This window comes from Mesorhizobium sp. M0500 (genome assembly GCF_040321165.1).
Classification (GTDB): domain Bacteria; phylum Pseudomonadota; class Alphaproteobacteria; order Rhizobiales; family Rhizobiaceae; genus Mesorhizobium.
The window spans coordinates 447,391-678,076 of record NZ_JAMYRB010000001.1; the positions used below are offsets into that span (position 1 = coordinate 447,391).

Below are 230,686 nucleotides of genomic sequence, written 5' to 3' on the forward strand. Positions count from 1 at the left end.
GAAGATCAAGTAGGCGGTTGCCTCCTTTAATACGGAACCGCCGGCCGGCCGGCGGTTTTGGCCAACGGAATGATGGACTTTAAGTACGCATGGCCCTTGCCGAAGACAGACTGATTGACGAGCCAGGCTTCCGCATGTCGGAAGCGACGGCGGGCGATTTCTTCGCCCTGCTGAAGCCGCGCGTCATGTCGCTGGTGGTGTTCACTGCGTTTGTCGGCATGGTCGCCGCCCCGGTGACCATCAATCCGCTGCTGGCGGTGATCGCGATCCTGGCTATTGCCATCGGCGCCGGCGCCTCCGGTGCGCTCAACATGTGGTATGACGCAGACATCGATGCGGTGATGACGCGCACCGCCGGCCGTCCCGTGCCGGCCGGCCGCATCCGGCCAGGCGAGGCATTGAGTTTCGGGCTGGTGCTGTCGGTTCTGTCGGTGATGACGCTCGGCGTGCTGGTCAACTGGTTGGCAGCATCGCTTCTGGCCTTCACGATCTTTTTCTATGCCGTCATCTATACGATGTGGCTGAAGCGCTGGACGCCGCAGAACATCGTCATCGGCGGGGCTGCCGGTGCCATTCCGCCGGTCATAGGCTGGGCGGCGGTAACCGGATCGGTGAGCCTCGAAAGCTTGGTGCTGTTCCTGATCATTTTCCTGTGGACGCCACCGCATTTCTGGGCGCTCGCGCTCTTCAAGTCGGAGGACTACGCCAAGGCAGGCATTCCGATGATGCCGAATGTCGCCGGCCAGGCCTCGACCAGACGCCAGATCTTTGCCTATGCGCTGGTCCTCGCGCCGGTTGGCGTGCTGCCCTGGGTTCTCGGCTTCACCACGCCAGCCTATGGCGTCGTTGCATTGCTGCTCGGCGCCGGCTTCGTCTGGTATGCGTGGAAGGTGCTGCAAATGGCCGATGACGATCGGGCGATGAAGCCGGCCAAGGCCTTGTTCGGCTATTCGCTGCTCTATCTCTTCGCCATCTTCGCCGCCTACCTTGGCGATTGCGTCGTCGCGCGCGCGCTGACCATTGGTGGAGCATGAGCATGGCCGAAAAGAAGCTTGAACTGGTCACGCTGACCGAACGTCAGCAGAAGGCCCGCCGCAATCGCTCGGCCGCAATCGGTTTCGCGCTGGCGGCGCTGGTCGTCATATTCTACGTCGCGACCATCGTGAAATTTGGTCACAGCCTCACCGGCTCGATGTGAGCTGAACATGACCAGGCAAACAGTCACCGATCCTAAGAAGAAGAATACGAACCGCGTCGTCGCCGGCGTCTGCATCGCGTTCTTCGGCGGCATGATCGGCATGGCCTACGCCGCGGTGCCGCTCTACGCGATGTTCTGCCAGGCGACAGGCTACGGCGGCACCGTCAAACGGGCGACCCAGCAATATGCCGATCGGGTGCTCGATCGCGACATCACCATCCGCTTCGACGCCAACACCGCCGGCGTTCCCTGGCAATTCCAGCCGGTCGCCCGCTCGATCACCATCAAGATCGGCGAGACCGCCGAGGCGCATTTCAGCGCGACGAACAAATTCAGCCGGCCTATCACCGGACGCGCCACCTTCAACGTGCAGCCTGAACTGGCCGGACCTTACTTCAACAAGGTCGAGTGTTTCTGCTTCACCGACACGACACTGAAGCCGGGGGAGACACTGGACATGCCGGTCGTCTTCTATGTCGATCCCGACATCGTCAACGCGCCGGAATTGAAGGATCTGACGACGATTACCCTGTCCTACACGATGTTCCCGGTCGACAAGACCAAGCCGGTCGCATCATCGGTGCCGGCCGACGGCCGCCGCAACAAGATTTCAGATACCGAAGCAAGCCTCGGGGGTTGATATGGCAGACGCACACGCAAAACCACAACATGACTACCACCTTGTCGACCCGAGCCCGTGGCCTTTCCTGGGCTCCGTCGGGGCGCTGGTGACCGCGTTCGGCGGCGTCTGTTACATGCAATACCTCAAGGGCGGCGATTTCCCGATCTTCGGTTTCAATGTCGCCAATCCATGGCTGTTCTTCATCGGCCTGCTGATCGTCATCTACACGATGTTCGCCTGGTGGTCGGATACGATCAAGGAGGCGCATGAGGGACACCACACCCGTGTCGTGTCGCTGCATCTGCGCTACGGCATGATCATGTTCATCGCCTCCGAGGTGATGTTCTTCGTCGCCTGGTTCTGGGCCTTCTTCGACGCCAGCCTGTTTCCGGGCGAGGTCCATCAATACGCCCGTACCGCCTTCACCGGCGGCGTCTGGCCGCCCAAGGGCCTCGAGGTTCTCGACCCCTTCCATCTGCCGCTCTACAACACTGTCATCCTGCTTCTGTCGGGGACCACGGTGACCTGGGCGCACCACTCGCTCATCCACGGCGACCGCAAGGGCCTGATCAATGGCTTGGTGCTGACCGTCGGCCTCGGCATGCTGTTCACCATGGTGCAGGCCTACGAGTACATGCACGCGCCGTTCGGCTTCAGGGATTCGATCTACGGCGCCACCTTCTTCATGGCGACCGGCTTCCATGGTTTCCACGTCATCATCGGCACGATCTTCCTGTTGGTCTGCCTGATCCGCGCCATGAAGGGCGACTTCACGCCCAAGCAGCATTTCGGCTTCGAGGCCGCCGCCTGGTATTGGCACTTCGTCGACGTGGTGTGGCTGTTCCTGTTTGCCTCGATCTACGTCTGGGCATCGAACGGCGCGATGATCGAACCGCACTGAGATCGAGCTGAGGAAATCGACAAGGCGGCTGCGGCGACGTGGCCGCCTTATCTTTTGCGGCAAATGCTCCTAGGATGACCTCATGAGCGACGACAAGGCGATCTGGCCACCAATCGATCCGATCTCGGCCGGCTTGCATGGCCGCTGCCCCCGCTGTGGCGAGGGCAAGCTGTTCTCCGGGTTCCTCACGGTCGCTGATCGCTGCTCCAATTGCGGCCTCGATTATTCCTTCGCCGATGCCGGCGACGGGCCGGCGGTGTTCGTTATCCTGATCATCGGCTTTATCGTCGTCGGCCTGGCGTTGTGGATGGAGGTGACGCTCAATCCGCCGCTCTGGCTGCATCTGCTGCTGTGGATTCCGCTGACGCTGGTGCTTTGCCTGGCGGCGCTCCGGCTGATCAAGGGCGTGCTGCTGACGCTGCAATACCGCAACAAGGCGGCCGAGGGCCGGCTGGACCGCGGCGAATGAGCGAGGCATCCGGTTCGGTGGCCGGCCGGTCGCGGCCGAAGCGCGCATTGGCACTCGGCCTGGGTATCGTCGTGTTTTTGATCCTGCTGGCGCTCGGCACCTGGCAGGTTCAGCGCCTGCACTGGAAAGAGGGCCTTCTCCAGACGATAGACCAGCGCACGCATTCGGCGCCTGTGCCATTGGCCGAGCTCGAAAAGCGGTTTGCTGCCGCCGGCGACGTGGACTACACGCCGGTGACAGTGACCGGCACTTTCCTGCATCAAGACGAGCGGCATTTCCTCGCCACCTGGGAAGGCCAGTCCGGTTTCAACGTCTTCACGCCGCTACAGCTCGACGATGGCCGTTTCGTGCTGATCAACCGCGGCTTCGTGCCTTACGATTTCAAGGATCCAGCCAAGCGGCCGCAGGGGCAGGTAACGGGCAAAGTGACGGTGACGGGGCTCGCCCGCAACCCGCTGCCGGCCAAGCCCTCGATGATGCTTCCCGACAATGATCCGCAGAAGAATATCTTCTACTGGAAAGATCGTGACGCGATGGCCTCGAGCGCCGGCCTGCCGACAGGTGCGGCGCTGGTGCCGATCTTCATCGATGCGAACGCCACGCCCAACCCCGGCGGGCTGCCAGTTGGAGGTGTCACCGTCATCGACCTGCCGAACAGCCATCTGCAATATGCGATAACCTGGTACGGCCTTGCCGCCGCCCTTGCCGGCGTCCTGATCTCCTGGCTCCGCCGCCCGGCGAAAGACCAATGATCGCCGCCACTACCCTTGACAGGGCAGGGCCGCGCACCTCATTTCGCGCCTTGAGCTCAGAAGTCATAGTCCGATCAACCGGCCTACAATCAGCGTAAGATGCAATCATGCTTTATACAAAGCCGCCGCTGACCATCCGGCTCTGCCAGCCCCGCGGTTTCTGTGCGGGCGTTGACCGTGCCATCCAGATCGTCGTGCTGGCGCTGAAGAAATACGGCGCGCCGGTCTATGTCCGCCACGAGATCGTGCACAACCGCTACGTCGTCGAAGGGCTGCAAAGCCTTGGCGCGGTGTTCATCGAGGAGCTCTCCGAGATCCCGCCCGAGCATCGCCAGAGCCCGGTCGTCTTTTCGGCGCATGGCGTGCCGAAATCTGTGCCGGCCGACGCCCAGTCCCGCAACCTGTTCTATCTCGACGCGACTTGCCCGCTGGTCTCGAAAGTCCATAAGCAGGCGATGCGCCATCAGCGGCTTGGCCGCCACGTGCTCTTGATCGGCCATGCCGGGCATCCGGAGGTGATCGGCACAATGGGCCAGTTGCCGGACGGCGCGGTCACTCTGATCGAGACCGAGGCCGACGCCGCAAGCTTCGTGCCCGCAGACCCGCAAGCGCTCGGCTTCGTCACCCAGACGACGCTGTCGGTCGAGGACACCGCCGGTATTATCCGCGCCCTGCGGCAGCGTTTTCCCGAGCTGCACGCGCCGGCGGCGGAATCGATCTGTTATGCCACCACCAATCGCCAGGAAGCGGTCAAGGAAACAGCGGCCGGCGCCGATCTCTTCCTGGTTGTCGGCGCACCTAACTCCTCCAACTCGCGGCGCCTGGTCGAAGTGGCCGAGCGCGCCGGCGCCTCGATGTCGCTTCTTGTGCAGCGCGCCTCCGAAATTCCGTGGAATGAGATTGCCGGCATTTCGACGCTCGGCCTGTCGGCGGGCGCCTCGGCGCCGGAGATCATCGTCGACGAGATCGTCGATGCGTTCAGGCAGCGCTTCGACGTGACCATCGAGCTGGCCGTGACGGCGACGGAGACGGAGGACTTTCCGGTGATGCGGGTGTTGCGCGATGTCGAACTGACGGCTGCCGACATGGCCTTCGTCAACGGGGCCGCGTAGCAACGATGGCGGTTTACACCGACGTCAACGAGGGCGAGCTCGGCGCATTCCTCAGGAACTATCCGGTCGGCGACCTCTTGTCCTACAAGGGCATCGCCGAAGGTACCGAAAACTCGAATTTTCTGCTGCACACCAGCAGCGGCTCCTACATCCTGACGCTTTACGAGAAGCGCGTCGACAAGGCTGACCTGCCGTTCTTTCTCGGCCTCATGGCCCACCTCGCCAGAAAGGGCATTTCGTGCCCGCTCCCGGTCACCGCACATGATGGCGGTGTGATCGGAACACTTGCCGGCCGGCCGGCGGTCATCATCACCTTTCTCGAAGGCCTGTCGCTGCGGCGGCCGACGGCTGCGCATTGCGGCGAGGTCGGCAAGGCGCTGGCGGCACTGCATCTCGCCGGCGCGGATTTTCCGATGACCCGCCCCAACGCCCTTGCCATCGATGGCTGGCGCAAGCTGTGGAATGCCGCCCGCGCCCGCGCCGACGAGGTCGAGCCGGGACTGGCTGCCGAGGTCGATGCCGATTTCGCCGATTTCGAGCGGAACTGGCCGAACGGTCTGCCGCGAGGCATCATCCATGCCGATCTTTTCCCGGACAATGTGTTCTTCCTCGGCGAGAAACTGTCCGGGCTGATCGACTTCTATTTCGCCTGCAACGACCTCTACGCCTATGACGTTGCCACGTGCCTGAACGCCTGGTGCTTCGAGAAGGATTTTTCCTTCAATCTGACCAAGGGCACGGCGCTGCTTGCCGGCTACCAAAGCGTGCGGCCGTTGAGCAGTGACGAGAAAGCTGCGCTGCCGATGCTGGCGCGCGGCTCGGCGCTGCGCTTCATGCTGACCCGGCTCTACGACTGGCTGACGGTCCCGGACGGCGGGCTGGTGATGAAACGCGACCCGACCGAGTATATCCGCCGGATGCGCTTCCACCGGGCGATCAACTCTCCTTCCGAATATGGACTGACATGACCAAGCGCGTTGAAATCTTCACCGATGGTGCCTGTTCGGGCAATCCCGGGCCTGGCGGCTGGGGCGCAATCCTGCGCTTCAACGGCGCAATTAAGGAGCTCCATGGCGGCGAGGCTGCCACCACCAACAACCGTATGGAACTGTTGGCGGCCATCTCGGCGCTTAATGCGCTCAAGGAGCCCTGCGCCGTCGATCTTTATACCGACAGCAACTATGTCAAGGACGGTATTTTCAGCTGGATCGACGGCTGGAAGCGCAACGGCTGGAAGACGGCCGCCAGGCAGCCGGTGAAGAATGCCGAGCTGTGGCAGCAGCTCGACGCGGCGCGTAACCGCCATCAGGTCACCTGGCATTGGGTCAAGGGCCATGCCGGCCATCCCGAGAACGAGCGCGCCGACGAATTGGCGCGGCTCGGCATGGCGCCATTCAAGAAAGGCCTCGTCAAGACTGCGGCGCCAGAACCAGGTTCGCAGTCAAAGCAGCCGGCCGCCACAAAGGCGCGGCGCTCGACGCAAAGCTATTGAATTCCGGCTGCGGGTCCGCTCTCTGGCAGGAAAGCTCTTATCATGCCGATTGCATACTACATCACGCATCCCCAGGTTCAGGTCGATGCCAACGTTCCAGTGCCGGAGTGGGGACTGTCCGACATCGGGCGAGCGAGAACATCTGCAATGCTCGATCAGCCGTGGGTTGGGTCGATCCGGCGGATCGTGTCGTCGGGTGAACGCAAGGCGATAGAAACCGCCGAGATACTCGGAAGGCATCTCCGCCTTGCAGTCGAGGTGAGGGAACGGATGCATGAGAATGACCGATCGGCAACCGGTTTCCTGCCGCCATCGGAGTTCGAAGCGGTCGCCGACCAATTCTTCGCCAATCCAAACAGCAGCATTCGTGGATGGGAGCCAGCTATCGAAGCCCAGCGTCGTATTCTAAGCGAGGTAGACACTGTGCTACGCACCGACGCCGCCGTCGACGTTGCTTTCATAGGTCACGGAGGTGTCGGAACGCTCCTGCTGCTCTCTTTGAGCGGTCGGGAAATCAGCCGCGAGGCGGATCAGCCAGCGGGCGGTGGGAACTACTTCGCATACGATATCAGCGCGCGTCGCGTTATCCATGGATGGCAGCCGATCGACAGGCCGACGCAGCGCCGCGACAGTTAATTACCTATCGGATCAGCAGGGCGGTGCCGAACAGTCCGATTGCGAACACCGTGTGCGACACAAGATTGAGGGCGCGGACCTGCATCGGATTGGGCCGCTTCGAAGCGGCCCAGCCGGCGCCCATGCCGGGCGCCAGCAGAAACCAGCCGGCGCCGACGGTGACCATGCTGATGATAAAGGCCGGCAGGAAGGTCGGCGCGGTGAGCCAGGCCGTTCCGGCCAGCACGACCAGTATGAAGCCGTAGACGATGCCGACAGCATAATGAAAGGCCCAGCCAAGTACTGATTCATGCGGGTAGGGCGAGGCCTTGCCAATGTCGTCATGGAAGACCTTGCCTTCCCTGAGATGCCAGACCCAGCGGCCGACCAGCCCCCAGTTCGGCCGCGGTTGAGCAAACACCTTGCTCAGGAAAATCGCCCAGACATCCATAAGCGCGGTTGCGCCGATGCCGATCGCGACGCTGCGCCAGACGATGTCAGACATAATCGAGGTCCCCAAAAGCAAACAGTCCCGAAGGGCCGACGCATGGTCCCGAAAACCGGGTCGGCTTTCGGAAGGATCATACGCCGATGCAAAAGTCAGCGTCCTTTGGACGTTGAGCGCTCGAAGGCGCCCCTTTGCCGTGCCTGGCCTAGGCTGTCGCCAGGACGGAAAGCTGCCCGAGAATGTGAGCAGCGCCGGATTCGTCGACGCCGGGCTTTGTCTCGACATTGAGTGCAGTGACCTTGCCGTCATCGACGATCATCGAAAAACGCCTCGAGCGCAGCCCCATGCCGCCGCCGGAGAGGTCGGCGTCGAGGCCGACCGATTTGGCGAAATCGCCATTGCCATCGGCAAGATAAAGGATTTTGCCTTCACCGCCGCTGAAGCGGGCCCAAGCCCCCATGACGTGAACATCGTTGACCGAGACAACGGCGATAGTGTCGACGCCGCGCGCCAGGATGGCGTCGTAATTGTCCAGGTAGCCGGGCAGATGATTGTTGCTGCAGGTCGGCGTGAAGGCGCCTGGAACGCCAAACAGCACGACCTTCTTTCCTGAGAATATCTCGCCCGTCGTGATCGGCCTTGCACCGTCGGCGGTCATTGTCTTGAAGGTCGCATCGGGCAGTTTGTCGCCAACGGAGATCGTCATGATGGTCCTCGCTTGGAAATGGAAGGGAGCTCCTTGCGATAGCGAATTAAGGCGCGCCCGGCAACCGTCCAGACGTTGGCATCACGGGAATGGCAACAGGCCTTCGACCGCGCCTGCGGCACTTGTCAGTGTGTAGTGCAGGCCGCCATCGGTTGGCGTTGTCGACGGCCTGTCGAGGATCGGTACAGTAAAGATCAGCTTGCCATCCTTTTCGCTGCGTGCCGGGGCACCGAACATGTAGTCGCGTTCGCCGGCAACGAAGAAGTCGGCGCCCTCGGGGCTGCCCGGAAAGCTCGCTTCGACAATCAGCGTTTCGTGGTCGCCCGGCAGTACGTTTATGCCGAAATCGGGCGTTGCCGTGGCGGGCAGGGTTGCAAGGCCCGCCTTGACCAGTGCCGCATCCTCGGCGTTGTCGGGATCGGCGCCGGGATCGACGGTCAGCCTTGTCTGCACCGGGATGCAGATGGTTTCGCAAATGCCGAGGAAGATGTCCGCATCGATGACGGCCGGTTGGCCGGGCGCGGCAAGCGTGAACGTCACCGGCAACGAAACCGGGTGGTCGTAGCCGGCCCATTTGCCATAGCCGTCATCGTGGCGCTGCGGCGGCGGAAACGAAAGCGTCGCGTCGGCAATGTTGGTGCTGGCCGAGACGTCGATCTGTGGCGGCACGCCCGCATCGCCCGGATCGCGCCAATAGGTTTTCCAGCCGGGCTTCAGCGCAATGTCGAGGACGCCCTGGAGACGTCCGGCCTCGTCGGCTTTGCCGCTTGTTACCAGCCGCACCCTGCCGCCTTCGCTGTTGTACCAGGCCGACGAGGAGGCTGAGGCGGGGAAGCCGGTCGCCGATCCAATGGCCACACCAAGCAGCAGGATTTTCAAGCTTTGCATGGCGATGATTTGATCGTCCGTTGATGGCCGCGCAATGATTTCATGACGCCGCCGGCATCATATTTGCGTGACCTTCGGCTTTTGAGCCTGATCAAATCGGGCGCCGCCCATCTTTTCGACGCCCCGGAAACGCGTTACGCTGTGGCCATGGATTTGTTGCGCCATAAAAGGACGGCCGCAGGACCCGGCTTTCTCGACGATCAGTTCCTGATTGCCATGCCCGGCATGAAGGACGACCGCTTCACGCGCTCCGTCATCTACATTTGCGCGCACAGCGACGAAGGCGCGATGGGGCTGATCATCAACCAGACGCAGCAGATGCTGTTTCCGGACCTGCTCGTGCAACTTGGCATCATGAACGAGCTGGAGGCAATTCGCCTGCCGCCGCCGGCGCGCGACTTCGTCGTGCGCAATGGCGGACCGGTGGATCGCAGCCGCGGCTTCGTTCTGCATTCGGGCGACTACCGGGTGGAATCCTCGCTCGCCGTGTCCGATGATGTCTGTCTCACCGCGACCGTCGACATATTGCGCGCCATCTCCTCCGGCCGCGGACCCCGGCGGGCTCTGATGGCGCTCGGCTATGCCGGCTGGGGTGCAGGCCAGCTTGAAAACGAGATCGTCGAGAATGGCTGGCTGACTTGCCCGGCAAGTGCCGAGCTTCTGTTCGACGCCGACATCGATCGCAAATATGACCGGATCCTCGCCTCGATCGGCATCGATCTCGCGCATCTCAGCCTGGCTGCCGGTCACGCCTGAGCCTCATCACGTCCCCGAAACTTGTCACGCTTGAGTGAGCGGATACTGTTCCTTCAGCGTCTTCAGCACCTGGTCGCCCGGCATCGGCGCGCCGAACATGAAGCTCTGCACGTATTCGCAGCCCATCTGCCGCAACTCCAGCGCATCGCTCTCGTCCGAAATGCCTTCGGCGACAACCGACAGGCCGAGTTCATGCGCCATGTTGACCATGGATTTGAGCAGCACCGCACGTTTCGGCGTCGCGTCGTCGACGAAGCTCTTGTCGATCTTGATAGTGTCGAACGGAAAGCGCGTCAGATAGGCCAGCGATGAATAGCCGGTGCCGAAATCATCCAGCGACAGGCCGATGCCAAGCTGCTTCAACTTGGTCAGCACATGGGCGGTCTGCTCGGGATTGTCCATCACCAGCGATTCGGTGAGTTCGAGCCGGAAGCAGCGCGGTTTCAGGTTGGCTCGCGCGATCACCGAGCGGACGTCGCTGACCAGGTCGCGGCGGATGAGCTGGCGGCTGGACAGATTGACCGAGACCGACAGCGGCGCATCGCCGATCTGCTTTTGCCATCCCGCCAGGTCTTCGGCAGCCTGCTGCATGGCAAACAGCCCAAGCTGCACGATCAGGCCGCAGTTTTCGGCAACCGGAATGAAATCCGCCGGCGGGATCATGCCGCGCCGCGGATGGTCCCAGCGCAGCAGCGCTTCGAAGCCTGCGACGCTGCCGTCCTCCAGCCGCACGATCGGCTGGTAGGCAAGCGTGAATTCGCGTCGTTCGATGGCGCGGCGCAGATCGGACTCGAACTGCAGCCGGTCGGTGCCGACGGTGCGGAAGGCGGGACGGAACGGCTCGATCCGGTCGCCGCCGAAGCGCTTGGCCTGATGCATGGCAAGCTCGGCATCCTTGACCATGTCCTCGGCCGAGGTCTGCGTGGCGGTCCAGGTGATCAGCCCGATCGAGGCCGTCAGCACGATCTCGCGCTTGGCGAAGGTGATCGGGTTGTTGATGGCGTGCTTGATGGCATCGGCAATGGCCGCGATGCGGGCCGGATCCTGCTCCGACAAAAGCATCAGCGCGAACTGGTCGCCGGCAAAGCGCGACAGCGAATCCTTCGGCTTGAGCAGTCGGTGCAGCCGCCGCGCGATAGTCAAAAGGATGGTATCGCCGGCCGAGATGCCGAGCCCGTCATTGACCTGCTTGAACCGGTCTATGTCGATGACGAAGACGGTCGGGCGCACCTTCTCTTCGGTGCGGGCAATCGAAATGATCGCCTCCAGCCGGTTCATGAACAGCTCGCGGTTGGGCAGGCCGGTCAGATTGTCGTGCACGGCGTCATGCAGCAGCCGTTCCTCGGATTTCTTCTGCTCCGTCACGTCGACCATGGTGCCGACGCAGCGGATGACCTCGCCGTCCGAGCCGATCACCGGCCGGGCGCGCAACGAAAACCAGTGATAGTGCCCGTCGGCGCCGCGCAGGCGAAAGTTTTGCGACACCCGGCCGCGCCGGTGCTCGAGCACCACGTCGAGTGTCGTGCGAAACGTGTCGCGGTCGTCGGCATGCAGCACCGGCAGCCAGTTGCGGGCAGGGCCGCCGAGGCTGTTGGGGGCAAGACCGAGCTGAATGCTGACGTCGGGACGAGTGACGACGCGGTCGCGCAGCACGTCCCAGTCCCACACAGTATCGCCCGATCCGGCAACCGCCAGCGCCTGCCGCTCAAGGTCGGAGAACAGGCCCTGATGCAGCGCGCCGCCGGCAAAAGCGTGCTGCATCACGGTGAAGCCGATCAGCAGGATGATGAGGATCAGCCCACCGCCCAGCGCCGGCTGAGCGATATCGTTGTCCAGCATGCCGGTGATTGCCATCCACGATCCGCATAGCCACAGCAGAACCATCACCCAACTGGGCACCAGCATGATGGCGCGGTCGTAACCGCGGATACCGAGGAAGATGATCAGGCCGAGCCCGGTCAGCGCGGTGGCGGCGAAGGACAGCCTGGCAATGCCGGCGGCAACCGCCGGATCGATGATGGCGACACCGGCGATCAGCACCAGCCCGAGAATCCAGACCAGTGCGCCGTAGCTGAAATGGCCGTGCCACCGGTTGAGGTTGAGATAGGCAAACAGGAACACCACGAAGGTCGCCGCGAGCGCCACCTCCGTTCCGGCGCGCCACATCTGCTCATTGCCCGGTGAGATCTCTATGATCTTGTTGAGAAAGCCGAAATCGACGCAGATATAGGCAAGCACCGCCCAGGCTAGGGCCGCCGTTGCCGGGAACATCGAGGTCCCCTTGACGACGAAAAGAATGGTCAGGAACAGCGCCAGCAGGCCGGCGATGCCGATGACGATGCCACGAAACAGCGTGTAGGAATTGACCGAGTCCTTGTAGGATTCAGGATCCCACAGATAGACCTGCGGCAGCTTGGGCGAGGCGAGCTCGGCGATGAAGGTAATCACCGTTCCGGGGTTCAACGTCACCCGGAACACGTCGGCGTCGGGGCTGGTCTGACGGTCGAGCGCAAAGCCTTCGCTTGGCGTGATCGCAGCGATACGGGTCGAGCCGAGATCCGGCCAGAACAGGCCGGAATTCACCAGCCGGAAATGCGGTGCGACAATCAGCCTGTCGAGCTGCTGGTCGGTGGTATTAGCGAGCGCGAACACCGCCCAGTCACCGGTCGAGCGCGCATCATTTGCCTCGACCTCGATGCGCCGCACGATGCCGTCCGGGCCTGGCGCGGTCGACACCTGAAAATTCTCGCCCTGGTTCCGGTAGATCGAGACGGCCCCCGAAAGATCGAGCGCAACGTCGTCGCGGGCGATCTTGATCGGTTCTACGGCAAACGCCGAGGATGCCGCGCAGAGCGTGACGATTGCCGCCAGCATAAAGGCAAGCAGCGACCCCTTGCGCAGAAAATTCGTCAAAATCAGTCCTTTGTTCCAACGCCCGGCGGATCGTCCGCGATTCGGGCGTATAGGTAATGGTCCTGCCAGATGCCGTTGATCCTGAGATAGGATCGTAGCAGTCCTTCGCGCCGGAATCCGGCTTTTTCAAGCACGCGGATCGACCGGGCGTTGTCGGGAATACAGGCAGCTTCGATCCGGTGCAATCGCAGCGTTTCGAAGGCGAAACGCGTCACCACCTTGACGGCATCGGTCATCAGGCCGCGTCCGCTGAAGCGCTCGCCGATCCAGTAGCCGATATGGCCGCTTTGGGCGACCCCGTGGCGGATATTGCCGAGGGTGATACCGCCGGCCAGCCTGCCGCTGCTTTTCTCGAAGATGAAGAAGGCGATCGCCGTCCCCTGCGCGTAGTCCTCGCGGTAGCGCCCGATACGATGCCGCCACGCCGTGCGGTCGAGTTCGTCAGGGGTCCATCGCGGCTCCCACGGCTCAAGAAAAGCGCGGCTTTCACTGCGCAGCACCGACCACTCGCGATAGTCGTTGGTCAGCGGTACGCGCAGCGTGACAAGCTCGCCCTTCAGTGCCGGCAGGTCGCGGCGAAAGAAAGGGAGCGCGAACACGACGCTCGAATAGGCTTAGACGGCAAGCTTACGGGCAGTGGTCTGCGTGCCCGAAAGCGAATCGAGGATTGCCTCATAGGGCGCGAGCGTACCCACCGGCCCGACGGCTGTAAGCGTCGGCTTGGTCGAAAAAAGCCGGGACGACAGATCCGTCAGCCGCTCGACAGTCAACGCCGCCAGCCGCTCCATCAGCTCTTCCTTGGCGATCGGCCTGCCGAACAGAAGCAACTGCCTGGCGATCTGGGAGGCGCGGCTGGCCGGGCTCTCGGCCGACATGATCAGCCCGGCGCGGTATTGGGCACGCGCCCGGTCAAGCTCCTCCTGCAGGATGTTTTCACCGGCCTTTTGCAGCTCGTCGATGATCACAGGCACCAGCTCGGCAATATCGCTTTGTCCGGTCGCCGCATGGACCCCGAAGACGCCGGTGTCGGAAAAACCCCAATGGAAGGCATAGACCGAATAGCACAGGCCGCGTTTTTCGCGGACTTCCTGGAAAAGTCGCGACGACATGCCGCCGCCCAGGATCATCGACAGGACCTGGGAGGCATAGAAATCGCGGACGTGATAGGCGCGGCCCTCGAAACCCAGCACGATCTGGGCGTCCATCAGGTCGCGGTCCTCGCGAAAATCGCCGCCGACATACTGCGCATATTGCGGGATGGTGCCGTCGGCCTTGCCGCGGAAGCTGCCGAGACGCTTTTCGACTTCCCGCACGAAATCGTCGTGCTTGATATCGCCGGCCGCCACCATCACCATGTTCTCGGCACCGTACTGTCGTTCGATGAAGTCGTGCAGCTGCTTCGAAGTGAAGGATTTGACGGTTTCCGGCGTGCCAAGAATCGAGCGGCCGATAGTCTGGTGGCGGAAGGCGGTCTCGGTAAAGTGATCGAAAACGACGTCGTCGGGCGTATCGTGCGCGGCGCCGATCTCCTGCAGAATCACATGCTGCTCTCGTTCCAACTCCTGCGGATCGAATTCGGATTCCTGCAGGATGTCGGAAAGGATATCGACGGCCAGCGGCACGTCGTCGCTCAGAACCCTTGCATAATAGGAGGTCGTCTCGACGCTGGTGGCGGCATTGATCTCGCCGCCGACGTCCTCGATCTCCGAGGCAATCTCGAAGGCGCTTCGCCGCCTGGTGCCCTTGAAAGCCATGTGCTCGAGCAAGTGCGCCATTCCGTGCTCTTCGTCACGCTCGTTGCGTGCGCCCGACTTGACCCAGGCGCCAAGGGCAACAGATTCGAGGCTTGGAAGGGTTTCGGTGGCGACTGTCAGGCCGTTCGACAGACGGCTTACCTCAACACCCATATGGCAATTACTCCCTAACGCGCCGCCCGCGTGTGGCGGCCGAGATAATCTTCCACCATTTTCAGGTCGGATGGAAGTACCGTGTATTTTTCCTCGGCGCTCATCAACCCGCCTAGCCATGCAGGCAGGGCAGGCGACACGCCGCTGGCGGCTTCGACGGCGGCGGGAAACTTTGCCGGGTGCGCAGTGCCCAGCACCACCATCGGCACCTCACCCGCAGCCTTGCCGGCGGCCACATGCACGGCCGCGGCCGTATGCGGGTCGAGCAGATAGCCGCTCGCCGCAAGTGTGGTGCGGATGGTGGCGGCGACCTCGTCCATGGTGGCGCGGCCGGCGTCGAATTCGGAGCGGATCCTGGCGATTTCCCCGGCCTCGATGGTGAAGGCGCCGGACTGCTTGAGCCCGTCCATGTAGCGCCGCACGGTCGAGGCATCGCGGCCGGACGCCTCGAACAGCAAGCGTTCGAAGTTCGAAGACACCTGGATGTCCATCGAGGGCGACGTGGTCGAAAAGACCCCCTTCATGCGGTATTCGCCGGTCGCCAGCGTGCGCGCCAGAATATCGTTGTCGTTGGTGGCGATGATCAGCCGTTCGATCGGCAGCCCCATCTTCTTGGCGGCATAGCCGGCGAAGATGTCGCCGAAATTGCCGGTCGGCACGGTGAAGGAAACCGGCCTGTCGGGCGCGCCGAGCGACAGGCCGGACGAGAAATAATAGACGATCTGGGCCATGATGCGGGCCCAGTTGATCGAGTTGACGCCGGACAGCGATACCCGGTCGCGAAAACCGTGGTCGTTGAACATGGCCTTTACCAGGCCCTGGCAGTCGTCGAAATTGCCTTCGATCGCCAACGCATGGACGTTTGCGGCGGTCGAGGTCGTCATCTGCCGCTGCTGTACCGGCGAGACGCGGCCGTGCGGGAAAAGCACGAAGATGTCGGTGCGGTTGCGCCCGGCAAAGGCATCGATGGCGGCCCCTCCGGTGTCGCCGGAGGTGGCACCGACAATGGTGGCGCGCTGGTCGCGCTCGGCCAGCACATGGTCCATCAGCCGCGCAAGAAGCTGCATCGCCACGTCCTTGAACGCGAGCGTCGGGCCGTGGAACAGCTCGAGCACGAAGCTGTTCGGCCCGGTCTGCACGAGCGGGCAGACGGCCTCATGGCGGAAGGTCGCATAGGCTTCGCGCACCAGCCGTTCGAACACCGGCGCCGCGATCTCGCCGCCGAGGAACGGCGACAGCACACGGATGGCAAGATCGGGATAGCCAAGGCCGCGCATGGCGCGGATCTCGGCTGCGGAAAAATGCGGCCAGGCGCTCGGCAGGTAGAGCCCGCCGTCGCGCGCCAGTCCGGCCAGCACCGCGTCGGAAAATCCAAGCGCGGGCGCTTCCCCGCGGGTACTCACATATTGCATCGTCACGTTTCCATTGCTGCCGGGAATTTTCGCCCGCCGCGAGGTGGTGGATTTCTGCGCAGGCTCAGTCGCATTTTTGCCGCGCGGTTGATATACGTCACCGGCTTTGCGAGAGGGAAGTGCAGTTCATGGCGTTTCATTCATTCAACGGTCGTTTTGTCGCGGGTCTGGCGCTCGCCGGCTTTATGCTTGCCGCCGCAGGTTGCCAATCGAGCGACAATGGAATTCTCGGCTTCGGCAAAAAGGATACGACACCGCCACCGCCACCCGATCCCAAGGTGCTTTCCAGCCAGCTGCAGGCCTATTGCCCGAAAGTGACGTTGCGTGACGGCACTGCCTTCTTCAATACCTACGCCAAGAGCGGTCCGAAGCCGAAGAAAAAAACCGATGTTGCCGCCGAGGAAGCCGCCCAGCCGGCAGCGGACGCGGCTGGCGCCGATCAGCCGGACGATTCCGCCAAGATCATCTATCAGGCTTCGATCACCGATGTGACCCGCGACTGCAGCCGCGCCAACGGCTCCTTGTCGATGAAGATAGCCGTCGCCGGCAAGGTCGTGCCTGGCCCGATGTTCACCCCCGGCACCATCACCATGCCGATCCGCATCGCGGTGATGCACGGCACCGAAGTTCTCTATTCGCAGCTTCACTCCTATCAGGTCCAGGTTACCGATCCTTCGAGTGCCACGCAGTTCGTCTTCACCGATTCCAACGTCGTCGTTCCGGAGCCGACGGCGAAGGACTACCAGGCATATGCCGGGTATGACGAGGGCGCTCCGAAAGTAGCGACAGACAAGCCGAGGAAGAAGAAAGCCGCCGCGACCAACTGAGCCGCTGCATTCGCGCCACGGCGGTTGGAGGCGGCCTCTCAGGCGTCCGCCGACCATTCCGACAGCGCGGCGATCACGCTTTTCAGTTCCGCCCAGCGGCGGATGACCGTTTCCGCGCCGGCCTCGGTCAGCGCATCGGCGTGGCCGGGATAGCTGTGCGCCGCGCCGGTGAAGCCGATGACGCGCATTCCCGCCGTCTTGGCGCCGGTGACGCCATGCACCGAATCCTCGATGACAAAGGTGTTCGCAGGATCGGCCTTGAGCTTTTCCGCGGCGAACCGAAACACGTCCGGCGCCGGCTTGGATTTCCCGGTCGGGGTTTCCAGCGAGGAAAAGATACGGCCGGCAAAGAACGGCAAAAGCTGCACCTTCTCCAGCATGAATTCGATTCGCTCCGAACGCGAATTCGAACAGACGCAGCGCGGCACTGCTACCGCGGCGACAGCCTCGTGCGCCCCGTCGATGGCACGCACGTCGCTGCGCAGCCGACGATCGACCAGCTGTTCCTCCTTGTCGATCAGCGAGGCCTGGAACGGGATCCGGGACTTTTCCTCGACCCGCATCATGATGTCCTTGAAAGTCAACCCGGCATAGACCTCGGAAATCTCCTCGGCCGATATCTCGTAGCCGGCCGAGGTCAACAGCTCGGCATCGATCCGCGCGGCGATGATTTCGGAATCGACGAGCACGCCGTCGCAATCGAAGATGACAAGGTCTGGCTGGGGCATGGTGATCCGGAAAGCGGGATGAGGGGAATGCCGAGGGCCCTTTGGTCCAAACGGCTCAGGCGGCGCGGCATACACCAACAGGCCGGGCTTCGCAAATTCGGCGGGCTGCTTCACTGAATATTTACGCTGATCGGTAACCATAACGGACAGTAAACAGTAACGCGTGCCTTGGGTGTCACAATGTCTGCCGTGCGTCTTCTCGACGAGCTTTCCGATGCTCCCCAGCAATCCGAGTGGCTGGATACGATCCTGAAGGGCGACTGCGTCGCCGCGCTCGAACGGCTGCCGGAAAAGTCGATCGACGTGATCTTCGCCGATCCGCCCTATAATTTGCAGCTCGATGGCGATCTGCACCGGCCCGACCAATCCAAGGTCGATGCCGTCGACGACCATTGGGACCAGTTCGACAGTTTTGAGGCCTACGACGCCTTCACCCGCGCCTGGCTGCTGGCGGCGCGCCGTGTGTTGAAGCCCAACGGCACGATCTGGGTTATCGGCTCCTACCACAATATTTTCAGGGTCGGGGCAAAGATGCAGGACCTGGGCTTCTGGATCCTCAACGACGTCGTCTGGCGCAAGACCAATCCAATGCCCAATTTCCGTGGCCGCCGTTTCCAGAACGCGCATGAGACGATGATCTGGGCATCGCGCGACCAGAAGGGCAAGGGCTACACTTTCAACTACGAGGCGCTGAAGGCATCGAACGACGACGTCCAGATGCGCTCGGACTGGCTGTTTCCGATCTGCACCGGCGGCGAGCGCCTGAAGAACGACAATGGTGACAAATTGCATCCGACGCAGAAGCCGGAAGCGTTGCTTGCCCGCGTCATGACGGCATCGACCAGGCCGGGCGACATCGTGCTCGACCCGTTCTTCGGTTCAGGAACCACCGGGGCTGTGGCCAAGCGGCTTGGCCGCCACTTCGTCGGCATCGAGCGCGAACAAACCTATATCGATGCCGCCATGGAACGTATCGATGCGGTCCGGCCGCTGGAAGGCGCCAATTTGACGGTACTGACCGGCAAGCGCGCTGAGCCGCGCGTCGCCTTCGTCACGCTTCTCGACAATGGCCTGGTGGCGCCAGGCGCCACGCTTTACGACGCCAAGAAGCGCTGGGCGGCAAAAGTGCGCGCCGACGGCACGCTGGCGATCGGCGACAGTGCCGGGTCGATCCACAAGATCGGCGCCGAGGTGCAGGGGCTGGACGCCTGCAACGGATGGACCTTCTGGCATTATGAGCGCAGCGGCGGCCTGACCCCGATCGACGAGCTTCGCCGCATTGCTCGGCTAGGCATGGAGCGGGCGGGCGCCTGACGGCTTCCGAGTTGCGACAGATCGGTTAATGCGAAGGCTCAACCAACTCCTGGAACCGATTCAAATCACACTTTGATCCCAAGGCGCTCAAGGTCCGCCCTGAGCGTCTTTGCATCGGTGAACAGCACCGACTGCCAGCCCGCCGCCTTGGCGCCGTCGACGTTCTTCTGGCTGTCGTCGATGAACAGCGTCGCTGACGGTTCGAGGCTGAACGCGGCGACGTGGTGGTCATAGATGGCGCGATCCGGCTTGATCTGGCGGATGTCGCCGGAAACGGTGACGCCGCGCGGCCGATTGAGGAAATCGAAGCGCTCGCGGGCCTCGGCGAGCGTATCCGCAGCGAAATTGGTGAGCATCGTCACGTCATGGCCGCTGTCGATCAGGCCGATCATGATGGCGACGCTGTCCTCATAGGCGTGAGGCACCATCTCGTGCCAGTGCCGGCGGAAATTGCGGATATTTTCGGCGTGCTCGGGATATTGCGCGATCGCCAGCGCTTCGGCCTCTTCCCAACTGCGGCCGCGATCCTGCTCGATGTTCCAATCATGCGTGCAGACATTGTCGAAGAACCATTTCCGTTCGTCGGGATCGGGGATCAAGCGACTGAAGGGCAGGTCCGGATCATAGTGGATCAGCACTTTGCCGATGTCGAAAACGATGTGGCGGATTTCAGTCATTCTTCTCTCTTTCAACGCGGCCGCTGCTTTTTCGTCGCGCCCGGCATCGCCGCTTCGATTACCTTTTTCATGACGCTCGGCAGCGCTTCCCCGGAAATTTCATGGGCCAGCGACCAGAAATGCCCGACCGGGGCGGCAACGTCGGTCTCCGCCTTGAACACGTCGAGTTCAAGCGCAAAATGGGTAAAGATATGGCCGATGCGTCCGGCCTGCTGCCAGTTGCCGGGGAGCGGGGCCGCCGCTTCCGTGGTGGCGCCGTCTATGCGCGCCGTCCAGCCGGTCGTCGGCACCTCAGTCATGCCGCCGAGCAGGCCTTTGTCCGCGCGCTTGCGCAGAAGGATGGCGCCGTCGCACCTGACGGCAACGAAGGCGGCACCGCGGCGTAAGGGTCTTTCGGCCTTGGGCAGGCGGACCGGAAAGCGTTCGGGGTCGCCCGAGATCGTGGCGCTGCAGTCCACGCGAACGGGGCACAGAATGCAGCGGGGCCGGCGCGGCGTGCAGATCGTCGCGCCCAGGTCCATCATCGCCTGCGCGAAGTCGCCGGGCCTTGTCAGGGGAACCATGCGTTCGACCTGGCCGCGTATCTCGCCCTTGGCTTCGCCCAGCGGCGTGGCGATCGAAAACAGCCGTGAGACGACCCGTTCGACATTGCCGTCGACGACCGCGGCTGGTCGGTCGAAGGCGATCGCTGCGATCGCCGCCGCCGTATAGGCGCCGATGCCGGGCAGTTCCTTCAAGCCGGACTCGCTGTCCGGAAAGCGGCCGCCTTGCCGCGCGACGAGATCGGCACAGGCTTTGAGGTTACGGGCGCGGGAATAATAGCCGAGCCCGGCCCAGGCCTTCATGACGTCTTGGGTCGGTGCCGCCGCCAGCGCCTGGACCGTTGGCCATTTCTGCATGAACGCCTGAAAATAGGATTTTACCGCCTCGACCGTGGTTTGCTGCAGCATCACCTCGGAAAGCCAGACCAGATAGGGATCGGGCCGCGCCCCGCCCGCCAGCGCGCGCGGCGAAACGCGCCAGGGCAGGTCGCGGTGATGCGCGTCGTACCAGGCAAGCAGCCGGGAGGCGATCTCGACATTGTCTCCGGATACGGCCTTGCGGGTCTGGTCGTGCAGTGCCATTGATCGAGGGTCGGCCCTAATCCATTGGTGCTGAAGCTGGAGAACGCACATGGCAGGGAAAAGGCCCTTCGGCAATCCCGTTCCGGTGAGCGATCTCGCAACCGAGATCCTCGACCCGGTGCTGCGCAAGCGGGCCGGTATGTCGATCGGACTGGTCCAGTCATGGGAAGAAATTGCCGGGCCGCGGCTTGCCGGCCGCTCGCGCCCGGAAAAGATCCAGTGGCCGCGCCGCATGCATGAGGACGATCCTTTCGAACCGGCGGTGCTGGTGATTGCCTGCGAGGGTGTAGCGGCACTGCATCTGCAGCACGAGACCGGCGAGATCATCAACCGGGTCAATGCCTTCCTCGGTTTCAATGCGATCGGCCGGATCAGGATCGTGCAGAAGCCGGTAATGGCGGGCAAGGACAAGCCGAAACCCAGTTTGCGGCCGCTGACTGCGGCCGAGAAAGCGAAGCTGTCGGGCACCGTTGGTTTGATCGAGGACGGCGGGCTGCGCGCCTCGCTGGAGCGGCTTGGCGCCACCATTCTCGGTCAAAAGAAACCGTGATCTCGCGCTATCGTGATGGTATGCCCGGATTTGGCGATTGGAATAGGGGCGGTAATGCCTTAATTCGCGCCAACTCTCGCTTTTTGTAGACTTTGCATTGCAAAATCCAACTATTGCCAGGTGATTCGTATGATCCGTTCCTTGTCCCGCAGAAACCTTTTGACTTCGCTGGCCGCAATACCAGCGGTGGCGCTGCTTGCCGCCTGCAGCGACTCGGGCGAGAAAGCCGAGGCGCAGGATGTGAAGCCTGCGGCTCCGGAACCTGCGAAGCCGGCCGCTCCGGCCGCCGCGGCGGCGCCGGAGGCTCAGGGCACGGTCGATATGGCGGCACTGCTGAAGCCCGGCGCATTGCCCGACATGCAGCTCGGCAAGCACGATGCAAAGGTCACTATCGTCGAATATGCATCGATGACCTGCCCGCATTGCGCGCATTTCGCCGAGACCACTTTTCCGGAGCTGAAGACGAAATATATCGACACCGGCAAGGCCCGTTACATACTGCGCGAGTTTCCGTTCGATCCCAGCGCCGAGGCCGGTTTCATGCTGGCGCGCTGCTCCAAGGACAACTATTTCCCGATGGTCGACGTACTGTTCAGGCAGCAGGCGAACTGGGTTGGTGTGAACAATACCAAGGACGCACTGCTGCAAATCGCCAAGCTTGCCGGTTTTACACAGGAGTCCTTCGAGGCCTGCTTGACGGACCAGAAACTTCTGGACGATGTGAGATCTGTCCAGAAGCGCGGCGCCGACGAATTCAAGGTCGATTCCACACCGACCTTTTTCATCAACGGAAAGACCTACAAAGGGGCGATGTCGATTGCGGAAATGTCGGCCATCATCGACCCTCTGCTCTGACGTTTCGGCAGCGCCGAAGCGGCGTAGCTTCGGCGTGCGCACTTCTTTGTCTTGCCGCGGGTTCTCCTTGCAAAACCGCGGCACAGTTTTGCGAAACTTGGCTATGGGCCGGCGCGAATGAAGTTCTCGCGCCTTCGCCTCCTCGGCTTCAAATCCTTCGTCGAACCCGGCGAGTTCGTCATCGAACGCGGTCTGACCGGCATCGTCGGGCCGAACGGCTGCGGCAAGTCGAACCTGGTCGAGGCGCTGCGCTGGGTCATGGGCGAAAGCTCCTACAAGAACATGCGTGCGTCCGGCATGGACGACGTCATCTTTTCCGGCTCGGGAACGCGTCCGGCCCGCAACACCGCCGAAGTCACGCTGTTCCTCGACAATAGCGACCGCACCGCGCCGTCCGCCTTCAACGACGCCGACGAATTGCAGGTCTCGCGCCGCATCGAGCGCGAGGCCGGCTCGCTCTACCGCATCAACGGCAAGGAGGCTCGCGCCAAGGACGTTCAGCTGCTGTTCGCTGACCAGTCGACCGGCGCCCGCTCGCCCTCGATGGTCGGCCAGGGCCGCATCGGCGAGCTGATCCAGGCAAAGCCGCAGGCGCGCCGCGCGCTGCTGGAGGAGGCGGCCGGCATTTCCGGCTTGCACACACGGCGCCACGAAGCCGAGCTGCGGCTGAAGGCGGCGGAACAGAACCTCGAAAGGCTGGACGACGTCGTCGGCGAGCTGGAGGGTCAGATCGAAAGCCTGAAACGCCAGGCCCGCCAGGCCTCGCGCTTCAAGAACCTGTCGGCCGACATCCGCAAGGCCGAAGCGACGCTGCTGCATCTGCGCTGGACGCTGGCCAAGACGCAGGAAGGCGAAGCGCGTTCGGCGCTGGCGATTGCCACCGCGCTGGTCGGCGACCGTGCCGCCGCCCAGATGGCTGCCGCCAGGGAACAAGGCATCAACGCCCACCGGCTGCCGGACCTGCGCGATGCGGAAGCCGCTGCCGCCGCCGCCTTCCAGCGTCTATCGATCGCCAAGGCGCAGATCGAGGAAGAGGCAGGCCGCATCCGCGCCCGCCAGGCTGAGCTCGACCGCCGACTGCAACAGCTCGATGGCGACCTTGCCCGCGAGGAGCGCATGGTCCGCGACAATGCGGATATCCTCGAACGCCTCGCCGCCGAAGAAGCCGCGCTCAACGCCGAAAACGCCGGCGCCGCCGAGCGCGAGGCCAGCACCCGCGCGGCTTTCGAGCAGGCGGCATCGACGCTTGCCTCGAGCGAGGCCAGGCTCGCCGCGCTGACCGCCGAACGGGCGGAGGCTGCCGCCTCGCGCAACCAGATCGAACGGACGCTGCGCGACACCGCTGAGCGCCGCGACCGCTTTGCCCGCCAGCTTGCCGATGTCGACCGCGAACTGTCGGAGATCGTCTCCAGAGTCGCCGGCCTGCCCGATCCCGCCGAGAAGCGGCTGCTGGTCGATCAGGCGCTGGCGCTGCTCGAAGAGGCTGAGGCAGCCGCCATTGCCGCCGAACAGGCGGTCGCCGAGGCGCGTGCAGGCGAAAGTGCTGGCCGCCCACCGGTTCAGGACGCAAAGGCCGAGCTGGCGCGGATCGAAACCGAGGCCCGCACGCTGGCCAAGATCCTCAACGCCGCCAGCGGCGATCTATTTCCCTCGGTGCTGGAGCAGATCAGCGTCGAGCGCGGCTACGAGACGGCGCTGGGTGCCGCGCTTGGCGAAGATCTCGACGTGCCGCTCGACCGCAGTGCGCCGGTACATTGGGGCCAGAGCGAAATCCAGCCTGCCGACGCCGCATTGCCCGAAGGCAGAAGGAGCCTCGCCAGCGTTGTGCGTGCGCCGGCACAGCTGGCCCGCAGGCTGGCCCAGATCGGCATTGTCGAAGCCGCCGACGGAAGACGGCTGCAGACGCTGCTTGCTCCCGGTCAACGGCTAGTCAGCCGCGAAGGCGCGCTCTGGCGTTGGGACGGCTTCACCGCCAGCGCCGATGCCCCGACCGCCGCCGCGCAGCGGCTGGCGCAGAAAAACCGGCTGGCCGAGCTCGATGCCGAAGCAGTCCATGCCACGCGCACCCTGCGCGAAGCTGAACAAGCCCTTGCCCAGGCCGAACAGGCGCTTGCCCAGGCGAGCGAGGCCGAACGCAACGCCCGACAGGCCGGGCGCGACGCCCAGCACGGGCTCGACGCTGCCCGCAATACGCTGGCCGAGGCCGAAAAAGCCGGCGGCGAGCTGTCGAGCCGGCGTGCAGCACTTGACGAGGCGCGCGCACGCATTGTCGACAGCCATGAGGAAACGGCGGCGGCATTCGTCGAGGCGGAAATGCTGCTGCAGGACGCGCCCGATCTCGGCGACCTGCAGTTGCAGCTCGAGCAGTCGGCGGCCAACGTCGCCCGCGACCGCGCCGCCCTTGCCGATGCGCGTGCCGTTCACGAGGGCCTGAGGCGGGAAGCCGAGGCACGTGCGCGTCGGCTCGATGCCATCTGCGCGGAACGGCGCAACTGGGTGGAGCGCGCCGAAAACGCCTCGACACAGATCGCGGCGCTCGGCGAACGCAAGGCAGAGGCCGAGGCCGAGCGCGAGCAACTGGCCGACGCCCCCGACGAGATCGACGCCAAGCGGCGCGCCCTGCTGTCGCAACTCGCCGAGGCCGAAAGCCTGCGCAAGGCAGCGGGCGACCGCTTGCAGGAAGCGGAGAACCGGCAGTCCGAGCTGGACAAGGCTGCGACTGCTGCCATCCAGTCGCTGGCCGAGGCGCGCGAATCCCGCGTTCGCGCCGAAGAGCGGCTGACCGCCGCCGACGAGCGTCGGCTGGAAGTCGAGGCGCGCATCCAGGAAACGCTGAACACGCCGCCGCATCTGGTGATCCGCCACACCGGCCTCGAACCCGACAGCCCGATGCCCGAAATGGCCGAGATCGAGCGTCAGCTCGACCGGCTGAAGGTCGAACGCGAACGGCTCGGTGCCGTCAATCTGCGCGCCGAGGAAGAGCAGAAGGAATTGTCGGACCGGCTGGAGGCCATCGTTTCAGAGCGCGACGACATCATCGAGGCGATCCGCAAGCTGCGGCAGGCGATCCACAGCCTGAACCGTGAAGGCCGCGAGCGGCTGCTCGCTGCCTTCGAGGTGGTCAACGGCCATTTTCAACGGCTGTTTTCGCACCTGTTCGGCGGCGGCACCGCCGAGCTGCAACTGATCGAGTCCGACGATCCGCTCGAAGCGGGGCTCGAGATCCTGGCGCGACCGCCCGGCAAGAAGCCGCAGACGATGACGCTGCTGTCCGGCGGCGAGCAGGCGTTGACGGCGATGTCGCTGATCTTCGCCGTGTTCCTGACCAACCCGGCGCCGATCTGCGTGCTCGACGAAGTCGACGCGCCGCTCGATGACCACAATGTCGAGCGTTTCTGCAATCTGATGGACGAAATGGCCGCAACCACCGAAACGCGCTTCGTCATCATCACACACAACCCGATCACCATGGCGCGCATGGACCGGCTGTTTGGGGTGACCATGGCCGAGCAAGGCGTCAGCCAACTGGTGTCGGTAGACCTGCAGGCGGCCGAAGCCATGCGCGAGGCAAGCTGACGCATCAGCTTAATGGTGGTCTCCACCTCGGCTTTCGACTATAGCACGAGGAAATGGGCCGGATCTGCCGCTCCAGATACCGGCCCGGCTATGCGCGTGGAGAAGCTTGTTGCCTATACTTGTCACCGGAGCCGCGGGGTTCATTGGCAGCCACGTTTGCCACCATCTGCTCGACCGGGGAGAAGCGGTCGTCGGCGTCGACAACATGAACGACTATTACGACCTGGCGCTCAAAAAGGGGCGGCTTGCCCGCCTTCTGCCCCACAAGGATTTTTCATTCCACCAGATCGATATTGCCGAACAGGGCACGCTTGCAGCCGCTTTGGCCGGGCAAGGCATCGTTAGGATCGTGCACCTTGCAGCGCAGGCAGGCGTGCGCCACTCACTCGACAATCCGCGGCTCTATATCCGCTCCAATGTCATGGGCCACCTCGAAGTGCTCGAATTCTGTCGCGCCGAACCGGCATTCGAGCATCTGGTCTATGCCTCGTCGAGCTCGGTGTATGGCGGCAACCGCAGCGTGCCGTTCAGCGAAGCCGATCAGGTCGACAAGCCCGTTTCGCTTTACGCTGCCACCAAGAAAACCGATGAGTTGATGAGCCACACCTACGCCCATCTGTTCGGCATACCGCAGACCGGCCTGCGGTTTTTCACGGTCTACGGTCCCTGGGGCCGTCCCGACATGGCCTATTGGATGTTCACCCAGGCGATGCTCGAGGGCAAGCCGATCCGGGTCTTCAACAATGGCGAAATGTGGCGCGATTTCACCTACATAGACGATGTTGTGAAGGCGGTTGTCGCCGTGCTCGACAAGTCGCCGGCGGCTGACGTTCCGCCGAACAGGCTCTACAATGTCGGCAACAACCGGCCGGTGCGCCTGGGCGACTTCATCGACATTCTGGAAAGGCTGCTCGAGGTCAAGGCAATCCGCCACAACGAGCCGATGCAGTCGAGCGACGTCGAGAAGACTTACGCCGACATGACCGCGCTGGAGCGGGATTTCGGCTTCAGGCCTAGCGTTTCGATAAAGGACGGGCTGAAGAAGTTTGTTGACTGGTACCGGCCGTACTCGAAGCAGTGATTTGCATCGCTCGCCGTGACGCCTTCAAGCGTGACACCTGGAGTGGGGCGCAAGTCGGTCCGCAAAAGCATCATTTTGTCCTAACATCCTGTTAACCACATGCTCGCTGAAAAGTATCCGATTAACCTTTGAGGCGCTTATGACCGCTATGTTTCGTGGCTTGCTGTTCAGTATGAGCTGTGTGGATGTGCGGATTCGGGGGCTATTTCGGTTCAGTCCGGGATGCGGAAGCTTTGCTTGCGCGCATGACGTCTGCGATCGCCCATCGCGGGCCGGATGAACAAGGGAAATTCGTAGCGCCCGAGGCTGGACTTGGGCATGCGCGGCTGTCGGTGATTGGAATTGGTGATGGCCAGCAGCCGATGTCCGACGAAACCGGCAATTTGACGATTGCGTTCAACGGCGAGATCTTCAACTACGTGGAATTGCGCGAAGGGCTGCTGGCCAAGGGCCGACGCTTCCGCACATCGAGCGATACCGAAGTTCTCCTGCAGCTGTATGACGAGATGGGCGAAGACTGCCTGTCGCTCCTGAACGGTGATTTCGCCTTCGCGATTTGGGATAACCGCCGGCGGCGGATGGTGCTTGCAAGAGACCGCATGGGTGTTCGGCCGCTGTTCTACACCAGCAAGGGGGGGGTGCTCTACTTTGCGTCGGAGATAAAGGCCCTGCTGAAGGTACCCGGCGTCTCGGCCGAAATCGATCCGATTGCACTCGACCAGATCTTTACGCTGTGGGCGCCGATCGCTCCACGCACGGCTTTCCGCAACATCCACGAGCTGGAGCCGGCAAGCGTGATGATCGCGACACAGGGGCAAGTCACGGTCAAACCATATTGGCACCTAGACTACCCGTATCCGGATACGCCATCGAAGATCACCAATGAGGACGACGCGGCCGAGGAACTGCAGGCCCTGTTGACCGACGCGGTGAGGCTTCGCATGCGCGCCGACGTGCCGGTCGGTTCTTACCTTTCGGGCGGGCTCGATTCATCCCTCGTTTCGGCACTCGCGGCCGGCATGACCCCTCTTAAGCTGCAGACATTTTCCGTGACGTTCGACAGCGCCGAGCATGACGAAAGCGCCTTCCAGACCGAAATGGCGTCGGCACTTGGCACGCAGCATCGAACCATTGCGTGTCGTGCCGGCGATATCGCCGGTGTGTTTCCCGAAGTCATCCGCTTTACCGAGCGGCCGATCATCCGCACGGCCCCGGCTCCCCTCTATCAATTGTCCGGCCTCGTTCGCCAGGCCGGTTTGAAAGTGGTGCTGACAGGCGAAGGCGCCGACGAGGTCTTTGCCGGTTATGATGTCTTCAAAGAAGCGCGGGTTCGCCGTTTCTGCGCGCGACAGCCGGCATCGCGCATCAGGCCACAACTGTTCCGCAAGCTTTATCCCTATCTGCCGGGCCTGCAACAGCAGTCCGTGGAGTACCTGGCTGCGTTCTTCGGAACCGGCAGCGCTGCCCTGGACGATCCGCTGTTCTCGCATCGGCCGCGTTTCAAGACCACATCAGCGGCGAAGATGTTCTTTTCCGGTGACCTGCGCGCGACATTGAAGGGGTATGACGCAGCCGAGGACCTGGCCAGCCGGTTGCCTGAGGCATTTTCCCGGTGGCATCCGCTGCATCAGGCGCAATATCTCGAAACCCGCTTTCTCCTGCCGGGCTACATCCTCTCTAGCCAGGGCGATCGCATGGCCATGGCGCACGGTATCGAAGGGCGTTTCCCCTTCCTTGACCATCGCTTGGTGGAGTTTGCGGCCAGACTTCCGCCGGAGATGAAGCTGAAGGGACTGGTGGAAAAACACATATTGCGCAAAGCTGCCAAGCACCTGCTTCCGACGGCCATCCGCGAGCGCACCAAACAGCCTTACCGGGCACCGGAAGCCCGCTCCTTCGTTGGAGCGGGAGAACTGGACTACGTACGCGACTCACTGAGCGAAGCGAGCATCGCCGCCGGCGGACTATTCAACGCCAAGGCGGTGGCGAACCTGCACGAGAAATGCCGCTTGCAGCCAGCGTCCGGATTCCGCGACAATGCGGCTTTCGTCGGCATTTTGTCGACGCAACTGTGGCAGAAGATTTTCACCGGCGAAAAGGTCGGTGCAGCACGAGCGGCCTGAGAAATCGAGGGAATGAAAAATCATGATAGCAGTCAAGGACAAGGTCAAAACCTTTATCGTCGACAACTTCCTGTTCGGGGACACGTCCTACGAGCTTGCAGACTCCGTATCACTGATCGAGAACGGCATCATCGACTCGACGGCCGTGTTGGAGCTCGTGGCATTCATAGAGGATGATTTCGGCATAGCGATGGTCGATGCCGACATCGTACCGGCCAATCTGGATTCGATTGACCGCATCTCAGCCTTCATCAAGGCAAAGGCAGAAGCGCTGGCAGCGTAGGCGCCATCGGCGAGGAGCGTCCGTGCGGATCGAACATTTTCTGACGGCGAAGGCCGCTGCCCATCCAGCCAAAACGGCATTGATCACCGAGCACAAAAGGCTGTGCTATGAAGAGCTGGACGATCTTTCGAGCCGTCTGGCCGCCGCCCTTTTCATGAATGGCGTCAGTCGCGACGACCGGGTCCTGATCTTCATGGACAATTGCTGGGAGGCTGCGGTTTCGATTTTCGCAGTTCTTAAAGCAGGCGCGACTTTCAGTCCGATCAATGCATCCACCAAGGCCGAAAAGCTGGCCTACATCATCGCCGATTGCGACGCAGCTGCGATCCTCACGCAAGCAAAACTGATGCCCGTGGTCGCCGAGGCGTGCGGATCGTCCGGCAGGACCGGCATCTTCGTGGCCTCCACCGTTGGTGCCGATAACCAATGCCCGGCAGGGGCCACATCCCTGGCGGATTGCTTGACGCTCCAAGCCAGGGAGATTGACCACCGCGGCATTGACGTGGATCTTGCTATGTTGATCTACACCTCGGGCTCGACCGGCCGGCCCAAGGGCGTGATGATGACGCACCGCAATTGCGACGCGGCGGCCGACTCCATCACCAACTACCTGCGCAACTCGCCCGACGACATCATCTTGAATGTTCTGCCCCTCGCTTTCGATTACGGCCTCTATCAATTGCTGATGACCGTCAGGCTCGGCGCCACGCTCGTGCTCGAGAAGTCCTTCGCTTTTCCCCAGGCGGTCTTTGAACGCATCCGCCAGGAAGGCGTCACCGGGCTTCCGCTCGTGCCCACGATGGCAGCGATGATCCTGCAGATGCGTGATCTGGCGCCGGGCTTCCTGCCCAGCCTTCGCTATATTTCCAACACGGCGGCTGCCTTGCCGCCGGCTCACATAGAACGCTTGCGGTTCCTTTTTCCCGGTGTCAGGCTCTATTCGATGTATGGCCTGACGGAATGCAAGCGCTGCACCTATCTGCCGCCCGAGGAGCTTGACCGCCGGCCGGGGTCGGTCGGAATAGCCATTCCGAACACCGAAGCCTTTATCGTCGACGACCACGGGCAACGAGTGCCGCCGGGCATAGCAGGTGAATTGGTCATTCGCGGGCCGCACGTCATGCAGGGTTATTGGCGAAACGAAGCTGCGACGGCACGAGCCTTGCGCCCGGGTCCGAACCCTTGGGAGAAGGTTCTCTACACCGGCGATCTGTTCAGGGCCGATGAGGAAGGCTTTCTTTATTTCGTCGGCCGCAAGGACGACATCATAAAGTCGCGGGGAGAGAAGGTGGCGCCCAAGGAAGTGGAAGCCGTGCTTCATGCTCATCCGGGCATCGCGGAAGCGGTGGTTGTCGGTGTGCCGGATCCCGTGCTCGGGCATGCGATCGGCGCAGTTATCGTACGGTCCGACCCAGCGCTTAGCGAAAAGGATATCATACGCCACTGTGCACGCCACCTTGAGGACTTCATGGTCCCCAAGGTCATCGAGTTCCGCCGCGAGCTGCCGAAGACCGATACCGGCAAGGTCAGCCGTCGGCTTGCGGCAGAAACCATGGAGGCCGCGCAATGAATGTTCGCCCGACCGAGGATGCGCGGACCTTTCTGGCGCAGGCTCTGGCAATCGACCTGATCACCGAAACGGACCGTATCGTAACGGCCTTGCGCCAGCAGTTGCGCGGGCTTCGCAAGCGGGGCCTTGTGCTCGGTCTTTCGGGCGGGATCGATTCGAGCGTGTCGGTCGCGTTGGCGGCACGAGCCGTCGGCCCCAAGAATGTGCTTTGCCTGTTCATGCCGGAAAGCGATTCCGATCCTGAAAGTCTGCGGCTCGGCCGCCTCGTCGCCGAAACTTTCGGTGTCGAGGCTGTGACGGAGGATATCGGGCCGGCCTTGCGCGCGATGGGCTGCTACCAGCGCCGCGACGCCTTCATCCGCGAATTGGTCCCGGAATACGGCGAAGGCTGGGCCTCGAAGATCGTGATCGCGAACGCGCTCGAGGGCCAAGGCTATAATATCTCGTCGCTGGTGGTGCAGGATCCCGAAGGCAAGCAGACGAAACTGAGAATGCCGTTGCCTGTCTATCTCGGCGTCGTCGCCGCTACCAATATGAAGCAGCGCACCCGCAAGCAGATCGAATACTATCATGCTGATCGTCTGAACTTCGCCGTTCTTGGAACACCGAACCGGCTGGAATATGATCAGGGATTCTTCGTGAAGAACGGTGACGGCGCCGCGGACGTCAAGCCGATCGCCCACCTCTATAAAACGCAGGTCTATGCGCTGGCGGCCCATCTCGGTGTTCCGGAGGAAATCCTGAACCGGCCTCCGACCACCGATACCTACTCGCTGGCGCAGACCCAGGAGGAGTTCTACTTCTCGCTTCCTTATGACCGTATGGATCTTTGCCTTTACGCTCTCAACAACGGCGTGGCGGCTGAGGTAGTGGGGCAGGCGGCGGGGTTGGCCGCCACACAAGTGGAACGCGTCTGGGCCGATATCATCGCCAAACGCAAGGCGACGCGTTATCTGCACCAGCGTCCGCAACTCGTCGAGGAAGTCGAAGAACTCGGTACCTGACCTGCTTCGAGACCGGCCACGTCCCAAAAAGCGCCTTAGGGTCAAAACTCAATCAGCAGGCTGCCGCCAATGGCCGAGATGGGCGGGAGGTTGCCGTTCGTCTCATCTGCCAGACGAGCACGTTGCGCCAGGAGCGGAAGCTTAGCAGGGGTCACGCCAGCGCCCAGTTAGCGCTACGAAGCAGACCTTCAGCCTGTGCCGGAAGCGGGGCCTGGCTTACCAAGTGGCATATCCAGGAAGCGCGTCCCCCTCCTCAGCTAGGCACCGTTTTCGGCTCTACGCTATACCTGCGCGACGAGCCCCTTCCTTAATCGCAGCGAGGGCCAGAGGATTGGTGACGGGATAGGTTCGGATGAAGTTCTCGACGGTGAACCTTGGAAACTCGACGGCAATCCGCCTGGCGATCGACTGCGCCTGCGCCGGCTCTTCGAGCAGCGCGTGACACAGGGCACGGAACATCAGAGTGACGGGAATATCCGGCGGACTTTGGCGCAGCGACGACAGACTGTCGGCATAGCGACCGGCGACGAACCGCGCCCGGGCGAGCTGCGCGTAGTACCAACTCGGAGCCTGCGGATTGAGGCGAAGCGCCCGTTCGGCAAGAGCACAGCCTTCTTCCGGATTTCCACACACGAGAGCTCGGCTTGAGGCAAGCATCGACAGCACATCGGCGTCATTGGGTGCCAGGGCCAGCGCCCGGTCGTATTCCTCTGCGGCCCCGCTGATATCGCCGTCAATGGCGCGGAGAGCGCCCATGTAAAGGCGCGTCATCGGATCGGCAGGGTCGAGCGCCAGAGCCTTTTCCACGCATTCTCGCCAGCGCTCGACCGAAGCGGCTGAATCTGGCGTGAAGGCATTGAAGGCATCGACCGCATGTGCCAATCCCAACGTCATCCAGGCCCGCGCGAAGCCGGGGTCGAGTTCCACGGCGCGGGACAGCATGCGCATGGCTTCTGCCCTCGCATCGGTCGTGAATCTGTCGTGCAGTTCCACCCCGAGTAGATAACAGTCGTAAGCACCCAGGCTCGAGGGAGGCTTCCGCCGAGCCACCTCGCGCCCGAGATTGGCGAGCTTGCCGAAAGTGCCTGCCAGGGCATTGATGACGTTCTGTGTGATGCTGTCCTGCATGAGAAAAAAATCATCGGTCGACTCGTCGAACCGCGCCGACCAGAGGTTGGCTCCGGTCCGGGTGTCGACCAGCTGCACCGCGACGCGGACACGCCGCCCGATCGCCTGGAGGGTACCTTCCAGCAGGTAATCGGCGTTCAGTTCCCGTCCAACCGAGCGTGTGTCGCTCGCCCGTCCCCGATAGGACTGCATGGTCTGGCGCGAAATGACCGCAAGGTCGGGATAGCGCGCTAGGTCGCCGATCATGTCGGCCGACAGGCCGTCTGCCAGCCGCGTCCAGCCGTCGTCGGCGCTCAGGTTTTCGAACGGCAAAACCGCAATTACCGGCGGCTTACTGTCCTCGCCGGAAGAAAGGCCTGGTTTGGCACCGACGATCTTGCCCGCAGTAGCGGGGTCGATCAAGACACGGTACACGCGAACCGGTTCGGCGATACTTTTCATTTTCTGCACGCCGAGTGAGGCAAAGCCGATCGGCACCTTTCCCCTCACATGGTCGCAGGCGGTGGCGGAAATCGCGATTCCTCCAGGTTCCGCCAGCCCTTGCAGCCGATCGGCGATGTTCACCGCATCGCCGTGGATGTCGTCACCCTCAACGATAACATCGCCCAGATTGATGCCGATGCGGAAATCAAGCCGCCGTTCTGGCTGCGTGAGAACGTTCACCTCCGCCTTCTGTTGCTGGATTTCGACGGCGCAGCGTAGGGCGTCGACCACACTGTGGAACTCGACCAGCATCCCATCTCCCATGGTTTTCACCAGTCGACCATGGTGCGCAGCGATCCTTGGCTCGAATACTTCGTTCAGGTCGGTTCGGAAAAGCGCACGCGTACGCTCGTCGTCGATCTGGCTCAAGCGGCCATAGCCGACGACATCGGCAATCAGGACGGCTGCGAGATGACGTTCCATCCCCCCAATCCTTCGCGGATTGTTACCCGCTTTCCAAGCTTACAGCAGGTCGCAGGTTGATGCCATTGCCGCCGCCCCTGAAAGACAGCTTTTCGGGTCTGTGTACCATGCTGCATGAGAGCCCGAATGTCGGACAAGGGTCAGATCGCGCCATGCGACGCTCCCAACTGGATGACGGCAAAGGGTCGAACTCGGTCGTTCAGAGTGATTGGGTTTTGACCCAACCATTTTGCAGCCAAGTGGAAACGCGCCTAAAATAAATAGATAGAGCGGGATGCTCGGTTCAACTTGAAAGCATCCCGCCTCAGCTGAAACGGCTGCCGATCAGCCGGCTCCACTGCTCGCCCGCAAGCCCGTTCAGGAAAACTTGCGAGTTCTTCATGGCGTCCAGAAGCTCTGGATCGCGCGAATGCACCACCGTTGAGGCAACGGTCAGGAAAGCAATGCGTCGTCCAAGCATCGCCTCCAGAAGTGCAGGTTGAATGCGTCCGCGCACGCCGCTGACGCCGCGCGCGGCGGCGTGATCGATCAGACAGTCAATCACCGGGCCCGCCTGGCCGGGGAGGGCGAAGATCTGCAGCACGCGACCAATTTCATACTTTCGTGCGTAATAGGCGAAAGCGCCGACATTGGTGCCGACTGGCGACGTCACACAAACGTAGACAAGCTCGCCCAGATCCGGCTTTTGTGCCGCATCGGTCAGGATGTGGTCGAGTTGGCCTTTCGTCCAATCTGGGCGCAGGGCGAATTGAGCGGTCAACGGTTCGATGAGCCTGGCAAATGCGTGGCTGTCGATTTCGGATGTACGAAATGCTCCGTGGCCTGCCCCGTCCACCGCCACACCCGACCAACGTCGTTCGCTGGACGTCATCCTTCTGCAGTAAAATCGGTCGACTGTCCGCGCCAGCGGACTGAGCATTCGCGCAAGCGCCATGCGATTGGCGGAAAGGCTGAGCATGAAGGCCGCGGGGCGCATCACGCGGACCCAGTCAAGGCTGTATTGCGGCAGGACCACGCCGCGCAGCCGGGTCCACAATTTCACGGAAATATCGTTGGCCGTCTCGCTGAAGGAGATGTCCTGCGGACCATCCAGGTAAGCTTTCAGCAAGCGGGCGCCGGCCAGCGGGTCGTGCTCATGGTCCTCGACCATGAGCGAGCTACAGATGGCCGCGCGTAGTTGTCGGCCGTTGAACGTCATCGGCAGGACGTGGACGCCGACAAATCCGGAGACGCGACCGGCGTCGTTGACATGGACAAGCGACCGGAGGTTGTCTGCGCAACCGGGCGCATCCAGATAAAACCGTTTCATGTATTCCACGAGAGAGGCCGGCGCTTCGGTCCTCTCCTTCAACAGCACGCGCTGAAACATGTTCGCAACTGCCGGGAGGTCGGCGCCTTGCAAGGCGCGAATGACGCTCAAGCCCGGCTCCCGCCACCAAAGTCCCATCCACCGAGCTTCCGGGCCAAGGCGACGCGAGGCACGAGAACATCGGGCGCGCGTTCCAACTCGACGCCCATGAAGCCGTGCAACCTCGGCCAGTTGCGATCGCCCCGGTGACCGAACGGAGTGCTGAATTGCTGCGGCAAGGTGGAACCCTTTGCTTGACCGACGAAAAACCGGCGTCATTGCTGCTAGCAGATTCAGGTAAACCGATATTAAAGTCGTTGCTTTGAATGGTAGCGAACCGGGTTTGTCCGGCCCCATACCTGGACATCAGCAATTTTGGTTCCTGGCGGACTCTACACGACCAGCGGCATGAGTTGCGTGCTCCGCGCCGAACCGTTTCGGCTGGCCAAAGTTTCGCGTGGCGGCTCTTGACTGGGAGCGCGGGCGTAATACGGTGAGGACAAATACCGGCTCTGACCGCCGGGCGGCAAGAATGCCTCGTATGCTCTCGCCTGGCGGCGGTGGCTGCGGGGCATTGTCATTTTGAGGCATTGCTTGAAACGGCATATCGAGATCGGCATTCTCTATTCGCGGTCCGGCAACTACCGGCTGGTGTCCGAATCCTGCCGTGCGGGTGCGATGAACGCCATCGCCGACGTCAACGCCGATCCCGCTATCCCATTCGAATTCATCCCGATCGAGCGCGACCCGCAGGGCAACATCGATCGCTATGCAAGCGGCTGCGCGGACATCCTCGCCAACAGCGGCGCGCGTCACATCGTTGGCTGCGTCACCTCGTGGAGCCGCAAGGAGGTCATTCCAATCCTGGAGAGGGCAGGCAGCACGCTGTGGTACGCCTGCCCGTACGAGGGCTTCGAAGCCAACGAGCATGTCGTCTACACACACGCCTGCCCCAATCAGCATCTCGTACCGCTGCTTGCCTATGTCGTGCCTCGTTTCGGCGCCGACGGCTTCCTGCTCGGTTCCAACTACATCTGGGGTTGGGAGACCAACCGCGTGGCGCGCGACCTGATTGCGGACGCTGGCGGCAAGGTGCTGGGCGAACGTTATCTGCCGCTCGGCGAGGTCGATGTTGCGCGGCTGATCGCGGAGATACAGGCGACGAGACCTGATTTCATTCTGAACAATCTCATCGGCCCTTCTTCTTATGCCTTCATCGCTGCCTATGCGGAGCTTGGCCGGCGCGACCCGCATTTCAGGCCGGAGCGTTGCCCGATCCTGTCCTGCAATCTCACGGAATGCGAATTGCCGGCACTCAACGGGGCAGGCGATGGCCACCTTTCCGTTGGGCCCTATTTTCACGACATCTCGGGGGCGGATCGCGGTGCGGCTCCAGTGCCGTCCGTCATGCCGGCCTCATCCTTCGAGGCGGCGGCTTATGCCTCGGTGCGCATGCTCGCCGAGATCCTCACCCGCAACCCCGGTGCACAATGGACGGACCTTCCCAAGTTCTTTACCGAAACATCATTTCGAACGCCACTGGGCGACATCGCCATCGACCCGCAAACCCAGCATGCTACCTTGCCGGTGCTAATCGGACGTATCGATGGAACATCGTTCAAAACGGTCACGCTGACGAAGGGCGTGGCACCCGATCCCTACCTTTCCCGCTATGACCGGACGGAGACGTTCGGGCGGCCACGCCTGCGGGTGGTGTCGTGAGCAAGATGGCGCGTATCCCGAACCTTGGAGGCGCCAGGGCTTTTGTCCTGCATCGTCCACATCCGACCGTGCAGGCGATCACAAGGCAATTGTCGGCCATCGGCCTTGAGGCGATTGGCTTCTGGCCGGAACTGCCGGCCGAAGCCTTGGCGGCGGACTTCGTCTTCTTCGACGTCGATCTCGGCTTTGACGAGCAATTTCCGTGGAAGCCGGGCGAGGCACCGATGCCGCTGATAGCACTGATCGGCTCCGAGGCGCCGGGGCGCGTCGAATGGGCATTGTCGCACAAGGCCGATGCGCAGTTGCTGAAACCGGTCGGCAATGCCGGCGTCTATAGCGCGCTTTTGATCGCAAGGCAGAGTTTCGAGGCGCGCAAGCTTCTGGCCAGCGAGATTGCCTCGCTTCGTCAGCGGGTCGCGGAGCGCCAGACCATCGTACGCGCGGTGGAGGTCTTGTCGAAGGGCGCCGAGGACGGCCGTGCCTATGCGCAGCTCCGCTCGCTGGCGATGAGCTGGCAAATCAGTGTCGAGGAAGCCGCGCGCAGGATCGTGGCGATGACACAAGAAGAAGGCGACGATGACCAATCCGATCGCGCCTGAGCTTTCGGCCGCCGGGCGTATGCCAGCCAAGCCTCGCGCCGGCGTCTGGCGACGTCTGCTAAAACGGCCTCTCGCTTTGCTCGGCCTCGGGATTATTGCCGTTGTCTTGGCCGGCGCCATTCTTGCACCGTGGCTGACAGGCTACGATCCAAACGAGCAGATGTTCGACGGGCTCACGCTTGAAGGCGCGCCACTGCCGCCGGGGGCCCAATTCTGGCTGGGCACCGACCTGCTTGGCCGCGACCTGCTGACCCGTCTCCTTTTCGGCGCGCGCACGTCGCTGATCATCGGCATCGTCGCCAATGGCGTGGCGCTTCTGATCGGCACGTTGGTCGGCATCACGGCCGGCTATTTCCGCGGCTGGATCGGCAGCGCGCTTATGCGTTTCACCGATTTGATGATGGCCTTCCCGGCGCTGCTGCTCGCCATCTGCCTGGCGGCGGTGCTCCAGCCGAGCCTATGGATCGTCGCCATGGTGATCGCATTGGTGAACTGGGTGCAGACCGCCCGCGTCATCTACACCGAGACAAGTTCGCTCTCCGAGCGCGAGTTCATCGATGCCGAGCGCACCATCGGCGCAAGCGCCCCGCGCATCCTGTTTCGTCATATCCTGCCGCACCTTTTGCCGATGATCATCGTCTGGGGCACGCTCGGCATCTCGACGACGGTGCTTCTTGAAGCGACGCTCAGCTATCTCGGCATCGGCGTGCAACCGCCGACTGCTTCCTGGGGCAACATCATCTTCGAAAACCAAACCTATTTTCAGGCAGCGCCCTGGCTGGTTTTCTTTCCGGGTGCGGCGATCCTGGCGCTGGCGCTAGCCTTTAACCTGGTCGGCGATGCGCTGCGCGACATCCTCGATCCGACGCAAAGGGGGCGGGCATGATCGCCTATCTCGGCCGCCGCGTTGTCCAGTCCGTGCTCATCTTGCTCGGCGTCTCCCTGATCACCTTTGCGTTGCTCTATCTGCTGCCCGCCGATCCCGTCCGCCAGATCGCCGGCCGCAGCGCCACGCCCGAGACGGTCGAAAACATCCGCCGGCAGCTCGGCCTCGATCAGCCCTTCGTCGTCCAGTATTGGCACTATCTGATCAGTCTGCTCAGCGGCGATCTGGGGCGCTCCTACATCCAGCGCTCGGAGGTCACGGAGCTTATCGTCTCGCGGCTGCCGGCAAGCCTGCTGCTGATGCTCGGCGCAATTGCCTGCGAAGTCGTGATCGGGCTGACGATGGGCCTCATCGCCGCCGTCAAGCGTGGCACCGCCACCGACCAGTCGCTGATGGTCGCCTCCTTCGTCGGCGTCTCGGCGCCGCAATTCGTCGTCGGCCTGCTGCTGCTTTATGTGTTCGCGGTGCGGCTCGGCTGGTTCCCGATCGGCGGTTACGGCACCTGGCGTCATCTGGTGCTGCCATCGCTGACCATGGGAATTCTCGGTGCCGGCTGGTACGCCCGCATGATGCGCTCGTCGATGATCGACGTGCTGCGCCAGGATTACGTGCGTACCGCGCGTGCCAAGGGTCTTACACGCAGCGCCATTATCTTCCGGCACGCGCTGCCCAACGCCATCCTGCCGGTCATCGCCATGATCGGCATCGACATCGGCATCTTCATGGGCGGCATCGTGGTTGTCGAAAGCGTGTTCGGCTGGCCAGGCATCGGCCAGCTAGCCTGGCAGGCCATTCAGCGCATCGATATTCCGATCATCATGGGGGTCACCCTGGTTTCGGCCTTTGCCATCGTGCTCGGCAATCTCCTGGCCGACACTGTCGCACCGTTCATCGATCCACGCATCAAGCTCAGATGAAAACCAAGAAAACCAGAGAAAGGGAACATGACATGAGAAAATATCTGATATCGACCGTGGCGGCATCGGCGCTTGCGCTGGTGCTTGGCATGACAAGCGTACGTGCCGAAGACGCCGTCGATCCGAATGCCAAGCAGGGCGGCGCGATCACCATCACCTACAAGGACGACGTCGCCACGCTCGATCCGGCCATCGGCTATGACTGGCAGAACTGGTCGATGATCAAGAGCCTGTTCGACGGGCTGATGGACTACGAGCCGGGCACCACCAACCTGCGGCCCGACCTTGCCGAGAGCTACGAGATTGCGCCCGACGGCAAGACCTTCACCTTCAAGCTGCGCCACGGCGTGAAGTTCCACAATGGCCGCGAGATGACCGCCGACGACGTGAAATATTCGCTCGACCGGGTCACCAATCCAAAGACACAGAGCCCGGGTGCCGGCTTCTTCGGCTCGATCAAAGGCTATGACAACGTCGCTGCCGGCAAGGCGGAAAGCCTGGCGGGCATAACCGTCGTCGATCCCTACACGATCAAGTTCGAGCTGACCCGGCCCGACGCCACCTTCCTGCATGTCATGGCGATCAACTTCTCGCATGTCGTGCCGAAGGAAGAAGTCGAAAAATACGGCGCGGACTTCGGCAAACATCCGGTCGGAACCGGCGCCTTCAAGCTCGCCGAATGGACGCTCGGCCAGCGCGTGGTCTTCGAGCGCAACCCGGATTACTGGCACAAGGGTCTGCCGCATCTCGACAAGATCACCTTTGAGATCGGCCAGGAGCCGATCGTGGCGCTGCTGCGGCTCCAGAAAGGCGAGATCGACGTTCCCGGCGACGGCATTCCGCCGGCGAAATTCCAGGAGGTGATGGCCGATCCCGAGCAGAAGGCCCGTGTCGTCGAGGGCGGCCAGTTGCACACCGGCTATATCACCATGAATACCACCATGGCGCCCTTCGACAACGTGAAGGTGCGGCAGGCGGTCAACATGGCGATCAACAAGGACCGCATCGTCCAGCTGATCAACAACCGTGCGGTGCCGGCCAATCAGCCGTTGCCGCCGTCGATGCCCGGCTATGACAAGGCATTCAAGGGCTATCCCTATGACCTGGCCAAGGCCAAGGCCTTGCTTGCCGAGGCCGGGCATCCCGACGGATTTGACACGCAGCTGTTTGCCATGAACACCGATCCCAACCCGCGCATCGCGCAGGCCATTCAGCAGGATCTGGCGGCGGTCGGCATCAAGGCCAGCATCCAGTCGCTCGCGCAGGCCAACGTCATCGCCGCCGGCGGCGACAAGGCCGGTGCGCCGATGATCTGGTCCGGCGGCATGGCCTGGATCGCCGACTTCCCCGATCCGTCGAACTTCTACGGCCCGATCCTCGGCTGCGCTGGTGCCGTCCCGGGCGGCTGGAACTGGTCGTGGTATTGCAACAAGGAGCTCGACGCCAAGGCGGCCGAAGCCGACTCAATCGTCGACCCGGCCAAGGCTGGCGAACGCGCCAAGATGTGGAGCGAGATCTACGGCAAGATCATGGAAGACGCGCCTTGGGCACCGGTCTTCAACGAGCAGCGTTTCACCATGAAATCAACCCGCATGGGTGGTGCCGACAACCTCTACGTCGACCCGGTCCACATCCCGATCAACTACGACAATGTGTATGTGACCGATGTGCAATAACTGCGACTACACCATCCACGGGCGCCACCATCATTTCGGCTGGGACAATTCCTTTGTCCCGACCGAACGGGTGGCGCCAGGGTCGACGATCGAGTTCCAGTGCCTGGACTCGTCCGGCGGGCAGCTGACGATGGAGAGCACCGTCGACGACGTTGCTTTGCTCGACTTTGCCAAGGTGAACCCGGTCACTGGGCCAATCTATGTCGAAGGGGCAGAGCCGGGCGATGCCCTGAAAATCACCATCGAGGCGTTCAAGCCGTCCGGCTTCGGCTGGACGGCGAATATCCCGGGATTCGGTCTGCTGGCGGATGACTTCACTCAACCGGCACTGAATATCTGGAAGTACGACGCCGCCTCGCTCGAACCGGCGCTGTTCGGCAAGAGCGGCCGGGTGCCGCTCAAGCCCTTCGCCGGCACCATCGGCAGTGCCCCGGCTGAGCCGGGTCTGCATTCGGTGGTCCCGCCGCGGCGCGTGGGCGGCAATCTGGACATCCGCGATCTCGCCGCCGGCACGGTTCTCTACCTGCCCGTGGAGGTCGCGGGAGCGTTGTTCTCGGTCGGCGACACGCACGCCGCGCAGGGTGACGGCGAGGTCTGCGGCACGGCGATCGAGAGCCCCATGAACGCCGTGCTGACGCTCGATCTGGTCAAGGATGCCCGGCTGCGGACGCCGCGTTTCACAACGCCCGGTCCGGTGTCGCGGCATCTCGACGCCAAGGGCTATGAGGTGACAACCGGTATCGGGCCGGATCTGATGCACGGCGCCAGGAGCGCCGTTTCCCAGATGATCGACCTGCTCTCCGGCCGCTACGGGATGGATCCGGTAGATGCCTATATGCTCGTCTCGGTTTGCGGTGACCTGCGCATCAGCGAGATCGTCGACATGCCCAACTGGGTGGTTTCGTTCTACTTCCCCCGCTGCGTCTTTGAATGAAGGTGGAGGACATCAAACGATCCGGGCAGGCCGCCGCGGAGAGTGGCTCTGTCAGACCGGTACTCAGCGTCTCAGGTCTGAGCGTCGCCGTGCGCGGCGAGGAGGGCGAGCGCGACGTCGTTTCCGACCTGACATTCGGCCTGATGCGCGGCGAAACGCTTTGCATCGCCGGCGAGTCCGGTTCCGGCAAGTCGATGATGGCGCTGGCCATCATGGGCTTGCTGCCGCAGCCGGCGGCACGCATCAGATCAGGCTCCATCCGACTCGGCGATCAGGATCTCGCGGCTCTCAGCGAGAGCCGCATGCGCCGCATCCGCGGCAACCGTATTGCCATGATCTTTCAGGAACCGATGACGTCGCTCAATCCGGTTCTGTCCGTCGGCCGTCAGCTCACGGAGGCGATCGAGGCACACACCTCGATGTCGCGCTCCAACTCGCGGCTGAGGGCGCTCGAGGCGCTGAAGGCAGTCCGAATTCCGGATGCCGAACGGCGGCTCGAGCACTATCCGCACGAACTCTCAGGCGGCATGCGCCAGCGCGTGATGATTGCCATGGCTCTGGCCCTGAACCCGGACGTGCTGATCGCCGATGAGCCGACGACCGCCCTCGATGTTACGGTTCAGGGCGAGGTGCTGGAGCTGCTGCGCGACCTGCAGCGCGAGCACGGCACCAGTGTTATCCTGATCACGCACGACATGGGCGTCGTCGCCGAGATGGCGGACCGCGTCATCATCATGCGCGACGGCCGGATGGTCGAGCAGGGCAGGGCGGCTGACATCTTCAATCGCCCGCAGGCCGACTATACACGCGAGCTTCTGGCCGCCGTGCCGCGTATCGGCGGTGGACGGACGGCCGAAGACCGACAAGATGCCGCCAACATGCCGGCCGAGCTTGTATCTGTCAGCGATCTTCACGTCCGCTTCGACCTGCACGGCGGCTTCTTCGGCCGCGTTGACCGCAGGGTGCACGCGGTCGAAGGCGTGAGTTTCTCGATCGCGCTGCACGAAACCCTGTCGCTGGTCGGCGAATCGGGCTGCGGCAAGTCGACGACGGCCAAGGCGATCGCCGGACTGGTGCCCTTCACCGGCAGCATTTCAATCGGCGGCCACGACCTGTCGGCGCTCAGCCGCAAGGAGCGCAAGGCTGTCCGCCGCAATGTGCAGATGATCTTTCAGGATCCCTTCGCGTCCCTCGACCCGCGCATGCGGGTAGGCGATCTCGTCGCCGAGCCTCTGCTGATCCACGGCCTCGGCGACAGAGAGCAACGGCATGCCCAGATCGCCGCTCTGTTCGAACGCGTCGGCCTCTCCGCTGACCAGATGGAGCGCTATCCCCACGAATTCTCCGGCGGGCAGCGCCAGCGAATCTGCATTGCACGGGCGCTGGCGCTGCGACCAAAGCTGATCATTGCCGACGAGAGCGTCTCTGCTCTCGACGTGTCGGTGCAGGCGCGCGTGTTAAGATTGCTGAAGGAGCTGCAGCGCGAATTCGGCGTCGCATATCTCTTCATCTCGCACGACATGGCGGTGGTCGAGAACATCTCCGATCGCGTGGCGGTAATGTATCTGGGGCAGATCGTCGAGATGGGCACCCGCGACCAGATCTTCTCCAACCCGCGCCATCCTTACACAAAGCGGCTGATCGAAGCCGTTCCGGTTCCCGATCCAAGCCGGCGCCGCGCCAGGTTCGTCCGTTTGGACAGCGAAATTCCAAGCGCTGTGCGGCGCATCGGTGACGAGCCTCGGAAACTCAAGCTCGAAGATGTTGGCGACGGTCACCTCGTCGCCACTTGATCGAGCTTAGGCTGCCTCGTCCAGCCAATCCCGCAGAGACTCGGGGACAGCTGCATATGTGATGTTTCGAGCGGCGAAAATGATCGGCGATGGCGCTGCCGCGGCAGCGCCGTTCGGCGATGTCGAGTTGGCAAGATCACCCGTTTACATCTGACATGTTAGCATGCTAACGCTACGTCCACATTGATTTCAACGGAGATCGCATTGGCTTCCCGCTTTGGTCTTTCGGTTGCCCTGACCACACCCTTCGACCCGTCGGGGCAGATAACGCTCGCACCGATGATCGCGCATGCCCGAGCCTGCCTTGGCGCCGGCTGCAGCAGCGCGACGCTGTTCGGCACCACCGGCGAAGGAGCCTCGGTCGGCACCGACGAGCGACGGATCGTCACCGAGGCCATGCTGGCGGCCGGTATTCCGCCACATCAGCTCGTCGCCGGAGTGCTGGTCGATGCAGCCGAAGATGCCGCCGATCAGGCCCGGCACGCTTTGCAGCGAGGCGTTCGCAACATTCTGCTCGCTCCGCCGAGCTACTTCAAGAATGTCGGCGAGGACGGGCTGTTCGGATGGTTTTCCGCCGTCTTCGCCGCACTCGGTCCGCTGGCGCGCGACGTGCTGCTCTATAACATCCCCTCAGTCACCATGGTGCCGCTCCCGCTTGGGCTGATCGGCCGGCTGCGCGCCGCTTTTCCCGCTGTGGTGGCCGGGGTGAAGGATTCCGGCGGGGACTGGAGCTACAGTGAGGCGCTGCTTGAGGCGCACGGCGATCTGGTGATCCTCATCGGCGACGAACGGCATCTGGCGAGAAGCGTGCGCCGCGGCGGACAGGGCGCGATTTCCGGCATGGCTAATTTTGTTACCGGCGAAATCCGGGCAATGGTCGAAAACGGGGGCGACGACCCACGCGTCGGAGACTTCGTGCTCGAATTGCTCAAATACCCGGTCACGCCGGCGGTGAAGGTCATGGTCGCGCGCAAGACCGGCGACGAGCACTGGCTGGCGGTCCGCCCGCCCCTGGAGGCGATCGATCCGCAGGGACAGCGGCAGCTTGCCGCTGCCTACGACAGGCTGTTTGCGACAGAGGCGGCCTGACCGACAAGGCCGGGCTGACCGACAAGGAAGCGAGCTAAAGTGGAAGACGGCAGCGAACCGATCACTCTCCGGGAGAGAGCCTATGCCAGCTTCACGCGGCATTTGCTGGCCCGCGATCTGCGGCCGGGGCAGTTCGTGTCACAGCGCGAACTGGTCGCTTTCACCGGGCTGCCGCTGGGTGCCATTCGCGAGATCGTCCCGCGTCTCGAGGCCGAGGGACTGCTGACCACCATCCCGCAGCGCGGCATGCAGATCGCGCATATCGATATCAATCTGATCCGCGAGGCGTTTCAGTTTCGGTTGTTCATGGAACGCGAGGCAGTGGCGCTATTCACGACCAGTGCTTCTGATGCCGAACTTGCCCGCATGCGGCGCGAACATGAAGAGATGCTGGCTCAAGCTCTCGGGCAGGCGCCGACGCCGGAAATGGAAGCCAAGGCCCAGAACATCGACTGGGCGATGCACGACACCTTCATCAATGCGCTCGGCAACGAGATTATCGCCAAGGCCTATCTGGTCAACTCGGTGAAAATCCGGCTGATCCACCAGGAGCGTTTCCGCATCGACGGTCGTGTGGTGCCGGTGATGCGCGAACATTTGGCGGTCATCGAAGCCATGGAGAGCCGCAATCCGCAAAAAGCGGTTGAAGCGATCAGTCTGCATATCGACAATGCGCGCCGGCTGGCGCTCCAGATCTGAGGAAATATAGCCGCGCCGCGGTTCGCGGCGCATCCACAACGACAGCAACCGGGAGGAAGAAATGTCGTCCAATCTGTTCAACCCAACCAGGAGGCAACTCCTTGCCGGAACCGCGGCGCTAACCGCTGCCGGCCTTGTGGGGCTTCGCCCCGGCTTTGCCGCAGGCGTTGACTGGAAACGCTTTGCCGGGACGACGCTTGACGTCAATCTGGTGAAAAGCCCGCGCAGCGACACCATCCTGAAATATCTCGCCGAGTTCGAGGAACTGACCGGCATCAAGGTCAATGCCGAGGCAACGCCCGAGCAGCAGCAGCGCCAGAAGACGGTGATCGAGTTGAGCTCGGGCAAGCCGAGCTTCGACGTCGTGCATCTGAGCTACCACGTGCAGAAGCGCCAGTTCGAGAAGGGTGGCTGGCTGGCCGACATCGCCGGCTATCTCGCCGATCCGTCGCTCACCGACCCGGCGCTGGTCGAAAGCGACTTCGCCGAAGCCGGCATGCTGTTTGCCAAGGACGGCCAGGGCGTGCTGCGCTCGCTACCGTTCTCGGTGGACTACTGGATCCTGTATTGGAACAAGGAGCTGTTCGAGGCCAAGGGCCTCAAATACCCAGAGACCTTCGAGCAACTGGTGGCAGCCGCCGAAGCGCTGACCGACCCCTCGACCAATACATACGGCTTCGTCGCCCGCGGGCTCAAGAACGCAAACACGCCGGTGTGGACGTCGCTGATGCTCGGCTACGACATGACGCCGCTAGATGACAAGGGCAAGCTGCGCACCGAGGCTCCCGAGGCGATCGAGGCTGCCGCGCTCTATCAAAGATTGATGACCAAGTCCGCCCCTCCGGGCGTTACCGGGTTCAACTGGGCCGAAGCACAGTCGGCCTTCCTGCAGGGCAAGATCGGCATGTGGCTCGACGGCGTGGGTTTTGCCCCGCCGATGGAAAATCCGGAAAAATCGAGGGTAGTCGGCAAGGTCGGTTACGGCGTGATGCCCAAGGGTCCCAAGGCGCATGCCTCGGGCACCTTCGGCGACGGGATTGGCGTTACCGCCGCCAGCGAGAAGAAGGAGGCTGCCTATCTGTTCTGCCAGTGGGCGGTATCGCCAACCATGGGTGCACGGCTGTTGCAGGCCGGCGCCGGCGTTCCGTTCCGCAAATCCGTGCTGGAGGATCCCAAGGTGCGCGAAGGCGTCACCATGCCGGCAAGCTGGCTTGATGCCGTGGTCGGCTCGGGCAATATCAGTCGGCTGGCACTGCCGGTCATCATCCCGGTCACGGAATTCCGCGACATCTATGGCGTGGCGCTGACCAACATGATTGCCGGCGCCGATCCCGCCGCGGAGCTGAAGAAGGCCACCGAACAGTTCCAGCCGGTTCTCGACAGGAGCGAGCAGGGCTGATGTCGGCCACCACCCCAGAACAGACCGGGGTGACGATGCCGGTTATCGACGGGAGCCAGACGATCCGGCTGGCTCCCAACTACTGGCCTTTCGTTGTCCCCGCACTCGTCGTCGTCGGCGCCGTCATCGTTTTCCCCTGGGCTTTCACCCTGTGGATGAGCGTCAATCGCTGGACGCTCGGCCAGTCGCGGAGCTTTGCCGGGATGGAAAACTATCTCCGCCTGGCCAGCGACCCACGTTTCTGGGAATCCCTTGTTCATACGTTGACCTACACCTTCCTCTCGGTTGCAGCGCCGATGCTGCTGGGCACTCTGGCCGCCCTGATCTTCGATGCCAGGTTTCCGCTGCGCGGCTTGCTGCGCGGCGTCTTCGTCATGCCGATGATGGCGACGCCCGTTGCCGTGGCACTCGTCTGGACTATGATGTTCCATCCTCAGCTTGGCGTGCTCAACTACCTGCTGTCGCTGGTCGGCATCCCGGCTCAGGAATGGATATTCAACGCCAACACGGTCATCCCGTCGCTGGTTGCGGTCGAGACCTGGCAGTGGACGCCGCTGGTCATGCTGATCGTGCTTGGCGGGCTGGCCTCGGTGCCGCGCGAGCCCTTCGAAAGCGCCGAGATCGACGGCGCCAATGCCTGGCAGCAATTCCGCTATCTCACTCTGCCGATGATCGCGCCATTCCTGATGATTGCCGTCATCATCCGCACCATCGATGCTTTGAAGAGCTTCGACATTATCTACGCGATGACCCAGGGCGGGCCGGGAACGGCGTCGGAGACCATCAACATCTATCTCTACAACACCGCCTTCTCCTACTACGATATCGGCTACGGCTCGGCCATGGCCGTGGTGTTCTTCATTGTCATCGTGGCCCTGTCCTTCGTCCTGCTGATGCTGCGCCAACGCTCGCAGTGGATCGATACGGAGGGCAAATAGATGAGTTCACGGCTGCTCAACCAGATCGGGCTGTTTTTCGCTGCCCTGGTTTTCGTCTCGCCGGCGATCCTGTTCTTCCTCTGGATGATCTCGTTGTCGCTGAAATTCGAAATCGATAACGGTGCTTATCCGCCGATCCTGATCCCCGAACGTTTCGCCTGGTCGAACTATGTGAAAGTGTTCGAGGAGAACAATTTCCTGCTCTATCTCTGGAATTCGGTTCTGGTGACCGGCACGGCGACCTTGCTGGCGCTGCTGATCGGCGTACCGGCCGGCTATGGCATCGCACGGCTCAAGGCTGAACGATCGGCGGTCGTCATTATGATCGCCCGCATGACGCCTGGGCTATCCTATCTCATCCCGCTGTTTCTGCTGTTCCAATGGATCGGGATACTCGGCACGCTGTGGCCGCAGATCATCATCCATCTGGTGGTGACGGTGCCGATCGTGGTGTGGGTGATGATCGGCTATTTCGAGACCACGCCGATGGAACTGGAAGAGGCGGCCAACATCGACGGCGCCAGCTCCTGGCAGGTTTTCCGGCTGGTTGCCCTGCCCATCGCCAAGCCGGGCATCGTCGTCGCGTTCATCCTGTCCGTGATCTTCTCGTGGAACAATTTCGTCTTCGGCGTGGTGCTCGCCAGCCGTGAGACGCGCACACTGCCGGTCGCCGTCTACAACATGCTGTCCTACGAGCAGGTCAGCTGGGGGCCGCTCGCCGCGGCGGCGCTGGTGGTGACGTTGCCGGTGCTGATCCTGACCATGTTCGCGCAGAGGCAGATCGTCGCGGGGCTGACCGCCGGCGCCGTCAAGGGCGGCTGAGGGCGCGCCCTGACATCACTCTTTTTCCAGGAAAGATCCAATGGCATCGGTAACGATCAACAACGTGCAGAAGGCCTTCGGGGCCACCAAGATCATTCACGACGTCAGCGTCGATATCGCCGATGGCGAGTTCGTCATCCTGGTCGGCCCGTCGGGATGCGGAAAATCGACGCTGCTGCGCATGATCGCAGGCCTTGAGACGATCTCCGGCGGGAAGATCGCCATCGGCGAGCGTATGGTCAACAATCTGCGGGCACGGGACAGGAACATCGCCATGGTGTTCCAGAATTATGCGCTCTATCCGCATATGACTGTGGCCGACAATATGGGCTTTGCCCTCAAGATCAAGAAAGCCGACCCGACCGATACCGCTGGCCGGGTCAGGAAGGCAGCCGGCATCCTCGGCCTGGAAAAGCTGCTTGACCGCTATCCGCGCCAGCTTTCGGGCGGCCAGCGCCAGCGCGTTGCCATGGGTCGCGCGATCGTACGCGACCCGCAGGTCTTCCTATTCGACGAGCCGCTCTCCAACCTCGATGCCAAATTGCGCGTCCAGATGCGCGGCGAGATCAAGGCCCTGCACCAGCGGCTGGGTACCACGACGATCTATGTCACGCACGACCAGATCGAGGCCATGACGATGGCCGACAAGATCGTCGTGCTGCATGACGGCCTGGTCGAGCAGATCGGCGCGCCGCTGGACCTCTACGACCATCCGGCCAACCTCTTCGTTGCCGGTTTCATCGGCTCGCCCGCCATGAACTTCATCGCTGGCCGCATCGAGGAGGGCGTGTTCCGCAGCGCCGGCGGGTTGATCCTGCCGTTGCCGGAAGGCGCCCAGCCGGCGGATGCCGCGGGACGCGAACTCGTCTACGGCATTCGACCGGAACATATCCGGGCAACCGGGCAGGGCGTGCCGGGCACGATCACGCTTCTCGAGGCGACCGGCTCGGAAATCTTCACCAGGGTCGACTGCTCCGGTGAAGAAATCTCCTGCCTGTTCCGAGAAAGGCTTGCGCTCAAGCAAGGCGAAGGAGTGCGGATCGAAATCGACCGCGCCTGTGCGCATCTGTTCGACGCAGCAACCGGTCGGCGCATCTGACTCGGTGGTCCGCTGAATGCGTGGTCGGCCTTAGGTCGGCAAGGCGAATTCACCGGCGAGTTCGATGGCGCGGCCTTCGCGGGCCGATCTCTGGGCGGCGAGACCCATGACGACGGCCCACCAGCCGTCTTGCAAGGTCACTTCAACCTTGCTCTGTCCGCGCACCGCAGCGGTGAAGCGGGCGTGCTCGAAATAGGTCGAACCGTTATGGTCGCCTGCCTCGAGCAGCCGGGGGTCGACGGGAATCTCCAGCAGTCGTGGTCCAGGCGGATTGCGCGGACTAACGATCAACTGGGGCACTGGCGCAGGGTCAAGGTGGGTCGGCCAGAAACGGCCTGGTCCGGGCACCAGACACTCGATCTTTCCGTCGCCGCCGACAGCGCAGAGTTCCTCCTGGTAGCGGCTGCCCTCAGCAAACATACAGAGTTCCAGCATGGCGCGCGCGCCGCTCGCGAAATCAACCAGCACATAGCCATGGTCAAGGATATCCGGCCTCTCACCGCCATAGCGTTCGTCGAGATGGTTTACGGCCTGTCCAGCGCTCGCCATCACGCGGACGGGGTCGGATCCGAGGATCAGCCGCATCAGGTCGAAGAAGTGGCAGCACTTCTCGACGAACGTGCCGCCGGTGTTGCGGTTGAAGCGGTTCCAGTCGCCGACCTTGGCCAGAAATGGGAAGCGGTGCTCGCGGATCGTCAGCATGCGGATGCCGCCGGTGGCGTGGCCCGCCTGCTCGACGAATACGGCGACGGGGGGCATATAGCGATATTCCATGGCCACCCAGACGAGCGGAAGCCGAGCTTTCAACGCCGCGATCCGCCCCTCGTCGGCGCCCTCGGTGAAGAGCGGCTTTTCCACCAGTACCGGCAGTGGTCGAAGTGCGGCGATCTGTTCCATCTGACCGAGGTGCTGGTGGTTGGGGCTGGCAATCAAGACGCAGTCCACCTCGTCCATGGCCAGCAGTTCGGCGATCGATGCCGCCGATCGCGCGCCCGACGCCGTCGCCAGCGACGCCGCCAACATGCCGGGGTCCGGCTCGACGATCGCGGCCACATGCGCGTCGGGCAACAGAGCGATATTGCGGATATGCTCGCGGCCCATCATGCCGCAGCCGATGATGCCGTAGCCGATCGATGATCTGGTCACGCTGCGTCTTCCTCCGGCCTATCTGAAACGCGTGACGTACCGCGCCGCGCCCGGATCGAACCAACTGCGGGAATATTCCGCGCTGGCGCCGTCGCCAGCCCAGGCGATACGTTCTATGAACCCCACGACCGTCCCCGGCGGTGGCCTGAATTCGAGCGGGGCCCAGTCCGGCGCGGGTGCGACGGCAACATGGTCTTCGGCGCGAACGATCGAAAAGCCGAGCGCGAGCCGGTAGTGGAGATAGAGGGATTCCGACAAATCCTCGCGCTTGAGCCGCTCGGCGCGGCTGACGTCCAGCCAGATCTCCTCGACCGCGGCCGGCTCGCCGTCGAGCCGCCGCAGCCGGCGTATACGGTGGGCTTCGCCGGCACTGCCGAATTGCGGCATGTCGGCGGGCTTGCGCAGTCGCTCGACGGACAGCACGTCGGCGCTCGGCAGGCCGCCGCCGCCGATACGCTCCAGGCGAAAGAAAGCATAGACCCCGAGCAAGTCGCCGCGCGCCCGCACATAGTTACCCGAGCCCTGGATGCGGTCGAGAAGGCCCTTTTCGGTCAAATCTGCCAGCGCCCTCCTGAGCGTCCCGACGGCAATCCCAAGGCTCGCGGCCATCTCGCGCTCGGGCGGCAGCCGCGCCCCGTCGGCCAGCCGTCCGGCCGCGATTTCGCGGATCAGCATTTCGCTGGTCTGCAAGTGCACAGGCAAGGGCCCACGCATCTGGCTGGATCGGTGGCCGGGGTCAGCCCTTGTCAAATGCATCCCGCGTTCCAATCGCATCCCGGTTTCGGGGTTTGGCTCAAATTGATACAGTATTGATCTACACCAAAACGAATGCTACGCAAGCCCTATTCGCAGCTCCGGACCTCTTTGAAGAATGGCCCGGGCTTCTTTTTTGAAGAGTGGCAATGAGCATCGTCCCAATCACTTCGCCGGATCTCGATGCAGCCGAAGTCTCGTGGTTCGCCGCACTCTGCTCGGACGACTATCGCTATCTCGGTGTGCCGGACGGCGCGTTGCGCTCGAGCTGGGCGCATTGCTCCGAGATCGTGAAGACGTCCGAGGAACTAGGTTTCCGCAACATCCTGTGTCCGTCGTCCTATCAGGTCGGCCAGGACACGCTGAGCTTCGTAGCCGGCTGCGCGCCGATCACCTCGAAGATCAATCTGCTCGCCGCGGTGCGCTGCGGCGAGATGCAGCCGATCATGCTGGCGCGCACGATTGCGACGCTGGATCACATGCTGGAAGGCCGGCTGACGGTGAACATCATTTCGTCTGACTTTCCGGGCGAGACGGCCGACAGCGCCTACCGTTATCAGCGTTCGCGCGAGGTTGTGCAGATCCTGCGCCAGGCCTGGACCAGGGACAGCATCGATTTCGAGGGCGAGGTCTATCGCTACAAAGGACTCTCGACGGCGCCAGCGAAGCCCTATCAGCAAAATGGCGGCCCGCTGCTCTATTTCGGCGGTTATTCGCCCGACGCGCTCGAGCTTTGCGCCGAACAGTGCGATGTCTACCTGATGTGGCCGGAAACCAGGGAGGAACTTGCCGGCCGCATGAAGGCCGTCCACGAACGCGCCGAGCGCCATGGGCGGACGCTCGACTACGGCCTGCGCGTCCACATGATCGTGCGCGATACCGAGGCCGAGGCAAAGGAATATGCCCGGGAGCTGGTTTCGAAGCTGGACGACGAGCAGGGCAGGGCGATCCGCGAGCGCGCGCTCGACGCCCGATCGCTCGGCGTATCGCACCAAGCCAGGAACCGCCAGATCGCCGATGCCGAAGGCTATGTCGAGCCGCATCTGTGGACGGGCGTCGGGCGGGCGCGCTCTGGTTGCGGCGCGGCGCTCGTGGGCTCGGCCGATCAGGTTCTGTCGGAAATCGAGACGTATATGAAGATGGGGATCCGCGCCTTCATCTTTTCCGGCTACCCGCATCTCGACGAGGCGCGTCATTTCGGCACCAAGGTGTTGCCTCAGCTCAAGACATGCTCGCTCCCGCACGCCTATGGCCGGGTGCCGGAACGGATCCCGGCGACACCACTGGGAACGGGGGAGCGCCGCTGATGGAGCATGTCGTGTGCGATCCACGCCTTTTGCGCAATGCCTTCGGGCGCTTCGCCACCGGCGTCACGGTCGTCACCACCGGCACGGCCGACGGCCCGGTCGCAATCACTGCCAACAGCTTCTCATCCGTGTCGCTCGATCCGCCGCTGGTGCTCTGGTCTATCGGCCGCCACTCGCGCCGGTTCGAAGCCTTCGCCAATTCCGCGCACTACGCCATTCACGTGCTGGCGGAAGATCAAATCGATCTGTGCTGGCGTTTTTCGAAGTCGGGGACGGACTTTGCCGATCTTGACCTGTCGTGGAGCGAGCACGGCGTGCCATTGCTGCCGCGCGCACTGGCGCGGTTCGAATGCAGCGTCGCCGACCGCTTCCCGGCTGGCGACCATATGATCCTGCTTGGACGTGTCCTTGAACTGCAGACGCAAGAGGGTTTGCCGCTGCTCTTTGCTGGCGGCAAGTCGCGCGCTCAAGAGGCCAGTTGATGACCGCCGGCGCCGCTTCGGGCTGGTGCCGTCGACTGGCGCACCACGAGATTGCAGGCAAGTTCGACGCGACGCGGCGGCGACCCCGAATGGGCCATATCGTCGAGCAGCAGGCTAAGCGCCGCCGATCCGATCTCGCGCATGGGAATGTGCATCGCCGTCAGCGGCGGGTTGCAGAAGGCAGCGAGCGGCAAGTCGTCCATACCGACCACGGACACATCGCCAGGCACCGAATATCCGGCCTCCTGGACGCCGGCGATGGCACCAAACGCCAAGCTGTCGCCGGCCGTCAGCACGGCGGTGAAATCGAGGCCACGGGCCGCGATGCGCTCGGTCACGGCCCTGCTCGCAAGTTCCGGCAGCCAGTCCTGCACCTCAACCACGAAGTCGTCGAAGCCGGCAATTCCGGCTGTGATCAGCGCGTCGCGCCAACCTTCGTAGCGCCGCTCGATCGTGCGCCGGCCACGCCGCATCAGGAACAGGATGCGGCGGTGGCCGAGGCCGATCAGATGCTGCGCCGCAAGCATGGCGGCAGAGCGATTGCAGGGCGTCACGCTCGAATGGCGCATCGAGGGATCGTCGCCGTTGACGAGCACGATCGGCTTGGCGAATCCGGCTGTCAGCGTCAGCACATCGTCATCGTCCAGCGTCAGAAACAGGCAGCCGGCGACGCTGTCGTCGCGCTCGGATTCACGCAGCAGCGCGATTTCGTCCTCGGGCGCCGAAACCGGCCGGGTCACGAGTTCGACGCCCAGCAACCGGGCGCGCTCGTTGAGTCCATCAAGGACATGGTAGGTGAACTGATTGCGGGCACTGTCCACCATTGCCACGCTGCTTGCGGCCAGGATGACCTTGCGGCCGGCAACCGAGGCGGGAATGGCATAGTTCATCGACTTCGCCGTTTCGATGATCCTGGTGCGAAGCTCGTCCCTCACGCCGCCGACGCCGCTCAGCGCACGGGAGGCGGTGCTGACCGACACGCCGCAACGCGCCGCTATCTCTTCAAGTCGAATGCGGCGGCTGGGGCGGCCGCGCTTGCCCTGGATATTCATCCGCTCCGTCACCTCCGGCAAAGTCATCCGATTAATGCAAAAAATTTTCAGATTGCGCAAGAAAAATGGCTGTGAAACAGTTCCGATGAAGCGGGAGAAACGGGAGGAGTGATGCCGCTATCGGCCGAACGCCTGAATTCCGTGCTTGCCAGCCTTGTGGCCGGCATGACCGGCTTGCGTCATGACGGGCGGTTCCATGAGCCGAATCTCGACGGCACGCCGGGCGACTATGTCAGCTTCGACAGCTGGGAATGGCCGCAAGGCGTCGGGCTCTACGGGCTGATTCGGCTGTGGGCGCAGACCGGCGACGATCGGCTGCTGCAGACGATCGAGGCCTGGTACGACCGACGCATCGCTGCCGGTCTCCCTGCGATGAACGTCAACACCACCGCGCCCCTTTTGGCGCTAAGCGAATTGTGGCGGCGCCGGCGCCAGCCGCGCTTCGAGCCGGTGCTGCGCGAATGGGCCGAGCGGGTGGCCACCGCCTTGCCACGGACGCCCGAAGGCGGTTTCCAGCATGATGTTTCGGACCGGGTCAACGACGACGAATTGTGGGACGACACGCTGTTCATGGTGGCGCTGTTCCTCGCATCCTACGGCCAGGCTGCCGGCCAGCGTCGCTTCGTCGAGGAAGCAGAAAGGCAATTCCTGGTCCACGCCCGTTATCTCGCTGACCCGGCATCAGGGCTGTGGTTTCACGGCTGGACGTTCGCGGGACGGCACAATTTCGCCCGCGCGCGTTGGGCGAGAGGCAATGCCTGGATTACCGTCGGCATCCTGGAACTGGTGGAGTTCGCCGAAATTGCACCTTCGGTCCGGGCCTATCTGCTCGGCGTGCTGGACACGCAGATCAACGCCCTGCTCGAGGTGCAGGCAGGTTCGGGCGCATGGCACACTCTGCTCGACGACCCGACATCTTACGAGGAGATTTCCGCCACGGCCGGCTTCGGCTACGGGTTGATGAAGGCCGCGCGGCTCGGAATCGGCTCGACAGAGTGCCGTGCCGCCGGCCTCCGCGCCTTGGAAGCCGTGGTAGCCAACATCGATGACAAAGGTGTGGTGGCGAACGTGTCCTATGGCACACGCATGGGCGCCGACCTGCAGTTCTATCGCGATATACCCATCCATCCGACGGGCTACGGGCAGGCGCTGGCCATTCTGTGCCTGACCGAAGGGGCGCGTCATCTGCAGTCGAAGGTGGAGGCGGCATGATGCGGACGCTCTATGGCGCGTCGCCGGGCGATATTGCCGGCATGGACACGGACCGGCTGAGGGCCGAGTTCCTCGTCGACGGCTTGTTCCGGCCTGGCGCGATCGAATTCGTCTACACCCATGTCGACCGCATGATCGTCGGTGGCGCGGTGCCGCTGGCCAACCCGCTGGCATTCGGCGACGGGGCCGAAGTCGGCACCCCGCTCTTCTTTGACGCGCGCGAGATGGGCATCGCCAATCTCGGCGGCAATGGCACGGTCGCGGTGGACGGCCGGCGCTTTCACGTGGCTAACCGCGACATCGTCTATGTCGGACGCGGAGCGCGTGAGGTGACGCTGGAGAGCGACGATCCGGAGAGGCCGGCACGCTTCTACATGAACTCGGTGCCGGCTGGCGCCGATATTGCGCACCGTCTCATCGTCAGCAGCGAAGCCAGGCCGCTTGTGCTCGGCGAGGAGGCCCGTGCGAACAGGCGCACGCTGCGTATGTACATCCATCCCGAAGTGGCCCCGTCCTGCCTCTTGCTGATGGGGATCACCGACCTCGCGCCGGGCAGTGTGTGGAACACCATGCCGCCGCATCTGCATGAGCGGCGCATGGAAGCTTATTGCTATTTCGACCTCGCCGAGGCCGACCGTGTAATCCATCTGATGGGCCGGCCAGACAAGACGCGCCACCTGATGGTCGCTGACGGCGACGTCGTCCTGTCGCCTGCCTGGTCTATCCATATGGGTGCCGGCACCGGCCCTTATGCCTTCGTCTGGGGCATGACCGGCGAGAACCAGGCCTACACCGATGTCGATCCAGTTGCCGTGAAGGATTTGCGATGAGCGAGGCCGCGCAAAGCGTTCGGACGGATTTTACGCTGCGCCGGCCGCTCATGGCGGGGCAGCCAATCGTCTATTGGCGGCTCGGGTCTATCGCCGAGCAACGCTACGACGTGGCCGACCAGCCCATGCAAGGCGAGATGGATCCCTTCTTCTTCCTGACCAAGCACAAGAATTTCATTCCCCACGAATATCCGTGCCGCACGCAGTTCGCAGCGGAACGACGCGGCAAGCGACCACAGGTCAGCGCCGAATTCGGCGCCGAGCGCATCTGGCTGCCCTTCGCCTCGCCGCGCATCGACCTATCGGGCTTCTGGTTCCGGCCGACGGTGCTTGGAACCTGGGCCGAGACCACCATCGAGGCTGCCTCGACTAGCGAGGCGCTGGTGCGGCTGCGCACATGCGGCGGCGCCACACTCTTTGCCAATGGCGAGGAAGCCGGCTGGATGGCGCCCTACGGCCGCAATCTGGAAAGTGCCGAGCACTTCAAGATCGCGCTGCGGGCCGGCCGTAACGACATTCGCGTGTGGTTCGACGATCTCGCCGAGCGCGACGCCCGCTACTATTTCCAGCTCGACTATCTGTCCGGTCCGGCTGCTTCGGTGGCATTGCCGATCGAAGTCGAGAGCGGCGTTGCCGATGCGATGGAAGCAGCCCTTGACGACATGCATTTCGACCGTCCCGCCTATGACGGCGGCGAGGTGGCGCTCGTCACCGGCGTGGCCCTGCCGCGCGACGCGCAAGTCGAGATCGAGATCGAAGGCGATTTCATGTCGATCGAGACGCCGGTGCGCTTCGCCTTCGATCTGCCGGCGGGCCAGACGCGGCTGCCGATCGCCGATACCGAGCAGCTGCCGGCCGACTTTCGCCATTTCAAGGTGGCGCTGACGGTCGCAGACCATGCCGTATCGCGTGTCTTCGGCGTCGAGATATGCCACGCGCGCCGTCAGGGCGATGCGCCGGAAACGCTTACCGCGCGGATCGATGAAGCCCTGCGTGAGGTCGCCGGTCACGCCGAGGCCGATACGGTGCGCGCGCTGGCGCGCCTGGCGATCGGGCGGCAGGGCGCCGAGACCGACGCCATGATCTCCGGCACGCTGCCGGCGATCGAGGATTGTCACGATTGCGCCGACTTCATCCTGGTGCCGCTGCTGTGGTGCCGCAAGGCCTATGGCGATCGGCTGGAAGCGAGCCTGCGCGCGCGCGTCGACAACGCCATCCTCGGCTATCGCTACTGGATGGACGAGCCCGGCAATGATGTGCAGTGGTACTTCTCCGAGAACCACGCGCTGCTCTTCCACACCGCCGCCTATATTGCCGGGGGCCTGTTGCCTGATGTGCGGTTCGTGCGGTCGGGCCGCCTTGGCCGCGAACAGTCCGCGGTTGGAGCCGCGCGTGTACGCGCCTGGCTCGACCATTTCGAGGCATGGGAGATGGCCGAGTTCAACTCGGCGCCTTATTTCCCGATCGACCTCAAGGGCCTGTGCGCGCTCTACGCGCTGGCCCCGGACAAGGACATCGCCGAACGTGCCGGCAAGGCAATCATACGCCTGCTTGAAATAGTCGCCCGCTCGGCGCATCGCGGCATCCTCACCGGGGCGCAGGGCCGCTCCTATGAGCACACGCTGCGCGCCGCGCGTTCCCTGGAATTATCCGGCATCTGCCGCATGCTTTGGGGCAAGGGCAACTACGGCATGCGCTTTCACGCGCTGCCGCAGCTGGCACTCTGCCTGCGGGATCACGATTTGAGCGTTCCGGACGGGTTGGCTGCAATTGCTTCCCTCACCGACGATACGGCGTGGGAATGGACTTTTGCGCAGGGACAAGACCGCTTCGCGCGGCTCTACCACTACAAGACGCGCGACCATGCGATGGGCAGCGCCGCTGGCTACCGCTGGAATCAATGGGGTTATCAGGAGACCGTCATTCACGCCCGGCTGGGCAAGAATCCGGATGCGCAGATCTGGATCAACCACCCCGGCGAAGTGCTGCAGTCGGGATATGGCAGACCATCATATTGGGGCGGCTCAGGCACTTTGCCCCGGGTTCACCAATACCGCGACCTCGCCGTCGTCAGCTTCTCCTGCTCGGATGAACAGCCCGACTTCACGCACGCCTGGTTTCCCGCACGTGCCTTCGATGCCGTGCAAGTGGGTGGCGATCGGGCGTTCGCGCAATCGGGCGACGCCTTCGTCATGCTGAAGACGGATGTTCCGCTCACGCAGGTAGTGGCCGGCCCGACGGCCGGCAACGAGTTGCGGGCGGCGGGACGCAGGACGACATGGATCATTCGCCTCGGTGACCGGAATGCCAATCGGCCGGCCCTCGACGCCTGGACTGCCGTTTTTGGGGACCTGTCGGTGCGGTCGGGTCCCGACGGCGAGTTGATCGTCGAGGATCCGGAATACGGCACGGTGCATTTCCTCGCCGACGCAAGGATCGTGGCTGAGGGACGTACACTCGATCCGGCCAACTGGACCGTGCGCGGTGAGGCGATGCGCATGAAGCACAGAGAGTAGGGAGGAGATCGGCTGCGACGCTCAAGAGGAGAGGGCGTAGCAGGCTTGAACCATCGGGGCGCCGCCCCGCTAAAGGAGGAGACGAAGCATGAATAAGACCCGCACTTTGCTGGCCGCGCTATCGGTCAGCCTGCTCGCATCGACCAGCGCGTTTGCCGGCGACGTGCGCATCATGTGGTATTCGGACGGTGTCGAGGGCGATGTCATCCAGGACATTCTGAACCGCTTCATGAAGGACAATCCCGACATCCACGTCACGCTCGACAACGTCGCCTACAAGGTGATCCAGGAGCAGTTGCCCATCCAGCTCGAAGCCGGCCAGGGTCCGGACATCGCCCGCGTCACAAACATCAAGGAGCTTGCCCAGCACTGGCTCGATCTCAGGCCACTGGTGGCCGATCCGAAATATTGGGAGGACAATTTCGCTGACACGCTGGACTGGATGCGCCCCGACGGCTCCAACGCCATCCCGGGTTTCATGACCCAGCTCACGCTCACCGGCGGCTTCGCCAACAAGACGCTGTTCGAACAGGCCGGCGTGCCGCTGCCCGGTGACAAGGCGACCTGGGACGACTGGATCAACGCCGCCGCCGAGGTGGCGAAGAGCCAGCAGCTTCCGGCTGCCTTCGCCATCGACCGTTCCGGTCACCGCATTTCGGGCCCGAATGTCTCCTTCGGAGCGAACTATATCGGCCCCGATGGCATGCCGGCGAAAGTGGACGACGGCACCAAGGCTTTCGTCGGCAGGCTCGTCGACTGGACCGCCAAGGGCCTGATGCTGAAGGATACCTGGGTTTCGGCGGCAGGCTCGACCTATCGCGCGGCCGCCGACGACTTCATCAACGCCCAGATCCCGTTTTATTATTCGGGCAGCTGGCAGGTCGCCAATCTATCGACCAAGATCGGCGATAGTTTCGACTGGGTGGCGACCGGCTCGCCTTGCGGTACCGCAGGCTGTTCGGGCGTGAAGGGCGGCGCGGCGCTGGTCGCCATCAAATACACGAAGAATCCCAAGGACGTCGCCAAGGTCATGGATTATCTAGCCCGTGAAGACGTGGTAAAAGAGTTCAGCGAGCGCACACTGTTTCTGCCCGCGCACAAGGGCGTCGTAGACAAGGGCGGGCTGAAATGGGTCTCGGCCGACAAGAACGTCGGTCCGGCGCTCGACAAGTTCGTCAAGGCGGCGGGTGAAACCCTGCCGGCGGCCGATGCGCTGCCGCCGTGGAAGTGGGCCAACGCTTACTTCGCCGCGCTGGTGACGCGCGTCAGCCAGGTGATGGCCGGCGAGCTCAGCCTCGACGATGCCTGGGGCAGGATCGACCAGGATATCGCCGACAAGGTTGCCGAGGCGAAGTGACCGCCGCCGCGACACTGAAGGCATGGATTGGCGCCGCCCTCGCGGCGCCGGTCGTGTGGCTGGCGTCGATCGTCAACGTGCCGCTGAAGTTCTGGCAGCGAGCGACGGGCACCGGCGGCATGGCCGCGTTCTTCCTCGCCCCAAACATGGCGATCTTCGGCATTTTCGTCCTGGTGCCGATGATCATCAACTTTTTCTATTCGGCCACGTCGGGAACGGCCTACTTCCTGCAGGACCGAACCTATGTTGGGCTCGAGCAATATCAGCGCCTGCTCGATTGCGGCAACTACCTGGACACTGCCACTTGCCACGAGGATCTCTTCTGGAAGGCCGTGCACAATACCGGCCTGTTCGTCGTCGTGCAGGTGGCGCTGATGACGGTCGTGTCGATGGCGACAGCGTTGATCCTCAACCGCGAGATCGTCGGGCGCAGCTTCTGGCGCGCGGTGTTCTTCTTTCCGGTGCTGCTGTCGCCCGTCGTCACCGGCCTGATCTGGCGTTGGATCCTGCAGCGCCAGGGCCTGCTCAACCTGATCGTCCATGATCTGGGCGGCGAGCCGCACAATTGGCTGACAGACCGTTTCTGGGCTTTCACCGCCGCGGTCAGCGTTTCGGTTTGGGCACATATGGGCTTCTATACGCTGATCTTGCTTGCCGGATTGCAGGCGATCCCGCGCGACCTTTACGAAGCGGCCGAGATGGACGGCACGAAGCCGGCGCGGGTGTTCTGGCGCATCACGCTGCCGCTGCTGATGCCGAATCTGCTTGTCGTTATCGTACTGGCGCTGATCCGCGCTGTGCAGATCTTCGACGAAGTCTATGTGCTGACGGGTGGAGGGCCGGGAACCTCGACCCTCTATATCACGCAGTACATCTATGAGATCGGCTTCGCCTCCCTGCTGCGCAACCCGGGGCTGGCTTCGGCGGCTTCGATCCTGATGGGGTTGGTGCTGGTCGTGCTCACCTTGGTTCAGCTGCAGGTCGGACGCCGGGGTGAGCGGAAAGGAGCCCGCGAATGAGCGGCGTGATGACATTCCTGACCCGCCGGCGCGGCGGTCGCGGCTGGCACTGGACGGATATCGTGAGCTGGCTGTGGCTGCTCGGCGGCGTTGTCATCATGTTCGGCCCGGCCGTCTGGCTGGTGGGTTCGTCATTCAAGACGCCGGCACAGCTCGCCGAGTTCCCGCCGACCATAATGCCTTATGTCAGCCAACACGCGAGGGTCGAAGGCTACGACAAGCCGCTGACCCTCTACAGGGTGAAGTTGCCGGATGGTTCGACCAAGGTGCTGGCCGAGGTGCGGCGCATCGGCATCGTGGCGCAAATGGTGGATCCGCAGGCGCCGAACGATATCGTGAAGGTCAACATCGCCGACCGGCAGCCGGTGCGCGAAATCGGCTTCGCGACGGAGAATTACACCGAGCCCTTCGTCCATTTCGACTTCCTGCGCTATCTGCGCAATTCGGTTTTTGTGACGGCAATGGCAACGCTGATCACGCTGCTCACCAATTCGATGGCCGCCTTCGCCTTGTCGAAATACAAGTTCCGCGGTCGCGATCTGACGATGCTTGTGATCGTCGGTACGCTGATGGTGCCGCTGTCGGTCATCCTGGTGCCGCTCTATTCGGTGGTGGGCGCCGTCGGACTGCTCGATTCGCTGTGGGGCGTGATTTTGCCGACCGTGGCGACGCCAACCGGCGTCTTCCTGCTGCGCCAATATATGCTGACCATCCCCGACGAGCTGCTCGATGCGGCGCGCATGGACAACGCTTCCGAATGGCAGATCTACTGGCGCATCGTATTGCCGCTTGCAGCACCGGCGCTCGCCGTGCTGGCGATCTTCTCGGTCGTCTGGCGCTGGAACGACTTTCTGTGGCCGCTGGTGGTGCTGTCGCGCAAGGAACTCTACACACTCCAGGTCGGCCTCAACACCTATGCCGGCCAGCTAAACGTGCAGTGGCACTACATCCTGGCGATGACCGTGGTGACGATGATCCCCGTCGTCCTCGTCTTCGTCTTCCTGCAGCGTTACATCACTTCCGGCATTGCCGGCACCGGGCTGAAGTGAGGATGTCATGGGACGGATAACGCTGACCAACATCGATCGCGCTTACGGCAAGATGAAGATCTTGCACGGCATCAACCTCGACGTCGGTGACGGTGAGATGCTGGTCCTCGTCGGCCCGTCGGGTTGCGGCAAGTCCACGCTGCTGCGGTTGATTGCCGGGCTCGATCGGCCGACCGACGGCAAGGTCGAGATCGACGGGGTCGACGTCACTAACGTTTCGGCCGCGCAACGCGGTCTGGCGATGGTGTTCCAGTCTTACGCGCTCTACCCGCACATGAGCGTGCGCCAGAACCTCGCCTTCGGGCTTGAAAACATTCGTATGCCGAAGGCCGAGATCGACGCGCGGATCACGGAAGCGACGCGCATGCTGGAAATTGCTCCCTATCTAGACCGCCGGCCCGGTCAATTGTCGGGCGGCCAGAAGCAGCGCGTGGCGATCGGCCGTGCGGTGGTGCGCAATCCGACCGCCTTTCTGCTCGATGAACCGCTGTCCAACCTCGATGCCGAACTGCGCATCACCATGCGCGCTGAACTGGCGGGCCTGCACCGGCGGCTGGCAACCACGATGGTCTACGTCACCCATGACCAGATCGAGGCGATGACGCTGGCGGACCGCATCGTGGTCATGCGCTCGGGGCGGATCGAACAGGTCGGCCGGCCGCTCGATCTCTACAACGCGCCGGCCAACCTGTTCGTCGCCGGCTTCATCGGCGCGCCGCGGATGAACCTGCTGCCGGTGAAGGTGCGTTCGGCAAGCGGCGCCGAGGTGCGTGTCGAAGGTCCAGGCGGGCTGTCGGCCTCGATCGCCGCCGACGGGGTCGCGCTGAAACCGGGAGACGACGCGACGCTTGGCATCCGGCCACACGACATCCAACTTTCGAATGGCGGCAAGGGATCGGTGGAAGCGCGGGTAACGCTGGCCGAGGCGTTGGGACCGGAAACAGTTGTCCACGCCACCATTGCCGGCGACAGCAAACTTATCGCCGTTCTCAAGCAGCAGGGCGTTGAATCGCAAGGGCCGCCGATCAACCTCGCTCTGCCGCCGGAGCGCATGCATCTCTTCGATGCCGCCGGGCTGCGTGTCGCACCGCGTTAGCCGGCGGCAAGATAGTGGGTTGCTTTTCATGAACCCTCGCAACTGCGCACAGCGAATGCGTGTTGCGCTTGTCAAAATAGGTGAACGTTAAGACAACCGAACTCTTCAAGAGGGCGCTCTCTGCGATCATTGCTGCCACAGGATGGATCCGGAAACACTTCAAAGTGGATTTTCTCGTGGGCGGTCTTCGGCACTACGGAGATCCGCGCCGGCACGTTCGCGCGCCTGAATCCGGCTGACTGATAATACGACCTGTGCTGAGGTTCAGTACGAACTACCGATCAGGTTCTGTTGTCCGGCTTCGTCATCCAAAGGACCGGGATGCGCCTGATCACGCTTGCGCCATTTGGCATTCTGCTCTTCGCAGGCGCGATGTGGCTGCTGTCTGCTTCGACGAGCGGTAGCGTCTTACCTGTCCGGCTCGTATTCCCAGTGATATGTGTTGATGCATCGATCCGCGTCGCTCCTCGCGCGAGGCCATCGTAAGGGCCCCCGTAGCGGCGATATCTCCGCGCAATGCATGGATTTCCATGAGATGCAGCCGAGGCATGGCGGAACTAGATTTAGGCGGTGAGTTCGCCTGTCCAGATATTGAAAACAAGTGCTATATCAAGCGCTGACCGTCCCCAGGCTTTTTTGTCCGACAGGAGAAGCCAATGACAGCAGCGTCCAACTCACTTGGCGAAATCGACCCCGAAGCAACGCTTGCGCTGCAAATCATCGAGAGCATGCCCGGCCACGCGTGGGCAGCCGATGCCGCCGGAAGATTCACCTATGTCAGCCCAAACACCCTGGCGTTCCTCGGCAACACGCATGAGGGTCTCAACACTTCCGAAGACGACGATGAGTTCGGCTGGCGTCGAGCCGTCCATCCCGACGATTATGATCCTGTAGCCGCCAGATGGCGGCATTGCCTCGAAACCGGCGATCCCTATGATACCGAGCATCGCCTGCGGCGCGCCGATGGCGTCTATCGCTGGTTTCGAAGCTCAGGACGACCTTTTCGCGATAGCCAGGGGCGCATCATTCAATGGTACGGCACGACAATAGACATTGAGGACCAGAAGCGGGCCGAGTCAGCATTGCGCGACCGGGAGCGGGAACTCTCGCAACTCGTGGACATGGTCCCGAGTCACATCTGGCGGCTCGATCCCGACGGCGAGCCGATCTTCTTCAATGGGCGCATGGTCGACTTTCTCGGCCTCGACGTAGCGGATCTGGACCGACCGGGCATGAGCCGGCTGGCGGTGATGATACAGGCCGCCGTTCATCCGGACGACGCGGCAGCATTCGGCGATGCACTCCGTGGTTGCTTCGCTACCGGTGCGAGCTTCGCGATGCGCTATCGCCTGCGCCGTGCCGATGGCGTCTATCGCTGGATGTCGAGCCGGGCGGAGCCGATGCGCGATGACGCCGGCCGCATCGTCCAGTGGTACGGCCTCTGTCACGACATAGACGATCAGATGCACGCCGAAGCGGCGTTGCGGCAGAGCGAGCAGCAACTTCAGCACATGATCGACGCGGTGCCGGTCCGCATCTGGAGTGTGATGCCGACCGGCGGGCCGGTCTACTTCAACAAGCGATACCAGGACCATTTCCGCTCCGTTATCGCGAACTTTGATGTGCTCGGCGAGCCGGGCATCGAAACGTTGCTGCACGAGGTGATTCATCCCGAAGATGCGCCCGAGGTGCAGCGCACGTTGTTGACCTGTTTCGAAACTGGCGGCGGCTCCGCGATGCGGTTTCGCTGGCGCGAAAAAGACGGCACCTATCGCTGGGCAGAGTGCAGGGTCGAGCCGCGGCGCGATGACGACGGAACGGTCGTGCAGTGGTACGGGGTTTCTCTCGACATCGACGATGAGGTGCGCGCGCAGGCCGCGTTGCGCAAAAGTGAGCGGCGCCTTCAGCAGCTGATCGACACCGTGCCCGCTTTGATCTGGAGTACGACACGGGAAGGGACGCCTTCCTACGTCAACAAACGGTTCACCGATGTAACCGGGGCCACGCTCCACGACATCACCGCCCCGGACGGGTCGCCGTCGCTGAGCGTGATCCACCCAGACGATATCGACACCGCACGGCAGGCGATCCGCCATTCATTCGCAACGGGCGTGCCTTACGTTCAGAGATATCGCCAGAGGCGGGCCGACAGCGGCTATCGCTGGACCGAGACTCGCGCCGAGCCGCTGCGCGACGAAGATGGCAGCATTCTCCAATGGTACGGCGTGAGCGTCGACATCCATGACCTGGTGACCACGCAAGCCGCGTTGCACGACCGGGAACGAGAGCTCTCGCAGCTCGTCAACATGGTTCCGAGCTACCTCTGGCGGCTGTCTCCCAACGGTGAGCCGACCTTCTTCAACAAGCGCCTGATAGATTTTCTCGGCCTGGACATAGCGGACGCGGAAAAGCCGGACACGAGCCTGCTGGCGGCCTTCATTGCCACCGTCGTCCATCCCGACGATGCAGCCAGCCTGAAGGAAGCACTCGACAGCTGCTTTGCCACCGGCGAGCGCTTCTTCATGAAGTATCGCCTGCGCCGTGCCGATGGCGTTTATCGTTGGATGGAGGGCCGCGCGGAGCCGCTGCGGGACCAGGGTGGACGCATCGTCCAATGGTACGGCCTTACGCACGACATCGACGATCAGCTGCGCGTCGAAGAGGCGCTGCGCGAGAGAGAACGCGCTCTCTGGCAGCTCGTTGAAACGCTGCCGGCAATGATCGATTGCGCCGCGCCGGATGGCGAACCGATATATCGCAGCCAGCAGCTCCGCGAATTCCTCGGATACAATCTTGAGGAATTGGACGAAGCGGGAAAGTCCCGGCTGGCTGGCACACTCGACGCCGGTGTTCATCCCGACGACCTGACAGGTGTCAAAGAGAGATATGCCCATTGCCTGTCCACAGGCGAGCCGTATGCGCGACGGCACCGTCTGCGGCGCTTCGATGGTGAATATCGCTGGGTCGAGACGCGCGCCGCGCCGATGCGCAACGCTGAAGGCGCCATAGTGCAGTGGAACGTTATCTGCCTCGACATCGAAAATGAGGTGCGGACACAAGAGGAGCTTCGGCTGGCACAAGAGAGACTTGCGCGTGCGAGCCAGGCGGCGAGCCTTGCCGAACTCTCCGCATCCATCGCTCATGAGGTGAACCAGCCGCTGGCCGCCATCGTAGCCAACTCCAACGCATGCCACCGTTGGCTGTCCGCCGAGCCCCCGAACGTCGAGCGCGCGAAGATCACGGCCGAGCGTATCATCCGCGATGCCAACTCGGCGGCGGATGTCGTCAGCCGCATCCGTGCCTTGTTCAGACCTTCGCTTGAAATGAGAACCAGCACACCGATCCCCAGCGTCGTTGCCGAAGCACGTGACCTTATGGCCGAGGAAGCCATGCGGCGTCGCGTTCGCATGGACATCGACGTCGAAAGCAACCTTCCGCTGGTTGCGTTCGATCGCGTCCAGATTCAGCAGGTCCTGGTCAACCTCATTCGCAACGGCATGGAGGCGATGGACAACACGGCGGGCGACAAGGTTCTCGGAATGCGCGTGCGCCGGATAGAGGACACGATCCAGACCGAGGTCCGCGACCGAGGCCCGGGTATCGAACGTCCCGACAAGATATTCGAGCCGTTCTTTACAACGAAAGGGAACGGAATGGGCATGGGGCTCGCGATCTCCCGTTCGATCATCGAGTCTCACGGCGGACGCCTTTGGGCGGAGAATAGCGTGCCGCGTGGGGCGACATTCATCTTCACCCTCCCGGTTGAAGCGAAAGCTGCGCAATAACTGGCGGCGCTCAGTAAGCGCTTGGTTTTTTCGGCTCTCGGTGAAGGGGCGCCGCCGCCCCGTGCAATGCATGGATTTCCATGAGGTGCGGTTGGGGCGTGGCGGGATTAGGGTGGCTACGTGAGTCCGTCAGCCCAGTCCAGCTATCAAGAGCAAGTGCTACACGAAGCGCCGACAATCTCCAGAGTTTGTTTGTCCGTCAGGGGCACCCGATGACGATAGCGCCCAACTCACTTGGCGAGACCGATTCCAGCGCAACGCGCGCGTTAACGCATGACTTGGACCGATCCGGACCGGGAAGTGGCCGATCTTTCGCGACGAATGAACCGGGCCTGATTCGCGGCAACATGATCAGTGATCTTGAAAGAGGCAGGTTGTCGCGCGTCTGGTCGCACCGTCCCCAATTCTTACATCTGGGGCTTTTTATTACGGCCTATGTCCTGGGCTGCGGCTTCGCCCAGTCGCTCGCAATCATACCTGGAACAGGGATTTCCATTTGGCCTCCGAGCGGGCTTTTCATCGCTACGCTTGTCTTCGCCTCCAGGTATAGCTGGCCGTGGTGGGTGCTGGGGGCCTGTGTGGCAGAACTGTTCAGCAACTTCTTGTGGTTCCACACTCCGCTGCCCGCGGCCTTCCTGATCTTTGCCGGCAACGCTCTTGAAGCGGTGGCCGGCGCATGGCTTGTGAACCAGACCTGCAAGCGCCCAGTTCGGCTGGAAACGTTGCGGGACGTTCTCGCATTCGTCGCACTGGCCGCTGGAGTTGCGCCAGTTGCAAGCGCGACGGTGGGAAGTGCGGCGCTTTCGTGGTTTGGCATACAATCGCAAACCTTTGCGACGGCTTGGCCGCTGTGGTGGATCGGAGACGCGACGGGAGTCCTGATCGTAGCGCCACTGGCGCTGGTCGTGTTCCAGAACTGGCGCGGCAAGGCGCAGCTCTCGGCGGCGCGGTGGATGGAAGCTTGCGTCCTGGGGCTGATCTTTCTTGGTACCGCCGCCCTTTCCTTGAGCGGCTATCTGCCCTTCGCCTACATCATCATGCCGCCTCTTCTTTGGGCCGCGGTGCGCTTTGAGTTCCGAGGCGCCGCCGTAGCATTGACCGTTCTCGCTCTGATCACGGCGGTATTCACGATATCCGGCGCCAGCCAATTTGCCGGCGATCCCGAGTCCCAGAAGCACAACCAGATCATGCTGCAGCTTTTTCTGGCCATCTCTGCATTTTCGGCGCTCGTCATGGCCGCCATTTCCAGGCAGCATCAGGCGGCGGTGCTCACTTTGCGCCAAAGTGTGGAGACCTTGCGGGAGCGGGAGCGAGAACTCTCGTTGCTGGTCGAAATGATCCCCGCTCACATCGCCCGTATGGCGCCCAACGGCGAACCAACCTTCTTCAGCAAACGCACGACAGACTATATCGGCCTCAACGACATCGCGGACTGGGACAAGCCGGGCACGAGCCGCCTGGCGACCGTGGTCGCGGCAGCCGTCCATCCCGACGATGGACCCAGGATGAGAGAATGGCTCAGCCGCTCGCTCGCCACCGGCGAACCCTATCCCATAAGGTATCGCCTGCGTCGCGCGGACGGCGTGTACCGCTGGAGGGAGGGCCGCGCCGAGCCGCTGCGGAACCAGAGTGGGGCGATCGTGCAATGGTACACGGCCAGCATCGACATCGACGATGAGGTGCGCGCGCAGGAGGCATTGCGCGACCGGGAGCGGGAGCTCTCGCAGCTTGTCGACATGGTTCCGAGCCACGTTTGGCGCCTGACGCCGGACGGCGAGCCGACCTTTTTCAACAAGCGAATGGTCGACTTTCTCGGCCTTGACGTGACGGATTTGGACAAACAGGGCATCGGCCGGCTGGCGGCGATGATAGCGGCCACCGTCCATCTCGACGACGCAGCAGCATTCGGCGATACGCTCAGTCACTGCCTCGCCACCGGCGAGCGCTTCTCCATGAGGTATCGCCTGCGCCGCGCCGATGGCGTCTATCACTGGATGTCGAGCCGGGCAGAGCCGATGCGCGATCACGCTGGGCTGATCGCGCAGTGGTACGGCCTCTGTCACGACATAGACGATCAGATGCAAGCCGAAGAGGCGCTGCGGCGGAGCGAATTGCGGCTTCAGCAGATGATCGACGCTGTGCCGGTCCGCATTTGGAGCGCGGTGCCGACCGGCGGGCCGGTCTACTTCAACAAGCGATACCAGGACCATTTCCGCGCCGTCATCGCCAATTTCGAAACACTCGGAGAGCCGCGCATCGAGGAATTGCTGCAAGAACTGGTTCATCCCGAAGATGCTCCCGAGGTGCTGCGCACGTTGCTGAGCTGTTTCGAAACAGGCGGCGGTTCCGCGATGCGGTTTCGCTGGCGCGAAACAGATGGCTATCGCTGGGCGGAGTGCAGGGTGGAGCCGCGGCGTGATGAAGACGGGGCGGTTGTGCAATGGTACGGGGTTTCCCTCGACATCGACGAAGAGGTGCGCGCCCAGGAAGCGCTGCGACAAGCCTCCGACAAACTCGCGCAAGCCACTCAGGCTGCAAGTCTCGCCGAGCTTTCCGCTTCGATCGCGCACGAGGTGAATCAGCCGCTGGCCGCGATCGTCGCCAATTCCCATGCATGCCACCGTTGGCTGGGCGCCGTCCCGCCGAACGTCGAACGCGCGAAGATTACGGCCGAGCGCATTATACGGGACGCCAATTCGGCGGCGGACGTCGTCGGCCGCATTCGCGCGCTGTTCAAGCAATCCACCGAGACGAGGACCAATGCGACGCTCAGCAGTGTCATCGCAGAGGCACGCGACCTCGTGACCGAGGAAGCGATGCGGCGGGGCGTTCGCATCAGCGTTGATGTCGGAAGCGACATTCCGCTAGTCGCGTTCGATCGCGTCCAAATCCAGCAGGTTCTGGTCAATCTCATCCGCAACGGCATGGAGGCGATGGACTCTGGTGCGGATGACGGAGTTATCAGCATCCGCGTGCGCCATATCGGGGACGTTGTCCAGACCGAAGTCAGAGATCGCGGCCGGGGCGTCGAGTTTCCCGACCGGATATTCGAACCGTTCTTTACCACGAAAGAGCAAGGGATGGGCATGGGACTGGCGATCTGCCGTTCGATCATCGAGTCGCACAGCGGGCGTTTATGGGTCGAGAAGAACGAACCACGTGGAGCGACGTTTATCTTCACGTTGCCGATTGAAGCGAAAGCGGCGTCATGACGACGGACGGCCAAATTGTCTTCATCGTAGATGACGATGAACGCATCCGGGAGGCGCTCAGTGAGCTGCTGGCCGCACATGGCATGCGTGCCGTAGCGTTCGGATCGGCGGGCGATTATATCCGCGCTGACAAGCTGGACGTCTCTGCCTGCCTCATCCTCGATATCGAGTTGCCGGATATTAACGGCCTCGATCTGCAGCGGCAGATTGCCGAGGGCGATCATCCGCCGATCGTTTTCCTGACGGGACATGGCGATATCCCGTCCTCGGTGCGTGCGATCAAGCACGGCGCCGTGGATTTCCTGACTAAGCCCTTCAGCGATGCAGACCTCATGGCCGCAATCCATGCGGCGATTGCCCAGGATCGGGTACAGCGATCGGAGCGCGCCGAGCTGGGCGTGTTGAAGCAACGTTATCTCGAGCTGACGCCGCGCGAACGTGAGGTGCTGCCACTGGTGGTCAGCGGCTTGCTCAACAAGCAGGCCGCCGCTGAACTGGGGATCAGCGAAGTTACGCTGGAAATTCATAGAAGGAACGTCATGCAGAAGATGGTCGCGGCGTCGCTCGCCGACCTAGTGCGCATCGCCGAGCGATTGGGAATACCGATCACGCACTCGCGCAGGGCAGGGGGGAGCTGAGGGTGAGCAAGCGGAGGCCTGTCGTGGCGATTGTCGACGATGACCCAAGACTGCTCGAGTCGCTGGAGGACCTTCTGGAGTCCGCCGGCTATGTGGCCCGCAGCTTCTCGTCGGCGGGGGCGTTGCTGGTCAGCGGCCTGTCTGGATTGGACATGCTTATCACCGACATCGGGATGCCCGGCATGGACGGCTTTGAACTTCGCGACTTGGTCAAGAAGGCGCGTCCGGACCTGCCTGTGTTCCTGATCACCGGCCGCCACGAGATAGTGGATCAGCACCGCGCCAAGGGCATTGGCGGGCTTTTCCGCAAGCCGTTCGATGGCCAGGCACTGCTTGCGGCGATCGGCGACGCTTTACGCAACCCAGAAACGGAGGCTGAACATGAGAGTTGACCAATTGCCCTTACCGAGATCGGCGCCATCATCACAGCAGCGAAGGGCTGAAGCCGAGCAGCCGCTGGTCATTATTGTCGATGATGATGCCTCTGTTCGGGAGGCGCTGTCTGAATTGATCCTGTCGGCGGGTTTCCTGCCGGTGTGCTTTACCTCAACCCGTGAATTGCTTGACGCCGACGTGTTGGAGAGCCCCGGCTGCTTAATCCTCGACGTGCGCATGCCGGGGACGAGCGGTCTCGATCTGCAGCACCATCTTGCGAAAAACGGCAACCCCAAACCCATCATCTTCCTGACCGGGCATGGCGACATCCCGATGACTGTCCAGGCGATGAAGGCCGGCGCCGTGGACTTTCTCACCAAACCGGTGCGGGATCAGACGCTGCTTGACGCTGTGATCGCCGGCATTGCGGTGGATGCCAAGCGGCGGGCGGATGCCGTGATCGTCAAGCGCAATATCGAGCGCGTCGAGACGCTGACGCCGCGCGAGCGCGAGGTCCTGCGTGAAGTGGCGCGCGGACGCCTCAACAAGCAGATCGCCTTCGACCTCGGCATCAGTGAAGTGACGGTCAAGCTTCACCGCGGCAATGTCATGCGCAAGATGGAAGCCGCTTCCATCGGTGAGCTGATCCGGGCGTGGGAAACGCTGCCCGCGCCGATGCGCGAGGTCTAGAATTTGGCACAAGCCGATCCATGCCCCATCCAATAGGATCGCCCGGCGCGCCCGGCCATTTCAGGTGCTTTCTCAGCGCGCCCAGGCCTTCCTGCCTGTTGGTACGCTCGTGCTGCTGCGGGTGATCCTGATGTACATCGGTGGTCCTGTTGGTGTTTCGCGGCAAGGCCCGCGCCAAACATCGGTTACCACTGAGCGGCGCTCTTTGGCGGCGCCAGTCTGACCGACAAACTCGCAACATTTCATGCATCAGCAACTGACGCCGGCGATGCCGCGTCGGTCCCCGCGCCGCTACCCAAGCCTAAATTGACGTGTGTCTATAAGAGCTTGCCTTAGCCCGGCCCTATCTTCGGCGTGCCTGCCCTGCACCTTGGCATCGTATGACAGATGCTTCCGTAGAATAGGTTCGCGGCCCGGATCGATGCATCCTGTTCCTCGCAAGCCATCACGACCGTCGCGTTTCTACCGCTCCTCGCTCGCTCCTCCCCGAACGCGACCGCACAGGCCGACTCGACGGTCGTGATGGTGAGCAGGATGTTCAAAGCACATGGATGGACATGATGAACAAAGACGGACTTTTCTCCGTCGGCGGATCTCGCCGCGATGTCTTGTTGGCAGGCCTGATCTCTACGGTTGCCGCCGGACTGCCCCGCGCTGCTTCGGCAACGAGCCGAAAACAAAACCTTCCCTCTTCCCCCTCAATCAAAGGAACCAAGACGATGAGCACCATCACGACCAAGGATGGCACCGAAATCTACTACAAGGATTGGGGCAAGGGTCCTGTCGTCACGTTCTCGCACGGCTGGCCGCTGAATTCCGACGCCTGGGACGGGCAGATGCTCTTTCTTGCCCATAACGGCTTTCGCGTCGTTGCGCATGACCGGCGCGGCCATGGCCGATCGAGCCAGGCCACGTCCGGCAACGACATGAACGGCTATGCGGACGATCTTGCAGCCGTGATCGAGGCGCTGGATCTCCGGGACGCCACGCTGGTCGGCCATTCCACCGGAGGAGGCGAGGTTGCTCGCTATATCGGACGGCACGGCACGAAGCGGGTGGCCAAGGCTGTTCTTATCGCCGCTGTTCCGCCGATCATGGTGAAAACGCCGGCCAATCCGGAAGGCCTGCCGATCGAGGTATTCGACGGCATAAGGGCTGGCCTCGTCAAGGATCGTTCGCAGTACTACCGGGACCTCGCACCGTTGTTTTATGGCGCGAACAGGCCGGGCGCCAAGGTTTCCCAGGGGACTCTGGATCAGTTCTGGCTCTGGAGCATGCAGGCGGGTCTCGTGAACGCGTACGAAAGCGTCAAGGCGTTCTCCGAGACCGATTTTACCGAGGACCTCAAGAAGTTCGACGTACCAACCCTCGTCCTGCATGGCGAGGACGATCAGATCGTCCCCGTCAAGGACTCGGCAGTCAAGTCGGCCCGATTGATCAAAGGCGCAAAGGATATCTATTACCCCGGCGCGCCCCACGGGATCACGGCCACGCACCAAGATCAGGTCAATGCTGATCTGCTCGCCTTCATCAAAGGATAGCACGCCCTCAGTCACGACCGCATGTTGTCCGCAATTCCTTGGAGCCGCCGATGACCACCTTTGGCAATATTTCGCGCGCCCTGAACCGCATTTCGGGTGGCGCGCCAGGTCAAACCTTGTGCGCTCGCATAGCCGAGCGGTGGCCTGAATGCTGGTTCTGTCGGCTCATGTCCCGGATTGTGGAACCGAACCACTGCGCCATCGAGCTGGAGCGCTGGCAGAGGCGCGAAACATATGCTGCGCCACGGCTGCCGCTCGGGCAACTGCGCCTGTGCAGCGCGGAGGCGATCGCCGGCGTTCGACACTACGTCGCGCTGTCGGGGGTCGCCGCCGCGCGCTTGTTCTGCCTTGAAGGCCAAAGCGCTCTCCAAGACGTCAAACTGGCTAAGCGCCGGGAGTTTATCAATCGGTAGCCGTTTGCGATTGCCGCTCATTTTGGCGGTCTCAATTCGGCGTGAAATTTTCTTGGCCAGCAGTTGCGACTATCGCAGCAGCACCGGCACTATTTTTCGAAGGCAGGAACGAAATGGGCGCACTCTCGGGCAAGATCGCGGTGGTCACCGGCGGAAACAGCGGGATCGGACTATCGGCTGCAAAAATCTTTGCGGCCGAGGGCGCGCAAGTCGTCATTACCGGCCGCCGGCGGCAGGCGGTCGAGGAAGCGGTCGCACAGATCGGGGCAGGCGCGCTGGGCATTCAGGGAAATGTGGCCGACGTGTCGCACCATGACGAGGTAGCGCAACAGATCCGCCAGAGGTTCGGGGCGCTCGACATCTATATGGCGAACGCCGGCATAAACACCATCACGCACTCGGCCGACGTCTCCGAGGCAGAATATGATGCGCAATTTGCCGTCAATACGCGAGGCGTCTTCTTCGGCGTCCAGAAGCTGATTCCGGTCATGCGGAATGGCGGCGCAATCATCCTCACAGGCTCGCTGGCCAGCGAGAAGGTTCTGGACGGTCATGCTGTTTACGCGGGCTCGAAGGCGGCCATAAATGCCTTTGCGCGCGGTTGGGCGATCGAACTGAAGTCTCGCGGCATCCGGGTCAACGTGCTCAGCCCAGGTCCGGTGGATACGGCTATTCTCGATAAGCTAGGCGTACCGTTTGAGCAGCGCGGGCTGTTTGAAAAGGCGATGGCGGAGGCAATACCCCTGGGCCGGATGGGGCAGCCGGAAGAGCTGGCAAAAGCCGCCCTGTTCCTTGCCTCGGACGCGAGCAGTTTCGTCACGGGCATCAATCTGCGGGTCGACGGCGGGATGGCAGTGCTCTGAGCCACGACTGCGATGTCGCGCCAATAGACTGGCGAATAACGCCGGTCCGGCTGTTTGACCCATACCAAGGCATTGGGCGATGCGGGCCGAAGGCCAGGAACTATGTCGTTGACGAGAGGAGGCTTTGTCGGCCGTGTTCGATCCGGCCGGCTCACCAGCGCTCAACGGATCGACCGCGCCAGGCTCTCGCCACGGCGGCAGCGGCGTCTTGCAAACACAACTCTCTGGCCGCGCGCCCTCAGTGTCTGTTCCGGCGACCGCCGCCAATGCACACCCCGCATAGATACCTCAATCATGCTGCAGGGCACCTGATCTCCCTGGTGACCTACCCTGCACCTTGGCATTGTATGACAGACCCTTCCGCACAATAGGTTGGCGGGCCGCGTCGGCGCATTCTCCTGAGCATTGGTCACCACAGGCCACACGGGAGAAAGCAAATGCGAAACATAACTCGAGTCCTGGCCCTCACCGCAGCGCTTGCCGCGTCGGGCGGCGGGATGGCGCAGGCCGCGAATTCTCAGCCCAAGCCGACGATCGTGCTGGTGCACGGCGCCTTCGCGGAATCGTCGAGCTGGGATGCAGTCATCACCAAGCTCAGCAAAGACGGTTATGTAGCGATAGCCGCAGCTAATCCGCTCCGCGGCGTTGCCAGCGATGCGACAGCAGTCTCAGCCATCGTCCGGTCGGTTTCCGGGCCGGTCGTGCTGGTGGGGCATTCCTACGGCGGGCCTGTCATCACCGAGGCCGCCAATGGCAATCCCAATGTGAAGGCATTGGTCTACGTGGCGGGTTTCGCGCCGGATACCGGCGAATCGAGCCTTACGTTGTCCAGCATGTTTCCCGGCAGCACCTTGGGGAGCGCGCTTGCTCCCGTCGCGTTGCCGGACGGCGGACAAGACCTCTTCATCGAGCCGGCCAAGTTCCGCGCCCAGTTCGCCGCCGACGTTCCGCAAGAGCAGACTTTGCTGATGGCTGCCACTCAACGCCCTGTTGCGCAGGCGGCTCTGGCTGAAGCCTCGGGCGTCGCCTCATGGAAGACGCTGCCGTCCTACATGATCTACGGCTCGGATGACCGGAACATCCCGGCAGCCGTCATGAGCTTCATGGCCAAGCGTGCGCATGCGGTAAAGACCGTCGTCATCGAGGGTGCGTCCCATGCGCTCATGGTTTCGCATCCCGACGAGGTCACGTCACTCATCGAGGATGCTGCTGCATCGGTCAGTCAGTAGCAGGCCGGAAACGCCCAGCATCCGATCGAGCAACGAAAAATAGACACGCAACACCAGGAGACCAGACATGAAGATCGTCGTCATCGGCGGAACCGGGCTGATCGGTTCAAAGACCGTGGAGAGACTGCGAAACAAAGGACACGACGTGCTTGCGGCGTCGCCGAATTCGGGCGTCAACACCGTTACGGGAGAGGGTCTGGCGGCCGCGCTTGCCGGTGCGCAGGTCGTCGTCGACCTCGCGAACTCGCCGTCGTTCGAGGAAAAGGCTGCCCTGGAGTTCTTCGAGGCATCCGGGCGTAATCTTTTTGCCGCCGAAACGGCCGCCGGCGTCCGTCATCACGTGGCGCTGTCGGTCGTCGGTACCGACCGGCTGCAGGGCATGGGCTATTTCCGCGGCAAGTTGCTTCAGGAAAAGCTGATCAGGGAGTCCGGAATTCCCTACACCATCGTTCACGCCACTCAATTCTTCGAATTCACCGCCGCCATCGCAAACACGGGCGCCGTCGGGGATACCATTCATATGTCGCCGGCCTACTTCCAACCCATGGCGGCTGATAATGTTGCCGATGCGATGGCGGACGTCGCGCTTGCCGCGCCGTTGAACGGCATGATCGAAATTGCCGGCCCGGAGCGTGTTCGCATGAGCGAACTTGTCGAGCGCTTCCTGAAGGCCACCAACGACCCGCGCAAAGTCGTCCCGGATCCCGGCGCGCTCTACTACGGCCAAGTGGCAATCGACGATCGAACGCTGGTGCCCGGCGAGAACGCGCGCATCGGCGCCGTGCGTTTCGATGATTGGCTCAGCCGATACACACCACCGAAGTAAGTAATCATCGGATAGGCCCGCCATTCGCACAACAAGGAGACCAGACATGATCAAAACACTTCTCTGCGCCGCGCTCACCTCCGCTTCCGTCACCGCAGCAATGGCCAATGACGCCGCCAACGTAAAGCTTGTCTACGACCAGGCTCTTCCAAACGTGCCCGGCAAGAGCATGAAAGCCGTGCTCGTCGAGTACGCGCCTGGGGGTACGTCGCCGGCTCATACCCATCCCAAATCCGCGTTCATCTATGCCACGGTCCTGGAGGGGGCGATCCGAAGCCAGGTCAACGACGGGCCGGTGAAGACTTATCGCGCCGGCGAGAGTTTCTCGGAATTCCCTGGCGACCGTCATGCCGTCAGCGAAAACGCCAGCAAGACGGAAGGCGCTCGTCTGCTTGCTATTTTCGTCGTCGACACCAGCGAGACGGAACTTACGACGAACGCGAAATGAAATCGTAGCCCCCGGGACCATCGGGGCGTACGCGAAGGGACGGTCAGTGACATGAATTCGATCGCCATCCGCACACTTGCGGGGATTTTGGTCCCCGATACTCCGCTTGTTGGCCGAGCGATCGAACATGCCCGCCAGCGATGTGAACCCTACCTGTTCAACCACGTGGTCCGATCCTGGCTTTTCGCGGCCCGGATCGGACAGATTCAGAATATCCAGCACGACGCGGAGGTTGTTGCCGTTGCAACCCTGTTGCATGACGTCACGCTCAATGAGGACTTCGCCGGGCCGCGCCGTTTCGAAGTGGAAGGCGCCGATCTTGCCCGCACCTTCGTTCGGGAGGGCGGCTTCGACGAGCGGCGCGCCCAATTGATCTGGGACAGCGTCGCCCTCAACTCGACGCCGTCAATCGGCCTCTACAAGGAGGCTGAGGTGGCGCTTTGCACAGCCGGCATCTGCCTCGATGTCGTCGGCTTGCAATACAGCCTCGTTTCGTCAGCCGAGATTGCAAAGATCGTTGGCGAATTTCCGCGCCTCGGGATGAAGCGGCGGATGACGCGATGCTTTTGCCATATCGCCGAGATCAGGCCCGAAACCACCTACGACAACTTTGCCCGGGACTTCGGCGAGCGCTTTGTTTCAGGCTACAAGGCGACTTCGGCAGTTGATCTTGTGATGAACGCTCCCTTCGAAGAGTGAACGCAGTTTCGATCCAGGTTCTATCGACACCGGTCGGTTCAGCCTCGCCCTTCAAGTGACCCAAACGCCGTGCGCCCGTCGCATGCCTGCGCCAAAGCGAATTGCCGAGGGCAGCGGTCAGGTGCCAATTTCCACCTCCTATACTTCGGTTTAGGCGCCCCAACCCAATCGAGTGGCAATACATATCATCGGCACGATAGCAACAGTTCGTCTCACCGGTCATCCTTACGCTGCAATGGATTGCAAACACCTCAAGGAGATAAGTAATGAATATTGCAGCGTCACCGGTCGCTCCGAAAGGAAAAGCCGTCGCCCAACGCGCGAGTTATGCCGAGCAGTCGCCGGAACTTCTGAAGAAATTTATTGAATTTCTTGGTGCGACGCGAGAGGGGTCGATCGAAGAACCGATCCGCGACCTTGTTGCAGTCCGAGCCGCGCAGGTGAACGGGTGCACCTTCTGCCTTGATATGCACGTCAAACAGGCGAAGATTCATGGCGAGCGCGAACTGCGCCTTTACCACCTGGCAGCCTGGCGGGATTCGACCTTGTTCGTTCCTCGCGAGCGTGCAGCCCTGGCATGGACGGAAGTCTTGACCAAGCTGCCCGAGCAGGGTGTCCCCGACGAGATCTACGATCGGGTCAGGTCACAGCTTTCCGAGAAGGAAATTTCCGATCTGACCTTCGTTGTCATGGCGGTCAATTCTTGGAACCGTCTGAACATCGGCTTCAAACCCGTCCCGGGCTCGGGGGATGCGAAGTTTGGCCTGAGCAAAGCAGCACTGAGCTAATCTTTGGAACGGGTCAGAATGGCGCTTGTTTGCGCGCCATTCTGACCGGCCAGGCGAAGGCGCCGAGCTCGGCGACCAACACTGGAACCGATCTCAGCCTCCCGGCCGCGGCCGCGAGGCGCTCTCAGGAGGGCGTCATGCGCATTGACAGTCTGCATCCAGTAATATCGGCCCGTCTCATGGTGATTGATGTCGACGCTCCACTCCGCAGTGCAGCACTCTCACTTTCCGGGCCCGCAATAGGCCTGGTCGTGGTGTGCCACGGCAGTGGGGAGGCGGCAGGCGTGCTGAGCAAGTCCGACCTTGTCCGCCATCTGGCGAATTCAGGGCCAACAGAAGCGCCGATTGCGGCATTGATGAGCACGTCCATCGTGTCCTGTGGTCCCGATGACGACCTTCATTCAGTCTGGCAGACCATGGCCGCGCAAGGCCTTCAGAATGTGCCGGTGCTAGGGGCTGACTCGAAACCGCTAGGCGTCCTCGATATCCGTGATGCGATGAAGGCGCTTTTCAAACAAGAGGAACTGCAGGAACGGCTGCTTGCCAACTACATCAGCGGGATCGGCTATCAATAGAGCTTGGTCTATCGTTTGGATATACAGAAGTATGTATCGGAGGCGTCTTAGATATAATTGACAATAAATGCCGTAAATTATAGCGTATTGAAGCAAATGGGTGTCGACTGAGCCAACGGGGTTATGAAATGTTTCGTCCGGACATAAAAGAAGATGTCTTCGACGGCCCGCCCGATGGTCTTGGAAGTAGTATGTCCGTGCAAATGTCGACGGCCGGCATCGTCCATGACCTGGGCAATCTCATTCAGGTCGCGTCGTCGGCGTTGAACCACCTGGCCCGCGATCCGAGCATCCAAGCGGCTCCGGCGCTTGGGCCTGTAATTGCCGGCGCCAAAACGGCTTTGGAACGGGCTGGGGACCTTGTCCGGCAAACCATCAGCCTGGCCCGAGAGAGCCACGCGGAAATCGAATGCACAAACATAGGTGCTTGCCTGGCTGAGATCGAAACCCTCGTGCGGAGCGCCTTGGATGCCAATTTCGGTCTTGAGCTTCGGGTTGGGTCCGACCTGCCTTTGGTGAGATGCGACCGCTTTGGATTGCAAAATGCGGTTCTGAATCTTCTGTTCAACGCGCGCGATGCAATGCCTGACGGCGGTTTCATCTCGATCGATGCCGGCTTGGCCTCTGAAAGCTCTACCGCCGGTCAGGTAGATATCCGTGTCGCGGACAACGGTGTCGGGATGACCAGCGAGACGATGGTCTGCGCCTTCGATCCGTTCTTCACCACCAAAAGCGAAGGCCTCGGCGGCGTCGGTTTGCCGATGGTGAAGCGCTTTGTCGAGCAGTCAGGCGGAAGCATCGCCCTTCAGAGCACGCTCGGGGCAGGCACGACCGTCACCCTGCGATTGCCGGCGATGCGATAGCGGCCGACCAATCTCCCTCCGGTGACAGACGTGACATACAATCGAGAGATGGAGATGGATGCACAAGTCGTTGAAAACGTCCAACAGCGCCGTTTCGAGCTGCCGATCGCCGGCGATATGTTTGCGGCGGCCTATTATCGGCTCGAGGGCGGGATGGTCGCGCTGATACACACCGAAGTCCCGTCGGAATTTTCCGGACAAGGGATCGCGTCGCGATTGGCCCAAGGGACCTTCGAACTGCTCCGCAAAACCGGCCGTAAAGCGATCTTGAAATGTCCCTTCATGAGCCGCTTTTTCGCCAAGCACCCGGACTATGCTGATGTCGTCGACGGCTAGTCAGGGCACCAATGTTGAGGGTTTCCCAAGGATATATCCAAATGCCTGACGAGTATGATTTGCAGAGGTTCGTCAGCGCACAGGATCCGGTCTACGACGACGCGCTGGCCATTCTACGTCGAGGGATGATGTGCACTCCCTATATGGAGTTCATCTTCCCAAGGTTGGCCACCAGGCGAAGCGGTACTGCGCCTGAGCCATATGCAATCACATCGCTCGACGAAGCCAGCGCCTATCTCTCATTTCCGATCCTTGGAGGCCGTTATCGGGAATGCGTTGGCACCCTGCAGCGGCTCTCCGGCCTGAGCGCTCGCGCTGTCTTCGGTGAGGTTGATGCGAAGAAGTTGCACGCGTCCCTCACGCTGTTTTCCGAAGCAAGCAACGACGAGTTCCTGCTCGAGACAATCTTCGACGTCTGGTTCGACGGTTTGCTCGATGAGGAAACGATGAACGATCTCTACTTGATGTCGTAGTGGTCTGCCTGCGCCACCCGGCGTAAAGCTGTCGCGGCGCTGAGGTCACCATCCGCTGCCTTATCCCTCACACGCTGCCATCTGGCAGAGGCATGAGCTCGTGCTCTCCCGGCACGCCGGGGAAGCGGCGTTCGCGCCAATCCGCCTTTGCCTGCTCGATCCGTTCGGCTGAAGAGGAGACGAAGTTCCAAAAGATATGACGTGGCTCGGCCAGGGGCTCACCTCCTATCAGCATCAGTCTCGCCGCATGGAAGGCAGGCGCCTGGAGCACAATCTCAGCGCCGGGCGCCAGAGCTACTAATTCGGCCTCATGAAACGTACCGAGCTGGCCGACAATTCCAACCTCACCGGCGAGGATGTAGATCGCACGCTCACGGTGTTCGGGTTTCACCTGGTAGCGCGCACCGCTCGTGAGCACAATTTCGGCATAGACCATGTCGGAGAACGTCCGGTGGCGTGCGCTCGGAATGGACGATGCCCGACCCGGCCGTCATCCAGTTGGCCTCGCCAGGACGGATGGTCTGCACTTTACCCAAATTGTCGCGATGGACGATCTCGCCATCGATCAGGTAGGTCACGGCCGCAACGCCGATATGCGGATGCGGTCCCATATCGAAACCGTGACCTGCGTCGAACATAGCGGGGCCGAAATGGTCGAACAGGATGAAGGGCCCGATCATCAGGCGATTCGAGGACGGCAATACGCGCCTTATCTTCAGTCCGTCCGCAAAATCACGGAGCCGGCTGGATGGGTGTATCGATGCCTGTGATATCGCTTTGGCGGATGGTCATGGATCTCTGTCCTTCTGCATGCCTTATCAGCCAGGTGTTCGAACGCGCTTGAACGGAGCGGCGCGAAAGACTGTCTGAATGGCTTTGAGGAGCGCGAATTTGGAGCCCGCGTGGTGCTGTCCGGCGATGCCGCTTTCATTAAGAGCCGACACCCTCATCGACAGGATCGCGGCAAGATCTTCGGCCATTTCGGGCCTGTCGTGCAGCAGCGGCGCAAAGTTTTCCTGGTCTATCTCGTAAACCGTGATGGGGGTCATTGCCCGCAAACTTGACATCTCGCCAATGCCGGCGAGCAAGCCGGTCTCGCCGAAGAAATCGCCAGGTGCAAGCCGGCCGATCTCCTGCAGTTGATCATCGCCCTCGCCAATTTGCCGGACGATGACTCCCGTCCGTACGATCATAAGCGACGGCAGCATCTCTCCCTGTCGTGCGATGATTTCGCCCTTATGGTAGGTGCGAACCGAGGCCGCTTTGGCGAGCGACTCCTGCTCGGTATCCGTTAGCGCCGAGAATACCGGTATGGAATTGATGAGTTCGATCGGGGTGAAGCCATGGGAGGCCGCCATCTCGTGGCCCGGCCGGTTGGTCATGGCAATCGAGCCCGAAAATGGCTCCGCCAGCAGCATGCCGGTCGACTTTGAATGGCGATAAATGAGATCGAAGATTTCGTTCCGAGCGGCACTTCGCTGGTCGATACTTGCGACGCGAAAAAACAACTCGATCTCGATAGCTGCGGCATCCAGGCTTCTGATGGTGACCGAAGGCGAAGGCTCCTGGAGGATTGAATTGCAGCTCAGCAAGACAGTGCGCATGAGCTCTACGATGATCGCCGGCGTCTTCGTTGGCGCCACCTTGACGGTTACGGCAAGTCCATGGCTCTCGTCCGGACCGCTTAGATTTGTTACCCCGATCTTGGCGAGAAGGCTGTTTGGCAGCGCCACGACATTGTGTGTCGGGGTCAGAAGTTGGGTCGACCGCCAATTGGTCTCGACAACGCGGCCTTCGGTTCCGTCGCCCAGAATGATCCAGTTTCCAAGCACGTAAGGGCGGCCGAGGTTAAGCGCGATCGCCGAAAATACGTCACCAAGCGTATTCTGGAGCGCCAGTCCCAGGATGACGGCAAAGACGCCCGACGTGGCAATGAGCGTTCCGACCGGCACTGCAAAGACAAACGCCAGGATCGACAGGAACATTCCAGCGTAGACGACACCGACCACGACGTCCTGCAGGAGACGTGCCTCGCGCGGCTTTCGCTCGAAGACGAGATAGATACGGACAAATCCGATTAGCGCCCAGGCAAGGTGAACCCACCAGAGCAGCTTGACCGAGCCGATGAGGATCGCTCCTCCGGTTGTCTCGTTGTCCCCTGCGGTCTCGTATGGCACGACGCGCAGGTCGAGAACCATGGCCGACATCGCGAGGAAAAAGCCGAGTTGGACGACCAGCTTCGCATTGGCGAAGCGTCTGGGGATGAGGGACCAAACGACGATCCCGGCGAGGCCGAGCAACACGATGTAGACCAGAGGAGAGTTCCACCAGCTCATGAACGATCACCGCGATGCCAAGTTCAATGTTTGGTCTCCGGCCCGGCGATCGGGCCTCTGCCGCTGGCCTTGTCTTTTTCGAGAACTGCTTCGGTGATCGAATTCGGCAGCCGTCGCGGCTTTTCGATCAGCCCGAGCACCGGCATGGCGATGATGAAGAACGCAAAATAGTAAAGCGTCGCCAGTTGGGACATGACGATATATGCGCCTTCCGCCGGCCGGGAGCCGAGCCAACCGAGAAAGAGAGCATTGGCAACGAACAGCCAGAAGAGCACCCTGTACCAGGGCCGATAGACCGCCGAGCGTACCCTCGAGGTGTCGAGCCACGGCACCAGGAACAGCACCGCGATCGAGCCGAACATCGCGAGCACGCCGCCGAGCTTGGAATCGATGGGCCCGATATTGAAGGTGATGGCCCGCAGGATCGCGTAAAACGGCAGGAAGTACCATTCCGGGACGATGTGGGCCGGCGTCTTCAGCGGATTGGCGATGCTGCTATTGTCGGAATGGCCGAGGTAGTTCGGCAGGTAGAAAACGAAATAAGCGAAGAAGAACAGGAACACGAGGATGCCGAAGGCATCTTTGACGGTGGCATAGGGCGTGAAGTCCACGACATCGGTTTTCGATTTGACCTCGATGCCGGTCGGATTGTTCTGGCCGACGACGTGAAGCGCCCATATGTGCAAGGTCACCACGCCCGCAAGCACAAATGGCAGCAGGTAATGCAGCGCAAAGAAGCGGTTCAGCGTCGGATTGTCGACCGCGAAGCCGCCGAGCAAAAGCTGCTGGAGCCAGTCGCCGACCAGCGGGATGGCGGTGAAGAAGCCGGTGATGACGGTGGCGCCCCAGAACGACATCTGGCCCCAAGGCAGCACGTAACCCATGAAGGCCGTCGCCATCATCAGCAGGAGGTTGGTGCAACCGAGCACCCACAGCAGCTCACGCGGCGCCTTGTACGAACCATAGTAGAGCCCGCGGCAGATGTGGAGGTAGACGGCAATGAAGAAGAACGACGCGCCGTTGGAATGGAGATAGCGCAGCAGCCAGCCCGAATTCACGTCGCGCATGATCTGCTCGACCGAGTTGAAGGCCAGCCCCGTATCAGGAGCGTAATGCATCGCCAGCACGATGCCGGTCAGGATCTGTGAAACCAGCATGATCGTGAGAATGCCGCCGAACGTATAGGCATAGTTCAGGTTGCGCGGCACCGGATAGACAATGAAGCTGTCGTGCACCAGCCGCGGCAGCGGCAGGCGGGCATCGAACCAACGTTCGATTCTGGTTTTGGGCGTATAGGTCGAGTGTTTGTCGCCGCTCATCGAAATGCGCTCGCCTCAGCCGATACGGATCTTGGTGTCGGAAACGAATTGGAACACCGGTACCGCCATGTTCTCGGGTGCCGGCCCCTTCCGGATGCGGCCCGCGGTGTCGTATTGCGAACCATGGCAGGGGCAGAACCAGCCGTCGAAATCGCCTTCCTGACCATGCGGGATGCAGCCGAGATGGGTGCAGACCTGGACCATCACCACCCAGGCTTCCTTGCCCGGCATAGTTCGATTGGCGTCGGTTGCCGGCGCATCGGCCGGCAGGTTGGCGTTGCGGGCAATTGGATCCTTGAGCTCGGCGAGACTGACTGCCTGGCCGTCCTTCCTCTCTTTTTCGGTGCGGTTGCGCACGACCACCGGCTTGCCGTGCCAGTCGACGATCAGCGACGTTCCCGGCGTCAGCGAGGAGACGTCGACCTCGATCGCGGCGGGCGCTTCGACGCGCAATGTGTGCTCGGCTGTGGGGGTTTCGGAAAGGTCGGCCATGATGGCGACTCCTATTGTCGGAAGCTGCGTCATCGCGTTGGTGGCAATCGAGCAAAAGCAGGCCACGGCTTTCGCCTTTCCAGTCTGCTCACGTCGCGTGAAATATGCCGGCCGTGGCCGGGTGTGAGCCATCGTGCCAACGGCACGTGCGTCCAATACTTTCGTTTAGGATTTCCTGAGCGAAGGACTGGCTGGCCTGGCGATGCCATCATGGAAGGTTCTGGATTCCTCCAGATAACCGTTGGCCACTGAGCTGGCATACGTCCCGGCATTGTGCACGGCGATCCCGAACTTCAGCCCGACCATACCTCGGCATAGGCACGCCTGGCTGTCGGTGTCGTAGTCGTCGTCTCCGCGAAGTGCGAGTTTCTGGAGCGGTTGTCTCGCGTGGCGCGGGGCAGGTTTTCCGCTCGGCGACGACCAATTGCGGGATTCAATCGGGTTCAGAAAAGGGAAAAGCGGTGAAACTCTACTACAGCCCTCTCGCCTGCAGCCTGGCGGACCACATCGCTCTGGAAGAGGCCGGTGTTTCCTTCGAGCGCGAAAGTGTGAACCTCAAGACCAAACGGACAGGCTCCGGGGATGATTTCACTACCGTCACGCGCAAGGGCTACGTTCCAGCCCTCGTGCTGGATAGCGGCGAAACGCTGACGGAAAATATCGCCGTCCTCGACTGGATTGCGTCGCAATACCCGCCACTGGGAGTGGCGGGGCCGTTGGGCCGTACCCGCCTTCTCGAAGCGCTGACCTACGTCTCAACTGAAATACACCGAAGCTTCAAGCCGATGTGGCACCAAAGCAGCGATGCCGAAAAGGCCAGGGCGAGCGCGACGATTACGAGCCAACTCGAGTTCTTCGCTGACGGGCTCGAGACCGACTATCTGTTCGGCGACAAACCCAGCGTCGCGGATTTTTATCTTTTCGTGATGCTGCTTTGGGCGGCGCGCTTCCACGTCCCTGTTCCCGCGCCCTTGCAAGCCCTTCGCGCCCGAATGGCTGCCCGGCCGGCCGTGCGCATCGCAATGGATCGCGAGGGCCTCGTCTGAAGCCGAGGGCGACTTCGAGCATAAGATCAGATGCAACATATCCTCTCGCCCAAACAGAAGATCAGGAGTCATTCTCATGCTGCCGTTCCTGCGGATGCTACATCCAGCCGCTTCCAAGCGCGGGGATGGCCTACGTCTCGAATTTCTGAGGAGGGAAATCGAGGAAACGCTGGACCTTACCGACATTCAGTCAGAGCTCGCCGCACTGCCCCCTGGCCGAGTGGTTGCAATACTGGATTCGCCGCAGTCACCGTCGAAATAAGCGCAATGTTTCCTGTCGGCCGATGCGGCGGCCGGTCTAGTTGTTCCCGCTTGTTGGTCATCATAGAGGCTTCATCATGAATGCGAGTAAGGCTCCCGAGACGGTCGATTATCGCCGCCGGCGCATTGTCGGTGCGACAGCAATGACGTTCGCCGCCACCGAACTCGGCTTGAGCGCGCCGGCAGCCACTTGGATGGTCGAGGCGAGGGCGTCCGCGACGCAAGCCAGGCCGGAATCATTCGGCTCGCTCAGACAGGTCAATGCCGAAAAACTGAGCGTCGGATATGCGGAGCTGGGGCCTGCCGAAGGTGCTTCAGTGATCCTGCTTCATGGCTGGCCCTATGACATTCACACCTACACCGACGTCGCTCCTCTGCTTGCCGCAAAGGGGTACCGCGTGATTGTGCCCTACCTGCGCGGCTACGGCACTACGCGATTCCTGTCGGACGAGACGATGCGCAATGGCCAGCAGTCGGCGCTCGCCGCGGATACGATCGCCCTGATGGATGCGCTGGGGATCGAAAAGGCCACGATCGCCGGCTGCGACTGGGGCGCCCGAACGGCCAATGTCGTTGCCGCGCTCTGGCCTGAGCGTTGCAAGGCGATCGTCTCGGTGAGCGGCTATCTCATCGGAAATCAGCAGGTCGGCATGGTGCCGCTGGCCCCGGAGGCGGAGCTTCAATGGTGGTATCAGTATTACTTCGCCACGGATCGCGGCCGCGCCGGCTACGAGAAATACACGCGCGATTTCGCCAAACTCATCTGGCAACTCGCTTCGCCGCAGTGGAATTTCGACGATGACATCTTCCAGCGCAGCGCCGCAGCACTGGACAACCCGGATCACGTCAGCATCGTCATTCACAATTACCGCTGGAGGCTCGGCCTGGCACAGGGCGAGCCGGAATATGACGTTCTGGAAAACCGGCTGGCCGAAGCTCCCGTGATCACAGTGCCGACCATTACCCTTGAGGGTGATGCCAATGGCGCACCCCATCCCGACAGCAGTTCCTACGCCAAGAAATTCTCGGGCAGATACACGCACCGGATCATCACCGGCGGTATCGGCCACAACTTGCCTCAAGAAGCCCCGCAAGCCTTTGCCCAGGCTGTCATCGACGTCGGCGAATACTGATCAAAATCCATGACGTGCCCCGACCGTAAGGAATAACACGGGAAGATTCCTGGTTCTCGGCACAGCCTCCCGTCCGCTTAGGCGAGAACAGCTCTCCCGCCGACCCAGACCGACGCGATGTTGGCCCTGGAAGCGGAGTAGACGATCTTCTGAAGGATGCCGTCGCCGTCGTCGAGTTCGTCCCACAGGTGAATTGTGCCTCTGGGCGCGGCGGTGTCGACCAGGATCGCATCGAAATGGTAGCCAGGCGAGAATCGCCCCACAGGCAAGCCGAGTGCCGCGCCACCGCCTGCCGTCGCCAGGTGGAAGGACTCGCGAAAGTCGACGCGTGCTGTTCCGGCCGTGCCGCGCGTCTCGGCCGCTAGCGCCGGGTCGGTGCCGGTTTCCAGCATGCGCGACGACATGACCGTCGCGCGCATCGCATCGAACATCGAGGCGCTCGGTCCCCCGGAAATGTCGGTGCCGAGCCCGACCTTGACACCCTTCTCGAGGGCCGCCCTCAACGGGAACACGGCGCCTGCGAAGTAGGCGTTGGAGACGGCGCAGTGCGCCACGGCCGCCTTGCGCACGCGGATCGTCTCCATGTCGGCAAGCGTAATGAAATTGGCGTGCGCGAGCACGCTGCCGGCGCGCAGCAGGCCAAAGCGATCAAGGCTCGACGTGTCGCTGATCCCGTGGCGCTGCAGCACGTAGCCATGCGCCCAGTCGCTCTCCGAGCAATGCGTCTGCACATGGCAGCCGTATTCCTGCGCAAGCGTGCCGAGCCCTTCGAGGGCGGCGTCGGTACAGGAGGGGATGAAGCGCGGCGTAATGACCGGCTTTACCCGTCCCGTGGCATTGTCCGGATGCCCATGCACGTAGCCGATCAGAGCGCGCGTGCCATCGATGGTCGCGTCCGCCGAGGTATCGCGATAATAGGCCGGGCACTCGTCGGGATTGTCCATCGCCACTTTGCCGACCAGCGCACGTTGCCCGCGTTCGAGGCAAATGTCGACGAGCAGCCTTGTCGCGTCCTGGTGGATAGTTGCGAAGTAGAGCGCTGTGGTCGTGCCGTTAGCGATCAGGTCGTCGACCAGCAGGCCGTAGCTGCGCCGCGCGAAGGCGAGATCGGCGTAGCGCGCCTCCAGGGGAAACGTGTGTTTGTGGAGCCAGGCCTCGAGCGGCACGTCCAGCGCCCGGCCGAGCTGCGGATATTGCGGCGCGTGCACGTGAAGATCGACGAAGCCGGGCAGCAGATAACTCTGCGCCGGCAAGGTCGCCAGCGAACCGGTCCGGCGCGCGGCCTCCAGCGCCTCGTCATAGCCAGCACCATGCGGATGCAGCACCGAGGCGATGATGCCTGATTGATCGATTGCGATCAGGGCATGGCGCAACTCTTCCACGAGCCCGCGCTCCGGAGCGTGAAAGCCGCTGGCCAGAAGCGTCTTGCCGCTCAGGTCGCTCACCTGTCCTCCGCCGAAGAACAGCTACGCACTGCCGTCGCGAAGCGCCAGAGCGCGATTGCCCGTCCGTCGATGCCGATGACAATATCGGAAGGGCAGCCGCTCATGCGGCTTGCGCCGTCGTGCCGTAGGTGATGCCCTTCTCCTTCAGCCAGCGGCGATAGGCGATCGACGAGCCGTCGGCCCGCGTCGGGATTTCCGCGCGCGGCTCGAGCGGCAAAAGAAGTGGCCGCTGGTTCTCCAGGATGATGCGGTCCTGCAGGAAGATGAGCTGCTGGAACTGCACCAGTTCGGTCGTGGTCGATACGTCGTCGATCAGGAACATGACGGGGTGCGCGCGGCAGCGGTCCGGATCGAGGGGCTGCACGAACAGACAGATCACGTCCCACCGGGTAGCCGAGTTGGGGCAGGTCTTGTAGAGCATCACCGCGAAAGGATTGGCGACCCGGTACATGTATTGGGTCATGATGCCATCGGTCGCCGAGAGTGCCGCCTGCGGCTGGAAGAATTCGCAGTTGGTCGCCCACACCTCATCCACGTCGCGGCGGATTTCGGTTGTGTAATGCCGCACTTCCGTGTGCGGCTCGGCGCCCAATATGTCGGTATGGACGAAGGGGAAATGCGCCATGTCGAGGAAATTCTCGACGATGCGCAGGCCGGACGCCTTTACCGCGATCGCTCCGCAAACGACAGGCCGGCGGTCGTCCTCATAGGCCTCCGGGATCGACAGCACATCGCCGGCCGGCATGCCGAGCGTGATCCATAGATAGCCGTAGCGTTCCCTGGCCGGGACTTGGCTGCCGTCGCCGGCACGCGACACATTGACCGGGCCTGCCGTATCGCGGGCTACCAACAGATCGATGCCCAGAAGCCGGTTCGGCATCGTGCCGACCGGAATCTCGTTCAGCGCGTCAATGCAATACCATTGGTCGAGGGCCGCCTGCTCCGCAGCTCGCTTAATGGTCATTGTTGCGTCCTTCCTGTGCTATCTCACTGCCGATAGATGCGGTCCATCACGGCCCGGTGTTCGGCCATCGCCGCCTCGACATCGAAAGAGGCGAAGTCGCCTCTCGCGATAATCTGCCGGCCGTTGATGTAGGAATAGTCGACCTTGAAGGGTCCGCAAAGCACCAGCGCGGCGAGCGGGTCGCGCTCGGTGCCGGAAAGGCCGAGTTGGCTGCGTTTGACCGCGATGAAGTCGGCGCACATGCCGGGCGCGAGATGGCCGATGTCATTGCGACCGAGCAGGGCAGCGCCGCCGCGCGTCGCCATTTCGAGGGCCTCGCGCGCGGACAGCGCCGTCGGCGTGCCGCCGAAACCGCCGCGGCCGCCGGGCTTTTCGGAGAGGTAGTGGTGCGGCGCGACACGCTGAAGCATCAGCGCCAGCCGCGCTTCCATGAACAGGTTCGACGTGTCGTTCGAGGCCGAGCCGTCGACGCCAAGGCCGACCTTCACGCCCTTGTCGAGCATCTCGCGGATCTTCGCGATGCCCTGGCCGCAGCGCATGTTAGCCGACGGGCAATGGGCGACCCCGGTGCCGGTTTCGGCGAAGCGGTCGATCTCGTCGCTGGTCATGAAAATCGAGTGGGCGAACCAGACGTCGTCACCGAGCCAGCCGACGGATTCGGCGAACTCGACCGGCCGCTTGCCATAGATTTCGAGGCAGTACTTCTCCTCGAAAAGCTCTTCGGCAAGGTGCGAATGCAGGTTCACGCCCTTGTGGCTGCGCGCCAGCGATGCCGCATCGCGCATCAACTCCGGAGTCACCGAGAACGGCGAGCAAGGAGCCAGGATGATTCGGCTCATCGAATGTCGCGACGCGTCGTGATAGCTGCCGATCAGCCGTTCGGCATCCTTCAGGATATCCTCTTCCTTTTCGACGCAGCGATCCGGCGGCAAGCCGCCCTGGCTTTCGCCGCGCGACATGGCTCCACGCGCAGCGTGGAAACGCAGACCGATATCGCGGGCCGCACCGATCGTCGCGTCGAGCGTGCAATTGTTGGGCAAGATGTAGAGGTGATCGGAGCTGGTCGTGCAGCCCGAATGGATGAGCTCGGCCATCGCTACGCGCGCCGAGACGCCTATGGCATCGTCGTCGAGCTCGGCCCAGATCGGATAGAGCGTCTTCAGCCAGACAAGCAGCTCGTCGTTCTGAGCCATCACACGGGTGAGATTCTGGTACATATGATGATGCGTGTTCACCATGCCCGGCATGACCACATGGCCCGATAGGTCGAGCACCTCGTCGGCACTGGAGGCACTGAGTTCCGCGGTGGTGCCGACCGCTTCGATGACGTTGTCGTCGATCAACAAGGCGCCGTCGGAAATCTCGCGGCGCGTACCATCGAAGGTGGCGAGCAGATCGATGTTCTTGACAAGCAGGCGGGGCATGATGGTCTCAACGCATGTCGCGGAAATAGGGTTCGCCGAGAGCAGCCGGCGCGGCCATTACCCGGCGCATGCGCTGCCAGGCAAGCACCGGCACGATGATCAGGGCGATCGTGCCGAGATAGGGCAGCATCGACAGGATCGGCGCCGCGATCGGCCAGTTGCGTGCTTGGCCGACGAAGCCGAGAGAGGTGATGAGACCGAACAGCAGAGCGGCCAGCACGGCGTTGAGGGGCCGGTAGCCTGCGAAGATGACGAGAGAGACGGCAATCCAGCCGCGGCCGGCCACGACGCCTTCCGACCAGGAGGGCACGAAGGCAAGCGTGAGGTAAGCGCCGGCGCCGGCCGCCAGCGCCGAGCCCGCGGCGACATACCAGAAGCGGATGCTTTGCACCGAAATGCCGGCGGCGTCGGCTGCCGCGGGGTTTTCGCCCACCGCGCGCATGTTCAGCCCGTGGCGCGTGCGGAACATGATGTAGTGCAGCACAACCGGCAGGACGATGTAGATCAGGTAGACAAGGATGTTCTGCGTGAAGATCGCGCGACCGAGCAGCGGGATGTCGCTAAGATAGGGAATAGCGATCGGCGCGAAGGTCGCCGGCGCCGGCATGCCGGAATAGGCGCGACCGATCGTTGCGGCCATGCCGGTGCCCATCAGCGTCAGCGCCAGGCCGCACAACACCTGGTTCGCTTTGACGACGACGGTGCCAAGAGCGAAGACGCAGCCAACGAGGAAACCGACGGCAAGCGCAAGGACGAAGCCGAGCATAGGGTGCGGCGTGGCGACGACGACCGCGATGCCAGTGATTGCACCGAGCGCCATAAGCCCTTCGACGCCGAGATTGACGACACCGGCGCGCTCGGAGAGCGTCTCGCCCAGCGCCGCCAGCGCCAGCACGCCGCCGGCGAGAATGGAGGTCTGGATCAGTCCGGCGATCATGTCCATGGGTGTTTCCTCAGCTCGCGACCGGTTCGGTCCGCGTGATGCGGTAGTGAGCGAGTTCGTTGCCGATCGCCGTGAAGAACAGGATCAGTCCGGTGATGGCGAGCACGGCCGATACGGTGATGCCTTGCGTTTGCAGGATGATGCCCGAATTCAGGATGACGCCCATCAAAGCCGCGCCTGCGAGCACGCCAAGTGAGGAACCGCGCGCCAGCACCGCGACCATGATGCCGAGATAGCCGAAATTGTTGGAGATGCCGCCCTGCAGGCGATGCACCGTGCCAGCTACTTCCAGCATACCGGCGATGCCGGCGATCGCTCCCGACATCAGCAGGACGACGATCAGGCGGCGGCGGAACGGCATGCCCGCATAAAGCGCCGCGCTCGGGTTCGACCCAGCGACCCGCACCTCGTAGCCCCAGCGCGTGTAGTTGAGCAGTCCTGCGATGACAAAAGTGAGCAGGATCGCCAGCGGGAAACCGTAGTGCACGATACCCCAGAATTCAGGCACGTCATGCGGCAGACGTGCGGTGGTCGCGAGCGCATGGCCGCTCGGGTCGAGCCATGGTCCGGTGGCGACGTAATAGACCATCAGCGTCGCCACGAAATTCAGAAGCAGGGTGGTGATGAGTTCGCTGACATCGGCGTAGGCGCGCGCCAGCGTCGGCACCAGTATCCAGAGCAGCCCGCCGAGCGCGCCAGCGGTGAACATAACAGGCAGGATCAGCCAGGTCGGGCCGGGAATGAACAGCGCGACCGCCGTGGCGCTGAAGGCGCCGGCATAGAATTGGCCCTCCGCGCCGATGTTCCAGGCGCCGATTCTCAGCGCTACCCAGACCGACAGGCCGGTCAGGATCAGGGGAGTGACCAGAAGTCCGACGTCTTCCAGCCCGAAGCTCGAGCCAAAAGTCGAGCTGAGCACCTCCCAGGCGAGTTCGACGGGAGCATTGCCGCGAGCGGCCAGAACCAGGCCGGCGACCCCCAGCGCCAGCACGATCGCCAGGGCACGTGCCGCAAAGGCAACGGAGGGCTGCGCGGATGGAACGCGCTGAAACTTGATCGCCAAGGTCAGTGCTTCCCGGCAGCGGCCTGGGCGCCAGCACTGGACCGCATCTGCCCGCCCATCATCAGGCCGATTTCCTCGATGTCGGTGGAGGCAGTCTCCACCGCGCCCATGATCTTGCCATGGAACATCACGGCGATGCGATCCGACAGGTTGAACAGCTCTTCCAGCTCCTCGGAAATGAAGAGCACACCGACGCCGGCATCGCGCAATTCGACGAGGTAGTGCATCATCGTGTTGATCGCTCCGACATCGAGGCCGCGGCTCGGATAGGCGGCGATCAGAACCTTGCTTGCGATGCGCATCTCGCGGCGTGCGACGAGGCGCTGCTGATTACCGCCGGAAAGGTTGCGCATGGGCATGCCGAAATCGGGCACCGCAACGGATGCCGCTTCGGCGATCGTGCGTGCGAGAGCAGCCGCAAGGCGCGGTCGGAACACGAAGCCTTTTGAAACAGGCGCCGTCGCATATTCGCGGATTATGGCGTTGTCGGTGATTGAAAGCGCCGGCGCCAGGCCGCTGTGCAGCCGGTCTTCGGGAATGTGGCCGACGCCGAACTTCGCGTAATCGACCGCGCCGGCGGTCGTGACGTCCTTTCCGCCGAGCAGTATCTGGCCGGAATGGATCAGCCGTAAGCCGGTGACGGCCTGGGTCAGCTCCTTCTGGCCGTTGCCGGCCACACCGGCGATGCCGACAATCTCGCCGGCATGGATGTCGAGCGAAACCTCGTCGAGAAGGATGCCGCCCACGTCGTCACGCGCGACGACAGATTTGAGGCTGAGCACCGGCTCGGCGGAGATGCCGGCCGCGCCTGGCTGCCTGGCACGCAGATTGCTAAGCACGATCTCACGGCCAACCATCAGGCGCGCCAGCATCTTCTCGCCGCAGTCCGCAGTCTTTTCGGTGGCCACCTTGCGGCCGCCGCGCAGCACGGTGATGCGGTCGGATATCTCCAGCACCTCGTCGAGCTTGTGGCTGATGAAGACCACCGCATTGCCCCGGGACACGAACTGCTTGAGCGCCTTGAAGAGCTCGCGCGCTTCCGCCGGAGTAAGCACTGCAGTCGGCTCGTCGAGGATCAGAACGCGAGCGTTGCGCGCGAGCACGCGTAGGATTTCCACGCGCTGCTGCTCGCCGGTCGAAAGATCGGCGACGCGCGCGGATGGCCGTACCGCGAGGTTCAGCTTCTCGGCCAGTGCGGCAGTCCGCGCCTCGAGCACCGACGAGCCAATACGCTTGGGCGTTTCGGACCAGCCGAGATGAATATTCTCGGCGACCGTGAAGGCGGTCACCAGCTTGAAATGCTGGTGGACCATACCAATACCGGCGGAGATCGCATCGACTGGAGATGCGAAACGTTTGGCATAGCCGTCGACGACGATCTCACCGGCATCCGGCTGATAGATGCCGGTGAGGATGTTCATCAAGGTCGACTTGCCGGCGCCATTCTCGCCGAGCAAGGCGTGGATCTCCCCCGGCATCACGTCCAGGTCGACATCCTGGTTGGCAACGACGCCGGGGAAATATTTGCTGATGCCCTTGAGCAGCACGAGCGGCGGCGCGCCGGAGCCAGGCTCGTAACGCCCCGGGGAGGTGGACGGCACCTCCATGCCGCCGTAGCGGTGCTCACTCGAAGCATGATGAACTGGAACAAAATCATTCATCCCGCTTAGCTCTTTGCCTTCTGCCCGCATAGTCTATCCGAAAACTCTGCAATCTTTCGGGATCACGCTTGGAGGCCGCTGACGCCTTCGATCGACCAATCCCAGTTGTAGAGTTCCTCTTCGGTCATGCGATGGCCGGCAGCCACCTTGACGTTGCCCTTGGTGTCCTTGATCTCGCCCTCGAACGGGCTCCAGCCGCCGAGAATCTTGTCGCGCACGGCATCGGCCTGCTTTGCGACCTCGGTGGGCACCGTCTCGCCCCAGGCATCGCGGTCGATACCGCCGCCCATCGGCAGGATGGTCTGCGAGGGCGTCCACTTGCCTTCGAGGCGCAGGCGCACCTGGTCGACATAGAATTTCTTGAAGTCGATGGCGATCGAGGAGACGTAGGCCTTCGGCCCATAGCGGCGGATGTCGGTATTCCACATCACGGCCTTCGCGCCGCGCTGCTCGGCCACCTGCAGATAGCCTGCTTCGTCCATGATGCCGAACAGAAGGTCGGCGCCGTTGTCGATGAGTGCGGTGCCGGCCTGGGTGGCAGCCTGCGGATCGAACCACGAATTGATGACGATGGTCTGCATCGTGGCGTTGGGATTGACCGAACGGGCGCCCATCAGGAAGGCATTGGTGCCGGAAAAGACCGACGGAACAGGGAAGGAGGCGACGTAGCCGAGCTTGCCGCTCTTGCTCATCAGGCCCGCGGCGACACCGGTGACGTAGGTCGGGTACCAATGGGCGAGATAGTAGGTCGAGAGATTTTCGAGCGGGTTGCGGCCATCGCATTCATAGAAGGCGACGTCCGGCGAACGCTTGGCCACGTCGTAGAGGAAGTCGCCATAGTTGGAGGTGGCAAACACCATGTTGGCACCTTCCGAGACGAACTGGCGGAAGGTGCGGGTCGCGTCGGCCGAATAGGGGATGCTTTCGACGAACAGCGTCTTCAGCTTCGGGAACGCTTCCTGCACGGCCTTCATGCCCTGGTCGTGGCTCCAGGTCCAGCCTTCATCGGTCACCGGACCGGTGTGGCCGAAGGCGATGACCGCGTTTTCCTCGGCGACGGCGGCGAGCGGCGTCTGTGCATGGGCGGGCGTGATAAGGCCGGATTTCGGCAGGAGCAGCGAGGCGCCGGCTGCGGCGCCCATGTTGAGGAAGCCTCGGCGGGAGAGATTGCGCAGGTCGATCATGCTTCGGTCCTTTGTTCCGTGTCGTGTTCAGTTCGGGAGAGACAGTTCGGTTTCCATGAGGCGGTCGATTTCTGCCGACCAGTCGGCCAGCCATGCCTGCTTGATGTCGTCGTCGAGCCATGCTGCGGACAGGCCAGCCAGCGCGATCCGCTTCAGTGCCGGCGGCCCGAGCGCAAAATTTTCGGCGATCAGCGCGTATTCGCGGTCGAGTGTCGTGGCGAACATGGGCGGATCGTCGGAGTGGATCGTCACGGTAAGCCCGGCCTCGATCATGCGGCGGATCGCGTGGTCGGGCGCGGAAAGGTCACGCCAGACGGTGGTGGCCAGCGTCGTGCTCGGACAGCAGGTGAAGACGATGCCCATCTCCCTGCACTGTGCCATCAGCGCCGGGTCGTCGACGACATGGTAACCGTGGTCGACCCGTCCCAGGCCGAGAATGTCGATGGTGTCGCGGACGTAGCCCGCCGGGCCATCCTCGCCCGCATGGTTGGTGACATTGAGCCCGGCAGCCCGCGCTCGCTCGACGATGCGCGCAAACATCGGCGGTGGGTTCGGGCGTTCGTCGTAATCGAAGCCGATGCCGATCACCTCAGCCGGGCGCTCGGCCAGAACCATGTCCAGGAAGCGCTCGCCACCTGCCGCGCCGAGCGGCTTCGCATGCGCCGGTATCAGCTTTGCTATAAGCCCATAGCGCTCCTTTGCGCGGTGAAAGCCGTCGAGGATGCCTTCGAGCATAGTCGAATAGGCCACGCCATGAGCCAGATGCGCATGCGGGCTGAAGAACAGTTCGACGTAGCGCGCACCGGCCTTCGCGCAGCGCTCCAGTGCCTCGAAGGTGATGCGAGAGAAATCGTCCGCAGTCCTGATCGAGGCGCAAACCAGATCGTAAATCTTCAGGAAATCCAGCAGGTTGCCGTAGCTGTAGAGCTCCGATGTCGATCTGCCGTCCGGCAGCGACACCGCGTTTAGCGCCGCCAGCTCGGCGAATGTCTCTGTGGAGACGGCACCCTCGAGGTGCAAGTGCAACTCGACCTTGGGTATAAGCTGAATGAAACTTGACAACGACATCGACGCTCACCCGCCCGGACCGGCAATCCCAAGCCGCACCTGGTTTTCTTGGGCGACGGACGGCTGCCGAGTTGTTCGATAATCGCGGTTTTTTCCAACTGTCCGATCACCTGATACGCAACAGATGTCAGGGAAACGGGGCTTGCACAAGCCAAAAAATGATGCCTAACTAGACACATTCTAAAACTGCTTAAAAAATGTGCAGTCCGGGAGAAATATAGGCATGAAGCACCTACCGGAAGCGCAGAACCTTGCGCCTCCGCCTCAAACAACGCGCCTGCGCTTCGTCGGCCAACTGGTGTCGTCGAGCTTTAGCGAGTTCGCCGACAGGCGTGCCGCTCGGCTCAATCTCGATCTGCTGGTGCACGAAGCCGCGGACGATTTTTTTGTCGTCCAGGTTTCGGGCCAGCCCGATCTCATCGATGCCTTCGAGATGGCATGTAGCCTGGGACCAATCGACTGTCTGGTAATGGACTGCGAACGGGCCGAAATTCGGGGATATTCCAGAGAGGAAGACGCAGGATGACGATACAGGCTGGATGGCACCCAGTGGCGCTGTCGGGATCGATCGAGCCGGGCAGTTCGGCCGGGATCCGCCTTGGCGGAAACGAACTGGTGGTGTGGCGCGACAACAGCGGCGCAGCGCATGTGTGGGAGGATCGCTGCCCGCATCGCGGCATGAAGCTGAGCTTCGGTTTTGTCCGCGGCGACCATATCGCCTGCCTTTATCACGGCTGGCAGTACGACACGGCCGGCCAGTGCCGATACATTCCGGCCCACCCCGATCTCAGGGTGCCGGCGTCCATTACCGTGTCGGTCTACAGCACGGCCGAGGCGGCTGGCATGATCTGGACGACGCTGGACCCGGCAGCAGCATTGCCTGAACTGCCTGCCTTGCCAGAGGAGGTGGTGCCGGTCCGCAGCCTGTATCTCGACTGTTCCGCCGGGATGGTGATCGATGTCGTGCAGGCCATGCCGCCCACATCTTCCTCCGGCGGATCCGGGCTCGCTGATCTGAAGGCGCTGAGCGGGACGCTGTTCAGCCTGAAGGTCGGCGAAGAGACGCTGCTTCTTGGCCTGCAAGAGCTGACCGGCAAACGATCGGCCCTGCATGTCGTGATTGACGGACCGGCGGCAAAATATGCCGGCAAGGGACAGGAGCATTTCTTCGCTTGGACGAGTGAACTGCGCCACCACCTCGAGACCGGGCGTACCGGCGCGACCTCGACGACGCGGGCTGCATGATGGCGAGGATCACGCTCTACAACTACGAGCTGGACGAAAACTGCTACAAGGTGCGGCTGGCGCTTTCCATGCTCGGCCTGGAATGGCAGACCGTTGCAGTCGATGCATTTCCGGGGGCGGAGCAGAAGACGCCGCCATTCCTGGCCATGAACCCGGCGGGCAGCCTGCCCATCCTCCGCGACGACGAGGTGACGATGTTCGGCGCCGAGTCCATCATCGCCCATCTGGCGCGCAGCCGCGATTCAACGGGTGCATGGCTGCCGGCGGATGGTGCGGATTTCGCCAAGGTGATGCAGTGGCTTTTCTTTGCTGCCGGCGATCTCGGCGTTGCCGGCGCCGCGCGCCGCCATGCCATGTTCGGTGCCGCCGGCGACGAGGCTGCGCTGCGTGCCGGTGCCGCGCAAGCGCTCCGCGCCATGGACGACCATATGACCGCGCGGGGTTTCGAGAAGAAAGAATGGTTCGCTGCGGACCGCCCGACCATCGCCGACATCGCGCTTTTTCCGGCGTTTGCGCTGAGCCGCGATTTCGGCGTCGACCATGACGAGTATCCGGCGCTGCGCCGCTGGGTGCGTCGCTTCCGCGCGCTTCCCGGCTTCACGACCATGCCGGGCATCCCCGATTACCATTGACGCCCAACATTCGACGAGAACGAGGCTAGCAACAGAATGACCTCTCTCACACGCCTTTCCGTCCAGCCGCTCTCGTCCATGACCCGGCGGCTGGCCGGCGTCGCTTCCGGGCGAGCCGATCCCGATCTGGTCATTGCTGGCGCACGCGTGTTGTCGACCTATTCGGAGCGCGTGCTTCCAGGCCGCGAGATCTGGTTGTCGGGAGGGCGGATCGCCGCTGTGAAGCCGGCCGGCACTTATAAGGGCGGCAGCGCCAGGATATATGACGCCAGGGGCGGCATCGTCGCCCCCGGCCTGGTCGATCCGCACATCCACATCGAATCCTCGATGGTGACGGCCTGCGCCTATGCCGAGGCGGCGCTGCTCAACGGCACCACGACCCTCTTCTGCGACAGCCACGAGATCGGCAACGTCATGGACGTTGCTGGCATCGAGGCGATGCTGGAGGACGCGCGCCTGGCGCCGTTGTCCATTTTCCTGACGGTTCCGAGCACCGTCCCGGCAACTTCGCCGTTGCTGGAAACGGCCGGTGGCGACCTGACAGCCGAGAAGATCGGCGCATTGTTCGACAAATGGCCGGAAGCCGTGGCGCTCGGCGAGAAGATGGATTTCGTGCCAGTGGCTATGGGCGATGAACGCAGCCATGCCATCCTCGCTGCGGCGCTGAAACGCGGCCGCCCGGTATCGGGACACGTCTATGGACGCGAATTCGTGTCGGCCTATGCAGCGTCCGGCGTCACCGACAGCCATGAGGCGATCAACCACGAGATCGCCGACGACATGCTCGAAGCCGGCATCTGGCTGTTCCTGCGCGGCGGCCCGCCGACGACGCCGTGGCACAGCCTGCCCGCAGCGATCAAGACGATCACGGAACTCGGAGCCTCGCACAAGCGCATCGCGGTCTGCACCGACGACCGCGATGCTGACGACCTGATGCTCTTCGGCCTTGACTGGGTGACGCGCGAGGCGATGAAGGCCGGCATGACGCCGGAGCAGGCCTGGTCTATGGGCTCACTGCATGGCGCGACGCGCTTCGGCATGGAAGGCGAAATCGGAGGCCTCGGTGGCGGCCGCCGTGCCGACCTGGTGCTGCTCGACGACGGCTTCGATCCCGTCAGCACGTGGTATGGCGGCGAACTCGTCGTCGATGACGGCAAGATCACGCCGCTGCTCGACCAGGCCCTCTCGACCCGCTACCGCTATCCGGACACGGCCTACCACACAGTGAAGCTGCCGAAGCAGATCAAGCTGACGCCGGACCTGCCAACCGCCAAGGTGGTGGCGCATACCATCCGCACCGAACTGCCGGGGATCACGCTCGGCCATCAGAAGATCACGCTCGATCCGGCCAACGACTGGCAGAACCATTTCGACCGCCACGGCCTGTGCTTCGTCACCGTGGTCGAGCGACATGGCAAGTCGGACGGCAATGTCGCCTACGGGCTGCTCAGCAATTTCACGCTCAAGCGCGGCGCCGTCGCGTCGTCCGTCGGCCATGACAGCCACAACATCATTATCGCCGGCGTCAGCGAGGCCGACATGCAGGTGGCGCTGCGGGCGATCGAGGAAACGCAAGGCGGCGTCTGTGTCGTCGTCGACGGCAAGGTGACCGCAATGGTCGAACTGCCGATCGCCGGGCTCCTGTCCGACAAGCGCGTCACTGAGGTCGCGGAGGAGGTGAAGGTCCTCAAGCGGGAATGGGAGGCGGCCGGCTGCTCCATCCCGTATATGGGCTTCAACCTCATCCCGCTCTCGGTCATCCCCGAAATCCGCATCACCGACAAGGGTCTCGTGCTGGTGCCGGAAATGGAGATCGTCCCGGCCTTCGAGGCCACCTGAGTGGATCCCTTCCGACTCGGCCTGGTCTCACCGCGCATCCACTATTTCCAACTGGTTGCGCGGCTGGGCTCGGTGCGCCAGACCGCGCAGGCGCTCAACGTTGCGCCGTCCTCCATCAGCCGCGTCATCAAGGGTCTGGAGGACGAATTGGGCACGCCGCTCTTCGAGCGTGTGCGCCAGCGACTGAAACTGACCAGCGCAGGCGAGCTTCTGCTCTACCACGCGCGTCAGAGCATCACCGAGTTGGCGCGCGCCTCGTCCGAGATCAATGATCTCAGTGGCCTCAACCGCGGCTCGTTGTCCGTGGCAATCGTGGAGAGCGCGGCGCGCGGGCTGGTGCCGAACGCGCTGAAGGAATTCTGGAAACGCCACCCGCAGATCTCGGTCGATGTGCATGTCGCCGGGTCGCAGCGGGCCTGCGATGCAGTTGCCGACGGCGAATGCGATCTGGCGCTTGCTTTCGACGTGCGCGTGCCGCGCAACGTGCGCAAGATCGCGAGCACGCCTCTGCCGCTCGGCGTCGTCGCTCATCCGGACAGCCGCCTTGCCGGCCGCAAGGAAGTGAAGCTGTTCGATCTTGCCGGCGAACAGGTCATCGTCTCGGACAACAGCCTTGCTTTGGGCATTTCGATCGACGATGCGATCGGGCGCTCCATGATCGACATCACGCGACGGTCGCGGACCAACTCGATCGGACTGATGACCGAGATGGTGCGCCTCAACCTCGGCGTGGTGCTTCGCACCAAGCTCGGCATCGAACCGGAAGTGGCTGACGGATCGATCGTTTTCGTGCCGTTGCGCGATTCTCGCATGAACCCGCACCGACTGATGCTGCTCGCCCGACTTGAACGCGAAATGTCGGATGCGGCCTCCGCATTCGCGGCGCTGCTGGCCCGCATGGTCGAGGCGTTGCATGATTAGTTGTTGCATTTTGCGCATCGATAAAGAGAGTGATTTGTCCCTATCTCGAACAACTGAGCTTTGCGAGACTTCCCGGCCGAAGGGGATGTCATGAAGCAGAGTGCGGTCGACGCGGTCATTCGGGGGCTTAAGCGGGCGGGAGTGAGCATCGTCTGCTACCTGCCCGATTCGCTGTTCAAGGAGCTCTACCCGGCCCTTGATGCCGATCCGGATATCCGCACGATCCGCGTCACCAACGAGGGTGAGGGCGCGGCGATCTGCGGCGGGGTCTTCCTGTCGGGCAAGCGCGCGGCGCTGGTCATGGAAAATTCCGGCTTGCGCGCCTCGGTCGAGCCGCTGGCCCGCATGGGCCTCGGGGCAGGCATCCCGGTCGTGATGCTGATGAGCTACCGCGGCGAGCTCGGCGAGAACAACTGGTGGGCAATCCCCCATGGCATCACCATGGAGCCGGTGCTGAACGCGCTGCGCGTGCCATACCGGATCATCACAGAGGAGGCGAAGATCGAGCGCGCCATCCTTGACGCCTATTCCTGGTCCTATGCGTCCTACTACCATTCGGCTGTGGCGCTCGGCGGCGAGGTAGTGCGATGAAACGCTTCGACTGCATGAAGGCGCTTGCCGTGCGACTGAAGGATGAGCTGGTGATCCTTTCGCTCGGCGGCAGCGTTGACGAGTGGTACAACGCCGCGCCGCATATGCGCGAGGCGAGCCTGTTCCAGCAGCAGCTCGGCTGCGTCACGCCGCAGGCCTTCGGGCTCGCCGCCGGCCTGCCACACCGCCGCGTCATTTCGCTCGATACGGATGGCGGCCTGCTCTTCAACCTGGGCATCCTGGCCACGCTCGGAAACGAGCAGCCGAAGAACCTCTTCGTGGTGGTCTGGGACAATGAGTGCTACCAGTCGATCGGCGGTCCGCCGACCCACACGGCGCTGGGCCGTGTCGACCTTGCCGCGATCGCGCGCGGCGCCGGCATCGAGAATGCCCATACGGCGCGCACGGTGGAGGAGTTCGACGCGCATTGCGCAAGGGGGCTCGCCGTAGATGCGCCCTATGTGTTGGTCGCCAAGGTCTCGGGAACGGTCCAGCCGGACATCAAGCGCAAGCACAGTGACGGCCGCGAGGACAAGTATATCTTCGTCCGCCACGTCGAGGCGAGCGAAGGCATCGTCATCATGGGCCCGAGCGAGCACAACTGACGAAACCATGGGCGCCATCCGATCCGTCATCCCCCGACGCGCGCTCAAGTCCGGCTACGACTATATCGTGGTCGGCTCGGGTTCCGGCGGCTGCGCGGTGACGCGACGGCTGGTCGACGCCGGTGCGGACGTCCTCTTGATCGAGGCCGGTCCGGCGGGTCTTGGGGTCGCAAAGATCGACGACCCCGGCCAGTGGGTGCCGCTCGGCCGCGGCACCTATGACTGGGGCTATGACTACGCTCCGACATCGCGCGTGAACGGCCGTACCATCGGCATCCCGCGCGGCCGCGTGCTGGGCGGCTCAAGCGCCGTCAACGCGATGGTGTGGTATCGCGGCCATCCGAATGACTACGATGCCTGGGAAGCCGGCGGCGCGAAGGGCTGGAGCTTCGCCGACGTGCTGCCCTATTTCCGGCGCTGCGAGGACTGGCGGGACGGCGCAAGCGAGTTTCGCCGTGCGGGCGGTCCGCTCCGTATCGAACGGCCGGCGATGCTGCACCCGGTCGCGCAGGCGCTGATCGACGGCGCGGACGAGATCGGCATCCGGGTGATCGACGACCCTAATGGCACCAGCAACGAGGGGGCTGCTGTCGCGAATTTCAACATCTGCGACGGTAAGCGCTGGAGTTCGGCGACGGGCTATCTCGTGCCGATCCTCGATCACCCGACGCTGACGGTGCTGACCGGTTCCGCGGCCATCGGCCTGACGGTCGAAGGCAGCCGATGCGTCGCGGTCAAGCACCTCGTCGGTGGCGAAATCCGCGAAACACGCGCTCGCGAGAGCGTGGTGCTCGCGGCCGGGGCCATCGACACTCCGCGCATGCTGATGCTGTCGGGCATCGGCGATCCGGTCGAGCTGAAGCGTCTTGGCATCGCAGTCGTTTGCGCTCTGCCGGGCGTCGGCCGGAACCTTCAGGACCATCCGCTGGCGCAGGCCTGCGTCTTCCGCGCGAAACGACCGATCGGACCAATGGTGGGCAATGGCGGCGGCTCGATGGTCAACTGGAAGTCGCGGCTGGATCTGCCGCAATCCGACCTCCACGCCTTCCCGGTCCAGGGCAACAGCGCCGAACCTGCGATACGCGCGCGCTACGATGTATCCGGCGATGTCTTTTCCTTCGGTGCGGGTCTCATGCGCTCGAAGAGCGTCGGGCACCTGAAGTTGCTCAATGGCAAGCCCGGCGGGCCGCTCGAAATCCAGCCGAACTTTCTGGCGGAACCGGAAGACCTCGACGCCATGGTCGCCGCGGTCGAGATGGTGATGGAGATGGCGGCTGCAAAGGCGAACGCCGATCTCTTCAGCAGCTTTGCCGCACCCGATCGCCGACTGACCCGCACCGAGACCATCGCCTTCATCCGCGATGCGTGCTCGACCTTCTTCCACGTCTGCGGAACCGCCAAGATGGGCGAGGACGCGATGGCTGTTGTCGACAGCCGCCTCGCCGTGCACGGCCTTGATGGGCTGCATATCGCCGACGCTTCGGTGATCCCGACGATCCCGACCTGCAACACCCACGCGCCCGCCACTATGATCGGCGAGCGCGCCGCCGATTTCCTGCTCGCGGCAGCTTGAGGATGTCATGAACGACAGAACGCACACGGAGCACTGGCGATGACACGAAGCCTCATCCTTGCGGCCGACACGCTGCTCACTATGGATGAAAATAACCATGTGTTGCCTGACGGCGCCGTGCTGGTCGAGGATGGCCGTATCGCCGCGGTCAGTGCGCTCGCTGCACTGCGTGCGGCGCATCCGGCCGTGGCCGTGAAGAAGCTCGACGATGCCGTGCTCATGCCCGGGCTGGTCAATGCGCATGCACATTCCGGTTTCCTGCGCGGCACGGCGGAGCATCTGCCGGTGTGGGACTGGCTGACGCTCCACATCAATCCGGCGCATCGCGTGCTGCAGCCGCACGAGGCCGAGGCGGCGTCACGGCTCTGCTATGCGGAATCCGTGCTCGGGGGCACGACGACCGTCGTCGACATGTGGCGTTTCATGGAGGGCAGCGCCAGGGCGGCCGAGGCGATCGGCAACCGCCTCATCGCCGTGCCTTATGTCGGCGAGCATCCGGACTACGACTACTTTGACACGCTCGACATGAACGAGGCGATGATCGAAGGCTGGCACCGCAAGGCGGGCGGGCGCATCAATGTGTGGGTCGGGCTGGAGCATCTGTTCTATGCGGACGAGGCCGGCCAGCGCCGGGCGATCGACCTCGCAAGGAAATACGAGACCGGCTTCCACACCCATTGCAGCGAGGCTGAGATCGAGATCGCGGAATTTGAGCGGCGTTACGGCAAACGCCCGATGTTCGCGCTGGATGACCTTGGCTTCTTCGAAACCCCGCGCGCCATGATCGCCCACGCCGTCTGGCTCGACCGGGACGAGATCGAGCTTATTTCGAAGCGCCGCGTCTCGGTCGCCCACAACCCCGTTTCCAACATGAAGCTGGCGAGCGGCATCGCGCTGGTGGCCGAGATGCTGAAGGCCGGCGTGTCGGTTGGCATCGGCACGGACGGCGAGAAGGAGAACAACAATTTCGACATGTTCGAAGAGATGAAGGTGGCTTCGTTGCTAGGCAAGCTGAAGGACCTCGACGCCGCCGCAATGGATAGCTGGCAGGTGCTGCGCATGGCCACGATCCTTGGTGCAAAGGCGATCGGCCTCGATCATGAGATCGGCTCGATCGAGGTCGGCAAGCGCGCCGACATCATCGCGGTCCGAACCGATACGCCGCGCATGACGCCGGTCTTCCGCGACGGACCCTATTTCAACCTCCACCACAATCTCGTCCACGCCGTGCGTGGCGGCGACGTATCCCTGACGATGGTCGATGGCGAGATCCTCGTCGAGCACGGCGTGCTGCGCACCGGCGACCTGCGCGAGATCATCGCCGAAATCCATCGCGTCGCGCCTGGCCTGTTCGCCCGGCGCGCCGCCTTCCTCGCCGCGAATTCCGGCGGCAGCCTGCAGTGGACCCAATAAGGCGAGCCCCGGTCATGAAGACGACGGACAAGGCGGCACTGGACGACTGGTACGCGGTGGAGACGGCGGCCGATCCAGGCGGCGCGCCAAGCCGCACGCGGCTGCTTGGACAGGACATCGAACTGGTCCGTGACGCCGCGGGCGCAATCACCGTCCGGGAGGTCCTGGACGACGGCGGCCGCGGTCCCGCGCTGCCCGTCCGGCAGCGCTATGGCTGCGTCTGGACGACGCTGGGCGAGCCCGGGAAGGGGATCTTCGAGATCGCCGAGGCGCTGGAAGCCGACCGGCGCTACGTGCCCTGCGGCTGGGTGACGATGCGGGCTTCGGGTTTGCGTGTCGTGGAGAACTTCCTCGACATGGCGCACTTCCCCTTCGTGCATACCGACATTCTCGGCTCGGAGCCGCACACGGAGGTGCCGGCCTATCTGAGCGAGATACGTCGCGATGTGGATGAGGTCTGGGCGACCAACTGCACGTTCTTCCAGCCGCGCATCGCCGCCACGGAAAGCTCGGGCGCGTTTGTGCATCTGACCTATCGCGTGCCGAGTCCATTCGTGGTGATGCTCTATCGCGTGTGCCCCGTGGCGCCGGACCGGCTCGACGCGATCGCGCTGTTCATCCAGCCCATCGAGGAAGACCTCTGCCGCGCCCAGCCGGTCATGTATCTGGTCGATTCCGCTTCGACGCAGACGGCGTTGCTCAACTTCGAACAGGTCATCTTTCTGCAGGACCGGATCATCGTGGAGAACCAGCGACCGCTGCGCCTTCCGCTCGAGCCACGGATGGAAATCCCGACCCGCGCCGACAGTTCCTCCATCGCCTACCGCCGCTGGCTGAAGGAAAAAGGCATCCGTTTCGGCACGACCGCGGGAGCCACATGACCGAGCCGCGTCTCCAGGTGCTTCGCCCGGCCTCCGTTGCCGAGGCGCTGTCATGGGCAGGCGAGGGCGCGTCGCAACTGGTCGCCGGGGGCACGGCGCTGCAGCTCGGCTGGGCGAAGGGCCTGCCAAAGCCGCGGCGCCTCATCGACATCGGCCGTATCGCCGGCCTGAAAGGCATTCAACTGGCCGACGACGGGTTTCGCATCGGCGCACTGACGACCCTGGGTGCCATGGAGCGTGACCGGGCGATAGGCGAGAATTTGCCTTTGCTCGCAGCCGCCGTCCGCGCCACCGCGGGACCTGCCGTCCGCAATCTCGCAACGCTGGGCGGCAACGTCGCCGGGCTCATGGGTTGCCTTCTACCGGCCCTGCTCGCGTCCGATGCGAAGCTGGAGATCGCCTCACCGGCCGGACACGCCGTCGTGCCGCTCGCGCAATGGCTGGCCGACACGCCGTCAGCGGACCTCATCGAGGCGGTGATTGTTCGACCGCAACCTACCGCTCGCTGGACCCATCGCAAAGTTGGCCTGCGCGCCGCATTCACCCCAAGCGTGGCCGGTGTCGCCGGGCTGGTCGAGACAGCGCATGATCGCATCACTGTCGCGCGGCTCGCGGCCAGCGGCGGCGGGCAAGCGGCCCGCCTTGGCCGCGCTGAAGCACTGCTTGTCGGCCGCCGCCTGCAGGAGATCGATTGGGCCGAGCTGCACGCCGCAATTCTCGAAGAGGCGCCGGCGATCGATGATGCATGGCGGTCCGACCGCTATCGGCGCAGTGTCGTGGCGAATGCGCTGGTCTTCGGGCTCGGCGGAAAGTTGTCCCAAGGAGCACATTCGCCGCGCCGGCGGACCGTGCCGTCCGGAAACCCACCTGCCGAAATTCTCGTGTCCCGATCGGAGATCGGCGCACGCTGGCACCAGCGGCCGGACGTTGCGCCGAAAATCGCCGGCCGGCTTGAATACCTGACCGACCATCGCGAGCCCGGTATGCTGGTCGGGCGCATTCGGCGCGCCGGCATTCCCCATGCAAGGATCGTTTCCATCGATACGAGCGCGGCCGAGGCGCTGCCCGGCGTCGCGGCGGTTGTCACGCACCGCGACATTGCCGGCAGCAATGCCTTCGGCATTGTCGTGCAGGATCAGCCTGCACTGTGCTTCGATAAGGTCCGCTATTTCGGCGACGCTGTTGCTGCCGTTGCCGCTGTTGACATGAAGACGGCCGAACGCGCGCTTGCTCTCGTCAGCGTCGAATACGAGCCGCTGCCAATTGTGAGCGATCCCCTACAGGCGCTCGCTGCTGGAGCGGAGCTGGTCCACGCCTCCGGCAATCTGCAGTGCAGCTTCGAGTTCACGCGCGGCGATGCCGCCGCGGCTTTTGCCAAGGCGGCTCATATCGTCGAGGCTGTCTACGAAACGCCACGCCAGATGCACGGCTTTATGGAGACGGAGGGCGGCTACGCTTTCGTCGGCGCGGACGGCACACTGAACGTCTTTGCCGGTGGGCAGCATGGCCGCCGTGACCGCATGCAGCTCTCGCGCATCCTCGGTATGCCGCAAGAGCGAATACGGGTGGTCACCAGCCCGACTGGTGGCGCTTTCGGCGGCAAGGACGAGCTGACCGTGCAGCCGGCTCTGGCCCTGCTGGCGCTGAAGACTGGACGGGCCGTGCGGCTGCATCTCGACCGGGCGGAATCCGTCATCGCGGGCACCAAGCGCAACGCTATGCGCATCCACATGCGTACCGCCTGCGACCCCGAAGGTCGGCTGCTCGCGCAGCAGGTGGATGTGGTCGCGGATGCGGGCGCCTATGCGTCGCTCGGCCCGGGCGTGCTTGAGACGGCGCTCGAACACGCCTGCGGGCCATATGTCGTTCCCAACGTCCTTAGCTCGGGCAGGCTTGCCTACACCAACAACGGTGTCGGCGGCGCGTTTCGCGGCTTCGGCGCCAATCAGATGGCCTTCGCGGTAGAGTGCCAGCTGGACCGGCTGGCCGAAGCCGCCGGCATCGACATTGTCGAGATACGGCGCCGCAATCTGCGTCAGCCTGGCGCGCGCGGTCACCTCGGTCAGCAGGTCGCGCCGTCCGAACGTCTGGCCGAGATGCTGCGAGCCGCCGCGGCCGACCCGATCTGGGCCAAGCCGCGCGGCCCGTCGTTCGACGGCTGTGAGACGATCGGCGTCGGCATGGCGATGAACTATCAAGGCAATGGCCTAGGCACGCTGCCGCCGGACCCGGCCGGGGGTGCGTTGCGCCTGGCTCCGGATGGCATGATCGAAGCTCTCTACGGCCTGGACGAGATGGGACAGGGCCTGCTCACCTCGGTGAAGGCCGCCGTAGCCGGAGCGCTCGGCTGCGGTCGCGACGATGTCCGGCCGGTCACCGGCGATACGGCGGCGACGCCCGAATCCGGTTCCTCTACCGCCTCGCGCGGCACTCACGTGGTCTGGCGGGTCGCGGCAGTCGCCGCACCAGCTTTTGCGCGCGACCTGCTGGCCGCAGCGGGCCAACTGCTTTGCCGTGAAGCCGGGACGCTGGCGCTGGGGCCCGGCGGCATCGTCGAGCGACATTCCAACAGCGGCTCACTGCTCATGAGTTTCACCGAGCTTGCCAAGGCGTTGCCTCCGGACGGGCTGCCAGCTGCTGCCGTCAGCTTCGAGTTTCCGAAATCGGACTACCTGAAAGGCAATGCACGCCTGATCTTCGCTTTCGGCGCGGCACTGGCGCGCGTTGCCGTCAGCCGCATCACCGGACAGGTACGTGTGCTCGACCTCCATCAGCACACCGCGGCCGGACCGATGCTCGATCCCGCCGCCTATCTCGGCCAGATCGAAGGCGGCGGCGTCCAGGGGCTGGGCTTCACCCTCACTGAGGATGCGGCGATGCGGGATGGCCGGTATCTTGCCGGCAACCTCGATTTCTACATGCTGCCAGGCATTGCCGACACGCCGGAAAGCCTCGCGACCTTCGCGTTGGAGGATCTGGACGAGGACGACCCGTTCGGTCCGCGCGGAGTTGGTGAGCTTGGCATTGGCGCCGTGACGCCAGCCATCGTCAACGCGATTGCGGACGCCACAGGGGCTTGGCCCGAGCGCATCCCGGTCGATCCTGAATGGGTACTCGATGCCCTGCAGAGGAGTGCAGCGTGAGTGCCGAGATCGCGATTACCTTTAACCTCAACGGCTGCCGCCAGGCGCTGGCCGTGCCCGCCGAGTTGCGCCTGATCGACCTGCTGCGCGATCATTTCGGCATGACTGCCGCCAAGATGGCTTGCGGCATCGGCCGCTGCGGCGCTTGTTCCGTGCTGATGGACGATCGCGCGGTCAATGGCTGTCTGCTTATGTCGTGGCAACTCGACCGGGCCACCATCATCACGCCGGAGGGTTTCGACGACCTTCCCGAAGCTATTGTCCTGCGCCAGGCTCTGGCGGCCGAAAACGCCTTCCAGTGCGGCTACTGCGCACCTGGCATCACTGTTGCGCTGACCGCGCTGCTGCTGGAGAATCCGGCTCCCGACGAGTCTCAGATCCGCGCAGCGCTCGAAGGCAATATCTGCCGCTGTACCGGCTATCATTCCATCATCCGCGGTGCTCTCGCCGCGGTCGAGGCGCTCGCTTGCGGGATACGGACATGACGGTCATCATTCGAAACGGCGAAGCCAGGCACGCAGGCGTCAAGGCGTTCCTGGCCAAACCTAGGATGCAGCACCTGATCGGCGGCTGCTGGTGCGACGCCAGCGATGGCGGAACCTTGCCTGCGACCGATCCTGCGAGTGGCGACATGCTCGCGCTGCTGGCGCAAGGCACAGCCGATGACGCCGGCCGCGCCGTTGCTGCGGCGCGTGCTGCTTTCGAGGGCGAGAGCTGGCGCGACATGACGCCGTCGGCACGCGGCAAGCTGCTATGGCGCATCGCCGACCTGATCGAGCGCCATGCCGATGAGCTTGCAGAACTCGAGACGCTTGACCAGGGAAAGTCGCTGAAGACCTCGCGCTTCGCCGAGATTCCCGCCTCGGCCGAGCAGTTCCGCTATTTCGCCGGCTTTGCCACGAAAATTCTCGGCACGACCATTCCCACCTCCATCAGCTACCAACCGGCGGGCAGCAAGATTTTCGCCTATACGATGCGCGAGCCGATCGGTGTCGTGGCAGCCATAACACCATGGAATTCGCCGCTGCTCATGGCCTCGATGAAGCTCGCCCCGGCGCTTGCGGCCGGCTGTGCGATCGTGCTCAAGCCAGCCGAGGAAACGTCGCTCACCGCGCTCAGGCTCGGCGAACTGATGATCGAAGCCGGCTTGCCGGACGGCGTCGTCAACATCGTGACCGGTCTCGGTGAAACCGTGGGCGCAGCATTGGCTGCAGATCCCGATGTCGACAAGGTCGCCTTCACCGGCTCGACGGAAGTCGGAAAGATGATCGTCTCCGCAGCGCGCGGCAATCTGAAGAAGCTGACGCTCGAGCTGGGCGGCAAGTCGCCGGCCATCATCATGCCCGATGCGGACATGGGGCTCGCAATCCCCGGAGTGGCGCGCGGGATCTTCGCCAATGCCGGCCAGGTCTGCGTCGCCGGCTCGCGTGTCTATGCGCATCGCTCGATCTACGACCATCTGGTGGAGGGCCTGGCAGGGGAGGCGCGAAAGCTGCGTCTTGGACACGGGCTTGACCCGGATACCGACCTTGGTCCGCTGGTCAACGGAACCCAGGCTGCGTGCGTCGCCTTCTACGTCGGCGATGGCGCTTCCAGCGGCGCCGAGATCATCGCCGGCGGCCGGCGCTTCGATAACTTCTTCGAGCCGACCGTGGTTACCGGCGTGCGCCCGGACATGCGCATGATGCGCGAGGAAATCTTCGGCCCGGTCGTTGCCGTGACACCGTTCGACGATGTCGCGGAGGCGATAAACCTTGCGAACGACTCGCCCTACGGCCTCGCCGCAAGCGTCTGGACCCGCGACCTTTCCGCTGCGCACCGCCTTGCTGCACATGTCCGATCGGGCACCGTCTGGATCAACTGCCATTCCTACTTCTCGCCGGAATTGCCCAAAGGCGGCCACAAGCAATCCGGCTGGGGCTATGAGAACGGCGCACCGGGGCTAGAGAACTATCTCGAGACGAAAACGGTCTGCGCGGTGATTTAGTCGCGCGTTTGTCTCGATGTTGGCGGATCGGCGGCTGAGAACCCTTCCTTTGGTTGGCAAGGATTGGTCGAAAAATGCCCGGGATCGGCGCGACGCTCCAAGGGGCCAGTTCCGCTGACGGCGCTGGTCCACATTGACGTTGCGCTTGACTTGTCCACATTTCCTATAATAAATCATACATATTGCCATGAAAAAAGACGGCAGGTCTGGGAGGACCAATGAAAATCACGGCCATCAAGGCGCGCGTCTGCAATGCGGAAATGCGCAACTGGGTCTTCGTTCGCGTCGAAACCGACGAGCCAGGCCTGTTTGGCTGGGGTGAGGCAACGCTGGAATGGAAGACCAGAGCCGTCGTTGGGGCGCTTCAGGACCTTGAGGCCCTGCTCATCGGGCAAGATCCGCGCAACGTGGAGCAGTGCTACCAGATACTTACGCGCCACGGATTTTGGCGTCTCGGCGTCGAGGGAATGTCCGCCGTCAGCGGCATCGAGGTCGCGCTCTGGGACATCCTGGGCAAGTCATTGGGCGTCCCCGTCTGGCGCCTTTTGGGCGGTCAGGTCCGCGACTATCTGCGCACCTATACGCATCTCGGCCTCGGGGACATGAAAGCGGTCTATGAGACCGGATCCGCGGATGCCATCGTGGAACGCGGACGCATCGTGACGCAAGCAGGCTACGATGCGGTCAAGGTCGTCTGCATTCCCTACACCCACTACGTATCGCCCGCCAAGGCAGTCGACTCCGTTGCCAATATGGTTGGCTCACTTCGCGAGGCGGTAGGCCCGGATATCGACATCATGGTCGATTTCCACGGACGCCCTGCATCGGTTAACGCAGCGATGGATTACCTCAAGGCAATCGAGCCGGCCCGCATCATGTTCGCGGAAGAGCCCGTTCCACCCGAAGATGTTGCCGGACTGGCGCATATTGCGGCGCGATCGGCCGTGCCGATCGCGTCCGGCGAACGGCTGATCGGGCGCCGCGAATTTACGCACTCGATCGCAGCCCGCGCCTTCAACATTGCCCAGCCTGATATTTGTCACACTGGCGGTCTGCTCGAGACAAAGAAGATCGCGGCCATGGCGGAAACCGCAGGTATCGGCCTTGCGCCGCACAACCCGCTTGGTCCGATCGCCGGTGTGGCTGCTCTTCATTTCGGCATATCGACGCCAAACGTCGTCATTCAGGAGGAGATGTCCGGTGCCGTCGCCTGGTACGACGACGTCGTCACCTGGCCAATTCAGCGTAAACCAGGCCGCTGGGACCTGCCCGAACTGCCGGGCCTTGGCGTCACCGTCAATGAGGACGTCATCGCGCGTCACCCCTTTAAGCAGGAAGTGCTGCATGCCCGCAATGCCGTCATGCCGGACGGCACCGTGGTTGACTGGTGAATGCAATGGCAGGCCGGCTGCAAGGAAAGATCGCAATCGTCACGGGCGCCGGCCAAGGCATAGGTGCCGCCACCGCCCGGGCTTTTGCGATGCATGGGGCAAAGACCGTCATTGCCGAACTGAATGCGGCAAGCGGCAAAGCGATCGCCGACGAACTGCGTGCCGGAGGCGCCGAGGTATTGTTCGTCGAGACGGACGTCACCGACGCATCCGCAGTCGCGGACATGATCGCGCGGACGATCACGGCCTATGGCGGCGTCGACATTCTGGTCAACAATGCCGGTGCCAACGTCTTCTACGAACCATTGATGATGCCGGATGAGGAATGGGAGCGCTGCCTCAAGCTCGACCTCCAGGCCGCGTGGTTCTGCGCCAAGGCGGTTTTGCCGACGATGCTGGCGAAGGGCTCGGGGTCCATCGTCAACATAGCGAGCTGTCACGCCTTCCAGATCATTCCCCATACGTTTCCGTATCCGGTCGCCAAGCATGCACTTTTGGGCCTGACCCGTTCGCTGGCGATCGAATATGCCGCACGCGGTATCCGGGTGAACGCGATCGCCCCCGGCTATATCGAGACGCCAATCGCGGAAGCCTACTGGAACACATTCCCGAACCCCGCCGAGGAGAAGCGGCGAGCCTACGACCTCCATCCGCCCAAGCGAATTGGCCGGCCGGACGAGGTTGCAATGACGGCGGTTTTCCTCGCTTCGGACGAAGCGCCGTTCATAAATGCCGAGACGATCACCATCGATGGTGGGCGCTCGGTTCTCTACCACGACTAGCAACCACCATAGAGCTCTCAGGGAGGATATTCATGAAAACCACAACAAAGGCTTTGGCGACATTTGCGGTATTGGCTGCCGGACTGATGAGTGGCACAGCAAGCGCAGACGACATCAAGATCGGCTACATCAACAAGATGGGAGACCACCCATGGTTCGTCGCCGAAGTCGGCGGCGCCAAGAAAGCGGCTGAGGCGGCAGGGGCCGCGTTCGTGTCGCAGGACGTTCAGTTCGACGCCAATTTGACGATCACGACCTTCGATACGATGGTCGGCGATGGCGTGAAAGGCATCGCCATCGTTGTCCCCGACAAGGCGCTGGGACCGGTCATCGCGGAGAAAGCAAAGGCCGCAAAAATTCCCTTGGTGGCGGTGGACGACGATATCTACTACCAGGATGGCACCCAGGTCCCCTATGTCGGCATGAATGCTTACAATATCGGTGCGCGGGTGGGCGAAGAGCTTGCCAAGCTCTACAAGGCTGAAGGCTGGGCGGGCAAAGAGGTGCGCATCGCCTCGATCGAGGACCGCAAGGCCGATACCTGCATGCAGCGCAACAAGGGCGCGGAAGAAGCGTTCCTGAAGGCGGTGCCCGATTTCAAGCCGGGCAGCATCGTTCGCGTCCCCTACGACAATACGATGCTCAACGCCATCGATGTGATGACCACCACATTGACGGCCAATCCCAGCGTCACGAACTGGATATTCTATTCATGCAACGATGACGGCGTGCTGGGTGGTGCGCGAGCACTGGAGAATGCCGGCTATTCCGCAGACCAGGGCATGGGGATCGGCATCGACGGGAGCCGCGCCTGCGATGCCTTCGGATCCGGAAAGCCCTCGGCGTTCCGTGGTACGATGTGGCTCAATTCGGAAAATCATGGCGCGCTGGCGGTGAAGATTCTCTTGGCCTCCATCAAGGACGGAACGAAGCTTCCCGTTCAGTCCTTCACGGACCCGGAATACATCACCGCCGATAATTTTGCGTCGGACTACAAAGCCAAGCTCTGCCACTGAACCAGATATGCGTCATGCGCCGCAGTGCGCATGACGCTCTTTGGGCCGGCAGTTCGTCGGCGGGCACACGGGATCGATCCTCGGGAGTGAGCTTTTGATGCAATCGGATTTCTTCTCGCTCGACAGGATATCGAAGCGCTTCGGCGTCGTGCAGGCGCTCGACAATGTCTCGATTGCCTTTCGGCCAGGAGAGGTGCTTGCCCTGGTTGGCGAGAATGGCGCCGGCAAGTCGACAATGATGCGAATTCTCGAGGGCGTGTTCGCACCGGACACCGGCACCGTGCTGCATGGCTCCGCGCCGATCGTTTTCAGCGAACCGCGCGACAGCCACAGAGCCGGAATACGCGTCATCCATCAGGAGCCGGAGATCGTTCCGAACCTGACCGTGGCCGAGAACATTTTCGTCGGCGAACTGCCGCGGCTGGCAGGCGTCCTGCTCGACTGGCACAGGCTCGAGGACCAGACTGATAAGGTGCTTGCGACCTTCGGCATGCAGCAGGATATGCTGCCGCGTCAACTCTGCAGCACACTCGGTCCGGCACAGCGCCAGATGATCGAAATCATGCGCGCCATACGTGCCGGCGGCCGGCTGATCGCATTCGATGAGCCGACCTCGTCACTGACCGACGACGAAGCGCGCCGTCTGTTTTCAGTAATTCGCCGGCTGCGCGGCGAGGGCACTTCGATCGTCTACATCTCTCACAGGCTGAACGAGGTCATCGACCTTGCGGATCGCATTGTCGTCTTGCGGGACGGCCGGCTGGTCGATGATTCCCCCGCTGCCGGTGCCAGCGAGCAGACCATAGCCAAGCTCATGGTGGGCCGCGACATAGCCGATCTGTTTACGCGCGAGACGTGGCAATCGGGGCAACCGTTGCTGGAGGTGACGGGCCTGACCACCGACCACGTCACCGATGTGAGCCTCAAGGTCCGCCGTGGCGAGGTGCTCGGCATTGCCGGCCTTATGGGTGCGGGTCGATCCGAACTGGCAAAGGCGATTGTCGGCTATGATAGACGCGTCGACGGAACCATAACGATGAATGGTGTGCCCGTTGGCCCTAACAGCCCGCATGCAGCGATCGTGGCGGGCATCGGCTTTGCCCCGGAAGACCGTAAGCACGAGGCGCTGCTGTTGTTCCGAAGCATTCTTGATAACGCCTCGCTTTGCGTGCCCGACAGAACGTCGACCTTCGGCTTCTTCAACCGGCGCAAGGCACTGGAGATCGTCTCACCGCTTGCAGCAAAGATGTCGATCAAGGCGCCCAACCTCGACGAACAGGTTTCGAAACTGTCGGGTGGCAACCAACAGAAGGTCGTTCTCGCGCGCTGGCTTGCGCGGCAGCCGATGCTTCTCATCCTCGACGAGCCGACCCGCGGCATCGACATCGGCGCCAAGGCGGAAATCTATCGCCTGATCGACGAACTCGCCGCCAGCGGCATCGGCATAATCCTGATTTCCTCGGAAATGCCGGAACTGATCGGGCTGGCCGACAGGGTGCTTGTTATGGCTGGAGGCCGGATCACGGCCGAACTTTCCCGCCCTGACATCGACGAGGCCACGATCCTGAGACATGCCATGCCTCAATCTGCAGCATCGCTTGGAGGACAAATTCAGTGAACAGCCTTGAACTCAGGACAGCAACAACGCAAACCGGCAAAAGGCGCGCTTCCTTGCGCATCGCAGAGCGCATCGGCATTCACAACATAAGCCTTCTTGTTGCTCTCGCCATTCTCGTGCTCATTTTCGGCACCCTGAGAGGCGACGTGTTCTTCTCCAGCCGAAACCTGCTGAACATCGGTCTAGGCATTACCATCCTGGGCGTTCTGGCGATGAGCCAGACCGTGGTTATTGTCGCCGGAGGGCTCGATATTGCCGTCGGCGCAATTGTCGGTCTGACCACAGTATCGACGGCAATGGCCATCCAGGCCACCGGATCACCCGCCGCGGGTATTCTTGCCGGCCTGGTCCTGGGCGGTCTTGCCGGCCTCGTGAACGGCATCATCATCACCTATGGGCGGGTCAACGCTGTCATCGCGACTCTCGGTACGATGGCGATCTTCCGCGGCATCGCGTTCATCATGTCCGATGGACAATCGATCGCGATTTTCAGCGACACTTTCCGCTTCATCGGGATCGGACGAATCCTCGGCCTGCCTTTGCTGATCTGGATTCTCTTGCTGACCGCGATCGTGTTCCATCTCTTCCTTGCCCGCTCGATCGTTGGCCGCAACATCTATGCCTTGGGCGGCAATCCCGTTGTCGCACGCTTCTCCGGCATCAACATCAACCGCTACCGCGTCGGCATCTACATCATGAGTGGAGTGGCGGCCGGATTGGCCGGGATTCTGTTGGCTGCCCGTACCGGCTCCGGGCAGCCCGTATCCGGATCCCAAGGCCTGGAACTCGAGGCCATCACAGCGGCCGTTCTTGGTGGCTGCGCCTTGCAGGGCGGCAAGGGCACGATCGTCGGCGCACTGCTGGGCGTCGCCATCATTGGCGTCCTCAACAACGGAATGATACTGACGTCCGTGCCAACCTTCTATCAGTTGCTTGCCAAGGGCTCGCTGCTGATACTTGCTGTGGTAATTGCCGAGTACCACTTGAACAGGACATGACGATGGACGCGGCGATCGCTTCGACTGGCCAAGGCAAGCAGGACATTCCTGCCGCAGATGGCACCACGTCATCGCTCAAGGATCGCATCGCACGCGATCTCGGACAGCGCATCCTCGCCGGCTCCTACGCCCAGCACTCCGTCCTGCCGACGGAAGCCGAACTTTGCGTTATCTACGGGGCAAGCCGCACCGCGCTTCGCGATGCTCTTCTGACGCTTTCGGCGAAAGGATTGATCGAGGCACGCAAGCGGGCCGGGACGCGTGTGCGCGTGTCGAGCGAATGGAACAGGCTGGATGCACAGGTTCTGGAATGGATGCGCGATATCGAGCCCGATCTCGATTTCGTCCGCGGATTGATCGAGGCGCGGCTGGTCATTGAACCCGCTGCCGCCCAACTTGCGGCCAAGATGGCGACGTCAGGCGATCTCGCAGTCATCGAAGCGGCCTATGAAGCCATGCGCATTGCTCCGCCGGACAATCTCGCTGCGTGTCTCGATGCCGACGTCAGGTTTCATACCGCCATCCTTCGTGCCAGTCGCAACCCGGTGTTCGCCAATCTCGGCAATATGCTTGCGGCCGCCCTCAGCTTCTCCTTCCGCTTGACCACATCGGCCACCGCTAATTACCAGCAGACGCTGAGCGCGCATGGCGACGTGCTGGAGGCAATCAGGATGCGGAGGGCCGACGATGCACACGATCAGATGAAGGCGCTCATCGGGATCGCGTCGAACGACCTTCTTGCAGTGGCTCGCAAAGGCCGCCATCAACAGCCGATCGCCGCTGCCAAGGCCGATACCGTCTGAAGCGGATGGTCGGGACGATCAAGATCAGAAGCGGAGACCTGTCCGCTGAAATCGTCCCATCGCTTGGGGCAGGTCTTGCGAGACTGGACCATGGACGCGTGCCGCTCTTCAGGCCTTGGCCAAACGGCGGGAGCAGCAAACCGTTCGACCTTGCCTGCAACCTGCTTTTGCCATGGTCAAATCGCATCTCGGGCGGCGGGTTCACATTCGACTCCAAATTCCACGAACTGCCTGCCAATGTTGCAGGCGAGCCATTTCCCATTCATGGCAATGGATTTTCGAGCGAGTGGGACGTCGACAGCGTAACGCAGGACAACGCAAAGCTGTCGCTCATCAGCAACGGGCCCGGCCCATACCGATATCGCGCCGAGGTGAGCTACGCGCTGGCCGGACAGGGGCTCGAGCTGAAACTTCGCGTCGTCAATCGGGCCTCGATGAGATTGCCGTTCGGGCTTGGCATCCATCCATGGTTCCCGAGAACGGCACGAACCGCGCTTCATGCGCCGGCCTCGCAGGTTTGTCTCGAACTGCCCAACCACCTCCCTGAACGGTTTGTGGATGTCAAAACCCATCCCGATTGGAATTTCGGCGCCCCAGTCGTATTGCCGAGTGGATGGATAAACAATCTGTTTGCCGGTTGGAACGGCGTCGCTACCATATCGTGGCCGGAGCACAGTTGCAGCCTGCGGATTGAAGCTTCATCGCCCTTGAATTTCTACCTTGTCTATTCGCCATCGGACGAGAGCGACTTCTTCTGTTTTGAACCGGTCAGTCATGCTGTCGATGCTCACAATCGTGGTTCGATCGACAAATGGAATGGACTGTCGGTGCTTGGGCCCGGCGAGAGCCTGGCAGCCCGTTGGAGCTTTGCCGTCAGTTAGGCGGACCTCTGCGGCGCCCTCGAATTGGCGGATGTCGGCCAGCATGTCCGGTGAGAACGAAGCCGGCTTTTCGTCCAACGGAGCTTGGGAAGAGGGAACTCGGGCGACCGGGAACCCGTGAGCCAGTTCGACGTTTGCCGGATGTCGCTGCGCAGGTCGTCTGCTTGACGGCCCACCAAATGTGTCTGGCAGGATTGGATCAATGACGGATGTTGAACCAAAAGAATTCGTGCTCGCAGGCATCGTCATGAAGCGACTGGTCTCCGGCGAACAGACGGGAGGCTTGTTGAGTCTCTTCGAAAACAGAAGCGACGGGCACACGAAAACGCCAATCCATGTTCATGCGAATGACGACGAGACGGTCTACGTCATCGAAGGGCAGTTGACCGCGGTTGTGGCCGGCGAGGTCCGAACGCTCTCGCCCGGCGAGAGCATGTTTTTGAAGCGCGGGATCCCGCACCAGCTCATGAATCCCGGCAACCAGCCCGTTCGCTACATCCTGATAGACACGCCAAGTGTGTTCGAGCAGTTTCTCGCCGAAGGTGGCCATGAACGCAGCAAGGGAGAGGTGGTCGGGCCGCCGACGCCTGCCGATATCGAGCGGCTCAAAGTAGCCGCGCCGAAGTTTGGGATTACGCTTCTGCAGGACTGGCCGGCAAGAGAGTAGATGGCTTCGTGATGGCGGCTTGGATCGCCGCTAAAGCCGGCCCTTGCCCGAGGAACCGGTATTGGCTAGCCGCCGGCAATCCAATCCGAGAGGCTGCGGGCAAAACTTCGCGGCACGATGAGTTCGCACGCGGTCTCGCCGGTGCGCAGGAAGAGCACGGGCACGTGATGGAAGGATGTTTGCACGGCGCGGCCCGGAGCGGCGGCCGGCGCGTGCCAGTCGACGGCAATGCAGCCGGACAGAAGCCTTGCGATACCAGGGCCGGCCATTTTCAAACGAACACGACCTTCCCCGAGGGGCACGGAACAGCCGAGATCGGGGTCGACGACAAGGGCTGGCGCTTCTGTGCCTTCGTCGAGAGCCAGCCAAAGGCGGCGAGGTGCAACGCGGATGGTTAAAAGGCCCTTGTGGCGAACCGTCTCTCCGACCGAAGCGGGAAGTTTCGTGTTGAGCGACGCCGAGACGCTCTTTTCGAATTGTCTCAGTGTCGCGTCCCAGCCCTCGATCTGGATAAGCGGACAATCGGCCACGGACAGGCTGAAATCCCGAGAAGAGGTCAAGCTAGCCATGCAGCCGTTCTCCCTGCGGATCGATGAATACCGGCGAGACAACGCGGGCGCGAACCGTTTCGGCCTTCATCGGATAGATCGCCACGAGCTCGCTTCCTTCTGCCGCGACGTCGCCGGCAAGCAGGGCCAGCCCGACATAATGGCCGCGTTCGGGGCTGAAGGTGACGGAGGTGACGCGACCGCGCCCATGGCCATGGGGTTTCTCATCCGGCAGGAACAGGATGGCGCCGCCGCGCAGGCGTTTTCCCTCTTCGATGCATTCCAGCCCGACCAGACGCTGCCGGTTGGGCGCCCGGAGGGCAGGGCGCCGTCGCAGGACGTCGCCGACGAAGCCGCTGCGCTTGCCGGCCATGCGGCCGAGGCCGAGATCGTCGAGCGTCGTGCGCCCATCGATCTCCGGTCCGGCGACATGGCCCTTTTCGACGCGCATCGCGCCAAGCGCCTCGACACCGTAAGGCTTCAGGTCGAAGGGTCTGCCGGCTTCGAGCAAGCGGCTCCAGAGCTGTTCACCGGCAGTGGCGCCGACATAGACTTCGTAAGCGCGCTCGCCGGAATAACTGAGACGCAGGATGCGGAGCGCACGGCCCTCCCATTCGCTTTCGAGTAGTCCCATATGCGAAAGCGCCTCCTCGGAAACGTCGAGAGCGGGAAACGCTGCATTCAGGATCGCGCGGCTGTTAGGCCCAGCAACCGACATCGCCGCCCATTCATCGCTGACCGAGGTAACGGCCACGCGCAAATCCGGCCAGGCCGTGTCGAGCAGGAATTCGAGACGCGACAGCACATCGGCGGCCTTGGCGGTCGAGGTGGTCATGAAGAACCGGTTTTCCGCCAGCCGCGTCGTGGTGCCGTCGTCGAAGACGATACCGTCGTCGCGCAGCATGACGCCGTAGCGGGCGCGGCCTATCGCCAGTTTGGCAAAGCCGTTGGCATAGACGCGGTCGAGGAAGATTGCCGCATCCGGGCCCTGGACATCGATCTTGCCGAGCGTGGAGATGTCCATCAGGCCCGCCGCCTGACGTACGGTCCGCATTTCGGCGACGTAGGCCTCGTTCACGTTACGCCCCGACTGCCGGTAGAAATAGGGCCGCATCCAGAGCCCGACCTCGAGCATCTTGGCGCCGTTCGCCATGTGCCAATCGTGCATCGGCGTGCGGCGGATCGGCTTGAAATGATGGCCGATTGCGCGCCCGGCAAGCGCGCCGATCGCCACGGGCGTATAGGGCGGCCGAAAGGTCGTGGCGCCGGTCTCGGGGATTGTTGCCTTGCGCAGGGCGGCCATCGCGGCAAGTGCGGCAAAATTGCTGGTCTTGCCCTGGTCGGTGCCCATGCCGAGCGTGGTGTAGCGCTTCAGGTGCTCGACCGATTCATAGCCCTCACGATGGGCGAGCTCGATATCCCCGGTCGTCACGTCCATCTGGAAATCGACGAAGGCCTTTCCACGTCCAACGGAAGGGATCTCGCGAAGTGAACTCGTGGCGGTCTCGTCCAGATCGAGTTTCGACGGAGCGGGCACCGGCGCCGACTTGCCGCAGGAGGCTGCGGCCTCGCTACCGGCGCGATGACCGTCGTCGATGGCATCGGCCGTCGCATAGGTTCCCATCATCGCGCCGGCGCCGAACCGGCCGGCCGGAAACGAACCCGGCACGAAGCCGTCGATGTCGTCGCGGTAGGTGGGCTTGCTCCCCAGGTGCGAGGTGAGATGCACAGTTGGCGACCAGCCGCCGGACACGCAGACCAGGTCACAGGCGGCCGAGGACTGGCCCTCCGGCCCGTTGAGCGTTACTTGCCTGACGGCATGGCCGCCGTGCAGGTCGACGATGCGCGTTGCGGCCCGCACCACCACGCCGAGCCGTGCGGCTTCCGCGGCAAGTGCTGCGGGCGGGACGGCGCGCAGATCCGCAACCGTCACCTCCGCGCCGGCTGCGGCATAGTCGAAGGCGGTGCGCCAGGCACCGTCATTGGTGGTGGCGACAATGATTTTCTTGCCCGGCAGGACGGCGAAACGGTTGAGATAGGTCCGGGCGGCCGAGGCAAGCATCACGCCGGGCCGGTCATTATTCGAGAACACGATCGGCCGCTCGATGGCGCCGGTGGCGAAAACAATCGAGCGGGCGCGCAGCATAGTGACCGTTTGGCGGGCCTCGCCATTCGGCTTCGGATCGGTTGGATCGCGCTGTTTGACCAGTCCAAGGACATTGCCGTCATAGCTGCCGAAAGCGGTCGTCCGCTTCATCAGCGCGACGGTTTCGAAGCCCTCCAACTCGGCCTCGGCCTGCCTCAACCATCCAGCCGCTGCGCTGTCGGACGGTTCCGCCAGAAGCTGGCCGCCAAGCAGGAAATCCTGCTCGATCAGCGCAACCCGCGCCCCGACCGCGGCCGCTGCCCGCGCCGCTGACAATCCCGCCGGGCCGCCGCCGACAATGGCGACATCGGCGAAGGCATGACGAACCTCATAGCGGTCGGGATCCGAGCCGGTGCCGGCTCTACCCAGGCCGGCCGCCTTGCGGATGAAATGTTCGTAGAACATCCAGGCGCGGCGCGTCGGGCCCATGAAGGTCTTGTAGTAGAAGCCGGCGGACAGAAACGGTGCCAACAGCCCGTTGACGCTTTGCACGTCGAAGGCAAGCGATGGCCAGCGGTTCTGACTCTCCACGACCATGCCGTGGGCGAGTTCCAGTGTCGCCGCCGGCAGGTTCGGCTCGCGCCTGCCGGCGCTCCCGAGCGTAACCAGCGCATTCGGCTCTTCGGGCCCGGCGGAAAAAATGCCGCGCGGGCGATGATATTTGAAGCTGCGCCCGACCAGGGTAACGCCGTTGGCGAGCAGCGCCGAGGCAAGCGTGTCGCCGCGATACCCAATCAGCTTGCGGCCGTCGAAGGTGAAATTGACCGGCACCTCGCGACGGATACGGCCACCCACTGGCAGGCGTTTGCGGTTCGAACTCATGCCCGTTGTTTCCTGACAGTCGATTTCCTGGCGAAGTCGACGGATGCGATCGCGTGGTTGCGTGTGTCGCGTTCGACCACCATCCATTGGCGGCAGCCGGTCACGTGCTGCCAGAATTCGCGGTGCTGGCCGGCCGGGTTTGTCCTGATATAGACGTAACGATACCAGGCCTCTGGATCGGGATCGTCATGGGCCGGACGCGTGACCGAGGCATCGCCGCCGTAGCGGAACTCGTCATGATCGCGCGGGCCGCAGCAGGGGCATTCGATGCGCAGCATTTTGTCCCGCCTCCTATTGCAGCCAGGCGGAAGGGCCGACACCGGCCTCATCGAGCGTGTGGCCGGTGCGGAAACGATCGAGCCCGTAGGCCGCGATCAAGGGATGCGGCTTGCCGGTGGCGATCGTGTGGGCGAAGCACCAGCCGGAAGCCGGCGTCGCCTTGAAGCCCCCATAGCACCAGCCGCCATTGAGATAGAGGCCGTCGATCGGCGTCGGGCAGATGATCGGGCTGGCATCGGGAGTCATGTCCATGACGCCGCCCCAGTGGCGCAGCAGGCGGACGCGCGAAATGCACGGCATCAATGCAATCGCCGCCTCCGCCACCTCGCGAACGACGCCGAGATTGCCGCGCTGGGCGTATGAATTGTAGCCGTCGAGATTGCCGCCGAAGACCAACCCGCCCTTGTCGGACTGGCTGACGTAGAAATGGTCGGCGCCGTAAGCGACGACGTGATCTACCAGCGGCTTCAGCGGTTCGGTGACAAAGGCTTGCAGGACGTGGCTTTCGATCGGCAGTTCAAGGCCGGCCTTGGCACCGAGCACGGATGTATGACCGGCAACAGCGAGGCCGACCTTGCCGGCGCCGATCCGGCCTTTCGTCGTTTCGACGCCGACGATACTGTCGCGGTCGCGGAGGAAGCCGGTCACTTCGCAGTTCTGGATGATGTCGACGCCATGGCCGTCGGCGGCGCGCGCATAGCCCCAGGCGACGGCGTCGTGGCGCGCCGTGCCCGCCCGGCCCTGGAAGATAGCGCCATGGATCGGAAAGCGGGCGGTGTCGGAAAAATCGAGATAGGGCACGAGACGGCGCACCTCGTCGCGGTCGAGGATATCGGCATCAATGCCATTCAGCCGCATGACATTGGCGCGGTGGCTGAAGCCGTCGAGCTGATCGGCCGAATGCGCCGTGACGAGCTGGCCGCGCTGCGAGAACATGACATTGAAGTTCAGCGCCCGCGACATGCCCTCCCAGAGCTTCATCGAGAATTCGTAGAACTGGGTGTTGCCGTCGAGCAGGTAGTTGGAGCGGATGACGGTGGTGTTGCGGCCGACATTGCCGCCGCCGACATAACCCTTTTCGAGCACGGCGACGTTACGGATGCCGTGGTTCTCGGCGAGGTAGAAGGCGGTGGCGAGGCCGTGTCCGCCGCCGCCAATAACGATCACGTCATAGGACGATTTTGGCTCCGCTGCCCGCCAGGCGCGCTGCCAATTCTTCTGGCCGGACAGCGCGTTGCGCAAGATCGAAAATGCCGAGTAGCGCGCCATGTGTGCAGGCCTATCGAACGATCGGGCCGGCCGGCGTGCGGGTAAGCACTTCGGCGCCCGCATCGGTCAACAGCACCGTGTTGGAAACGAAGTCATCGCCGCGACCGGTGCCCATCAGCCATGACAGGATGTGGAAGCTCATCCCGGTCTCGATCTCGAGGTCGGAATCGTGCCTCAAGCCGGTCACCGAATTGCCGCCGGTCCATGATGGCGGCTGGCCGGCGCCGACAAGATAACCGCAGTGATGGCGGCGATAGTGGGAAAGACCCGCCTCGTCAGCGACAGCCTGCCAGGCGGCGTAGACATCGCGCGCCTTGGCGCCCGGCCGCAACGCCTCGACGACAGCGTTGAACGCCTTGGCGGTCACTTCCGCCATTGCGGCGTCTTCGTCGCTGATGTGGCCGATGCGAACGAGCCGGCCGAGCGGGGCGTGGTAGCGTGAGATGCACCCGGACAATTCGACAAAGACCGGCTCGCCCTTGCGGTAGATCCCGTCGCCCCAGGTCGTGTGTTCTTCACCCAGGCGCGCGGCCGGGCGGATGAACGGTCCGAAGCCCGGCGCATGACCGCCGGCGCGGATCATTGCCGCAACACATTGGGCGGCGACCTCCTGTTCGGAAGCGCCATCCGAGATCGCGGCGATCGCGGCACCGGCACCGGCGTCCGTCACCTTTGCGGCCCGCCGCATCAGCACTTGTTCGTCGGCGCTCTTCACCCGCCGCATCTTGTCGATCAGACCGGAGACATCGCTCCACTTGGCATCGGCTTGCATCTGGAGTGCCACGGCAAGTCCATGGCTAAGGCCGGCCGTCCAGTATTCGAGACCGATCCGCTTGCCGGACAGGCCGAGCTCCGCAAGCACCCGCGCGGCAAGGTCGGCCGCCGTTTCGCTGTCGGAGTGACCACGGAATTCCGCTGCCTTTACCTGCTTCTCGATCGTCACCATTTCCATCGAGCGGGTGACCAGGACAGGTTTTCCCTGGAGCGGGACGATCAGCAGGTGAGGGGCAAAATACCCCCAGTGATCGAGCCCGGTGAGATAGAAGACGTTCTCCGGCGAGGCGAAGACCGCCCCGTCGAGCTCGCGCTCGGCTAGAGCAGTGCGGACCTTGGCAAGGCGGCCAGCGATTTCGGCTTCGGAAAACGGATTGCGGTCCATCGGGCGTCCTCGTGCTTGTTGCCGGCTTGCTGGCGGGCATGGTCTTTTCGGCAGCCGGTTTCCCGGCCGCCATGTCAGTCGATGACGACGAGTTCGCGCGCCACGTCGCAGAGGCGTTCGCCGCCGCGATCCGTGACGACGAAGGATTCCGAGATGGCGATGCCGAAATCGTCGAGCCAAACGCCGGCCATGAAATGGAAGCACATCCCGGGCTGCATCTCGGTGGTGTCGCCGGGACGAAGGCTTGCGGTGCGTTCACCCCAATCGGGCGGATAGGCGAGCCCGACCGGATAGCCGACGCGGCTTTCCTTCTTCAGCCCGTTCCTCTGCAGCACTGCCTGCCAGGCGGCTTCCACCTCCTCGGCGGTGTTGCCGGGGCGCGCCTTCTCGAGGCCAGCGTCGACGCCCTCGACGATCGCCTTGGCCATGTCGAGGATGGCTTGCGGCGGCTGGCCAAAATGCACCGTCCGGGTCAGGGCCGCATGATAGCGGCGCCGCACGCCGGCGATCTCCAGAATGGCGAGGCCGCTGTCCGGCAGCGGCGCGTCGGACCACGTCAGATGCGGCGTGCTGGTGCCCTCGCCAACGGGCATCAGCGGACAGATCGCGGCATAGTCGCCGCCCGCTCCGGGCACGCCCATGATCTGCGCGTGATAGATTTCGGCAATGACATGGTTCTGAGGCACACCGGGCCGCATTTTCTCGATGGCGCGGTTCATGGCATGCGTGCAGATCGCACCCGCCTCGCGGATCAGCACCATCTCGGCTTCGGATTTGACCAGCCGCGCCCAGTTGACGAGATCGTGGTTGTTGGCGAAGTGCGCGTCGGGCAGCCCTTGGACCAGATGGGCGTGGCAGCGCGCCGTATAATAATGCGCGTCCATCTCGACGCCGATGCGGGCCTTTCCCCAACCACGCGACCGGATCAGTTGGGCGAGTTCGTCATAAGGGTGTTCGACGGGCTGCTGCACCAGCCGTTCCGAGAACGGCACGATGTTTTTCTCCGGGAGGCCGGTGGTTAGGCGTGCGCTCTTGGCATCCTGCGCCCTGCCGAACCAGATCGGCCGGTCCTCCTCTAGATGGACGAGCACGCACTGCGGGACGTAGAACGACCATCCGTCATAGCCGGTCAGCCAGCACATGTTGGCGGGATCCTGACAAACGATGAGATCGAAGCCGGCTTTTTGCATACGTGTCTTCACGCCGGCGAGGCGTTGCCCATACTCCGCTTGCGTGAATGTCCCGAAGCCGTTCGCGGTCGCCACCGAAATCCTGCCTTCCAGGTACGCCGTTTGCCTTTTGTAAATGGCAACTAGGCCAAATTGTGCACAACTCGACGTCAATTTGCTGGCTAGCTGCGAATTATCGTCGAATTTTCATGGTTTCTATATCTCTGCTTGCGAAATGTCTAGGGCAGTTGTATACGTCTTATCAAGCAGGCGTCGACCTCGAAGAAGGCCGCGCCCTGGGAACCATCCACAGTTGTCCAATGGGAGAAAAGCATGCTCAAATCATCGATATCGCGCCGTATGGTCGTGAAGGCGGCTGCCTGCATCGCGCTCGCCGCGACGTCATTGACGTCGTTGTCCGCTCACGCGGAAACCACCCTCGAACGGGCCAAGAAGGACGGCTACATCCGCGTCGGTTTCGCCAACGAGGCGCCGTTCGGTTACGCCACGCCAGACGGCAAGCTGACCGGCGAGGCCCCTGAAGTCGCCAAGGCGGTGCTCGCCAAGATGGGCATACCGCAGGTCGACGGTGTTTTGACCGAATTCGGCTCGCTCATTCCGGGTCTCAAGGCCGGCCGCTTCGACATCATCGCCGCCGGCATGTTCATCACTCCGAAGCGCTGCGCCGAGATCAACTACTCCGAGCCGTCCTACGGCATCGGCGAGGCTATGCTGGTGGCAAAAGGCAATCCGAAAGGCATCAAGGATTTTTCCAGCATCAAGGACAATCCGGATCTCAAGCTTGCCGTGATGGCCGGCGCTGTCGAAGGCGGCTTCGCCAAGGAAGCGGGCGTTGCCGGCGGGCAGATCGTCTCCTTGCCCGACCAGTCAAGCCTGGTCGCCGCTGTCCAGTCGGGCCGCGCCGATGCAGCCGCGCTGACCGCTCTTTCGATCGCCGACATGGCCAAGAAAGCCGACGGCGTCGAATCGACCAAACCCTTCGGCGAGGTCGCCGGCAAATCGGTAAAAGGTCATGGCGGCTTCGGCTTCCGCAAGGAAGACACCGACCTGCAGGAGGCTTTCAACGCCGAGCTGAAGAAGTTCCTCGGTTCGCCGGAGCATATCGCGCTGGTCGAGCCACTCGGCTTCGGCAAGGATTATCTCCCCAACAAGACCACCGCAGAGCTCTGCGCTGGCAAATAGGTTCCCAACTGCTGGCGGCGCGAAAGCGCCGCCCTTTTTCCTTGGGGGAATCGCATGGGTATCCGTACGCTCGTTGCCATGCTGGTCATCGCGCTTGTCGTGATCGGTGCCTTGGCAACACAGGAATCATATCAAGTGTTTATGCCGGGGCTGCTGCAAGGCGCGGTCCTGACAATCGAGATCGCCGTCCTCGGCAGCCTGCTGGCAATTGTCATGGGCGTGCTTGCGGCACTTGCAAGGATGTACGGCCCGACGCCGCTCAGATGGCTGGCCACGGTTTACGTCGAGATCTTCCGCGGAACGTCGGCACTGGTGCAATTGTTCTGGCTGTTTTTCGTGCTCCCGCAATTCGGCGTCACGATCAACGCGTTCGTGGTGGCGGTGCTCGCGCTCGGCCTGAATGTCGGCGCCTATGGATCGGAGTGCGTGCGCGGCGCGATCCTGTCCGTCGCCCGCGGGCAGTGGGAAGCGTGTACGGCATTGAACATGAGCCGCCCGCAGATGTTGCGTCGGATCATCCTGCCGCAGGCCTTTGTCGCGATGATCCCACCCTGGGGCAATCTGTTCATCGAGCTTCTGAAATCGACGGCGCTGGTCTCGCTGATCACGCTTTCGGATCTCGCCTTCAAGGCGCAGCAAATGAACCAGAACACGTTCAAGACCATTCCGATCTTCACCCTCGTTCTTTTGATGTACCTGGCAATGTCGCTGGTTGTGACCATCGGCATGCGGCTTCTTGAAAGGCGGGCGTCGCTCGGACTGGCGCGGGGGAAGGCGGCATGATCTGGGATTGGGGATTTGCCCTGGAAATCCTGCCGGTGCTTGCCCGCGCCGCCGTCATTTCCATCGAGGCGACGCTGATCGGCTTTGCACTTGCCGCCTCGCTCGGTCTGGTGCTGGCGGTCGTCCGCATCGCCGTGCCATGGACCAGCTGGACGATTTCGGTGCTGGTCGAGCTGATCCGCTCGACCCCGCTGCTTATCCAGATATTCTTTCTCTATTTCGTCTTTCCGAAATTCGGTGTCGTGCTCGACGCTTTCACCGCCGGGGTGCTGGCCATCGGCATCCACTACGCCGCCTATTGCTCCGAGGTCTATCGCGCCGGTTTCGACAACATCCATCGCGGCCAGTGGGAAGCTTCGATCGCGCTCAATCTCTCGTCCTGGACGACGTTCCGCGACATCATCATTCCGCAGGCGATCCCGCCGATCGTTCCGGCGCTCGGCAATTATCTGGTGGCCTTGTTCAAGGAAACGCCGTTGCTTTCCGCAATCGCCGTGATGGAACTGATGCAGACCGCCAAGATCATCGGCTCCGAAACGTTCCGCTACACCGAGCCGATCACGCTGGTCGGCCTGTTTTTCCTTGCCATGAGCCTGGTTTCGGCGGCGCTCATCCGCTCCCTCGAAGGGCTGCTCAACCGGAGGACCACCCGATGACTGAACAACCGATGGTCCGCTTCGACAATGTATCGAAACGCTACGGCACGTTAACCGTTCTCGACGGGCTCAATCTCGAAATAGCGCGCGGCGAAAAAGTCTCAGTCATCGGTCCGTCGGGTTCGGGCAAGACGACGGTACTGCGCATGCTGATGACGCTGGAAACGATCAATGACGGCGTCATCTGGGTCGAAGGCGAGCCGCTGACCCATATGGAGAGGAACGGCAAGCTTGTTCCCGCCGATCTCGCCCACATCCGCAAGATACGCGCCAAGATCGGCATGGTGTTCCAGTCGTTCAACCTGTTTCCGCATATGACGGCGATGCAGAACTGCATAGAGGCGCCGATAACGGTGCTCGGAATGAAGCGGGCGGACGCCGAGGCAAGAGCGGCCGAGCTGCTGGAGCTGGTCGGTCTGGCCCAGAAGAAGGACCACTATCCGTCACAGCTTTCCGGCGGCCAGCAGCAGCGCGTCGCCATCGCCAGGGCGCTGGCCATGCGGCCCAAGATCATGCTGTTCGACGAGGTGACGTCGGCGCTCGACCCGGAGCTTGTCGGCGAAGTGCTGCAGGTGATAAGGCAGATCGGACGCGAGCATGATCTAACCATGCTTATGGTCACCCACCAGATGGGCTTCGCCAAGGAGTTTTCCGACCGCGTTTGTTTCTTCTATCAAGGCAAGATCTGCGAGCAGGGGCCGCCAAGCGAACTGTTTGGTGCTCCCAAGAACGAGCGGACACGGCAATTCCTGCACGCTGTCCTGGAGGCTGGGTGACGATCGAGACAGAGGCCAAGCCGCCCACGACGGTGACCGCCGCGCCGCCGCGCCCGCTCTCCGCGCGGGAGCGGTTCGAGCGCATCTACCGGATATTGCGCGACCGCATCTGCCTGCTCGATTATGCGCCGGGAAGCCACCTTTCCGAGGAAGAACTTGCCCAGGAATTCGAGATCAGCCGCACGCCGGTCCGGCGCGTGCTGGCGCGCCTTGAATCCGAGGGTCTGGTTCAATCCGTCCACGGCGTCGGCACGATCGTCACCGACGTCGACATCGAGGAATTGCAGCAGGTCTATCATCTGCGCCTGGAGCTGGCGCTCCTCGTCGGCAAGCTTTCGCCGATCCCGCGCACGGCGGACGACCTCGACCGGATACGGGCGCTCATCGCGCGCTGCGATTCCGATATACTCAATCCCGACCAGCGCGCTTTCCTGCGCCTCAACATGGATTTTTTCTACGAGCTCACGGCGATGACCGGCAACCAGCCACTGCGCGAGATCAGCGAGCGCCTGTATTTTCAGGTCGCGCGCGTCGTCCTGAAGCTGATGCCGCAATTGGGCCTTGTCGAGGAATTCACCGCGTTCCGCCGCGAAATGGAAGAGGTCCTTGCCGCCGCTGAGATCGGCGACTGGGAGTCCATCGGGCACATAAGGCGGGCGCATATCTCAATGAGCTTCCGCCGCATGATGCGTCACGCAGGCGAGGCGAATCTGGATAGAGCTACATAATCAGCGCTTAAGATTGTGCCGGTGGCCTGCCGTCGAACTTGCCTAGTTGCCAGGGAAAGCATGCCGCCCGCCCGGTGCCGACAGAATTTGCCAGCACCGGCGAGACTGCAGGCCCGCGCCGCCCTTAAAGAGGATTCTCACTCGGTATGTTGGCGGGGTTCCAGACGACCTCCCACAGGTGTCCGTTCGGGTCGCGGAAATATCCGGCGTACCCACCAAAGAATGTGTCCCGGGCAGGCTTGATGATCTCGGCTCCGGCGCGGGCGGCCTCATCCATCACTTGATCGACTTCTTCGCGGCGCACAACGTTGTGTCCGATCGTGAACGAGGTCGAGCTGATCGGCGCCTTGGGGAGGCCGGTGTCGTAGGCGAGGTCGTCCTGCGCCCAGATCGCGAGCTTCAACCCGCCGGACAGCGTGAAGAACGCGACGGCGCCATGCTCGAACTCGCGGCCGATGATCCCTTCCGTCGGCAAGCCGAGACCGTCGCGGTAGAATGCGAGAGAACTCTCGAGGTCGGCGACAGCGATAGTCAAAACCGAAATGCGCGGTTTCATGGCAGTCTCCTCTGGTTGTCGGAGACACCAGGATAAAGTCGGGCGACAATGAAGACTTGAACAAAACGGCCAACAGCGCGCCGCCAAGTCGAAGGACGCGCCGAGAGGTTTCACCCGTTCTGCAGCAGCCGATGAATCTGTCGCGGGGTGCTTCCTGTCAGGCGTCGGCTCTCGCGGACAAGATGCGCCTGGTCGGAATAGCCCGCCTCGGCTGCCAGGATGGCCGTAGCGCTGTTCGATTGGCTCGAAAGCCGCAGAAAGCGCTGGTAGCGGAGGATACGGTCGAGCGTCTTGGGGCCATAGCCGAAGCTCTCGTCGAAGCGCCGGCGCAACGTCCTTTCGCTCATCTCGAGCGCGCGCATCAACCAGGGGATGAGAGGCGCGTCGGGTGGCGGCCCGCGCTCAATCAAGCGATATGCCGCCTGCATGGGAACGTCTGTCGCGTGGGAGGCCGCCTCCTCGGCGACGACCTGTTGGAGCGAGCAGGCCAGATCCTCGAGATTGTCACCAGCGCGCACGCGGCTGGCGAGGCGCCGGGCTCGCGCTCCCCATAAATCGTCGAGCGACAGCCTCTGGCCGACAAGCTCGATTTGCGGCACGCCGAGCCATGCCGCCGCCGTGGCAGGATGAAAGCGCAAGCCGATCACGATCTCGTCTGCCGCCAGAACCTCGGTCTGCGGCTCCTTGTCAGGGCCAGCAATTCGGAAGCTGCCTCCGATCCATTGCAAATCGATCGTTGCGTCGGGCATGATGACGATCGGCGGTGAGCCCGCCGGGTCCATTCGATGCACCCACACCGAAGCAAAGCTCCCGCGAAGCCGCGCCGACGCTGGACGTTGCTCAAATGAACCCGTTGCCTGCGCTGGGACGGGATCGCTCATCTCGCTCCTCTTCGGACTACCGGCGGTGAACCTACGACGCAGTGGCTGCGCCCGCCGTCGCTCGAGACAAGAATCTGCACGACCGACAACGTCTGCCAATCGAGAACGGTTGCAAGAATCGGTTGTTTTCTTCCGGCCGGAAGGAAGAGGGCAGGTGAGGGGTGATGCTACGTGCATCGCCATCGGCAGCGCCGTGTGCGGCTCATACGTCGATGGCCGTTTCGTTCAATCCGGCAAGCGAGATGCGTGCTTATCTTTCGGCGTCGTACATCACACGAGAGGTATGCGTCATGAGCAACAACAACGATCAACGGATCGACTACGTCGAATTCAACGTGAAAGACATTCAGCGGTCACGCGACTTCTACGGAAAGGCCTTCGGCTGGACCTTCACCGACTACGGCCCGCAATATTGCGAGTTCAACGACGGGCGCTTGTCAGGTGGCTTTGCCGCTGGCCCAGCGAGGTCCGGAGGAGGCCCGCTCGTCATCCTCTATGCAGATGATTTGCCGGGAACGGTCAAGCGGGTCGAGCAGGCGGGAGGCAAGATCGTCAGGCCGATCTATGGATTCCCGGGCGGCAGGCGCTTCCATTTCGCGGACCCGGATGGTTACGAGCTTGCGGTTTACACCGAGGACGGCAGCAAGGAATGATCGCGTTCTTCCACCACCTCGGATTGGTTTTGCTCGGCTGCGTCTTTATCTGGGCGGGCGCCGAGCATTTCCTCAGGTTCCGGGCGGTTGCAGCGTCCCTGGCCGAGCGGGGCTTTCCTGCTCCCAGGCCTCTTCTCGCGGCCGGATCGGTGCTGGAGATTGCAGGCGGCTTTTGCCTAGCAACGGGCCTTGGTGGACCCTTTCCCGGCGCGGCCTTGGCCGTATTCACCATTGCGGCGTCTTTCATGGCGCTCAACTTCTGGCGCTACAGCGGTGATGAATGCGAAGCGCTTCGTACCGGCTTCACCATCAATGTTGCCGTCTTGGGCGGGTTGATTGTCGCCGCGACCACTAGCCTGTGATCATCGTTTCGAGGCGGCGGGCCACTGGACCACGTCAGAGCCATTCCATGACGCTGCGCTGCTTGAGCAGTTCATTGATGGCTTCCGCAAGGCCGGTCTTCCGGCGTGACCTCCCAAACGGCCAGCATTGAACGCGGCGCTCTGTACAAAGCCTACTTCAAGATCGCGGCGACGATGAATCCCATCCCCTGCGGTCCTCCTCTAAAAGGTAACGGCGCCTTGGCTGTCACGGGTCGCCTTAGGCGCTCACGAATGCCTTGGGCAATGTGGATGAAGGCAGCGCACCTCGTAAACATGCAAGTTCACATTTTAGCGGCGTGAGCAGGCGGTCCCTGAAAATCCGTGTTCTGATGTCGTTGCCTCCTCGGCACCGTTCGTGCGACCTATTCCTCAAAGCGACCCGTGGCGTCACGATCGCGCTCGTACCGTCTCGTGAGCGGAAACGGCGGCAACCAGGACTCGCGTCGGATGATCCAGCTTTCGTAGGTTGGCATCAGTTGGTCAGGCGCATCCAGGGACCCCAGGTTTACTTCGATTTCGTCTGCGGTGCGTCCGAAAATGGAGGAGCCGCAGCGGGGACAGAAAAACCGCCCGGCGTAGTCGCGTGTTTCGCCGTCGATCGTCACCGCATCCTCAGGAAAAATCGCGGAAGCGTGAAAAAGGGCGCCATGATGCTTGCGGCAGTCAAGACAGTGACAAAGGCCGACCCGGTATGGGCGCCCCGACGCGATAATTCGGACGTTGCCGCACAGGCAACCGCCGGTGAATCGGTCCATGCTGCGTCTCCTCCAAAATCAAGCGGCCGGAATGGTTACAACGACCGGCACTGTTGTTGCAATCGCCGCGCCGCGGGCGGGGACACGTCGTTCTTCCGTGGCGATGACATTGCAGCCGCCTCTCTATGCCTTGCGCGAGCCTGCCCGCCGAAAACACGCTTCGGTTTGCCACGACGACGAACGGAGTCATATGGAACGAAACGGCGCGTTCCATTGAGCCGCCAACTCGGCGGCCGAGGCGATCTTGACGCCGCAGTCGGCGAGTATGCGTGCGACGGTCGCTGCCAGTTCGGCGTTGGACGAGGCTATGCTGCCGTCCGGAAGGAAAAGATTGTTTTCGAAGCCGACCCGGACATGGCCGCCAAGCAACGCGGCGGCGGTCACGCACGCCGCTTCGTTGCGGCCGAAGGCGCAGACGCTCCAATGGTCGAAGCGCGGCATGTTCGCCGCAAGGAATGGCAAGAGATCGGCAGGAACGGACGTCTGTCCCGGCGTGTAGCGGCCCAGCACGTAGAGAACCGGTATGCTTGCCCAGGGGATCAGTCCGCGCTGCTGCATGTCCGAAAGCCTGACGGCCTCCTCGGGCGAATAGAGGATGATCTGCGGCGCAACCCCCTCGGTGTGCAGCCAGGCCATGAAGCGCACAAAGGCGAGTTCCGATCCGGCATCAGGAACGATTTCGCGAAGCGCCAGCGAGACAGCTTGCGGCTTTACATCTTGTACGACGGCCATCTGTTGGGCCGGCGAATAGATACCGAGCGCTTCGGAGGTGATCTGGATTACCAAGCGGTCGCCGGCAGCACCGCGGATGGCGGCGATCGCCTGGCGGTAGGCGTCGGCGTCGAGCAGATGATTGTCGCTTCTGTCACGGACATGAACGTGGATCATAGCCGCACCGGCATCGGCGCATTCCGCGGCCGTCCTCGCAAGTTCGGCTGGTGTCAGCGGAATCGCCGGATGGTCGGCCTTGCTGCGACGTCCCCCGTTCGGGGCGACGGCTATGGCGATGCGGTCGAGACCATGGGGCGGCTTCATGGGAACGTTCTGTAAGTGACAAGATGCATATGAATCAGTCTTTGATCACACTGAAACAGACGTTGCAATCGCTGGTCTGGCGAGCTAGCAATATCCATGGACCAGGAAGAGCTTGCTGGACAGATCGTCACTGCCTTCGACGGCATGTCGGCGCAGCTTCGGTCCGCTGCGCGCTATGTCCTTGATAAGCCGTATGATGTCGCGCTGTTGTCCATGCGCGAGCAGGCCCGGCACGCAGGAGTGCAGCCGGCGACGATGACGCGGCTGGCCCAGCATCTCGGCCTTGATGGCTACGAGGCGGTACGCGATATCTACGCCGCCGCGATCCGGGACGGCGAAATCGGTTTCGCCGGCAAGGCGGGCCTTCAGGTGGCCAGCCAAAAGCTCAAGGGCGACCACGCGCTGGCGGCCGATATTCTGGATTCGATTTCCAGCCAGCTTTCCCATCTCGCCGAAGGCAGGTCGATCGACCGTCTGGTCGAGACGGCCAGGGCGCTGAGTGCGGCAAGGCGCGTCTATTGCCTCGGCCTGCGCTCGAGCCACGCAGTCGCCTGGCATCTGCATTACATCCTGTCGCTGATCGGCGAGAAGTCGGTGCTGCTGCACGGCATCGGCGGAACCGATGGCGACGCTCTGGCCCATGCGACCAAGGACGACGTGCTGATCGCCGCCAGCGTCCTGCCCTACACGCGCTTCACCATCGAGCTTGTCGAGTACGCTGCCGGCCGCGGCGTACCGGTCATTGCGATCACCGACAGCGGGGTAGCGCCCTTGGCGCTGCTTGCCGATCACCTAGTCGTCGTGCCGACCGGCAGCCCGTCCTTTTTCCACACCATGACGCCAGCTTTCATCGTTGCTGAGGTCCTCGGTGCTCTTGTCGCAGGGCAGGCAGGCGAGGGCGCCGTTGAGTCGCTGCGACGTTTCGATGAGCAGGGCGCCGCTCTCAAGACCCATCTGAACCAACGTCCGCCGAAGAAAATGCCCATGAGGGACCGTCGATGACACACATTCTTCATCGAACCATCCACTCGACGCTGCCGGTCGCCATTCGCGGCCAAGGCATCGAACTGTTCGATGCCGAGGGCAAGTCCTATATCGACGCGTCGGGCGGCGCGGCCGTGTCCTGTCTCGGCCACGGCCATCCCGACGTGATCGCTGCACTGCACACCCAGCTTGACCGCATCGCCTACGCCCACACCAGCTTCTTCACCACCGAGGTGGCGGAGCGCTTGGCGGATCGGCTGGTCGAGGACGCGCCGAAAGGCTTGGACCACGTCTATCTAGTCAGCGGCGGCTCGGAGGCGGTCGAGGCCGCGCTCAAGATGGCCAGGCAATATTTTGTCGAGAAAGGCGAGCCGCAACGGCGCCATCTCATCGCACGCCGGCAGAGCTATCACGGCAATACGCTCGGCGCTCTCGCCACCGGCGGCAACGAATGGCGGCGCGCCCAGTTCAGGCCGTTGCTGATCGAGACCCACCATATCGACCCCTGTTACGCCTATCGCTATCAAAAGCATGGCGAAAGCGACGAAGCCTATGCGGCGCGCGCCGCCCAGCAGCTCGAAGACAAGATCCTTGAACTCGGCCCGGACGAGGTCATCGCCTTTGTCGCCGAGCCGGTGGTGGGTGCCACGCTCGGCGCGGTGCCGCCGGTCGCGGATTACTTCAAGCACATTCGCGCGATTTGCGACCGCTACGGCGTGCTGCTCATTCTCGACGAGGTGATGTGCGGCATGGGCCGTACCGGCACGCTGCATGCGTGCGAGCAGGACGGCATCGCTCCCGACCTGCTGACCATCGCCAAGGGACTCGGCGGTGGCTACCAGCCGATTGGCGCGGTGCTGCTCGGCCGGCATATCTTCGATGCCTTTGCCCAAGGCTCGGGCTTCTTCCAGCATGGGCATACCTATATGGGCCATCCAATGGCAGCGGCGGCCGGCCTTGCCGTGCAGGAGGTCATCCGGCGTGACGGTCTGCTCGACAACGTCAGCGCAATGGGCGCGCAGCTGGACGAACGCCTGCACCAACGCTTCGATAACCACCATCACGTCGGCGACATTCGCGGGCGGGGTCTATTTAGGGGAATCGAGCTGGTGGTTGATCGCGCCAGCAAGGAACCATTCGACCAGAGGCTTGAACTCAACGCCCGCATCAAGCGCGAAGCAATGGCCCGCGGCCTGATGATTTATCCGATGGCCGGGACGATTGATGGTGTGCGGGGCGTTCATGTGCTTGTGGCGCCGCCATTCATCATTTCCAAACAGGATATCGATCGGATCGTCGAACGGCTCGGTGAGGCGATCGACGCTGCGATCGCTTCAGCGGCCTGACCCGCACGACGCGGACCGCCTCAACCAGTTCCAACGCGTCATCGGCGACGGGCCGGGACACCCACCAGAGAGGTAGCAACCATGTACAGTTCAATGAAAACCCTGATCGGCGCGGCGGCCTGCATGCTGCTGGCGCTGCCATCCGTCGGAGCCGAGCAGCGCTTCGTCACGGTCGGCACCGGCGGGGTCACAGGCGTCTACTATGCCGTCGGCGGCGCCATTTGCCGGCTGATGAACAAGGACCGGCAGAAAACCGGCATCCGATGCTCGACGGAGTCGACCGGCGGTTCGGTCTTCAACGTCAACTCCATCCAGACCGGCGACCTCGATTTCGGCTTGACCCAATCGGACGTCCAGTACCAGGCCTATGAGGGGACCGGAAATTTCGACGGCAAGCCGTTCAAGGATCTGCGGGCCGTGTTCTCCGTCCATCCCGAGCCGTTTACCGTGCTGGCGCGGCCGGACGCCGGCGTCACCAAATTCGAGGATTTCAAAGGCAAACGCTTCAACGTCGGCAATCCCGGGTCAGGCACCCGCTCGTCCATGGAGGAGTTGCTCAAGCAGATGGGCTGGACGCTCGGCGATTTCTCGCTTGCCGCGGAGCTGAAGGCGGACGAGCAGGGCAGCGCGCTGTGCGACAACAAGATCGACGGTTTCTTCTACGGCGTCGGTCATCCTTCCGCCGCGATCCAGGATCCGACCACGGCCTGTGGCGCCAAACTCATCCCGCTGACCGGTCCGGCAGTGGACGCGCTGTTGGCAGCTCATCCGTACTATTCAGTCGCCACCATCAAGGGCAGCATGTACGCCAACAATCCGGACGACGTGACGACATTCGGCGTCCGCGCGACAGTGGTGACGAATGCCAGCACGCCCGATGAGGTGGTCTACGAACTGGTGAAGTCGGTCTTCGAAAATTTCGACGACTTCAAGAAACTGCATCCGGCTTTCGCCAATCTCGATCCCAAGGAGATGATCAAGACCGGTCTGTCGGCGCCAATGCATCCGGGCGCGGAGCGCTATTACAAGGAGAAGGGCTGGCTCTGAGGCCTTCAATGCGAGGCGCCACAGGCGCCTCGCATCGCAAATAATTGTGGGGAACGATGACAGATCAAAGCCAGCGGGCGGCAGGGCCTGACCAACCCGTTATCGACATTGACAAGCTTAGCGAGATCGTCGCCGAGGCCGACACCGGTGGGCGCAAGCCGACCGGCCGCACCGCGAAGCTGATCCTCGGCGTATCGCTGGCATGGTCGCTGTTCCAGCTCTGGTATGCCTCGCCCCTTCCGTTCATGCTCAATTTTGGTGTCGTCAGCGACGGCATCGCCCGCTCCATCCATCTGGCCTTCGCCCTGTTTCTGGCGATGCTGACGTTTCCGGCCTTCAAGACCTCGTCGCGCAGCCGGGTGCCGCTGCCCGACTGGGTGCTAGGCATCGCCGGGGCGGCGTCCGCCCTGTATCTGTTGGTCTTTTACAGCGATATCGCCCATCGGCCGGGCCTTCCTACTACGGCTGACCTGGTCGTCTCGATCGCCGGCGTCCTCATCCTGCTCGAGGCCGCCCGTCGCGCCGTCGGGCCTGCCATCACCGTCATCGCGGCGATCATGCTGATCTATATCTTCGCCGGGCCTCACCTTCCTGGCCTGCTCGGCCACAAGGGCGCGACGTTATCGCGCGCAGCCTCGCAGATGTGGCTGACGTCGGAGGGGGTCTTCGGTGTTGCCCTCGGTGTGTCCACCAATGTCGTCTTCATGTTCGTTCTGTTCGGAACATTGCTGGAGCGCGCCGGTGCCGGCGGCTTTTTCATCCAGCTTGCCTTCTCGCTGCTCGGCAAATACCGCGGCGGTCCGGCCAAGGCCGGTGTCGTCGCCTCCGGCCTGACCGGCATGATTTCCGGCTCGTCGATCGCCAATGTCGTGACCACCGGAACCTTCACCATCCCGCTGATGCGTCGCGTCGGATATTCTGCGGTGAAAGCCGGCGCCATCGAATGCGCGGCCGGCGTCAATGGTCAGTTGATGCCCCCGGTGATGGGCGCGGCCGCGTTCCTGATCGCGGAATATGTCGGCATCTCCTATGCCGAGGTGGTCAAGCACGCCTTCTATCCGGCGCTGCTGACCTACGGCTCGTTGTTCTACATCGTCGATATCGAAGCGATGAAGACGGGGATGAAGGGCCTGCCGTCACGCAGCACGCACTCCGCATTTCAGGGTGCGCTGCGCGGGCTGATGGGCATATGCGGTTTCATCATCCTCGCAGGGCTTGTCTATTACGGCATTGGCTGGACGAAGATCGTTTTCGGCGCGGCCGCGACCTGGATGATCACTGCCGCGCTGATCGCCGTTTACATCGGCCTTGTCGCCTACCGGGCGCGTTATCCCGACCTGCCGCTGGAGGATCTGGAGGGCGAGATCGTCAGGATTCCCCACTTCGGCGAGACGGCGCGCACCGGCCTACATTTTCTGCTGCCTGTGATCCTGCTGATCTGGTGCCTAATGGTGGAGGAGTTGTCGCCCGGCCTGTCGGCATTCTGGGGCGCTGTCGCCCTTATGGCACTGATCGTCACGCAGCGGCCGCTCACCGCCTTTTTCCGCAAGGACCGCGCGCTGGCGCAGCATTGGCTTCACGGTTTCGACGATCTGGTCGGTGGGCTGTCCGCCGCCGCACGCAACATGACGACGGTCGGCATTGCCACTGCGACGGCCGGCATCATCGTCGGCACGGTTCTGCTCACGGGCATCGGGCTGGTAATGACCGAGCTGGTCGAATTCATCTCGGGCGGCAGCTTCATCGTCATGCTTTTGTTCACCGCGGTGATCTGCATCATTCTCGGCATGGGCATGCCGACCACTGCAAGCTATGTCGTGGTCGCCACCTTGATGGCGCCGGTCATCGTCGATTTGGCGGCGCAGAACGATCTTGCCGTGCCGCTGGTCGCCGTCCACATGTTCGTTTTCTATTTCGGGCTGATGGCGGACGTGACGCCGCCAGTGGGCCTGGCGGCTTATGCTGCTGCGGCAATTTCCGGCGCCGATCCGGTGAAGACCGGCATTCAGGGCTTCAAGTACGAGATCCGTACCGGCCTGCTGCCGTTCATCTTCATCTTCAACACCGGACTGCTGATGATCGATCTCGAAGGTCCGTTCGATTTCGTCGCGATGGTGGTGACATCGACGCTGGCCATGGTCTCGTTTGTAGCAGCGACGCAGAATTGGATGCTCGTGCGCAACCGCTGGTACGAGACGATTGCGTTGCTTGCGGCCTGTTTCATCTTGTTCAGGCCGGGATTGTTGCTCGATCAGGTGAGTGAACCGTATCGGGCAGTACCCGCCACCGAACTCAGCCGTATCGTCGACGAGACCGCCGAGGGAGGCGCGGTTCGCTTGCGCCTGACGACACTGAACCTCAACGGCGATGAGATATCGAAGCTGGTTCGACTGCAGCTCGGGCCTGCAAATTCATCGGCCGAACGCCTGAAGGCGGCGGGCCTGGACGTCAGTGCGCTTGGCGATAGCGTGACGGTCGGCGTCGTGCGACTGGGCAGCCAGGCGGCCAAATTCGGCCTGCAGCCCGGCGACGAAATCAACCAGGTGCTAGTCCCTGCGGAACGGACGTCGCGCTATTGGTTCGCCATTCCGGCTCTGCTGTTGCTCGGTCTCGTCGTCTGGGGTCAGAAGCGGCGAAGGCGGGCGGTTGGTCTGTAAACGTCTTGTGAGCGGAAGCGTCTTGGCCAGCATGTCGGTAACCAGAGAACCAAACGACGCCCCGGAGCCGGCTAACGCGGAAATGCGCATGGCGACGCGCGACCGCCCCTTCGAACCCGTCGACTACGGGCTTTACGCGCTGACGGTCATTGCCTGGAGCGCATCGTGGTTCGCGATCGAGCTTCAGGTCGGCAGCGGCGTGTCGAACGAGGTCAATCTGGTTTGGCGCTTCGCCATCGCCACGCTGCTGATGTTTGCCTGGGCAGGTTTTTCCGGCCGGCGGCTCCGCTTTTCGATCACCGATCATTTGCGCTTTGCTGTGCTTGGCATCCTCATCTTCTCGTCGAACTTCCTGTTTTTTTATTATGGCGCCGGCTATCTCGTCAGCGGCTTGCTCTCGGTCGTCTTCTCGCTCGCCTCGGTCATCAACATGCTGCTCGGTGCCTTGGTCATCGGCGAGCGCCCGGCGCCGCGCATTCTCGCCGGCGGCATCATCGGCTTCGCCGGAATAGCGCTGATGTTCTTTCCCGAAATCGCTGCCAACGGGCTTTCCGGCGGTACGTTGGTGGGCCTTCTTCTGTGCCTCTGCGGCACGCTGAGCTTCTGCGCCGGCAATCTCGTCTCCGTCGCAAACCAGCGCCGCGGCTTGCCGCTCGTTTCAACGAGCGCCTGGGGCATGCTTTATGGCACTCTTTGGTCGGCGTTCCTGGCCTTCCTGCTCGGTGAGCCGTTCGTGTTCGCGACGACTGCCTCTTATATCGGCTCGCTGGTCTTCCTCGCCGTCATATCGACGGTCATGGCTTTCGCCGCCTACCTGACGCTGCTCGGACGCATTGGCGGCGCCCGCGCCGGCTATGCGACTGTCATATTTCCCGTCTTTGCGCTTTTGATCTCCACGGCGCTGGAAGGCTATGCCTGGACTGCGTACGCGATCATCGGGCTCGTCCTCGTCGCCGCCGGAAACGTACTGGTCATTCGCGGGGGACGGCGCTGACGCATGCAATGCTTGCGCAGTGCCGCCGCGTTCCGGTTGTGCGGGCCGCGGTTCTATCGAGCTTGACTCTCCGCATCCTCTGTCTAAGCTGCGGTCAATGGGTCAGACCAATGTACCAGGGTTGGCCCGGGAGGGAACTAAACGCTCATGCCGATCCAGGCCGTTGAACCACGCCGGCTTTACCGACAGGTCGCCGATCAGCTCAGGCAGCTGATCGATGCCGGCGAGTTTTCCGTCGGCGACCGCCTGCCGACCGAGCGGGATCTGGCCGACCAGCTCGGAATTTCCCGCCCGACAGTCCGTGAAGCGCTGATAGCGCTGGAGGTCGAAGGCCGCATACGCATCCGCGTCGGCTCGGGTATCTACGTCACCGATCCGCCGAGCGCCGCCGCCTCCGAACCCGAAGTCGAGGAAGGCCCGTTCGAGCTGTTGCGCGCGCGCGAATTCGTCGAAGGCGCGATCGCCGCCGAAGCGGCCCTCCATGTCCGGCCTGCAGATATCGAACGGCTCGACGACGTGCTGCGCCGGATGGAGGCCATGCGTCACCCCAACAAGATGACCATTGCGCTCGACCGGGAATTCCACACCGCTGTCGCCGGCATTCTCGAGAACGCGGTGCTGGTGCGCTTCATCGGCGAGCTTTTCGACCAGCGCATGAACCCGTACTTCGAACGCCTGTCGATCTATTTCGAGACCAGCGATTCCTGGCAGGTCGCGGCAAAGGAACATCGTGCCGTGCGCGATGCAATTGCCGCGCGCGACCCCGAGCGGGCCAAGGCCGCCATGCAGCAGCATCTGCGCCAGTCGCAAATCAGATTCTCACGCAATTTCGATGAGAGAGCCGCAGCCAAGGAGGTTGCGGAATAGCAGTTGGCCGGGGGGAGATCCGGCCGTCAAGTTCAACCAGGGAGGAATTAGATGCTGAGAAAATACGCAGTTCTGCTCGGTGCGATCGCCGCAATTGCCATACCCATGGCGTCGGCCTCGGCGGAAACGGTCCTGAAATGGGCGCATGTCTACGAGACGACGGAGCCCTTCCACACCGAATCCGTGTGGGCTGCCGACGAGATCAAGAAGCGCACCCAGGGCCGCTACGCCATCGACGTCTATCCGGCCTCGCAGCTCGGCAAGGAAGCAGACATCAACCAGGGCCTGATGCTCGGCACCGTCGATATCATCATTTCCGGATCGAGCTTCGCGGCGCGCGAATATCCACCGATCGGCGTCACCTATTTCCCATACACTTTCCGCGATGCCGACCATCTGCTGAAATACACCAAGAGCGACGTCTACAAGGCCCTGACCAAGGGCTATGAGGACAAGACCGGCAATCACATCGCCGCCACCACCTATTACGGGACGCGGCAGACCACCTCGAACCGGCCGATCGCCAAGTGCTCCGACATGCAGGGCCTGAAGATGCGCGTTCCCGACGTGCCGGCCTATCTGGCCATGCCGCGTGCCTGCGGCGCCAACACGGCGCCGATTGCCTTCGCCGAGGTCTATCTGGCTCTGCAGAACGGCACGGTCGAGGCCCAGGAGAACCCGCTGACCACCATCGAGGCGAAGAAATTCTACGAGGTGCAGAAGAACATCGTGCTCACTGGCCATATTGTCGATCATCTCAACACCATCATATCGGCGTCGCGCTGGGCCTCGCTTTCCGACGAGGACAAGAAGATCTTCACCGAGGTGATGCAGGAGGCTGCCGCCCGCGCCACGGCAAAGATCGTCGCCCGCGAAAAGGAACTGGTGCAGGTATTCAAGGACCGCGGCATCAGCGTAACCGATGTCGACCGTGCTGACTTCGAGAAGAATGTGCTGGAGAAGGTCACCTTCGAGGAGTTCGGCTACAACAAGGCCGATTGGGAAGCGATCCGCGCCATCAAATAGGGCACCGGCAAATCGGATGCTCAATCAAGAGGATAGGGCGGCAATCGGATTCGCCGCTTTAACCTGCCCTTCCGTCCGGCTCCAAATTGCGCCGGACGGCCCTTTCAATCCTTGACGACCCACCAGCTTCGGGAGCCCGCGCCAATGGCCGAGGAACACCACACCGAGATCACCGTCGAAGAGATTGCGCACGCCTTCGAGGAGGTGCCGATACGCGTCGACCTGTCGGACCACGGTATCGAGGACTGGGTCACGCTTGCCGTGTTCTGGGGCATGGTCGCCTGTGTCTTCTTGCAGTTCTTCACCCGTTATGCGCTGAACAACAGCTTTGCGTGGACCGAGGAGATCGCCATCAACGCGCTCGTCGTCGTCGTTTTTCTCGGCGCCGCCATGTGCGTGCGCCTTTCGCGCCATATCCATGTCGACGTGCTTTACCACTATCTGCCGGAGAGCGTCGGCCGCTGGCTGGCGCTCGCCGTCGATGTTATCCGCATCGCATTCTTCGCCTACGGATCCTGGCTGATGTGGCGCTACGTCACGATCGTGGCGCATGAGCGCATGGTCACCGTCAACCTGCCGCGGCGCTGGTTCTTCTACGCCGTACTGGCCGGGTTCGTGCTGATGCTTCTGCGCTCGATCCAGGTCTTCATCGGCAATTACCGGCGCGGCTATTCGGTGCTCGAGCGTCCCGGTGCGTTCGAGACGGCGGGGGTCTGAGCGATGCTGCTTCTGGTCGGGGGCTTTCTTGTCCTGATGCTCATCGGCGTGCCGGTCGCCGTTTCGATGGCGGCCGCCTCGATCCTTTACCTCGTCATCTACGGCGTGGCGCCCGATATCATCGCGGCCCAGCGCATGATTGCCGGGGTGGAGAGCTTTCCGCTGCTCGCCGTGCCCTTCTTCATCCTGGCCGGCAACCTCATGAACATCGCCGGCGTCACCGGGCGCATCTATTCGTTCGCCCTTGCCCTGGTCGGCTGGATGAAAGGCGGCCTGGCGCAGGTCAACATCATCGGATCGGTGATCTTTTCCGGCATGTCGGGCACCGCGCTCGCCGACGCCGCCGGTATCGGCACTATCGAGATCAAGGCGATGAAGGACCACGGCTATCCTATCGACGCCGCGGTTGGCGTCACCGCCGCTTCCGCCACGCTCGGGCCGATCTTTCCGCCCTCGCTGCCCTTCGTCATCTACGGCATGATGGCCAATGTCTCGATCGGTGCGCTGTTCATGGCCGGCATCCTGCCCGGCGTGGTCATGACCGTGCTGATGATGATCACGGTCGCCATCTTCGCCTACAGGCGCGGCTGGGGCTCCGACACATCCTTCGAGCTTCGGCGGCTGGCCGAAGCGGCGGGCGAGGTGCTGGTGGTGGCTGCCTTTCCGATTGGCTGCTATGTGCTGGTGCAGCTTGGCCTGTCGATCAATATCGCGGTCGGCATAGCGCTGCTGGTGCTGATCGTGGCGGACTGGTATTTCGATTTCTCTGCGGTCATGGCGCTGATGACGCCGGTCATCCTGATCGGTGGCATGACGATGGGCTGGTTCACGCCGACCGAAGCGGCGATGGCGGCTGTGATCTGGTCGCTTTTCCTCGGGCTGGTGCGCTACCGCACGATGACGCTGCGTTTGCTTGCCAAGGCCAGCTTCGACACGATCGAAACGACCGCGTCGGTGCTGTTCATCGTTACCGCCGCATCGATCTTCGCCTGGCTGCTCACCGTCAGCCAGGCAGCTCAGCTGTTTTCGAACTTCATTTTCGCGCTCACCGAAAACAAGTGGGTCTTCCTGATCCTGGTCAACATCCTGATGCTGGTGGTCGGCTGCTTCCTCGATACGATCGCCGCGATCACGATTCTGGTGCCGATCCTGCTGCCGGTCGCCGCCGTCTACGGCATCAACCCGGTGCATTTCGGGCTGATCATGACGCTCAACCTGATGATTGGGCTTTTGCACCCGCCGCTCGGCATGGTGCTGTTCGTGTTGTCGCGCGTCGCCAAGCTCTCGGTCGAGCGCACCACCATGGCGATCCTGCCTTGGCTGGTGCCGCTTATAGTGGCGCTGCTTCTGATCACCTTCGTACCGGCCATCACGCTTTGGCTGCCGACCGAGATGGGCCTGATCCGGTGAGCGGCCAGGTGATTGCCGCAACGCTGTTCGGCCCGCAGGACCTGCGTATCGTGGAGCATCCGCTGGGACCGCTGGCGCCAGGCATGGTGCGGGTGCGTTTCGGCGCGGGAGGCATCTGCGGCTCCGACCTGCATTACTTCCGCCACGCCCGCACCGGCGACTTCGTCGTCACCTCGCCGCTTGTCCTCGGCCACGAAATCTCCGGCGAAATCGTCGAGATCAACGGCGCCGCGCCCGGTCTGGGCGTCGGCGACCACGTCGCGGTCAATCCGTCGCGCTGGTGCGGGCATTGCGCGCGATGCCTGGAAGAGCGCGCCAATCTCTGCGAAAACATCTACTTCATGGGTTCGGCATCGAAGACGCCACATATGCAGGGCGGCTTCGCCAGTCTGTTCGACGCCACGCCCGCGCAATGTTTCAAGGTTCCATTTGATGTGGCCTACCAGGCGGCCGCACTTGCCGAGCCGCTGGCGGTCAGCCTGCACGCCATCGCGCGGGCGGGCGACATCAGGGGCCGCAACGTCATCCTGTTTGGTGCCGGCCCCATCGGTCTCTTGGCCATGCTTGCGGCCAGGCTTGCCGGCTGCGCTGAGCTTACGGTCGCCGATATCGCCGCCGCTCCGCTCGCCTTCGCCCGCAGTTTGGGCGCCGACAGGACGATCGACCTTTCCGGCGGCGACGCCGAACTCCAGGCGCTTGCTGCCGGCGGTTCGCTTGATGTGGCGTTCGAGATTTCGGGCACCACGGCCGGCCTTGCCGCAGCAATCGCAAGCGTCCGGCGTGGCGGCACGGTGGTCCAGGTCGGCAATCTTCCCGGCGGCCAGATTCCGCTGCCTGCCAATGCAGTGATGGCCAAGGAGATCGACCTCAAAGGCACATTCCGCTTCGGCACGGAGTTCGGCCGGGCGGTCGATCTCATCGTTTCGGGGGAGGTGGACGTCCTGAAGCTGATGACAGCGGAGCGCACGCTTTCTTGCGCCCCCGATGCCTTCCGACTTGCCGCCGACCGTTCACAGAGTGTCAAGGTCGTGCTCACTGCGGACTGATCGAGAAACGGAGCCGCGCGAGAACGTTGGCAGTCAAACTCAATCACTTGTTCTGTGCTGACGTTTCGTGGAACGGATCGCTCAGATGGAACGCCGGCTCAGGGAAGAGGGAAATCACGCCGTGTGCAGTCCGCCAAAGATAGTCCTGGCTTTGAACTGCAGAACCAAGTTGTTATGGGCGGCTGGAAGCGACTAAGTGCCGTGTCCATTTCGGACAACATGTTCGCATCTGTCTGCTTGCAGTTGTCTGGGCTGTCGTTACAGACGAGGATAGCGCCCGCGGCACGTTTCGACTGCTGGCCGGTCATCGTGCCGAACGCCGTTGAGAATTGCATTGCGCGTGCGACCGCGCTTTTCCACAAATATATCGGCTCAATCGCGATTGCATGTGTGTCGTTTACACAGTCGGCTATGGTTTTGTCGCTCAGCCGCATCTGCGTCACCATTCCAGCACAGAATTGCGACTGTAGTTCCGCTTGCTCATCTCCGATTGCGAGCCCTGCAATCTCTGACCTTGCGCGGTCGGAAAGTGACACGATGTAAGGGGGCCGCGGGCCGTACCGGTCAACATAAGAAAATTCACAGGTATTCATACCCGTAGCTGAATCGTGTTCTTGAGAACCGGTAAGCTTTCCGAAAGTGATGATCGACTGTCCGGCGTCCAAGGTTGGAAAAAACTTCCTCTGGGATTGAATGTCATAGAAGTCGAAATAATAGTCCATGCCGGCGCCGTCGGAGGTCTGCAATGCGCAGCGAAAATTCGATCTGATCGAGGCGGTAGAATAGCCGGTATTCTTTCCGCCGACGCGTATCAAAGGGATGTATTGCGTCACCCTGTCCGTTTGGTCGCTCACTCCGCGATCGTCTAAACCTACATTGACAATGTCGGGATTAAATAGCTCGGCCGTCACATAGGCTCTGTCTTGGTCGAACCAACTCAGCATGGCAGCGACCGTCGGGGTGAAGAATGCAGTTAATAGCGCAGCCACTGCCGCAGGAAACCCGATCCAGTCGCGTACGAGTTTTGCACCAAGTGTCACCTTTTGCCATCTGGTTGCCCCTCTACCGAGATCTGCCAGGCAGTGAGGGCATCGAATGGCTTTTAAGGAGATCGGCTCGTCACATTTCGGACATTGCCTCCCAGAGCCGGGGAATACAGATCTCGGGTCGGCCGTTGCCGTTGCCTTCTCTGTGCCGTCTTCCATGCTTGCCTCCAAATAATCGCGACTTACAGTCGTGCCTTCATGGTTTGTTTGGCACGACGTCGCTGATCTGGACGTAAGGGGATGGCTGGTCTCCCTTATTAAGTTTCGAGCGCGACGAGCCTGATGAGGTAAGCACCAGTTCAGCTGGACGTTTGCTCAGCAGCAGCTCGCGCAATTGGCTGCCGGAGTGTCGTTTGCTGCTGTCGGCAAGTGCCTTCGCTTGAATCAACGAAGCCAGACCTGCAATCAGCGCCGATGCGGCCGAGGTTCCGCCGAAGCGGGTATAGAGAAGCCCGGTCGGCAGGGGTGTTGTTTCGTCGATGACGTCCGCATCGCCGGCCAGGCGGGCAGGTACGTCAATCGCCAGAACACTGAAGGGTGAATATTCGGCTCCGGCCTTCGCACGTGCTGGCCCAACCGACCTGGCAATTGCGCTGCCCATCTCAGCGGCGAGGTCAATTCGTACGACCTGGTCGGTGATCATAGCCTCGTCGTCACTCGGGCCGTAGATCGTGACGCCTGAAGCGTAGGTGCCGCTCGAGTAGGCGGAACGCCACCCCAGCTGATTGCCCGCGCCAACAACGATCAGAGATGTCGCTCCGAAGGGTGCGTCCGTCGCAGTCGCCAATGCCGCGGGATAGGCCGGTTCGGCCATTCCGTCATTCCCGGCCGCGAGAATGACCGGACGATCCGCTGCGATCGCTGCCAGGAGATGCTCAAAGATCTTCTTGTCGGTGGCCAACGCCTCGTCGTCGTCGAACCGCGTCATGCGAACACCCGTCCCAGACGCGTTCTTCCCTCTGGCCAACCTGCCGAGATCGTTCACCGATCGCGGCAGCAGAATGACATCGGCGCGACAGGCGACTGCGTGCAGAAGCGCGGTGACAAGTGGAGCGATTTCATGGCTGTAGGGGGTGGCGACCGGAATAATCGTCGCAAACGGATTCACGCCAAAGTACGGCAAAACGGCGCCATCGAGCGCAGGCGCCGACCCCGCCGGCGGCTCCTTCAGTGTCCGGCCTGCTATAAGACCGGCGCAAGAGGTGCCGTGTCCGGCAAAACGCTCTGCCGGATCGGCAGCGTTGACAAGCCGGGGCTCCCCTTCGGACATCGCCTTGATGCGCCGGGCAATATCGTCGCGAACGGCGTCGTCGGCGATCGTTTTCAATATTGGAGCCATCGTCGCTTCAAGGTTCTGCCAGCCATCCCGGGCGGCGCGCCGGTCCTCCTCGCGATAGACTACTCCATCGGTCGACACCGCCACGTCCAGCCGGGCTTCGATGCAGCCAGCTGGCAGATTTGGATGCCTCGATGTGCAGCCACTGTCGATAATGGCGACCCGGCTCTCAGGCAGGCCCTTTGACCAGATTGGCGGCACAACGCCTGGTCTTTGCGCGTCGAGCAAGCCGATGCTGGCAAGATGCCAGAGATAGAAAAGAGGGGACTCGGTCCGCTCCTGTCCTGGTGCAGTGTCCGGTTCCATAGCTCCCCTCCCTCAGTGCCATTCCAGGAGAGCTTGACGCATCTCGCGGCTGCACAAATTGATGAAAAACGGTGCGAACTGCCTGGCCAGAGCCTGGCCGGCCTCCGTATCCGAACGGTAATGTAGCCCCGCGTGCTCACGGTTTTCGGCGACGCGCTCGGCAACGAAGAACAGTTCGGTTGTGCCGGGATGTTCCGGTATCAGGCGCGTGAGAACCTCGGCGATGCAGAACATTTGAAACGAATGGTTGCTTGGAAATGCCGCATGAGGCGGAACGGGGATGAATGGCCTCAACCGGGAATCCACCTGGTTCGGTCGCTGGCGATTGAAGACGGCCTTGTAAAAATAGCCAACGCGCTCGGCGACCTGCAGGATCAGTTCGATCAGCCTCTCAGTACTGTCGAACCCGCCGCTTTCGATGCCGAGAGGGGCAAAGATGTCCGACAGATTGGATGTGTCGGCCTGCGACAGGATCTCTTCCTGCCTGGCGCGATCGTTGACAAGGCTCAGTTGGTTAACGTGAAGCGCTGCAATTTCGGCGGCAGTTTCCGACGGACCCGGCGGCGGTTTTATCTGCAGGGCCTCGAAAGGGTAAGTCCCGTCCAACATCCCCGCAGCGTAAAGCCGCCTCACGACGTCCCAGGACGCGAGAACCTCGCCGACTGCGCCGCCGCCGCGCTCCACCTGCGCAGTTGATCTCGAACGTGATCGCGATCGCGATCTTGACCGCGAGCGGGACCGTGAGCGCGAAAGGACTTCGAAGCTGCTGCGGGAACGCGATAGGGATCCCGCAAAGGCCGCAGCAAACTTGTTCGCATTGGGCAGATCTTTAAAAAATTCCGTGAAGAGAGCGTTGTCTGTTTGAAGAAAGCCGATTTCGCCGCGTCTTGTCAGGACGATATTCGAACTGATCCTAAAATCCAGTTGGTCAACAGGTTGAAGTCCCATCTCTTTGTCCCCCATTTGCCCGGCAGCCTTCTTCGAAAAGGCTGCCCCGTGTTATAATTTCTGCAAGCGGTCGTCATGCCGGCTTCTGGAACATCGCCTTCAGTTGGTTGGCCGCGTATGGAAGAAAGAGCGATGCGCCGTAGAAAAGAAAATTCCCGACACTGGTGACGATTCCAGAAACCTGATCGGGCCGCACGATCGCAAAGTAGAGGACGACGTTGCTCGCGCCCCAGAATAGCGTAACCATCAAAGATGCCCCAAGCATGCCGGCTACACGACTGTAGCTCTCGACAGGAGCTACGCCGTTGTCGTCCTGGATATTCTTCTCCAACATAATCGATTTGTAGTCAATGCTTGTGAATACGGAGCGCAGAAGAAATATAGTCGCTCCGTTGAAAGCAATCAAAAGTCCCCATACCGGATAATTGTCCATTTTATTTCTCCCACAGAGTGATCACGTTTCGGGTGTGGACGCCACCGCAACCGATGGCGTCCATTGATTTGGGGAATGTCAGGCGGAAGACGACTGCAGGGCGTCGAATATCCACCCGCCGCAGTTCAGGCGTCCGTTTCCATCATCGGTGCCGTAGGCTCGCAATCGGCGAATCCCGTCGGCCCCGATGCTTAGGCGGCAGTCATGCGGCCGGCCTGCAAGGACTAGAAACGGCTTGGCGTCCGGCTGATCGATTTTTTCCAGCATTTCGAACACGGTGTCGTCGCCGTCCTGTTTGACCTTGCGTGCGTGAATGCGGTTATTGGCGGCAAATAGCCCATGCTTGCTATTCGGGAAGTCGAACAGATGCGTGTCGCTGATCGAGAGCGTGTCGTCCTTGAGCTCGACGATTAACGTCTCTGACGAGGCCGGCGTGATCGGCCGAGCTGGATCTTCACAGCGGCTATGACTAAGTTGGTTCGCCATACGCGTGCGAAAGTTGTTCATCACATCATCTCCTTTGCTTTGGCGGCGAGTTCAGACTCGAAAGGATCGTCGGGGATGATCGCGTGCAGAGGCCCAACGGGGTTGGACTTCATGACGTCGATCAGGTTGCGGCCAAGACGCACACCTTCGACAGCGTCCATCTGCCAATGCACACCGAGATAGAGACGGCTGACGGCATTCTCATGGATTGCCTGGGCAAGCGTCATCTGGCGGACATGGTGGGGACGCACGGACCCGTCCGGGTCGATGGCGCGGCCATCATACTCATCGGATACGAAGGCAAAGACGAGATCTTTGCCGCCGCCCAGAGCTTCAAGCAGCTCGCTTGCGAGCCCGAAGCAGGTTGAACCGAAGGTCGCATGCCCCGATGGATAGGCCGGAAACTGCGGCGTTCGTGACTTCGGACCATCGCCGCCACGCGGGACGGAATTCGTCTGTGGTGCCCCGAGGGGGGCCCAATGCGCATCCGATTCGATCAGCGAAGGTGTGTCGGGTGGCAATTCGAGCCATGCCTTGATGGAGGTATAGTCCGGTTTGCCGGCCCCTCCGGCGGGCATTGAGAGCCTGGCCTGATCGAAGGTCGGCACGGAGGCGGTACCCTCCCTGAATCCGGCCTCGTTGGTGCGAAGCAAGGTTGCCGGCCGTGCGACATGATAGGCGAATTTTTCGCGCCACGCGGCAATGCCGGCATCGGCCATTCCCAGGTTGCAGATGGCCAGCAGAACGGCCAACGCCTCCGTCGAGAAGTTCGCCTGCTCCGCGATCGCGTGAAGACATTGATTGTAGAGGCGCGGCGGCAAGCCGATCCCGCGAACCCCGTCATAGGCCCAGAAGGTTCCGATGAGCGTTTCCTCGGCTGTTCGTGTCAACCGGTCGGTCCCTGGAGCAGCGCCTTTGCCGGCGACCAGGTCGCGATCCGCCGGCCAGTTCATTGCTTCAAGAAATGACCCCAGGGGCTCCGTCTGGCCCGGCTGCGGCGGCCGCTCTCCAAGGGCCTCGCTTGGCCCGACAAACTCTATCGCGCCGGCGGGGTAGGTGACGAAGGGCCTAACGTCGAAACCCCATGTCGCACCCACCACTTGGGCGCTCCGAGGCGAATAAGGATCGGGACTGAAGGTTCCTGGTAGATCGAACGCGCGGTATTGCCTATCCCGTGTTCCCGAACCGTCGGCTGACCGAGCGTCCGCGAGCATCCGGCCGATGGCAGCGCCATACTCGAGCCCGTTTTCGATCGCCTGCGCCGACTGGCCCTTTTCATACAGATGCAGTCGGTATTCCGTAACGAGCTGCTCAACGAAGGCGTCTTCGAACAACAGCCGGATCGTGACCGACGCCGCTCCGGCGACAGCGGCTTCACGGCTGATCACGGCAGGCGCGGCAGGGAGCATGGGCTGATATGCGGCCAGCCGAGCAAACCGATGATGGTTGTTGTGGAATGAAGCCGGATCGGCCATCAGCAGGGCGTCGTACATGGCGATATGCACGATTGCCAGCGCGCGGGACGCACGCGTCGGCCCGCCCACTTTCGGTTCAAGCTTTGTTCGGCCTTTTCCGGCTTCGTCGATGCCCGTTCCATCGCCGAACGTATAGTCCTGGCGTTGCGCTTCGAGTGAAGCCCTGCTCCAGAACAAGATCGGATCAAATTGATCTAACATTTTTTTAGCCTCCATCTTGGTAGCGCAAGCAAGGTTTTGATTTCAGTGCGCCGCCGACGCGGGAAATGACCATGCCCGCGTTCCAAAACCGTCCGAATTTCCGTCGTTGTTGCGTGAAAAATGCGTGAAAAGACCATCACTGAACGCGCGATCGAGTGAGATTGTGTATTCTTTTGCGGTCTATGCTATAGAGATGGCCGGGGTTTCGAGGGTAGGCTGGAAATGGCCATGCAACTCATCGCGCGGCTTACGCTGCGGGGCATCTTTCGACTTGAGGATATGCACGGCCGTCAGATTGCCGTGCCGAGCAAGAAGGCACGTGCCTTGCTTGCGATTCTTGCGTTTTCCCGGAACGGGGAGCGTTCCCGAGCCTCGCTGCAGGACATGCTATGGGGGCGATGCGAGAAGACGGAGTCTCAAAACAGCCTTCGACGCGAGCTGTCATCGTTGCGCGCGCTGCTCGCGGGGGACTTGGCCGATCTGCTTCATATCGATCGCGAAACCGTCTGCCTTCGGCTCGACCGGTGTGACGTCGACGCATTGGGCGAGGGTGAAAGCGCTCAGACGAACGGAACGCTTCTTGAAGGCCTCGACATTGCTGGAGAGGAAGGGTTCGAGGAATGGCTGCGCGAGAGGCGAAGCCAGCGGCAAACGGCGGCGCCGAGAGTGACCAGTCCGGGGGCCGACGACACTCGACGCAGTGGCGCGCAGCCCGACAGGCGTCTGGTCGTGAGCATCGGCTTGGACGCTTGGCACAATGGTGCGGTCGGCGCCATGATTTTGCCTGAACTCTTTCGGCAGGCCGTCATCTCCGGCCTTGAGGAAACGGGCTGCTTTCGGGTTTCCGTCCCGGATCCCGCTCGCAACGGGCCGCGAAATGCTGCCGACGCGCAGGACTTGGATCTGCTGATCAAGACGGAGAGCGCCTACGATACTCTGGCGGTTGCCATTATGTGCGTCGGTTCGACCAACCGGGACGTTATGGTCAGCATGAGTACGGTGGTAAAGCTTGGCGGAAAGACGCTGGCACTGGAGCGGGATCTTCAGGCCTTCGCAACCAACTGTGTTGACCGTCTCCTGCACCGGAACATTCTCTCGCTCGATGCGCTGGACGATTCCCATCTCAGCCGAAAACGGCTTCTGACTGCTACAGCGCAGATGTTCAGCCTAAGCCCGTCCGATGTCAGAGCCAGCCGTGCGACGCTGACCGAAGCAAATGGACTCAGCCGCCAGGGCATCTTTCATGCTTGGCGCGCGTATCAGGCTGTATTTCTCTACGACCGTTCGCATGCCTACGACTATCGCCTTACGATCGAAGAGTGCAAGGACGATATGCGCGTGGCTATGGACCTTGATCCATTTAATGGCGCAGCCCTGTCTCTATGCGCCCACGTACACGCGTTCCTCCTTCAAGATTTCACTGCTGCCGGAGAATATTTGGAAAAAGCAAGGCAGACGGGTACACAAAATGTCATGTACTATGATGCATTCTCTATGCTAAACTTCTATACTGGACATTATTCAGAGGCTAGGGAAGCAGCTAAGAAGGCAGAGATACTTGGAAAGAACTTGACTTTTCGATATTGCTTCGCTACTTCACTGTGCATGATTGAGGCGATGTCGGGTGATTTCGAAGCGGCCGCCCGCGAGGGGCGTCGCGCTCTCGCGCTTGAACCGGGGGGGCGCGAGATTTCGTATCCCCCGACACTCCGCTATTGTGGGGCTGCGTTGGCGCATCTCGGCCTCAAGGACGAGGCCCGCGAACTGTTCGGCCAGCTTCGGACGAAGGACCCTGATATCGCCAGCCAGAAAATCAGAAACAATTTCGGGCCATTTCCCAACCCGAGAAGCGTTGAATTGATAGGTTCGGCTCTGGCTAGCGTCGGTCTTTAGGCGGCATTTCATCGACGACGTATCGAGATCGAACTCGGTCGTTCGGATTGATTGGGCCTCGGCCGTTAGAGCGGTGCAGCCTCCTGCCGATATGTCCGGAACGGACCCTTGAGCGACCCGAGACACACCCTGTCGCCAGCGTTGTCGACATAGTAGTGTCGTTGCCGCCATAGCCGACCATCGTATCGGCGCCGCCACCGCCGGCGGTTTCGCCAGTCTGTTCGACGCCACGCCCGCGCAATGTTTCAAGGTTCCATTTGATGTGGCCTACCAGGCGGCCGCACTTGCCGAGCCGCTGGCGGTCAGCCTGCACGCCATCGCGCGGGCGGGCGACATCAGGGGCCGCAACGTCATCCTGTTTGGTGCCGGCCCCATCGGTCTCTTGGCCATGCTTGCGGCCAGGCTTGCCGGCTGCGCTGAGCTTACGGTCGCCGATATCGCCGCCGCTCCGCTCGCCTTCGCCCGCAGTTTGGGCGCCGACAGGACGATCGACCTTTCCGGCGGCGACGCCGAACTCCAGGCGCTTGCTGCCGGCGGTTCGCTTGATGTGGCGTTCGAGATTTCGGGCACCACGGCCGGCCTTGCCGCAGCAATCGCAAGCGTCCGGCGTGGCGGCACGGTGGTCCAGGTCGGCAATCTTCCCGGCGGCCAGATCCCGCTGCCTGCCAATGCAGTGATGGCCAAGGAGATCGACCTCAAAGGCACCTTCCGCTTCGGTACGGAGTTCGGCCGGGCGGTCGATCTCATCGCGTCGGGGGAGGTGGACGTCCTCAAGCTCGTGACGGCGGAGCGCACGCTTTCCTCCGCCCCAGACGCGTTCCGTCTTGCCGCCGACCGTTCACAGAGTGTCAAGGTCGTGCTCACTGCGGACTGATTGAGGATTTGCGAGCTTCGTTTTGACGAGGCGAAGGCCGTTTGCCGAGGCTAGGCCACGGATGCCTGCTGAACCCAATCAGTGCCGCCGGCGCTATCCCTTGACCGCCGAGCCGACGATCGAATCCACGAAGAAGCGCTGCAGCAAGACGAAGAGCACCAGTGGCGGGAGCACGGCAAGCGTCGCGCCAGCCATCACCAGTCCCGTGTTGAGAGCGCCTCGATTGTAGCTGAGCAGGCGACTAAGGCTGATGACGATCGGATATTCGTGTGCATTGCCCTGCAGAACCGTCAGCGGCCACAGATAGCTGTTCCAGTGATAGACGAAGGCAAACAGCGCCAGTGCCGCGATTGCCGGCGCCACGCTCGGCGCGACGATCTTGAACAGGATCAGGAGTTCCGACGCCCCATCCATCCGTGCTGCGTCGATCAGATCGTCGGGCACGCCGGCTATGAACTGGCGCATCAGGAAAATGCCGAACGCATTGGCGAGATTGGGCACGATAATACCGGCAAGGCTGGCGTTCAGGCCGATTGATCCGACGAGACGGTAAAGCGGGATCAGCGTGACGATCGGCGGCAGGAACATGGTGGCGATCAGCACCGAAAACAGCAGTGAGCGGCCGGGAAAGTGATGCTTGGCGAAGGCGTAGCCAGCCTCATGCTGGTGACCAGAATGCCGGCGGTGGTGATCGTGGCGATCACGAGCGAATTCCACATCGAGCGGCCGACATTGATGACGCCGGACACTTTCTCGTACGCATCGAGGGTCGGCGTGCGCGGTATCCACACCGGCGGCACCTGCATGGTTTCGGCCGGCGTTTTCAGGCTGGAGAGCACCATCCACAACAGCGGGAAGGCGGAGGCCACGGCAACCAGCAGCATCAGCGTGGCGAGCAGCGCTCTGCGGCCCGCCAGCCGTTTGCGCGCCAACCGGCTCGATGCTGAGCGGCCCGGCGCGCTCATTCGTCATCCTTGCGGTTGGCGAATGCAAACAGCGCACAAACAATGACGATCAGCGCCAGCATCAGCATCACTGCCATGGCCGAGCCCAGCCCGCCTTGTGCCCGCTCAATGCCGACTCGGCGGATATGGTAGGTCAGCACGTTGGTCGAGCCGACCGGCCCGCCTTGGGTGATGAGCGCCACCGGCTCGAACACCTGCACGGCGTTGATGATGGCAATGACGGCGCTGAACAAGAGCGTGCGGCTCAATAGCGGCAAGGTGATGAAGCGGAACTGTTCGCGCCGGTTAGCGCCGTCAAGCGTCGCCGCCTCGTAAAGACTGTCCGGGATCTGGGTCAGCCCGGCAACGGCCAGCACCGTAAAATAGCCGATCTGCTGCCAGACATTGAGGACGACGATCGAGATCAACGCCGATCTTGGCGAGGACAACCAGAGTTGCGGGCCGATGCCGGCGAGACCGAGCACCTGGTTGAGCGGCCCCTCGCTCGGCGAATAGAGCTTCGACCAGACCAGCGTCACCGCGATCATCGGCACCATGTAGGTGGAAAACAACACGGTCCGCAGCGCCGTGCCGCCTGCGACATCGCGCTGGTGGACCATCAAGCCGAACACTACCGAAAGGGGCAGGATGAGCATCACCGACAATGCCGTGTAGATGGCGGTGTTGAGCAGCGCTCGCTTGAAATCCCGCCCGACCGAGGTCGGCCCGAATATTTCGCGAAAATTGTCGAAGCCGATGAAGCTCGCATTGGAAAAAGGCGTCTGCGTCGACCAGTCCTGGAATGACAGCCAGATGGTGAGCAGCATCGGCAGCAGGATGAAAACGCCGATCAGTGTCACGGCGGGCGCCAGCATGATGCCCGCCGAGGCACGATAGGTCTTGATCATCTCTCTGCTTCCAAAGCGTCGGGCTCTCGAAACAGCGCCTTCGCTATTTGGCGGCACGCTCCAGGATCGAGACGGCATCGGCCTGCGCGTTCGCCTGCGCATCCTTGGCCGAGAGCTGCCCATACTGCAACGCCTCGAGCGTCTGCTGCAGCGATTCGCTGAACTCCTGACCGCCCGGGACGACAGGGAAGGGCTTGGCGTCGGCAAGCACGCTGACATAGCCGGACAGGAACTCGGAACCGAGCTTGTCCTTATGGGCCTCGATGTCGGAGGTCCGCGTCGGCAGGATGCCCATCGACATCAGAATATTCGACATTGCCGATGCGCCGTTCTTGCCGGACTTCGGACTGTTCAGCCATACCAGGAAATCCCATGCCGCTTTTTGTTCGGCCTGACCGGCATTGGCGTTGACGACGGTCATCCATGAATAGGAGATCGAGTGCGGCTTGTCGCCGCTCGGACCGACCGGGATGGGTGCGGTGGCGATATTGGAGAACTTGTCGCCCATGCCGCTCTTCAATGCGCTTTCCCACCAGTTGGCCATGATGATCATGCCGGTCTTGCCGGAGACGAAATTGTCTAGGAAGGGGCCGGTTGTGTTGGCGTCGGCCGTGGCCATCGCCGGATCGCTGGCGCCGGACTTGATCAGGTCCTCGTAAAGCTGGAAAGTCTCACCGGCTTGAGGACTGTCCAGCATCGGTTTGCCGTCCTTGACCAGCTCGCCGCCATTGGAGACCAGCAGCGAGGCGAAGGGATGGACGACGCCCGCCGCCCAGGAATTGATCATGCCGAAGCCTTGCTGGCCGGCATCTTTCCTGGTCAGCTTCTGGGCCGCATCCTTCAATTCGGACCAGGTCTTCGGCGCGGCTGTGATGCCTGCCCGTTTGAACAGCTCCTTGTTGTAGTTCAGCGCATAGACGTCGATCTCGTTTGGAATGCCGTAAAGCGTGGCGCCAACAGAGGCCGCACTGACGACACCGGCCGGCCACGCACTCTTGACCTCGCCGGCAACCGCATCGGGGGCCGGCGCGACCAGCTTGTCTCGCGCCAGATCGGGCAGCCACAAATCATAGATGCCGCCGATCGTCGGCCCGTCCGAGCTGCCGCCCTGGGAACGCAGTGTCGTTAGGAGATCGCCGAAGGGGACGGCGCGCACGGTGACGGTCACATCCGGATTGCTCTTGGCGTAGTCCTTGGCCGCGGCGTCCAGCAAAGCGACCGTTTCGGGCGACCAGTGGGTCAGATAGGAGATGTTGACCGATTGGGCCAACCAATGGTGGGCGAGGCCAACAACCCTGCAGCCAGTGCCAGTTTCGAAATCCAAGCCAAAGACATCCGGCCCTCCGCATAGCCACACAGCGATGTCCATGACGTTATGACAACGTGAAGCAACGATGCAAGCGCTATCTTCGTGGGGAGCTCCTGCCGGTGTTGCGGCGTTTTCTTACTGCGGTCCACAAAGCATGCGAAATTACACTGTAAAAGCAAGTAATTATCTGATACAGTTCGAGCTGATTCTCCCCCGTCGACCATGCCCGAACATACTGCAAGGCACTTGCGATCAAAGTCATGTCGTTATAATGATATGAGAAAAGCTTATGACTGCCTCTCGGCTTTGAACCGCCGTGGAACGACAATCGGCAAGAATGGGAGACTGAGTATGTTTTCAATTCATCGACGCGCCGCACTCGGCCTGATCGGCGGCTTTGCCGCAGTCTGCACCGGGGTCTTCACCGCACTGCCGGCAAAGGCTGACGACACCGTGACCCTGTGGAGTTGGCGCACCGAGGACGAGGCTGCGATGCGCCGCATCTTCGACGCCTTCGAAGCCAAGACTCCCGGCATTAAGGTCAACATCCAGTTCACCCCCGACGCCGACTACCAGAACCGGCTGAGCACTGCGCTGCGTGGCGGCCGCGGGCCTGATATCGCCCAGCTCAAGGCTTACGGCGAACTGCAGCCGTTCATCGAGGGTGGCTATCTCGACGCGCTCGACGACAGCGTGCCGGAGCTGAAGAGCATGCCCGATAGCGCGCTGGGCGGCGCTCGTGGCCGCGCCGACGGCAAGATCTATGGCGTGCCCTATTCGGTGCCGATGATGGGTGTCTTCTACAATCAAGACATCTTCGCCGCCCAGGGCATCGAAATCCCCAAGACGTACAAAGATTTCGTCGCCGCCTGCGAGAAGCTGAAAGGGGCGGGGATAACGCCAATAGCCGCCGGCGGCGCCAATGGCTCCGCCTGGGCGCTGGAGATCGGCGTCGGCGTCGTCGGCCCGACCATCTATGGCCCGGGCTTCTACGACGAAATGATGAGCGGCAAGGCGACCTTCGAGGATCCGCGCTACGTGGCTGCCCTGAAACGCTATGCCGAGTTGAAACCGTATTTCTCCGACGGCTTTGCCGGGGTCGATTACACCAGCTCGACACAGCAATTCATCGGCGGCAAGGCGGCCATGTTCTTCGGCGGCTCGTTCGAGAACGGCAGCTTCAAGGCGCAGAACCCGAAGCTGAAATTCTCGATCTTCCCGTTCCCCGCCGACGATCCTGCTACCAAGCTCTACACATCGGCCTTTTCAGACGGCTCCTATGGCCTGGTCTCTGAAAGCGCCAACAAGGAGGCGGCGACTAAGGTGCTCAACTTCATGGCTTCGGCCGAGTTCGCGCAGCTCTTCGCCGACGAGTTGGGCTGGCCGCCGGCCCGTACCGACGTCACCGTGAAAGACCCGGTACTCGCCACGATGATGGAGATGTCGAAGAATTCCACACCCTATCTGACGCTTGTCGGCTTCCGCTGGCAGACGCCTACGGCCTCATCGATCCTGCAGTCCGAGATCATCGACATGGTCGAAGGCAACATCACGCCGCAGAAGCTGGCGGCGGACATGCAGGCCGCCGTCAGCAGCTGGTTCAAGCCGAAGCAGTAGGCCGTCACACCCTGCGCGAAACAGCACATGATCGCCCGTCGCCGCAAAAGCAGCCTTCAGCGCACTCAACAGCGCATGGCCGTGCTGTTCATCGTGCCGGCGCTGGCCATTTATGCGCTGTTTGTCCTCTATCCGCTGCTGATGTCGCTGTGGGGCAGCTTCTTCGTCTGGAGGGGCCTGCGCATGCTGGAGTTCGCCGGCCTGTCGAATTTTACCCGCCTGTTCGTTTTCCCGAGCGGTGGGCGGCTCTACGGAGCGCTCTGGCACAACGTCGCCTGGTTCTTCGGCATCATGCTGTTCCAGAACGGCCTTGGTCTGCTGTTGGCCTGGCTGCTGTTCCTGCGCGCCAAAGGGGCGGCCTTCTTCCAGTCGGTCTTCTTCTTCCCGGCAGTGCTGAGCCCGGTCATCGTCGGCGCCCTGTGGCGGCTGCTGCTGGCGCCCGGCGGCACCATCGAATGGATGCTCAACGGCCTTGGCCTGCATCAAGGCAGCCTGACGGTTCTCGGCAACAGCCACACGGCACTCGTGATGCTGATCGCCGTCGACGCCTGGAACTGGATGGGCCTGCCGGTGCTGATCTACACCGCCGGCCTCAGGCAGATTTCGTCCCAGATATTCGAGGCTGCCAGGCTGGATGGCGCCGGCAGCGGCCGCATGCTGGTCTCGGTTGCCCTGCCTTTGCTGATGCCGGCCGTCGGCACGTTGACGACGCTGTCATTCATCAACACCTTCAACCAGTTCGACATCGTCTATGTCATGCAAGGCGTGCAGGGCAATCCGAGCTATTCCACAGACACGCTGGTGACCTATTTCTACCGGCTCGCCTGCGGCGCCGACGGCGCGGTCGGTATCACCGATATAGGCCTGGCGCTTGCGCTGGGAACGCTGCTGTTCCTGATCCTGAGCATCGGCACGCTTGTGATGCTGCGCTTCTTCGACCGTCGCACGGTGCAATTGTGAATATGCTCGCCGTTCCTCAACAGCTTGCTCGGCTGCCCGGCTGGACGGCGCTCGTCTTGTGGACCGCGGCGGTGCTGTTGCCGCTCTACATTCTCGTCGTCTCCTGTTTCAAGACCACGGCGGAGATCTACGACAACAGGCTCGGCCTGCCGCAAAGCTTTGCCTTCGACAATTTCGTTGCGGCCTGGACGCGCGCCGATCTCGGCCAGAATTTCATCAACAGCCTGATTGTCACCGGCGGCGCGGTGATCCTGACGATTATCGTGTCGGCAATGGCCGCCTATCCGCTGAGCCGCTACCGGCTGGGATGGAACGGCATCATGCTCGGTCTGTTCCTGGCCGGCATCATGCTGCCGATCCGGCTTGCCTCGGTGGAGCTGTTCACGCTGATGCGCAACCTTGGCCTGCTCGATTCGCTGACTGGCCTGATCCTCGTCTATTCGGCGATCCGCATTCCCTTCGCCGTCTTCATCTTCGCAAACTTCATGCGGGTGCTGCCGTCCGAGCTCGACGAGGCTGCGCGCATGGATGGGGCCGGCGAGGCGCGCATCCTGTTCCAGATCGTACTGCCAATGGTGAAGCCAGCCGTATCGATCGTTGCCATCTTCACCGCTATCGCAGTCTGGAACGACTTCTTCTTCCCGCTGATCTTCATTTTCGACGACCGCTACAAGACCGTTCCGCTGGCGATCAGCGTGTTTGTCGGCCAGTTCCGCACGGATTGGGGCCTGGTGTTCGCCTCGCTTGCCATCTCCATGGCGCCCATCCTGATCATGTACTGTCTGCTTGCCCGCCAGATTCGCGAGGGCGTTGGCTCTGGGGGAGGCGCGAAATGATCGAGGACAAGGTCTATGCCGCACGCTCAATCCTGGTCGTCGGGGCGCATGCCTTCGACGCCGAAGTGATTGCCGGTCCGCTGGCGGCGGTTGCGGTCCAAGGCGGCGCCTCAGTCACCTTCCTGCATCTCAGCATGGGCGAGCAGGGCCATCCAAGCCTCGCCCCCGAGCACTATTGCGTGCAGAAGCAGGAGGAGGCCGCAAAGGCCGCAGCCAGGCTCGGCGTTGCCATGCGCAGTCTCGGGCTGCACGACGTCTTCCTGCCTTGCGACGACGAGACGGCGCTCAAGGTTTGCGATGTTGTGCGCGAGTTGAAGCCCGAAATCGTCATCACCCACTGGCATGGCAGCTGGCACAAGGACCATCGCGCCGCCGCCCGGCTGACGCAGACCGGCATCTTCTTTGCGGCATTGCCGACGCTGAAGCGCGACCATGCCGCACACACACCGCAACTGCTGCTGTTCGGCGAAAACTGGGAGGACGACGAAGGCTTTCGCCCCGAACACCTCGTCGACGTCAGCGACGGCTTCGAGGCCTGGAGCGAGGCGGTGCGGGAATACGAACTGGCACGCGGCCTGAGCAGTTTCCCCTACGTCGATTATTATAGCGCGCTTTATCGGCTGCGCGGCTGCCTGCGCGGCACGCGCTACGCGCAGGGTTTTGTGGCAGCGTCGCAATCCTGGCATGCCGGCAGCGGGCTGTTCGCGCCGGCTGCCAATCGGAGCCGCTCTCGATGACACGCGTTCTGGCCATTGATCTTGGCGGCACCAATTTGCGCGCCGCAATCCATAGCGGCGATGTTCGCTGGCTGGAGATGCTGAGCCGCGAGCCTGCGCCGGCAAGCCTTGATGCCTTCGTCGCCCGAATCGGTGCGTTGCGCGCCGAGGCCGGTCCGGTCGAGGCACTTGGCCTGGCGGTGCCCGGACTTGTCGAGGGCTCGGTCTGCCGCTGGATTCCGAACCTGCCCTATCTCGATGGTGTCGACGTCGCGGCCTTGTTTCCTCGTCTGCGCGTCGCCGTTGGCAATGACGCGCAGGTCGCCATGCTGGCCGAAGCAGTCGAAGGTGCCGCAAAAGGCCTGTCTGATGCCATCCTGCTGGCGATCGGCACCGGTATCGGCTCCGCCGTTCTGGCCAACAACCGCATCGTCGCCGGCGCACGGGGCGGCGCCTGCTCATTCGGCTGGGCCTGCGCCGATATCGAGGATGAAGGCGAGGACCGCAGCGGCTGGCTGGAGCGCTTCGCTTCCGGGCGGGCGTTCGACGCCGCGGCGCGCCAGATCGGGCTGGCCAATGGCGGCAGGCTTGTCGAGGCCGCGCGGGCTGGCAACACGGCCGCACTTGACGCCTTGGAGCTGCCGGCGCGCCGGCTGGGCACTGCCCTGGCGGGTGCGGTCGCGCTGCTTGACACCCAGGCGGTCCTGATTTCCGGCGGGCTTGCCGATGCGCTGGACGTGGTCGGACCGCCGCTGCTTGCGGCATTGCGGCGTCAGCTGCCGCCGCATCTGCGCGATGTCGTGCTGCGGTCCGGCGAATTCGGCTCCCGCGCCGGTCTCGTCGGCGCCTCGCTGGCCGGTCTCGCCGGAACACAGTGGAGGCAGATAAGATGAGCCAAGTCAGCTTCCAGCTGCCCGACCGCAGAAGGCCCGAGCCGCTCTGGTATCAGGTGGAAGAGGCTATCCGCGCCATCGTCAAGAGTGGCGAGTGGGCGACTGGCGACCAGATTCCGGCCGAAGACAGACTGTGCGCCCTGTTCGGGGTGAGCCGCATCACGCTGCGCCACGCGCTGCGCAATCTGGAGGAGCACGGGCTGCTCAGGCGCGAACATGGCCGTGGCACCTTCGTGCGCTCCACCACGCTGGTCGCTGGCACCCGCGAACTCACCAGCTTCACGCAGGAAATGGGCAATATGGGCGTGGTCGCCGGCTCGCGCTTGCTCGACTGCAGCCTGACCACCGCCAATGCCGCTGCGGCCGGAGCGCTGGAGATCGAGGAGGGCGACCCGGTGGTGCGCATCCGGCGGCTCAGGCTCGGCAACAACGAACCGATCGGTATTCAGACTGCGCAACTCTCGGCCGCGCGCGTGCCCGGCTTTCTCGATGCCGGCCTGTTGCAGGGCTCGCTCTACGAAGCGCTGGAACGCCATTACGGCATCGTGCCGGTCGCGGCACGCGAAAACTACCGTGTTGGCGCGGTCGGGGCGGCGGATGCCGAGTTGCTCGATCTGCCTGCGGGGAGCCCCGCTTTCGTGGTCGAGCGCATCACCACCGACGAGCGTGGCGCATTCGAATTCACCGTCTCGGTCATGCGTGGCGACCGCTACGAAATCCGCTCGACGCTGCGTGCCGGTCGCGCCGCGCCAACCGCAAGAAGCTGAGCCATACCCAAGCCGACCCATAACAGGAGTACCGACGTGTCCGATCTTTACATACCCCGCCTTGCCGCCCTCATCGAACAGGCCTCGAAAGCCAATTTCGAAGCCTTTGGCGAAGCGGCCAGCCGCTTTGCCGACACGCTCGAGAGCGGCGGGTTGGTTCATCTTTACGGCTCGGGCCACTCGGTGTTGCCGGTCCAGGAAGTGTTTCCGCGCTACGGCAGCTATGTCGGCTTCAATCCGCTGACCGACCCGCGTGTCATGTGGCATAACGTGCTCGGCGCCGGCGGCGTGCGCGAACTTCTGTGGCTGGAGCGGACCGAGAAATACGCCGAGAAATTCCTCGACCACCAGCCGCTGAACAAAGGCGATTCGATCATCATCTTCGGCCACAGCGGCCGCAATTCGTCCGGCATCGACACCGCGCTTTATGCGAAAAAACGCGGCATCTTCGTCGTTGCGGTGACCAGCAAGAACAATCTCGACAAGCCGGCGACGCACTCTTCCGGCAAACGGCTTGCCGATGCCGCCGACCTTGTCATCGACACCTGCTCGCCGATCGAGGATGCCATCGTGCCGGTCGAGGGCTGGAGCCGGCCGGTCTCCGGTTCGTCGACCGTGCTTGCCATGATCCTGGCGCATGAGCTGATCGCCCGCACCGCCGAGGCGCTTTCGAAACGCGGCATCGAACTGCCGGTTTTTGCCTCGCCGACAATTGCCGGCGTCACACTGCACGACACCGACGTCATCTATGGCGTCTATCGCGAGAAAATGCTCGAGGCACAAAGGAAGCATCTGCCGACGTTCCAGGCGACCATGCGCGGCGAATGAGAAACAGGCGAGGCCGCCCAAATTGCGAGGACTCCCGAAACGGGTAGTCAGGTCGCGATACCGGGCGGCCCGCCGCGATCCACTGGATCCGATCACCGTTTTCTTCGGATTCCGGGTGTAAGATCAGGAGGAGCTGTTTTTGGGGACAGCGGCGAACCGTCCACCATGGCTGGGGCGCCAGATTGCTCGCCGTGTTGGTCCCGATCTTCGCGGCCCATACGCTGGCGAGTGGCTTGCATCTCCGGAATGGTGAAAACCGGCACCTCGCCCTTGAAACCCTGGAGCTCAAAGGCGCCCGCTTGGACGACCGGCATCGATGCTCCTGCCGCAAAGCCGGGACCAAGCACCAGGGGGATGCCCAGCTTCTTGGTCGTCGACTCGAGCCGTGCCGTGCGGTTCACCGGCGAGCCGATCGCGGTGTAATCGAAGCGCCGTTCAGAGCCGAAATTGCCTACCGAGCAAATGCCGGTCTCGATGGCGACGCCGATTGCGATGGAGGGGTGGCCGTCCGCGCTGAAGGCGGCGTCTTCACGCTTCACCCGTTCGATCAGGGCAAGCCCCGCGTCGAGCGCGCGCTCGCGATGGTCCGGCTGATCAAGCGGCGCGTTCCAGAAGGCGAGCACCGCATCGCCCATGAACTTGTCGATGGTGCCGTCGCGCTTGAGGATCTCATCGGTCGCAATGCCGAGGAAGTGGTTGACCACCTTGGCGATTTCCTGGGTATCGAGTTGTTCGCTCATCGTCGTGAAGCCGCGTATGTCGCTGAGCAGAATTGTGATCTCGCGCTTCTCGCCGGACAGGATCGCTTCGGTGTCCGAGCTTGCGAGGCGCTGCACCACGGAAGGCGACAGATACTGGGAGAACTGTCGTGCCAGGGTGGACCGGCGCTGCTCGCTGCGCCTGTAGAGGACATAGCCTTCGAAGCCGGCTACCAGGATCGTCGCAAGCGCCGGCTGCAGCGGGTCATAGAGTGCACCCTGCAGGCTGTATTCGAGAGCGCCGAACACGAACGGCGAGACGGCCAGCAGCACGAGAGCCAGGGCACCAAGCACGACACGCCCGGCGAGCACTCCGGAAAGTCCGATGAAAATGACGGCACTGAGGACAAACCAGAGCCGCTCCACCGTGCGCGCATGTGTTGGCTCTGCAAGGTAGCGCCCGGCAAGCAACTGGCCGATTGCATCGGCGTGGATGTCCGCGCCTGGTCGCGCTGGACGTGTCGGGGTGGGCAGGTACTGCGTCAGTCCCACGGCCGACAGATCGACAATGGCGATGGCGTCCCGCAGCCGCGGATCACTGCCGCCCGAAAGGATAGTGCTGGCAGATATACGGGGCGTATCCGCGGCGGTTTCCCAGAGGCGGATGCTCCCCTCCGGCTCAAGCGGCACAATGGCGCCGGCCATCCTGAGTGCGTCGAACCCGGCGGCATTCATCCGGGCTATGTAGCCGTCCTGCCCGGCGTAAAGGCGCAGAAGCTCGAGCGCGAAGGACGGCCACAGCTGCACGCCTTGAGCGGTATTGCGAAGCCAGAGCAGCGGCACATGGCGCAGTACGCCGTCGGGATCGGGCAAGGTGCGAATTACGCCGAGGCCCGCGGCGGCGTTCGAGAATTCGGCAAGCGAGCCGGTCAGGCCGGTGAAGCCGGGAAGTGTGTCGGGTACCTGTCCGACGATCGACCAGCCGGCTTTGGGCCCTGCTTCTGAAACCGTCGCCTCATTGCCCAGGCTGACAGCAAGCGCCGTTCGATTTTTGGCCAGCGCCGCTGTCAGGCGCTTGTCTCCGGCGATGCCCTCAGGCGAGGTGTCGGCCTCGGGCAGTACCAGCGCAAGCCCGATCACCGCGGCGCCGGATTTGGTGATGCCATCGACCAGATCGGCCAAGAGGCCACGGTTCCAGGGCCATCGTCCATGTGCCTTGAGGCTGGCGTCGTCTATCGAGACGATCACGACAGGATTGCTCGTCGCCTGGCGCGGGGCCAGAAACTGGTAGAAGTCGTACGTCCGCTCACGCAGGCGCGACAGCGGCCCGTCAAAAGCCAAATGGCAAGCGAGCAGCAGGAGCACGACCAAAAGGCCGGATATTTTGCGCCTGCCAGCTTGCCGCCAATCAGCCCAGCGCCAACCGACCAAGAGGCTCATGTCGTGCGGCCAGGCCTAATTGCAGTAGTAGCAGCAACCCTCACCCTCACACTCGCCCTTATCCACGCCCCCGCCCACAGGTGGCGTTAGGCTGTCGGGAAACTCCATGACCACTCCTGGCAATGCGCCGTCCGTGGACTCGCAGACTTTGAGCGAGCCGCCGAGTGCCGACGCACAAAGCGCGCTTACATCCAATCCAGGACCCGGTGCGCCTGGCAGGCCGGTGCCGGCTATCCGGTCGATGCTGTCCAATATCGGGAAGGTGTCGATTCCGCCGTAGCCGGTCAGCAGCTTGCCATCTTCCGATGTGCAGGCGTAGCCCGGGTTTGTGATGACCAGCCGTTTGCCATTGATCGTGCAGGTCATGCGGCCGGCGCGCAGTATGCCGACGGTCTGGCCGGCTGCCACCAGCACTTCGATGATGCCGCCTCTCGCCCCGAGCACCATGTGCGGCGTCGCAACCTGCATGACGCCCCCTTTCGAAACCTGGCCGCCATAAAAACGGGCCAGGCCGCTGTTCATCCCGATGTCGATCTTTCCCGATCCGGAGCCCGGATTGTAGACGAATTCATCGATCGTCAGGCTGGTGTTCGGACCAATCTTGGCGCTCGATTCATCCCGGAACACCAGCATTCCAAGACCGGTGGGATTGCTGCGCAGCTGGTCGCCGAGTTCGACGCCGGCACCAACGTTCATTGTCCCGCCGTTGTTGCGGACGATGTTGGTCTGATAGGCCGTCATCGACCCGACCGTCTCAGCGGCGGATGGTGCCGCGAAGGCAAGGCAGGCGATAAAAATGGCGATCTGACGGTACGGGGTCCTCATCGCGGCCTCTTTCAATTGAGCGTCAACGTATAGCTCATGAGCATTTCGAACGATTTTCGGTCGCGGTTGGCGATGTCGAAGTTGGTTTCGCGATAGGCGACATCGACGCTGATCTTCTGCGCCTCCGTCAGCTGAAAATCGCTTTCCGAGGCAATGCGCCAGAAGTCGCTCTTGATATTTGTGCCGATGCCGACAGACAGATCGGGAGTGTCGCTGTGGCCGGCCGAGAAGGCGACCTGGTGCGACCATGCGAAAAGATCCGGTACGTTCATCAACAGGCCGCCATAGCGGACCTCGCCCGTGTAGCTGCGGCCGATTTCGCCAGATCCGGAGGCGAAGTCATTCGAGCCGACAAAGCGCAGTCCGAGCGCCTGGCCATTGCGGAAGCGGTAGCTGCCGCCTGCCTCATAGAAGACCCTGCTATCGGCGAAAATGCCTTGCGAGGCGCTTAGATCGATGTAGCCGCCGCCTGCGAAAAGCGTCGTTTCGACCGTCGGGCGAACGAGGAAGCGTCCACTGAGGCCGATGCCGGTTTCGTGGATATCGCTGTCGAAACGATCTGTGACGGTAAACGCCGAAAGCAGCAGGCGCAGCGAATCGATCCCACTGTTGGGTAGCCCCTTGTCCCAGGTAATCGCTGCGTTGCCGTGGATAAAAGTCTTCTCGCTACCCGGAACCGACAGGTCTTCCGTGAAAAAGCGCTTCGTCGCCGTCAATGATCCTGAAAGGACGAGAGCGTCAGCACTTGGCGTGCCGAGGTCCCACCGGACAGAGCCTTCCGCCCGCCCATAGGGCGAGACGAAGCTGTCGTCGTCCTGCGCCCCGCCGGGCTCAAAATCGGTAAATGCGCTGAACACGCCGCCGGTCAGGGCGAGTTCCCAGGTGACGCCACGCAACGCGCGCTCGATGCGGGCGAGCAGGCGAACGGCTTCCTGCTGCTCACTTGCGGTCAGACCGCCGACTTCGATGCCGTACTGCACCTGCCGCCGGGCCAATTCATAGGAGCCGACATGATAGTACAATCGGCTGGCCGCCAGGCGGGCGCGCGCATCGCGGGGATATTTGATCAGATACTGCTCGATTGAGGAGATCGCCTGATCGTATTGTCCCGCGTTGACGGCAACTGTGACGAACTGGGCGAGCGTTCCGTTGTCGGCCGGACTGGCGATGCGGGCCGAAAACGCATCGTCATATGCCGTAAAAAGACCTTGTGCGCCGGCCGGCAATACGCCGGTACAAAGCAGCGCCGCGGCGCAGCCGAAGATCGTTCGAAACGAAGATTGCATGCCGAGAACCACCCCAAACCCGACTAGTGCGAAGGACTTAGCACGACCACAAGAAAAAGGCGACTGAACGGTCGCCAGACCATGCGAGTCTCAGCAGCTGTTGCAGCTGCGCAACAAACCATCGGATTTATTCGTATTTCGGCTACGGTGGTTATCAAAACATCTTCTCAGCGTTGCTGTAACAATTGAAGTATTCGGCATCAGCGGCAACTAACTCAAATCGTCAGCAGTCGTGGATCGCACGGCCGACAAGATTAATATTGTTTGCGCGGTTCTGCGCGTATCTGGTCACCGAATGAGCCATCAAGGTCACCCACGGCTCATCCAAAGGTCTTCCGTGGTGCCGCGAGGTGCTTCTCACGACGCGTTCGCGATGCGGCACGGCTCTTGCTATTTCGTTGGACGCGACGAGGTCAGCTTATAGGAACCCCATCTCCCCATGGACGCGTCACCGGACGCGCCTTGCTACAGCACGAGCATGGTGGCCAGCCCCAGCATCAGGCCCATGCCTACAATATCGGTCACGGTGGTGAGAAAGATCGCCGAAGCGACCGCCGGATCGGCGCCGACCCGGCGCAGGCCCAGCGGGATCAGCACGCCGGAGATTCCGGACATGAGGCACGAGCCGGACATGGCGAGCAGGATCACAAGTGCCAGCATGGGCGCCTGGGCCGCCGACTCCGGTTGCCGCGACGCGTAGAACCACATCGCCGCAGCCGCCACAAGACCGACGAGCACGCCGTTGGCGATCCCGAGCGCGCCCTCCCTCATCACCAGGTGCAGCTTCGGTCGTTTGTCCACATCCCCCAGGGCAAGGCCACGCAGCGTCATAGCCAGTGCCTGGCAGCCGGTGTTTCCGCTCTGCCCGGCCAAGACCGGGAGGAACGCCGCCAGTGCGACGATCTTCTCGATCGTGCCTGTGAACGAACTGACCACGAAAGCGGCCATGAAGGCCGTCAGCAGGTTCAGCTGCAGCCACGGATGCCGCTTCAAGAAGGCTGAAAACAGCGGCGTAAAAGAACGCTCCTCCTTCTGGACGCCCACCATCTGGCCAGACTGGGCGGAGATCTCAATGATTTGCTGCTCGAACAGCCGCCAGCCGCGGACCTGCCCGAGCAGCCGGTTCTCCGCGTCCACCACGGGATAGACAGGGTAGTGACGGCGTACCGCCGCCTTGCATGCGTCGCTCAAAGAGAGATCGACGTTAAGGGCGAACGGCCTGGGCAGCATGATCTGATCGACCATCGCGTCCGCTTCGCTCAGCATCAGATCGCGCAGGACCACCAGGCCAACCAGCTTATCGCCGCCCTCCGTGACGTAGAGATAAGTGAGCTCGGTCGGCACCTGGGTGCGTCTGACGGCCTCCACCGCGGCGGCTATCGTCGTGCCGACAGGAACGCTGGCGGGAATCGGGTCCATCAGTTCGACGAGCGACTCGGGGATCGCAAGGTCCTTGCCACCGGCATCAGGCTTGACAGGCCGCATATGCGGCGGCAAATGCTCCGCCACCTTACGGGCGTGCCTGTCCGGCAACAACTTTAGTGTGTCCCGGATGAACTCGGGAGATTCTCGGGCCAGCAATTCAGCCGCGTCATCGGGTGCTCGAGCACGCAGCGTGCGCACCAACTTCTGAACGTCGTTCTCTTCTTTCATCTGCCGCCCGCCCCCAAATTGCTAGTGTCTTTCCTCTGACAGTATGACACGGATCGGATCGCTCTGTCTGGCGCGCAGTGGCCCAAGCGCCTCGATCCCGAAATCTTCGCCTCGCGGGCCCGAGTGACCGAACCCAGACAGATCTGCGTCATTGCGTGGGTGCATACAGGCGGGCCGTAACGTCAGAGTGTCGCCGAGAATTTGACGTGTTGCGAACTTCACCGGTCTTTTGGGCTTTGCGAGCACGCCGCAACAATGAAACTTAAACCCGGAAATTCTGCAGAGGCAGGGCCTCCGGCGTTCGAATTGATTGCCTCATCCGGCGCATCTTGCCAGTTTCACCAGCTATTGACGCCACGGCCGGTTAATATCTGCGACTGCTTGCACAGAAGGATGTGGAGCACGAGCTCCTTCGAGGACGATTTCATGACGGTCTTGCACCAAGGCAAAAACTTCGGCAAGTTCGTTGCGTCTTGGGAGAGGGCAACAACAATGAAATTAGCTTGCGTAGGCATGATGCCGGTCGCGGCAATGGTGATTTGCGCAAACTCGTTCGTTCCAACCGCCGCCCACGCTAACTCGGTTGCCTTCGATTATGGATATCAGATGGCGGCTTATTTGTTTTGCTCTCAATCGATCTATAACGACAGACGTTTTGGCGACTTTCTTGTTGAGGGTGGGAAGTATGACAAAACGAAAGAGTACAATCGTGGCGTTGCCGCTCTGAAAGCCGGGCTCAAAGGCCCCCACCCTAGGAAAGTGTGCTTCGATGCCGCCCGCGCCAGCGGTTGGTGGACCGACCGCTGACGGCTTTCGAACTCGGTCTTTAGTTGGTTGCTTATCGGCTTCGGCTCACCGCCAATCGGCAGGCCGTCGAAGCCGTGCAACCATGCCTCGGCACGCTCGCTGTCGCGGCGCTGGCAATCCGGCTCCACGATTGACGTCCGGGGACGGATCTCGAAAGCCGGCGACTCGGATGTGCGGCGTGCGCTCTGCGAGGCGGTATCGGGTCTGGTGATCCGCTTCAAGGGCAGGGACAAGGTCAAGAGCTGGGGTGAGGCGACCGCCAAACGCTCCTGCCACTGCAGAGCCAGCATCGCGGTGGCCCCGCAAGCTGGCGGTGATCATCATCGCCTTTGAGAACCTCTTCGCCATGGAACCGGGTCAGTGCCGGTAGACCCCGGCCGAGGTGGCGCAGACGGTTAAGGCGGTCGGCCATCCGAACTTGGTGGCGCTTATCGATTTCAGTCACGCCTATATTGAATCCACCCATCGCGACCTGAACTTCCGCGAGCAGCTGCGGGCCATGGCGCCGGTGGCAGGGCACCTGCATGTCCATGGTTCCTTCGGGGCGCCCGTCCCCATCGAACCTACCTCCTGCAAGAGGATGCAGCACTAGGTTTGGGCGACCTGCACATGCCGCTCGGCTGGGGCCATATCGACTGGGATGACATCTTCAGTGAGTTGGTCTTCTTGCCGGGACCGTCCTAATCATGGAAATCGGACCCAGATATCCCAATGAGCAGCCTAACAGCCTGGCCCGGGCAAAAACCTTATCGCCTTGAACAATCGCGCTGAGCGCGGAGCGGCGGAGTAGGGTCGGAACCGGCGGAAACTGACACCTGCTTTGGAACAAACCGGTGCTTGAACAAGGAGGAGCGGCGGACCGGCTCGAAGGTCCGCCGGTCCTGGCTCTTTCAGATCACAAGGAACGAACCTGCTGCAAGCGACAGACCTGGAGAGAGCGTGGCGAACTGTATTTGAGCTGCGCCGCCGATCCCGTCGCTGTCGAAAGAGAGCGCTCCGGTTGAACTGTTGTAGATGATATGGTCGGAGCTGTCATGCGCGGCCGTGCCAGCGAAGAAAGCATCGGATGAAAGGCCACCCAGCTTTAGGCCGGCAAAAACCGCGTCGTCGAGTTGGATCTTGTCCTGGAGCTTGTTGAAGTCGGTGATCCTGTCGATATTGCCGGCCCCAAGAGCGCTGTTGAACACGAATGCATCATTGCCCCCGTTACCGGTCAAGATGTCGGCACCGCCGCCACCGTTGATGATGTTCGCGCCGGCGTTGCCCTGGATGGTCTGGGCAAAGGTGTTGCCCGTCAGGTTGATTGCAGACGTACCGGACGGGCTGGTGGTGGCGAGAAGCTCGATCTGTGAACTGGCCGAAAGCGCATGGCTCACAGCAGCGAACACCCTGTCGGTACCGCCGCCGACCGCCTCGTAAACTCTGTCGCCGGCATTGTCCACATAGTAGGTATCGTTGCCGCCATAGCCGACCATCGTATCAGCGCCACCGCCGCCATTAATGACATTGGCGCCGGCATTGCCCCCGATGCTCTGGGCGAACTCATTGCCGGTGAGGTTGATTGCCGATGTGCCCGACGGGTTGGTAGCAAGAAGCTCAATCTGCGAGCCGGCCGAAAGCGTATGGCTCACAGCAGCGAACACCCTGTCTGTACCGCCGCCCGCCGCCTCATAAACTCTGTCGCCGGCATTATCTACATAGTAGGTGTCGTTGCCGCCATAGCCGACCATCGTATCGGCGCCACCGCCGCCATTAATGACATTGGCGCCGGCGTTACCCCCGATGCTCTGGGCGAACTCATTGCCGGCGAGGTTGATTGCCGATGTGCCCGACGGGTTGGTAGCAAGAAGCTCGATCTGCGAGCCGGCCGAAAGCGTATGGCTTACAGTAGCGAACACCCTGTCTGTACCACCGCCCACCGCCTCGAACACCCTGTCGCCGGCATTGTCTACATAGTAGGTGTCGTTGCCGCCATAGCCGACCAACGTATCGGCCCCACCGGCGCCGTTGATGACATTGGCACCGGCATTGCCCTGGATAGTCTGGGCGAACGCATTGCCGGTCAGGTTGATCGCCGTGGTGCCGGACGGGCTGTTGGTGGCGAGAAGTTCGATTTCCGATCCGGCCGCAAGCGCATGACTTACGGAGGCGAATGCTTTGTCGGTACCGCCGCCCGCAGCCTCGATCTCCTTGTCGCGGATGTCATCGACATAATAGGTGTCATTGCCGCCATAGCCGATCATCGTGTGGCCGCCGGCCCCGTGAAACACATCGTCGCCGCTGGTGCCATACAAGGTGTCGCTTGTGTCGACGGGAGGCGGAGCGGTCCCCGTCGTTGCAAGGTTGTGTTCCCGGAAAACGGCCTGCAGTTCCGAAGAGCTCTCCAACGCTGTATCGCCTCGCTGTGAACCCCAGGCGTACGCGTAGTCGAAGGCGGGTGACGGAACCAGCTTGGCCCAGTGCTCCATCATGATTTCCATCTGGGCGGCGGTGGGCACCACATATTTGCCACCCATATCGGTGTTATACTCGCCACCTCCAAACGCCTGGTAGCCCGGAACGATCTGGCTAGTCGGGATGCCCGATGCCTGAGCGGCGGCAACGAACTTATCGATCATGTTGTAGTCGACCGGGCCATCCGTGCGGACCGGATAGACATCTATGCCGTAGTAATCGATACCCGTATTGGCGGGATTGTACGTGCCCCTGAAATCCGGATTCGCCGACGTCCCCAAGCTCATCATCGTGATGTAGGTCTTGGCGCCTGGAAAATGCTCATGGATCCAGTCGGATTCTGCCTTCAGATTTGCGGCAGAGGCGTAGGTACCCCATTGGCCGGTGGGATCCGGCTCGTCAACCAGGAAGAACCCAAATACGTTCGGATTGCCGAGGAAAGGAGTAACCTTGTCGATAAAGGATTGGGTTACTCCGTTGGCCTCGTCGAGGTAGACCAAGCCTTTCATGCCCTCCGGCAGCTCGTTGACCTGGTCAACATATTGCACGCTAGCCAGATTGAATCCGGCTTTTGCAATGTCCGTTCCCGATCCACCTGACGTGTAATGGAGAGTCGCCATCCATAATCCCTCATTTTGATTCGATAGCGCCCCGCGGATGCCTGCCTACTAGAAGGTGTATATTAGCGCCAAATCACATACCTGCACGCCCTGATAGAATGGTTGATCGGTGGCGGGATTCTCACGTTGCGGCGAAAAATATACTTACGGATAGTCGACATTGTGCGATAAAAGCAAATTTAACTTCAGAGATGCCTAGGTTGTTTTCCGAGAGATGCTTATTGATATTTATACTACATTCTACTTGTTGCTGAAAGCACAAGATAACATGATCGCTGCCGTTTAAAAAAAATTGAATTTTATTAAAATTAGTTTGATGATTGCGCCGGTTGCTACCAGAGAGGCGTTGGAGGCGCTGACTTATTTGAAGAAAAGCGACAAAAAATCCGATGTTTTGGATTATAAAAGTCTCAAACTATAAGATCGAACGCCAAACCGTGGCAGAAAAACTGCTTTTCTCCACAAGATGCATTTGACTGCCGGCCAATTGAGCCGACATTAAACTAAGATGCCAGCCGGATCGCGCCCTCTGCCGGAGACACCAATTTGTTGTGGACAGATATCGCAGATACCAGTCCGCGACCAAGATGTCTGCAACTGAGGTTACGACTCGGGGGATCGTCAGAATTGGAGAACTGGCTGGGGCGCCAGGATTCGAACCTGGGAATGTCGGTACCAAAAACCGATGCCTTACCACTTGGCGACGCCCCAACAGCCGGAGCGTGCCCGCTGTGCGCGCGGCCTTATAGGACGAGCCGGGAGAAAGCTCAATGCCGACATATCGACTATGCGCGACCGATTCACCAGTTTTGCAATCGTCACTTTGAACTGACCTAGTCACCCCACACCGCCATTTCATTGCCGGCTGGAACTGGCTGCCGCCGGGGAATGAAAAGATCGGCTTGACGATGGTGCCGCCGGCATTTTCGACGGCGCTTAATGTTTCCTCCAGCCTTTCGGAATAGAGCACGGGCAGCGGCTTGGCCGGCGCATCTTGGCCATCCGCCTGAAAACCGCCGTCCAGCCCTTCGGCAAAGGCTGAATAGGTCGGCCCGTAATCGGTGAACGACAATGAGAAGGCCGCGTGTAGAAAGCCTTCACGCTGTCCAGCGTTCCGCCCGTCGCCGGCATTTCCAGATAATCTAGCTTTCCGGTCATTCTCATCGCTCTACTTTTGTTCTCGTTATGTTCTACGACAAAGCTTTCCAAAAAGCAACTCTTTTCGGCGCCGCTTTTCCTTAATCGATTGTAGAGGCCGGCCGGCTTGGTCGATGCCTTGCCTTTCGCACTGCAGCATCATATCGCTCGATTCCAATATTTCCAATCTCCTGCAACCGGGGAGCAAGCATGACCAAATGGGTGTACACCTTTGGCGACGGCGCCGCGGAAGGCCGTGCCGGCGACCGCAATCTGCTCGGCGGCAAGGGCGCCAACCTTGCCGAAATGTGCAGCCTGGGCCTGCCGGTGCCGCCAGGCTTCACCATCACCACCGAGGTCTGCAACGCCTATTACGCCAACGGCCACGCCTATCCGGCCTCGCTGGAAGCGGATGTGGCGGTCGCCCTCGATCACATCGGTCGGCTGACCGAGCGCCGTTTCGGCGATCCGTCGAAACTGCTTTTGGTGTCGGTGCGCTCCGGTGCCCGCGCTTCCATGCCCGGCATGATGGACACCGTGCTCAATCTCGGCCTCAACGACGAGACGGTCGAAGCCTTGGCCGCCGATTCAGGCGATCCGCGCTTTGCCTATGACAGCTATCGCCGTTTCATCCAGATGTATTCCGACGTCGTCATGGGCCTCGACCATGAGGTCTTCGAGGAGATCCTCGAAGACCAGAAGGGTGGGCTCGGCCATGAGCTCGACACCGAGCTAACAGCCATCGAATGGCAAGGCGTAATCGCGCTCTTCAAGGCCAAGGTCGAGGAGGAGCTCGGCAAGCCGTTTCCGCAGGATCCGAACGAGCAGCTGTGGGGCGCCATCGGTGCGGTGTTTTCCAGCTGGATGAACAACCGCGCGATCACCTATCGGCGCCTGCACGACATTCCCGAAAGCTGGGGCACGGCGGTCAATGTCCAGGCCATGGTCTTCGGCAATATGGGCGACACCTCGGCCACCGGCGTTGCCTTCACCCGCAATCCGTCGACCGGCGAAAAGCAGCTTTATGGCGAGTTCCTGGTCAACGCCCAGGGCGAGGATGTCGTTGCCGGCATCCGTACGCCGCAGAACATCACCGAGGCGGCGCGCATTGCCGCCGGTTCCGACAAGCCGTCGCTGCAGAAGCTGATGCCTGACGCCTTCCAGGCTTTCGTCGGCATCTCCGACCGCCTGGAAAAGCACTACCGCGACATGCAGGATCTCGAATTCACCATTGAACGCGGCAAATTGTGGATGCTGCAGACCAGGTCAGGCAAGCGCACCGCCAAGGCAGCGCTGAAGATTGCCGTCGACATGGCCAGGGACGGGCTGATCTCGAAGGAGGAGGCCGTCGCCCGCATTGATCCGGCCTCGCTCGACCAGTTGCTGCATCCCACGATCGATCCGAAGGCGGCGCGCGATATCATCGGCGTCGGCCTGCCGGCCTCGCCGGGTGCTGCCACCGGCGAAATCGTGTTTTCCTCGAACGACGCCGAGGAGGCCAAGACACAAGGCCGCAAGGCGATCCTGGTGCGCATCGAGACCAGCCCCGAAGACATCCATGGCATGCATGCGGCCGAAGGCATCCTGACGACGCGCGGCGGCATGACCAGCCACGCCGCTGTTGTGGCGCGCGGCATGGGTAAGCCTTGCGTTTCGGGCGCAGGCTCGCTGCGCGTCGACTACAAGGCCGGCACGCTGATGGCGATGGGATCGACGTTCCGCAAGGGCGATATCATCACCATCGACGGCGGCAACGGCCAGGTGCTGAAAGGCGCGGTACCGATGCTGCAGCCGGAACTCTCGGGCGATTTCGCCGCCATCATGGAGTGGGCCGACGGCGCGCGCCGCATGAAGGTGCGCACCAATGCCGAGACGCCGCTGGATGCGCGCATGGCGCGGTCCTTCGGCGCCGAAGGCATCGGTCTTTGCCGCACCGAACACATGTTCTTCGACGGCGACCGCATCGTTGCCATGCGCGAGATGATCCTGGCCGATACGGAAAAGGATCGGCGAACGGCGCTGGCCAAGCTGTTGCCGATGCAGCGCTCGGATTTCCTCGAACTGTTCGAGATCATGGCCGGGCTGCCGGTGACGATCCGCCTGCTCGATCCGCCGCTGCACGAATTCCTGCCCAAGACCGAGGAGGAGGTGGCCAAGGTCGCCGCCGCCATGAATGTGTCGCCGGACAAGCTCCGGCGGCGCACCGAAGCGTTGCACGAGTTTAATCCGATGCTCGGCCATCGCGGCTGCCGGCTTGCCGTCTCATATCCCGAAATCGCCGAGATGCAGGCACGAGCCATTTTCGAGGCGGCCGTGGAGGCCGGCAGGAAGGCCGGCGCGCTGGTGGTCCCCGAAATCATGGTGCCGCTGGTCGGGCTGGTGAAGGAGCTCGACTTCGTCAAGGCACGCATCGATGCGGTCGCCAAAAGCGTAATGGAGGAGACCGGTGTCAGGATCGACTATCTGACCGGCACGATGATCGAACTGCCGCGTGCCGCGATCCGCGCCCAAATCATCGCCGAGGCGGCCGAATTCTTCTCCTTCGGCACCAACGATTTGACCCAGACCACCTTCGGTATCTCGCGCGACGACGCGGCCTCGTTCCTCGAGACCTACCGGCAAAAAGGCATCATCGAGCAGGATCCGTTCGTGTCGCTCGACATAGAGGGTGTCGGCGAGCTGGTGCGGATGGCGGCCGAAAAGGGCAGGGCGACGCGGCCCGACATCAAGCTCGGTATTTGCGGCGAGCATGGCGGCGACCCGGCCTCGATCCATTTCTGCGAAAAGGTCGGCCTCGACTACGTCTCGTGCTCGCCATACCGGGTGCCGATCGCCAGGCTGGCCGCCGCGCAAGCGGCGGTGCAGGCTGCAAAGAACGGCCGCGGATAGGAGTTGGAGTCCACCGGCATCTGACCTTACCAATTTGTAACCGAATTCACGTGAACGTGCGTCTGTCGGCTCCAAATCCCGACATCGTTTCTGCCCAGTTTCCGGCCCCCGAACCCGCCCCGGTGCCAGAAACAGATGTTGCAGAACCCGCCCACGCACGTCCGCTCGATTCTCATCCTCCAGACGAAATTCATCGGCGATCTTGTCCTCGCTTCCGCGCTCGCCAGAAACCTGCGCCTCCAATATCCAAAGGCCAGGATAGTGTTCCTTTGCGAGGCGAACTTTGCCAGTTTCCTGTTGGCTCATGGCATCGCCTCGGACGTGGTGGCGTTCCGGCGCGTACGGATGCGTGGCACCCCTGTGCAGCGTGGTCGCGAGCTTTACGCGATGGTGCGCGCTCTGCGCCGGTTCCGGTTTGACCTGACCATCGACCTGGCCGATTCCAAAACCTCACGCATCATCGTCAGGCTCGTCAACGCCAAGACCCGCGTCGGATATGATCCTCCCGAAAAACCGTTGCGCTGGCTGGAACGCCAGCCCGCCAACGTCCTAGCCAAGCCGTTTGGCTTTGGTGGCCAGCATTATCTCTACCGCTATCTTTCGCCGCTTGAGGCGCTTGGCGTGGAGTTGCGTGCGCCGGTCCCAACGATTGAGCCGCTGCCGCTGGAGACCGCCAGAGCATTGGCGCTTCTCGACCGGCATCATCTCCGGCGTAACGCCTTCATAGCCGTTCATGCAGGAGCGAGCTTCCGGGGGCGGCAATGGCTGCCGGAACGTTTTGCGCTGGCGATCGACGAGATCTCGCGGCAGACCGGGTTGGACTTCCTGCTTGTCGGCGGCCCCGATGAACGGGCATCTGCCGAGCGCATCGTCGCCAAGGCCGCTTCGCCGGTCGTCAACGTGGTCGGGGCGCTGTCGCTGGCAACGCTGCTGGCGGTCCTCGGCCAGGCACGCCTGTTTCTGGGAAACGAGAGTGGCCCGATGCACATGGCCGCCGCCGTCGGAACGCCGGTTGTCGGCCTGTTCGGCCTGACCGACCCGGCCGTCTGGGGGCCTGTCGGCGTGGCCAGTGTTACGCCGCGGCCCTCCATGCCTTGCGAGTGCATAGCCAGGGACCTGTGCCGCCGACCCGATCCGAGCAAGGCTTGCTGCGTCTGGCGACTTGAGGTCAAAGCGGTGGTCGACGCAGTGCTCGCGATCCTTTCACGTAAGGTTAAGGACGTGGAGCACGCATTGTGACCTCGCGCTTGCCAAAGGTCAGGCCGGCGGTCAAATTGCCGCTGCCGACGCTTTTGCAGGGGCATCGTCCCGATTTCCGCCTTGATGGCGGTCTTGGGGTCGCCGCTTCAACTTTGATCCGGCCGACCTGGAAATAATCGATGCGCCCGTTCCAAAAGTATTTTTGCGCCATTGCGATATCGCTGTGGGCTGTTTCTCCTGGCAACGCCCAGTTGCTCGTCGCACCGACGCTGCACATCAAGACCGAGGCGGGCGGCGGCCGCGTCGCGCTGACGCTCGATGCGTGCGGCGGAAGGACCGACACACGGATTCTCTCGGCGCTGGTGGAAAACAAGATTCCTGCCACCATTTTCGTCACCGGCATCTGGCTGAAGCACAACGCCGCCGCCGTCGAGATCATGCGGGCGCATCCCGAACTGTTTGAATTGGAAAACCATGGCGGCCGCCATATCCCGACTGTCGACACGCCGCAAAAGATCTACGGCATTCGCAGTGCCGGCAGCCCGGAGGCCGTGCTGGCCGAGGTCGAATCGGGTGCTGCCGCTCTTGCCGTGACCGGCGAACCGGCGCCGAAATGGTTTCGCGGCGCAACCGCCGAATACAGCCCGTCGGCAATCGCGATGATACGCAAGCTTGGTTTCAAGATCGCCGGATTCTCAATCAACGGCGATGGCGGCTCATTGCTCGGCGCAAACGAGACCGCCCGGCGCATTGCCGCGGCGAAGGACGGCGACGTCATCATCGCTCACATCAACCAGCCGACCCATGCGGCCGGCGAAGGCGTGGTGCAGGGACTTCTGGCGCTGAAGGCCAAGGGCCTCACCTTCGTGCGTCTCGACGATGCCGACGGCGTCGGCGATGAAGGCACCACCGACTGATCAGTCGGGCGTGGCCTCGATGGTCACCTTGTTCGGATAGAACGCGCCGTGGTCGCGGATATCGGCCATCTCGTCGAACGGCCGCTCATAGGCCCACATCGCATCCTTGCCTGCATCGCCGGCGGGCAGCGCGCTCCAATAGCTGGCATCGCCCTTATAGGGGCAATGGGTCGAGTGTTCGGTCTTGCCAAGCTGCTTGAAGTCGATGTCGCCGAACGGAATGTAGAAAACCGGGGGGTAGGGCGATTCGGTCAGCACTTTGACCTTGTTGGACGAAGCGATGACGACATCGCCGGCGCGCACCGTCACGGTGCCCTTGTAAGGCTCGACTGTGATGACCTTGCGCGGATTCTGCTGAAAGCCGGGTGACGGGTTTGCGATCTGGTCCATATCGGATCTCCTTGCCTCTACCCCAAGATGTGTCTGGCAAGAGCCTTGCGCAATAGCTGCCTGCCACCAGGCGGGCATCGCCCCACGGGGGCAAGTCTCGCGCTTTCCTCCGATACCTCGCCTAGAATTAGGCGGCGGCCTGGAATGCGTCCATCAGCCCGGCATAGGCGGCGGCAATCCCGGCCACCGGGTTGGTGCTTTTCGAGGTGGTCTCGACCTTCAGCGCACCACCGCTGGTCGGCAAGGTGAGCAGCAGGAACTGGCGATTGCCGGCATCGCCGACCGATGCGGCGGCGACGTGCTGGGCTTCGCCCTCGTTCTCGACGCACATCTTGAACAAGAGTGTGCCGCCGACCGCCTCGAGAGCGCCGCCAACGACCTCGACGAATTCATCTTCGGAAACGGTTTTGGCGCCGGGAACCAGATCGGCCGGCGCCACGTCGGCCGCCACCAGATCGGCCAGGCTTTCGGCAAGCGTATTTTCGAGGGCTTTGTCGTCGAGCTGCGCGTCCATGCGAACCTCTTTCATTCGCCAATCGCGCCCCGCCGTTAATCAACGTTAACGCCGAGCATGGCCGGATTGTGGCGAATTCGGCCTCAATTGGCTCCATGCCCCGCTCCAGCCCGATCCTGGCTGGACAATCCGCCGGTTCGTCCCACAATGGCGAAAAAATAACGGGAGGAACAAGATGCTCGGGCTGATGCAGGAATGGCCGCTGCTTTGCCATAAGCTGATCGACAATGCCGAGAGGCAGCACGGCAGCCGCGAAATCGTGTCGCGTTCGATCGAGGGGCCGATCGTGCGCAGCACATATGCCGAAATCCATGATCGTGCCCTGAAGGTCGCCGAGCGGCTCGAACGTGACGGTTTCGGGCTTGGCGACCGCATCGCGACCCTGGCCTGGAACACCGCGCGCCACATCGAGGCCTGGTACGGCATCATGGGTGTCGGTGCCATCTATCACACGCTCAACCCGCGGCTCTTTCCCGAGCAGATCACCTGGATCATGAACAATGCCGAGGATAAGGCGATCTTCGTCGACCTGACCTTCCTGCCGCTGCTCGAAAAGATCGCCGGCGCGGTCAAATCGCTGAAGCGGGTTATCGTGCTGACCGACAAGGCGCATTTGCCCAAGACTGCGCTTCCCAAGGTCGTCGCCTATGAAGAATGGCTTGCTGAAGCCGACGGCAACTTCGGCTGGAAGACATTCGATGAAAACACCGCCGCCGGCATGTGCTACACCTCTGGCACCACCGGCGACCCGAAAGGCGTCCTCTACAGCCATCGTTCGAACGTGCTGCACGCCATGATCGCCGCGATGCCGGACGCCATGGGCCTGTCGTCATGCGATACCATTTTGCCGGTCGTGCCGATGTTTCATGCCAACGCCTGGGGCCTTGCCCAGAGCGCGCCGATGATTGGCGCCAAGCTGGTCATGCCCGGCTGCAAGATGGATGGCGCTTCGCTCTACGAGCTGCTCGACACCGAGCAGGTGACCTTCAGTGCCGCCGTGCCGACGGTGTGGATGATGCTCCTTCAGCATCTGGAAGAGACCGGCAAGAAACTTCCCTATCTGCAGAAAGTCGTCATCGGCGGCGCGTCCTGTCCACGCGCGCTCACGATGAAATTCCAGGACAATTACGACGTCCAGGTCGTCCACGCCTGGGGCATGACCGAGATGTCGCCGCTCGGCACGCTGTGCACCCTGAAGCCGGACTATGCCGGGCTGAAGGGCGAGGCCCGCCTCGGCGTCCAGCAGAAACAAGGCTTTACACCGTTCGGCATCGAAATGAAGGTGACGGACGACGCCGGCAACGAACTGCCATGGGACGGAAAGACCTTCGGCCGGCTCAAGGTCCGCGGGCCGGCCATCGCGCGCGCCTATTATGGCGGCATCGGATCCGAACAGTTCGATCAAGACGGCTGGTTCGATACCGGTGACGTCGCGCATATCGACCCCGGAGGCTATATGCAGATCACCGACCGCGCCAAGGACGTGATCAAGTCGGGCGGCGAATGGATCTCGACCATCGAGCTCGAGAACCTCGCGGTCGGCCATCCCGATGTGGCGGAGGCCGCCGCCATCGGCATTCCGCATTCGAAATGGGGCGAGCGGCCTTTGCTCGTGGTCGTGCGCAAGCCGGGCAGGGAGCCGACCAAGACGGATATTCTCGCTTTCATGGACGGCAAGGTGGCGAAGTGGTGGATGCCGGACGACGTCGCTTTTGTCGGCGAAATCCCACACACCGCTGCCGGCAAGATCCAGAAGATTACCTTGCGCCAGCAGTTCCGGGATTATCACCTGCCGACGGATTGACCGGAGATGCGGCGTCTTTGCGTCTTCAAGCCGCCGCTGAAAGGCACTATGCCTGTGTTCGGGTTGGCGCAGCGCGGAAACCAAATGACGGGAATTCCCGAGCGACAAACGTCGAGGGCTGCCGGTTGGTCGCGGCGCGCCGGCGCGTTTTCGGCAGTCCTGCTGCTGACGGCTCTCATCGGCCATCGCTATGACCTCGTCGAGACCCAAGCTTTTCTATGGGTGCTTGGCATTGTCGCCTTGCTGGCCGCGTTTGCGCTTTTGTTTGCCGGGTTTGCCTTCGCGCGATTGTGGAACTTCGGTGATCGTGGCGGCCAAGACCTGACCGCCGGCGCCTTGCTGGCGTTTCTGGTGCTCATCCCTTACGCTGTCGGGGCCTATTGGGCGGCGACCTATCCGCCGCTGCGCGACATCTCGACGGATTTCGACGACCCGCCGGCGCTCGATATTTCTACCCGGACAAAGGATATGAACGAGCTTTTGCCGCCGACACCCGGCGAGCAGCGCCTGCAAATCGAAGCTTATCCGCTTGTTACCGGACGCAGCTACACCTTGCCTTTCGATCGCGTTCTGGAGGCGGTCAAAACGGTGCTCGATCGGCGCGGCTGGCAGCTCACGGCGCCGTTTCCAGACGCAGCAGGGCAAAGCGACGTGACGGTCGATGCGCTGGCCAAGAGCTTGCTGCTTGGTCTTCCCGCCGATGTCGCCGTCCGCGTGACCGATGACGGCGATGCGGTCATCGTCGATATGCGCTCGGCCTCGCGTTACGGCCGCTACGACCTTGGCGACAATGCAGCGCGCATCACCGATTTCCTTTCCGAACTCGACCAGGAAGTCGCCGGCCAGGTGGGCGTGGCGCCGGCGGAATGATATCCGAAGTGTGCTACGTTGCCGGCGAATAGATGCCGTCGATAGCCGGCGCGCCATCGGTGTGGACCAGGCCGCGCGCCACCAGGTCTTCCAGATGAGCAAGCACCGACAGGCCGGCCGCGCCATGCAGGCGCGGGTCGGTGTCTCGATAGATCGCGTCCACCATGTCCTTGATTGTCCGGTCGCCGTTGTTGATCCGCTCCAGAATTGCGCGTTCGCGCATTTTTCGATGCGTTTTCAATCCGCGCATGAAGCTGCGCGGCTCGGTCACCGGCCCACCATGACCGGGCAGCAGCAGCCGGTCGTCACGTTCGATCAGCCGATCGAGCGATGTCATGTACTCGGCCATCGCGCCATCCGGCGGCGCGACGATCGTGGTTGCCCACGCCATGACGTGATCGGCCGAGAAAAGGATGCCGGTTCCCTCCAGCGCGAAGGCCGCGTGATTGGCGGTATGGCCGGGCGTCAGCACCGTCCGGATCGCCCAGCCGTCGCCGTCGATCACCATATCGTCCGGCAGCGCGATATCAGGAACAAAGTCGGTGTCGGCGCTGGCATCGAGTGGATTGACCTCGCCGGTGCGCAACGGCCGCGCCGGGCGATGCCGGCCCTCCGCCAGAACCACCGCACCGGTATGCTGCTTTAACCGCGCCGCCAGCGGCGAATGGTCGCGATGCGTGTGGCTGATGAAGATATGGCTGACCGGCTTGGTCCCGATCGCTTCGAGCAGTGTTCGAAGATGTGCCTCGTCATCCGGTCCGGGATCGATCACCGCCAGCGTCTCGCGCCCGACGATATAGCTGTTGGTTCCGTGAAAGGTGAACGGGCTTGGGTTCCTGGCGGTGACGCGTTGAATACCAGGCGCAACGGCTACGCCCTGGCCATAGGCCGGATCGAAGCGTGTATCGAATTTCAGCGCCATGCGAACGTCGCGACCTTTTTTGGGGCGAGGGCAAAACCGATTGCCGCATAGCACGGAAGCCAATATAGGAAAACGCAAGGCCGCGTTCGGCGGCAATCCGGAACGGGGAAGACCATGGCAATTGCAACGACGATGCGTCCGCTCATTTCTCTCGCTTTGCCTGAAAAGGGCGCGGCCCGGCTGGCAGGACAGCTTTTGCTGGCGATCGCCGGAACGTTGCTGCTGATCTTGTCTGCCAAGACCAAGGTCATGCTCGGACCGGTAGACATCTCGATGCAGACGCTCGCCGTCTTCCTGATCGCTGCCTCCTTTGGCATGCGCCTTGGCGTCGCCACGCTGCTTCTCTACATGGCCGAGGGCGCGTTGGGCCTTCCGGTCTTCCAGAGCACGCCCGAAAAGGGCATCGGCATCGCTTACATGCTCGGTTCGACCGGCGGTTATCTAGCCGGCTTCGTCGTCATGGCGGCGATCGTCGGCTGGGCTGCCGACCGCGGCTGGGATCGCCATCCTATCAAGCTCTTCAATGCCATGCTGGTGGCCGAGATCGTCATGATGGCAATGGGCTTTGCCTGGCTGGCGCTGTTGATCGGCCCGGAAAAATCCTGGCAGTTCGGGGTGTTGCCCTTTATCGTCGGTGATCTGATCAAGGTTGCGCTGGCCGCGAGCCTGGTGCCGGCTGTCTGGTCGCTGTTGAAGCGTTCGTGAAGCCGGTCGAGCGGTGATAACCTGTTCTGCGCGACAGTGATTTTTCGCCGTAGTTGGTGTGGCCGTGCAGGATCTTTGTCGCTGGCGGCAGGCTTGTGCGCGACGCCGTCCGTCACATTAGCTTCAAGTCGACGGACTAAGTACCAGAACCAACGGGCGATTCGTCACGACCAGCGTAACCAAGCACCTACGTATGGAAATAAATTGCTCGACATAGCAACTCAGCCAGCTGAAAAAGAAAGCGGCTCGATGATTATTTAGGCACAGCTAAATTTCTGGACAATGTTTAGGAAATTCTTAACCCAACCGCCTTGACTCTAGTGGCTTGGTTGCTTGCTGGTATCCACACACTGTCGTAACCGTTGACCTGAGATCATGCCGCCGACCGCCGAAGGAAGACACGTGAGTAGCGCGGAAAAAACAACGAGCAAGGCAACAGCCCTGTCGCCTGAGCCGACCGCCGCGCCGGCAACGCGCTGGTATGCGGCCTGCGTCTTTCCCGGGAAGGAGCATGTCGCAGAGCGGCATCTCCGGATCCAGGGATTCGAGCCCTTTGTGCCTCGCTGCGAGAAAACCGTGCGTCATGCCCGGCGGCTCGAAACACGGTCCGCAGCTTATTTCCCGGGTTATATGTTCATCGCCCTTGACGTCGCGCTGCAACGTTGGCGCTCGATCAACGGAACGTTCGGTGTGCGCTCCCTCGTCATGCAAGGGGACCGGCCTTTGCCTGTCCCCTCCGGTCTGGTAGAGCGCTTCATTGCATTGACCGGCAGGCATGGCCTGCTCGACTTCAGTGGCGGCCTCGCAGCCGGTGCTTCGGTTCGGATCCTTTCCGGCCCGTTCGCGGAAATGATCGGTCGTCTTGACCGGCTCGATCCAGCCGGAAGGGCTCGGGTTCTGATTGCGATCATGAATGGCGAGATACCTGTCGACCTTGATACCAGGGATCTCGTCGCCATCGCATAGTCGTAAGCATCGAGGTGCGGCGAGGCGATGCAAATTGTTGTAGGATCGGCTCTCGGGTTTTCACCCGGGAGTGCGGTAGCCGTTCTTCGGTGGGACTAGGCGCTGTCTGACGAGATCGTCTCGTCGGCGCTGATGAGAGTACGCGATATGCGGATAACAATGATTGGTGCCGGCTATGTAGGGCTCGTCTCGGGCGCCTGCTTCGCCGACTTTGGCCATCAGGTCTGCTGCGTCGACCGGGATGCGGAAAAGCTTGCCATGCTCAAACTTGGCAAGATACCGATCTACGAGCCAGGGCTCGACGACCTCGTCACCACGAATACCGCGCAAGGTCGCTTGCGTTTCGACGACAATCTGGCCGATGCCGTTTCTCAATCGGATGTCGTCTTCATAGCCGTCGGCACGCCGTCACGGCGTGGCGATGGGCACGCCGATCTGTCCTTCGTCTACGATGCGGCCGCCGAAGTTGGTCGCGCGCTCAAGGGGTTTACGGTCGTGGTGACGAAATCGACCGTCCCCGTCGGTACCGGCGATGAGGTGGAACGGATCATTTGCGAGCAAAATCCCGCCGCCGATTTTGCGGTGGTCTCGAATCCGGAATTTCTTCGCGAAGGATCGGCCATCGAGGATTTCAAGCGGCCCGACCGCATCATTGTCGGGACCGAGGCCGAAAGGGCCAAGGCGGTCATGGGCGAGATCTACCGTCCACTCTCGTTGAATGTCGCGCCGATATTCTATACGAGCCGGCGTACGGCTGAGCTTACCAAATATGCCGGCAACGCATTTCTGGCCATGAAGATCACCTTCATCAACGAAATAGCCGATCTCTGCGAGCGGTTGGGGGCCGATGTGCAGGATGTCGCGCGCGGCATCGGCATGGACAACCGCATCGGCGCAAAGTTTCTTCATGCCGGGCCGGGCTATGGCGGTTCCTGTTTCCCGAAAGATACGCTGGCACTGGTCAAGACCGCGCAGGACGCGGCAAGCCCCGTGCGGCTGATTGAAACAACGGTCTCGATCAACGACCAGCGAAAAAGGGCGATGGCGCGCAAGGTAGTCGAGGCCTGCGGCGGCTCGGTTCGCGGCAAGACCATCGGTATCCTTGGCCTGACCTTCAAGCCGAACACCGACGACATGCGCGATGCCCCCTCATTGGCCATTATTCAGGCACTCCAGGACGCAGGCGCTTCGATCAAGGCCTATGATCCGGTCGGCATGGAGCAGGCGCGCAAGATGATAGAGGGCATTGAATTCGGGGAAAGCGCCTACGCGGTGGCCGACGGCGCGCATGCGATCGTCATCGTCACCGAGTGGAACGCGTTTCGGTCGCTGGATCTGAAGCGGCTTCGTGCAGTCATGGCGACGCCGGTGATGGTTGATCTGCGAAACGTCTACCGCGGCGAGGACGTCGTGAAGGAAGGCATAGCCTATTCGAGCGTTGGCCGAGAGCGGCATCCTGTCAGGTGAACGTCCAGCAAGAGCCTACTGGAATTCGAATCTTCGGGGTTAAACGTTCCTGCAGAGAACAAGGTAAGCAGGCTAAAAGCATTTGAAGAGACTAAGAATCCAGTAACTCGCAACAGAGATTTTGAACTTGAATATAGTGATGATGAATCGGCCAAGACAGCGCCACCTCGTGCACAGGGTCAGGTTTCAACTCCTGGGCGGTTTGGCTTTTGCAATCATGCTCCCTGTTCTTGTCAGGATTTTATTTGATCCATCAATTCTATATTATTCAAACCTGCAGATTACCATTTTGGCAGGCGTTATCGCGCATACAATAGGTTATTTTGCTTTTCGACGTATAGGTAATTTCCCGGGCATCGCGGCCTCGGGCTACATATTTCCGACATTTGCTTTTTCTTACGGGATTGTTTATTTAGTCATTTTCTTAGCCAGAATTGAATATAGCGGCTTCCAGGCGGCCAGCAGCTTGACGTTGTCAATTCTCTGGTACTTTGTCTTGACCATCATAAGCCGGCGCCTTGACCCTTACAGTCTTGCTGTGGTTCCAGGCGGTGCCGTTGGTCGCCTAGAGGAGATAGGCGGGGTGAACTGGCATTGGCTTGTTTCCCCTGACATGATCATTGAACGCGTCAACGGCGTCGTTGCCGATCTGCGCGCCGATCTGTCCGACGATTGGGAGCGCTACATAGCCGACCGGGCGCTTGCAGGAGTTCCGGTCTACCATGTCAAGCAAATCACCGAATCGCTGACCGGTCGCGTCGAAATCGAGCATCTATCCGAGAACACGCTGGGCTCAATTAATCCCAACCAGGCCTATATCAAAATCAAACAGGCGATCGACTGGGGCTGTGCGCTGTTGGCGTTGATTGTGCTGGCGCCCTTGCTGTTGTTGATCGCGCTGATGATCAGGCTGGAATCTCCCGGGCCCGCCATTTTTCGCCAGGAGCGCCTCGGTTTCGGCGGAAAATCCTTCACGGTCTACAAGTTCCGGACGATGACCGTCAGTGAACCAGAGGCGGCAAACGTTCGCAGTCTCGCCGTCACCAAGCCGGGTGACAGCAGGGTTACCCGGCTCGGCCGCTTCCTGCGCCGAAGCAGAATTGACGAACTGCCGCAGTTGATAAACATCGTTCGTTCGGAAATGAGCTGGATTGGGCCTCGCCCTGAGGCGACAGTGTTGTCGTCTCACTATTCGGTGGCGTTGCCGTTCTATCGCTACCGAAATATCGTGCGCCCTGGTATCTCTGGATGGGCGCAGGTGAATCAGGGATATGTGTCGGAAGACGACGATGAGACCGAGAAGCTGCACTATGATTTCTACTACATCAAGAATTTCTCGCCGTGGCTTGATTTCGTCATCGTGTTGAGAACGTTGAAAACTCTGCTAAGTGGGTTCGGATCTCGATAGAGACCGTGATGAAGTTTGCCTCCATCGAAATTTATCTGTCGAACACTGCGCCAGGATAATGCTTGGCGGTCATGTTTCTTAAGCTGCCGAAGGGTATGAAATGAGCCGAAAAACCGCGCTAATTACAGGCATCACCGGCCAGGATGGTGCTTACCTCGCCGACCTCCTGCTAGCCAAAGGATACGCAGTCCACGGCATCAAGCGCCGGTCGTCGTCGTTCAATACGGGCCGTATCGATCATCTGTATCAAGATCCGCATGAAACCGGGGTCAATTTTTCGCTGCACTACGGCGACATGACCGATGCGACGAACCTGATCCGCATAATCCAGGAAGTGCAGCCGGACGAAATCTACAATCTCGCCGCTCAATCGCACGTCCAGGTGAGCTTCGAGACCGCGGAATATACGGCGAATGCCGACGCGATCGGCACATTGCGCCTTCTGGAAGCCATCCGGCTGCTTGGGCTGACAAAGAAGACGCGTTTCTATCAGGCATCGACCTCCGAGCTCTATGGCAAGGTGCAGGAAGTTCCGCAGAAGGAAACGACGCCTTTTTATCCTCGTTCTCCCTACGCGGCCGCAAAGATCTATGGCTACTGGATCACGGTGAACTACCGCGAAGCCTATGGCATTCACGCTTCCAACGGAATTCTGTTCAACCATGAAAGCCCGATGCGGGGCGAGACATTCGTGACCCGCAAGATCACGCGAGCTGCCGCTGCCATCAGCCTCGGCCTTCAGGACAAGCTCTATCTCGGCAATCTTTCAGCCGAGCGCGATTGGGGGCATGCGCGCGACTATGTCGAAGGCATGTGGAGGATCCTCCAGCAGGAAACCCCGGACGACTATGTGCTGGCCACAGGGGTCAAGAATTCGGTTCGAAAGTTTGTCGAACTCGCCTTCGCCGAGGTTGGGGTCCGCATTCAGTGGAACGGTTCGGGCGTCGCCGAAAAGGGCGTCGATACCAAGTCCGGCAAGATATTGGTCGAGGTCGATCCACGCTACTTCAGGCCCACCGAGGTCGACCTGCTGCTCGGTGATCCTTCGAAGGCGGAGCGGGTCCTCGGCTGGAAGGCGACGACGTCGCTTGATGAGATGGTGCGCGAGATGGTTCAATCCGACCTCAAGGTGGTGGCGCGCGAATACGAGCATCGCCGGCTTGACGAAGAGCACAACCGCAAGGCGGCCCAGTAGCTGCGAAAAGTCCCGCGAACATGAAGATTTCCGTTCTAACGGTCTGCTGGAATTCGGCGGCAACAATCCGTCATACGCTCGACAGTTTCTTTGCCCAGGATCACGAGAACAAGGAACTGATCGTCGTCGACGGTGCCTCGACCGACGAGACGCTCGCGATTGTCCGATCTTATGCTGGGCAAGGATTGCAGGTCATCAGCGAGCCCGACCGCGGCATGTATGACGCGTTGAACAAGGGGCTGGCGCTTTGCACGGGGGAGGCGATCGGAGCCCTTAACGCGGACGACGCATTTCACGACGCTTCCGTGCTCGGCAAGATCAGCGAGGCGCTTGCTGAAAGCGATATTGTCCACGGCCACCTCGACTTCGTCGACAATCACCAAAGCAAGCGTGTGGTTCGCCGCTGGCGGGCGGAGCCAAGGCCCAGTGACGGGTTCCGCTCCGGCTGGATGCCTGCCCACCCGACCTTCTATGTCCGCCGCGCCGTTGCCGAAAAGAACGGGCCGTTCGATCTGACGCTCAAAGTCTCCTCGGACTACGACTGGATGCTGAGGGCCGTCGAGCTTCATGGATTCAGGATCGCGACAATCGATCAGGTCCTCGTCGACATGATGGTCGGAGGCGCCAGCACAAGGAGCTTCCGTTCGCATATCGGGCACAACCTCGAAGCGTTGCGTGCCAGGCGCCGTTGGCTCGGATCCGGCCCCGTCGACTACGCGCTTGTCGCAAAGCCGGCGCGGAAAATCCGGCAGTTCGTTTTCGCGCGGCGAGGTTAGGCGAGGATGAGTGCTGTCTTCCTGGGCGAGGAAGCTAGTCACGTGGCTTCTCGTCACTTGCAGCGGGGCGGTCCTGCTAGTGCAATCAGTCGCTTCCTCTAAACCTGGCAAGGCCGAATGTTTCGAAGCATCTTGACGGTCCTGTCGGGCTCGGTAATTGCGCAGATCATTGCAGTTGCTGTTCTGCCCGCGCTGACACGACTCTACGATGCGGAAGCATTCGGTCGCTATCAGATCTATGTTTCCATACTGAACGTAGCGGTCATCTTTGTCGCCTTCCGTTACGAATTGGCGATCCTAAGCGCGAGACCGGGGCCAATTTTGGAGAACCTGCTGAAATTAACATTTCGGCTCTGCATGTTGACCAGCATCATTGCATTTTTCGTCGCCGGCATCGTCGACTTGTGGATGCCAGGCGTCGCATCATCTTTGAAGGGCGTTCTCTTCTTCTTGCCGGCCGCGATGGCAATCGCGGGAATCTATCAGATGCTCAGCTATTTGCCGATCCGCGAACGTGACTACCGCCTCAGTGCACGTTCGAAGATCTCTCAATCGGTGGGTTTCTCGGTCGGTGCCCTTGGATGTGCCGTTCTGTCTTTCGTAGGAGTTGGCCTGGTTCTGGCCGACACGTTCGGAAGAGTCGTCGGAAGTATTTCTATCCTCCTTGGTAGCGGCAAGCTCTGGCGAACGTTGATCTCTCCTGCCTCCTTTCCTGTAATGAAAATTACGGCAATTCGCTTCCAAAAGTTCGGGTTTCTCACGTTCCCGGGAGCCCTTCTATCTGCGCTCAGCGCAGCTATTGTGCCGTTTGCCTTTTTCGCCCTATTCGACCTCACAGTTGCTGGACAGTACGCACTTGTAGAGCGGTTCATTTTGATGCCCGTCGGGATCATCGCGATGGCGATCTCGCAAGTCTTTACAGGGGAATTCTCTACGCTCTATCGCTCTGACAAAAGGAGCTTGAATCGCGCATTTCGACGTTCGCTCCTCTACTTGCTCGCCGTCGGCCTTTTGCCAACGATTTTGGGAATGCTGCTCTCGGCGAAGGTGGTTCCCCTCATCTTTGGAACAGACTGGGCACTAGCCGGAAAACTGTGTGCCATCGGATTTCCGATCGCATATATGCGTTTTGTGGCAATCGCGGTGACCATGACTCTTGTCGTTGTCGATCGCCAATCGCTTCAGTTCACCTGGGAACTGAGCAGGTTTGTCTTTACGCTGTGTGTCTTCGGCTGGGTCTGGTGGGTGGATCCGGGCAGTCCAGCAACCGTCATGGTCTGGTATGGTCTGGCAACTGCCGTCAGCTATGCTCTTCACTTGGCATTTTGCGACCGGGCGACGAGAGCGGTAAGTCTGCAGGCAGAGATGAGCGAACGGGTAATGGCATGAATCTAAGGATAGCAATGTAGATGCTGTCTCCCAATCAAACAGTTGGCACGAAGGGTGGTGCGGTGGTTCTCAAGAGGTTTATCGGTTGGAACAGGTGCGCCGCCGCCTGGCTCGAACGCCGCTTGCCCAGGGTTTTCGGCGCCCCGTCCTACAAAGCGGAGCTCGAGCGCCGTATCGCCGACGACATTGCACGGCTCAGGCCTTCGGCAATCCTGGAGGTCGGCGGGATCGACCGGCCACTTCTGCAGCGCGGTCACGGCTTTAGCTATATTGGCCTGGATATCGAGGAGAGGCCTGACTGCTATACCGTCTACGATCGATTTATCGTCCAGTCGATCGAGCAGCCAGTCAATGTCGAGGCAGATATGCTTATTTCCATCACGTTGATGGAACACGTGCCGGACAACAAAGCCGCATCGGGCTCGATGTTTTCCGCATTGCGGCCAGGCGGTGCGATGCACCACTACATGCCCTCAAAATGGCATCCTTATTCGATCGCGCTGCGGCTCGTCGGGCCAGTCATGCAAAAATGGCTGATTCCATACCTCCGACCGTCGGCGGTGGGCGTTACCGGGTATCCGGCCTTTTTCGACCATTGCTCGCCCTCGGATATGGCAAAGGTGTTTCGCCAGCAAGGATTCGAGAAGATCGACGTTATGCCATTCTACCGTGCCAGCGATTACTTCGCTTTCTTTCTGCCTGCCTATCTTTCCGTCGCTCTATTCGAGAACCTTTGTGCGGCCTTGAACTGGCGCATCTTCTGTTCAGGTTTCGTCATCAGCGCCATAAGACCCGCAGACTAGCTGCGAGCAAGAACGAGGCCATGCGACTTTTTCAAAATTCCGGAATCAATCCTGTCTATCAACCGCGGCTGGCCGATCTCGTCGGCAGCGCCAGCGGATTCGAGCAGCAGAAGGACGTATTTCTGAACGATCGCTACGGCGCCGCGCACATCCTTTTGCCGGTGCTCGACCGTCATCCGGAGGCATTCTTTACGAACGGCGACGACGAATCGCTGCAGCGGGCGTGGGCACGCGAAAACGGGCTTGGCGAAGACACGCCATTGGACGACATCCTTCTTGCCCAGATCGAACATCACAAGACGGACGTCTTCTACAATCTCGACCCATTTCGTTACGGTGCCGCTTTTGTGCGCCGCTTGCCTGGGCACGTGAAACGAAAGATTGCCTGGCGCGCCGCACCAGGCAAGATCGACTTTTCCGGTTATGACCTCGTGCTTTGCAACTTTCCGTCCATGCGGCAGATATGGGAAGAGCGGGGCGCCAGGACGGCGGACTTCTTTCCGGCTCACGACCCGGAACTCGATAGAGTGGCTGCGAATCGGAACAGAGACATCGATGTCCTGTTCTTCGGCGGCTATAGTCGCCACCACCAGCGTCGGCGGGAGATCCTGGAGACGGTGGCTCGTCTTGCCGGCCGCCGCCACATTGTCTTTCATTTGCATTTGTCACGCTATACGCCGCTCGCAGAGACGCCGCTTGGCTGGTTCGGTCCGCTGAGCGCGGTGCGCCGCCCGCCTGCGATCCGCAAAGTCAGCGCGCCTCCCGTATTCGGTCGCGCCATGTATGCAGAGCTTGGAAGGGCCAAGGTCGTGATCAATGCCTCGATCGACATGGCAGGCCCGGATCGTGGCAACATGCGCTGTTTCGAAACGATGGGCGCTGGAGCTCTGCTGGTTTCCGACTCCGGTAACTACCCCGGGCCGATGCGCGATGGCGAAACCATGATTGTCTATGAGCAGCCGCAAGACGTCTCCAAAAGAATCGAGCAGCGGCTGGACGATGGGAGCTGGGACAGGATCGGCTGGGCCGGCAACCGCGCGATTCGTGAAGAATACAGCAAGCAGCGCCAATTCGAGCGGTTTGTCGAACTGGCCTAGCCGCCCATTGACTTCACGGCCAATAGCGACGTTGTGTTTTGATGGCTGGGAATCCTCTGTGTGCCAACGAATTTTTGGTATGCTTGCTCTGAACACCTGCAGGAATTTCTTGTCATAGCCGGCCCTTGAGGCTCCTTCGTGGGAGGCGAGCCTTTGTCAGACGATTGGTTTTTTTGGAGATACGCACATGTATGGAAAAATTGCCGACGAGGTCGAACGGCGCCTGGCAACCTTCGGGTTTCGTATCGCCACCTGGGACGATGCGCGATCGTGCGGCAAGCTCTACGCGGGGCGGCTGACACGCAATCTCCCTCAGTTCGATACGCATATCGGACTGACGCCCTACAGCCCGTCACCTCGCAACATCAACCACGATGTGACGCAGCCGATGCCGCTAAGGGAATGCATCGATATTTATCAATCCGAGGATGTCTTTGAACACGTAGCGTACGAGAAACTGCCGCAGATTTTTGCGCACATCCATACCGTGCTGAAGCCGGGCGGATTGTTCCGGATGAGCGTGCCCGATTATCGTTTCGATGTTTACCGGGATCGGTCCGTCCAGGATGGCGATCGGTTCGTATTCGACCCTGTCGGCGGCGGCAGATATGAAAATGGCGTCGTCACCGGCGGCGGGCATTTGTGGTTCCCGACATACGAAAGCGTCACTGCACTCGCAGCCGCAAGTCCATTCTCGAAATGGGAGGTGCTTGAAGGTTACGATCCGGACGGCAACGCGATCATCAAGCCCGTCGACGAATCATATGGACGGGTGCTGCGCACTTCATATAGAGACCCCCGTGTCGCGAGCCGCCCACGCCCATTGTCCATGATCATGGACTTGTGGAAGTAGCTCGACCGCTACGGCGCGGAAGCCGGCTCGCAAATTCCATTTGGGCATTCGGTTGCCCGAGAACCGCGGCGTGTTACCGGATCAAGCTTAACGGCAACTTTAGCCAACATGTATGATGAGCCGGTGCCAACCGTTGTCTCAACTCGACAAGGCATGGTATCGCTGTTGCCGTTTAACTAGTGAACCTCCAGCACAATGTACATCAGCAAACACGTTCCGATCTACAAGGACTTATGGGCCTGGAGTTTCGCCCTGGCGGTTGCCGGTTATCCACTAATAGGAGTTTTCTCGTCTGCTACGGGGCGGGAGGACGCAAAATTATCGATCGCCTTCCGCATCTTGGTAATTGCTCTAAGCGGCATCGCATTTTTTTGGTCGGACCGGCACAAGGCATGGCGATTCGGAGATGTGTGGCTATTTGCCTTCGCCGCGCTCTACCTAACAAAACTCGGCATCGATGCCGATTACAACATCGATGGAGCGTCGGACGCGCTCGTATTTGCCCTGATCACTTCGGTTGTGCCAGCTGCTCTTCTGGCGTTATCGACAAATACGTGGTCGGAGATCAACGTGGCGTGGGCACTTTTCACCGTCGGCGCATTGAGTGTGGCGGGTATCGTTTGGCTCCAATACAGTGGTTCAAATGCGGTGCTGGTCGATACGACGGATCGTGTTTATTTCGAAAGATTGAATCCCATATCCGTAGGTCATGCCGGCCTGACTACACTTATAGCGTCATACACCCTGCTTAGGTTTGATCAAAGCAAGATCATAAAGATTGTTATCCTGAGTGTAGTGTCTGCCTCGGCAGTCGCTATCTATCTAGCGGCGGCCCGCGGGCCGCTTGTCGCTTTGGGGTGTTGTATCGTTTTATTTCCCTTACTCCGTCCGAATTTCACGACCATGCTCGTGTGCTTGTTGTTTGTTGCCGGAGCGGTATTGGCGTTGGCCATCACTGACATAACGCCGCTGCTCGACAAATTCCATCTGACGGTGATCGGGAAAGACAATTCGACCACCGAACGGCTCGGATCGATTTCGCTCTCGTGGGGACTGTTTCAGCAAAGCCCTTTGTTTGGCTGGGGCACGCAATTGCCTCTGTTCGTATACCCCCACAATATGTTCATGGAGATCCTTCAATCGGCTGGTCTTCTCGGTATGGCAATATTTATCCCGGTTTTCGTTAAACTGGGAATGGCGATAAAATTCCTAGCCGACAAACGCCTGGTGCTTTTGCCGCTTCTGGCCACGCAAGCCATCGTCGGCGCGCAGTTCTCCGGATCCCTTTGGGGGTCAGCATTCCTCTGGATCGTCGTTACGGTCTTGATTTTCCGTGTCAATGCCATGAGGTCATTTGACCAATGGTCGCAGCGGCGCATGGCGTGGCGTACCCCTGCTCGATTTGCTGTGCCCGGCGAGGGTTGGGCAGCGAGTAATGTTGCCGCTCGGAAGTGAGATGCGCGTTCGCCTGCGATACCGTTTTTTCGGCACTATTGCGCTTCGTCAATCTCGCTCAAGAATTTCAAGGTAGCCTGCCACCATTCGGCTTTTTCATCCCATTTTACGGGCCCGTCGCTTAGACCGCCACGCATCGTACCCCAGATGACGATCCCGTCTGCCAATCTTCTGCAAGTGTCTAGTTGAGCATACCAGAAGTCGCCGGGCAGGAAAGCTAGGGTCTTTTGAAACTGCGGCCATAGGAAGCAGTAAACCGGTTTTCCTTGCGCGACCCGTCGGGCTTCACCGATGTTGGCTTGCGCATAGGCTATCCAGGCATCCTGATCCCCATAAAACGTGTAGAGGGATGGAAACAGCGCGTCGACGTAGGGGACAAGAGCGGAGGCGATCCTAGTGTTTTGCTGCTTCCAGTCCTCCTGAGCCGCGGCACCGTCATGGCCGATCGCTCTCCAATGATCCCTGATCGGCATGACGCCGTAGAAGCCGAGCTTGACGTTCGGGTCTGCCCTTCTGAAAACGCTCAAAGTTTGTTGATATTTAGCAATTGAAGAAGCTTGATCGGGGCCTTCCAACGGCCAGTTTTCGATGTCGATCACCAGGAAATGGTTGCTCCTTGGCAGTTCTAGAGCTTGCCGCACCTGGTTGGCATTCGGCACGTCCAATCCCAGGACGTGTGGATCCGCAATCGTGAGATGGTCCAGGCCGAACGAGCGGAAATCTTTTGGCCCGTTCTCAAACAGCAAAGTCTCGAAAACCTTGAACGGTTGGCGAGCCTGCGGCAATGCGGGCCACGTGCCGGCCAAAAGGCACATCACACAGGAAACAGTCTTGAAAAACGAGACGTTGCGCATCCGGCCTCGCCAATTCGCGAACGTATGCGCTGGTGAAAATCGCATGGATTGAATTCCTCATGACCTGAACTTGACGAGTCAAGAAACGGTAGCGTAGCTGGAAAATTCGAACAACGTCCTGATGAAAGGGGGATGCATTGTCGCAGGGTGACAGGGGCAGGCCGTGCTTCTTAGCAGCCGGAAATTATCCGCGGTGGAACAGTGGACGAGCGAAGCACGCAAGCCTATGACCGAGGCGCTGCTGCACGCGCCAATCTGGGCCTCGCGGCGGCTGTTGTGGATGCATCTGACAAATCTGACGAGGAGATCGAGATCGCTGTGACCAAGAACGTGCCGCCTCACGCAGTTGCCGAACATCCGGCGCGGATCATTCAGCACGTGGTTTCTCTCGATGCCTGAAATGGCCATGACTTGGGAAGATGCCGTCCGCTGGTGCATGAGCGAGCCTTCGATGAAGGATCTCGCCCGCGCCGCCTATTTCGATGATCCGGTCGCTGCGGCGCAGCGTTACCACGAAAGTGCGGAGTTTCAGGCGGTTCGCGGCATGATCCCGCGCAAGGCCGGCCGTGCTCTCGATCTCGGCGCTGGCAACGGCATCCTCTCCTATGCCCTGGCGCGCGAGGGCTGGTCGGTTACCGCTGTCGAGCCCGATCCCAGTGCACTTGTCGGTGCTGCTGCAATCCGGACGCTTGCTGAGAAGACAGGCACGAACATCGATGTGATCGAGGCATTCGGCGAAGCTATTCCGTTGTCCGCCGCCGGCTATGATCTGGTCGTTGCCAGGCAAGTGCTTCATCATGCGCATGACCTGCCGGCATTCTGCCGCGAAGTTGTGCGGCTCGCCCGCAATGGCGCGACGTTCCTGTCGTTGCGCGACCATGTGATTTCCGGACCGAAACAACTGGAACCGTTTCTGCGCGCTCATCCGTTGCATCATCTCTACGGCGGGGAGAATGCCTTCACGCTGGCAGACTACCGCGCTGCTCTCGAAGGGGCAGGGCTGACGATCAATCGTGAAATGAACTCTTTCCAATCGGTTGTGAATTATGATCCGATGACAGCATCCGAAATTCGCGAGAGGCTCGCTGCGGCCTTCGGTCCCCTGTCGGGGCTCGTGCGCGTGACTTTGTCCCCGCTACCCTTCGGTGCCGTTGCCGGAGCTGCGGCACTGCTTGACCGTCGGCCCGGGCGGCTGGTGTCGTTCCTTTGCCATAAGCAAGGGAAGGGCTGATTTGGTGGCGCAATTGAACGAGGCGAAGCCTGTCTGGGTGACTGGAGCCGGTGGCTTCATCGGCCTGCACCTGTCGCGATTTCTTGCCCAGCAGGGCCACGTTGTCCTTGGCTTCGGCCGAAGCGAAGCGCCTGGGTTCGCCGTCGCAACTGGCGGCGCTTTTTTTTCCGGCGGCGTGACCGCGGAAACAATGGGCGCTGCTCTGGCCGCATATGGTCGCCCGGCAGCCGTATATCACCTGGCAGGCGGCTCTACGGTAGGCCGGTCGATTGCCGAGCCGCTGAAGGACTTTGAACAAAGCGTCGGTTCCACAGCTTGTGTCCTCGATTTCCTGCGTCGCCACGCACTCGGGGTCTCCGTCGTTCTGGCATCCTCCGCTGCCGTTTATGGCGGCGGCCATTTCGGCCCGATCGGGGTCGACGCCGCGCTCGATCCCTATTCCCCTTATGGCTATCACAAGCGAATGGTGGAGGAACTCGGCCGGTCATACTGCGCGGCATACGGGCAGCCGGTCTCGGTGGCACGGCTTTTCTCTGTCTACGGCGAGGGGCTGCGCAAGCAACTTCTCTGGGACCTCTGCGGCAGGCTCGCGGCAGGCGAAACCGACATTGTGCTTGGTGGCACCGGAGCGGAAATGCGGGATTGGCACCATGTCTCGGATGTCGTGCGATTGATCCATCGCGTCTTGCCCGCCAATGCAGCAAGCTTCGCGGTCTATAATGGCGGTGCCGGCGCCGCCGCGTCCGTCAGCACGATTGCCGGGATGGTCTTGGAAGCCTGGGGCGGGAAGCATCGCCTCGCGTTTTCGGGAGAATCCCGGCCGGGCGACCCTGTCAATCTGATCTCGGATCCCTCCGGCGTCCCGGAGGGACTTCGGTTGCAGATGCCGCTTGGCAAGGGCATTGCGGGATATGTCGATTGGTATCGCGCCGAGGTTCTCGGCGAGCCGGTCGGCGATTTGCGACGCTTCGCGCCTTGATCACCGTCGGCTTCACGCTTATCGGCCGTGGAACCTGGTCCGGCGGCGAATCCTATCTGCGCAACATGCTGAGCGTCATCGCCTCCGAGTTGGGCGGCAAGGTCCAGGCGAAGCTGTTTTTGACGCCCGAGCAGCATGCGAGCGTTGGCACGTCCTTTGATCACATGTTGGCCGCGCCTGCCATCGTCGACGACCGGGTCACGGGCGCCGGGCTTGGCAAGCGAGGGCTGATCGCACTCGCTGGCGGAAGCGATCGGGCTTTTGCGAATCTTGTCGCCGCGCACGGCATCGATCTTGTGTTTGAAGTCGCTCAGTGGTTCGGCAACCGATTTCCGCTACCGGTCATTTCCTGGATTCCGGATTTTCAGCACCGTCGCCTGCCGCATCTGTTTCCGCGTCGCGCCTGGTGGCGCAGAGATCTCGGGTTCCGTCTGCAGACGTCCGGCAACCGCACCATAATGCTCTCTAGCGAGGATGCGCTCGCCGATTGCGAAACATTCTACCCGGCCTCGCGCGGCAAGACCGCCGTCGTGCGCTTCGCCATCGATCTCGATCCAGGCACCGTCATGGCGCGCACCGAAGCCGCGCGCCGGGCGCACGATCTGCCCGAGCGCTTCTTTTTCCTGCCCAACCAGTTTTGGATCCACAAGAACCACAAAGTGGTCGTCGAGGCGTTGCAGCATATAGCCCGGCTCGGAGCGTTGGACGCCTTGCCGCCAATAATTATGACGGGGCGCACCACGGATCCACGCGATCCGACCTTGTTCAAGCATCTGATGGACCTTGCGCAAGCACATCGGCTCGAAGGCCATTTTCGACACCTCGGATTGATCCCCTATGAGGATGTCGTTGCTCTGATCGGTGCGACAGACTGTCTTTTGAACCCTTCCCACTTCGAGGGGTGGTCGACCACCGTTGAAGAGGCGAAATCGCTGGGCGCGCCCATGTTGCTGTCCGACATCCGGCTGCATCGCGAGCAGGCTCCGGACGCGCTCTTCTTCCCGCCTGACGATGCGGAAGCCCTGGCGCAGCGTCTGCTCGAAATCGGGCAGTGCCCACGCTTTGTCCGCGACAGCATCGCCGTGCTGCAAGGCCGGCAACAGCTCCGCCGACGGGGTTACGCGGCAGCACTCCTTGCCTTATTTGAAAAGACCAAAACCGCCGCGCGTTGATCGTTCAATCGGCAGTGGGAATTGTCGATCGGGAAGGTAGCCGCACTTGCATTCATAGCGCTGGCGTTTGCGGGCGGCTTTCTTTTCATCGTCATCAACAAGGGAACAAATATTCGCGCACCGGCGCCGAAGCCGGTGGAAGTCCCCACATCATTCGATGGCAAGCTTGACGTCCAATCAATCGACGATCTGCGGGTCGCCGGCCGCAAGATCGTGCTGTGCGGCGTCGCATTTGCCAAGCCCCAGTCAATGCGGGTCATGGTCACCGAGGCCATGCGCCGGGACTATCAAGGACTCGCATTGACATGCAAACCCGTAGGCTTGGGGACACCGTGCGACGGCAATGTCGCGCCAAAATTTCGTGACGCCGTCGTCGTGCAGTGTCTCACCTTGGGCGGAACGGATCTGGCTGCGAAGCTCGTCGAGGCAGGCATTCTGTGCGGGCAGCCCGCGCAGGCGGGCTCGACCTATAAACCTTGCGTGCCGGGCTCGTAGCTCCTGCGGACCCGTGGCGTAGCCGTCGAAACGAAGGTGACGCCGGTGCCCCAAGGAACGCCGGATTGGCTCGCTGGCAAACGCGCTGTATTGCGGCCGACAGTAAAGATGATACATTTCGATATTCTAATGGTGTGTTCAATCAACCACACCGAAACCAAAAATTATCTCGCATTTGCGAAATGGGTTGGAATTGGCGCAGAAAGCTGTTACGCGCTTTTGAGTACCTTAGCGGTTGGGTGGGCCTCAGGTAACGTGGGACAGAAGGATTGATGCGGATGAACCTAGTTTTGAAAAGTGCGTTGGCCGGAGTTGTTGTGTTGGCCGGCTTCGCACCGGTGTCGTCTTTCGCGCAGGATGGGTCGTGCACCTGTGCAACCGCCTATAACGGCGTAAATCCGATTGGATCGCTCGGCAGCGTCAATGGCGACGTGATGATCTCGCAGGTGGCTGGCTATGGCCCGGCGCAAGCGGGCGGCGCGCTTGATTTCGGCAGCCGTGTCGTGGTTGGCTCCAAGGGCTCGGCTTCGGTTCAGGTTGGTGGCTGCAATGTGAGCGTCCCGGCGAATTCGACGCTCGATATCTCGCGTGTCGAGAATAAGATCTGCCTCAATGTCTTGGGTTCTGAGAAGACCGCCCAGACGGGCAATACCAACAGCACCAACTACACGCCGGCCCTTATTTTTGGCGGCATGGCTCTTGGGGCTGGTGTTCTGGCTGCAACGGCGGACAAAGATCACGGCCACGCCGTTAGCGACTAAGTTGACCGCGTAGTAAATAAGGCAACGGCAGCAGAGGCGTATGGCGCTTCTGCTGTGTGTCTGTTGTTCGCGGTGGAGCGCACTTGGCGTGTATGCTGGTGTCGCGTCGGTCGGGTCGCCTAAGCCAAGGCGGCATGCGGATGTCTGAGGCTGGCGAACATGCCGGGATGAGGGGCGAAGTGCCGGTCTATCCAGGCAGATGGTCGAATCGCAATCTGTTGCTGCTGCGTGTTGGTGCAAGTTTCGGATACGGCAAACGCGACGATCAAGGTCAATCCTGCGGAAGGGCGGCATGTGTGTAGCGCTCGAAACATCAGGCGCAGCTTTTGCCGCCGGTGCGGCGCTGATCATCGGCCTGCATGATGACGACGACTCTGTCCGCCAGTAGCCGGGACCTAGCATCCATCGTATCGCATGAACTTGACAAATGCGTCATTCGCTGTCTTGCGGATGACGCATTTATACTTTTTGGGGATGACGTCGCCACGTTGCTTCGCTGCTGTCACAAACGCCCATGATCGATCTACATTCCCATATCTTGCCCGGCCTCGACGACGGCTCGCCCAGTCTTGCCGAATCACTGGAAATGGCTCGACTGGCGGTGGCCGACGGAACGACCCATATGGCGTGCACGCCACACGTGACGCCCGGCGTATACGAAAACGGAACATCGAACATCGTTCGGGCGGTTCAAGAGTTGCACCAGGCATTGCGCGGCGCCGCAATACCACTTGCTCTCTACGTCGGTGCAGACGTTCACATAGCGCCGGATCTTCCGGACCAATTGGTGGCGGGCAGCGTGCCAACCTTAAATAGGTCGCGCTATTTTCTGTTCGAACCGCCGCATCATGTTCTACCTCCACGAATGGAGGATCTTGCTCTACGCCTGATAAATGCCGGCTTTATCCCGATTCTTACTCATCCGGAGCGTTTGACCTGGATCAAAACGAATTACGACGTTATCGAGAGGTTGAATGCGGTCGGCTGCCTCATCCAGCTTACCGCGGACTCGATTGTTGGTGCTTTTGGACGCACGGCGCTTTATTATTCGGAAAAGCTGATTGACGAGGGCAGGGTGGATATCATCGCATCGGATACTCATAGCGCAACGCGCCGCCGTCCTGGGCTTTCCAAGGCGGTTGCTGCTGCTGCCAAGCGGTGTGGGGAAGACGAGGCCCGCAACATGGTGTTGAAACGTCCAGGCGAAATATTGGCGAACCGCCCCATTGAGCCGATCGGAAAAGCACGTCCGAAAAACCCAACCGCCGGTAACGCCGGCCGTTTTGGAGGATTGGGCCGCCTATTCAAGGGCGGGACCGCGTGATGGGCATTTTTCATTTGGTAAAAAGCCACATAGGCATGGCACTCGTCTTGCTAGCTTCGCTTGCAACGTCGGCATGCACGAGCACCTCGTCGACGACACCTACTTCCTCGAGTGCGGTGGATGCGCTGCAATTGACGTCGTCATCGACGCCACTTTCAGGCGGCGGCGCGCTGAAAGTGGTGAAGGATCTGCCTCCGCCGCAAAACACCCAGAACGGCAACGAGCAGCCTTTGTCTCCGAACGATGTGCTCGAAGTGAATGTATTTCAGGTCGACAATTTGAGCCGAACAGTTCAAGTCGACTCCAGCGGCCAGATATCGCTTCCGCTTATCGGAACCATTACCGCGGCAGGCAAAACCGTTCGTCAGCTGGAGCAAGAGATAGAGACGGCCTACGGCGCCAACTACCTGCAGTCACCCGATGTGACGATCTTCGTAAAGGAGTCGATTGGGCAGCGCATAACCGTCGATGGCGAAGTCAACAGGGCCGGTATCTTTCCGGTAACGAGTAATTCCTCGCTTCTGGACGCGATCGCTCTGGCAGGAAATTTCAGCCCGGTTGGGGACGCAAGCAAGGTCTTCGTCTATCGCAATATCGGCCAGAATACCTTGGTCGCAAATTACAACGTGGAGGAAATTCGTGCCGGCAAGGCCCGTAACCCGCGGATCTACGGTGGGGACAAGGTCGTCGTCTTTGCCTCAAAATCGAAGATTGCCGTGAACAATCTCAAGGACGCGCTAGGCATAGCCTCCAGTGCCGCGCGAATTGCCGTCATCCCTGGGATATAGTTCGTAGCCGGTCAGTCGAATAGGATCACTTCGCACCATGCTCGATCGCAACAGGCAGCATCAAATTGCAGGTCCAGGACATGGCCAAGCCTTGTCCGCCGACCTCTATTATGACGGCGGGCAAAACTACAGCCCTTACGGTCGCGATTATTCGGAGCAGGAACAGGGCTTCAATCCGCTCAAGCTGCTCTTCTACGTCGTCCAGTATCGGTGGCTGTTCGTCATTATGGCGGCAGCCGGGCTTGTCGCCGGTGTCATCATCACGATGATGCAGACGCCGAAATACCAGGCAACGACGCAATTGGAAGTGCTGGTCCCTTCGGCCAAGGTCTTCCAGGACATCGAGGTAGTTTCTGAAAATGCCGACGTGCGGGCTTTCCTGACCGCACGTGAAAAACTCAAAAGCCGCGCATTGGCGCAGCGTGTTGTGTTTCAACTGGGTCTCAGCGAAAAGCCGGATTTCCTTTTTCCCACGCCAGCCTTTTCCCTCAGCAATATTTTCTATCGCGCGTTCGGTATCTCCAAATCGCCTTCCTTTGAGGAGAAGACCCCAGAGGAGCGCGAGGAAATTGCTATCAAGCGTGTTTTGGACGACCTCACGGTCAACCTGGTCACCAACACGAGCCTGCTATCGATCACCTTCGTCGATCAGAAGCCGAAATATGCAAGCGATATCGCCAACCAGGTCGCGCAAAGCTTTATTGACCAACGCCTCGACCAGACCAGCGAAACATCCGACCTTGCACGACAGTTCATCCAGGAACAGGTTCTGCAGGTGAAGCAGAAGCTCCAGAAATCGGAGGAGGATCTGGTCGCTTACGCGAAGGATGCCGGCATCACGATAACCGGCGACGACAAGTCGCTGATAGGATCGAACATCGAGGCGCTGAATACCGCCCTTGCGACAGCGATCCAGGACCGTCTCGACGCAGGACGTGTTGTGGACCAGATAGATAAAGGTCGCGGTTCGAGCTTGGCCCCAGTTTTGGAAAGCGAAGGTCTGCAGAAGCTCAATGAAAAACTGGCGGATTTGACCAGCCAGTACCAGCAGAAGCTGGGCATTCTCAAGCCCGGTTTTCCCGAAATGCAGCAGCTTCAGTCCCAGATCAAGGAGTTGCAGCGGCTCTATAACAACGGCGTGCTTGCTATAACGGATTCACTGCGGCTGAAATATCAGGAGGCGCAGAACAAGGAGGCCGATCTCAAGTCCAAACTTGCTGAGATGGAAAAGCAGCAGGTCATCTTCAACGACAAGAACATCAAATACACAATTCTCAAGCGCGATGTCGATTCGAACCGGTCGCAATATGACAACCTTATCGCCAAACTGAACGAAGTTGGTGTCAGCTCCGAGCTCAAGACGCAAAGTGCGGCAATCGTCGATTTCGCGTCATTGCCGGATCGGCCATATTCCCCGCGCTTGAGCATCAATCTTGCAATCGCGCTGGCCCTTTTCATGGCTCTGAGCGCGTCTGTCATTTATGTTATCGAACTGCTGAACAACACCTTCACCAATCCCGAACAGGTTGAAAAGGAGCTCGGCTTGGCAATGCTCGGCATCTTGCCGCTCGTCGATGACCGGGAACTCATGGCCAGTATCGCCGATCAGAAGTCCGGCCTGTCGGAAGCCTATCGTTCGCTTCGAACATCGCTACAGTTTTCCGGTGCGGAAGGCGCCCCACGATCGCTGGTCGTCACGAGTTCGGAGCCTTCGGAAGGCAAGTCGACGACATCGTTTAAACTCGGACAAGATTTTGCAGCACTCGGCGCAAGGGTTCTCATTGTCGACGGCGATCTCCGTAAACCAAATCTTCATCGCCTGTTTGGTCTCGACAATACGATCGGGCTAAGCAATCTCCTGACAAATACCGTGCGCAAGGAGGATCTGGCGAGCATCTTCAGGGCGACGAAATATCCCAACGTGACCGTTCTAACTTCGGGAACAATCCCTCCAAATCCTGCGGATCTGCTCTCCTCACCGAAGATGGCTCTGATAGTAACCAATCTCGGCAAGCGCTTCGATCTTGTCATTATCGATGCGCCGCCGATTGTCGGCCTTTCTGATGCTCCTATTCTCAGCCGACTCGCTGAGGGCACATTGATGGTCATCTCTACAAATCAGGTGACGCGCAAGTCGGCCAAGACCGCGTTGAAGCGCCTGCGAGCTGCTGGCGCGAACGTGGTCGGAGCCGCGATGTCAAAGTTTGCGGTGAACAAGTTCGACTACAATTATGCCTACAAATATATGAACTATCAGTATTATAACTACGGGACGGACACGAATACTCCCAAGATTGAGGGCAAAGTCGATGATGGAGCAAGCCAGCCCGCTTATGCAAAGTCTCCGACATTCAGTCGTTTGGTTCGTCGCATCCGTTCTAGTGTTGGTGGCTTCCTCGATCGGGCTAAGTCGATTTCTTGAAACAGAAACACCGGCTGTTTCTCTTGTGCTGGACCCGCTCAACACCGACGCATTGACAGCTGAAATCAGCAGTGACCTGAACGATACGAATAATGCTACCGATCTTGATGCCTTGCTTGCCAAGGCCAAGCGCGCGCTCACCTTCGATTTGGCCGATGCACGTCTCTATAGCCTGATTGGTGAGATCAAATACCGGCAAGGCGAAAAAGACGAGGCCTACCAGCTCTTCGATCAAGCCCGAAAATTGTCCAAGACAGAGATCCATGCACTACAGAGGTCAATTGGCCGCAACATCGAAGCAGGTGATTTGCCCAAGGCCGTTGGCGAGATCGACATCTTGCTGCGCCGCTGGCCGGACCAATTTCCGGCGATCGCCGAGGGCATGCCGCCAATTCTCTCGAATCCCGATGGCTATCAAGCCGTGCTGATGGCCATCAGGGCGCAGGCGCCCTGGAGAGCCAGTCTGATCTACGCTCTTATCAAAACTCCTGAGCAGATCAATTTCGCAAATCGGCTGCTGCTCGATTTGACCGGATCAAGCGCACCACCGAATTCGAGTGAACTCACAGCCGCGATCAGCGGCTATATTCGTCAGAAGCAATATGAACCAGCCTATCGGCTGTTTCTTTTCACCCTGTCTGAGCAACAGCGAAAATTAGGCGGATACATTTTTAACAGCACGTTCGAGCCGGTCCCCAGCGGCAAGCCCTTCGATTGGCAGGTTCCCGGTCAATCTGGCTTGGAAGTGACATTTGCAGCATCCCGGGATGCTGTGGAGGGCGAGGGTGGGGCAACGGTCCGGTTCTTGAATACCCCGGTCAAGAACACTGCCCTTCAGCAATATGTTCAATTGCCTCCAGGCTCGTATAAGATTTCCCTTGTTGCCTCTGCGCGAAACCTGAAGCTTCCAAAGGAATTGTTCTGGTCGATCAAATGCTTGGGGCCGGCCGGCGAAATAGCAAGGTTCAACATCCCCGAGGGCACATATAACCGACAAAAGCTGAGCCAGGACTTCTCGGTTGTACCGACTGGCTGCCCCATGCAACTATTGACGCTGCAGACCGCCGCCATTGCCGAGAGCTGGCGATTTCGATATGTCGGCACCTTGATAATGCACAAATTGAGCGTTGAGAGACTTCCATCTTGAACGACCGGCCGTCGGAATGGGATAAATATCTCCTCGGCACGGTCTTGTTTGTATCGCTGCTGATCGGTGGTGGTACTGCGAGCGGCCTTTACACAGACACTCTGATCGAGGTCGCGGCGATAGTTTCGGCCGCGGCCGTCTTTTCGCAAACCCCCGGCCAGAGAATCGCCCGGCCTGTTCTGTGGCTGCTGGTCTTCGCTATGGCGTTGATCGTTTTGCAAATCGTCCCATTGCCGTCAGCCATATTCAACGGGTTGCGGCCGGAGCTGTTGCTCGGAGATCCCTGGGTTGGAGAAAGCCGATTTCGTTTCATCAGCGTAGGGGTCGGCCGGACGGTCGAATGCCTGCTTTATTTTCTGGCCGCCACAGCGTTTTTTTTGGCCGTATTGCGTTTGCGTGCCGAGCAGGTCAGCGCGCTCCTTCCGTTTTTCTTCATGGGTGTTATCTGCAATGGTTTGGCGGGAGCGATTCAATATTCGCTCTCCGACGACGTCGCTATTGTCGGGCTGTTGCCTTTTACGATCAATGCCGGCCTTTTTGCCAACGTAAATCATTTTTCGGCGTTGCTTTTTGTGTCTATTCCCTTCGTCGTCTATTATGGTCTGTTCCGCGGGCATCTCTTGTCCGGATCCTTCGGCTTGATCGCGCTTTTGCTGCTTCTTTTGGCCGCCGGTTCTCGCGCCGGTGTTCTGATCGGGTTGGCGATCACCGTATTGTCTGTAGTCTTTCTCTCAGCTCGTTCGAGGGCGAGTGGGTTCGGCGTTCTCCTGATCTTTATCGCACTTTCGATCTACACGATAAGCGCCTGGACCAAATTGGATGCACAGGCGCTTGATCCGGCGTTCGGGCGAGGAGAATTTGCGCGAACCACAATCGAGGGCATCAAAGACAATTGGGCGACAGGCATTGGATTCGGGAATTTCCAGAAGGCCTATCAGATATACGAAAGAGCAGGCATGATTTTCAGGGAGTATGTGAATCATGCTCACAATGAATACCTTGAAATTACCTTCGAAGGGGGAATTCCTGCGATTTTACTTATGGTAGGCTATTTCGTGTTGCTATTCGCTGCATTGGCTAGGGTTCGCCGTGACCCCTTTCAGAAGGCGGCATTCCTCTCGGTGTCTTTTCTTCTCATTCATTCGCTGGTCGATTATCCGCTGCGAACCGGGGCGCTGGCGATGACCTTTGCCTATATGAACGCCATCATCTTCCACAAAGGATTTGCCGAACGCTTGAGCCGCAAGAGCGAGATGATCGAGATCGATCACAACGGTGACAAGCTGTTTGTTCCCATCGGAACTTCGTCCTAGCGACCTCGTCGCCACGGCTGGCGTCGCCAGAACATGGCGGACCGCTGTGAGGCGAGCCGGCTCCTGGCTCTCGGGTTCCGAGGCTCAGGCAACATTTTCCTGCCCCTACCAAGTGCAATCGCTCGCTGAGCAGAAATTTCCCGATTTTGCTGGCCGTACGGAAAATTCATTCCCGAACCATTCGGCCGCAAGCCTGTCTTGCATTGTTCTGGACCGGAACGATCTGCTAGAACGCCCGCACGAGAATAGATTGTCCGGAAGTGCAGTTTGAATCGGGCGGCTGAAGGTCGCCTCCGATGCAGGCCCTTCCGTGGATCGGTACGAAAGAACGCTCGCAGTCCATGAACATCGCACTTACGCACCTTCAGCGGCTTGAGGCCGAATCCATCCATATTTTTCGCGAGGTGGCCGCGGCATTTGCCAAGCCGGTCATGCTCTATTCGGTCGGCAAGGATTCGTCCGTGCTCATGCACCTGGCGATGAAGGCATTTTATCCCGCCAAGCCACCTTTTCCCTTTCTCCATGTCGACACGACCTGGAAATTCCGCGAAATGATCGCCTTTCGCGACCAGATGCAGCAAAAGCTCGGCTTCGACCTCCTGGTCCATGTCAATGAAGACGGCGTGCGTGACAACATCAATCCGTTCGACCACGGCTCCAACACCCACACCCATGTAATGAAGACGGTTGCCCTGCGGCAGGCGCTCGACAAATACGGGTTTGACGCTGCCTTCGGCGGCGCGCGGCGCGACGAGGAGAAGTCGCGCGCCAAGGAGCGCATCTTCTCGTTCCGCAACGCCCAGCACGTCTGGGATCCGAAGAACCAGCGGCCGGAGATGTGGAAGATTTTCAACACCCGCGTCGCTGCCGGTGAATCGATCAGGGTGTTCCCGTTGTCGAACTGGACCGAGCTCGACATCTGGCAGTACATTCTTCAGGAGGACATCCCGATCGTGCCCCTGTATCTGGCCAAGGAGCGGCCGGTCGTCGAGCGCGATGGCATGCTTATCCTGAGGGATGATGAGCGCATGGAGCTGCGGCCCGGCGAAACAGTGGAGAACCGGATGGTGCGGTTCCGCACGCTCGGCTGCTATCCGCTGACCGGCGCGATCGACTCGGAGGCCGACACTCTGGACGCGATAGTCGGCGAAATGCTCACGGCGCGCACTTCCGAGCGGCAAGGTCGCCTGATCGACCGCGACGAAGCCGGCTCGATGGAAAAGAAGAAGCGCGAGGGGTATTTCTGAGTATGCGCCATATCATGGCCAAGAGCCTCGCCCCGACCGACGGCGTCCGCGACTATCTGGCGGCGCAGGAACGAAAGTCGCTGCTGCGCTTCCTGACCTGCGGCTCGGTCGACGACGGCAAGTCGACGCTGATCGGGCGCCTGCTTTCCGACACCAAGCAGATTTTCGAGGACCAGCTGGCCACGCTCGAGCGCGATTCGCGCAAGCACGGCACCACCGGCGACGACGTCGACTTCGCGCTGTTGGTCGACGGCCTCGAAGCCGAGCGCGAGCAAGGCATCACCATCGACGTCGCCTATCGCTTCTTTGCCACGCCAAAGCGCAAGTTCATCGTCGCCGACACGCCCGGCCACGAACAATACACGCGTAACATGGCAACGGGTGCATCGACCGCCGATCTCGCCATCGTGCTGATCGATGCCCGCCAGGGCGTGTTGCGTCAGACCAGGCGGCATTCGATCATTGCCTCGCTGCTTGGCATCCGCCACATCGTGCTCGCCGTCAACAAGATCGATCTTGTCGGCTTCGACGAGGCGGTTTTTGAACGGATCGTCACGGATTACGCACAGTTCTCACGTGAACTCGGCTTCCAGACGATCGTGCCCATTCCGATGTCGGCCCGTTATGGCGACAACGTTACCGGCCGTTCCGACAGGACGGACTGGTATTCCGGCCCGACGCTGATCGAACATCTCGAAACCGTGTCGGTTGACGAGGCCGCGGTCGAATTGCCGTTCCGGTTTCCGGTCCAATATGTGAACCGCCCCAATCTCGATTTCCGCGGCTTCGCCGGCACCATAGCGTCCGGATCGGTTGCGCCGGGCGACGAGGTGGTCGTCGCGAAATCCGGCAAGTCCTCCCGTGTCAGGCGCATCGTTTCGCATGGCGGCGATCTTCAGCAGGCTATCGCCGGCCAGGCCATCACTCTTGTCCTCGACGACGAGGTGGAAGTCTCACGCGGCAATATGCTGGTGTCGCCGGCGGCGCGGCCGCAGGTCGCCGACCAGTTCGCCGCCAACATCGTCTGGTTCGACGAACATGCGCTGCTGCCTGGCCGCTCCTACATCCTGCGCACCGAGACCGACCAGACCAGCGCCACCGTCACCGACCTGAAATACCGGGTCAACGTCAACGACTTTGCCCATGAGGCGGCCAAGTCGCTTGAAATGAACGAAGTCGGCATCTGCAACATTTCGACGCGGTCGCCGATCGCCTTCGATCCGTTTGCCGAAAACCGCACCACCGGCGCCTTCATCCTCATCGACCGCATCACCAACGCCACGGTCGGCGCCGGCATGATCCTGCATTCGCTGCGCCGCGCCGAAAACATCCACTGGCAGTCGCTCGATGTCGGCAAGCGCGCCCGCGCCGACATGAAGAACCAGCGGCCGGCCGTGTTCTGGTTCACCGGGCTTTCGGGCTCGGGCAAGTCGACCATCGCCAATCTGTTCGAAAAGAAGCTGTTCGCCACTGGGCGCCATACCTACATTCTGGATGGCGACAACGTCCGTCACGGCCTCAACCGCGATCTCGGTTTCACCGACGCCGATCGTGTCGAAAACATTCGCCGCGTCGCCGAAGTGGCACGCCTGATGGCCGACGCCGGGCTGATCGTCATCGTGTCGTTCATCTCGCCGTTCAGCGCCGAGCGGCGCATGGCGCGCGAATTGATGGCCGACGGCGAATTCGTCGAGGTGTTTGTCGATACCCCCTTCGAGGAATGCGCCAGGCGCGATCCGAAGGGCCTTTATGCGCGGGCGTTGAACGGCGAGATCAAGAATTTCACCGGCGTCGATTCACCCTATGAGGTGCCGGAGAAGCCCGAAATCCATCTCAAGACACTCGGCAGATCGGCCGAGGAGATGGTGGACGCCCTGGAACACTGGCTGAACGAGCGGGACATTGCCGAAGACCAATATGATAGCGGCGGCGGTATCTGACGACGAAGCGATGCTTGCCGTCTTCGAGCACCTTGCCTTGGCGGCAGGGCGCGAGGTGATGCGCGTCTTTCGTGCCGGCTGTGCGGTCGACAGGAAGTCGGATAGTTCGCCAGTGACGGAGGCGGATCGCGAGAGCGAGAAGATCATCCTTGCCGGGCTACGCGCCGCATTTCCAGAGATTCCATGGGTGGCTGAGGAGGAAGCCTCTGCCGGCATCATGGCGCCGGATCTCGGCGACGCCTTCTTCCTGATCGATCCGCTCGACGGCACCAAGGAATTCGTCAACCGGCGGACCGATTTCACCGTCAACATCGCGCTGGTTCGCCACGGCGTGCCGGAGATCGGCGTCGTTTTCGCGCCTTGCACCGGCCGGTTCTTTTCCGGCCGGCCGGGCAAAGCGGAAGCGATCGAGATCAATGACGACTATGAGATCGTCGATCGCCAGCCGATTTCGGCGAGGGCCGGTATGGTGCCGCTGACCGTCGTCGCCAGCCGATCCCACAACACGCCGGAGACCGAGGCGTATATCCGCGCGCTGGGCGCTGCCGAGATCGTTTCGGTCGGCTCGTCGCTGAAATTCTGTCTCGTCGCCGGCGCCGAGGCGGATGTCTATCCGCGCTTCGGCCGCACCATGGAATGGGACACCGCGGCGGGTGACGCGGTGCTACGCGCTGCCGGCGGCATGACGCGCACGTTGGACGGTGAGCCGCTCGTCTACGGCAAGCGCAACCAGAGCGACGACGAGGATTTCGCCAACCCGCATTTCATCGCCAGCGGCAAGGCTGCTGGATTTGGCTAGACGGTGATTGCGCAGTTCCAGACCCGTACGAAAGTGCGGGTGTTGCAAGTGACTTATGCAAGCGACCTCAGATAACTGCTCGAGATCTGTAAACACAGCGGTACGATCCCCACCCAGCCGACAGTTGGGTCGGCGTGGCCGATTCGCTTCGTGTCCGGTCGATGCTGCGGGGCCTTCACACGGTGTATCCAAATTGCTGTATACCGATACACTTGAACGGCTATACGAGCGAGTGATGGCGTTCCACATCAAAAATCCCGAGACCGACGCACTGGCCGCCGGGTCGCCGCACTAAAGAGGACTGGTCTGACAGAGGCCGTCCATGCCGCGCTCAAGCATGAGCTTGAGCGCGAACAGGCTAGACCGTCCCTGGTAGAGATCGGCGTCAGGTTCTGCCGTGATCTGCGAGCCCGGGGCAAGCCTGATCACGGCACGCCCGCCGACAAGGCGTTTCGCGACAGCCTGTACGAGATGACTGATGTTCATCGACGCCTAGGCCCTGACGGCGCTGATGACCAATGAGGATGATGCGCGCGAACTCCTGGCCGGGACCCGGCGCGGCTGAACGGTGTTGAACCGGACTTTACTTGGCTGGCCACGGTCCAGATTGGATCACGTTCAAGAGCCTAAAATGCGGCGGGCTTGCTTCGGATGGTTAAGGCCAGGAGCGCCTCCGAAAGTCGTTTCTTCGCCCGCTCCACCCCGTTCTCGTCGATTGCCTCAACATCGAGGAACAAGTCGAGACCAGTCGCATGCTCGCTGATGACCTGAGGGCGCTGGGCGAGTTCACCCAGGAGGCCCTCGACTTCGTAGGGGACAACCTCCCGGCTGATCCCCTTCATGGCAATCGGGGCTAACGGACGCGCCCGGACAAGGTCGCGCACGAGCGCATAAGTCTCATAGCTGAGGCAGATGCCGCCGGGCTCGGCAATCGACTGCAGCCGGGCCGCCAAGTTCGCTTCGGCTCCAATGATCGTGTAGTCCATCCGATCATCGGAACCGAAGTTCCCAACATTGCAATAGCCCGTGTTGATGCCCATGCGAGCTCGGAAGGGCCGTTCAACTCCGCGGTCATGCCACACCCTGTTCAACTGCTCCAGCCGACGCTGCATGTCGACAGCCATGCGCAAGCAGGCTCTCGCGTCTTCCTCGACGCCTTGCGTCTCGGGGTCTCCGAAGAACACAAGAAGCGCGTCGCCGATGAACTTGTCGACGGTGCCGCCGTGTTTGAGCGCGATCGTCGACATCTCGGTGAAGTACTCGTTGAGGAGAAGCGTCAGGTCCTCGGGCTGGAGCCGTTCCACGATCGCGGTGAAATCCTTGACGTCGGAGAAAAAGATCGTGAGCTTCTTGCGCTCGGTCGCGATGGTGACGTCCTTCTGGCCGCTGAAGATGCTTTTGTAGATTTGAGGCGAAAGGTATTTGGCGATCTTCAATGAAATCGCGGCCAGAAAGTCGTTTGCCTCGGAAAGCTCCTTGTTGATGCCCTGAATCAACGCGGACTGCCGACGCTGCAGGAGAATGAACGTCAGGCCCGCCGCCGCCGCGAAACCGAAATACAGGAGCAGATACTTGAAGGTCAGCACGTTCGCAGCAATAGGCTGATTGACTGATATCTCCTGGATCCCTCGGACATCCCCTACCTTCCAGTCCGTCTTGGGGCTGTCCGGGTGTGAGTTATGGCAGGTCACGCAGACTTGTCCCATTACAACAGGGGCCGCGGCGCGGACCTGCCGGTCAAACAGTGAACCCGAGACCTCGATGATCGGCTCCTTCGGGTTGGCGCGCAAAGCCAAGATTGCATTCCGCTCGAACGCATCGAGCTGGTGGGGCGCGCGACCTTTGAAAGGCAGATCCGAGACGAACCGATATTTGACCGAGCCGTCGTGAGCGCTGATGCGCTTGCCGAGTTCGATCGAGAGGGTTGCTGGAATAGGGATCGCGCCTGGCACGTCCCGGTAGTTGTGCGTCGCAGTCACAGCGCCGTTAGCTTGCAGCACGCGTCCCACGACGTCGCTGCCGTAGAATCCGCGCATTTCGTCGATGATGCGGCTGATTTCGCTGGCTTGCCTGCGCAGCATCCGTTCCGACAGGTCTCGGAGGTCGAGCCAGGCTGCGACGGGCAGACCGACAAGGCCGATGCCCACTGCCGCCACCAGGAGCGGTCCCATGGTGCGCTGCTGACGCGCAATCTGTTCACCCAGTCCAGCCATTGTGCAAGCGCCCGGCCGTCTTAGTATGTGAACTATAGCTCATTCCCGGCACGGTACCAGAGTCAGTCTTGGCTCGATGAAAACACGTCAGCCCTGCAATTCGGAACGACCTTGAGCGGTCGTTGCGAAGCCCCGACCCTCACAGCGGATTTCCCATTCTGGCGCTGGACGGACAGTGAATCAGTGAAAGGGATGTCGCAACGTCGGTTGTGGCCCGGAATGCGCTCCGCGATAACCGCTCAGGGGTCAAAAATTCACCTCTGGCAAGGTTGAGACTTCTGCGGTCGGAGAGCGGGTCGGAAAAGAAAGCGTCCCGCAAAACGTATCCGCGCTTCGGCCGCACTATGGAATGGGACCCTGCGGCGGGTGACGTGGTACTGCGCGCTGCCGGCGGCATGACGCGTACGCTGGACGGTCAGCCGCTCGCCTGCAGCGCAACCAGAGCGACGACGAGGATTTCGCCAATCCGCATTTCATTGCCAGCGGCAACGCTGCTACGGTCGCGTAGGCATCATGATGAACTCCGATCCCGTCCCGGCTCGTCCCCCCAAATGACGCCGTCGCGCATGCGACGCCTAGGTGAAGCATTTATTTTCAGGCGAACCGTTGCGCGAGGAATAACCCTACGGTGTGGATCGCGGCAGCGGCGCTTTCGCGTGTTAAACTGCTTGCGTGGAGATCGACACCGACAAGACCGACGAAGCCGTTCTGGGCCTGCTTTGGCTGACGCTGCATGAAGAGAGGCGCGCCTGGAAGGGGTTGGATTGGAATGCTCTGGATCGCTTGCACGAGAAGGGGCTGATCGCGAATCCGGCAAACAAGGCGAAGTCAGTGGTTCTGACAGATGAAGGACTGCGGCGTGCGGAGGAGCAATTCCGAGCCGTGTTCACTCGCCCGGCGCCCTGAGCCAGAGCGCCGGACGGGCGACTACGAGCTGAAAGCGCACATGGCTGAATTTCGATAACGCGCGGCGCCTGACCGCAGGCGGGACGGCCAGTGCTCTCGCCGTGGCGGACAAATTCGTCTTCGTCACCTGCGCCAACGGGCGCATCCATTCTGTTAAGGCAGTGGCAGAAAACACCGCAGCCGCGAGATGCTTCTCCCGGCGAATGGGCGCTCCGGGCCGAGTTGCAGCCAGCAGCGGGTCGGCGCCGCTGCTGACACATGGGATGTTAGTGGGGCAGATTGCCACTGGCGATGCGAAATCTCTATGGCTGCGGATTTCCGAAGGCAGGTTTCTCAAGCACCAGCACATGACTGCCAAGAGGCGATGTGTGAGTGCTCTTGACCTGGAAACCCTCGTCAGAGAGCGTTTCGATGAATTCGCCATCCGTTCCAGGCGGAACGCGGGCAACAACGTTCGAGGTGCGCCTCACAATATTGGAAAGCACCCTTCGCGCCTTGCCCGGGCCGATGTTGCGCTGCATGTGCTGATAGACGGCCAGCAGCAGGACGATGTCGTATTTGGGTAGGAGGATATTGCCGAGGCGCCGGCTGCCAAGATTCAGGCGATCGAACTTGGCATGTACCGGAGAGCCGCTCAACAACATCTTTGCAGTCTCGATATGCGGCTTGGCAATGTCGATCCCATGGATCGAACTGGGTTTCAGCTTGGATATCTCATAGGCGACAACACCCATATTGCAGCCAACATCGAGAATGGATTTTCCGGTGTAGTCGACCTTTGCGGAGAATAGCCCGTCAAGTCTGTCGTCCCACGTTCCGGCAAAACCCCTTTTGAATCTTGACCACCACAAATCATCAGCTCCTTTGAGAAGAGCCCCCTTGAGCGCCTCCTAGCACGAGAGAATTAACGGTCGATACCCGTTCAACTGGAATTGATGACATTGACGAACCAAGGCAGGGACGTGTGCGGCGGCGTCACAATCCCATCACCCTGAGTGCCGCCGGAACCGGATAGCGGCTGCCATCATAGCGCATCCGGTAGGTCCGCTTCACAGGCTTGCCAGGATGGGACTGGCATTCGCCATTCTGATCGGGGGAAGGATTATCGGTATTCGACCGCTCGGCCGCAATGATGTCACGATAGCCGTGGTGGCGCGCCGGGCTCATCGCCAGGCTGACCTGGCTGGAATGAAAGTATCCGGCGCAACTACCATCGCTATCGGCGCCAGAGCCGGCCACCACGAGGCCGTCGAGCACCACGCGTAGCGTATCGCCGGTGAGAGCGTATAGCCGCAGGTCGGTTTCAGTGAAGGGAGCGGTCAGCGAATGATGCGCCATTTCGATGCGCAGGCCGAATGCGCTGACATTGGGGGCCAGTGCGTAACGGCCGGTGTCGAATTCCACCTTCTCTATGACAATCGCGTCATCCGTCATCAGACCGGGCTGGAGCAGGCGCTGGCGCACACGCAGCGTATTCCTGTCGACGACCAGAAGCTCGATATCGCCGACATGCAGGTGGTCGCCGTTAGCCCTGTCAATCAGCGGCACTGCGACCAGCAGCAGGTCGACATGGGCGGGCCAAATCTTGCAGACCAGGCCAAATGGCGCTTCGCTCTCCGGGAGCGTTGAGGTGATGCTGGTATGAGGTTCAAGCGTGAACGAGGTGCCGTCGGCGCTCTTTCGGGCCTTGGGATAGGCCTGCTGCACCAGCGCGGCGGCATCGCCGCAATCGCCCGACGCGGCTCGGGCGGGCGACAGGCCGGCGGAGGCCAGGCCGAGCAACAGGACAGGCAACACTATTCGCATGGAGTTTCTCGCCTCGCAGGGCCGGGTTAGGCCAGTGGCTTTCTACGCGAGATTGGTGGCGGCGCACAGTGCCGATCCAAGGCAAGCACCTGCCCCATTTGCAGATGGATGTTCGGAAGGGCGTCCCTACGCAGGAAGAGGTGGATATGCTGGCCTATGCCACGAACGACAACTGGGACCCCAAGCCCAGAGCATCGTGGTATTTCGGGTCAAGAGCGGCGAGGCGCGCAAGGTGAACAGATCATGGCCTCGCTCGAGGCCGAGCAGAAGCAGAACGCGCTGGAGGGCGGCATTCATATCACCGGTAAGGCCGAGGCGCTCGAAAACCGAAATTTCAACATTTCCCGTGGGTGTCGGTCCGGTTGCGCTGAACCTAGACTTCCCGACCGATGATCCCGCGGTCAGCCTGAACGTTTCGGGTTATCCGGCACGGGAACGCTCTCGCTGCCCGATCGAATCCTGTCGCCCGACTCGAGCCTGAGTTCCGGTGAAGTCAACCGAGTGCGCTAGAGCCCCAGATCGGCGCCGAAGCCACGGTCGAGATTGCAAGGGCGAAGAAACGCGGAAGGCTGGCATCTGATTGACGGTCGGAAAAGCGCGGTCGCGCCAGTTGTCGCACCTCACTAGACGGTTTCGAGCCGGCTGAACCGAACCGGGATGAGTTTCCGGGTCTTGAGCTGCCCTGCCGCATCCTTGTCGATGACAGTCAGAAACTGTGCTTCTTTAGATCCCAAAGGCAGAACCAGCCGTCCCCCCGGCTTGAGTTGCTTCAGAAAAGCCGGCGGTGTCTGCTCAGCCGCCGCCGTGACCAGGATCTTGTCGAATGGGGCGTGCTCGGGCCAGCCGCGAGACCCGTCTCCGACACGAATGCCGACATTGGATAAGCCTAGCTCCTGCAGGAGAGCCTCCGCACGGCTTACGAATTCCTCGATGATTTCTACGCCCCAAACCTGCCCGGCGAGTTCCGCGAGGATTGCGGTTTGATAGCCCAGGCCAGTGCCGATCTCGAGCACCGCCTCGTGCGGTTGGGGAGCAAGGAGATCGGTCATGAGAGCGACGATGAATGGCTGCGAGACGGTTTTATCGAAGCCGATCGGCAGCGGCATGTCCTGGTAGGCATAAGGTGCAACCGAGGCTGGCACGAAGAGATGCCGCGGCACTCGCCGCATCGCTGCCATCACCCGCTCATCGAGCGCCGCCTTGCCGAGTTCTTCGCTTGCAAGGTCGGTATGGATTGCAATCATCTCGACCATGTGCCTGCGTAGGACCGCGAGGTGCTCTTCGTTCATTGGCTTCATGACGGTGGGGCTTTCCTCAACCAGCTTGCTGCCGGTGAGCATTATATCCTGTTCGTCACGGTAGCGCCCGCCATCGTTTCCATTACGGGTGCCCAGGGCAAGCGTGGGTGACCGTCTTGGCAGGCTATCGCCGGCGGCGACCGTGGAGATTCTGGGCGCTATATCGCCATAGCGGTGTGTCCCACATGCGGCTATCTCGCGCATCAGCTTCGCCAGCACCGGCCGGGAGGGCGAGGCGCCGGAGCCGTGCTCCTGGTGGACGAGGCGGCAGCCAGCCGCCTTGACCTCGTCGACTTGGGCGTCGGTCGCCCGATCCTCGGTCGAGACGCGGGCATCGCCAATGGGCGGCCGATCGGGAGAACTGGACGTTGTGCGTGCATTTGGCCGGTTTCGGGGCCGTTTTTTGGGGGTTTTTGTACACACAAGGAATGTGCCAGAACACGAACGTGTGAATGCGTCTGGTGAGGCCTCAACGACGTCTCATCAGCCAACCGAGGCTTGTAATCCGTCGCTAATGCCATATCTTATGCACAAAAAATGTGTTTCTGGATATGGCAAGGGGGACAGGGATGATCCAAGCGTTGAAGGTTCCAGTTCAGAACGAACCGTTGGTGCTGTCCTATATGGATCGGGCTGGGAAGATCGCTGTCGCCCAGGTTGCGGATGGATTCGGTATGTCCAAAGGTCAGCTTGCCGAAACGGCGGGTCTTGCGCGGGAAACCCTCTATAGGGCTGAGCGTAGCCGTGCTGCAAAGACGCAAGGTCGCCTTCGTGAAATGCTTGAGATCATCAGCAGAGTGATCGACTGGGCTGGAGGCAAGGAGCAGGCGATGGCCTGGTACCGGGCCCAGCCGATACCGGCATTCGGCGGGCGAACGGCGGAAGCTCTGGTTAAGGAAGGCAAGGCCAGCGCGGTTCGCGACTATCTGGATCATGTCGCCGTTGGTGGCTTTGCTTGAGGTTTGCCGGAATTTGCTACCGCGCCCATGATCCGCGGTGGTCCTTCCAGCCTATCTCAGGCGACGGAGCGGCTATTCGGGGTGCCAGGTTCAACCCGAAAGGTGTGCCTACGCTTTATCTGGCGCTCGACATCATGACGGCCGTGAAGGAGGCCAATCAGGGTTTTGCACATCGCATTGATCCCTGCGTGCTCTGCTCATACGAGATCGATTGCGATGACATTGTCGATCTGAGGACGGCGCAAGGCCAGGCCGACGCCGGGATCCGGTTCGAAGATATGGCTTGTGCCTGGATGGATTTTCTCGCCGATGGCAAACGGCCGCCGTCATGGAGCATCCATGACCGCTTCGTTGCTGAAGGCAAGTTCGGCATTCTCGTGCCCAGCTTCGCGCCAGGTGCCGGCACATCCGATCAGAACCTCGTGCTATGGAGTTGGGGCGAGGTGCTCCCGCACCAGGTCAAGGTGATCGATCCGGGACGCCGGCTGCCTCGGAACCAATTGTCCTGGAGCTGACGCCGCAAGGGGTCGGATCGAATTGCGACTCAGACGATTATCCGCGCCGCCCGCCCGAGCGTGCGTTCCGCGTCATTGTAGTAGTTCGAGGCCTGCTGCGGCGTGCGGTTTCGGTGAGATAGCCGGAGCGCAGGCTGTGGGCGGAGAAGGCTTGCGGATCGAGCCCGGCCTCGGCGATGCGCCGCTTCAGGATCAGATTGACGGCCTGCGGCGTCAGGGCGCGCGCTTCGAGATTGCCCCAGCGGTCGAGGCCGCGAAACACGGCGCCTTCAGTGGTGCCGGCGAGACCGTCCATGCAACACTACTCGGCACCGTGTTCGTCGCCGCCGTCCAGGGAACATTGGCTGGCCTGATGTTCTGGTGGCTCGGCCTGCCGACGCCAATCTTTTGGGGCCTTGTCATGGGACTTCTTGCCATCGTGCCCGTGCTCGGGGCATTTGTGATCTGGGTGCCCGCAGCGGTCTATCTCGCACTGCAGGGAGCTTGGGCCAGCGCGGCGATATTGACCGTCTGGGGCGGCGTCATCGTCGGCGGCATCGACAATCTGCTCTATCCGATGCTTGTCGGGAACCGGTTGCGCCTCCACACGGTGGTGGCCTTTATCGGCGCGGTCGGCGGCATCGTCTTGTTCGGAGCGTCCGGCCTTGTCCTCGGACCTGCGGTGATCGCCATCACAATCAGCCTCATCGATGTGCTAAAGACTCGATTGACCGACCGGCCCAAGGCGACGCCGGCGCGCCCTGGTGAGCTACCGCATCAGTCCGTGACGGATTGATCAAGCGCGCGAAAAGGGCGCTGGCCTTCGAGTGGGGCGCGAAACCTGAACAACCTCTGCGCAGACATCTCAATGAAGGCAAGCACATCAGCCAGGCTGTTGTATTGCGGCAAGCTTCCAGTCACCGCCGTCCTGGCGCATGAAGGTCCACAGTTCGGTTGTCTCCGTCGGCCGATCGGCCTGGCCCTCAACGATCTTGCCGCTGATGCGATCGCGGGTCACGTCGCGAGATTCATAGCGCAAAGCAGCCGTCGCGTAGTCGCGATCACCCTCCCGCCAACTTTCCGCAACATCGGCCTCCAGCAGGCCCACATCCGATACCTCGTTCCTGAGGCCCTTTTTGGCGTTATCGGCAAGTTCCTCGGACAGATAGGAGACCATTTCTGGCGTCGCCAACCGGCGCAAGGCGGCGTGGTCCTCGCGCCCGAATGCTTCCTGAACTTCCGTCAGCCGCTGTTGGAACGTGTCGAGATCGGTTTGGGTGAGTGTGATCTCATCGGAAGCACTGGCTTGGGAAGGATTGCCTTGGCTCGTTCCGCCATATCCTGACCCAATAGCCCGAATGGGGAACGCTGTGGCGTTGCTTGGCTCGGGCCGGGCTGCTGCGTTGCGCCCAAAGCTCGCTGTACCGCGCGAGACACCCGCCATAGCGGGCGCTGGGCTTTGCGCCGCCTGCGAGCGGAAAAAGCGGATCGCCAGCATGATCGCGCCGCCGATCAGCAGCACTTGAAGCAAAAGACCCAACATGCCGGCCAAGCCGCCGAACCCATGGCCCAGTAGAACGCCGATCAAACCGCCGAGAAGCAGCCCACGCATCATCGATCCGCCGAGGCCGTTGAAGAAGCCCGGGCGCTGGAATGCCTGCGGCTGACGGGCCGCATTGTTCGTTGCCGCATTGGGCGTCATCGAGCGCTCGACCGGTGCGGCGGGTTGCGGCGCAACTCTGGTCGGCGGGACCGGCTGGAAAGTGCGCATGCCGCGACTGCCGAAGCTGCCGCCACGGCGCGCATCGGCGTGATCCACAGCGACCATGGAAAATGCCAGGAACAACCCCGCAAACAAAACTGCAAACCGTCCCCAACGCGAAATCAGCATAGGCAAGTCCTCAAGTGACACTCTTTCCGCTCATATGGGGTGCGTCGATCGAGATATCAGTGAATCGTCCGCCGAGATATTTTCGGGCGGCATGGTCGGCCGCCCGCCGGTGTTCACGACGAGAATGTCTGCCCTACCCAAGCGCGATGATCGCTGTTCGATCACGCAGGCTCCCGCACCCGGCCGACCGGCATCGGTCGCGTCAACAGCATCGGTCATGCAAGCCTCTGGTCATCGATCTCCCCGGCGATGATGCCGAGGGTCTCCCGGCGAAGACTCGATTGACATACAGCTTTCCTATGCACTATCAACATATCTGGAAAACCTGCCATACAGGTTTGCCCACTCCTGAACTGGAAATTGCGTGAGCACGGCCGTATCCGCAAAACATTCCGACGCAGCGAGCCTGGTCAGCAATACGATCGGCGAGATCACGCGCCATATCCGCGCCCATGAGCTCGGGCCCGGCGACCGGCTGCCCAGCGAGGCCGCGCTTTCGAGACAATTGAGCGTCTCGCGTACCGTGGTTCGCGAGGCCTTCAGCTCGCTCGCCGCCATGCGGCTTATCGACCTGAGGGCGGGCAGACGGGCTACCGTCGCCGAGCTGGATTATGGCGCCATGTCACTGGTGATCGAGCATGGCGTCCACACCGAGCAGATCACGGTGCAGCAAATCTACGACGTGCGCCGCACGATTGAGACCCGCACCGCCATGCTGGCGGCCTTGCGCAGAACAGCCGACGAAGTGGAAAGGATCAGGACGCACGCGCTCGCCATGCGCGAGAATTTCCAGCGGCCGGAACAGGTCATGGAGCACGATCTCGCCTTTCACCTCGAAATCGCCAAGGCTGCAAAGAATCCGGTTTTCAGCCTCATCGTCGGCGCGTTCGAGCGCGTATCGCGCCAGACCTGGCCGATCGGCTGGCGCAGCCGCCCTTCCGATGCCGAGCAGTTGGAGATGATCCAGATCCATATCGACCTCGCCGAAGCAATCGAGACCGGTGATCCCCAGTCGGCGCGTGACCTGATGGCGAGGCATTTTGACGAGAGCGTCAAGGCCCTGCTGGCGGCCGGCATCGCCTGAGGAGCAGGGGCGCAATGAAGATCACGAAACTGGAAACGCTGCGGCTCAAGGAGCGGCCGAACCTTCTCTGGGTCCTGGTTCACACGGACGAAGGCCTCGTCGGACTCGGCGAGACCTTCTTCATGGCTGAAACCGTCGAGACCTATCTGCACGAATATGTCGCGCCGTGCGTGATCGGGCGCGACCCCTTGCAGATCGACCTGCTTGCCGCCGACCTCGTCGGCTATCTCGGTTTCCGATCGACGGGCGCGGAAGTCAGGGGCAATTCCGCTTTCGACATCGCGCTTTGGGATCTGTTCGGAAAGGCGACCGGTCAGCCGATCGCACAACTCCTCGGCGGTTTCACCAGGCACGAGATCAGGACCTACAACACCTGTGCCGGAACCGAATACATCAAGAAGGCCACCGGGCAGACGACGGCCAACTACGGGCTCGATAAGCCCGGCGACGTCTATGATGATCTGAATGGCTTCCTTCACCGCGCCGACGAACTGGCGCATTCGTTATTGGAGGAAGGCATCACGGCCATGAAGATCTGGCCCTTCGACATGGCCGCCGAGAAAACGCGCGGCCAGTATATATCGCAGCCCGACTTGAATTCCGCGCTAGCGCCGTTCGAGAAAATCCGCAATGCGGTCGGCGACAAGATGGACATCATGGTTGAATTCCATTCAATGTGGCAGCTGCTGCCGGCCATGCAGATCGCTCGCGAGCTTGCCCCTTACAAGACCTTCTGGCACGAAGATCCGATCAGGATGGACAGCCTGTCCAGCCTGAAACGCTATGCCGAGGCTTCGCTGGCGCCGATATCGGCTTCTGAAACGCTCGGTTCCCGGTGGGCCTTCCGCGACCTTCTCGAAACCGGAGCGGCCGGTGTCATCATGCTTGATATCAGCTGGTGCGGCGGGCTCTCGGAGGCGCGCAAGATCGCTGCCATGGCTGAAGCATGGCATCTGCCGGTCGCGCCACACGACTGCACCGGTCCAGTGGTGCTCGGCGCATCGACCCACCTGTCGCTGAATGCGCCGAACGCGCTTGTCCAGGAGAGTGTCAGGGCCTTTTACAGGACCTGGTACCGCGACCTTGTGACCGCTTTGCCGCAGGTGAAGAACGGCATGATCACCGTGCCTCCCGGACCGGGCCTCGGCATGGAACTGAACCCGGAGATCGATCGCGCCTTCACGGCGCTTCGACGGGTGAGCGACGCATCTACTCTCTGAAAATGAACCTGAAGCAGCTTTCTACGGAGGAGGAGAACCATGAAGAAGCTACTTATCTCGGCAGCCTTGGCAGCAGTATTGGCTGGAGGCTCGGCAATCGGCTCACGCGCACAGGAGCCGATGAACATCGTCTTCACGCATCATTCGTCGGCGTCGAACCCGTTCTGGCAGGCGGTGAAGAAGGGGTTTGACGACGCCTGCGCCAAGATCCAGGCCAATTGCCAGATGGTCTTCACGCAGACCGAAGGCTCGATCGAGCAACAATCGGCCAACATGCAGGCGGCACTCGCGGCAAAACCGGACGCGCTGATCACCTCGATCGTCGACAACAATGCCTTCGACCAGATCATCGCCGACGCCCGCGCTGCCGGCGTCACGGTCATCGCGTCCAACGTCGACGACACCGAGGGTGCAGCCGGCAATGCCCGCCAGGCTTTCATCGGACAAGGCTTCATTCCCGCCGGCTACGAACTCGGCAAGAAGATGTCCGAGTTCTTCCCCAAGGAAGGCAAGATCAGGGCGCTCGTCGGCGTCTCCGCGCCCGGTCAGAACTGGTCGGAACAGCGCGCTGCCGGCGTCATGAAGTTCCTTGAGGAATACAAGGCCGCGAATGCCGGACGCGAAGTGGTCATTGAACGGCTCGACACCGGCACAGATGGCGCCGTCGTCGCCGATCGTGTTGGCGCCTATCTGTCTGCCCACCCGGACACCACGGTGTATTTCGACACCGGCCTTTGGCATGCCTACGTGGCCCAGGTTCTGATCGATCGCGGCATCGAGCCGGGCAAGGTGCTGATGGGCGGCTTCGACATCGTCTCGGAAGTCCTGCAACAGATGGAAGCGGGTTACATCCAGGTCCAGGTCGACCAGCAGCCCTACATGCAGGGCTTCATGCCGGTGATGGAAGCCTATCTCGCCAAGAACGTCGGTCTGCTGCCGGCAGACATCGACACCGGCAAGGGCATCATCGTCAAGGAAGACGTGCCAAAGCTCAAGGAACTGGCCGCACAAGGCGTGCGGTAGGCGCGAAGCCGGCGTCCTCTCCTCGTTCTTTACGCGGAGAGGGCAAGGGCGAGGGCCAGGGAGCAAGGCCTTGGGCGGCGGCTCCGTCCCATCCTCCAACGGCATCTCCCTTGTCAGGGGGGTAGAAGACAGACTGCCGCCATCCCCTTGCCGATGCGACAAGCCAGCGCAAACAATCCCAAGCCGGAGCGAATGATGAAGCGCTTGATGAAGATTTATCTGGAGAAGCCGGAGCTTGCGGCCGTCGTGTTCCTGCTCCTCCTCCTCCTCGTCTTTCAGATTCGCTCGAACGGCGTATTTCTGAACACACAGAACGTGCGCGGAATGCTTGGGCTGCTGCCTGAAATGGGGCTGGTCGCGATCGGCGTGACCCTGCTGATGATATGCGGCGAGTTTGATCTTTCGGTAGGCTCGGTATTTGCGCTGACCCCGATGACCATGGCGGTGATGCTGGCGGCAGGCGTGCCGTTCGCGCCGGCCTTTGCCGCCGGGCTCGCGATCGCCGCCCTGATTGGCTTCTTCAACGGGTTCATAACGATTCGTTTCGCGATACCAAGCTTCATCACCACGCTTGGCATGCTGTTCATCGCGCGTTCGCTGACGGTGGTAATCTCCGGTGGCTTCCCTCCTGTTATCCCAACCAACGCTCTGCCCAAATGGCTGTTTACGATCTATGTGGGGCCGGGCGACCTCTTTCGCATGTCGTTCTTCTGGTTTCTCGCCGTGGCAATCCTGGTGACGGTGCTTCTGTCGCGCACGAATTTCGGCAACTGGGTGCGCGCCACCGGCGGCTTTCTGCCCGCCGCGCAATCGATGGGCATCCCGACGGCCCGGGTGAAGGTCGCCTGCTTCATGATCTGTTCGGTGCTCGCCGGCTTTGCCGGCACCATTCAGGTGATGCGGCTCGGCGCGCCGCTGCCTTCAATCGGCGAGGGGCTGGAGTTGCAAGCTGTGTCGGCTGCCGTCATCGGCGGCGCCTCGCTGGCTGGCGGCATCGGCACCATCTTCGGCGGCATCATCGGGGCTGCCCTGATCCGCGTCATCGACAACGGACTGGTGCTGAGCCAGGTTGACGCCAACTGGTTCAAGATGGCAATCGGCTTCCTGACTATCTTCGCGGTCGTCGTGAACGCCTGGCTTCGAAAGCGGGGCAGGGCAATGAAGGTGGAGACCTGATCATGGCGGCACCCATCATCGCGATCAAGGGACTCCAGAAATGGTATTCCGGCGTCCACGCCTTGAAGAACGTCACACTGGACATCTACCCCGATGAGGCGCTGGGCCTCGTCGGCGACAACGGCGCCGGCAAATCGACGCTGATCAACATCTTGTCAGGCACCCAAAAGCCCGATG

Annotated in this window: 213 protein-coding genes, 1 tRNA gene and 7 pseudogenes (2 of these 221 running past the window's edge); 155 read left to right on the forward strand and 66 right to left on the reverse strand. The window is 61.8% G+C overall.

Translation table 11 applies throughout. The features are described 5' to 3' along the window. The 11 genes from ctaD to NKI70_RS02270 all read left to right on the forward strand — a co-directional run. On the forward strand, window positions 1-13 hold the 3' portion of the coding sequence (ctaD, locus tag NKI70_RS02220) for a cytochrome c oxidase subunit I (protein ID WP_031211058.1). It extends 1,640 nt beyond the left edge of the window; only the last 13 of its 1,653 coding nucleotides appear in the window; its start codon lies off the left edge, out of view; it ends in the stop codon at window positions 11-13. Between the two features lie 76 nt (window positions 14-89). Then, window positions 90-1,034, forward strand: a complete 945-nt coding sequence (locus NKI70_RS02225) for a heme o synthase (protein WP_352483710.1) — start codon at window positions 90-92, stop codon at window positions 1,032-1,034. Next, a complete protein-coding gene (locus tag NKI70_RS02230; RefSeq protein WP_502894396.1) occupies window positions 1,031-1,198 on the forward strand; it encodes a cytochrome c oxidase system small membrane protein in 168 nt (55 codons plus the stop codon). Before NKI70_RS02225 ends, NKI70_RS02230 begins: the two co-directional genes overlap by 4 nt. 7 nt (window positions 1,199-1,205) lie before the next feature. After that, window positions 1,206-1,838 (forward strand): cytochrome c oxidase assembly protein, encoded by a 633-nt coding sequence (locus NKI70_RS02235; protein ID WP_352593359.1) that lies wholly within the window; start codon window positions 1,206-1,208, stop codon window positions 1,836-1,838. Window position 1,839: 1 nt separating this feature from the next. Continuing rightward, window positions 1,840-2,721 carry a cytochrome c oxidase subunit 3 gene (locus NKI70_RS02240; protein ID WP_023674137.1) on the forward strand — a complete coding sequence of 294 codons (882 nt, stop codon included), beginning with the start codon at window positions 1,840-1,842 and terminating at the stop codon, window positions 2,719-2,721. Window positions 2,722-2,803: 82 nt separating this feature from the next. Further along, window positions 2,804-3,190 (forward strand): DUF983 domain-containing protein, encoded by a 387-nt coding sequence (locus NKI70_RS02245; protein WP_352698269.1) that lies wholly within the window; start codon window positions 2,804-2,806, stop codon window positions 3,188-3,190. Further along, window positions 3,187-3,942 carry an SURF1 family protein gene (locus NKI70_RS02250; protein WP_023674139.1) on the forward strand — a complete coding sequence of 252 codons (756 nt, stop codon included), beginning with the start codon at window positions 3,187-3,189 and terminating at the stop codon, window positions 3,940-3,942. The genes NKI70_RS02245 and NKI70_RS02250 overlap by 4 nt, the downstream gene beginning before the upstream one ends. A gap of 107 nt (window positions 3,943-4,049) precedes the next feature. Further along, window positions 4,050-5,054: a 4-hydroxy-3-methylbut-2-enyl diphosphate reductase gene (gene ispH / locus NKI70_RS02255; protein ID WP_352698271.1), complete on the forward strand. Its 1,005-nt coding sequence runs from the start codon at window positions 4,050-4,052 to the stop codon at window positions 5,052-5,054. Window positions 5,055-5,059: 5 nt separating this feature from the next. Further along, window positions 5,060-6,022, forward strand: coding sequence for a homoserine kinase (locus NKI70_RS02260; protein WP_023674141.1), 963 nt, complete (start codon window positions 5,060-5,062; stop codon window positions 6,020-6,022). After that, the gene (rnhA, locus tag NKI70_RS02265; RefSeq protein WP_023674142.1) at window positions 6,019-6,546 is read left to right on the forward strand and encodes a ribonuclease HI; all 528 of its coding nucleotides are present in this window, start codon (window positions 6,019-6,021) and stop codon (window positions 6,544-6,546) included. The genes NKI70_RS02260 and rnhA overlap by 4 nt, the downstream gene beginning before the upstream one ends. 42 nt (window positions 6,547-6,588) lie before the next feature. Continuing rightward, entirely contained in the window at window positions 6,589-7,182 is a 594-nt protein-coding gene (locus tag NKI70_RS02270) for a histidine phosphatase family protein (RefSeq protein ID WP_031211060.1), read from the forward strand. A 4-nt stretch (window positions 7,183-7,186) separates the two neighbouring features. On the opposite strand, the gene NKI70_RS02275 is transcribed toward NKI70_RS02270, so the two are convergent. The 3 genes from NKI70_RS02275 to NKI70_RS02285 all read right to left on the reverse strand — a co-directional run bounded on the left by NKI70_RS02275 (window position 7,187) and on the right by NKI70_RS02285 (window position 9,203). Continuing rightward, entirely contained in the window at window positions 7,187-7,666 is a 480-nt protein-coding gene (locus NKI70_RS02275; RefSeq protein WP_352678169.1) for a DUF2938 domain-containing protein, read from the reverse strand. A gap of 148 nt (window positions 7,667-7,814) precedes the next feature. Further along, window positions 7,815-8,315, reverse strand: coding sequence for a peroxiredoxin (locus NKI70_RS02280; protein WP_352622961.1), 501 nt, complete (start codon window positions 8,313-8,315; stop codon window positions 7,815-7,817). An 81-nt stretch (window positions 8,316-8,396) separates the two neighbouring features. Beyond that, window positions 8,397-9,203, reverse strand: a complete 807-nt coding sequence (locus tag NKI70_RS02285; protein ID WP_023674146.1) for a protein-disulfide reductase DsbD domain-containing protein — start codon at window positions 9,201-9,203, stop codon at window positions 8,397-8,399. Window positions 9,204-9,350: 147 nt separating this feature from the next. Here NKI70_RS02285 and NKI70_RS02290 point away from each other — a divergent pair, with 147 nt between their 5' ends. Continuing rightward, window positions 9,351-9,959, forward strand: a complete 609-nt coding sequence (locus NKI70_RS02290) for a YqgE/AlgH family protein (RefSeq protein WP_031211061.1) — start codon at window positions 9,351-9,353, stop codon at window positions 9,957-9,959. A gap of 24 nt (window positions 9,960-9,983) precedes the next feature. On the opposite strand, the gene NKI70_RS02295 is transcribed toward NKI70_RS02290, so the two are convergent. From NKI70_RS02295 to thrC, 4 genes are read right to left on the reverse strand one after another with little or no spacing between them, the layout of a single operon-like run. After that, complete coding sequence (locus NKI70_RS02295) at window positions 9,984-12,872, reverse strand: EAL domain-containing protein (protein WP_023674148.1); 2,889 nt, start codon at window positions 12,870-12,872, stop codon at window positions 9,984-9,986. Between the two features lie 2 nt (window positions 12,873-12,874). Continuing rightward, window positions 12,875-13,471 (reverse strand): GNAT family N-acetyltransferase, encoded by a 597-nt coding sequence (locus NKI70_RS02300; protein WP_023674149.1) that lies wholly within the window; start codon window positions 13,469-13,471, stop codon window positions 12,875-12,877. Window positions 13,472-13,486: 15 nt separating this feature from the next. Further along, entirely contained in the window at window positions 13,487-14,779 is a 1,293-nt protein-coding gene (locus tag NKI70_RS02305) for a M16 family metallopeptidase (protein WP_023674150.1), read from the reverse strand. A gap of 14 nt (window positions 14,780-14,793) precedes the next feature. After that, the gene (gene thrC, locus NKI70_RS02310) at window positions 14,794-16,191 is read right to left on the reverse strand and encodes a threonine synthase (protein WP_352698273.1); all 1,398 of its coding nucleotides are present in this window, start codon (window positions 16,189-16,191) and stop codon (window positions 14,794-14,796) included. A 128-nt stretch (window positions 16,192-16,319) separates the two neighbouring features. On the opposite strand from thrC, the gene NKI70_RS02315 reads away from it, so the two are divergent. Continuing rightward, window positions 16,320-17,018: a hypothetical protein gene (locus NKI70_RS02315; protein WP_023674152.1), complete on the forward strand. Its 699-nt coding sequence runs from the start codon at window positions 16,320-16,322 to the stop codon at window positions 17,016-17,018. 38 nt (window positions 17,019-17,056) lie between these two features. Here the strand turns inward: NKI70_RS02315 and NKI70_RS02320 are convergent, their stop codons facing one another. Next, on the reverse strand, window positions 17,057-17,746 hold the full coding sequence (locus NKI70_RS02320) for an HAD family hydrolase (protein ID WP_023674153.1): 690 nt from the start codon (window positions 17,744-17,746) through the stop codon (window positions 17,057-17,059). A 180-nt stretch (window positions 17,747-17,926) separates the two neighbouring features. On the opposite strand from NKI70_RS02320, the gene NKI70_RS02325 reads away from it, so the two are divergent. Beyond that, complete coding sequence (locus tag NKI70_RS02325; protein ID WP_023674154.1) at window positions 17,927-19,060, forward strand: site-specific DNA-methyltransferase; 1,134 nt, start codon at window positions 17,927-17,929, stop codon at window positions 19,058-19,060. Window positions 19,061-19,125: 65 nt separating this feature from the next. Here NKI70_RS02325 and NKI70_RS02330 read toward each other — a convergent pair whose 3' ends face one another. Together NKI70_RS02330 and mutY are read right to left on the reverse strand one after the other, a co-directional pair. Next, window positions 19,126-19,737, reverse strand: a complete 612-nt coding sequence (locus NKI70_RS02330) for an HAD family hydrolase (protein ID WP_023674155.1) — start codon at window positions 19,735-19,737, stop codon at window positions 19,126-19,128. An 11-nt stretch (window positions 19,738-19,748) separates the two neighbouring features. Continuing rightward, window positions 19,749-20,861, reverse strand: coding sequence for an A/G-specific adenine glycosylase (gene mutY, locus NKI70_RS02335; protein ID WP_023674156.1), 1,113 nt, complete (start codon window positions 20,859-20,861; stop codon window positions 19,749-19,751). 49 nt (window positions 20,862-20,910) lie between these two features. Between mutY and NKI70_RS02340 the strand changes: the two genes are divergently transcribed. The 8 genes from NKI70_RS02340 to nadE all read left to right on the forward strand — a co-directional run bounded on the left by NKI70_RS02340 (window position 20,911) and on the right by nadE (window position 31,903). Then, window positions 20,911-21,411 (forward strand): DUF721 domain-containing protein, encoded by a 501-nt coding sequence (locus NKI70_RS02340; RefSeq protein ID WP_023674157.1) that lies wholly within the window; start codon window positions 20,911-20,913, stop codon window positions 21,409-21,411. A 129-nt stretch (window positions 21,412-21,540) separates the two neighbouring features. After that, complete coding sequence (locus NKI70_RS02345) at window positions 21,541-22,266, forward strand: DsbA family protein (RefSeq protein ID WP_352571386.1); 726 nt, start codon at window positions 21,541-21,543, stop codon at window positions 22,264-22,266. Between the two features lie 117 nt (window positions 22,267-22,383). Then, window positions 22,384-25,842 (forward strand): chromosome segregation protein SMC, encoded by a 3,459-nt coding sequence (smc, locus tag NKI70_RS02350; RefSeq protein WP_352724079.1) that lies wholly within the window; start codon window positions 22,384-22,386, stop codon window positions 25,840-25,842. A 109-nt stretch (window positions 25,843-25,951) separates the two neighbouring features. Then, window positions 25,952-26,923 carry an NAD-dependent epimerase/dehydratase family protein gene (locus NKI70_RS02355; protein ID WP_352692181.1) on the forward strand — a complete coding sequence of 324 codons (972 nt, stop codon included), beginning with the start codon at window positions 25,952-25,954 and terminating at the stop codon, window positions 26,921-26,923. A 185-nt stretch (window positions 26,924-27,108) separates the two neighbouring features. Then, on the forward strand, window positions 27,109-29,046 hold the full coding sequence (gene asnB, locus NKI70_RS02360; protein WP_352724080.1) for an asparagine synthase (glutamine-hydrolyzing): 1,938 nt from the start codon (window positions 27,109-27,111) through the stop codon (window positions 29,044-29,046). Between the two features lie 19 nt (window positions 29,047-29,065). Continuing rightward, window positions 29,066-29,329 carry an acyl carrier protein gene (locus tag NKI70_RS02365; protein WP_352724307.1) on the forward strand — a complete coding sequence of 88 codons (264 nt, stop codon included), beginning with the start codon at window positions 29,066-29,068 and terminating at the stop codon, window positions 29,327-29,329. 22 nt (window positions 29,330-29,351) lie between these two features. Continuing rightward, window positions 29,352-30,899, forward strand: coding sequence for a class I adenylate-forming enzyme family protein (locus NKI70_RS02370; RefSeq protein WP_352724082.1), 1,548 nt, complete (start codon window positions 29,352-29,354; stop codon window positions 30,897-30,899). Continuing rightward, complete coding sequence (nadE, locus tag NKI70_RS02375) at window positions 30,896-31,903, forward strand: NAD(+) synthase (RefSeq protein WP_352571381.1); 1,008 nt, start codon at window positions 30,896-30,898, stop codon at window positions 31,901-31,903. Before NKI70_RS02370 ends, nadE begins: the two co-directional genes overlap by 4 nt. 276 nt (window positions 31,904-32,179) lie before the next feature. Here the strand turns inward: nadE and NKI70_RS02380 are convergent, their stop codons facing one another. Together NKI70_RS02380 and NKI70_RS02385 are read right to left on the reverse strand one after the other, a co-directional pair. Beyond that, window positions 32,180-33,937, reverse strand: coding sequence for an adenylate/guanylate cyclase domain-containing protein (locus tag NKI70_RS02380; RefSeq protein WP_352724084.1), 1,758 nt, complete (start codon window positions 33,935-33,937; stop codon window positions 32,180-32,182). Between the two features lie 304 nt (window positions 33,938-34,241). After that, window positions 34,242-35,357, reverse strand: coding sequence for a hypothetical protein (locus NKI70_RS02385; protein ID WP_352724086.1), 1,116 nt, complete (start codon window positions 35,355-35,357; stop codon window positions 34,242-34,244). A gap of 522 nt (window positions 35,358-35,879) precedes the next feature. Between NKI70_RS02385 and NKI70_RS02390 the strand changes: the two genes are divergently transcribed. The 13 genes from NKI70_RS02390 (at window position 35,880) to NKI70_RS02450 (ending at window position 49,858) form a co-directional block, all read left to right on the forward strand. After that, the gene (locus NKI70_RS02390) at window positions 35,880-37,007 is read left to right on the forward strand and encodes a transporter substrate-binding protein (protein WP_352692175.1); all 1,128 of its coding nucleotides are present in this window, start codon (window positions 35,880-35,882) and stop codon (window positions 37,005-37,007) included. Next, complete coding sequence (locus tag NKI70_RS02395; protein WP_352455770.1) at window positions 37,004-37,606, forward strand: ANTAR domain-containing response regulator; 603 nt, start codon at window positions 37,004-37,006, stop codon at window positions 37,604-37,606. Before NKI70_RS02390 ends, NKI70_RS02395 begins: the two co-directional genes overlap by 4 nt. Window positions 37,607-37,625: 19 nt before the next feature. Continuing rightward, window positions 37,626-38,492 (forward strand): ABC transporter permease, encoded by an 867-nt coding sequence (locus tag NKI70_RS02400; protein WP_352724308.1) that lies wholly within the window; start codon window positions 37,626-37,628, stop codon window positions 38,490-38,492. Beyond that, window positions 38,489-39,409, forward strand: a complete 921-nt coding sequence (locus tag NKI70_RS02405; protein WP_352592449.1) for an ABC transporter permease — start codon at window positions 38,489-38,491, stop codon at window positions 39,407-39,409. The genes NKI70_RS02400 and NKI70_RS02405 overlap by 4 nt, the downstream gene beginning before the upstream one ends. Window positions 39,410-39,441: 32 nt before the next feature. Beyond that, window positions 39,442-41,085 (forward strand): ABC transporter substrate-binding protein, encoded by a 1,644-nt coding sequence (locus tag NKI70_RS02410; RefSeq protein WP_352692174.1) that lies wholly within the window; start codon window positions 39,442-39,444, stop codon window positions 41,083-41,085. Continuing rightward, window positions 41,075-42,019, forward strand: a complete 945-nt coding sequence (locus NKI70_RS02415; RefSeq protein WP_352692173.1) for an acetamidase/formamidase family protein — start codon at window positions 41,075-41,077, stop codon at window positions 42,017-42,019. The genes NKI70_RS02410 and NKI70_RS02415 overlap by 11 nt, the downstream gene beginning before the upstream one ends. Beyond that, window positions 42,016-43,812 (forward strand): ABC transporter ATP-binding protein, encoded by a 1,797-nt coding sequence (locus NKI70_RS02420; protein WP_352724088.1) that lies wholly within the window; start codon window positions 42,016-42,018, stop codon window positions 43,810-43,812. The genes NKI70_RS02415 and NKI70_RS02420 overlap by 4 nt, the downstream gene beginning before the upstream one ends. 204 nt (window positions 43,813-44,016) lie before the next feature. Further along, on the forward strand, window positions 44,017-44,901 hold the full coding sequence (locus NKI70_RS02425) for a dihydrodipicolinate synthase family protein (protein WP_352724090.1): 885 nt from the start codon (window positions 44,017-44,019) through the stop codon (window positions 44,899-44,901). A 39-nt stretch (window positions 44,902-44,940) separates the two neighbouring features. Continuing rightward, on the forward strand, window positions 44,941-45,600 hold the full coding sequence (locus tag NKI70_RS02430; protein ID WP_352698291.1) for a GntR family transcriptional regulator: 660 nt from the start codon (window positions 44,941-44,943) through the stop codon (window positions 45,598-45,600). A gap of 61 nt (window positions 45,601-45,661) precedes the next feature. Beyond that, window positions 45,662-46,999 (forward strand): extracellular solute-binding protein, encoded by a 1,338-nt coding sequence (locus tag NKI70_RS02435; RefSeq protein WP_023674177.1) that lies wholly within the window; start codon window positions 45,662-45,664, stop codon window positions 46,997-46,999. A 35-nt stretch (window positions 47,000-47,034) separates the two neighbouring features. Next, window positions 47,035-47,937, forward strand: coding sequence for a carbohydrate ABC transporter permease (locus tag NKI70_RS02440; RefSeq protein WP_245274609.1), 903 nt, complete (start codon window positions 47,035-47,037; stop codon window positions 47,935-47,937). After that, window positions 47,938-48,759: a carbohydrate ABC transporter permease gene (locus NKI70_RS02445; RefSeq protein WP_023674179.1), complete on the forward strand. Its 822-nt coding sequence runs from the start codon at window positions 47,938-47,940 to the stop codon at window positions 48,757-48,759. Between the two features lie 40 nt (window positions 48,760-48,799). Next, window positions 48,800-49,858: an ABC transporter ATP-binding protein gene (locus tag NKI70_RS02450; protein WP_352698293.1), complete on the forward strand. Its 1,059-nt coding sequence runs from the start codon at window positions 48,800-48,802 to the stop codon at window positions 49,856-49,858. Window positions 49,859-49,888: 30 nt separating this feature from the next. Here NKI70_RS02450 and NKI70_RS02455 read toward each other — a convergent pair whose 3' ends face one another. Both NKI70_RS02455 and NKI70_RS02460 read right to left on the reverse strand, forming a co-directional pair. Beyond that, window positions 49,889-50,962, reverse strand: coding sequence for a Gfo/Idh/MocA family protein (locus tag NKI70_RS02455; protein ID WP_502897756.1), 1,074 nt, complete (start codon window positions 50,960-50,962; stop codon window positions 49,889-49,891). 60 nt (window positions 50,963-51,022) lie between these two features. Beyond that, window positions 51,023-51,679 carry a GntR family transcriptional regulator gene (locus NKI70_RS02460; protein ID WP_352592469.1) on the reverse strand — a complete coding sequence of 219 codons (657 nt, stop codon included), beginning with the start codon at window positions 51,677-51,679 and terminating at the stop codon, window positions 51,023-51,025. Between the two features lie 227 nt (window positions 51,680-51,906). On the opposite strand from NKI70_RS02460, the gene NKI70_RS02465 reads away from it, so the two are divergent. Both NKI70_RS02465 and NKI70_RS02470 read left to right on the forward strand, forming a co-directional pair. Next, entirely contained in the window at window positions 51,907-53,064 is a 1,158-nt protein-coding gene (locus NKI70_RS02465; RefSeq protein WP_352571375.1) for an LLM class flavin-dependent oxidoreductase, read from the forward strand. Further along, a complete protein-coding gene (locus NKI70_RS02470; protein ID WP_023674185.1) occupies window positions 53,064-53,546 on the forward strand; it encodes a flavin reductase family protein in 483 nt (160 codons plus the stop codon). The genes NKI70_RS02465 and NKI70_RS02470 overlap by 1 nt, the downstream gene beginning before the upstream one ends. On the opposite strand, the gene NKI70_RS02475 is transcribed toward NKI70_RS02470, so the two are convergent. Continuing rightward, a complete protein-coding gene (locus tag NKI70_RS02475; RefSeq protein WP_352455781.1) occupies window positions 53,531-54,598 on the reverse strand; it encodes a LacI family DNA-binding transcriptional regulator in 1,068 nt (355 codons plus the stop codon). The two genes, NKI70_RS02470 and NKI70_RS02475, sit on opposite strands and share 16 nt — an antisense overlap. A 111-nt stretch (window positions 54,599-54,709) precedes the next feature. On the opposite strand from NKI70_RS02475, the gene bglB reads away from it, so the two are divergent. The 24 genes from bglB (at window position 54,710) to NKI70_RS02595 (ending at window position 81,431) form a co-directional block, all read left to right on the forward strand. Then, complete coding sequence (gene bglB, locus NKI70_RS02480) at window positions 54,710-55,810, forward strand: beta-galactosidase BglB (protein WP_352592475.1); 1,101 nt, start codon at window positions 54,710-54,712, stop codon at window positions 55,808-55,810. Next, window positions 55,807-56,640, forward strand: a complete 834-nt coding sequence (gene kduI, locus NKI70_RS02485) for a 5-dehydro-4-deoxy-D-glucuronate isomerase (protein WP_051406061.1) — start codon at window positions 55,807-55,809, stop codon at window positions 56,638-56,640. The genes bglB and kduI overlap by 4 nt, the downstream gene beginning before the upstream one ends. After that, window positions 56,637-59,156 carry a hypothetical protein gene (locus NKI70_RS02490; RefSeq protein WP_502897752.1) on the forward strand — a complete coding sequence of 840 codons (2,520 nt, stop codon included), beginning with the start codon at window positions 56,637-56,639 and terminating at the stop codon, window positions 59,154-59,156. Before kduI ends, NKI70_RS02490 begins: the two co-directional genes overlap by 4 nt. An 88-nt stretch (window positions 59,157-59,244) precedes the next feature. After that, window positions 59,245-60,513 (forward strand): ABC transporter substrate-binding protein, encoded by a 1,269-nt coding sequence (locus NKI70_RS02495; protein ID WP_352592478.1) that lies wholly within the window; start codon window positions 59,245-59,247, stop codon window positions 60,511-60,513. Beyond that, window positions 60,510-61,532, forward strand: coding sequence for a carbohydrate ABC transporter permease (locus NKI70_RS02500; protein ID WP_502896943.1), 1,023 nt, complete (start codon window positions 60,510-60,512; stop codon window positions 61,530-61,532). Before NKI70_RS02495 ends, NKI70_RS02500 begins: the two co-directional genes overlap by 4 nt. Continuing rightward, window positions 61,529-62,581 carry a carbohydrate ABC transporter permease gene (locus NKI70_RS02505; protein ID WP_023674192.1) on the forward strand — a complete coding sequence of 351 codons (1,053 nt, stop codon included), beginning with the start codon at window positions 61,529-61,531 and terminating at the stop codon, window positions 62,579-62,581. Before NKI70_RS02500 ends, NKI70_RS02505 begins: the two co-directional genes overlap by 4 nt. 7 nt (window positions 62,582-62,588) lie before the next feature. Then, window positions 62,589-63,677: an ABC transporter ATP-binding protein gene (locus tag NKI70_RS02510; RefSeq protein ID WP_023674193.1), complete on the forward strand. Its 1,089-nt coding sequence runs from the start codon at window positions 62,589-62,591 to the stop codon at window positions 63,675-63,677. A 656-nt stretch (window positions 63,678-64,333) separates the two neighbouring features. Then, window positions 64,334-67,462 (forward strand): PAS domain-containing protein, encoded by a 3,129-nt coding sequence (locus NKI70_RS02515; protein WP_023674194.1) that lies wholly within the window; start codon window positions 64,334-64,336, stop codon window positions 67,460-67,462. Between the two features lie 374 nt (window positions 67,463-67,836). Further along, window positions 67,837-70,674 (forward strand): sensor histidine kinase, encoded by a 2,838-nt coding sequence (locus NKI70_RS02520; RefSeq protein WP_352698431.1) that lies wholly within the window; start codon window positions 67,837-67,839, stop codon window positions 70,672-70,674. Beyond that, a complete protein-coding gene (locus NKI70_RS02525) occupies window positions 70,671-71,312 on the forward strand; it encodes a response regulator transcription factor (RefSeq protein ID WP_352698297.1) in 642 nt (213 codons plus the stop codon). The genes NKI70_RS02520 and NKI70_RS02525 overlap by 4 nt, the downstream gene beginning before the upstream one ends. Before the next feature lie 2 nt (window positions 71,313-71,314). Beyond that, window positions 71,315-71,704, forward strand: a complete 390-nt coding sequence (locus NKI70_RS02530; protein ID WP_352698299.1) for a response regulator — start codon at window positions 71,315-71,317, stop codon at window positions 71,702-71,704. Further along, the gene (locus NKI70_RS02535; RefSeq protein WP_352678711.1) at window positions 71,694-72,377 is read left to right on the forward strand and encodes a response regulator transcription factor; all 684 of its coding nucleotides are present in this window, start codon (window positions 71,694-71,696) and stop codon (window positions 72,375-72,377) included. Before NKI70_RS02530 ends, NKI70_RS02535 begins: the two co-directional genes overlap by 11 nt. Window positions 72,378-72,937: 560 nt before the next feature. Beyond that, window positions 72,938-73,918, forward strand: coding sequence for an alpha/beta fold hydrolase (locus NKI70_RS02540; RefSeq protein WP_502894826.1), 981 nt, complete (start codon window positions 72,938-72,940; stop codon window positions 73,916-73,918). Window positions 73,919-73,968: 50 nt separating this feature from the next. Continuing rightward, window positions 73,969-74,331, forward strand: coding sequence for a hypothetical protein (locus tag NKI70_RS02545; protein ID WP_023674201.1), 363 nt, complete (start codon window positions 73,969-73,971; stop codon window positions 74,329-74,331). Between the two features lie 113 nt (window positions 74,332-74,444). After that, a complete protein-coding gene (locus NKI70_RS02550; protein WP_023674202.1) occupies window positions 74,445-75,194 on the forward strand; it encodes a glucose 1-dehydrogenase in 750 nt (249 codons plus the stop codon). 437 nt (window positions 75,195-75,631) lie between these two features. After that, entirely contained in the window at window positions 75,632-76,423 is a 792-nt protein-coding gene (locus NKI70_RS02555; protein WP_023674204.1) for an alpha/beta fold hydrolase, read from the forward strand. Window positions 76,424-76,490: 67 nt separating this feature from the next. After that, entirely contained in the window at window positions 76,491-77,249 is a 759-nt protein-coding gene (locus tag NKI70_RS02560; RefSeq protein ID WP_023674205.1) for an SDR family oxidoreductase, read from the forward strand. Between the two features lie 46 nt (window positions 77,250-77,295). After that, on the forward strand, window positions 77,296-77,697 hold the full coding sequence (locus tag NKI70_RS02565; protein WP_352455791.1) for a cupin domain-containing protein: 402 nt from the start codon (window positions 77,296-77,298) through the stop codon (window positions 77,695-77,697). A 51-nt stretch (window positions 77,698-77,748) separates the two neighbouring features. Further along, a complete protein-coding gene (locus NKI70_RS02570) occupies window positions 77,749-78,396 on the forward strand; it encodes an HD domain-containing protein (RefSeq protein ID WP_352724092.1) in 648 nt (215 codons plus the stop codon). Window positions 78,397-78,662: 266 nt separating this feature from the next. Beyond that, window positions 78,663-79,184 (forward strand): carboxymuconolactone decarboxylase family protein, encoded by a 522-nt coding sequence (locus NKI70_RS02575; RefSeq protein WP_352592499.1) that lies wholly within the window; start codon window positions 78,663-78,665, stop codon window positions 79,182-79,184. A 137-nt stretch (window positions 79,185-79,321) separates the two neighbouring features. Further along, window positions 79,322-79,759 (forward strand): CBS domain-containing protein, encoded by a 438-nt coding sequence (locus NKI70_RS02580; RefSeq protein ID WP_352592502.1) that lies wholly within the window; start codon window positions 79,322-79,324, stop codon window positions 79,757-79,759. Between the two features lie 128 nt (window positions 79,760-79,887). Further along, complete coding sequence (locus NKI70_RS02585; protein ID WP_352724094.1) at window positions 79,888-80,622, forward strand: sensor histidine kinase; 735 nt, start codon at window positions 79,888-79,890, stop codon at window positions 80,620-80,622. A gap of 48 nt (window positions 80,623-80,670) precedes the next feature. Next, complete coding sequence (locus tag NKI70_RS02590) at window positions 80,671-80,958, forward strand: GNAT family N-acetyltransferase (protein WP_352724096.1); 288 nt, start codon at window positions 80,671-80,673, stop codon at window positions 80,956-80,958. Between the two features lie 41 nt (window positions 80,959-80,999). Next, complete coding sequence (locus NKI70_RS02595) at window positions 81,000-81,431, forward strand: DUF1810 domain-containing protein (protein WP_352678255.1); 432 nt, start codon at window positions 81,000-81,002, stop codon at window positions 81,429-81,431. Window positions 81,432-81,498: 67 nt separating this feature from the next. On the opposite strand, the gene NKI70_RS02600 is transcribed toward NKI70_RS02595, so the two are convergent. The 5 genes from NKI70_RS02600 to petA all read right to left on the reverse strand — a co-directional run bounded on the left by NKI70_RS02600 (window position 81,499) and on the right by petA (window position 85,578). Further along, on the reverse strand, window positions 81,499-81,867 hold the full coding sequence (locus NKI70_RS02600; RefSeq protein ID WP_352678258.1) for a pirin-like C-terminal cupin domain-containing protein: 369 nt from the start codon (window positions 81,865-81,867) through the stop codon (window positions 81,499-81,501). Further along, window positions 81,803-82,111 carry a pirin family protein gene (locus NKI70_RS02605; protein WP_352678261.1) on the reverse strand — a complete coding sequence of 103 codons (309 nt, stop codon included), beginning with the start codon at window positions 82,109-82,111 and terminating at the stop codon, window positions 81,803-81,805. Before NKI70_RS02605 ends, NKI70_RS02600 begins: the two co-directional genes overlap by 65 nt. Before the next feature lie 138 nt (window positions 82,112-82,249). Then, window positions 82,250-83,767 carry a mechanosensitive ion channel family protein gene (locus NKI70_RS02610; protein ID WP_352724100.1) on the reverse strand — a complete coding sequence of 506 codons (1,518 nt, stop codon included), beginning with the start codon at window positions 83,765-83,767 and terminating at the stop codon, window positions 82,250-82,252. 23 nt (window positions 83,768-83,790) lie between these two features. Beyond that, window positions 83,791-85,086, reverse strand: a complete 1,296-nt coding sequence (locus NKI70_RS02615; protein ID WP_352724102.1) for a cytochrome b — start codon at window positions 85,084-85,086, stop codon at window positions 83,791-83,793. Window positions 85,087-85,101: 15 nt separating this feature from the next. Then, window positions 85,102-85,578, reverse strand: a complete 477-nt coding sequence (gene petA, locus NKI70_RS02620; RefSeq protein WP_352571144.1) for a ubiquinol-cytochrome c reductase iron-sulfur subunit — start codon at window positions 85,576-85,578, stop codon at window positions 85,102-85,104. A 461-nt stretch (window positions 85,579-86,039) separates the two neighbouring features. On the opposite strand from petA, the gene NKI70_RS02625 reads away from it, so the two are divergent. Together NKI70_RS02625 and NKI70_RS02630 are read left to right on the forward strand one after the other, a co-directional pair. Beyond that, the gene (locus NKI70_RS02625) at window positions 86,040-86,624 is read left to right on the forward strand and encodes a glutathione binding-like protein (protein WP_352571145.1); all 585 of its coding nucleotides are present in this window, start codon (window positions 86,040-86,042) and stop codon (window positions 86,622-86,624) included. A gap of 338 nt (window positions 86,625-86,962) precedes the next feature. Beyond that, window positions 86,963-88,018, forward strand: a complete 1,056-nt coding sequence (locus NKI70_RS02630) for an alpha/beta fold hydrolase (RefSeq protein ID WP_352571146.1) — start codon at window positions 86,963-86,965, stop codon at window positions 88,016-88,018. Between the two features lie 77 nt (window positions 88,019-88,095). On the opposite strand, the gene guaD is transcribed toward NKI70_RS02630, so the two are convergent. The 8 genes from guaD to add form a co-directional block, all read right to left on the reverse strand. Further along, window positions 88,096-89,463 carry a guanine deaminase gene (gene guaD / locus NKI70_RS02635; RefSeq protein WP_352724105.1) on the reverse strand — a complete coding sequence of 456 codons (1,368 nt, stop codon included), beginning with the start codon at window positions 89,461-89,463 and terminating at the stop codon, window positions 88,096-88,098. 100 nt (window positions 89,464-89,563) lie between these two features. Beyond that, window positions 89,564-90,427 (reverse strand): aromatic ring-hydroxylating dioxygenase subunit alpha, encoded by an 864-nt coding sequence (locus NKI70_RS02640; protein ID WP_352724107.1) that lies wholly within the window; start codon window positions 90,425-90,427, stop codon window positions 89,564-89,566. Between the two features lie 23 nt (window positions 90,428-90,450). Next, a complete protein-coding gene (locus NKI70_RS02645) occupies window positions 90,451-91,851 on the reverse strand; it encodes an 8-oxoguanine deaminase (protein WP_352724109.1) in 1,401 nt (466 codons plus the stop codon). 7 nt (window positions 91,852-91,858) lie between these two features. Beyond that, window positions 91,859-92,794: an ABC transporter permease gene (locus NKI70_RS02650; RefSeq protein WP_023674225.1), complete on the reverse strand. Its 936-nt coding sequence runs from the start codon at window positions 92,792-92,794 to the stop codon at window positions 91,859-91,861. 10 nt (window positions 92,795-92,804) lie between these two features. Further along, entirely contained in the window at window positions 92,805-93,857 is a 1,053-nt protein-coding gene (locus tag NKI70_RS02655) for an ABC transporter permease (RefSeq protein WP_352635274.1), read from the reverse strand. Between the two features lie 2 nt (window positions 93,858-93,859). After that, window positions 93,860-95,464, reverse strand: coding sequence for an ABC transporter ATP-binding protein (locus tag NKI70_RS02660; protein ID WP_051406067.1), 1,605 nt, complete (start codon window positions 95,462-95,464; stop codon window positions 93,860-93,862). A 116-nt stretch (window positions 95,465-95,580) separates the two neighbouring features. Then, the gene (locus NKI70_RS02665) at window positions 95,581-96,702 is read right to left on the reverse strand and encodes a BMP family ABC transporter substrate-binding protein (RefSeq protein WP_031211089.1); all 1,122 of its coding nucleotides are present in this window, start codon (window positions 96,700-96,702) and stop codon (window positions 95,581-95,583) included. Window positions 96,703-96,729: 27 nt separating this feature from the next. Then, complete coding sequence (gene add / locus NKI70_RS02670; RefSeq protein ID WP_023674229.1) at window positions 96,730-97,770, reverse strand: adenosine deaminase; 1,041 nt, start codon at window positions 97,768-97,770, stop codon at window positions 96,730-96,732. Between the two features lie 223 nt (window positions 97,771-97,993). Here add and NKI70_RS02675 point away from each other — a divergent pair, with 223 nt between their 5' ends. The 21 genes from NKI70_RS02675 (at window position 97,994) to NKI70_RS02775 (ending at window position 120,756) form a co-directional block, all read left to right on the forward strand. Beyond that, window positions 97,994-98,296, forward strand: coding sequence for a hypothetical protein (locus NKI70_RS02675; RefSeq protein ID WP_023674230.1), 303 nt, complete (start codon window positions 97,994-97,996; stop codon window positions 98,294-98,296). Continuing rightward, complete coding sequence (locus NKI70_RS02680; protein WP_352724111.1) at window positions 98,293-99,015, forward strand: Rieske 2Fe-2S domain-containing protein; 723 nt, start codon at window positions 98,293-98,295, stop codon at window positions 99,013-99,015. Before NKI70_RS02675 ends, NKI70_RS02680 begins: the two co-directional genes overlap by 4 nt. Continuing rightward, window positions 99,012-99,647, forward strand: a complete 636-nt coding sequence (locus NKI70_RS02685; protein WP_352571160.1) for a glutathione S-transferase family protein — start codon at window positions 99,012-99,014, stop codon at window positions 99,645-99,647. The genes NKI70_RS02680 and NKI70_RS02685 overlap by 4 nt, the downstream gene beginning before the upstream one ends. 36 nt (window positions 99,648-99,683) lie before the next feature. Next, window positions 99,684-101,486, forward strand: a complete 1,803-nt coding sequence (locus NKI70_RS02690) for an adenine deaminase (RefSeq protein ID WP_352724113.1) — start codon at window positions 99,684-99,686, stop codon at window positions 101,484-101,486. Further along, entirely contained in the window at window positions 101,487-102,407 is a 921-nt protein-coding gene (locus NKI70_RS02695; RefSeq protein WP_352619283.1) for a LysR family transcriptional regulator, read from the forward strand. Window positions 102,408-102,497: 90 nt separating this feature from the next. Continuing rightward, entirely contained in the window at window positions 102,498-102,998 is a 501-nt protein-coding gene (locus tag NKI70_RS02700; protein WP_352455810.1) for a thiamine pyrophosphate-binding protein, read from the forward strand. After that, on the forward strand, window positions 102,995-103,603 hold the full coding sequence (locus tag NKI70_RS02705; RefSeq protein WP_352724116.1) for a thiamine pyrophosphate-dependent enzyme: 609 nt from the start codon (window positions 102,995-102,997) through the stop codon (window positions 103,601-103,603). The genes NKI70_RS02700 and NKI70_RS02705 overlap by 4 nt, the downstream gene beginning before the upstream one ends. Before the next feature lie 7 nt (window positions 103,604-103,610). Further along, on the forward strand, window positions 103,611-105,176 hold the full coding sequence (locus NKI70_RS02710) for a GMC family oxidoreductase (RefSeq protein ID WP_352724118.1): 1,566 nt from the start codon (window positions 103,611-103,613) through the stop codon (window positions 105,174-105,176). A 39-nt stretch (window positions 105,177-105,215) separates the two neighbouring features. Next, entirely contained in the window at window positions 105,216-106,589 is a 1,374-nt protein-coding gene (locus NKI70_RS02715) for an amidohydrolase family protein (protein WP_352724120.1), read from the forward strand. A gap of 14 nt (window positions 106,590-106,603) precedes the next feature. Continuing rightward, window positions 106,604-107,470: an aromatic ring-hydroxylating dioxygenase subunit alpha gene (locus NKI70_RS02720; protein ID WP_352724121.1), complete on the forward strand. Its 867-nt coding sequence runs from the start codon at window positions 106,604-106,606 to the stop codon at window positions 107,468-107,470. Next, window positions 107,467-110,613: a molybdopterin cofactor-binding domain-containing protein gene (locus tag NKI70_RS02725; protein WP_352724123.1), complete on the forward strand. Its 3,147-nt coding sequence runs from the start codon at window positions 107,467-107,469 to the stop codon at window positions 110,611-110,613. Before NKI70_RS02720 ends, NKI70_RS02725 begins: the two co-directional genes overlap by 4 nt. Then, entirely contained in the window at window positions 110,610-111,098 is a 489-nt protein-coding gene (locus tag NKI70_RS02730) for a (2Fe-2S)-binding protein (protein ID WP_352724125.1), read from the forward strand. Before NKI70_RS02725 ends, NKI70_RS02730 begins: the two co-directional genes overlap by 4 nt. Further along, the gene (locus tag NKI70_RS02735; protein ID WP_352724127.1) at window positions 111,095-112,600 is read left to right on the forward strand and encodes an aldehyde dehydrogenase family protein; all 1,506 of its coding nucleotides are present in this window, start codon (window positions 111,095-111,097) and stop codon (window positions 112,598-112,600) included. Before NKI70_RS02730 ends, NKI70_RS02735 begins: the two co-directional genes overlap by 4 nt. Before the next feature lie 218 nt (window positions 112,601-112,818). Further along, entirely contained in the window at window positions 112,819-113,991 is a 1,173-nt protein-coding gene (gene dgoD / locus NKI70_RS02740; protein WP_352724129.1) for a galactonate dehydratase, read from the forward strand. 5 nt (window positions 113,992-113,996) lie between these two features. Next, entirely contained in the window at window positions 113,997-114,773 is a 777-nt protein-coding gene (locus NKI70_RS02745; protein WP_352692140.1) for an SDR family oxidoreductase, read from the forward strand. A 32-nt stretch (window positions 114,774-114,805) separates the two neighbouring features. Then, on the forward strand, window positions 114,806-115,789 hold the full coding sequence (locus NKI70_RS02750; protein WP_352724131.1) for a substrate-binding domain-containing protein: 984 nt from the start codon (window positions 114,806-114,808) through the stop codon (window positions 115,787-115,789). A gap of 97 nt (window positions 115,790-115,886) precedes the next feature. After that, window positions 115,887-117,407, forward strand: a complete 1,521-nt coding sequence (locus NKI70_RS02755; RefSeq protein WP_023674246.1) for a sugar ABC transporter ATP-binding protein — start codon at window positions 115,887-115,889, stop codon at window positions 117,405-117,407. Between the two features lie 53 nt (window positions 117,408-117,460). After that, on the forward strand, window positions 117,461-118,405 hold the full coding sequence (locus NKI70_RS02760; RefSeq protein ID WP_352592539.1) for an ABC transporter permease: 945 nt from the start codon (window positions 117,461-117,463) through the stop codon (window positions 118,403-118,405). A 2-nt stretch (window positions 118,406-118,407) separates the two neighbouring features. Beyond that, complete coding sequence (locus NKI70_RS02765) at window positions 118,408-119,208, forward strand: FadR/GntR family transcriptional regulator (RefSeq protein ID WP_352724133.1); 801 nt, start codon at window positions 118,408-118,410, stop codon at window positions 119,206-119,208. 5 nt (window positions 119,209-119,213) lie between these two features. Then, window positions 119,214-120,089: an aldose 1-epimerase gene (locus NKI70_RS02770; RefSeq protein WP_352724135.1), complete on the forward strand. Its 876-nt coding sequence runs from the start codon at window positions 119,214-119,216 to the stop codon at window positions 120,087-120,089. 202 nt (window positions 120,090-120,291) lie between these two features. Continuing rightward, window positions 120,292-120,756 (forward strand): cupin domain-containing protein, encoded by a 465-nt coding sequence (locus tag NKI70_RS02775; protein WP_352692138.1) that lies wholly within the window; start codon window positions 120,292-120,294, stop codon window positions 120,754-120,756. Window positions 120,757-120,821: 65 nt separating this feature from the next. On the opposite strand, the gene NKI70_RS02780 is transcribed toward NKI70_RS02775, so the two are convergent. From NKI70_RS02780 to NKI70_RS02805, 6 genes are all read right to left on the reverse strand, one after another. After that, window positions 120,822-121,325 carry a sarcosine oxidase subunit gamma family protein gene (locus tag NKI70_RS02780; protein WP_352571193.1) on the reverse strand — a complete coding sequence of 168 codons (504 nt, stop codon included), beginning with the start codon at window positions 121,323-121,325 and terminating at the stop codon, window positions 120,822-120,824. Then, window positions 121,318-124,272: a sarcosine oxidase subunit alpha family protein gene (locus NKI70_RS02785; RefSeq protein WP_352724137.1), complete on the reverse strand. Its 2,955-nt coding sequence runs from the start codon at window positions 124,270-124,272 to the stop codon at window positions 121,318-121,320. The genes NKI70_RS02780 and NKI70_RS02785 overlap by 8 nt, the downstream gene beginning before the upstream one ends. Next, a complete protein-coding gene (locus NKI70_RS02790; RefSeq protein ID WP_023674253.1) occupies window positions 124,269-124,550 on the reverse strand; it encodes a sarcosine oxidase subunit delta in 282 nt (93 codons plus the stop codon). Before NKI70_RS02790 ends, NKI70_RS02785 begins: the two co-directional genes overlap by 4 nt. Window positions 124,551-124,563: 13 nt before the next feature. After that, entirely contained in the window at window positions 124,564-125,820 is a 1,257-nt protein-coding gene (locus NKI70_RS02795; protein WP_352724139.1) for a sarcosine oxidase subunit beta family protein, read from the reverse strand. 10 nt (window positions 125,821-125,830) lie between these two features. Continuing rightward, window positions 125,831-126,979, reverse strand: coding sequence for a M24 family metallopeptidase (locus NKI70_RS02800; protein ID WP_352571200.1), 1,149 nt, complete (start codon window positions 126,977-126,979; stop codon window positions 125,831-125,833). A 74-nt stretch (window positions 126,980-127,053) separates the two neighbouring features. Continuing rightward, window positions 127,054-128,244, reverse strand: coding sequence for a M24 family metallopeptidase (locus NKI70_RS02805; RefSeq protein ID WP_023674256.1), 1,191 nt, complete (start codon window positions 128,242-128,244; stop codon window positions 127,054-127,056). A gap of 237 nt (window positions 128,245-128,481) precedes the next feature. On the opposite strand from NKI70_RS02805, the gene ehuB reads away from it, so the two are divergent. Genes ehuB through NKI70_RS02830 form a run of 5 tightly spaced genes read left to right on the forward strand, consistent with a single transcriptional unit; the run spans window position 128,482 to window position 132,294 of the window. After that, window positions 128,482-129,351, forward strand: a complete 870-nt coding sequence (gene ehuB, locus NKI70_RS02810; RefSeq protein ID WP_023717021.1) for an ectoine/hydroxyectoine ABC transporter substrate-binding protein EhuB — start codon at window positions 128,482-128,484, stop codon at window positions 129,349-129,351. A gap of 54 nt (window positions 129,352-129,405) precedes the next feature. After that, window positions 129,406-130,134, forward strand: a complete 729-nt coding sequence (gene ehuC, locus NKI70_RS02815; protein ID WP_023674258.1) for an ectoine/hydroxyectoine ABC transporter permease subunit EhuC — start codon at window positions 129,406-129,408, stop codon at window positions 130,132-130,134. Beyond that, window positions 130,131-130,790, forward strand: coding sequence for an ectoine/hydroxyectoine ABC transporter permease subunit EhuD (gene ehuD / locus NKI70_RS02820; RefSeq protein WP_023674259.1), 660 nt, complete (start codon window positions 130,131-130,133; stop codon window positions 130,788-130,790). Before ehuC ends, ehuD begins: the two co-directional genes overlap by 4 nt. Then, window positions 130,787-131,566: an ectoine/hydroxyectoine ABC transporter ATP-binding protein EhuA gene (ehuA, locus tag NKI70_RS02825; protein ID WP_023717024.1), complete on the forward strand. Its 780-nt coding sequence runs from the start codon at window positions 130,787-130,789 to the stop codon at window positions 131,564-131,566. The genes ehuD and ehuA overlap by 4 nt, the downstream gene beginning before the upstream one ends. Further along, entirely contained in the window at window positions 131,563-132,294 is a 732-nt protein-coding gene (locus NKI70_RS02830; RefSeq protein ID WP_023674261.1) for a GntR family transcriptional regulator, read from the forward strand. Before ehuA ends, NKI70_RS02830 begins: the two co-directional genes overlap by 4 nt. A gap of 124 nt (window positions 132,295-132,418) precedes the next feature. On the opposite strand, the gene NKI70_RS02835 is transcribed toward NKI70_RS02830, so the two are convergent. Both NKI70_RS02835 and NKI70_RS02840 read right to left on the reverse strand, forming a co-directional pair. Further along, window positions 132,419-132,850 carry a VOC family protein gene (locus NKI70_RS02835; RefSeq protein ID WP_352644437.1) on the reverse strand — a complete coding sequence of 144 codons (432 nt, stop codon included), beginning with the start codon at window positions 132,848-132,850 and terminating at the stop codon, window positions 132,419-132,421. Window positions 132,851-132,960: 110 nt separating this feature from the next. Beyond that, window positions 132,961-133,731 carry a helix-turn-helix domain-containing protein gene (locus NKI70_RS02840; protein WP_031211106.1) on the reverse strand — a complete coding sequence of 257 codons (771 nt, stop codon included), beginning with the start codon at window positions 133,729-133,731 and terminating at the stop codon, window positions 132,961-132,963. 290 nt (window positions 133,732-134,021) lie between these two features. Here NKI70_RS02840 and NKI70_RS02845 point away from each other — a divergent pair, with 290 nt between their 5' ends. Both NKI70_RS02845 and NKI70_RS02850 read left to right on the forward strand, forming a co-directional pair. Next, window positions 134,022-134,384, forward strand: coding sequence for a VOC family protein (locus tag NKI70_RS02845; RefSeq protein ID WP_031211108.1), 363 nt, complete (start codon window positions 134,022-134,024; stop codon window positions 134,382-134,384). Further along, window positions 134,381-134,746 (forward strand): DoxX family protein, encoded by a 366-nt coding sequence (locus NKI70_RS02850; RefSeq protein ID WP_352724142.1) that lies wholly within the window; start codon window positions 134,381-134,383, stop codon window positions 134,744-134,746. Before NKI70_RS02845 ends, NKI70_RS02850 begins: the two co-directional genes overlap by 4 nt. Before the next feature lie 383 nt (window positions 134,747-135,129). Here NKI70_RS02850 and NKI70_RS02855 read toward each other — a convergent pair whose 3' ends face one another. Next, entirely contained in the window at window positions 135,130-135,522 is a 393-nt protein-coding gene (locus tag NKI70_RS02855) for a GFA family protein (protein WP_352571209.1), read from the reverse strand. 186 nt (window positions 135,523-135,708) lie between these two features. Then, the gene (locus NKI70_RS02860; RefSeq protein ID WP_352724144.1) at window positions 135,709-136,557 is read right to left on the reverse strand and encodes a beta-keto acid cleavage family enzyme; all 849 of its coding nucleotides are present in this window, start codon (window positions 136,555-136,557) and stop codon (window positions 135,709-135,711) included. Between the two features lie 96 nt (window positions 136,558-136,653). Here NKI70_RS02860 and NKI70_RS02865 point away from each other — a divergent pair, with 96 nt between their 5' ends. The 10 genes from NKI70_RS02865 (at window position 136,654) to NKI70_RS02910 (ending at window position 148,651) form a co-directional block, all read left to right on the forward strand. Then, entirely contained in the window at window positions 136,654-137,559 is a 906-nt protein-coding gene (locus NKI70_RS02865; RefSeq protein WP_023674268.1) for a MurR/RpiR family transcriptional regulator, read from the forward strand. Next, window positions 137,556-138,887 carry an aspartate aminotransferase family protein gene (locus NKI70_RS02870; protein ID WP_352635211.1) on the forward strand — a complete coding sequence of 444 codons (1,332 nt, stop codon included), beginning with the start codon at window positions 137,556-137,558 and terminating at the stop codon, window positions 138,885-138,887. Before NKI70_RS02865 ends, NKI70_RS02870 begins: the two co-directional genes overlap by 4 nt. 93 nt (window positions 138,888-138,980) lie before the next feature. Then, window positions 138,981-139,934: a TAXI family TRAP transporter solute-binding subunit gene (locus tag NKI70_RS02875; protein ID WP_352635415.1), complete on the forward strand. Its 954-nt coding sequence runs from the start codon at window positions 138,981-138,983 to the stop codon at window positions 139,932-139,934. A gap of 56 nt (window positions 139,935-139,990) precedes the next feature. Then, window positions 139,991-142,591, forward strand: coding sequence for a TRAP transporter permease (locus NKI70_RS02880; protein WP_352635209.1), 2,601 nt, complete (start codon window positions 139,991-139,993; stop codon window positions 142,589-142,591). Between the two features lie 88 nt (window positions 142,592-142,679). Continuing rightward, a complete protein-coding gene (locus NKI70_RS02885) occupies window positions 142,680-143,585 on the forward strand; it encodes a DMT family transporter (RefSeq protein WP_352635207.1) in 906 nt (301 codons plus the stop codon). A 147-nt stretch (window positions 143,586-143,732) separates the two neighbouring features. After that, a complete protein-coding gene (locus NKI70_RS02890) occupies window positions 143,733-144,452 on the forward strand; it encodes a FadR/GntR family transcriptional regulator (protein WP_352452148.1) in 720 nt (239 codons plus the stop codon). Between the two features lie 51 nt (window positions 144,453-144,503). Next, window positions 144,504-145,478, forward strand: coding sequence for a sialic acid TRAP transporter substrate-binding protein SiaP (locus NKI70_RS02895; protein ID WP_023717039.1), 975 nt, complete (start codon window positions 144,504-144,506; stop codon window positions 145,476-145,478). 144 nt (window positions 145,479-145,622) lie between these two features. After that, window positions 145,623-146,195, forward strand: coding sequence for a TRAP transporter small permease (locus NKI70_RS02900; protein WP_352724146.1), 573 nt, complete (start codon window positions 145,623-145,625; stop codon window positions 146,193-146,195). 3 nt (window positions 146,196-146,198) lie between these two features. Further along, entirely contained in the window at window positions 146,199-147,605 is a 1,407-nt protein-coding gene (locus NKI70_RS02905; RefSeq protein ID WP_352724148.1) for a TRAP transporter large permease, read from the forward strand. After that, window positions 147,602-148,651 (forward strand): L-idonate 5-dehydrogenase, encoded by a 1,050-nt coding sequence (locus NKI70_RS02910; protein WP_352724150.1) that lies wholly within the window; start codon window positions 147,602-147,604, stop codon window positions 148,649-148,651. The genes NKI70_RS02905 and NKI70_RS02910 overlap by 4 nt, the downstream gene beginning before the upstream one ends. Window positions 148,652-148,749: 98 nt before the next feature. On the opposite strand, the gene NKI70_RS02915 is transcribed toward NKI70_RS02910, so the two are convergent. From NKI70_RS02915 to NKI70_RS02940, 6 genes are all read right to left on the reverse strand, one after another. Continuing rightward, window positions 148,750-149,856: a hypothetical protein gene (locus NKI70_RS02915; RefSeq protein ID WP_352724152.1), complete on the reverse strand. Its 1,107-nt coding sequence runs from the start codon at window positions 149,854-149,856 to the stop codon at window positions 148,750-148,752. Between the two features lie 37 nt (window positions 149,857-149,893). After that, window positions 149,894-151,339 (reverse strand): S8 family serine peptidase, encoded by a 1,446-nt coding sequence (locus NKI70_RS02920; protein ID WP_352724154.1) that lies wholly within the window; start codon window positions 151,337-151,339, stop codon window positions 149,894-149,896. 12 nt (window positions 151,340-151,351) lie between these two features. Then, window positions 151,352-152,287 (reverse strand): phosphatase PAP2 family protein, encoded by a 936-nt coding sequence (locus NKI70_RS02925; protein WP_352724156.1) that lies wholly within the window; start codon window positions 152,285-152,287, stop codon window positions 151,352-151,354. Between the two features lie 73 nt (window positions 152,288-152,360). Further along, window positions 152,361-152,720: a hypothetical protein gene (locus tag NKI70_RS02930; protein ID WP_031213365.1), complete on the reverse strand. Its 360-nt coding sequence runs from the start codon at window positions 152,718-152,720 to the stop codon at window positions 152,361-152,363. A 78-nt stretch (window positions 152,721-152,798) separates the two neighbouring features. After that, window positions 152,799-153,227: a hypothetical protein gene (locus tag NKI70_RS02935; protein WP_023680785.1), complete on the reverse strand. Its 429-nt coding sequence runs from the start codon at window positions 153,225-153,227 to the stop codon at window positions 152,799-152,801. Next, window positions 153,227-154,882, reverse strand: a complete 1,656-nt coding sequence (locus NKI70_RS02940; protein ID WP_352724158.1) for a vanadium-dependent haloperoxidase — start codon at window positions 154,880-154,882, stop codon at window positions 153,227-153,229. Before NKI70_RS02940 ends, NKI70_RS02935 begins: the two co-directional genes overlap by 1 nt. Window positions 154,883-155,110: 228 nt before the next feature. Between NKI70_RS02940 and NKI70_RS02945 the strand changes: the two genes are divergently transcribed. Both NKI70_RS02945 and NKI70_RS02950 read left to right on the forward strand, forming a co-directional pair. Continuing rightward, complete coding sequence (locus NKI70_RS02945) at window positions 155,111-156,775, forward strand: AfsR/SARP family transcriptional regulator (protein WP_352724160.1); 1,665 nt, start codon at window positions 155,111-155,113, stop codon at window positions 156,773-156,775. Window positions 156,776-156,977: 202 nt separating this feature from the next. Further along, window positions 156,978-157,649: pseudogene (locus tag NKI70_RS02950) on the forward strand (zinc-binding dehydrogenase); the annotation flags it as partial. Between the two features lie 93 nt (window positions 157,650-157,742). Here the strand turns inward: NKI70_RS02950 and NKI70_RS02955 are convergent. From NKI70_RS02955 to NKI70_RS02970, 4 genes are read right to left on the reverse strand one after another with little or no spacing between them, the layout of a single operon-like run. Then, window positions 157,743-158,252, reverse strand: a complete 510-nt coding sequence (locus NKI70_RS02955; protein ID WP_352724162.1) for a carbohydrate ABC transporter permease — start codon at window positions 158,250-158,252, stop codon at window positions 157,743-157,745. Then, window positions 158,246-158,614, reverse strand: coding sequence for an ABC transporter permease family protein (locus NKI70_RS02960; RefSeq protein WP_352724163.1), 369 nt, complete (start codon window positions 158,612-158,614; stop codon window positions 158,246-158,248). Before NKI70_RS02960 ends, NKI70_RS02955 begins: the two co-directional genes overlap by 7 nt. Then, complete coding sequence (locus NKI70_RS02965) at window positions 158,611-159,501, reverse strand: carbohydrate ABC transporter permease (protein WP_352724164.1); 891 nt, start codon at window positions 159,499-159,501, stop codon at window positions 158,611-158,613. Before NKI70_RS02965 ends, NKI70_RS02960 begins: the two co-directional genes overlap by 4 nt. A gap of 43 nt (window positions 159,502-159,544) precedes the next feature. Continuing rightward, a complete protein-coding gene (locus NKI70_RS02970) occupies window positions 159,545-160,825 on the reverse strand; it encodes an ABC transporter substrate-binding protein (RefSeq protein ID WP_352724165.1) in 1,281 nt (426 codons plus the stop codon). A 336-nt stretch (window positions 160,826-161,161) separates the two neighbouring features. On the opposite strand from NKI70_RS02970, the gene NKI70_RS02975 reads away from it, so the two are divergent. The 7 genes from NKI70_RS02975 to NKI70_RS03005 are packed head-to-tail and all read left to right on the forward strand — an operon-like array spanning window position 161,162 to window position 167,427. After that, entirely contained in the window at window positions 161,162-162,427 is a 1,266-nt protein-coding gene (locus NKI70_RS02975) for an extracellular solute-binding protein (protein ID WP_352724166.1), read from the forward strand. A 27-nt stretch (window positions 162,428-162,454) separates the two neighbouring features. After that, window positions 162,455-163,387, forward strand: a complete 933-nt coding sequence (locus NKI70_RS02980; protein ID WP_352724168.1) for a carbohydrate ABC transporter permease — start codon at window positions 162,455-162,457, stop codon at window positions 163,385-163,387. Between the two features lie 2 nt (window positions 163,388-163,389). Beyond that, window positions 163,390-164,223: a carbohydrate ABC transporter permease gene (locus NKI70_RS02985; protein ID WP_352724309.1), complete on the forward strand. Its 834-nt coding sequence runs from the start codon at window positions 163,390-163,392 to the stop codon at window positions 164,221-164,223. Next, entirely contained in the window at window positions 164,220-164,960 is a 741-nt protein-coding gene (locus NKI70_RS02990) for a PIG-L deacetylase family protein (RefSeq protein WP_352724170.1), read from the forward strand. The genes NKI70_RS02985 and NKI70_RS02990 overlap by 4 nt, the downstream gene beginning before the upstream one ends. Beyond that, a complete protein-coding gene (locus NKI70_RS02995; protein WP_352724172.1) occupies window positions 164,957-165,832 on the forward strand; it encodes an ROK family protein in 876 nt (291 codons plus the stop codon). The genes NKI70_RS02990 and NKI70_RS02995 overlap by 4 nt, the downstream gene beginning before the upstream one ends. Then, entirely contained in the window at window positions 165,829-166,599 is a 771-nt protein-coding gene (locus NKI70_RS03000) for a GntR family transcriptional regulator (RefSeq protein ID WP_352644270.1), read from the forward strand. The genes NKI70_RS02995 and NKI70_RS03000 overlap by 4 nt, the downstream gene beginning before the upstream one ends. A gap of 36 nt (window positions 166,600-166,635) precedes the next feature. Continuing rightward, window positions 166,636-167,427, forward strand: coding sequence for a sugar isomerase domain-containing protein (locus NKI70_RS03005; RefSeq protein WP_352724174.1), 792 nt, complete (start codon window positions 166,636-166,638; stop codon window positions 167,425-167,427). A 92-nt stretch (window positions 167,428-167,519) separates the two neighbouring features. On the opposite strand, the gene NKI70_RS03010 is transcribed toward NKI70_RS03005, so the two are convergent. The 4 genes from NKI70_RS03010 to NKI70_RS03025 form a co-directional block, all read right to left on the reverse strand. Then, the gene (locus NKI70_RS03010; protein ID WP_352724176.1) at window positions 167,520-169,490 is read right to left on the reverse strand and encodes a CHASE2 domain-containing protein; all 1,971 of its coding nucleotides are present in this window, start codon (window positions 169,488-169,490) and stop codon (window positions 167,520-167,522) included. Window positions 169,491-169,580: 90 nt separating this feature from the next. Next, complete coding sequence (locus tag NKI70_RS03015) at window positions 169,581-170,390, reverse strand: FecR family protein (protein WP_352724178.1); 810 nt, start codon at window positions 170,388-170,390, stop codon at window positions 169,581-169,583. Window positions 170,391-170,401: 11 nt separating this feature from the next. Then, window positions 170,402-171,676 carry a tetratricopeptide repeat protein gene (locus NKI70_RS03020; RefSeq protein WP_352724180.1) on the reverse strand — a complete coding sequence of 425 codons (1,275 nt, stop codon included), beginning with the start codon at window positions 171,674-171,676 and terminating at the stop codon, window positions 170,402-170,404. Window positions 171,677-172,141: 465 nt separating this feature from the next. Next, on the reverse strand, window positions 172,142-173,329 hold the full coding sequence (locus tag NKI70_RS03025) for a magnesium transporter (protein WP_352724182.1): 1,188 nt from the start codon (window positions 173,327-173,329) through the stop codon (window positions 172,142-172,144). Window positions 173,330-173,755: 426 nt separating this feature from the next. Between NKI70_RS03025 and NKI70_RS03030 the strand changes: the two genes are divergently transcribed. The 3 genes and pseudogenes from NKI70_RS03030 to NKI70_RS03040 form a co-directional block, all read left to right on the forward strand. Continuing rightward, on the forward strand, window positions 173,756-174,136 hold the full coding sequence (locus NKI70_RS03030) for a hypothetical protein (protein ID WP_352724184.1): 381 nt from the start codon (window positions 173,756-173,758) through the stop codon (window positions 174,134-174,136). Window positions 174,137-174,238: 102 nt separating this feature from the next. Beyond that, window positions 174,239-174,464 (forward strand): annotated as a pseudogene (locus NKI70_RS03035) (transposase); the annotation flags it as partial. After that, window positions 174,459-174,894 (forward strand): annotated as a pseudogene (locus tag NKI70_RS03040) (TIM barrel protein); the annotation flags it as partial. The pseudogenes NKI70_RS03035 and NKI70_RS03040, both read left to right, overlap by 6 nt. 132 nt (window positions 174,895-175,026) lie before the next feature. Here the strand turns inward: NKI70_RS03040 and NKI70_RS03045 are convergent. From NKI70_RS03045 to NKI70_RS03055, 3 genes and pseudogenes are all read right to left on the reverse strand, one after another. Then, a complete protein-coding gene (locus NKI70_RS03045) occupies window positions 175,027-177,210 on the reverse strand; it encodes a calcium-binding protein (protein ID WP_352724186.1) in 2,184 nt (727 codons plus the stop codon). 636 nt (window positions 177,211-177,846) lie between these two features. Further along, window positions 177,847-177,921, reverse strand: a tRNA-Gln gene (locus NKI70_RS03050). 122 nt (window positions 177,922-178,043) lie between these two features. Next, window positions 178,044-178,374: pseudogene (locus tag NKI70_RS03055) on the reverse strand (VOC family protein). 183 nt (window positions 178,375-178,557) lie between these two features. Here NKI70_RS03055 and ppdK point away from each other — a divergent pair. The 3 genes from ppdK to NKI70_RS03070 all read left to right on the forward strand — a co-directional run bounded on the left by ppdK (window position 178,558) and on the right by NKI70_RS03070 (window position 183,353). Then, window positions 178,558-181,236 carry a pyruvate, phosphate dikinase gene (gene ppdK, locus NKI70_RS03060; protein WP_352724188.1) on the forward strand — a complete coding sequence of 893 codons (2,679 nt, stop codon included), beginning with the start codon at window positions 178,558-178,560 and terminating at the stop codon, window positions 181,234-181,236. Window positions 181,237-181,371: 135 nt separating this feature from the next. Continuing rightward, window positions 181,372-182,475: a glycosyltransferase family 9 protein gene (locus tag NKI70_RS03065; RefSeq protein WP_352724190.1), complete on the forward strand. Its 1,104-nt coding sequence runs from the start codon at window positions 181,372-181,374 to the stop codon at window positions 182,473-182,475. Window positions 182,476-182,615: 140 nt separating this feature from the next. Next, window positions 182,616-183,353, forward strand: a complete 738-nt coding sequence (locus NKI70_RS03070; protein WP_352724192.1) for a polysaccharide deacetylase family protein — start codon at window positions 182,616-182,618, stop codon at window positions 183,351-183,353. On the opposite strand, the gene NKI70_RS03075 is transcribed toward NKI70_RS03070, so the two are convergent. Both NKI70_RS03075 and NKI70_RS03080 read right to left on the reverse strand, forming a co-directional pair. After that, window positions 183,354-183,743 carry a DUF427 domain-containing protein gene (locus tag NKI70_RS03075; RefSeq protein ID WP_352724194.1) on the reverse strand — a complete coding sequence of 130 codons (390 nt, stop codon included), beginning with the start codon at window positions 183,741-183,743 and terminating at the stop codon, window positions 183,354-183,356. 127 nt (window positions 183,744-183,870) lie between these two features. Next, window positions 183,871-184,257 carry a hypothetical protein gene (locus NKI70_RS03080; protein WP_352724196.1) on the reverse strand — a complete coding sequence of 129 codons (387 nt, stop codon included), beginning with the start codon at window positions 184,255-184,257 and terminating at the stop codon, window positions 183,871-183,873. 175 nt (window positions 184,258-184,432) lie between these two features. Here NKI70_RS03080 and NKI70_RS03085 point away from each other — a divergent pair, with 175 nt between their 5' ends. Together NKI70_RS03085 and NKI70_RS03090 are read left to right on the forward strand one after the other, a co-directional pair. Continuing rightward, window positions 184,433-186,061 (forward strand): fatty-acid--CoA ligase, encoded by a 1,629-nt coding sequence (locus NKI70_RS03085; RefSeq protein WP_352724198.1) that lies wholly within the window; start codon window positions 184,433-184,435, stop codon window positions 186,059-186,061. Window positions 186,062-186,145: 84 nt separating this feature from the next. Beyond that, on the forward strand, window positions 186,146-186,931 hold the full coding sequence (locus NKI70_RS03090; protein WP_352724199.1) for a DUF1499 domain-containing protein: 786 nt from the start codon (window positions 186,146-186,148) through the stop codon (window positions 186,929-186,931). A 13-nt stretch (window positions 186,932-186,944) separates the two neighbouring features. On the opposite strand, the gene NKI70_RS03095 is transcribed toward NKI70_RS03090, so the two are convergent. Continuing rightward, entirely contained in the window at window positions 186,945-187,853 is a 909-nt protein-coding gene (locus tag NKI70_RS03095) for an MBL fold metallo-hydrolase (protein ID WP_352724201.1), read from the reverse strand. 114 nt (window positions 187,854-187,967) lie between these two features. Between NKI70_RS03095 and NKI70_RS03100 the strand changes: the two genes are divergently transcribed. The 11 genes from NKI70_RS03100 to NKI70_RS03150 all read left to right on the forward strand — a co-directional run bounded on the left by NKI70_RS03100 (window position 187,968) and on the right by NKI70_RS03150 (window position 199,967). Then, window positions 187,968-188,558, forward strand: a complete 591-nt coding sequence (locus NKI70_RS03100) for a biotin transporter BioY (RefSeq protein WP_352692391.1) — start codon at window positions 187,968-187,970, stop codon at window positions 188,556-188,558. 375 nt (window positions 188,559-188,933) lie between these two features. Then, complete coding sequence (nusG, locus tag NKI70_RS03105) at window positions 188,934-189,524, forward strand: transcription termination/antitermination protein NusG (protein WP_352724203.1); 591 nt, start codon at window positions 188,934-188,936, stop codon at window positions 189,522-189,524. Window positions 189,525-189,671: 147 nt separating this feature from the next. Beyond that, on the forward strand, window positions 189,672-190,991 hold the full coding sequence (locus NKI70_RS03110; protein ID WP_352724205.1) for a UDP-glucose dehydrogenase family protein: 1,320 nt from the start codon (window positions 189,672-189,674) through the stop codon (window positions 190,989-190,991). A gap of 139 nt (window positions 190,992-191,130) precedes the next feature. Beyond that, the gene (locus tag NKI70_RS03115; RefSeq protein WP_352724207.1) at window positions 191,131-192,399 is read left to right on the forward strand and encodes a sugar transferase; all 1,269 of its coding nucleotides are present in this window, start codon (window positions 191,131-191,133) and stop codon (window positions 192,397-192,399) included. Window positions 192,400-192,499: 100 nt separating this feature from the next. Beyond that, window positions 192,500-193,594 carry a GDP-mannose 4,6-dehydratase gene (gmd, locus tag NKI70_RS03120; protein ID WP_352724210.1) on the forward strand — a complete coding sequence of 365 codons (1,095 nt, stop codon included), beginning with the start codon at window positions 192,500-192,502 and terminating at the stop codon, window positions 193,592-193,594. A 20-nt stretch (window positions 193,595-193,614) separates the two neighbouring features. Continuing rightward, a complete protein-coding gene (locus NKI70_RS03125; RefSeq protein ID WP_352724212.1) occupies window positions 193,615-194,370 on the forward strand; it encodes a glycosyltransferase family 2 protein in 756 nt (251 codons plus the stop codon). A 132-nt stretch (window positions 194,371-194,502) separates the two neighbouring features. Then, window positions 194,503-195,759, forward strand: a complete 1,257-nt coding sequence (locus NKI70_RS03130; protein WP_352692396.1) for a lipopolysaccharide biosynthesis protein — start codon at window positions 194,503-194,505, stop codon at window positions 195,757-195,759. Between the two features lie 20 nt (window positions 195,760-195,779). Continuing rightward, complete coding sequence (locus tag NKI70_RS03135; protein ID WP_352724214.1) at window positions 195,780-196,562, forward strand: methyltransferase domain-containing protein; 783 nt, start codon at window positions 195,780-195,782, stop codon at window positions 196,560-196,562. Further along, complete coding sequence (locus tag NKI70_RS03140) at window positions 196,493-197,659, forward strand: glycosyltransferase family protein (protein WP_352724216.1); 1,167 nt, start codon at window positions 196,493-196,495, stop codon at window positions 197,657-197,659. The genes NKI70_RS03135 and NKI70_RS03140 overlap by 70 nt, the downstream gene beginning before the upstream one ends. A gap of 187 nt (window positions 197,660-197,846) precedes the next feature. Then, window positions 197,847-198,512: a methyltransferase domain-containing protein gene (locus tag NKI70_RS03145; protein ID WP_352724218.1), complete on the forward strand. Its 666-nt coding sequence runs from the start codon at window positions 197,847-197,849 to the stop codon at window positions 198,510-198,512. Window positions 198,513-198,707: 195 nt separating this feature from the next. Further along, window positions 198,708-199,967 (forward strand): O-antigen ligase family protein, encoded by a 1,260-nt coding sequence (locus NKI70_RS03150; protein ID WP_352724220.1) that lies wholly within the window; start codon window positions 198,708-198,710, stop codon window positions 199,965-199,967. Between the two features lie 35 nt (window positions 199,968-200,002). Here the strand turns inward: NKI70_RS03150 and NKI70_RS03155 are convergent, their stop codons facing one another. Further along, entirely contained in the window at window positions 200,003-200,821 is an 819-nt protein-coding gene (locus NKI70_RS03155) for a hypothetical protein (protein WP_352724222.1), read from the reverse strand. A gap of 201 nt (window positions 200,822-201,022) precedes the next feature. Here NKI70_RS03155 and NKI70_RS03160 point away from each other — a divergent pair, with 201 nt between their 5' ends. From NKI70_RS03160 to NKI70_RS03230, 15 genes are all read left to right on the forward strand, one after another. Beyond that, window positions 201,023-201,220, forward strand: a complete 198-nt coding sequence (locus tag NKI70_RS03160) for a hypothetical protein (protein WP_352692402.1) — start codon at window positions 201,023-201,025, stop codon at window positions 201,218-201,220. Between the two features lie 7 nt (window positions 201,221-201,227). Further along, complete coding sequence (locus NKI70_RS03165) at window positions 201,228-202,052, forward strand: class I SAM-dependent methyltransferase (protein WP_352692403.1); 825 nt, start codon at window positions 201,228-201,230, stop codon at window positions 202,050-202,052. 4 nt (window positions 202,053-202,056) lie between these two features. After that, the gene (locus NKI70_RS03170) at window positions 202,057-203,031 is read left to right on the forward strand and encodes an NAD-dependent epimerase/dehydratase family protein (protein WP_352724223.1); all 975 of its coding nucleotides are present in this window, start codon (window positions 202,057-202,059) and stop codon (window positions 203,029-203,031) included. Between the two features lie 89 nt (window positions 203,032-203,120). Continuing rightward, complete coding sequence (locus NKI70_RS03175; protein WP_352692405.1) at window positions 203,121-204,203, forward strand: glycosyltransferase family 4 protein; 1,083 nt, start codon at window positions 203,121-203,123, stop codon at window positions 204,201-204,203. Between the two features lie 21 nt (window positions 204,204-204,224). After that, a complete protein-coding gene (locus tag NKI70_RS03180) occupies window positions 204,225-204,698 on the forward strand; it encodes a hypothetical protein (protein WP_352692406.1) in 474 nt (157 codons plus the stop codon). Window positions 204,699-204,976: 278 nt separating this feature from the next. After that, entirely contained in the window at window positions 204,977-205,459 is a 483-nt protein-coding gene (locus tag NKI70_RS03185; RefSeq protein WP_352578540.1) for a hypothetical protein, read from the forward strand. 514 nt (window positions 205,460-205,973) lie between these two features. Further along, window positions 205,974-206,783 carry a tyrosine-protein phosphatase gene (locus NKI70_RS03190; RefSeq protein ID WP_352692407.1) on the forward strand — a complete coding sequence of 270 codons (810 nt, stop codon included), beginning with the start codon at window positions 205,974-205,976 and terminating at the stop codon, window positions 206,781-206,783. Continuing rightward, on the forward strand, window positions 206,783-207,571 hold the full coding sequence (locus tag NKI70_RS03195; RefSeq protein ID WP_352692408.1) for a polysaccharide biosynthesis/export family protein: 789 nt from the start codon (window positions 206,783-206,785) through the stop codon (window positions 207,569-207,571). Before NKI70_RS03190 ends, NKI70_RS03195 begins: the two co-directional genes overlap by 1 nt. 37 nt (window positions 207,572-207,608) lie before the next feature. Continuing rightward, on the forward strand, window positions 207,609-209,993 hold the full coding sequence (locus tag NKI70_RS03200; protein ID WP_352692409.1) for a GumC family protein: 2,385 nt from the start codon (window positions 207,609-207,611) through the stop codon (window positions 209,991-209,993). Further along, window positions 209,959-211,140 (forward strand): tetratricopeptide repeat protein, encoded by a 1,182-nt coding sequence (locus NKI70_RS03205; protein ID WP_352724224.1) that lies wholly within the window; start codon window positions 209,959-209,961, stop codon window positions 211,138-211,140. Before NKI70_RS03200 ends, NKI70_RS03205 begins: the two co-directional genes overlap by 35 nt. Continuing rightward, window positions 211,137-212,453, forward strand: a complete 1,317-nt coding sequence (locus tag NKI70_RS03210; RefSeq protein WP_352692411.1) for an O-antigen ligase family protein — start codon at window positions 211,137-211,139, stop codon at window positions 212,451-212,453. The genes NKI70_RS03205 and NKI70_RS03210 overlap by 4 nt, the downstream gene beginning before the upstream one ends. 341 nt (window positions 212,454-212,794) lie before the next feature. Beyond that, a complete protein-coding gene (cysD, locus tag NKI70_RS03215; protein WP_352724226.1) occupies window positions 212,795-213,700 on the forward strand; it encodes a sulfate adenylyltransferase subunit CysD in 906 nt (301 codons plus the stop codon). A gap of 2 nt (window positions 213,701-213,702) precedes the next feature. Then, window positions 213,703-215,640, forward strand: coding sequence for a sulfate adenylyltransferase subunit CysN (cysN, locus tag NKI70_RS03220; RefSeq protein WP_352724228.1), 1,938 nt, complete (start codon window positions 213,703-213,705; stop codon window positions 215,638-215,640). A 10-nt stretch (window positions 215,641-215,650) separates the two neighbouring features. After that, on the forward strand, window positions 215,651-216,439 hold the full coding sequence (gene cysQ, locus NKI70_RS03225; protein WP_352724310.1) for a 3'(2'),5'-bisphosphate nucleotidase CysQ: 789 nt from the start codon (window positions 215,651-215,653) through the stop codon (window positions 216,437-216,439). A 306-nt stretch (window positions 216,440-216,745) separates the two neighbouring features. After that, window positions 216,746-216,961 carry a transcription factor gene (locus NKI70_RS03230; protein ID WP_352724311.1) on the forward strand — a complete coding sequence of 72 codons (216 nt, stop codon included), beginning with the start codon at window positions 216,746-216,748 and terminating at the stop codon, window positions 216,959-216,961. 104 nt (window positions 216,962-217,065) lie between these two features. On the opposite strand, the gene NKI70_RS03235 is transcribed toward NKI70_RS03230, so the two are convergent. Further along, window positions 217,066-218,652, reverse strand: coding sequence for an adenylate/guanylate cyclase domain-containing protein (locus NKI70_RS03235; protein ID WP_352724231.1), 1,587 nt, complete (start codon window positions 218,650-218,652; stop codon window positions 217,066-217,068). Between the two features lie 308 nt (window positions 218,653-218,960). Between NKI70_RS03235 and NKI70_RS03240 the strand changes: the two are divergent. Together NKI70_RS03240 and NKI70_RS03245 are read left to right on the forward strand one after the other, a co-directional pair. Next, window positions 218,961-219,160 (forward strand): annotated as a pseudogene (locus tag NKI70_RS03240) (inositol monophosphatase family protein); the annotation flags it as partial. A 164-nt stretch (window positions 219,161-219,324) separates the two neighbouring features. Next, on the forward strand, window positions 219,325-219,558 hold the full coding sequence (locus NKI70_RS03245) for a DUF6429 family protein (RefSeq protein WP_352724233.1): 234 nt from the start codon (window positions 219,325-219,327) through the stop codon (window positions 219,556-219,558). Between the two features lie 302 nt (window positions 219,559-219,860). Here NKI70_RS03245 and NKI70_RS03250 read toward each other — a convergent pair whose 3' ends face one another. Beyond that, window positions 219,861-220,409 (reverse strand): class I SAM-dependent methyltransferase, encoded by a 549-nt coding sequence (locus NKI70_RS03250; RefSeq protein WP_352724236.1) that lies wholly within the window; start codon window positions 220,407-220,409, stop codon window positions 219,861-219,863. 124 nt (window positions 220,410-220,533) lie between these two features. After that, on the reverse strand, window positions 220,534-221,340 hold the full coding sequence (locus NKI70_RS03255; protein WP_352724238.1) for a PA3715 family protein: 807 nt from the start codon (window positions 221,338-221,340) through the stop codon (window positions 220,534-220,536). Between the two features lie 267 nt (window positions 221,341-221,607). Here NKI70_RS03255 and NKI70_RS03260 point away from each other — a divergent pair, with 267 nt between their 5' ends. Continuing rightward, window positions 221,608-221,757: a hypothetical protein gene (locus NKI70_RS03260; RefSeq protein ID WP_352724240.1), complete on the forward strand. Its 150-nt coding sequence runs from the start codon at window positions 221,608-221,610 to the stop codon at window positions 221,755-221,757. A 230-nt stretch (window positions 221,758-221,987) separates the two neighbouring features. Here NKI70_RS03260 and NKI70_RS03265 read toward each other — a convergent pair whose 3' ends face one another. Both NKI70_RS03265 and NKI70_RS03270 read right to left on the reverse strand, forming a co-directional pair. Next, window positions 221,988-222,662: a protein-L-isoaspartate(D-aspartate) O-methyltransferase gene (locus NKI70_RS03265; RefSeq protein ID WP_352724312.1), complete on the reverse strand. Its 675-nt coding sequence runs from the start codon at window positions 222,660-222,662 to the stop codon at window positions 221,988-221,990. 201 nt (window positions 222,663-222,863) lie between these two features. Next, window positions 222,864-223,085: pseudogene (locus NKI70_RS03270) on the reverse strand (recombinase family protein); the annotation flags it as partial. 146 nt (window positions 223,086-223,231) lie between these two features. Between NKI70_RS03270 and NKI70_RS03275 the strand changes: the two are divergent. Then, window positions 223,232-223,621 carry an antitoxin Xre/MbcA/ParS toxin-binding domain-containing protein gene (locus NKI70_RS03275; RefSeq protein ID WP_352682384.1) on the forward strand — a complete coding sequence of 130 codons (390 nt, stop codon included), beginning with the start codon at window positions 223,232-223,234 and terminating at the stop codon, window positions 223,619-223,621. Continuing rightward, the gene (locus NKI70_RS03280) at window positions 223,618-224,136 is read left to right on the forward strand and encodes an RES family NAD+ phosphorylase (protein ID WP_352724242.1); all 519 of its coding nucleotides are present in this window, start codon (window positions 223,618-223,620) and stop codon (window positions 224,134-224,136) included. The genes NKI70_RS03275 and NKI70_RS03280 overlap by 4 nt, the downstream gene beginning before the upstream one ends. Window positions 224,137-224,165: 29 nt before the next feature. Here the strand turns inward: NKI70_RS03280 and NKI70_RS03285 are convergent. Next, window positions 224,166-224,407, reverse strand: a pseudogene (locus NKI70_RS03285) (integrase); the annotation flags it as partial. A 42-nt stretch (window positions 224,408-224,449) separates the two neighbouring features. On the opposite strand from NKI70_RS03285, the gene NKI70_RS03290 reads away from it, so the two are divergent. Continuing rightward, window positions 224,450-224,911, forward strand: coding sequence for an AI-2E family transporter (locus tag NKI70_RS03290; RefSeq protein ID WP_352724244.1), 462 nt, complete (start codon window positions 224,450-224,452; stop codon window positions 224,909-224,911). Between the two features lie 87 nt (window positions 224,912-224,998). On the opposite strand, the gene NKI70_RS03295 is transcribed toward NKI70_RS03290, so the two are convergent. Continuing rightward, window positions 224,999-226,003, reverse strand: coding sequence for a Tim44 domain-containing protein (locus tag NKI70_RS03295; RefSeq protein ID WP_352724313.1), 1,005 nt, complete (start codon window positions 226,001-226,003; stop codon window positions 224,999-225,001). Window positions 226,004-226,370: 367 nt separating this feature from the next. Here NKI70_RS03295 and NKI70_RS03300 point away from each other — a divergent pair, with 367 nt between their 5' ends. The 5 genes from NKI70_RS03300 to NKI70_RS03320 form a co-directional block, all read left to right on the forward strand. Next, a complete protein-coding gene (locus NKI70_RS03300) occupies window positions 226,371-227,090 on the forward strand; it encodes a FadR/GntR family transcriptional regulator (RefSeq protein ID WP_352484283.1) in 720 nt (239 codons plus the stop codon). Between the two features lie 14 nt (window positions 227,091-227,104). Further along, a complete protein-coding gene (locus tag NKI70_RS03305; RefSeq protein WP_352724246.1) occupies window positions 227,105-228,310 on the forward strand; it encodes a mandelate racemase/muconate lactonizing enzyme family protein in 1,206 nt (401 codons plus the stop codon). 39 nt (window positions 228,311-228,349) lie between these two features. Next, window positions 228,350-229,333: a sugar ABC transporter substrate-binding protein gene (locus NKI70_RS03310; protein ID WP_502895713.1), complete on the forward strand. Its 984-nt coding sequence runs from the start codon at window positions 228,350-228,352 to the stop codon at window positions 229,331-229,333. A 195-nt stretch (window positions 229,334-229,528) separates the two neighbouring features. Continuing rightward, window positions 229,529-230,509 (forward strand): ABC transporter permease, encoded by a 981-nt coding sequence (locus NKI70_RS03315; protein WP_352724248.1) that lies wholly within the window; start codon window positions 229,529-229,531, stop codon window positions 230,507-230,509. A 2-nt stretch (window positions 230,510-230,511) separates the two neighbouring features. After that, window positions 230,512-230,686, forward strand: partial view of an ATP-binding cassette domain-containing protein gene (locus NKI70_RS03320; protein ID WP_023678772.1) — the beginning only. 557 nt of this gene lie beyond the right edge of the window; the window shows 175 of its 732 coding nt (coding positions 1-175); the start codon lies at window positions 230,512-230,514; its stop codon lies beyond the right edge, outside the window.

Bases quoted from the DNA above. Each gene is read 5' to 3' on its own strand.
- NKI70_RS02225 (WP_352483710.1), top strand. From the start codon at position 90: ATGGCCCTTGCCGAAGACAGACTGATTGACGAGCCAGGCTTCCGCATG.
- NKI70_RS02230 (WP_502894396.1), top strand. From the start codon at position 1,031: ATGAGCATGGCCGAAAAGAAGCTTGAACTGGTCACGCTGACCGAACGT.
- NKI70_RS02235 (WP_352593359.1), top strand. From the start codon at position 1,206: ATGACCAGGCAAACAGTCACCGATCCTAAGAAGAAGAATACGAACCGC.
- NKI70_RS02240 (WP_023674137.1), top strand. From the start codon at position 1,840: ATGGCAGACGCACACGCAAAACCACAACATGACTACCACCTTGTCGAC.
- NKI70_RS02245 (WP_352698269.1), top strand. From the start codon at position 2,804: ATGAGCGACGACAAGGCGATCTGGCCACCAATCGATCCGATCTCGGCC.
- NKI70_RS02250 (WP_023674139.1), top strand. From the start codon at position 3,187: ATGAGCGAGGCATCCGGTTCGGTGGCCGGCCGGTCGCGGCCGAAGCGC.
- ispH (WP_352698271.1), top strand. From the start codon at position 4,050: ATGCTTTATACAAAGCCGCCGCTGACCATCCGGCTCTGCCAGCCCCGC.
- NKI70_RS02260 (WP_023674141.1), top strand. From the start codon at position 5,060: ATGGCGGTTTACACCGACGTCAACGAGGGCGAGCTCGGCGCATTCCTC.
- rnhA (WP_023674142.1), top strand. From the start codon at position 6,019: ATGACCAAGCGCGTTGAAATCTTCACCGATGGTGCCTGTTCGGGCAAT.
- NKI70_RS02270 (WP_031211060.1), top strand. From the start codon at position 6,589: ATGCCGATTGCATACTACATCACGCATCCCCAGGTTCAGGTCGATGCC.
- NKI70_RS02275 (WP_352678169.1), bottom strand. From the start codon at position 7,666: ATGTCTGACATCGTCTGGCGCAGCGTCGCGATCGGCATCGGCGCAACC.
- NKI70_RS02280 (WP_352622961.1), bottom strand. From the start codon at position 8,315: ATGACGATCTCCGTTGGCGACAAACTGCCCGATGCGACCTTCAAGACA.
- NKI70_RS02285 (WP_023674146.1), bottom strand. From the start codon at position 9,203: ATGCAAAGCTTGAAAATCCTGCTGCTTGGTGTGGCCATTGGATCGGCG.
- NKI70_RS02290 (WP_031211061.1), top strand. From the start codon at position 9,351: ATGGATTTGTTGCGCCATAAAAGGACGGCCGCAGGACCCGGCTTTCTC.
- NKI70_RS02305 (WP_023674150.1), bottom strand. From the start codon at position 14,779: ATGGGTGTTGAGGTAAGCCGTCTGTCGAACGGCCTGACAGTCGCCACC.
- thrC (WP_352698273.1), bottom strand. From the start codon at position 16,191: ATGCAATATGTGAGTACCCGCGGGGAAGCGCCCGCGCTTGGATTTTCC.
- NKI70_RS02315 (WP_023674152.1), top strand. From the start codon at position 16,320: ATGGCGTTTCATTCATTCAACGGTCGTTTTGTCGCGGGTCTGGCGCTC.
- NKI70_RS02320 (WP_023674153.1), bottom strand. From the start codon at position 17,746: ATGCCCCAGCCAGACCTTGTCATCTTCGATTGCGACGGCGTGCTCGTC.
- NKI70_RS02325 (WP_023674154.1), top strand. From the start codon at position 17,927: ATGTCTGCCGTGCGTCTTCTCGACGAGCTTTCCGATGCTCCCCAGCAA.
- NKI70_RS02330 (WP_023674155.1), bottom strand. From the start codon at position 19,737: ATGACTGAAATCCGCCACATCGTTTTCGACATCGGCAAAGTGCTGATC.
- mutY (WP_023674156.1), bottom strand. From the start codon at position 20,861: ATGGCACTGCACGACCAGACCCGCAAGGCCGTATCCGGAGACAATGTC.
- NKI70_RS02340 (WP_023674157.1), top strand. From the start codon at position 20,911: ATGGCAGGGAAAAGGCCCTTCGGCAATCCCGTTCCGGTGAGCGATCTC.
- NKI70_RS02345 (WP_352571386.1), top strand. From the start codon at position 21,541: ATGATCCGTTCCTTGTCCCGCAGAAACCTTTTGACTTCGCTGGCCGCA.
- smc (WP_352724079.1), top strand. From the start codon at position 22,384: ATGAAGTTCTCGCGCCTTCGCCTCCTCGGCTTCAAATCCTTCGTCGAA.
- asnB (WP_352724080.1), top strand. From the start codon at position 27,109: ATGTGCGGATTCGGGGGCTATTTCGGTTCAGTCCGGGATGCGGAAGCT.
- nadE (WP_352571381.1), top strand. From the start codon at position 30,896: ATGAATGTTCGCCCGACCGAGGATGCGCGGACCTTTCTGGCGCAGGCT.
- NKI70_RS02380 (WP_352724084.1), bottom strand. From the start codon at position 33,937: ATGGAACGTCATCTCGCAGCCGTCCTGATTGCCGATGTCGTCGGCTAT.
- NKI70_RS02400 (WP_352724308.1), top strand. From the start codon at position 37,626: ATGCCAGCCAAGCCTCGCGCCGGCGTCTGGCGACGTCTGCTAAAACGG.
- NKI70_RS02405 (WP_352592449.1), top strand. From the start codon at position 38,489: ATGATCGCCTATCTCGGCCGCCGCGTTGTCCAGTCCGTGCTCATCTTG.
- NKI70_RS02410 (WP_352692174.1), top strand. From the start codon at position 39,442: ATGAGAAAATATCTGATATCGACCGTGGCGGCATCGGCGCTTGCGCTG.
- NKI70_RS02415 (WP_352692173.1), top strand. From the start codon at position 41,075: ATGTGCAATAACTGCGACTACACCATCCACGGGCGCCACCATCATTTC.
- NKI70_RS02420 (WP_352724088.1), top strand. From the start codon at position 42,016: ATGAAGGTGGAGGACATCAAACGATCCGGGCAGGCCGCCGCGGAGAGT.
- NKI70_RS02435 (WP_023674177.1), top strand. From the start codon at position 45,662: ATGTCGTCCAATCTGTTCAACCCAACCAGGAGGCAACTCCTTGCCGGA.
- NKI70_RS02440 (WP_245274609.1), top strand. From the start codon at position 47,035: ATGCCGGTTATCGACGGGAGCCAGACGATCCGGCTGGCTCCCAACTAC.
- NKI70_RS02445 (WP_023674179.1), top strand. From the start codon at position 47,938: ATGAGTTCACGGCTGCTCAACCAGATCGGGCTGTTTTTCGCTGCCCTG.
- NKI70_RS02450 (WP_352698293.1), top strand. From the start codon at position 48,800: ATGGCATCGGTAACGATCAACAACGTGCAGAAGGCCTTCGGGGCCACC.
- NKI70_RS02455 (WP_502897756.1), bottom strand. From the start codon at position 50,962: ATGATGGGCCGCGAGCATATCCGCAATATCGCTCTGTTGCCCGACGCG.
- NKI70_RS02460 (WP_352592469.1), bottom strand. From the start codon at position 51,679: ATGCTGATCCGCGAAATCGCGGCCGGACGGCTGGCCGACGGGGCGCGG.
- NKI70_RS02465 (WP_352571375.1), top strand. From the start codon at position 51,907: ATGAGCATCGTCCCAATCACTTCGCCGGATCTCGATGCAGCCGAAGTC.
- NKI70_RS02470 (WP_023674185.1), top strand. From the start codon at position 53,064: ATGGAGCATGTCGTGTGCGATCCACGCCTTTTGCGCAATGCCTTCGGG.
- NKI70_RS02475 (WP_352455781.1), bottom strand. From the start codon at position 54,598: ATGAATATCCAGGGCAAGCGCGGCCGCCCCAGCCGCCGCATTCGACTT.
- bglB (WP_352592475.1), top strand. From the start codon at position 54,710: ATGCCGCTATCGGCCGAACGCCTGAATTCCGTGCTTGCCAGCCTTGTG.
- kduI (WP_051406061.1), top strand. From the start codon at position 55,807: ATGATGCGGACGCTCTATGGCGCGTCGCCGGGCGATATTGCCGGCATG.
- NKI70_RS02490 (WP_502897752.1), top strand. From the start codon at position 56,637: ATGAGCGAGGCCGCGCAAAGCGTTCGGACGGATTTTACGCTGCGCCGG.
- NKI70_RS02495 (WP_352592478.1), top strand. From the start codon at position 59,245: ATGAATAAGACCCGCACTTTGCTGGCCGCGCTATCGGTCAGCCTGCTC.
- NKI70_RS02505 (WP_023674192.1), top strand. From the start codon at position 61,529: ATGAGCGGCGTGATGACATTCCTGACCCGCCGGCGCGGCGGTCGCGGC.
- NKI70_RS02510 (WP_023674193.1), top strand. From the start codon at position 62,589: ATGGGACGGATAACGCTGACCAACATCGATCGCGCTTACGGCAAGATG.
- NKI70_RS02515 (WP_023674194.1), top strand. From the start codon at position 64,334: ATGACAGCAGCGTCCAACTCACTTGGCGAAATCGACCCCGAAGCAACG.
- NKI70_RS02525 (WP_352698297.1), top strand. From the start codon at position 70,671: ATGACGACGGACGGCCAAATTGTCTTCATCGTAGATGACGATGAACGC.
- NKI70_RS02535 (WP_352678711.1), top strand. From the start codon at position 71,694: ATGAGAGTTGACCAATTGCCCTTACCGAGATCGGCGCCATCATCACAG.
- NKI70_RS02540 (WP_502894826.1), top strand. From the start codon at position 72,938: ATGAACAAAGACGGACTTTTCTCCGTCGGCGGATCTCGCCGCGATGTC.
- NKI70_RS02545 (WP_023674201.1), top strand. From the start codon at position 73,969: ATGACCACCTTTGGCAATATTTCGCGCGCCCTGAACCGCATTTCGGGT.
- NKI70_RS02550 (WP_023674202.1), top strand. From the start codon at position 74,445: ATGGGCGCACTCTCGGGCAAGATCGCGGTGGTCACCGGCGGAAACAGC.
- NKI70_RS02555 (WP_023674204.1), top strand. From the start codon at position 75,632: ATGCGAAACATAACTCGAGTCCTGGCCCTCACCGCAGCGCTTGCCGCG.
- NKI70_RS02560 (WP_023674205.1), top strand. From the start codon at position 76,491: ATGAAGATCGTCGTCATCGGCGGAACCGGGCTGATCGGTTCAAAGACC.
- NKI70_RS02565 (WP_352455791.1), top strand. From the start codon at position 77,296: ATGATCAAAACACTTCTCTGCGCCGCGCTCACCTCCGCTTCCGTCACC.
- NKI70_RS02570 (WP_352724092.1), top strand. From the start codon at position 77,749: ATGAATTCGATCGCCATCCGCACACTTGCGGGGATTTTGGTCCCCGAT.
- NKI70_RS02575 (WP_352592499.1), top strand. From the start codon at position 78,663: ATGAATATTGCAGCGTCACCGGTCGCTCCGAAAGGAAAAGCCGTCGCC.
- NKI70_RS02580 (WP_352592502.1), top strand. From the start codon at position 79,322: ATGCGCATTGACAGTCTGCATCCAGTAATATCGGCCCGTCTCATGGTG.
- NKI70_RS02585 (WP_352724094.1), top strand. From the start codon at position 79,888: ATGTTTCGTCCGGACATAAAAGAAGATGTCTTCGACGGCCCGCCCGAT.
- NKI70_RS02590 (WP_352724096.1), top strand. From the start codon at position 80,671: ATGGAGATGGATGCACAAGTCGTTGAAAACGTCCAACAGCGCCGTTTC.
- NKI70_RS02595 (WP_352678255.1), top strand. From the start codon at position 81,000: ATGCCTGACGAGTATGATTTGCAGAGGTTCGTCAGCGCACAGGATCCG.
- NKI70_RS02600 (WP_352678258.1), bottom strand. From the start codon at position 81,867: ATGGTCTATGCCGAAATTGTGCTCACGAGCGGTGCGCGCTACCAGGTG.
- NKI70_RS02605 (WP_352678261.1), bottom strand. From the start codon at position 82,111: ATGATCGGGCCCTTCATCCTGTTCGACCATTTCGGCCCCGCTATGTTC.
- NKI70_RS02610 (WP_352724100.1), bottom strand. From the start codon at position 83,767: ATGAGCTGGTGGAACTCTCCTCTGGTCTACATCGTGTTGCTCGGCCTC.
- NKI70_RS02615 (WP_352724102.1), bottom strand. From the start codon at position 85,086: ATGAGCGGCGACAAACACTCGACCTATACGCCCAAAACCAGAATCGAA.
- petA (WP_352571144.1), bottom strand. From the start codon at position 85,578: ATGGCCGACCTTTCCGAAACCCCCACAGCCGAGCACACATTGCGCGTC.
- NKI70_RS02630 (WP_352571146.1), top strand. From the start codon at position 86,963: ATGAATGCGAGTAAGGCTCCCGAGACGGTCGATTATCGCCGCCGGCGC.
- NKI70_RS02640 (WP_352724107.1), bottom strand. From the start codon at position 90,427: ATGACCATTAAGCGAGCTGCGGAGCAGGCGGCCCTCGACCAATGGTAT.
- NKI70_RS02645 (WP_352724109.1), bottom strand. From the start codon at position 91,851: ATGCCCCGCCTGCTTGTCAAGAACATCGATCTGCTCGCCACCTTCGAT.
- NKI70_RS02650 (WP_023674225.1), bottom strand. From the start codon at position 92,794: ATGGACATGATCGCCGGACTGATCCAGACCTCCATTCTCGCCGGCGGC.
- NKI70_RS02660 (WP_051406067.1), bottom strand. From the start codon at position 95,464: ATGGAGGTGCCGTCCACCTCCCCGGGGCGTTACGAGCCTGGCTCCGGC.
- NKI70_RS02665 (WP_031211089.1), bottom strand. From the start codon at position 96,702: ATGATCGACCTGCGCAATCTCTCCCGCCGAGGCTTCCTCAACATGGGC.
- add (WP_023674229.1), bottom strand. From the start codon at position 97,770: ATGTCGTTGTCAAGTTTCATTCAGCTTATACCCAAGGTCGAGTTGCAC.
- NKI70_RS02675 (WP_023674230.1), top strand. From the start codon at position 97,994: ATGAAGCACCTACCGGAAGCGCAGAACCTTGCGCCTCCGCCTCAAACA.
- NKI70_RS02680 (WP_352724111.1), top strand. From the start codon at position 98,293: ATGACGATACAGGCTGGATGGCACCCAGTGGCGCTGTCGGGATCGATC.
- NKI70_RS02685 (WP_352571160.1), top strand. From the start codon at position 99,012: ATGATGGCGAGGATCACGCTCTACAACTACGAGCTGGACGAAAACTGC.
- NKI70_RS02690 (WP_352724113.1), top strand. From the start codon at position 99,684: ATGACCTCTCTCACACGCCTTTCCGTCCAGCCGCTCTCGTCCATGACC.
- NKI70_RS02700 (WP_352455810.1), top strand. From the start codon at position 102,498: ATGAAGCAGAGTGCGGTCGACGCGGTCATTCGGGGGCTTAAGCGGGCG.
- NKI70_RS02705 (WP_352724116.1), top strand. From the start codon at position 102,995: ATGAAACGCTTCGACTGCATGAAGGCGCTTGCCGTGCGACTGAAGGAT.
- NKI70_RS02710 (WP_352724118.1), top strand. From the start codon at position 103,611: ATGGGCGCCATCCGATCCGTCATCCCCCGACGCGCGCTCAAGTCCGGC.
- NKI70_RS02715 (WP_352724120.1), top strand. From the start codon at position 105,216: ATGACACGAAGCCTCATCCTTGCGGCCGACACGCTGCTCACTATGGAT.
- NKI70_RS02720 (WP_352724121.1), top strand. From the start codon at position 106,604: ATGAAGACGACGGACAAGGCGGCACTGGACGACTGGTACGCGGTGGAG.
- NKI70_RS02725 (WP_352724123.1), top strand. From the start codon at position 107,467: ATGACCGAGCCGCGTCTCCAGGTGCTTCGCCCGGCCTCCGTTGCCGAG.
- NKI70_RS02735 (WP_352724127.1), top strand. From the start codon at position 111,095: ATGACGGTCATCATTCGAAACGGCGAAGCCAGGCACGCAGGCGTCAAG.
- dgoD (WP_352724129.1), top strand. From the start codon at position 112,819: ATGAAAATCACGGCCATCAAGGCGCGCGTCTGCAATGCGGAAATGCGC.
- NKI70_RS02745 (WP_352692140.1), top strand. From the start codon at position 113,997: ATGGCAGGCCGGCTGCAAGGAAAGATCGCAATCGTCACGGGCGCCGGC.
- NKI70_RS02750 (WP_352724131.1), top strand. From the start codon at position 114,806: ATGAAAACCACAACAAAGGCTTTGGCGACATTTGCGGTATTGGCTGCC.
- NKI70_RS02755 (WP_023674246.1), top strand. From the start codon at position 115,887: ATGCAATCGGATTTCTTCTCGCTCGACAGGATATCGAAGCGCTTCGGC.
- NKI70_RS02765 (WP_352724133.1), top strand. From the start codon at position 118,408: ATGGACGCGGCGATCGCTTCGACTGGCCAAGGCAAGCAGGACATTCCT.
- NKI70_RS02770 (WP_352724135.1), top strand. From the start codon at position 119,214: ATGGTCGGGACGATCAAGATCAGAAGCGGAGACCTGTCCGCTGAAATC.
- NKI70_RS02775 (WP_352692138.1), top strand. From the start codon at position 120,292: ATGACGGATGTTGAACCAAAAGAATTCGTGCTCGCAGGCATCGTCATG.
- NKI70_RS02780 (WP_352571193.1), bottom strand. From the start codon at position 121,325: ATGGCTAGCTTGACCTCTTCTCGGGATTTCAGCCTGTCCGTGGCCGAT.
- NKI70_RS02785 (WP_352724137.1), bottom strand. From the start codon at position 124,272: ATGAGTTCGAACCGCAAACGCCTGCCAGTGGGTGGCCGTATCCGTCGC.
- NKI70_RS02790 (WP_023674253.1), bottom strand. From the start codon at position 124,550: ATGCTGCGCATCGAATGCCCCTGCTGCGGCCCGCGCGATCATGACGAG.
- NKI70_RS02795 (WP_352724139.1), bottom strand. From the start codon at position 125,820: ATGGCGCGCTACTCGGCATTTTCGATCTTGCGCAACGCGCTGTCCGGC.
- NKI70_RS02800 (WP_352571200.1), bottom strand. From the start codon at position 126,979: ATGGACCGCAATCCGTTTTCCGAAGCCGAAATCGCTGGCCGCCTTGCC.
- ehuB (WP_023717021.1), top strand. From the start codon at position 128,482: ATGCTCAAATCATCGATATCGCGCCGTATGGTCGTGAAGGCGGCTGCC.
- ehuC (WP_023674258.1), top strand. From the start codon at position 129,406: ATGGGTATCCGTACGCTCGTTGCCATGCTGGTCATCGCGCTTGTCGTG.
- ehuD (WP_023674259.1), top strand. From the start codon at position 130,131: ATGATCTGGGATTGGGGATTTGCCCTGGAAATCCTGCCGGTGCTTGCC.
- ehuA (WP_023717024.1), top strand. From the start codon at position 130,787: ATGACTGAACAACCGATGGTCCGCTTCGACAATGTATCGAAACGCTAC.
- NKI70_RS02835 (WP_352644437.1), bottom strand. From the start codon at position 132,850: ATGAAACCGCGCATTTCGGTTTTGACTATCGCTGTCGCCGACCTCGAG.
- NKI70_RS02840 (WP_031211106.1), bottom strand. From the start codon at position 133,731: ATGAGCGATCCCGTCCCAGCGCAGGCAACGGGTTCATTTGAGCAACGT.
- NKI70_RS02845 (WP_031211108.1), top strand. From the start codon at position 134,022: ATGAGCAACAACAACGATCAACGGATCGACTACGTCGAATTCAACGTG.
- NKI70_RS02850 (WP_352724142.1), top strand. From the start codon at position 134,381: ATGATCGCGTTCTTCCACCACCTCGGATTGGTTTTGCTCGGCTGCGTC.
- NKI70_RS02855 (WP_352571209.1), bottom strand. From the start codon at position 135,522: ATGGACCGATTCACCGGCGGTTGCCTGTGCGGCAACGTCCGAATTATC.
- NKI70_RS02860 (WP_352724144.1), bottom strand. From the start codon at position 136,557: ATGAAGCCGCCCCATGGTCTCGACCGCATCGCCATAGCCGTCGCCCCG.
- NKI70_RS02865 (WP_023674268.1), top strand. From the start codon at position 136,654: ATGGACCAGGAAGAGCTTGCTGGACAGATCGTCACTGCCTTCGACGGC.
- NKI70_RS02870 (WP_352635211.1), top strand. From the start codon at position 137,556: ATGACACACATTCTTCATCGAACCATCCACTCGACGCTGCCGGTCGCC.
- NKI70_RS02875 (WP_352635415.1), top strand. From the start codon at position 138,981: ATGAAAACCCTGATCGGCGCGGCGGCCTGCATGCTGCTGGCGCTGCCA.
- NKI70_RS02880 (WP_352635209.1), top strand. From the start codon at position 139,991: ATGACAGATCAAAGCCAGCGGGCGGCAGGGCCTGACCAACCCGTTATC.
- NKI70_RS02885 (WP_352635207.1), top strand. From the start codon at position 142,680: ATGGCGACGCGCGACCGCCCCTTCGAACCCGTCGACTACGGGCTTTAC.
- NKI70_RS02890 (WP_352452148.1), top strand. From the start codon at position 143,733: ATGCCGATCCAGGCCGTTGAACCACGCCGGCTTTACCGACAGGTCGCC.
- NKI70_RS02895 (WP_023717039.1), top strand. From the start codon at position 144,504: ATGCTGAGAAAATACGCAGTTCTGCTCGGTGCGATCGCCGCAATTGCC.
- NKI70_RS02900 (WP_352724146.1), top strand. From the start codon at position 145,623: ATGGCCGAGGAACACCACACCGAGATCACCGTCGAAGAGATTGCGCAC.
- NKI70_RS02905 (WP_352724148.1), top strand. From the start codon at position 146,199: ATGCTGCTTCTGGTCGGGGGCTTTCTTGTCCTGATGCTCATCGGCGTG.
- NKI70_RS02915 (WP_352724152.1), bottom strand. From the start codon at position 149,856: ATGGAAGACGGCACAGAGAAGGCAACGGCAACGGCCGACCCGAGATCT.
- NKI70_RS02920 (WP_352724154.1), bottom strand. From the start codon at position 151,339: ATGGAACCGGACACTGCACCAGGACAGGAGCGGACCGAGTCCCCTCTT.
- NKI70_RS02925 (WP_352724156.1), bottom strand. From the start codon at position 152,287: ATGGGACTTCAACCTGTTGACCAACTGGATTTTAGGATCAGTTCGAAT.
- NKI70_RS02930 (WP_031213365.1), bottom strand. From the start codon at position 152,720: ATGGACAATTATCCGGTATGGGGACTTTTGATTGCTTTCAACGGAGCG.
- NKI70_RS02935 (WP_023680785.1), bottom strand. From the start codon at position 153,227: ATGAACAACTTTCGCACGCGTATGGCGAACCAACTTAGTCATAGCCGC.
- NKI70_RS02940 (WP_352724158.1), bottom strand. From the start codon at position 154,882: ATGTTAGATCAATTTGATCCGATCTTGTTCTGGAGCAGGGCTTCACTC.
- NKI70_RS02945 (WP_352724160.1), top strand. From the start codon at position 155,111: ATGCAACTCATCGCGCGGCTTACGCTGCGGGGCATCTTTCGACTTGAG.
- NKI70_RS02960 (WP_352724163.1), bottom strand. From the start codon at position 158,614: ATGAGCGCGCCGGGCCGCTCAGCATCGAGCCGGTTGGCGCGCAAACGG.
- NKI70_RS02965 (WP_352724164.1), bottom strand. From the start codon at position 159,501: ATGATCAAGACCTATCGTGCCTCGGCGGGCATCATGCTGGCGCCCGCC.
- NKI70_RS02975 (WP_352724166.1), top strand. From the start codon at position 161,162: ATGTTTTCAATTCATCGACGCGCCGCACTCGGCCTGATCGGCGGCTTT.
- NKI70_RS02980 (WP_352724168.1), top strand. From the start codon at position 162,455: ATGATCGCCCGTCGCCGCAAAAGCAGCCTTCAGCGCACTCAACAGCGC.
- NKI70_RS02985 (WP_352724309.1), top strand. From the start codon at position 163,390: ATGCTCGCCGTTCCTCAACAGCTTGCTCGGCTGCCCGGCTGGACGGCG.
- NKI70_RS02990 (WP_352724170.1), top strand. From the start codon at position 164,220: ATGATCGAGGACAAGGTCTATGCCGCACGCTCAATCCTGGTCGTCGGG.
- NKI70_RS02995 (WP_352724172.1), top strand. From the start codon at position 164,957: ATGACACGCGTTCTGGCCATTGATCTTGGCGGCACCAATTTGCGCGCC.
- NKI70_RS03000 (WP_352644270.1), top strand. From the start codon at position 165,829: ATGAGCCAAGTCAGCTTCCAGCTGCCCGACCGCAGAAGGCCCGAGCCG.
- NKI70_RS03015 (WP_352724178.1), bottom strand. From the start codon at position 170,390: ATGAGGACCCCGTACCGTCAGATCGCCATTTTTATCGCCTGCCTTGCC.
- NKI70_RS03020 (WP_352724180.1), bottom strand. From the start codon at position 171,676: ATGCAATCTTCGTTTCGAACGATCTTCGGCTGCGCCGCGGCGCTGCTT.
- NKI70_RS03025 (WP_352724182.1), bottom strand. From the start codon at position 173,329: ATGAAAGAAGAGAACGACGTTCAGAAGTTGGTGCGCACGCTGCGTGCT.
- NKI70_RS03030 (WP_352724184.1), top strand. From the start codon at position 173,756: ATGACGGTCTTGCACCAAGGCAAAAACTTCGGCAAGTTCGTTGCGTCT.
- NKI70_RS03045 (WP_352724186.1), bottom strand. From the start codon at position 177,210: ATGGCGACTCTCCATTACACGTCAGGTGGATCGGGAACGGACATTGCA.
- ppdK (WP_352724188.1), top strand. From the start codon at position 178,558: ATGACCAAATGGGTGTACACCTTTGGCGACGGCGCCGCGGAAGGCCGT.
- NKI70_RS03065 (WP_352724190.1), top strand. From the start codon at position 181,372: ATGTTGCAGAACCCGCCCACGCACGTCCGCTCGATTCTCATCCTCCAG.
- NKI70_RS03070 (WP_352724192.1), top strand. From the start codon at position 182,616: ATGCGCCCGTTCCAAAAGTATTTTTGCGCCATTGCGATATCGCTGTGG.
- NKI70_RS03075 (WP_352724194.1), bottom strand. From the start codon at position 183,743: ATGGACCAGATCGCAAACCCGTCACCCGGCTTTCAGCAGAATCCGCGC.
- NKI70_RS03080 (WP_352724196.1), bottom strand. From the start codon at position 184,257: ATGGACGCGCAGCTCGACGACAAAGCCCTCGAAAATACGCTTGCCGAA.
- NKI70_RS03085 (WP_352724198.1), top strand. From the start codon at position 184,433: ATGCTCGGGCTGATGCAGGAATGGCCGCTGCTTTGCCATAAGCTGATC.
- NKI70_RS03090 (WP_352724199.1), top strand. From the start codon at position 186,146: ATGACGGGAATTCCCGAGCGACAAACGTCGAGGGCTGCCGGTTGGTCG.
- NKI70_RS03095 (WP_352724201.1), bottom strand. From the start codon at position 187,853: ATGGCGCTGAAATTCGATACACGCTTCGATCCGGCCTATGGCCAGGGC.
- NKI70_RS03100 (WP_352692391.1), top strand. From the start codon at position 187,968: ATGGCAATTGCAACGACGATGCGTCCGCTCATTTCTCTCGCTTTGCCT.
- nusG (WP_352724203.1), top strand. From the start codon at position 188,934: ATGCCGCCGACCGCCGAAGGAAGACACGTGAGTAGCGCGGAAAAAACA.
- NKI70_RS03110 (WP_352724205.1), top strand. From the start codon at position 189,672: ATGCGGATAACAATGATTGGTGCCGGCTATGTAGGGCTCGTCTCGGGC.
- NKI70_RS03115 (WP_352724207.1), top strand. From the start codon at position 191,131: ATGATGAATCGGCCAAGACAGCGCCACCTCGTGCACAGGGTCAGGTTT.
- gmd (WP_352724210.1), top strand. From the start codon at position 192,500: ATGAGCCGAAAAACCGCGCTAATTACAGGCATCACCGGCCAGGATGGT.
- NKI70_RS03125 (WP_352724212.1), top strand. From the start codon at position 193,615: ATGAAGATTTCCGTTCTAACGGTCTGCTGGAATTCGGCGGCAACAATC.
- NKI70_RS03135 (WP_352724214.1), top strand. From the start codon at position 195,780: ATGCTGTCTCCCAATCAAACAGTTGGCACGAAGGGTGGTGCGGTGGTT.
- NKI70_RS03145 (WP_352724218.1), top strand. From the start codon at position 197,847: ATGTATGGAAAAATTGCCGACGAGGTCGAACGGCGCCTGGCAACCTTC.
- NKI70_RS03150 (WP_352724220.1), top strand. From the start codon at position 198,708: ATGTACATCAGCAAACACGTTCCGATCTACAAGGACTTATGGGCCTGG.
- NKI70_RS03155 (WP_352724222.1), bottom strand. From the start codon at position 200,821: ATGCGCAACGTCTCGTTTTTCAAGACTGTTTCCTGTGTGATGTGCCTT.
- NKI70_RS03165 (WP_352692403.1), top strand. From the start codon at position 201,228: ATGACTTGGGAAGATGCCGTCCGCTGGTGCATGAGCGAGCCTTCGATG.
- NKI70_RS03185 (WP_352578540.1), top strand. From the start codon at position 204,977: ATGAACCTAGTTTTGAAAAGTGCGTTGGCCGGAGTTGTTGTGTTGGCC.
- NKI70_RS03190 (WP_352692407.1), top strand. From the start codon at position 205,974: ATGATCGATCTACATTCCCATATCTTGCCCGGCCTCGACGACGGCTCG.
- NKI70_RS03195 (WP_352692408.1), top strand. From the start codon at position 206,783: ATGGGCATTTTTCATTTGGTAAAAAGCCACATAGGCATGGCACTCGTC.
- NKI70_RS03200 (WP_352692409.1), top strand. From the start codon at position 207,609: ATGCTCGATCGCAACAGGCAGCATCAAATTGCAGGTCCAGGACATGGC.
- cysD (WP_352724226.1), top strand. From the start codon at position 212,795: ATGAACATCGCACTTACGCACCTTCAGCGGCTTGAGGCCGAATCCATC.
- cysN (WP_352724228.1), top strand. From the start codon at position 213,703: ATGCGCCATATCATGGCCAAGAGCCTCGCCCCGACCGACGGCGTCCGC.
- cysQ (WP_352724310.1), top strand. From the start codon at position 215,651: ATGCTTGCCGTCTTCGAGCACCTTGCCTTGGCGGCAGGGCGCGAGGTG.
- NKI70_RS03235 (WP_352724231.1), bottom strand. From the start codon at position 218,652: ATGGCTGGACTGGGTGAACAGATTGCGCGTCAGCAGCGCACCATGGGA.
- NKI70_RS03260 (WP_352724240.1), top strand. From the start codon at position 221,608: ATGGCCTCGCTCGAGGCCGAGCAGAAGCAGAACGCGCTGGAGGGCGGC.
- NKI70_RS03265 (WP_352724312.1), bottom strand. From the start codon at position 222,662: ATGAAGCCAATGAACGAAGAGCACCTCGCGGTCCTACGCAGGCACATG.
- NKI70_RS03275 (WP_352682384.1), top strand. From the start codon at position 223,232: ATGATCCAAGCGTTGAAGGTTCCAGTTCAGAACGAACCGTTGGTGCTG.
- NKI70_RS03305 (WP_352724246.1), top strand. From the start codon at position 227,105: ATGAAGATCACGAAACTGGAAACGCTGCGGCTCAAGGAGCGGCCGAAC.
- NKI70_RS03310 (WP_502895713.1), top strand. From the start codon at position 228,350: ATGAAGAAGCTACTTATCTCGGCAGCCTTGGCAGCAGTATTGGCTGGA.
- NKI70_RS03315 (WP_352724248.1), top strand. From the start codon at position 229,529: ATGAAGCGCTTGATGAAGATTTATCTGGAGAAGCCGGAGCTTGCGGCC.